This is a genomic window from Gammaproteobacteria bacterium, from assembly GCA_015709695.1.
Classification (GTDB): Bacteria; Pseudomonadota; Gammaproteobacteria; order Steroidobacterales.
This window is the reverse complement of sequence record CP054183.1, coordinates 564,060-794,745: the sequence shown is the minus strand read 5'-3', so window position 1 is coordinate 794,745 and position 230,686 is coordinate 564,060. Positions and strand designations below refer to the sequence as shown.

Below are 230,686 nucleotides of genomic sequence, written 5' to 3'. Positions count from 1 at the left end.
CATGCAGCCGCCATCGAGGTAGCCGGTGGCGATGAAAAAGGTGGCGGACAACCCCAGCCGGCGCAACACCGGCAGCGCACAGGTCGCGTTGTCGGCGAAGCCGTCGTCGAAACTGACCGATACCGCACCGGGCGGAAGTGTGCCGGCCCGCAGCTGCCTGACGGCAGCGCCGAGCGGCAGGACGCGAAAATCACGCGCCAGCGCCGTCATCTGCGCCGCGAAGACCGCGGCATCCGGGTCGTAGGGGTACATCGGGTCCGGTGCCGGCAGCACGCGATGGTAGATCAGCACCAGCAGGCGCCCGCCACCCCGCTGCAGGCGGGTCAGCGCCTCGACCGAGCGGATCGCCGTGGTGCGCAGCATCTCAGGCTCCGGCTCCGGCTGCGGCAGCCATGCGGCCCGCCCCGCGCAGCTGCTCGTAGAGTGGCGCATACCGTGCCACCACCCGGGCCCAGGTGCGCGTGTCCTCCACGAAGCGCCGCGCACGCTGGCGCACTTCGTCGAGGTCGCGGCGCGCGAGCACGCCCGCCACCACGGACGCCAGTGCCTGCGGATCCTCGGGCGGGAAGAGGAATCCGGTGCTGCGGTCGGCGATCAGTTCGCGATGACCGCCGACGTCCGATGCAGCGACCAGGCGCTGCTGTGCCATCGCTTCCAGCGGTTTGAGCGGCGTCACCATCTCGGTCAGGCGGCTGCGATGGCGCGGGTACACCAGGAGATCGGTGATCGCGTAGTAGGATGGCACCTCGCGCTGCGGGATCCGGCCGGTGAAGCTGACGACCGCATCCAGGCCGAGCGCGGTGGCCAGCTGCCGCAGGCGTGCCTCCTCGGGTCCGCCCCCCACCAGCAGAAGCCGCGTTTCCGGCAGCCGCCGCAGCAGCTCCGGCATGGCGTGCAGCAGGACATCGAGCCCCTCGTAGGCGTAGAAGGAGCCCATGAAGCCGATGATGCGCGCCTGCGGGCCGCCGAATCGCGCGCGCAACGCCGGGTCGGCTGCCAGCGTCGCACTGAAATGCTGCAGGTCCACGGCATTGGGAATCACCGTGATGCGGCCGTGTGCCACGCCCCGCGCCTGCACGTCGGCGCTCAGGCCCTCGCAGATGGTGGTCACCGCATCCGCCGTGCGCAGCACGTGGGTCTCCAGTGCCCGCGACAGCCGGTAGCGCACGCTGCCCTCCGTGGTCGTGCCATGGCTGACCGCGGCGTCCTCCCATGAGGCCCGCAGCTCGTAGACGAACGGCACGCCGAGTTCCCGCGCCACGGCCCGCGCCGCCAGGCCGTTCAGGCAGGGCGAATGCGCCTGGATGATCTGCGGGCGGAAGTCGCGGGCCACCTCGCGCAGGCGGCGGCGCAATGCGGCCACCACGTCGAGCTGGTTGGCGACCGGCAGGCGTCCGAGCCAGGCCGCGCTGTGCGCTGTGCGCTGGTAGCCAATGCCGTCAATCGTCTCCGGCGCACCATCGCCGGGGGCCTCGAGGTCATGCTTCGGCCCGGTCAGCTGCGCCGTCTCCCAGCCCAGCCGGCGCTGCTCGCGCAGGATCGCGGCGCTGCGGAACGCATAGCCGCTGTGCAGTGGCAGCGAGTGGTCGAGGACGTGCAGGATGCGCATGGTGCCGCCTTCAGGCCACCGCGGCCCGGCGTGCGCCGAGCGCCTCGGCAAGCAGGCCGTCCAGCTTGCGCAGCGATCCCGCCCAGCTATGGTGGCTGAGCACCCGCTCCCGCCCGCGCTGCGCCATCGCGGCCCGCTTTCCCGGGTCGGCAAGCAGCGACAGCACCGCCGCGGCGAAGTCGGCCGGCTCGTCGGCCGTGAGCAGGTGAAGCCCCGGCTCCGCGTCCACGCCCCGGGCCGCCAGGCTGGTGCACACCACCGGTACGCCCATCGCCATCGACTCCAGGATCTTGTTCTGCGTACCCCGTGCCACGTCCAGCGGCGCAATGCTCACCGCCGCCTGCTGCACATGCGGGCGGACATCCTTCACCGTGCCGGTGACCGTGATGCCGGGTTGCCCGGCCAGGCGGCGAATCGATGGCGGCGGCTCCGCGCCCACCACCACGAAGCGCGTCGCCGGCCGCCGTGCCCTGATCAGCGGCAGCACGTTGCCGACGAAACGCTCCACCGCCTGCTGGTTGGGAAAATAGTCCATGCGCCCGGAGAAGCACACGAGATCCGGGTCGTATGCCGTGACGGACGGCTGGAAGAACCCGGTGTCCACGCCGTTGGGGAACCAGCCGCTGCGCCTGGCCGTGCCGAGGCTCTCCAGGGTGTCGAGTTCGGCGCGCGTGGTGCAGGTGCAGAGATCGAAGCGCCGTGCCAGCTCGCGCTCGACGCGGCGCAGCTTGACGCTCTCCAGCCAGTAGCCCGCCGACAGCGGGAACGGCCGCTCCTGCGCGTACATGGCCCACTTCTCCGAATCCATGTCGCCGTAGTCCAGCACCTTGACGGCCCCGGTATGGCCCGCGACATAGGGTGCCACGGAGGAGCAGTGCACGAACACCAGATCGTAGCTTCCCGTGGCGAGCTCGGCGCGGATGCGGGCGGCGAGGCCCGGCGAATGGAAGTAGCCAAAGGAGGACGGTGCCGGCGTCGGCAACCTCGCCACCATGCGCAGGCCGGCAGCAAAGCTGCCCACCGGTTCGGCGATGAACCGCTTGCAATGGGCCGCCAGCCCCTCCCCGGCCGCACGCTCGGCTGCGGAGCGCACCAGGGATGCCACCGTCACCTCGGCCTGGGCACCGAGGTGGCGGATGATGTTGAACGGGCGGATCTTGCCGCCGCGGATCGGCGGGTAGGGAAACCGGTGGCAGACGAACAGCACCTTCATGCCGCCACCCGCGTCCTCAGGCCGTCGGCCAGTTCCAGCGAGACATCGGCGGGGCTGCGCCCATCGAGGTAGATGCGCGACCAGATCTCCAGGTTCATCAGGCACTGCAGGTGATCGGAGTAGTCACGCCGCGAACTCTCGTGCAGCGCCATGGCCTCGCTCACGGCCGCGGGCCGGAACAGACCGCGGCGCGCCACCACCTCGGGCGACAGTGTCAGCTGCATGAGCGGGCGCAGCTCCTTCTTCAGCCATGCCCCCATGGGCGCCCCGAAGCCACGCTTCGCCTTGCCCAGCGTCTCCGGCGGCAGCAGGTCCGCCATCGCCGACTTGAACAGGTGCTTGAGGCGGCCGTTGCGGATCTTCAGCGACGAGGGCAGGCGCAGCGCCAGATCGACCATGGCATTGCCGAGGATGGGCACGCGGCACTCCAGCGAGCAGGCCATGGTCATCTTGTCGGTGAGCAGCAGCAGGTCGTCGGGCAGTTGCGTCTCCAGATCCACCTGCATCAGGCCGTTGACGAAGTCCGCGGCATCGACGCGCGCGAAGGCGGCGGCCAGCGGATCCGGTGCCGGGCTGGACGGCGGCGCAGCGAGCAGGCCGGCGCGCGCCTGCGCATCGAACAGCCGCACGTAGGCCTGGTACTGCTGCTGCGGCGGCAGGGAGGAATGGCTGATGAACTCGCGTGCATAGCGCAGCAGGTTGGATACGGGCCCGTGGCGATCGCTGGGCAGCCATCGCGCCAGCGGCACCATGCAGCCCTCCCGCAGCCAGCGGGGCACGCGGTTGAATCGCTGCAGGTAGTGGGGTCCCAGGTAGCGGCGATAGCCGCCGAGCAGCTCGTCGCCACCAACACCGGAGAGGATGACGGTGACGCTGCGGCGGGCGAATTCGGCCACCAGGAAGGTGGTGATGATGGCGGAATCCGCCAGCGGCTCGTCCATGTGCCAGATGAGCTTCGGCAGCAGCTCGGCCACGTCCGGCCGGACGATGATCTCGTGGTGATCGGTACCGAAGTGCTCCGCCACGCGCCGCGCATCGGGCAGCTCGTTGTAGTACGCCCCGGCCGCACCGAGGTCGAAGCCGATCGAGTAGGTCTTCGTCGGCCCGCTGCCCGCCCCGGCCATCAGCGCCACCACGGCACTGGAATCCAGCCCGCCGCTGAGGAAGGCGCCCAGCGGCACATCGGCCACCATCTGCGCCCGCACCGAATCGCGCAGCGTCGCCCGCAGTTCCTCGCGGGCCTCGGCCTCGCCCAGGGCAGGGTCGGCCGCCGCAGTCGGCCGCCAGTACGGCCGGATGTCCACCCGGCCCTCCTCCACCACCAGCAGGTGGCCGGGCGGCAGCTTGCGGACCCCGCGGAACAGCGTGCGCGGCGAGGCCACGTAGCCCAGGTAGAGCAGCTGGTCGAGGCTGGCGGAATCCATCTCCGCGCTCACGCCCGGGACTTCGAGCAGCGACTTGATTTCCGAGGCGAAGGCGAGCCGGTTTCCCTCCAGCCAGTAATAGAGCGGCTTGATGCCGAGCCGGTCCCGGCCAAGGACCAGGCGGCGGCGACGCTGGTCCCAGAGGGCGAAGCCGAACATGCCATCGAGTCGGCTGACCATGGCCTCGCCCTGCTCGGCGTACAGGTGCACCAGCACCTCGCAGTCGCTGCCGGTGGCGAAGCGGCGGCCACGCGCCTCGAGTTCGCGGCGCAGCTCGCGGAAATTGTAGATCTCGCCGTTGCAGACCAGCTGGATGGAGCCGTCCGCATCGTGCAGCGGCTGGTGCCCGCCGGCGAGATCGATGATCGACAGGCGCCGCATGCCGAGCAGCAGGCCGTCGGTGACGAACAGCCCGGCGTCATCAGGCCCGCGGTGGCGGCTGACCGTGCCCATGCGGGCGGCCACCGCCGGATCCAGCGGTGCGCCGTCCAGGGCCATGACGCCGTGAATGCCGCACATGGCGCTCAGCCCCCGGCGTCGATCCCGGTACGGTTCATGCCGCCAGGACCTCGCGGTTGAAACTCTCGTAGATCAGCAGCGACCAGAGGATGGCGCTGTGGTCGCGCAGCCCGGACTGGTGCTGCGACACCAGCCGCTCCACCACATCCATGCTGAACAGGCCGGTGTCCGCCAGCGTTCCGTCCAGCAGACGGCTGCGCAGGCGCTCGCGCAACTCGGCACGGAACCAGCGCGCCAGCGGCACGGCGAAGCCCATCTTCGGCCGGTACACCACATCGCGCGGCACCATGCGGGCCACCGCCTGCTTGAGCACGTACTTGCCCTCCCCGCGGTGCAGCTTCAGGTCCGGCGGCAGGCTGGCCGCCCACTCCACCAGTTCGTGGTCGAGGATCGGCACGCGCACTTCCAGGCTGTGGGCCATGCTGGCACGGTCGACCTTGGTGAGGATGTCTCCCACCAGGTAGGTCTTGATGTCGATGTACTGGATCTGCGACAGGCGTGGCAGGCCGGCGGCCTCGCGCTCGTAGCGACGGAAGATGTCCAGGGCGCCGTAGCCCTGCAGTGCCGAGCGCTGGCGCGGGGAGAACAGGCTGCTGCGCAGGTCATTGCGCGATATCGCCAGGCTGTCGAAGTACGCCTCGACGCTGGATCGCGCCAGCGCCTGCAGGGTCGCCTTGGCGCGCAGCACGCGCGGCGCCCAGTCTGCCTTCGGGTACAGGGCGCCGAGCAGGCCGAACAGCGGGCGGCGCAGGCTGTAGGGCAGGAGGTTGCGCAATGCCTCTTCCCGCAGGTGCCAGCGGTAGCGGCGATAGCCGCCGAAGACCTCGTCGCCACCATCGCCCGACAGGGCCACCTTGACGTGCTTGCGCGCCAGCTCGCAGACCCGGTAGGTGGGCAGTGCCGAGCTGTCGGCAAACGGTTCGTCGTAGATGCTGGCGAGGCGGTCGACGAGGCTGAAATCGTCCGGGTCCACCTGCTCGACGAAGTGCCGGGTGCCAAGTGCCTCCGCGACTTTCTGCGCGTGGGTCGACTCGTTGAATGCCGGGTCGCCGAAGGAGATGGAGCAGGTATTGACCGGCTGGGCCGAGGCTCGCGCCATCATCGCCACCACGCCACTGGAATCCACGCCCCCGGAGAGGAAGGCGCCCACGGGCACGTCGGCGATCATGCGGATGCGCACGGCTTCCTGCAGCCGCTCGGCCAGGCTGTCCACCACCTGCTCCGTCCCGGCCTGGGTGGTGCTGGCGAAGCGCACGTCCCAGTAGGCCACCGGCGCCGGCACCGGGCGGCCGCGTGCAATGACCAGGGTCGAGGCGGCCGGCAGCTTGCTGACGCCGGCGAGGATGCAGCGGGGATCGGCGACGTAGCCCAGCGCGAAGTACTCCTCCACCGCGCAGGGATCGACCTCGCGGCGGATGCCGCCATGGCGCATCAGCGCCTTCAGCTCGGAGGCGAACACCACCCGGCCGTCGGCGAGGACGCTGTAGTACAGCGGCTTCTTGCCCAGGCGATCGCGGGCCAGGAACAGCTCGCTGCGGTTGCGGTCCCAGACCGCCAGCGCGAACATGCCGCGGAATCGCCGCACGCATTCCCGCCCCCACTGCTCCCAGGCATGCACGATGACCTCGGTGTCGGTACGGGTGCGGAAACGGTGACCGTGGCCTTCCAGCTCGCGGCGCAGGTCCATGAAGTTGTAGATCTCGCCGTTGAACACCACGACGACCGACTCGTCCTCGTTGTACAAGGGCTGCTTGCCGGTCGAGAGATCGATGATCGACAGGCGGCGATGGCCGAGGCCGACGCCGGGCTCGACGTGGAAGCCCTCGTCGTCGGGACCGCGGTGCCGCTGGCTGTCGTTCATGACCCGCAGCGCGTCCATGTCGATCGGGGCCGCGTCGCGCGAGGAGAAGATGCCGGTGATGCCGCACATGATCAGGCTGCCAGCGGTGCCGCGCCGCGCTGGCCCGCCATCCGCTCGTAGAGTTCCCGGTACCGCGCCACCATGCCCTCGAGGCTGAACTCGCCGAGCACGCGCTCCCGCGCAGCCTGGCCGTGGCGTGCGAGCAACTGCGGGTTCGCCCGGTAATGGGCCAGGCGCTCGCAGATGGCGGCGGCATCGCCGGGCGGGACCAGGAACCCGGTCCTGCCGTCGGCCACCAGTTCGGCATTGCCGCCCACGGCCGTGGCGATCACCGGCAAGCCGCTGGCCATGGCCTCGAGGATGGTGTTGGAAATGCCTTCGGCGCGCGAGGGCAGGACGAAGACGCTGAATCGCTGCATCTGCTCCGGCACGTCGGCGCGCTCGCCCGCCAGCTCGACCAGGGGCAGCAGGCCACGGCCCCGCAGGTAAGCGCTGATCGCCTCGCGCCGGGACCCGTCGCCGACCAGGTGCAGCCGCGGCGCCACCGGCGATTCGGCGGCCAGCAGCGCAAAGGCGCGTGCCAGCGTCTCGTAGTCCTTGACCTCCTCGAGGCGACCCACGGATCCGACCACGAAAGGCTCCAGCGGCAGCCCGCCCTGCCGCGGCCGGAACCGCGTGGCATCCACGCCGTTGCAGATGCGGCTCACGCGGGCCGGATCGATGCCGATCTCGCGGTCCAGATAGTCCTGCAGCTGGCGCGAGACCACGACATAGCGGCCCACCAGCGGCCGGAAGGCCTTGCGCAGCAGGCGGTAGCGACGTGCCGTGCCGTGCAGGTCGGACACGTCCCAGCCGTGTTCGCCGTGCACGCGCGCGGGCACGCCCGCCAGGAAACCGGCCAGCTGGCCTTCGAGGCAGGGCAGGTTGCGGGTGTGAAAGACATCGAAGTGCCCGGTGCGCAGCATCTTCCAGATCCGGTACAGGTAGGCCGGGTTGTTGCCCGGCGGCTTGTGCAGTTCCACGACCGGCACATTGTCCGGGAGGCGGCGGCGGAATTCCGTCGAGTCGGTCAGCGAAATCACCGTGTGTTCAAACAGATGGGCAGGGAGACCGCGGATTATGTTCACCATGCCATTCTGCAGGCCACCGCAGTCGAAGCGATAGACCAGGTGCGCGATCCTGAGCGGCCTGGCGACGCCCGCCGCCGCGCTGTGCTGCCCGTCCGTCATGTGGCCGTTCCGCTCAGCCGATTTCCGGCGCGAACGCCTGGCGCATGGTCGTCCAGCGGAAATCCCCGAGCAGGCGGCGCAGCTTGGCCTCGAAGACATCGAGGTTGACGTAGTGCCGGAAGCGCGGCTTCAGGCCGATGCCGGGAACCCGCGGTTGCGCGGGATCGATCTCCCATGGATGGAAGTAGAAGACGGCACGCTGCCCTTCCCGCTCGCTGACCTGGCGGATGGCCCAGCGGCTCCAGGCATAGGGCATCAGGCGGAAGTACCCGCCGCCACCACAGGGCAGGCGCAGGCCGGAGACCTCCACCGTGGTGATGGGAATCTCCGCCAGCCGCCCGCTGCCGGGCCGGAACGGAAAACGCGGTGCCTCGCGCATGCCGTAGTGGTCGTGGCTGATCGGGTTGATGCTCGAACTGTAGGTGTAGCCGGCATCGCGCAGCTCGTCCAGCGCCCAGAGGTTGCGCCCGTCGATGGAGAAACTGGCGGCGCGGTAGCCCAGCACCGGCGTACCGGCCAGGTCCTCGAGCACCGCCTTGGTGCGGCTGACATCGGCGCGGAACTCCGCCGGTGTCTGCTCGTGCACCCGCACATGGCTCCAGCCATGGCTGGCGACCTCATGGCCTGCCGCGGCCACCGCCTGCACCAGTGCCGGGAAGCGCTCGGCCGCCCAGCCCAGCCAGAAGAAGGTCGCCGCGACTCGATGCTCGGCGAATATCTCCAGCACCTGGTGCAGGTTGTGCTCGAGCCGCTGCGGTTGCCGGTCCCAGGCATCACGGCGGATGTAGGGCGCAAATGCCGACACCTGGAAATAGTCTTCCACGTCGACAGACATGGCATTCGGCGCTGAATTGGTGCTGTCCATCGCTCACGCCTGCGCCAGGCACGGCCGGCGGCGCCTCGGCCGCGACCTTCCCGGGCGATCGCGCCCCTGTGCTAGTAGAACTTGCGCAGCAGCTGGACGCTGCCCCACAGCTCGTCGTAATCGCTGCTGCCGTCCGCGGCACCACCGCGACGCTGCCATCCCAGGCGGAAACCGAGCCCGGTCTTCAGGCCGAGCGTGTAGTCGATCGCCCCGATCAGCCGCGTCAGCTCGTCGTCGGCTGCCAGCGGCGTGCAGGGCGCCGGATCCAGCGGGTCGCAGCCGGCACCCTCCAGGTCGTTGTACTCGCGGTGGCGCCAGTCCGCCGTGAGGGAAGCCACGCTCTTCGCGCCGATCTCCCAGCTCAGGCCGGCATCGAAGCCGTAGGACTCCTCGTTGCTCAGGTCCGCCGTGGTGGCCAGCTGGTCGCTGGCGAACACCTGGTCCTGCCGCTCTTCCCAGAACAGACCCACCGACAGCTCGGTGCGGTGGAGCTGCCAGCTGCCGAGGGCATCACCGCGGCGCAGGATGAAGCGCGTGGGATTGCCGGGCCGGGCGAGGTCCGAATCCGGCGGTGGCGTCGGCGTCGTGCCGCCGCCCGTCGCGGGTGTCGTGGGGATCTCGCTGACTGCGGTGAGGTCGGAGGTGGTCGGCGCCTCGCTGTAGCTGATGCGGTAGGTGGAATCGAAGTCCTCCAGCTCCCAGAGGAAGCTGTAGGTCGGGCCGAAGTAGCGATGGCCCACCGCGGCGCGCATGTGGCTGGCACCGATATTGGTGCTGAAGCCTGCTTCCCAGCGCCCCTCGCTCAGCGAGTCGTCGGTGGGATCCTCGATGTCGTTGTCGAGGCCGCCGAGGACGAACAGCTCCAGGTCGGTGTTCACCTGGTAGCCGAGTTGCAGGTAGGCGGTCTGCACCACCGTGTCACCGCTCAGCTCGTACTCGACCTTGTCATATTCATAGGCCAGCTCGTAGCCGACCGTTGGCCGCCGCTTGCGGCTGCTCTGCAGGGCGAATCGCCCGCTGACGGTGTCGACGTCCTGCGAGTCCCTGGCGTCGTAGTTGACCTGGCCGATGGTCGCGTAGCCCTCGATCTCGGAATTGCCGAGGACATCACGGTGCCACTGCGGCCCCAGGTTCCAGGTGGTGGCGTCGCTGCGGTTGCCGGTGGTGTTGATGTTGCTGTTGCTGACCGGTTGTTCCGGTGCCAGGTTGACCTGGTTGATGACCGCCGCGCCACGCAGCTGCAGGTCCTTGCCGATCAGGTCGAGCAGCGCCGCGCTGTTGAGCTGGTTGTAGACTTCATTGCGGTCGGAATCGTTGGCATAGAACAGGGCTTCCAGCGTGTAGTCCGCGGTGGCCTGCAAGCCCACGCCCTCATAGATCAGTTCGATCCGCGGCGCCAGCCGTGTCACCCACTCGTCCTCTTCCTGCCCGCTGGGCGCCAGGTCCACGTTGTTGGTGTAGATCTCGGCGACCGTCACCGACGGCTGGATGGCGCTGGCCGCCAGCAGCGGCAGCGGCAGCAGGCCGGCCAGAAGCACCAGGGAACGCGGACCCGCGCAGCGGTAAATGCTCATGCCTGCCATCGTTCCTCAGTAACTGTAGTAGTACTCTTCATGTCGCGCCGCGGGCGGTGCCGGCGATTTGTTCAGCACCAGGCTGACCGCCGCTGCCGATCCCTTGAGCACCGCCAGCACGTTGCTGACCTCGCTGGCCGTCGAGCGACCCGCCTCCACCACCACCAGCGCATGGTGTGCGTGATCGGCCAGCACGCGACCCTCGCTGGAGAGCAGCAGCGGCGGGGAATCCAGCAGCACGATGAGGTTCGGGTCCTCGAGGGCCTTCAGCACCTGGGCCATGCGCGGGCTGGCCAGCAGTTCGGTCGCATCCGGACGGGGCAGGCCGGCGGGCAGGAAGTAGAGGGATTCGACGTCGGTGGCCAGCATGACCTCGGCGGGCCGCGTCGCATCCCCCGCCAGCAGCTCCAGCATGCCCGGGCGATCGGCAACGCCGAAACGGGTGCTGAGCGAACGGCGTACCGGGTCGGCGTCCACCAGCAGCACCCTCATCATGCGCTCGGTGGCCATGCTGGCGGCGAGGTTCAGCGAGATGAAGGACTTGCCCGCCTGGGGCAGGTCACTGGTGATCATCACCACGTTGCCCTGGCGTGCGCCCGAGCGGGACTGGCCAAACACACGGGCCAGCACCGGACGCTTGAGGAAGCGGAAATCCCGGGCCAGCGCCGGGAACGCCTCGAGTGCCAGGCTGGCACGCACGGCCAGCGGTACCGCCTGTGCCGCCGTCGGCAGCGGCAGTTCACCGCGCGGCGCCTCGGCCACCACTGGTGATGGCGCAGGAGCCTTCGCGCGCTCGGCCTGGGACCTCTGGATGGCCTTCTCGACGATGCTCATTATCCGATGGCTCCCTTGATGAGCTCCTGGTCCACGTGGCCGGGGGCCGCGGCGAATACCAGCAGCAACACATAGCAGACCACCAGTGCCGCCACGCTGGCGAGTACCAGGGTCGAGCCACGGCGTGCCACCGCGGTTTCGAACTCGGTGCGCGCCATGCGGATGGTGCCCAGCACCTGGACACCGAATCGCCGCTCCAGGTCCTTGCCGGTGTAGAACACCGGCTGCGTGAAGTTCAGGCCCAGCGCCAGCCCCATTCCGGCCACCAGGGCCAGCAGCAGCACCCCGGTCATCAACAGGCCCCGCTTCGGTCCGATGGGCACTGCCGGCACCGAGGGCGGATCGATGATGCGGAAGGTGACATCGCTCTTGCTCTGCTCCGCATCCTCCGACAACCGTGCGGATTCGACCCGCCGCAGCAGCTCGCTGTACTGGGCCTTGGTGATGTCGTAGTCGCGCATCATGCGCTTGAGCTCCGCCTCCACCGCCGGCATGGTGTCGATCCGCTGGCGCAGGCTGCCCACCACCGCGGACTGGTCGGCGTATTCCGCCTGGATCTGCGCCAGCTCGACCTCCACCTGCGACAGCTGCAGCTTCATCTGCTGGTAGACCGGATTGAGGTCCAGCGGCGAATAGGCACGGCGCGCGGTCCCGCTGTTCTTCGCGGCCGCTTCCTTCTCGGCGCGCAGTTCCGCCAGCATCTGCTTGATGCGCACGATGTCCGGGTGGGTCTCCGTGTACTTCAGGCGCAGCTCGGCCAGCTGCTGCTCGAACTGCGCGATCTGCCGGTCCTGCGGTGCATTGAGCAGGTTCGACTTCTCGTCGGCGGGCACCAGCCCGAATACCGGCTCCTCGCCTTCGAGCTGGCGCTGCAGCTCGGCCTTGCGGTTGCGGGCGACCCGCAGCCGCCCCTCGATGGCCTGCAGCTTGGAAACCTCGCCCTGCATGCGCCCGTAGTAATCGGAGCCCTCACCGGGCAACAGGCCGACGTTCTTGCGCTTGAAGTCCGCCAGCTGCTGCTCCGCTTCGTTCAGGCGCCGCTCGTAGTCCTTGAGCTTGTCGACCAGGAATTTCTCCGCCGAGCTGCTGTCGGAGCGGTTCTTGCCGAGCGAACCCTCGATGAAGTTGTTGAGCAGCGCGGTGACGACGGTCAGTGCCTTGCGTGGATCGTTGTTCTGGTAGGAGATGCGCACGATGTTGTTGCCATCGCGCTCGAGCTTGATGCTCGCCTGGAGCTGGCCGATGAGCTGGTCGAACGCCGCCTTGTCCTTGGCCTGGATGTCGAGATCCGTCTCCCGCGCCAGCCGCTCGAGGTTGGGCCGGCTCATGATGGCCCTCTCCATCATGGCCACGTCGGACATCATGTCGGTATTGACCGCCAGGCCCTGCAGCAACGGCCGCAGTGCGCTTTGCGTCTCGACGTAGACACGCGTGGACGCCTGGTGCACGTCCGGCAGCAGTGAAACCAGCAGCCAGCCGGCGAGGCTAAGCCCCCAGGCCACGGCCACCGCCGGCCAGCGGAAGCGCCAGCAGCCCCACAGGACTCCCTTGAGGAAGTCCACCAACTCGGAGAGGTCTATTGCCTGCGGTGCTTTCGATTCGGCCATCAGACGTTACCTGGCTGGCGCCTTACAGGCGGGACTCCGGAATGATGAGCACGTCGCCCGGCAGGATCTCGAGGTTCTGCGAGAGGTCGCCGTCGTTCATCAGGTCATCGAGACGCAGGCGGATCTCGCTGTGCTGGCCACCGGCACTGCGCACCACCTTGGCGCGGTTGCCGGCCGCTCCCGGGGCGAGTCCTCCGACCTCGATCATCACGTCGAGCACGGTCATGCCACGACGATAAGGCAGTGCCTTGGGCTGCGCCGCCTTGCCGACCACGCGCACCTGCTCCGCGAAGGTACCGACGAACGAGCGCACGACCACGTTGACCTGCGGGGTCTTGACGAAGCTTCCCAGCGCGCCCTCGAGGTCGCGCGCCAGCTGCGTCGGCGTCTTGCCCACGGCCTGCATGTCCTCCACCAGCGGAGTGGAGATCCTGCCATCGGGCCGCACCGGGATGGTGACCGACAGGTCGGGGTTGTTCCAGACGAAGATCTCCAGCTCGTCGCCCGGGCCGATGAGGTAGGTCGCCGGGATGTTCGGTGCCACCGTCGTCGGTGGCGGCTTGGAGGTGGCGCAGCCACCGATGAACAGGTTGGTCGCCATCAACAGCACGGTTGCGGTCATCACTCGCCAGGTCATCGCATTTCTCCCTCTCATCCCCTGTTCATGCCACAGGCCGCCCGGCCCGCGGCGGGCTAATCGTGGTCGCACGCCACGCCGGGCTGCTGCGCTGCAGGCCTGCAATCGGCCAGCGCGGCTGCCAGGTCGGCGATGATCGCATGCAGGGAATCCTCTGGCCGGTCGAGACCTGTGATATCGAGCGCCACAGCTATCAGCGCCGGTTTCTTATGCTCGCCCTGCATCATTGTCCGGACTTCCGCGATTTTTGCAGTGACCGGGTTCGCAATTCGTGCCCCGCCAACGTCGAACCAGTAGGCCACCATGAGGTCCCGGCTACCCTCGTGCAGCCGCATCTGGCGCACCGGCACCGGACCGGCGGCCGACGGCACGGCGGCTTCCCGTTCGTCGACCAGCACCACCAGGTCGCCGGCCAGACGTTCACGCAGCAAGCTGAGGTCCCGCCCGCCTGGCCCGCTCCCGGCCTGGAAGACGTGTACCTCGAAGCCCGGTGCCCCGGTGTAGGCCAGGTGCTCGGCCGCCCACCCCGTCCCTGCCGCCAGCCAAACCGGCGAATCGGCGCTTCCCGTCAGCGTCGCCCCGGCCAGACTCGCCGGGAGCGCCGCGGCCGCGGGCTGCCCATCGCCACCCGGACCTGCGCCCAGGCGGGTGGAAACGAGCAGGCCCAGCGCCAGCACCAGGCCACCGGCACCGGCACTGGCCAGGAAGGCAGCCGGACGCCGGCTGAGCGTGCCTGCGAAGCGCGCCGACGGGGCAATCACCGGCATCGCCCCGGTGTCGGCAAACCGCAAACCCACGCCGAACAGCACGACCAGCAGGATCGAGAACAGGAACCACCCATATATGAAGTGATCCACGCCCGCCGCGAGCCTCATGTCGCTCCAGTGCGCAAGCAGCACGATTATATAGGCACGCAGGACATTCGCCATCACTGTGAATAGCACGACGAACGCCATGAAAAGGAGACGCTTTCTCCAGCCGCGATAGAAGAAATACGCGAACAGCAACCCCGCCGTTGCCGCAGCGATCAGGTAGCGCACGCCGCTGCAGGCATCGGCCACCTGGAAGTCGCCGGACGGAATGCTGATCAGCCAGCCGTCCTGGAACACCGGGACGCCGGAAGCCTTCAGCATCCATGCGCTGCCATCGGCGGTCAGGTTCATCATCGGCGGGATGAGGAATTCACCCGCGGGTACGGCCAGCAGCGCGAACACGAGGGGGAAGCTCGCCACCCGCAGGACCGCCGGGCCGAGGACCAGCAGCACCAGCGCCGGGATCATCAGCATCATGGCGAACTGTCGCACCACGTCCGCCTGCACCAGGCTGCCGATCAGCCAGCCGGCCAGGCAGGCCAGCAGCGCCGGCAGACCCCACCAGCAGGGCCGGGCCTCCGTGGCGGCCAGCACGGCACGCTGCCGGTAGAGCAGCCAGGCGCAGACAGGCAGGATCAGGACTCCATGGGCAAAGGTGTCCGACCGTGCCCATACCCGCGCCATCGACGCCAGGGTTGGCAGGAAGGCCAGCAATACCGCGCCAGCCAGCAGTCCCACCAGCAGCGGCGGCGGCAGCCGCCCCAGCCCCGGGACCGGCTGCTGCAGCGTCATCCGAGGTCCTTGGCGAGCCAGGGGCCGATGATGTTGGTCACCGGCAGCGGCATCCTGCGCCAGAGGCCGATCAGGGTGTGGTACCGGGGATTGTCAGGCGTGACATTGGGAATGGCGCTGGCGCGGATCAGGTCGTACTGGTAACCGAGGGGCGCCGGCTCGAAGCCCCAGTGGGTCTTGAACCGGTAGGACCCGGTGCCTTGCCGGCTGCGCCCGAAATCGAAGACACGCACGCCGCGGCCGAGGGCGTGCACCAGCAGCTCCCAGTACATGAAGTCGTAGGCGTGGTACTCGCGTGCGGCATCGGTGCCACCACCGTAGTAGGGCAGCACCTCGTCGCGGAAGTAGAAGCTCATGACCGCGGCGACGGCCGGCGCCTGGGCACCCGGTCCGACGGTCATCACCTGGCAACGCGGGCCGAAGACCCGCTGCAGGCGCTCGAAGTAATGCCGGGGCAGCACCGGCGTACCCAGGTTGCGCAGGCTCTCCGCGTAGACCTGGAAGAAGTCGCCAAGTGGCGCATCGAAGCGCGGCACCAGTCCCTTGGCGGCACCCTTGCGGATCATGGCGCGCTGCTTGCGCGGAATGGCCGCCATGTTCTTCTCGGGATCGGCATCGAGCGCCCGACGGAAGGTGACGTAGCGGTTGGAAACCGGCAGGTCACCGGCAGGACGGATGTTGCGCAACTCCAGGAAATCGACCCCGAGCTGCCTGCCCAGCACGCCTGCCTGCGCCACCAGCGCTTCGCGGCTGGCAGCGTCGGCGGCAGCCGGCCCGCCGTAGACACAGAAGGGCAGCGACACCAGCTTGTGGCCGAAGAGCCGGCTGCGTACCTGCACCAGCGGCAGGACACCGGCCACGGCGCCATCCTGCTCGGCGTAGAGATAGTGGACCGGGTGGCCGAAAGACTCGGCAATCACATCGCGCCAGCCCGCGAGATGGAAGAAGCTGGCATCGCCACAATCCTCGACGAAGGCATCCCAGTGCGGATACACCGCGCGGTCCTGCAGCTGCCGAACCTGCATCAGCCGGCTCCGCCCGCTGCCGTGCCGAGGCGCTGCTGCAAGGCTTCGGCGGCGCCGCGGCTGGGAAAGCTGGGCGCGGACGCCAGCAGCGCCGCCAGCGTGCGGCGCGCGGCGGCGGCATCCCCGGTCGCGTTCAGGGCCCAGGCGAGGTGATACTGGATCTCCGGATCGCCTGGGCTGCCGCGTGCCGCAGCGGCAATAAGCTCATGGCCGCCCTTGCGATCTCCCTGCTGCAGCCGTATCCAGCCCAGCGTGTCCATGGCCTCGGCGGAGCGCGGCTGCACCTCCAGGGCCCTCCGGGCCAGCGTCTCGGCCCGCGCGTCACCCGCTTCGAAATAGAGCCAGGCGAGGTTGTTGAGGGCAACCGGCTGATCGGTCACGGCCGCGAGCAGGCCCTCGTACTCGGCCACCGCGGCATGGGTATCGCCGAGCTGGCGATGTATGCTGGCCTTGAACAACCGGGCAGCGACATCCGTCGGATGACGTGCCACCCAGCCGGCCAGCAGCTCGCACGGCGGCTGCCGGTTCAGGGCAATCCGCGCGCGACAGCTGCGCATGGCCGCGGCAGCACCGGGTTCCAGCACGAATGAGCGCTCGAACAGCGGCAGGGCGGCAGACGCCTTGCCTGATGAAAGAAGGATGTCGCCAGCCGCCAGCAGCACCGCGGCATCTCCCGGCGCAAGCCGCAGCGCGGTGTCGATGGCCTGTTGCGTGGTCCCGTCATCACCCGAGGTGGCCGTGACCCGACCGAGGTTGAGCCAGGCACGGGCATTGCGTGGGTCGATGGCGGTCACGCGCAGGAACGCGTTGCGTGCCTCGTCCAGCCGACCCGCGGCCGCGGCCATGCGACCCAGGAGGTTCAATGCCTCGGGCGAGTCCGCCGCCACCTGCACCGCGGCGCGTCCCTCGGCCAGTGCGGCATCGGCATGCCCGGCGGAGAGCTCGGCCTCGGCGAGCATGATCCGTGGCCTGAAGTCACCGGGCTCGGCGGCGATGACCTTGCGCAGGCGCTCCCTGGCGAGATCCTCCGCCCCTTCCCGCAGGTCCAGGCGCGCAAGGTTCAGCAGGGCCTCGCGATTGCCCGGCTCCAGTCGCAGTGCCGCCTCGAAGCCGCTGCGGGCCGGTGCGTCCTCGCCCTGCCAGAGATGCACCGTCGCCGCGAGCATCTGCGCCCAGGCGGCACCACTGTGCTCGGCGACCAGGCGGTCGGCAATGCCCTGTGCCTCGCCGCCACGCCCCTCGAGCAGCGCCGCCATGACGGACAGGTAATCCACCGCGAGGCGCGTCTCCGGCGCAGCGGGCATTTCCGCCAGCATGGCCCTGGCGGCGGTGACATCGCCACTCGCCAGCCGGGCGCTGATCTCGCCGAGACGCAGGCGCGCGTCGCCTGGATTCGCGGCGCTGCCTTGCCGGAAGTAGCGGATGGCCGCATCGCTGTCGCCCAGGCGCAGGCTCGCCTCGCCGGCCAGCCCCAGAAGTCGCTGGTCGAAGACCGCACCCGGCCCCTGTCGGATGATCGGCAACAGTGCCTGCAATGCCTCCTGTGGCCGGTTCTGCCGGATGCGCAGCTCGGCCAGCAGACGCACCAGGAACGGGTCCGCGCCGCTGCCAGCCATGACCCGCGACAGGTGCATGGCCGCCTGCTCGAAGTTGCCATCGAGATAGTGCACCGTCCCCAGCAGCCGCTCGGCGACGGCGAAATCGGGCACGTCCCGGAGCAGGCGCTGCAGGCTGAGGATGGCTGCCGCATAGTCGGCCGACTCCGCCTGAAGGCGCGCGCCGAGGTAGCGCGTCAGCGGGGCACTGGGGGCGATCTTGCGCAGTTGCCCGACAGACTGCGCCGCCGCGGCACGATCTCCGGCAGCGAACTCCGCCTCGGCGAGCGGCGCCAGCACATCGGCCTGGTCGGCCGGCCTGCTGGCCAGGGCGAGTGTCGCGCGCAGGTCGCTGGCCGCAGCCGCCGCACCCTGGAGCGCGGCGATGCGTCGACCCCGCAGGATGCGGGCCGGGATGTCATTCGCATCGAGTTTCAGTGCCGCTGCCAGCAGCGTGTCACCTTCATCCATGCGCCCCGATTTGAACATCAGCGCGGCCGTGGCCACCACCGGGGCGGCCTGCCCCGGCGCGGCAGCCATGGCCGCCCGATAGCGCGCCTCGGCCGCGGCGTTGGCGCCCGCGCCCTCCTCGGCGCGCCCCGCCAGCATCAGCACGCGGAAATCGACACCTGCGGCGTCGGGCAGGTCTCCCAGCGTCTGCAGTGCCTGCGCATAGTCACGCTGGGCCAGCAGCGCCTCCACCAGCACCAGGCGGATCTCCGGCGCCTTGACCCCGAGTTCGATGGCACGGCGCAGTTCCTTTGCGGCGCCTTCGGCATCGCCCAGCACGAACTCGACCCGGCCGAGAGTCGCTCGCGCCGCGCCGTCGTCCGGCTGCAGCTGCAGCAGGCTCTTCAGGTGAATCGCGGCGGTGCGCGGCTCGCCATCGGCGATGGCCGCATCGGCACGCTGGCGAAGCTGCTCCGGCGTCGGCTGACAACCCGACAGCAGCCAGGCCAGGCCCACGCCCGCCAGCAGGCATCCGCCGGCTCGCCTCAACCCGCTGGCACTCATCGCTGTCAAGAAACTGGACTCCGCTACGGGCACAGGCCGTCGTACCCGCCGTGATTGTAGGTACCTGGCGCCGATCCCGCACCGAACACCGTCACACCGGGTCACCTGCCGGCCTGACGCGACGCATCAGTGCTGGTCGAGCAGCGCGAGGATCTCGGCGGTCTTCTCTTCCATCAATGCCACGTCGCCCCGGCTCTCGACGTTGAGCCGGACCACCGGCTCGGTATTGGAGGCCCGCAAGTTGAAGCGCCAGTCGCGCATGGCGATGCCGAGGCCATCGGTCTCGTCGATGGCCTCGGCTCCGGGCGCATAGCGCCCGCGGACCCGGGCCATGGCCGCCGCGGGGTTCGCCAGCTTCCGGTTGATCTCGCCGCTGACCGGGTAGCGGCGGATGCGCTCCGCCACGAGCGCCGACAACGGCTGCCCGCTGCTGCTCACCAGGCCCGCCACCAGCAGCCACGGGATCATGCCGCTGTCGCAGTAGGTGAAATCGCGGAAGTAATGATGGGCGCTCATCTCGCCGCCGTAGACGGCATCCTCGCGGCGCATGCGCTCCTTGATGAACGCATGGCCGGTCTTGCTCTGCACCGGAATGCCGCCGCCCGCCCGCACGATATCCTCGGTATTCCAGACCAGCCGTGGATCGTGGACGATGCGGCTGCCAGGGTGCGCCGCAAGCATGGCCTCCGCCAGCAGGCCAACCACGTAATAGCCTTCGATGAAGCAGCCACGCTCATCGAACAGGAAGCAGCGATCGAAGTCGCCATCCCATGCGACGCCGAAATCGGCGCCCGCGCTGCGGATGGCGGCGCTGGTTGCGTCCCTGTTCTCCGGCAGCAGCGGATTGGGCACCCCGTTGGGAAAGTGTCCATCGGGCTGGTGCTGGATCTTCGTCAGCCGGAACGGCAGCTCGCGTTCCAGCGCATCCACCACCGGCCCTGCGCTGCCATTGCCCGCGTTCATCACCAGACGCAGGGGCCTGAGGCTCGACCGGTCCACGTAGCCCAGCAGGTGGCGGATGTATGCGGGCCGGGGATCAGCCTGGCGCACACCGCCCCGATGTGCCGCAGCGCCGGATTCGCCGCCCGCCAGCTGCGCCGCCCTTCGCCGGATCTCGTCGAGGCCGGTGTCGCCACTGACCGGGCGCGACTGCGCACGAACCAGCTTCATGCCGTTGTAGTCGGCAGGATTGTGACTGGCCGTGACCATGATGCCGCCGTCGGCAGCCAGGTGCGAGGTGGCGAAATAGACCTCCTCGGTGCCGCAGAGGCCGATGTCGATGACGTCGGTACCCGCCTCATTGAGTCCGCGCGATACCGCCGCCGAGAGTGCCGGCCCGGAAAGCCGGATGTCGTGTCCCACCACCACCTCGCGGGCGGCGAGGAACTCGCCGAACGCCCTGCCAATGCGGCGGGCGATGTCCTCGTTGATCTCGTCGGGCATGCGCCCGCGGATGTCGTAGGCCTTGAAGCAGCTCAGTGACTCGGTCATCGACGCTGTTCCGGAAACCGTGGCGAGGGCGGGCGCCACGCACTCAGTCGCTGCGACCCTGGCGACCGTAACGGTCTTCCAGGCGCACGATATCGTCCTCGCCGAGGTAATCGCCCACCTGCACTTCGATGATCTCCAGCAGTTCGGTACCGGGATTCTCGATGCGGTGGCGCGCCCCGAGCGGAATGAACGTGTGCTCGTTGCGGTGCAACTCGAAGACCTCGTCGTCGCGGGTGATGCGGGCAATGCCCGATACCACCACCCAGTGCTCCGCACGCTGCCGGTGCAGTTGCAGGGACAGCACCGCCCCGGGCAGCACCGCGAGGCGCTTCACCTGGAAACCGGGCCGCGACTCCAGGCTGTCGTAGCTGCCCCAGGGGCGGAACACCTCGCGCCCCAGCACGACTTCCGGGCGGCTTGCCCCGGCCAGCGCCTCCACCAGCAGCTTCACGTCCTGGCTGCGCGACCTCGGCGCCACCATCACCGCATCCCGGGTCTCGACGACCACGCAGTCCTCGAGGCCCACGACGCCGACCAGGCGGCTCTCGGCACGCAGGTAGGAATCCCGGCAATCGATGGCGACCACGTCGCCGACGGTGACGTTGCCCGCCGCATCCTGCCCCGATGCCTGGTGCAGGGCCGCCCATGAGCCCACGTCACTCCAGCCGGCACTGAGCGGCACGACGCTGCCGCGGGTGGTTGCCTCCATCACCGCGTAGTCGATGGATTGTGTGCGACAGGCGCGGAATGCCGTGTCGTCCAGCCACAGGGTCGTCGCTTCGCTGCGCCCGGCCGCCACGGCCGCCTCGCAGGCGGCCAGGATGTCGGGGGCGAATGCCCGCAGCTCGCGCAGATAGGCACCAGCACCGAAGAGGAACATGCCGCTGTTCCAGAAGTGCCGTCCGCTGGCGACGAAGCCCCGGGCCGTGGCCAGATCCGGCTTCTCGACGAACTCCTCGATGCGACGCGGGCCGGGGCCGCCGGTTGCTCCGCGGATGTAGCCATAGCCGGTCTCTGCACGCTCCGGCACGACGCCGAAGGTCACCAGTTCGCCGGCCATCGCCGCCGGCAGCGCGCTGCGCACCGCCGCCTGGAACGCAGCCGGATCAGCGACCAGGTGATCGGATGGCAGCACCAGCAGCAGCGGCTCGCCATCCTGCTCCGCCGCGGCCCGCAACGCCGCGGCCGCCACGGCCGGGGCCGTATTGCGCCCGACCGGCTCGAGGATCAGACGGGGGCTGGCACCCGCCTTGCGCAGCTGCGCGTCCACCATGAAACGGTGGGCCTCGTTGCAGAGCACCAGCGGTGCCTCGCAGCCGGGCCCGAGGTCCTGCACCCGCTGCCAGGTATCCTGCAGGAGCGTGCCCGTGCCGTGCAGCGCCAGCAATTGCTTGGGCAGCAGCGATCGCGACAGGGGCCAGAGCCGGGTGCCGGATCCGCCGCAGAGGATGACGGGGACGATCTGCATGCGGCAGGCGTGCGGCCCCGTGCTCAGGTGGCTGGCGCGCTGCGGCCGATGCCGAAGTAGCGCAGTCCCATGCGCCGGACCATTTCCGGATCGTAGATGTTGCGGCCATCGAAGATGGCGCCGGCCGCCAGCTTGTGGCGCAGCAGCTCGAAATCGGGGCTGCGGAACTCCTGCCACTCGGTGACGATTGCCAGCACGTCGGCCCCCTCCACCGCCTCGTAGGCCGATCCGCAGTAGACCAGGTCGGGGCGTTCCCCATGAATGCGGCGTGCCTCCTGCTGTGCCTTGGGGTCATAGGCGCGGACCCGTGCGCCCGCTGCCCACAACTGCTCCATGAGCACGCTGCTGGAGGCCTCGCGCATGTCATCCGTGTTGGGCTTGAAGGCCAGGCCCCAGAGGGCCACGGTGCGTCCCTGCAGCTTGCCGCCGAAGAACTCCGAGATCTTCGTGAACAACACGCGCTTTTGCCGGTCGTTGACGTCCTCGACCGCCTTGACGAGCTGCATCTCGAAGCGGTGCTCCTCGGCCGAACGGATCAGGGCGCTGACGTCCTTGGGAAAACACGAGCCGCCGTAGCCGCATCCCGGATAGATGAACTCGAAGCCGATTCGTGGATCCGAACCGATGCCGACGCGCACCTGCTCGATATCGGCACCGCAGATCTCGGCCATGTTTGCCAGCTCGTTCATGAAGCTGATCTTGGTGGCCAGCATGGCATTGGCCGCGTACTTGGTGAGCTCCGCTGAGCGCACATCCATGACGATGAGCTTGTCGTGGTTGCGGCTGAATGGCTCGTACAGGGCGCGCAGCAGTTCCGTGGCCCGGGCACTCGCCGAGCCGATGATGATGCGGTCGGGCTTCATGAAGTCGCCGACCGCGGCGCCCTCCTTGAGAAATTCCGGATTCGACACCACATCGAACGGCGGCGGCGCCTGGCGCCGTCCCAGCACCTCGCCCACCGCCTGGCGCACCTTGTCGGCTGTGCCCACCGGTACCGTCGACTTGGTGACGATCACCTTGTAGTCGTCCATGCCGGCGGCGATGGCGCGCGCCACCGTCAGCACGTGACTCAGGTCGGCCGAGCCATCCTCGTCCTTGGGGGTGCCCACGGCGATGAACTGGAAGGGCCCGTGGCGCACGCCGACGGCGACATCCGTGGTGAAGGCGAGGCGTCCGGCCTGGAAGTTGCGGCGCACGATGTCTTCCAGCCCCGGCTCGTAGATCGGCACCTGGCCGCGGCGCAGGGCCGCCACCTTGGACTCGTCGATGTCCACGCAGGTGACATGGTTGCCCACCTCTGCCAGGCAGGCGCCCGTGACCAGGCCGACATAGCCCGTGCCATGAACTGTTACACGCATGATGTCCCGCTTCTCTCCAGCCGCTATGCACCGATGATGCCTGGCCGCCAGCCGCAGCCGCCGGCAAGGCCGCCCCGCCCGCCGTCAACCGTCGCGGCGGATCCCGTAGTACGCGAGGTACCACTCGACGAAGCGTGCCACACCCACCTCCACGGGGGTAGCCGGCCGGTAGCCGACCTCTGTGATGAGGTCCTCCACGTCGGCAAAGGTGTCGGGCACGTCGCCCGCCTGCATGGGCACCAGGTTCTTCTCGGCCTTGCGGCCGAGGTACTCCTCGAGCACCTCGATGTAGCGCATCAGCTCCACGGGCTGGCTGTTGCCGATGTTGTACAGGCGGTAGGGCGCCGAACTGCGGGCCGGATCCGGTTCATCGGCGTTCCATGCCGGATCCGCGGTCGCCACGCGATCCATGGCACGAACCACGCCCTGGGCGATGTCATCGACGTAGGTGAAGTCACGTCGATGACGGCCGAAGTTGAATACATCGATCGGCTTGCCATCGAGGATGTTGCGCGTGAACTGGAACAGCGCCATGTCGGGACGGCCGTAGGGGCCGTACACCGTGAAGAACCGCAGCCCCGTAGTCGGCAGGCGATGCAGCATCGAGTAGCTGTGCGCCATCATCTCGCTGGCCTTCTTGGTGGCGGCGTACAGCGAGATCGGGTGGTCGGCGGCGCGATGCGTGGAGAACGGCATGTGCGTGTTGGCGCCGTACACCGAACTGGTGGAGGCATACACGAGATGTTCCACGCCGTTGGCCCGGCAGCCCTCCATGACGTGGAAGCTGCCCACCAGGTTGCTGTCGATGTAGGCATGGGGGTTGATGAGGGAGTAGCGCACTCCGGCCTGTGCCGCCAGGTGCACCACGCGCTGGAAACGCTGTTCGCGGAACAGCGTCTCCATGCCGGCCCGATCGGCCAGATCGAGCTTCACGAAGCTGAAGCCGGGCAGCTTGCCGAGCAGCTCGAGGCGATGACGCTTGAGGTTGACGTCGTAGTATTCGTTGAGGTTGTCGAGCCCGACGACCTCGTCACCCCGCTCCAGCAGGATGCGGGAGACGAACATGCCGATGAAGCCGGCGGCGCCGGTGACCAGTATCTTCATGATGGGTTGATCCGTCGGCAGGCCGTCACAGGCGTGCGTCCACCTGGTCCGCCGGCAGCATGCTCTTGATGTCGTACAGCACGGCATCGGCCACGCCCAGGGCGCGGATGGCGGCGACCCCCAGCTCGCGGAACTGCCTGTGGGCAACCGCCAGCACCATGGCATCGTAGCGGCCTGGCTGCGGCGCCGCCTGCAGCAGGTCTATGCCGTATTCCTCGTGCACCGCCGCACCGTCGGCCCAGGGGTCATGGATGTCCACGGTGGCGCCGTAGCTGCGCAGTTCGCGGACCACGTCGACGACGCGGGTATTGCGCACGTCGGGGCAGTTCTCCTTGAAGGTGAAGCCCAGCACCAGAATGCGCGAGCTCGGCAGGCTCTTGCCGCGCCTCACCATGAGCTTGACCACCTCCGAGGCGACATACAGGCCCATGTTGTCGTTGATGCGCCGGCCGGCCAGGATCATTTCCGGATGGTAGCCGATCTGCTGCGACTTGTGCGTCAGGTAGTAGGGATCGACGCCGATGCAGTGCCCGCCCACCAGGCCGGGGCGGAAAGGCAGGAAATTCCACTTGGTGCCGGCTGCCTCCAGCACCTCGATGGTATCGAGACCCATGCGGTTGAAGATCAGCGCCAGCTCGTTGATGAGCGCGATGTTGACATCCCGCTGCGTGTTCTCGATCACCTTGGCCGCTTCCGCCACCTTGATGCTGGAGGCCCGGTAGGTGCCGGCCTTGATGATGCTGGCATACAGCCTGTCGATGAAGGCGGCTGCCTCCGGTGTCGAGCCGGCGGTGATCTTGCGGATCGTCGTCAGCCGGTGTTCCTTGTCGCCGGGATTGATGCGCTCCGGGCTGTAGCCGAGGAAGAAATCGCGGTTCGCCTTCAGGCCCGACACCTGCTCGATGATCGGTGCACAGTCTTCCTCGGTTGCCCCGGGATACACCGTGGACTCGAAGACGACGATGGCGCCCTTCTTCAGCACCTTGCCGACCGTGCGGCTGGCACTCATCAGCGCACCGAGGTCTGGCCGCTTGGCATCGTCGATGGGCGTCGGCACGGTGACGATGAAGACATCACGGTCGCGCAGCTTCTCGAGGTCCGTGGTGTAGCGCAGCCGGTGGGCTGCCGCCAGTTCCTCGGGGCTCGCTTCCAGGGTGGAATCCCGGCCCGCCTGCAGCTCGGCTACCCGCGCCGCATTGATGTCGAAACCGACGGTGTCGTAGTGGCGGCCGAACTCGATGGCCAGTGGCAGGCCTACATAGCCCAGGCCGATGATGGCGACACGGGTCTGATCAAGCTTGTCCAGGTCCAGCATGTGTTCTCGTTCACTTTGATGAGGCCAAGGTGCCTGCCCACGTGGTTCTCGTTGTTCGCGGGCGGCCCGGGACGCCTGCCCGGAGGAGGCTATTCTGGCTGCGTGCCGCTGGCCTGGCCAGCACAGCCTTCACAGTCCTCGACGAAGCCCACGCTGGCTGGCCCGGTTCGCTGCCTTGGCATATGTTAAGGGGATTCCCTATCCGCCGCGTTCGCGCCAGGCGGCCCCCTGCGGGCAGCTCTTCTGCAGGAGGTCGAGCAGGCGTTCATGGGCATCGAGCTCCGCGGCGCCGGCCCGCCGCACCACCAGCGACAGCCCGCTGCGGTCGAAGCGCAAGGGCGCTGCCCCGGCGCTGGCGGCAGCCGGTACGGCATCCAGCGACAGCGCTGCCTGTCCCCCGGTCATGGCGAGGTAGACATCGGCCAGCAGCTGCGCATCGAGCAATGCGCCGTGGTACTCACGGGCGGAATTGTCGATGGCGTAGCGCCTGCACAGGGCATCCAGGCCATTTCGCTGGCCAGGGTGCAGGCGTCGCGCCAGCAGCAGCGTATCGAGGACCTGGCAATGTGCGCGCATGCTGTCGCCGGTACGGCCGGCCAGACGCAACTCGTTGTCGAGGAAGCCGATGTCGAATTCGGCGTTGTGGATGATCAACTCGGCACCCTCGATGAACTCGAGAAGCTCCCCGGCGACCTCGGCGAAGCGCGGCTTGCCTCTCAGCTCCTCGCTGCTGATACCGTGGACCTGCTCGGCACCGCTGTCGATGTCGCGATCCGGCCGCAGGTACCGGTGGAACGTGTTGCCGGTCCGTCGCCGGTTGATCATCTCGACGCAGCCGATTTCGATGACGCGATGACCCTGCTCCACCTCGAGCCCCGTGGTCTCGGTATCGAGGACAACCTGCCTCACGACGACCGCCCCCGCAGGCCAGCCGCATCACCACGGGTATCGCCGGCGGCACCCGCCGCTGCCAGTCCGAGCAGCTCGTCGACGCCGCGATTTGCCAGCGCATCTGCACGCTCGTTGTCGGGATGCCCCGCATGGCCCCGCACCCAGTGCCAGCTCACGGCATGCCGGGTGGCCAGCTCATCCAGGCGCTGCCACAGGTCCTCGTTCTTCACCGGCTTGCGGTCCGCCGTCTTCCAGCCGCGACGCTTCCACTGCTCCAGCCACTCGGTGATGCCCCGGCGCAGGTATTCCGAGTCGGTGTAGGCCTGCACCCTGCAGGGCATGCGCAGCGCCTCGAGCGCACGGATCGCGGCGGTGAGTTCCATGCGGTTGTTGGTCGTGGCGGGCTCGCCGCCCCAGAGTTCCTTCTCATGCCCCCCCCAGCGCAGGACAGCTCCCCAGCCGCCCGGGCCGGGATTGCCACGGCAGGCGCCATCGGTGTGGATCTCCACCTCGGTCATGCGACGTTTCTCGTGGTCGGATTGACCAGCCCGCCGACCAGTGCCGGCCGGCGCCGCCAGGCCAGGCGGATCGGCGTGACCATGAACGTCTGCTTGCGCGCCACCAGAACATAGCAACCCGCCAATGCCGGGATGCGCCGGAGCAGCGACTGCTGCCGCTGCCGGCGTCCTGCCGGACGCACCGGGGAGTCGGGCTGCACGCCGCCCTCCTCCATGCGCAGCTGTCGCCCCTGGCGGGGGACCACACCGCGCAGCACCGGCGGCACGAAGTAATAGAAGGCGGAGTGCTGCACCCTGAAATCGAGCAGGTGCAACCAGTCGCACAGGCGGCCGTCGGAGATCATGCGTTGGGAACCGGGTGGGAACCCCTGGCGGGAGAGCGCATGGCGCAGCCCCCACCAGCCCCAGGGATTGAACCCGAGTACCACCAGCTGCCCGTCTGGACGCAGGATGCGATCGACCTCGCGCAGTACCGCATGCGGATCGTCCTCCAGTTCCAGGGTATGCGGCAGGAACACGGCATCCACCGAGGCGCTGGTGATGGCCAGGGCGTGCGCCGCGCAGACGGCATCCACGCCCGGGGAAGGCTGCGCACTGAACACCGCGGCCCGGCGCGTGCGCGCCAGGCGGCGGAACATCCCGGGCTCGCCCCAGGTGCCCAGCTGCACCAGCTGGTCGCCGAAAACGTTCTCCAGTGCACGCCGGACCTGCCGCACCTCCTCACGCAGGAGATTGCGGCCGGTGAGCGTGTTCAACCACGCGGGAATCTGTGTCATGCGCCTCGAGACCGGTGGCCCGCAACCCGGGCGGCACCCGGTCATGCGGAAACCCGCTTCACAGCCTATGATACCGGACGCGGGGGAGCCAGCCTCCTGTGACGAATCGCCGGACTCCGGCTTACAATCAGCGCCGGTTGCAGGGTGCAAGAGCAGGTCTATGGGTTTCTTGACGGGAAAACGCGCGCTCATCGTCGGCGTCGCCAGCGACCGTTCCATCGCCTGGGGTATCGCCGAGGCCATGGCAAGGGAAGGGGCGGAGCTGGCCTATACCTACCAGAATGACAAGCTCCGGGAGCGGGTCGAGGAGCTGGCCAACGCGACCGGCTCGCGCCTGGTGCTGCCACTGGACGTGTCCGAGGATGCGCAGATCGATGCCGCCTTCAGTACCCTGCGGCGCGAGTGGCAGCAGTTCGACATCATCGTGCACTCGGTGGCGTTTGCTCCGCGCGAGCAGCTTTCCGGCAGCTACGTGGACACGGTGACCCGCGACGGATTCCGCCTTGCCCAGGACATCAGCAGCTACAGCTTCGTCGCGCTGGCCAAGGCCGGCCGGCCGATGCTGAGGACGGGCGGCGCATTGCTGACCATGAGCTACCTGGCGGCCGTGCGCACCATTCCCAACTACAACGTCATGGGCCCCGCGAAGGCGAGCCTTGAAGCGAATGTGCGCTTCATGGCCTCGGACCTCGGCCCTTCGGGCATCCGCGTCAACTGCATCTCGGCCGGGCCGATCAAGACCCTGGCCGCCGCCGGCATCGGCGGCATGCGCATCATGCTCAATTACATGGGCAAGACCGCGCCCCTGCGACGCTGCGTCACCATCGAGGAAGTGGGCAATGCCGGCGCCTTCCTTTGCTCCGACCTGGCAGCCGGCATCACCGGCCAGACGCTGTACGTCGATGGCGGCTACCACGTCATCGGCATGAGCCCCGAGTAGCGCCGCAGGTCAGCCGGGCAGCGCCTCCGCGGGCGAGGATTCGGCGGCGAGACCGCCATCGAGCCGGGCGATGATGGCGGCACAGACTGCGCCACCGAGCACATCGACGCCGGTGCGCGCCATCTCGAGGAACCGGTCCACCACCAGCAGCACGCCGATGGCCTCCGCTGGCAGACCGATCGTCGACAGGATCACCGAGATCGCCACCAGTGATCCGTAGGGGATGCCGGGGGCAGCGACCGACGCCGCTGCCGCGATCGCCAGAATGACAAACTGCACCGGAAAGCCGGGGTCGAGGCCGTAGGCCTGCGCCAGGAACATCGCGGCCACAGCCTGGTACAGGGCGGTACCATTGAGGTTGACGGCCGCACCCAGCGGCAGGACCAGGCTGGCGACCCGGTTGGGTATGGCGGCACGCTCCACCGCGCATTGCATGGTCACGGGCAATGTCACCGGCGCCGAGGCGCTGGCCAATCCGGTCAGCAGCGCCGGCATCATGGCGCGATAGAACGCCAGCGGCCGGACTCCCGTGAACAGCCGCAACAGCAACGGCAGGGTCAGCAGCACGTGGCCAGCCAAGGCAATCAGCACCACAGCGGAAAACGCCAGCAGCGGTGTGGCGGCGGCCAACCCGAGCTTGGCGCTGGCCTGTGCCACGAGGCACAGGACGCCCAGGGGCGCGAACTGCGTGAGCCAGCCGGTAATGCCCAGCATCACCTGGTGGACGCCGCTCCAGAAGCGGAACAGCGTTTCTGCCAGGTCGCGCTCGACCCGCGTCATGAATACACCGAACAGCATCGAGAAGACGATCACGCCAATCATGTCGTCGGTGGCTGCAGCGCTGAACACGTTGGCAGGCACGATTCCCAGGAACACATTGAAGACATCGCCGAAACCCTTGTCGGTGAGCTCTTCCGGCATGTCGGCGCTGGATTCCTCCAGGGCGAGCACGCCGCTGGCCGGGCGACCATCGACGATTCCCGGCCTGAGCAGCTTTACCAGCGCCAGGCCCATGACGATCGCGGCAATGGTAGTCAACAGGAAGAAGGTGATGGTACGCAGGCCGAGGCGGCCGAGCCGGTGACCCGAGCCGGTGCTGGCGACGCCGACGATCAGGGCCGAGATCACCAGCGGCAGCATGACCATCTTCAGCGCACTGACGAACAGGGCAGCGACGAATGCCACCAGACCGGCGAGAGGCAGGGCAGCCGGTCCACCGCCCTGCTTCAGCCAGGCGCCGAGCAGCACGCCGAGGCCCACGGCCAGGGCGATGCGCCAGTGCAGTCCCGGACGCGCCATGAGTGCCCCGGCTGGCCGCAGCCGGGGGTCAGGGATTGTCCTGCTGGTCGAACAGGCCCGGTGCCACCACCACCTTGGCGGCCTTGCGCAGGTCCACTGCCACGCCGGTCACCTCGCCTATCCCGGTCTGCCGTGCGAGGGCCGCCTTGCGGGCATCACGCTGCTCACGGGGGATTTCGTCGGGCCGACCGGGCATGACGGCGTCGACGCGCAGCACGGCATAGCTGCCATCCTGCAGTTCCAGGCCGTCGTAGCTGCCGCTTGCGGCAGCGCTGGTCTTGCCTGCTGCGGCCGGCTCCATCGCAGGCTGCGGCACGCGGAAAATAGCCGCTAGAACTTCCGCCGGCACGGCCGGGCTGTTGCGCTGCATGGGCTCTGACGGCGCCACCAGCGTGGTACCTGCCGCTGCTACCAGCGTGCGGAAGTCGCCGCCTGCCCGAGCCTCCTGTACGAGCTTCCGTCCACGTTCGGCGGCGAGCGAAGCCGCCTGCTCGGCACGTGCCCCGGCCTCTGCCTGCGCACGCACTTCCTCGAGCGGCCGCAGCTTCGCCGGTCGATGTTCGGTGACCCGCAGGATCACCGCACTGCCGTCGCCGACCTCCACCAGCGCGCTGTTCTCGCCAGCCTCCAGCACCCGCCCGCTGAATGCAGCATCGATGACCGCCCGGTTCGCGCCAAACGGCTCGCCGCCGGCGCTGCGGGTAAATTCGGCCACATGCCTGATCGGCAGGCCACTGGCCTTCGCCACTGCTTCCAGGCTGCCCGGATTCTGCAGGGCCGCGTCATCCATCTTCTCGGTCAACTCGAAGAACCGGTCCTGGGAGCCCTTGTGTCGAGCCTCCTCGGCCAGCTCGGAGCGGACCTCATCGAAGGACCGGCGGACCCCCGGGCGCACTTCCTCGAGCTGGATGATGTGGTAACCGAACTCGGTCTTGACGGGCTGCGTGATCTCGCCAGGCCGGGCCGCAAACAGCGCCTCCTCGAATGGCCCGACATAGGTTCCCTTGCCTGCCCAGCCAAGTTCACCACCGTTGGCAGCCGATCCGGAGTCATCCGAATACTGGCGGGCGAGCGCAGCGAAGTCCTCGCCTTTTTCCAGGCGTGCGCGAATATCGGCCGCCTTGCTGGCAGCAGCCGCATCGTCGACGCCCTTGGCCACGGCGATCAGGATGTGGCGTGCGCGCCGTTGCTCGGCGGTCTGGAAGCGGTCCGGGTTGGCATCGTAGCTGGCGTGCAGCTCTGCCTCGGTGGGCTCGGCCGCCGGCGGGATCTCCGCCGGCTTGGCCTCGACATAGTCGAGGGACACGCTCTCCCGGGACTCGAAGCGGTCGGGATGCGCGTCGTAGTAAGCCTTGATGTCGGCGTCGGTGACGGTTACCCCAGCGGCGAGGGCCTTGGCATCGATGATCGCGTAAGCGGCCTGGCGACGTTCTCCCTCGAGGACGACGAAACGGCGAAACTCCGCCGGCGTATAAAACGCGCTGTCCAGCAAACCGTCCTGCAGTTGCTCGATCTCCATGGCAACGCGCCGCTCTTCCTCGAAAACCGCCGGCGAAACGCCCTGGCTGGCCAGTGCAGCCTGGTAGCCATCCGGCGAGAACTTGCCACCCACCTGGAATACCGGCAGCGTGCGGATCTGCTCGGCGACCCGCGCATCGCCGACCCGGAATCCCTGGGCCTTCACGTACTGGGCAACGACGCGGTTGCGGACCATGCCCTCCAGCACGTTGCGGTCGATCTGCGCCCGCTCGGCCGGCGGGATGTCCGACCTCGTCTGCTGCTCCTGCTGCAAAACCTGCTGCTGCACCACCTCGCGGTAGTCGGTGAGGGCGATCTCCTCGCCGTTCACCGAGGCCGCGGATTCGCGCCCCTGCATGCCGGTCTCGGTATTGACGAGGCCGATGACCATCGCCACGCCGATGCCGCCGATGATGATCAGCGCCATGACACCAGTGAAGCGGTCACGAATGTTCTGCAGCATGGTGACTCCAGTATGGGCAAGCTGCGCCCGCGGCAATCGCGGCGCCCTGGGCGGGCCTTTCGGCCGGAATGTGCATTCTACAGTTGGAAAAAAGAACGGGCGCCACGGGTGGCGCCCGTCTCTTCTTGGGCTGGCGGAGTGGACGGGACTCGAACCCGCGACCCCCGGCGTGACAGGCCGGTATTCTAACCAGCTGAACTACCACTCCGCGAAACTGGTGGGTGCTGAGGGTCTCGAACCCCCGACCTTCGCCTTGTAAGGGCGACGCTCTTCCAGCTGAGCTAAGCACCCGCCCGTGGCGCGCAGACGCCCGGTCGGCTTGCCGCTGCAGCAGAACGCCGTCCCAGCGCTGGCGCGGTCACACACCCGCTCCGGAGTCTGCCAGGCGATCAGCAATCCTGGCATTACCCGAAAAAGGCGCGCTAGTTTACGGCATCCTTCAGGGCCTTGCCAGCGCGAAACCCGGGAATCCTGCTGGCCCGGATCTCGATGGCGTCCCCGGTGCGGGGATTGCGGCCGGTACGGGCAGCACGCGTCTTCACGGTGAAGGTACCGAACCCGACCAGGGAGACCTGATTGCCGTCCTTCAACGCCCTGGTAATGGCCGAAATCACGGACTCGACCGCCCTCGATGCATCGGCCTTGGACAGGCCGGCTTCGCCGGAAACGGCATCGATCAGATCACCCTTGTTCATGGAAAATTCCTTAACGCGACGATTGCCCTGGAACCGCACGCCACCGATCACGGCGACGTCCCCCGAACACACCCACCGGCCGATGCCGATTCCTTCGCGCATGTCCAGGCAACGCGGGTTCTTGGCAGGAAACACGCTGCAGACAGGCAGCGCCGCGACCGGTGAGGTCCGCAATCTTATACCAAGGCCGAAAAACCGCTGTCAACCAAAGCGACCGGCCCGCCGCTAATGCGCGCGCACCTCGCCGGAGCCGGCCTCGCTCTTCGCCGGTGCTTCCCCGGAAGGCGCGGGATCCGCCGACTTTGGCATCGGCAGCCGCTGCAGTGACAACTGCAGCACCTCGTCCATCCATCGCACCGGAATTATCCGCAGCTTGTCCTTGATGTTTTTCGGGATTTCAGCGAGGTCCTTCTCGTTGTCCTTGGGGATGAGCGCGGTGGTGATGCCGCCACGGTGTGCAGCCAGCAACTTCTCCTTGAGGCCACCGATCGGCAGCACTTCACCGCGCAGCGTGATTTCGCCAGTCATGGCAACATCCGCGCGCACCGGGATGCCCGTCAGCGCCGAGACCAGCGCCGTGCACATGCCGACGCCTGCGCTGGGCCCATCCTTCGGGGTCGCTCCTTCCGGCACGTGCACGTGAAGATCGAAACGCTGGTGGAAATCCTCATCGATGCCGAGAACCCTGGCGCGGCTGCGCACCACGGTGGTGGCCGCCTGGATGGATTCCTGCATGACGTCGCCAAGCTGACCGGTATGGATGAGCTTGCCCTTGCCGGGCACCACCGCGGCCTCGATGGTCAGCAACTCACCACCAACCTCAGTCCAGGCAAGGCCGGTCACCTGACCGACCTGGCTGGTTTCCTCGGCACGACCATAGCGGAATCGGCGCACGCCAAGGTGCTTGTCCAGGCCACGCGGGCCGATCTGGATCTGGCCTTCACGGGGCTTGAGCAACAGGCTCTTGACGACCTTGCGGCAGATCTTGGCAACCTCCCTCTCGAGGTTGCGGACGCCGGATTCGCGGGTGTAGTAGCGGATCACATCGCGGATGGCAGCGTCACCGATGACCAGTTCGCGCTCCTTCAGCCCGTTGGCCTTCATCTGCTTGGGTATCAGGTAGTTGCGCGCAATGTTGAGCTTCTCGTCCTCCGTGTATCCGGGGATACGGATGACTTCCATGCGGTCGAGCAATGGCGCCGGGATATTGAGCGTATTGGCGGTGCACACGAACATCACGTCGGAGAGATCGAAGTCAACCTCGAGGTAATGATCGTTGAAGGTGGCGTTCTGCTCCGGATCGAGGACCTCCAGCAGGGCGGAGGACGGATCGCCGCGGAAATCCGTCGACATCTTGTCGACCTCGTCCAGCAGGAAAAGCGGGTTGCGTACCCCGGTCTTCGCCAGGTTCTGGATGATCTTGCCAGGCATCGAGCCGATATAGGTGCGGCGGTGCCCGCGGATCTCCGCCTCGTCGCGCACGCCGCCCAGCGACATGCGGATGAACTTGCGGTTCGTTGCGCGGGCAATGCTCTGGCCGAGCGAGGTCTTGCCGACACCCGGCGGGCCCACCAGGCAGAGGATTGGCCCCTTGGTCTTGCGCACGCGCTGCTGGACGGCAAGGTACTCGAGGATGCGTTCCTTCACCTTCTCCAGGCCGTAGTGATCGGTTTCCAGCACGGCTTCCGCATGGCGCAGGTCGCGGTTGATCTTCGTCCGGCTGCGCCAGGGCGACTTGACCAGCCAGTCGATGTAATTGCGCACCACGGTGGCTTCGGCCGACATGGGCGACATCATCTTCAGCTTGTTGAGCTCCGAGGTGGCCTTGTCGCGCGCCTCCTGCGACATGCCGGCCCTGGCGATCTTCTGTTCCAGCTCCGCGATCTCGTTCGGCGCATCTTCCATGTCGCCGAGTTCCTTCTGGATCGCCTTCATCTGCTCGTTGAGGTAATACTCCCGCTGGCTCTTCTCCATCTGCTGCTTGACACGGCCGCGGATGCGCTTCTCGATCTGCAGCATGTCGATCTCGGTGTCCACGAGGCCGAGCACGTGCTCGAGCCGCTCGCGCACACCGTTGATCTCCAGCACCTTCTGCTTGGCCTCGAGCTTCAGCGACATATGGGCCACCACGGTGTCGGCGAGGCGGCCCGGCTGGTCGATACCGGCGAGTGACGTCAGGATCTCCGGCGGCACCTTCTTGTTCAGCTTCACGTAGTTCTCGAACTGGGAGACGATCGAGCGCCGGAGCACGTCGAGTTCCCGGGCCTCGACGCTGCCGTCATCGGCGACCAGTTCGATGTCGGCGGCGAAGTGCTCGCCGGCGTAGCACTCCAGTAGCCGTGCCCGCGAGCCGCCCTCCACCAGCACCTTGACGGTGCCATCGGGCAGCTTCAGCAGCTGCAGGATTGTCGCCAGGGTGCCAACCGCGTAGATATCGCCCAGGCCAGGGTCATCGACATCTGCCTGCTTCTGCGCCACCAGCAGGATCTGCTTGCCGGCATTCATGGCGATGTCCAGCGCGACGATCGACTTCTGGCGGCCCACGAACAGCGGGATCACCATGTGGGGATAGACCACGACGTCGCGCAGCGGGAGGATCGGCACGCTCTTGCGGAACTGCGGCTGGTCTTCGGACATCTGCCTCTCCATCATCCCTGGAATCAATGCTGCCCCGCCATCGTGGCGGAGCCTGCCCGGTAGATCAGGACCGGCCGGAGCCGGCGCGCAGGCGCTCGTCCTCGACGGCCTGCCTGGGCGCGGCGGTCTCGTCGGACTCGTGGATCACGTAGGGCCGGGTCTCGCCGAGGATGACCGCCTCGTCGACCACCACCTTGCGCGCGCTGGTCATGGATGGCAGCTCGTACATGGTATCGAGCAGCACGCTTTCGAGGATGGTGCGCAGGCCGCGGGCACCGGTCTTGCGCTGCATGGCCTTCTGCGCCACGGCGCGCAGCGCGTCATCACGGAATTCCAGCTCGCAGCCCTCCATCTCGAAGAGCTTGTGGTACTGCTTGGTCAGCGCATTGCGTGGATCCACGAGGATGCTGACCAGCGCCTTCTCGTCCAGTTCGTCCAGGGTCGCGACCACGGGCAGCCGGCCCACGAACTCCGGGATGAGCCCGTATTTGATCAGGTCCTCAGGCTCGACATCAGTCAGCAGCTGGCCGATGCTGGGTTCATCGGCGCTGCTCCTGATCTCCGCCACGAAACCGATGCCGCCAGTCTGGGACCGCTTGCGGATGATCTTCTCCAGGCCGGCAAACGCGCCACCGACGATGAAGAGAATGTTGGTGGTGTCGACCTGCAGGAACTCCTGCTGCGGGTGCTTGCGGCCGCCCTGCGGCGGCACGGAGGCAACGGTTCCCTCGATCAGCTTGAGCAGTGCCTGCTGCACACCTTCGCCGGAAACGTCCCGGGTGATCGACGGGTTGTCCGACTTGCGCGAGATCTTGTCGATCTCGTCGATATAGACGATGCCCGTCTGGGCCTTCTCGACATCGTAGTCGCACTTCTGCAGCAGCTTCTGGATGATGTTCTCGACATCCTCGCCGACATAGCCTGCCTCGGTGAGCGTGGTCGCATCGGCGATGGTGAACGGCACGTTCAACAGCCGCGCCAGCGTTTCCGCCAGCAGCGTCTTGCCGCAACCGGTCGGACCGATCAGCAGGATGTTGCTCTTGGATATCTCGACGTCCTTCTTGCCACCCTCGCCCGAGCGGCTCTCCAGGCGCTTGTAGTGGTTGTAGACGGCGACCGAGAGCACCTTCTTGGCGCGTTCCTGGCCGATGACGTACTCATCAAGAACACCCTTGATCTCGTGCGGCTTCGGCAGCTTCGTGCCTCGCTGCTCCGTGCGGTCCTCGAGCTCCTCGCGGATGATGTCGTTGCAGAGCTCCACGCATTCGTCGCAGATGAACACCGACGGGCCCGCAATGAGCTTGCGGACCTCGTGCTGGCTCTTGCCGCAGAACGAGCAATAGAGCAGCTTGCCGTCGTCGTTTCGTCCGCGCGTCTCGTTCGACATATCACCCTCGGTTCCAGTGTCGCCGGCCAATCAGCTGGCCGGCGCCAACGTCCCGGCTTCCTGCCGGTATATATCACGCACCGAGCAACCGGCGCAAAGCACGCAAGTCGCGTTTCCGGATAATGGCCTCAGGCCGGGCCGCTGCCTGGCACGTCGACCGTGGCACGCCGCGCCAGCACCGTGTCGATGATGCCGTACGCCGCGGCTTCCTCGCCGCTCATGAAGTAGTCCCTGTCGGTATCCTTCTCGATGCGTTCCAGCGGCTGCCCGGTATGCGAAGCCAGGATGTCGTTGAGGCGCGAGCGGGTCTGCAGGATCTCCTTGGCATAGCGGTCGAAGTCCTCCGCCTGGCCCTGGAAGCCGCCGAGGGGCTGGTGGATCATCACCCGCGAGTGCGGCAGGCAGTGACGCTTGCCCTTGGCACCGCCGGCCAGCAGCACAGCCCCCATGCTGGCGGCCTGGCCCACGCAGATGGTGCCGACGTCGGGCTTGATGAACTGCATGGTGTCATAGATGGAAAGGCCGGCGCTCACCGAGCCGCCCGGCGAATTGATGTAGAGGTGGATGTCCTTGTCGGGATTCTCGGACTCGAGGTACAGCAGCTGCGCAACCACCACGTTGGCGGTGTAGTCCTCCACCGGCCCGACCATGAACACCACGCGCTCCTTCAGGAGGCGGGAGTAGATGTCGTAGGAGCGCTCGCCGCGCGCGGTCTGTTCGACCACGATCGGTACGAGGTTGAGTGCCTGGGTATCCATGCGGTTCATGTGTTCCTTTCTATACGCCCATCAGCTGCCCGAAAGCGACGCTCCGGGTGGTGATCCTGGCCTTGTCCATGAGCCAGGCCATGACCTGCTCCTCGATCACCGAATTCTCGACCTGGGCCATCAGGTCGGGATTCTGCTGGTAGAGCCTGCGCACCTCGGCGGGCTGGTCGTAGCTGCGGCATAGATCGTCCAGTTTCTGCTCGATCCGCACCGGGTCGGCGACGATGGACTGCTCCCTGACCAGCTCACTGAGGATCAGGCCGACGCGAACCCGCCGTCGTGCCACCTCGTCGTAGGCACCGCCCGCCTGGCCCTGAGCCGCGCCAACGCTGCGCGCAGCCTCGGACTGCAGGCTGGCCGCTTCGCGGGACACCATGACCGCAGGCACATCCACCGGATTGGCCGCCAACAGCTGCTCGATGAGCTGGCGGCGCATCTCCGCCTGTACCTTGGCCAGCGCTTCCCGCTCCAGGTTCTCGCGAACCAGCCTGCGGAATTCGGCCAGGTCGCCGCTGGCAACATCGAACTGGCGGAAGAAATCCGCATCCACCGCCGGCAACTCCAGCGCCGTCACCTCGTGGACGTGCACCTGGAAGGTCACCGTCTGGCCCCGCAGCTTTTCCTCGTAGTAGTCGTCGGGGAATGCCACGTCGAAGGTCTTGTCGGTCCCCTCGGTGGTGCCGATGAGACCGGATTCGAACCCGGCCAGCATGCGGCCTTCACCGATCACGACGGCGAAGCGTTCGGCCTTGCCACCCTCCACCGGTTCACCCCTGAGCGTGCCGGAGAAATCCACGACTACGCGATCCCCGGCTGCGGCTGCCCGGCCTGCCGGCTGCCACTGGCCCCGCTGCCGCCGCAGCCGCTCGATGGTCTGATCGATGTCGGCCTCGGTGACGGTGACCTCGGCCCTCTCGACAACCATGCTGTCGACTCCGGCGACGCTGAACTCCGGGTAGACCTCGAAGATGGCGGTGTAGGCGATGCCCTCACCGGGTACCTCGGGCTCGCTCTCGATGCGCGGGCTGCCCGCTGGCCGCAGCTTCTCGCGGGCGATGGCCTCGGAATAGCTGGACTGGACCATGTCCTGGATGACTTCCTGGCGGATCTGCGGCCCGAAGCGCTGCCGCACCACGCCGTCCGGAACCTTGCCGGGGCGGAAGCCCTTGAGCCGCACGGTCCGGGCGGCTGACCTGAACCGCGCGTCCAGTTCCTGCTCCACGCGGGATGCCGGCACCCGGATCCGCAGTCGCCGTTCCAGTCCCGCTCCCGTCTCCAATGAAACCTGCACGTCCGTCAAAGTTCGTTCCTCTTCAGCTAGTTTGCGTCACGCGGGAAACGGGGCCGACTGCTCGCGTGGTGCGAAAGGAGAGACTCGAACTCTCACGGGTTGCCCCACAGGAACCTAAATCCTGCGCGTCTACCAGTTCCGCCACTTTCGCGCGTCGGCCGCGCCATCCGGCGGCAGCTGCCATTATAGCGAAGAGCCCTGGCGCCTCCGGGATGCGGTGCAGTTCCCGCGCCCACTTCGGATGCCGCACAGGGACTCGCCCGCTCCGCGGCTGACCCGGCCGGGCGCTGATCGCCCATGTCCTCGATACGGCAGATATTAACTCATTACCTGACAATCACTTAAGATGCTTTTCTAGATGTGACCTGCCAGTGCGTTGCGCCCTTCCTGTCCGCCTGACCCAGATCAGTCGCCGACACCGGCCGGTGTGCTATTGAACGCGCTCTGCAGCAGGAGGCCGCATGAACAGCGACGACAACGAGCAGCCCGCGGACTTCGTGCGCCTCGGAGCCCGCGACAATTTCTACCAGAGCTGCGCCTTCCTGCCGATGTCCTTTGCGCTGGTCACATCCGTGGATGAAGGCGGTGAGACCGGCATAGGCCCCCACGCCCTCTGCTTCCCGTTCAACGTCACCGAACCCTACGCCATGCTGCTGATCAGCCGCCCGGGCAGTGCCACCGCCGCCAACATCCGTCGCAGCAGGCGCTGTGCATTGAACTACATCGAGTTCGACGCAGGCCTGTTGCGCAGTGTCACGCAGCTCGGCTACCCAGGCCAGTCGCCCGAGGCGAAGCGCAAGGCCAACCCGTTCAGGCTGAGACCGTCGCCGCAGGCCGCGGGCCAGGACGATCGGGAGTTCCCGCAGATCATTGCCGAGGCCGTGCAGGTGTTCGAGTGCACCTGGGACGACACGATGCAGGTCGAGATGGGGCCGCCGGCGCCTGGCGATCCCGGAACGGGCAAGTTCGTGCTGCGGATCGACAACATACTGCTCAAGCCGGAATTCCGCGCCGGCGTCGAAGAGGGCCGGAATTTCCCCAACCTGCCGATCTTCTACGGCTTTCGTGCGCGAGGGGAATTCTGGTTTGCCGAGCACGGCAAGCCGTTTCGCATCGCCGCCCCCGCGGTGCCGGGCAACGAACTGCGGGCGGTAATTTACCTCGCCAACCGGCTCGACGAGACGGTACGATTCAGCGATGCCGCGTGCCGCCGTCTCACCGATGTCCCCCGCCCTTTCCTGCAGACAGTGCTGGAGCGGATCATCGCCGCAGCTCACCAGCACGGGGTAGTCCTCGTGGATGAGGCATTCATCGATACCGTCCGCCGGCAAAGAGCCGGGACCTGAAGCGCACAACCCACAACGGAGAGACCTGATGTTCCCATGGATCCGTCTGGCCACCACGGCCGCCCTCGCCACCGTACTGTTCTCGCCTGCCGCATGGTCCGCCACCGGCGGCAAGGATGCCGCGGATGCGGCCGCAGTCGTCACCGCATTCAATGCCGCCGTGACCGGGCGCGACCTCGAGAAGGCGACAGCGTATTTCGCCCCTGGCAGTGTTCAGTTCAGCCTGCGGCCCGCCCATCCCGGAACCGGCGGCGAGCAATCCGAGAGCCTGACCACCGAACTTCGCACCCACTGGATGATGGTCGGCTCGGTGCTGATCTCCGCCACCAAGGTCTACAGCCGGAAGGCCGAAATCCTCGATACCCGGGCCGAAGGCGACATCGCCACCGTCTGGACGAAAGTCACCACCGTGACCGAGCGGGCCGACAAGGCAGAGAAGAAGACCGATGCGTTCGTCGAGGTGTACCTGATGGTGCGCAAGGATGATCGCTGGATGATCGGCGCCATCGTCGATAACCGCCGGCCCAACGACGTCGGCATCGGCAAGCCCTAGCCTGCCGGTGCGCTGATACCCAGCCCCACGCTCAACCCGTCCTGCCCCGGCGCCCGGCGGCGCCGGGGCGGTTGCTGACGTTCTCAACTCCGTCCTGCCGGGCACCGGCCCCGGCGAGATCCGCGGACGTCGGCCGGGTGTAGCGCTCCGGTTCCGGAGCCAGGCTGCCTCCCTCCCATTCCCATCGCGACAAGGCACCCGGCAGCAGCCTGTCTCCAGGTCCGGCCGCTGATCCCTTGTTCATGGCGCATCCTCCCTGGTGGCCAGTATCCCTGGCAACATACCACGCGTCGAGAAGCACACCACGTCCAGCGGCGACGCAACTGCAGCGTGCTGCAGACCACCAGCGCAGTACCAGGCCTGCGGAGCCCGGCACACCCCGATCAGGTATGATGCTATCGATGCGAAACCATCATCCACCGCGGCCAGGACGATGAGCAGGCAGCCTGCACCGCAGCACGGGCCGTGGCGCGCAGGCACCATATTCACGGTCGGGCACTCGACGCTGCCGATCGGGCAGTTCATCGACCTGCTGCGGTCCTATGGCATCGCATGCCTGGCCGATATCCGCACGGTGCCGCGCTCGCGGCACAACCCGCAGTTCAACAGCGATGCCCTTGCGGCGAGCCTGCGGGCGGAGGCCATCGACTACCTGCCGATGCCGGCCCTGGGCGGGCTCCGGCACGCCCGCAGGGACTCGGCCAATACCGGCTGGCGGAACAAGAGCTTCCGTGGCTACGCCGACTACATGCAGACGGCATCGTTCCAGCAGGCACTGGGCTCGCTGATCGATGCAAGCCGCGAGCGCCGGGTGGCGATCATGTGCGCGGAAGCCGTTCCCTGGCGCTGCCATCGCTCGCTGGTGGCCGATGCGCTCTGCGTGCATGGCATCCCGGTCATCGAGATACTCCCGGCCGGCAGCTGCCGTGAACACCGGCTGACGCCTTTTGCACGCGTCGACGGCACGGCGATCTCCTACCCGCCGCAGCAAGCCAGCCTGCTGTAAGCGGCGATGCCGGAGACGCTGCCACAGCTGCTGGCCCGCATCCGCCGATGCACGCATTGCGCGTCAGCCCTGCCCCACGGCCCGCGCCCCGTGCTGCAGGCGCATCGCCATGCGCGCCTGCGCATTGTCGGCCAGGCACCCGGCCGCAAGGTGCACGAGACCGGCATTCCGTGGAACGACGCCTCCGGTGACCGGCTGCGCGACTGGCTCGGGCTGACACGCGAGCAGTTCTACGACCCGCGCAAGATCGCCATCGTGCCGATGGGCTTCTGCTATCCGGGCAAGGCCGCATCCGGCGACAGTCCGCCGAGGCCGGAATGCGCCCCGCGCTGGCATGGCAGGCTGGATGCCCACTTGCCCGACATCGCCCTGACCCTGCTGATCGGGCAGTACGCGCAGGCGTATTACCTCGGGCCACGGCGCAAGGCCACGCTGGGCAGGACGGTCCGGGCCTGGAAAGAATATCTGCCGCTGGGTTACCTGCCGCTGGCGCATCCGTCCCCGCGCAACCAGCCATGGCTGGCGCAGAACCCGTGGTTCGAGAAGTCACTGGTGGTGGAACTGCGCCGCCTGGTGCAGGCCATGGAACTCTAGTCGACTCGGCTGCGCAATTTCCGCAGGACCCGCCCCTTGTGCATGGCGACGTGGTCGGTCTGGTCGCTCCGGATCTCGTACTGCGGCTCGTCCGTGCTGGCGTGGTGCGTATAGCCCTTGAAGACCACGTCGCGAACGTGGACCTTGATGATCCGGCCACGCACACGCCCGGCCTCGGAGTTCCAGGACACGTGATCGCCGACCCTGAAGCGCTTTGCCATGTCAGCGGACCGTTGAAGGGCAGGGAGGCATGGTGCCACCCTCTGGGCAGCATGTCTCCACGCGAAACTGGTGGGTCGTGTAGGAATCGAACCTACAACCAACGGATTAAGAGTCCGCTGCTCTACCAATTGAGCTAACGACCCACGCTTGCCTGTGTCGATGCCGCCATTGCAGCGGCCATTCTCGCCGAACTGGGGTGGACGATGGGACTCGAACCCACGACGGCCGGAATCACAATCCGGGGCTCTACCAACTGAGCTACGTCCACCATCGCCAACATTCCCGCCCGCGCGCTGCAAATGGCGCGCCTGGCAGGAATCGAACCTGCAACCCCCGGCTTAGAAGGCCGGTGCTCTATCCGTTGAGCTACAGGCGCCCTGCTCCAGCCGCGTCCCGGGAATGCGCCCGCCGCGGGCGCTGCCAGCCGGGAAAGTGGTCGGGGCAGACGGATTCGAACCGCCGACCCTCTGCTCCCAAAGCAGATGCGCTACCAGACTGCGCCATGCCCCGATTCGCCGGCTCACCGGACCTCGTGCCGGCCCATTATAGCGGCCCCGCCCTCGGGCGGGCAGGATCATAAGGAGGCATCCCGGCTCCGTCAAATCCACGGCGCTTTCCCGGCATCGCCTTGTGGCGCCGGCCGCGTCTGGTATGGTGTGCGCCCAATCCAACCTTCCGGCAGCAGGAAGCCCAGGCCCGCGCCATGCCCGCCCGACTCATCGATGGACGCGCGATTTCCCGGGAGATCCGTACGGAGATCCGCGCGCGCATCGAGGCACGCTGCGCCGCGGGCCACAGGGCTCCCGGCCTGGCGGTGATCCTGGTGGGCAACGATCCGGCCTCGCACATCTACGTGCGCAACAAGCGCACCGCCTGCGAGGAAGTCGGCATCGCCGCCCGGGACTACGATCTGCCGGCCAGTACCAGCGAGGCGGAGCTCCTCGCCCTCATCGCCAGGCTGAACGACGACCCGGCCATCGACGGCATCCTGGTACAGTTTCCTCTGCCCGCCCACATCAACGAGCCGGCGGTCATCGAGCACATCGATCCGGTCAAGGATGTCGATGGCTTCCACCCGTATACCGTCGGCCGGCTCGCCCAGCGCATCCCGATGCTGCGCCCGTGCACGCCATTCGGCGTCATGACCCTGCTGCGGCGGATCGGCGTGGAGCCGAAGGGTCAGCATGCCGTGGTCGTCGGCGCCTCAAACCATGTCGGTCGCCCGTTGGCGCTGGAGTTCCTGCTGGCCGGAGCCACCACCACCGTTGCCCACCGCTTCACGCGCGACCTGCCTGCCTGCGTGGGGAGCGCCGACATCCTGGCCGTGGCCGTCGGCAAGCCACGGCTGATTCCCGGGGAGTGGATCAGGCCCGGCGCGGTGGTGCTGGACATCGGCATCACGCGCCTGCCCGATGGCAAGCTCGCCGGTGACGTTGATTTCGCTTCCGCCAGCGAACGCGCCTCCTGGATCACGCCGGTGCCGGGGGGCGTCGGACCAATGACCGTGGCAACCCTGCTGCAGAACACGCTGAGCGCCGCCATCGCCGGCACCAGCCTGCTCGACGTGGCCCCGGGCAGCCGCGCCGGAGTAGCCTGATGCGCCCCTGCCGTTGCCGCCCGCGCGCCTGGTTGGCCCTGGCCCTGGCAATGCTCGGTGGCACCGTGCTGGCCGCGCCGCCGCGGGTGCGCATCGAGACCAGCGCCGGCAACATCGTCGTGCAGCTCGAGCCCGAACGCGCGCCACTCTCCGTGAAGAACTTCCTGCAGTACGCCACCGACGGCTTCTACACCGGCACGATCTTCCACCGCGTCGTCACCGGCTTCATCATCCAGGGCGGCGGCTACCAGGAGGACCTGACGCTGAAGCCGGCACGCCCGTCCATCGCCAATGAATCCGGCAACGGGCTGTCGAACCACCGCGGCACGATCGCCATGGCACGCAGTGCCGACCCCCACTCCGCCGATGCCCAGTTCTACTTCAACCTGGCGGACAACGTGACACTGGACCCCAAGCCCACCCGCTGGGGCTATGCGGTCTTCGGCGAGGTGACCGAGGGCATGGAGGTGGTCGATGACATCGGCCACCGCGCCACCAGCGTGCGCAACGACCTGGCCGATGTACCCGTAAAGCCGGTCGTCATCCGCAAGGTGGTGGTACTCCCGGACCCGGAGCCGTGACCGGCGCCCTGTTCGTCTCGGACCTTCACCTCGACGCCGGGAGGCCGCGTGCCACGGCCGCCTTCCGCGACTTCCTCGCAGGCGATGCCCGTGACGCCAGTCACCTCTACATCCTCGGCGACCTCTTCGAATTCTGGATCGGCGACGACGACGACCGGCCGCTGGCGCGCGAGGTGACCGGCGCGCTCGCTGCCTACACGCGTGCCGGCAACGCCTGCAGCGTGATGCGCGGCAACCGCGACTTCCTCCTCGGGCCGCGTTTCGCCGCCATGACCGGGGCGCGCCTGCTGCCTGATCCCTGCGTGCAAGAGGTCGGCGGCGAGCCTGTGCTGCTGATGCACGGCGACCTGCTGTGCACCGATGACCACTCGTACCAGCGCTACCGCAAGCGCATCAGCAATCCCTGGCTGCAGCGGCTGTTCCTTTCCCTGCCGCGGTCATGGCGACGCGCCGCCGGGGCCGAGGGCCGGCGGCGCAGCCGGCGTCATGCCATCGGCCGGCCGGCAGCGTTCATGGATGTCAATGCAGCGACCGTTGCCGATGCCATGCGCCAGGCTGGAGTCCGCACCCTGGTGCACGGCCACACGCACCGGCCTGCCATCCACCGGTTGGAGATCGATGGCAAGCCGGCGACCAGGGCGGTGCTGGGGGACTGGTACGAACAGGGCAGCGTGCTCGCCTGGTCGGCGACAGGCCCCGAGCTGCACTCACGCGCCTTCGGCTGAAGCCACGGCCAGGTTGGCGGGACGCCAGGCAAGGATCTCCTCGGCGGACTGGAAGCGGTCATCGGGCTGCTTGGCCAGCATGCGGTCGATGGCGGGCTGGAAGCGGGCCAGGGTACCTGGCAGGCGGGGCACCGGCGCCTCGCGGTGCTGGATGATGACCGCCATCGCCACCTCCCCGTCGAACGGCTTGGTTCCGGTCAGCATCTCGTAGAACACCACGCCAAGGCTGTAGATGTCGCTGCGCTGGTCGACGATGCTGCCATTGCCCTGTTCGGGACTCATGTAGTACGGCGTGCCGAAAATCGCACCGGTGCCGGTGATGCCCGCCTTGAACTGGGCCTGCTTGGCGAGCCCGAAGTCGATCAGCACCAGACTGTCATCCTCGCGGAACATGACGTTCGTGGGCTTCAGGTCCCGGTGGTAGATGCCCACGGCGTGCAGCGCCGCGAGCGCGCCGGCGATGACCCGCATCCAGGCGAAGGCCTGCTCGCTGCTCATGCCCGCGGTGATGCGCCGCTTGAGGCTGCCGCGGCTGCAGTACTCCATGGCGATGTAGGCATGGTCGTCGGCCACCCCGAGGTCGAAGATGCGCACGACGTTGGGATGGTCGATGCGCGCGATGAGCTCGTACTCCTGCAGGAAGCGGTCGAAGTGCTTGTCGGTACCGGCGTCCGGCACCTGGCGCAACACCTTGAGCACGGCAGTGCGGCCTCCGGCGCGTTCCCTCCCGAGATAGACCGAGGAGATGTCGCCCTCGCTCAGGCTGCGGACCAGCTCGTAGCCGGGCAAGCCCGGCACCGTCCCCGGCGCCGCTGCCGGCAGGCGCGTCCTGCCCGCCTCGTGGCCCTTGCCGCCCGGCAGTACTCCCTCCAGCGCCTCCACCAGCCGCGAGTGGCTCAGCGTCGCCTTGGCGATGTAGTCCTCGGCGCCGGCCTTGATGGCGGCGACGATCTGCCGCTCATCGCCGTTGCCGAGAAAGATCACCGGTGGAAAACGCGGCACACGACGCAGCTGGCGCAGCCAGTCCAGGGCATCGCCGTGAGCCGCCGGATGGCCGAGCAGCACGACATCACTGCCGGCGCCGGAGAACGCCAGCGGCAGCCGGCCGGAGATCACCGGGTCGTAGTACTGCAGCTCCGCAGCCGGCCAGCGCGCTGAAATGTGATGCCCCAGCAGCCGCCGGAAATCGGCATGGTCATCGATGATGAAGATGCGCGGCGCAGCCATGGCTGGCTCAGCGGCTACCGCAGGCGAGGCTGCGCATCAGGCGGTTTCAGGCCACACCGGCGCGCGGACGTGACGGGAACTCGTCGACTCCGGCGGCATCGTCGTCATGGCCGTCGTCGATGGCCTGCTCGCGCGAGGTCCGGGCATCGTCACAGCGCTCGGCCTCGAGCCGCGCCAGGTAGGCCGGGCTGACGTCACCGGTCACGTAGCGCCCCGAGAAGCAGGAGGTATCGAATTCGGCGATGTCGCCGTTGTCGTAACGCACCGCACGCACCAGGTCATCGAGGTCCTGGTAGATCAGCCAGTCGGCGCCGATGAAGCGCGCCACCTCCTCCTCCGAACGACCGGCGGCCACCAGCTCGCGGGTCACCGGCATGTCGATGCCGTAGACGTTGGGATAACGCACCGGGGGCGATGCCGAGGCGAAGTACACGCGGCGCGCACCGGCTTCCCGCGCCATCTCGATGATCTGCCGCGAGGTCGTGCCGCGCACGATGGAATCGTCGACCAGCAGCACGTTCTTGTCGCGGAACTCGAGGTCGATGGCGTTGAGCTTGCGGCGCACCGACTGCCGGCGCAGCGCCTGGCCGGGCATGATGAAGGTGCGGCCGATGTAGCGGTTCTTGATGAATCCCTCCCGGTACTTCACGCCGAGGCGGTGGGCCACCTCGAGCGCACTGGTACGGCTGGAGTCCGGGATGGGAATGACCACGTCGATATCGTGCTGCGGCCGCTCGCGCAGGATCTTCTCCGCCAGGCGCTCGCCCATGCGCAACCGGGACTTGTAGACGGAGATGCGGTCGATGATGGAATCGGGACGAGCAAAGTAGACGAACTCGAAGATGCAGGGGGTGTAGCTGCGCGGGCCGCCGCACTGGTGGCGGTGCAGCCGTCCGTCGGCCTCGATGTACACCGCCTCGCCCGGGGTAATGTCACCCACGAGGCGGAAGTCCAGCGCGTCCATGGCCACGCTCTCGGAGGCCACCATGTACTCGATGCCCTCCTCGCCGTTCCTCTGGCCGAGGCACACTGGACGGATGCCGTTCGGGTCGCGGAAGGCGACGATGCCGTGGCCGAGGATCATGGCCACCACGGCATAGCCGCCGCGGCAGCGCCGGTGCACGCCGGCCACCGCGGCGAACACCGCCTGCGGCGTGAGCGTCGCGCCGTTCTGCCGCTGCAGCTCGTCGGCGAAGACGTTGAGGAGTGCCTCGGTGTCCGAGCCGGTGTTCAGGTGACGCCGGTCGTTGTTCACCAGCAGTTCCTTGAGCTCGGTTGCGTTGGTGAGGTTGCCGTTGTGGGCGAGGCAGATGCCGTAGGGCGAATTCACGTAGAACGGCTGGGCTTCCGAGGAACTCGAGCAGCCGGCAGTCGGGTAGCGCGTATGGCCGATGCCCATGTTGCCCTTGAGGCGCAGCATGTGGCGTTCCTGGAACACGTCGCGCACGAGGCCGAGCGCCTTGCGGCTGTAGAGCGTGCCTTCGTGTTCGGTACTGATGCCGGCGGCATCCTGGCCGCGGTGCTGGAGCACCGTCAGCGCGTCATACAGCGCCTGGTTGACCGGCCGCTGCGCCACGATGCCGACGATGCCACACACGCTGAAGCGCTCCTAGGTACCGATCCGGCCGGGTAGCCGGTCCCCCGGCTGCGGGGTCGACAGCGATCCCGGCCTGTCGAGGCCGTGTTCCGCCACCTCTCGCAGGGCGTCGGCCACGGGCGCCGCATACGGTACCAGTTTCGACCCCTGCCACCAAGGTTCGCGGTCCAGTCCGGCCACGCGCAGCACCACCAGCACCACTCCCGCCAGCAGCACGCCGCGCGCGACGCCAAAGGCCATGCCGGCCGCGCGGTCGGGGCCGCCAAGCCGGCCGGCGTGCAGCGCCATGGATACCAGCCAGGTGAGGATGCCCCCCAGCAGCAGCACGCCAATGAGCACCACCAGTCGTGCGGCCCAGAGATCCAGCACCGGGCTCTCGATCCAGCGGGCCATGTAGGGCACCAGCCAGTCCGAATACCGTCCCGCCGCCCACACGGCCGCGATCCAGGTCGCCAGCGACATCGCTTCGCGGAACAGGCCGCGGAAGAGCCCTACCGCCGCCGATCCGGCGACGATGAGGATCAAGGCGTAGTCCAGGGTCGTCATCTTCCCGTATTCCTCATTGCGCCACGGGCTGCCCGGGGTGGCCTGCCGCGGCAAGACGTCCCGCCAGGGCAGTGGCTGACTCACGGCTGCCTGCAGGCCCCACGCGGACCCGGTGGAGCGTGCGGCCGCCGCTGGCCGAGGTGCTGAGTGATGCGGCAAAGCCCCGGGCCTTGAGCGTTGCCACCAGCTTGTCCGCGTTGCGCTTCTGGCTGAACGTGCCGACCTGGACCAGCCAGGTGCCGCCGGCCTCCGGGCGCGGGGCCGATGGAGCCGCGGCAGCGGCTACCGGGGGCTCCGCAGCCGCGACCTTCGTGGGCGGCGGCTTCACGACCGGGGGCGGCGGCTCCACGACCGGCGCTTCCGTCGGCGTCCCGGCGGGCTCGGCAGGGCCGGCTTGCACGGGCGGCGCGGCTGCCGGGGCCGGGCCCGCGGCGGGTGCAAGGGCCGGCGCGGGCGTGGCCGTCACGGCCGCTGCCGCAGTGGCATCCGGTGCGCGCAAGTCGAACGTGTGGGTGTGAAGCTCGTCGCTGCGCTGGCCGGGAATGGCGTCCGTGTCCAGTTCGCGCTGCGGTCCGCCATCGAGCACCAGCGGGCCGATAATGACGAGGGCAATCACCAGGACGGTTGCACCGATCATCCGCTCCTGCAGTTTTCGCTCCATGAAAACGCGCCCCCCAGGCCGGCCGTCAGTATATGCCAAGCCACCGGAGCGCGGGGCCGACCACGCGGAAGGAACCACAGACGACAATGCGGCCACCGGCAGGTGCCAGGGCACGCGCCTGCTCCAGTGCATCGATGACGGTGCCTGCGGCGACGACGTCGACGACAGCGAGGTCGCGCAACCTTGCAGCGATGCTGGCGCCATCGCGGGCGCGCGGATCGTCGACGCTGCAGGTCACCCAACGGCTGGCCAGGTCCCCAAGCGAGGCGACGAAGGCTTCCAGGCTCTTGTCGCCGAGCAGGCCGATCACCACGGTGGTATGCGCCGCCTGCGGCAACGTCGCCAGCTGCTCGCGCAGCGTCGCCACCGCCTGCGGGTTGTGCGCCACGTCCAGCACCCACTCGTGCTCGCGCCGCAGCAGCTGGAACCGTCCCGGCGGGCGGGCGGTGGCGATGATGGCGTTGACGGCCGCTGCCCCGGCAATGAGCCTGGCGTCATGCTGCTCGAGGGCGGCCAGCACCAGGCTGATGTTGCGCAACTGCGCGATCGTGCCCCCCGGCGGGTATTGCAGTCCTTCCAGCAGCTGGCGTTCGCCTCTCCAGGACCAAAGGGGCCTGGTGGCCGCCAGGCTGAAACCGGCGCCGGGGCTGCGCAGCCGGAGGCCGAGCCGCAAGGCCGCTTCCCGGACCGCTGCCGGGACCGGCTCGTCGCCGTACAGCGCGACACAGCCCCGCCGCAGGATGCCGGCCTTCTCGGCCGCGATCTCCTCCACCGTATCGCCGAGGAACTCCTGGTGGTCGAGACCCACGGTGGTGATCAGTGCATAGTCGGGCTCGACGATGTTCACGGCGTCGAGCCGCCCGCCCATGCCCACTTCGAGGACCCAGCAGTCGCAGGCGGCGTCCGCAAACACCAGCAGCGCCGCCAGGGTGCCGAACTCGAAGAACGTGAGCGGCACCTCGTCCCGAACCGCCTCGATGCGCCCGAACGCGGCCAGCAGGCTGTCGTCGGCCACGTCGGCGCCATCCACCCGGATGCGCTCGTTGTAGGTGATGAGGTGCGGCGAGGTGTAGACGCCGGTGCGCCGGCCGGCCGAGCGCAGGAAGGCCTCCAGCAGCGCCACCGTCGACCCCTTGCCATTGGTGCCGGCCACGGTGAACACCGGCCCGGCCGGACGCGGCACCGCGAGCCTGCCGTGGACCTCGCGCACCCGGCCGAGGTCGAGATCCATCCAGCGTGGATGCAGCGACTCCTGCCAGTGGAGCCACTCCTGCAGGGAACGCCGTCCGGGAGGCACGCGCTCAGCCCTCGGGGGGCGGGCGCTTCATCAGCTTGGCCAGCAGCGCGGCGATCTCCTCGCGCATCCGCCGGCGGTCGACGATCATGTCGATGGCGCCGTGCTCCAGCAGGAACTCGCTGCGCTGGAATCCCTCGGGAAGCGTCTCACGCACGGTCTGCTGGATGACGCGCGGGCCGGCAAAGCCGATCAGCGCCCTGGGCTCGGCAATGTTGATGTCGCCCAGCATGCCGAGGCTGGCCGACACGCCGCCGGTGGTGGGATCGGTCAGCACAGAGATGAACGGGATGTGCGCCGCCGACAGGGCTGCCAGCGCGGCGCTGGTCTTGGCCATCTGCATGAGCGAGAACAGCGCCTCCTGCATGCGCGCCCCGCCGCTTGCGGAAAAATTGATGAACGGCATCTTGTTGTCGCGGCTGTAGGTGGCGGCGCGGGCGAACTTCTCGCCCACCACCGAGCCCATCGAGCCGCCCATGAAGCGGAACTCGAAGGCACTGGCCACCACCGGCTGGCCCTTGAGCAGCCCGGTCATCGCCACCAGCGCGTCGTTCTCCCCGGTTTCCTTCTGCGCCTGGGCGAGGCGGTCCCGGTAGCGCTTGCTGTCGCGGAACTTCAGCGGGTCCTGCGGCAGGAGGCGCTCGGCGATCTCGCGGCCGGAATCGGCGTCGAGAAAGACCTCCAGCCGGCTGCGCGCCGACAGCCGCATGTGGTGATCGCACTTCGGGCAGACGTAGAGGTTGCGCTCGAGTTCGGCCCGGTAGAGCTGGGCCCCGCACTCGGGGCACTTGATCCAGATGCCTTCGGGGACGGAACGCGTCTTGCGTTCCGTCTTGATCCGCGAGGGCATCAGTTTTTCGAACCAGGTCATGTGGCGTGCATGATAATCAACTGGCGTTCACAGATCACCGGGGCGAAAGGCGGCGGGCCTGGGCACTTCCAGTTCGTCCGGGTAATGAACCTGGCTCAGGTAGAGGCCCGCGGCTGCGGCTGTCATGCCGGCGGCACGCCGGTCGCGGCCCGCCAGCACCCCGGCGAGCCATTCCGGCGCTGCCAGGCCACGGCCGATGCGCAACAGGGAACCGACGATGTTGCGCACCATGTGGTGCAGGAAGGCATTGGCGCGGCACTCCACCACCACCAGCGACCCCTCACGCCGCACCTCGAGCTTCTGCAGCTCACGCATGGGCGAGCGCGCCTGGCATCCGGCAGCGCGAAAGGCGCTGAAATCGTGCTCGCCAAGCAGCGCGGGCGTGGCTGCCCGCATGGCCGCCACGTCCAGCACCGAGCGCACCCACATGACGCGGTTGTGGCGCAATGCCGGGCGCGCAGGCTGGTCGAGGATCAGGTAATGATAGGTGCGGGCAAGGGCCGAGTAGCGGGCGTCGAATCCGCCGCTGACCTGCCGCACCCAGCCGACGGCGATCTCCGGCGGCAGCAGGCTGTTGGCGCCGAGCAGCCAGGCGCGCTCCCCGCGCAGCGCATCGGTGTCGAAATGGGCCACCTGCCCGAGCGCATGGACCCCGGCATCGGTGCGTCCCGCGGCGGCCACGGCGATCGGCGCGTCGGCGACACGGGAGAGCGCAGCCTCCACTTCCGCCTGGATGGAGCGCGCATGCTGCTGGCGCTGCCAGCCGCAGAACGGCGTGCCGTCGTACTCGAGGCCGATGGCCAGGCGGGGCATGCGGACGCGGGACCGGACCCGCTGGCGCCAGCGGCAGGCCTGCCCGCCTACTGGTCGAAGCCGTCGAGCAGCTGCCGTGCTTCCTGCCTCTGCGCCTGATCACCCTCCTCGAGCACCTCGTTGAGGATGCTGCGGGCACCATCGGGGTCGCCCATTTCGATGTAGGCGCGGGCGAGGTCGAGCTTGGTACCCACCTCGGTCATGGTCGGGTCCTCCGGGCGCCTCGCGGTGCTGAGGGCCTGGATGCCCGTGGAGGTCAGGTCGGATCCGGCGACGTCGGTCCCGCCGAGGTCGAGGTCGATGTCCAGCGCGGGCAGGTCGTCACTGGTGGCACTCAGGCGCTGCGTGGCCATGGTGTCACCGCTGCTGATCCCGGGCTGCTCGGCGGTATCATCCCCCGGCAACGTACCGGGGCGGCCATCCATCTCGGCCGTGCTTTCCTCGCCATCGCCGGTGCTGGCGCCACCGCTCAGGTCGAAATCCAGGCCGGAATCGCCACCCGAGGGCAGGGTTTCCTGCAGCCCGGTGGCCACGTCGCGTGCAGCCTCGTCGAGTCCGGTCAGGTCGAGGCCGAGGTCCTCGAGATCGATTTCCGCGGTCTGGTCGTGGTGCTCGTCCTCCGCCGAAAGCCCCTGCAGGCGCGCCGTGCCACCGATGCCCGGCGCCTCGATGGTCGGCGTCTCCATGGTGCGCCCCGCGGCGCGGGTCTGGATGGTCGGCGTCTCCATCGTCGACGACAGCTCCGGGCTCTCGACGGTCGGGGTCTCCATGGTGGAGGCCACACTCGGGCCGGGCGCCTCGATGGTCGGGATCTCCTGGGTCTGGGCAGAGCCCCAGGTCCGCGAGAGCCGGGTCGGCGCGTTCGCGTCGGCCTCCATGTCCGTGCCGCTCAGGTCGAAATCCAGCCCGGTGTCGGCGCCGCCGAGTTCCATGTCCACCGTGCCACTGCCCTCGCCGCCGAGCGCCAGGTCCATCTCCTCGGCACCTGGTGCAGCGGCCGCGGCGAACAGGGCCTCGCCCGGGCACAGCTGCTTGCCCATGATGCAGACGCGCTTCCAGTCGGGATCGTCCTCGGTGCCGATGCGCTCACGCAGGGCCCTGGCCTCCTTGAGGAAGCCCTCGCGGTTCTCCCAGCCGAAGTAGACATCGAGGAGCTTCAGCGGCAGGTCACGTCGCGACGGGTCGCGGGCAATGGCCGCGGTGAGGATGTCGGCCGCCTGGTCGTACAGGCCGTAGGCCACGTGGAATTCCGCCTCGGCCAGGGCGTCGGACTGGTCGAGGTTGACCGGTCCCTCGGTGCTGATGGTCTTCTCGAGCAGCGTCTCTTCATCGCCCCGTGGAGTCGCCCGGCGCTCGAAGCCGCCGGTTGCCTGGGGCCGCTCCTCGATGACGATCATGTCCTCGCTGCGTGTTGCCTGGGTCGCCTCGCCGGCATCGGAGCCGCGCCCCCGGCCGGTGGTCGGCTGCCAGGCCGGCACATCCTCCCGGGCCGAGCGACGACGCGCCAGCAGCAGCCCGCCAACCAGCACCACGGCAGCCGCGATCCACAGCCAGATGGACGTGAACAACTGGCCGATGGTGTCGACCAGCCCCGGGCTCTCGGCCGCCGGTTTCGTGGCAGGCGCCGGCCGCGCCCGCACCGGCTTCGCGGGCCGGGCGGGTTCGCTGGCCGCGGGCGCCGCGGGTGTTTCGGCCTCCACGGCCGGCTCCGGTGCCGGCGTGGGTGCGGGCTCGGCCGCTGGTGCCGGCGTGGGTGCGGGCTCGGCCGCTGGCGCCGGCGATTCCGGCTCCACGGCCACCTCGCCAGCCTGCTTCTCGAGGTCCGCGACACGCTTGCGCAGGGCCTGGAGTTCGGCGTCCTTCACCGCCAGCAGGCGGCGGCTCTCTTCCGCCTCGGCCGCCTGCTTCGCGCCTGCAGCCGCACTGGCGGCTGGGGCAGCGGGCGCAGCCGATTCCGCCGGCGGCGGCACGAGTTCCAGCCGCGCCGGCGCCGAGGCAGGCGCGGCTTCCTGCCACTCGCGGGTCTGGCGGCGCACTTCGGCATCGGCTTCCGCCTGGCCGAGCGCCGAGATGGCAGCCTCGTCGGGCAGCCGCAGCACCGCTCCGGCATTCAACCGGTTGATGTTGCCGGCGAAGGCTTCGGGGTTGGCCCGGTAGATGGCCATCATCACCTGGTTGATGTCCGCGACGCCCTGCGGTCGGTGGCGGTTGGCAATGCCCCAGAGGGTTTCGTTGCGCGCCACGACGTGGGTGCTGCCATCGGCGGCGCCCGCGGAAACCGCCGGAGCGGAGGTCGCAGGAGCCATGTCGGGGGTGGCCGGCGGCGGGGCCGCAGCCTGCGCCGCGGCGGCGGGTGCCTGGATCGGCTGGCGCACGGCGCCACCGGTGAAGGTGGGCGGATCCAGCAGCACCGTGTACTCGCGCAGCAGCCGCCCCTGCGGCCATTGCACCTCGAGCAGCAGCGTCAGGAAGGGCTCGGTCACCGGCTGGGCGGAGGTGATGCGGATCACGCCACCACGGGCATTGGCCGCGACCGCGAAGGACAGGTCGCCGAGGAAGGCCGGCCGCTGCAGCCCGTACTGCGCGAAGGTATCCGGCGACGCGAGACCGACGCTGAGGCCGGCCATCTCGCCCGCCGCCTCGGCGAACACCGGAATCTCAGCCGCGAGCGGCTGGTTCAGGTAGGACTTCGATTCGATCTCGCCGAGCCCGAGGGCGGCCGCGCACAACGGCAGCAGCCCGGCCAGCGCCACACCTGCGGAAGCGGGAATACGTGACATTACCGGACCCCGAAATTAGCTTCGCTTCCGCAACGTCATGCCGCTCGGAACCGAAGGCGCAACAAACGCTCGCAAACCCCTGAAATGCCGGGGTCACTATAGCCTAAAAATAATCGCGCACCAAAATCTCGGCAATCTGGATGCTGTTCAGGGCGGCACCCTTGCGGATGTTGTCGGCCACGACCCAGAGGTCGATGCCGCGCTCGCAGGAGATGTCCTGGCGGATGCGGCCGACGAAGACGTCATCACGGTGGGCGCCTTCGGTGACCGCCGTCGGGTAGCCGCCGAGCCGGGCCTCGTCGAGGACGGTCACCCCCGGCGCCCGCTCCAGCAACTCCCTCACCCTGGCTGCGGAGATCGGCTCGCGCGTCTCGACGTGCACGGCCTCGGAATGGCCGTAGTACACCGGGACGCGGACTGCGGTCGGATTCACCTGGATCGACTCGTCGCCGAGGATCTTGCGGGTCTCCCAGACCATCTTCATTTCTTCCTTCGTATAGCCGTTCGGCTGGAACTCATCTATATGAGGAATGACATTGAAGGCGATGGGCTTGGCCGCACCGTCGGTCTGCACCGGGCGATCGGCCAGCGACTCGCCCGCCTGCCGGCGCAGGGTCTCGACCGAGCGGCGGCCGGCACCCGAGACCGACTGGTAGGTGGCGACATTGATGCGGGTGATGCCCGCGGCATCGTGGATCGGCTTGAGCGCCACCACCATCTGGATGGTCGAACAATTGGGGTTGGCGATGATGTTGCGCGGCGGATACCCGGCAATGGCCTGCGGGTTGACCTCCGGCACCACCAGCGGCACGTCGGCGTCGTAGCGGAACTTCGAGGTGTTGTCGATGACCACGCAGCCCGCGGCGCCGGCGCGCGGCGCGTACACCGCCGAGACGCTGGCGCCGGCGGAGAACAGGCCGATCTGCACGTCCCTGAAATCGAACTGCGCCACGTCCTGGACCGGGAAATCCTCGCCGCGGAAGCGCACGCTCTTGCCCACCGAGCGCTCGCTTGCCAGCGGCACGAAGCGCGACACCGGGAAATCACGCTCCTCGAGGATGCGGATCAGGGTCTCGCCCACCAGGCCGGTGGCGCCGAGAACCGCAACGCTGTAACCCTTGCTCATGGACTCTCTCCGACTCGTTCCGGCCGTCCCGGCCGAGCGCGCAGGATAGGCAAACACCGCCTGATTACAAGTGCCTCAGGGCTCCAGCCGGGCAGCGATGGCCGGCACCGCGGAACGCACATCGGCATTCTGCCCCCGGTGGCGCAGGAAATGGTCCATCAGCACCAGTGCCAGCATGGCCTCGGCGATGGGCGCCGCGCGCAATCCCACGCAGGGATCGTGCCGGCCGGTGGTGACGATCTCCGCGGCGCCGCCCCCGCGATCCACGGTTTCCCCGGGCAACCGGATGCTGGAGGTGGGCTTGAGCGCGATGCTCACCACGATGTCCTGCCCGGAGGAAATGCCGCCGAGGGTGCCGCCCGCGGAGTTCTTGAGGAACCCGCCGGGTGCGATGCCGTCGCGATGGCGCGAGCCCTTCTGCTCGACCACGGCGAAGCCGTCGCCGAGCTCCACGCCCTTCACGGCATTGATGCCCATCATGGCGTGGGCGATGGCGGCATCGAGCTTGTCGAACACCGGCTCGCCGAGCCCGGCGGGAACACCGCTGGCCATGACGTTGATGCGCGCGCCGATGGAGTCGCCGTCCGCGCGCAGCGCATCCATGTAGGCCTCGAGTTCCGGCACACGGCCGGGTTCGGCGCAGAAGAACGGGTTGTCGTCGATGGCAGCCGGGTCCGTGAAGCCGAGACGGATCGGCCCGAGCTGCGCCAGCCAGGCGCGGATCTCCACCCCCAGGCGCTCGCGCAGGTACTTGCGGGCGATGGCACCGGCGGCCACCCGCATCACCGTCTCGCGGGCGGAGGAGCGGCCCCCGCCGCGGTAGTCGCGGATGCCGTACTTCTGCTCGTAGCTGTAGTCCGCATGGCCGGGGCGGAACATGTCCTTGATCTTGCTGTAGTCCTTCGAGCGCTGGTCGACGTTCTCCACCAGCAGGCCGATGGGCGTCCCGGTAGTGAGGCCCTCGAACACGCCCGAGAGGATGCGCACGCGGTCGGGCTCCTTGCGCTGCGTGGTGTGCCGTGAACGCCCGGGGCGCCGCCGCTCCAGGTCCTGCTGGATGTCGTCCTCGGCGAGCGCCAGGCCCGGTGGGCAGCCGTCGACGATGCAGCCGAGCCCGGGTCCATGACTCTCGCCGAAGGTGGTGACGCTGAACGCCCTGCCGATGGTGTTGCCTGACATGCCGCCAATCCTGCTGAAACGCTAACCCCCGGAGGCCATGGCCGCCGGGCCGTCATTGTCCCCCGGCAGGTCGCCAGCCGCCACCAGCGCGATGCCATCCCCGCCGCGCGCGAACTCCGGCCAGACGAAGGCCATACGTGGAAACGACCGCTCGAGTGCCGCCATCCCCGCCCCCACCTCCACCGCCAGCCAGCCGGAGGGCCGCAGCTGGGCCGCTGCCCCGGCGATGATCCGCCGCACCAGGTCGAGGCCGTCGGCGCCCCCACCGGCCAGTGCCGCGCGCGGCTCCCAGGCCAGCTCCGGCGGCATGGCCCGGAGGTCGGATTCCGGCACATAGGGGGGATTGGAAAGGATGAGGTCGAAGCGGCCATCGACGCCGTCATAGAGGTCTGCGTGCAGCAGCCGCAGCCGTGCGCCGACACCGTGCCGGGCCACGTTGGTCGCGGCCACGGCCAGGGCATCGGCCGAGATGTCGGTCGCCACGACCTCCGCTCCCGGGAATGCCAGGGCGCAGGCGATGGCGATGCAGCCGCTGCCGGTGCCGATCTCGAGGATGCGTGGTGCGTCACCGGCATCGAGCCAGGGCGAGAACCGCGCTTCGATCAGCTCCGCGAACGGCGAGCGCGGGATCAGCACGCGCCGGTCGACATGGAACGGCAGGCCGCAGAACCAGGCCTCGCCCAGCAGGTACGCGGACGGGATGCGCTCGCTGGCACGCCGCTGCAGCAGCGCCTGGCAGCGCTCGTGCTCGGCGGGGCTCACCAGCCGTTCCCCGGCGCGGGGATCGGCATGGTCGAGGCCGAGTTCATGCCAGATGATCGCGGCTGCCTCGTCACGCCAGTCTGCGGTGCCCTGCAGGCATTGCACGCCGGCCCGCTGCAGTTGGCGGGTTGCGCTGGCCAGCAGCCGCGCCACGGTCGGCGCGGCGGCGGGTTTTCGGGGTGTCGTGCTCATGTTCCGGATGGTGTTGCGTGGCGGGGTAGCGGCACGGCGCCTGTGTAGAATGGCCGCCTCCCAGTGTAACGCGGCCCTGTAGCCGAGCCGGCCCGAGCGTGTCCAGCCCCTTGCGCGAATCCCTGTTCATCGCCCTGCAGCGCATGCTGCCGGCGCGGCTGCTGGCGCGGCTGGTCTACCGCGCCACGCGCAGCAGGCGGCCCTGGCTCAAGGACCTGCTGATCCGCGGGTTCGTGCGGCTCTACGCCGTGGACATCAGCGAAGCCGGGGCCCCGGTCCCGGCGGGCTACGCCAGCTTCAATGCGTTCTTCACGCGCACGCTGCGCCCCGGCGCGCGGCCACTCGCCGCGGACCCTCTGGCGCTGCTCAGCCCCGCGGACGGCACCATCCAGCAGGTCGGCAGCATCCGCGGTGACGAGATCCTGCAGGTCAAGGGCCTCTACTACACCACCAGCGAGCTGCTCGGCGGCGATGCCGGGCGCGCGGCCCGCTACCAGGATGGCTGCTTCGTCACCATCTACCTCGCCCCCTGGAACTATCACCGCGTGCACATGCCGCTCACCGGGCGCGTCGAGCGCATGAGCCACGTGGCCGGCGAACTCTGGTCGGTCAATGCCACGACCGCCGCACGCGTGCCGCGCCTGTTCGCGCGCAACGAGCGCGTCGTCTGCCACTGCGCCGCGCCCTGGGGGCCCTTCGCCGTGGTGCTGGTGGGCGCGCTCAACGTGGGCAGCGTGTCCACGGCCTGGGCGGGCGAGGTCCTGCCCCGCCGCGGTGGCGGCACACACTGGGACTACCCGCCGGAGGTGGCGGTCACCCGGCTTGGCCGTGGCGACATCCTCGGGCAGTTCAACATGGGCTCCACCGTGGTGCTGCTGCTGCCTCCCGGTGCCGTGCGGTGGCGCGAGGGGCTCGCCGCGGGCGACCGCGTCCGTGTCGGCGAATCCCTGGGTCGCCTGCTGCACCCGGCTACACCATGAGGCCGGCATGAGCAACTACGCAGCGGGCTGGCGGCCGACGGCACGGATCGAAACCCTGCGGCGCCGGGCGGCGGCGCTCACCACCGTGCGCGGGTTCTTCGACGCCCGCGGCGTGCTGGAGGTGGAGACCCCGCTGCTGGTGCGCCATCCGGTCAGCGACCCGCAACTCGCCAACCTGCCGAGCGCGCTCGGCGTGCGCCCCGGCCTTCCCTGCTATCTGCATACCTCGCCCGAGTACCACATGAAGCGCCTGCTTGCCGCCGGCGCGCCGGACATCTACCAGCTCGGCAAGGTATTCCGCGATGGCGAGCTCGGGCCGCGGCACCGGCCGGAATTCACCCTGGTCGAATGGTACCGGCGCGGCCAGGACCTCGATGCCTGCGTGGCGGAGACCTGCGACCTCATCGCCGCGGTCGCCGCCCGGCTCGACCGCAAGCTGCCACCACCACTGCACACCACCTACCGCGAACTGTTCCTGCACCATGCGGGCTTCGATCCGCTCGAGGCCGGGATGGAGGAAGTGCGCACCTGGGCTGCGGTGCTCGTGCCCGGCGGCGTATCGCCCGGCCTCGCCGCGGGCATCGGCGAGCGCCGCCAGGCCTGGCTCGACCTGCTGCTGGTGCAGGTGATCGAGCCGGCGCTGCGGCAGGCCGGGCTGGTGGTGGTCGGCGAGTACCCGGCGGCACAGGCCGCCCTCGCGCGCCTGCATCCTGACGATCCCCGGGTCGCGGAGCGCTTCGAGGTGTATCTCGACGGCATCGAGCTGGCCAACGGCTACCACGAGCTGGCGGATGCCGGCGAACAGCGACGGCGCTTCGCGGCGGATCGTGCCGAAAGGCAGGCCCTGGGACTGCCCGACGCGGAACCGGACGAGGCCTTGCTGGCTGCCCTGGAAGCGGGCCTGCCCGACTGCTGTGGCGTGGCCCTGGGCTTCGACCGGCTGCTGATGGCTTGTCTGGGCCTCCAGGACATCGCCGCGGTCGTCGCCTTCTCCGCCCCCGAAGGCGGCTGAGGCAAGGCGCGCTGGTCAGCGCACCCGGGAGATGTACTCCCCGGTGCGCGTATCGACCTTGATGATCTCGCCCTCGTTGATGAACAGCGGCACCTTGACGACGGCGCCGGTCTCCAGCGTCGCCGGCTTCATGCCGCCGGTCGCCGTGTCACCACGGATGCCCGGATCCGTCTGCACGATCTTCAGCTCGACATGGGCGGGAGGCTCCACCACCAGCGGCTGGCCGTTCCACAGCGTGATGTTGCAGAGCATCTGTTCCTTGAGCCAGGTGCGGGCCTCGCCCACCGCGGCGGCGCCCGCCCCGTGCTGCTCGAATGTTTCCGGCTCCATGAAATACCAGATGTCGCCGTCGTTGTAGAGGTACTGCATGGGCGTGGTCATGACATCGGCCGCCTCGGCCGTATCGCCAGACTTGAAGGTCTTCTCCACCGTGCGCCCGGTCTTCAGGTTGCGCACGCGGACGCGGTTGAAGGCCTGGCCCTTGCCCGGCTTGACGTACTCGTTCTCGAGGATCACGTAGGGATCCCCGTCGAGCAGGATCTTGACGCCGGACTTGAATTCGTTGGTGCTGTAACTGGCCATGGTGACCTGCGACAAGGCGCGGGATTGTTACGTACAATCGCCGGGCAGCCCCGCTGATGCGCCGCCCGGACGGTCGAGCCCCTGCGGGGCGGCGCCATTCTATATATTTTGACCTGCCTCTGCCCGACATCCGCCGTGAGCAACGCGCTTCCCACCCCGGTCCTGGCCGCCGCCTCCACCTGGCAGCGCGAACTTGCGCGGGCGATCACCACCCCGGCCGAACTCGCCGAGGCATTGGGCCTGCCAGCGGCGAGTCTTGCGGATTCCGCCGGTGCCAGCAGAGCCTTCGCGCTGCGCGTGCCGCGGGGATTCGTCGCACGCATGCGGCCGGGCGACCCGCGCGATCCGCTGCTGCTGCAGGTCCTGCCGCTGGCGCAGGAACTGGCGAATGCGCCGGGCTTCAGCGCCGACCCGCTTGCCGAACTGGGACAGATGCAGCCGCCGGGACTGTTGCGCAAATACCGCGGCCGGGCGCTGCTGGTGGCGAGCGGCGCCTGTGCCGTCAACTGCCGCTACTGTTTCCGGCGCGAGTTCCCCTACGCCGAGGCGAGTGTCACGCCCCGTGCCCTCGCAGCCGTGCTGGACGCCATGGCCGCCGATGCCGGCATCGAGGAAGTCATCCTCAGCGGCGGGGATCCGCTGTCACTGAGCGACCAGCGCATCGGCTCGCTGCTGGCGGCGATCGGCCGCATGCCACAGGTGCGACGCATCCGCATCCATACGCGGCTGCCGGTGGTGCTCCCGGAGCGCGTCGACGCCGGCCTCCTCGGCGTGCTCTCGCAGGCGCCCAGACCGCTGGTGGTGGTGCTGCATGCCAACCACGCCAACGAACTCGACGACAGCGTCGCGCAGGCTGCCGCGAAACTGGCCGGGGTCTCGGCCGCGCTGCTCAACCAGTCGGTGCTCCTGCGCGGCGTCAACGATGATGCGACGCTGCTCGCCGCGCTGAGCCGGCGGCTGTTCGAGCTGCGCATCCTGCCCTATTACCTGCACCTGCTCGACCCGGTGCGCGGCGCCGCGCATTTCCGCGTCGGCGAGCGGCGCGCGCGCCGCATCCTCGGCGAGGCCGCCGCCATGCTGCCCGGCTACCTGGTGCCGCGGCTCGCACGCGAGCGCCCGGGCGCACCGGCCAAGGAACTGCTCGCACCCGCGCTACATAATCGCCGGCAGGTCACATAACCAGACACGGGTCACATAATCCCCGCAAGTCGCCCTGCAGAATCCCGCCCAAGCCTGTTGTGCCTGGGATGCGTACTTTGCGCGACGCCGTCGGTGTGCCTTTGATCGTCGTCAGCCGCCTTGACGACAACCTTGCCGCCATAAATGGCGTGCTCCGCGAAGCCGGGCACGCGGTGCACTGCACCCGCGTGGACGAGCCGGCGGCCCTGGAAGAGGCGGTTGCCGAGCAGCAGCCCGAGCTGGTGCTGATCTTCGCCGACGAGCCGGACCTCGACCTCACCGGCCTCTCCGGCGCCATCTTCCGCCGCAATCCGCCGATCCCCGTGGTCATCGTGCGCCAGCAGGTCACCGAACGCGGCATCGCCGAGGCCATCGCCGCCGGTGCCCGTGACGTGGTCTCCCTGGCCTTCCGCGGCCGCCTGCAGGCCGTGGTGGAACGCGAGCTGCGCGCGCGCCGCCTGCAATCGGCACTCGACGGCGTGCTGTCATCGGCCAGCCAGTACCAGCAGGAACTGCGCAACCTGATGCAGGGCGCCACGGAGGCCATCGCCGACGTGCAGGAAGGCATCGTCATCGCCGCCAACCCGGCCTGGCTGGCGCTGTTTGGCCTCGATCAGGAGCAGGATCTGCTCGGCCAGCCGTTCATGGACCAGTTCGGCGACAAGGACCTGCCGAGCCTCAAGGGCGCCATGCAGGCCTGCCTCAAGGGCAAGTGGACCGACGCCAGCCTGCAGGTGACCGGCCAGCGCCGCGACGGCGGCATGCTCGGGCTGGAGCTCCGGCTCGAGCAGGTCACCGTGGAGGGCGAGGCGGCGGTGCGTGTCATCGTGCCGGCCGAACGCCCCGCCGCCGGACCTGCCGAGGACCTGGTGGAGCAGGCGTTGTGCAAGGATCCGTCCACCGGATTCCTGCTGCGCCACCATTTCCTGGAGCAGGTGGAGGAGCGGCTGCAGTCACCGGTGGCCGGTGGCGTGCGGGCCATGGCCTACTTCCGTCCGGATCATTTCTCGCGGGTACACCGCGACGTCGGCCTGCTCGGCACCGAAGCGCTCATCATGCGGCTCGCCGAGCAGCTGCGCGAACTGCTCCAGCCCAGCGATGTCTGCGGACGCTTCGGCGGCACCATCTTCGCCATGCTGATCGAGCGCGGCACCATGAACGACGTCGAGGCCTGGGCGGAGCAGGTGCGCAAGGCCGTTGCCGGCCGCGTCTTCGAAGTCGATCGCCAGTCCACCAGCCTGACCTGCACCGTCGGCCTCACCGAAATCGGCAGCGAATCCGCCTCGCTGGCCGAAATCCTCACCGTGGCCGAGAAGGCCTGTCGCAGCGGCCGTGACGCCGGCGGCAACCGCGTCGAGCTGTGCGACTCCACCTCGGCCACCCAGAAGGTGCGCCTCAGCGACGCCACCTGGGTACCGCGCATCCGCGCCGCGCTGATGCAGAACCGCTTCCGCCTGGTCCACCAGCCCATCGCCAGCCTCACCGAGGAAGTGCAGGGCATGTTCGACACCCTGGTGCGCATGGTGGACGAGGAAGGCAACCAGGTGCTGCCAGGCGAGTTCGTGCCCCCCGCGGAGCGTGCCGGCCTGATCAAGAGTGTCGACCGCTGGGTGATCGGCGCCTCGCTGTCATTCTGCGCCACCAAGCAGCCCACGCTGGTGTTCGTGCGACTGTCGCGCGACTCGGTGCTCGACGAGACGCTGCCGGAGTGGCTGCTGGCACGCCTGCGCAGCCTGAAGGTGCCGGCCCAGCGGCTGTGCTTCCAGGTCAGCGAGGAGGTGGCCGGCGCGCACCTCAAGCAAACCCGCGACCTGTCCGGCAAGCTCGCCGCCGCCGGTTTCCTGTTCGCCGTGGACCACATCGGCACGGGCCGCGATTCGGCGCAGCTCCTGCACCACATCCCCATGCAGTTCATGAAGATCGACGGCAGCCTGATGCAGGGCCTCAATCGCGATCCCGACCAGCAGCGCCGGGTCACGCAGCTGTCCCAGGTGGCGAAGAAGCTCGGCATCCGCACCGTTGCCGAAAGGGTCGAGGACGCCAAGACCATGGCCGTGCTCTGGCAGCTCGGCATCGCCTACTTCCAGGGCCATTTCGTCCAGACCCGCGGCGTGGTGCTGGAGAGCGCCCCGGGCCATGAAAGCCGCGCCACCGGCTGAACGCGGCGGCGGGTGACGCACGTCACAGATCCGCATTCGGGCACGCCGGCAAGCGACGCAGGCAGCGGAAACGAGACCCGATTCGTTTACGGGCTTATTGACAAATGCTCTCCTGTGCAGCGGGGATCCTGCATGCAGGCAGGATCGGGAAAACCTGAGGTTCGGAGCGAGATTCCTATGGCCCGCGGGCATCGCCGGTGGTCAATGCGCCGGAAAGAGTTGTCGAAGAACGCGGCTGCTGCCCCGGCAACAGGCCGGCGCAGTCTGGCTGCCGGCGCGCTGGCGCTCGGCGGTGTCGCCGCCTCGCTGCTGACGCCGGCCCAGGCCGTCACGCTGGGCGATGCCTCGCTGCAGTCCGCGCTCGGCCAGCCGCTGAGCGCGCGTATCCCGGTACAGCTCGCTCCCGGGGAAATGCTCGGCGCAGCCTGCGTCAGCATTCCCACTCCGGCACGCTCCGACCTGAGCGCCCTGCCCCAGCCACAGGTCACGGTTCCGGAGACGCCCGGCGCCGGCAGCCTCAGCCTGCACGTCACCACCACGCAACCCCTGTACGAACCGATGTACGAACTGCAGGTTCAGGTACGCTGCCCCGGCACGCCCCTGCTGGTGCGCCAGTACGTGCTGATGCTGGACCTGCCGGGTACCGTGCTGGCGGGCGCAGCGGCGGCAACTGCCGAACCGCAGCCCGTGCCAGCGGCCGCGGCCACCACAGGCATCGCGGCCGACCAGGCAGCCACGCCGGCGCCACGCGGCAGCCTTGCGGTCCGCCCGCGGCCGCAGGCTGCAGCGGGCACGCCGATCCCGTCCGGCAGCCGCTATCGCGTGGCGGCCGGTGACACCCTCTCGACGATTGCCGCGCGCGTCGGCGGCGGCCACGGCGTCTGGCGCCTGGCCGACCGGATCTTCGCCGCCAATCCGCAGGCGTTCATCGGTGGCAATCCCGACCTGATCAAGCTCGGCAGCGAAATCATCATCCCGGCGCCGGTCACCGACGCTTCACCCCCGGCCACGGCGACAACGGCAGCGGCAGCCACCCCCTCTCCCGCGATGGCGCAGGCACCGGACGCGAGCCCGCCTGCCATCGAGGCCGTGGGCGCCGCGCCGGCAGCGGAGGCCACTCCGGCACCGGAGGCCGCACCGGCACCGGTCACGTCACCTGTGCCCGCCGCTCCAGGCAGCGCGGATGCCGCGGCGCCGGTCTTCGCCGACGAACAACCCGTCGCCCGGGACCCGCAGGCCGAGGCCCGGCCGGCGGCCGTGCCGCCAGCCCCGGTGGAACGCGACGGCGCGCCAGCCTGGCTCGCAGCACTGATCGGCGTGCTGATCGGTGCCGTGGTGAGCCTCGCGCTGCTGCGCGACCGGCTGACCGGCGCGCTCGCCAGCCTGCTGAGGCCGCGCCAGCCGGTCATCGAGCCCGTGGCCCGCGCACCGCTGCCCGCCGCGCCCGAAGTGCAGGCTGCGCCGAAGTTCAGGCAGCCGATGCAGGCACCAGAGCCTTCCATGGTGGTGGAGGAACACCACCACGCGGAAGTCGAACACGATCCGCTGGCCCGCACCGATGAATCGGTGACCGTGGAGCAACCGGCGCAGCTGGCGGCGACGGCGGAACTCCCGGCAGCCGATGCCGGGCATGACCTCGCCAGCCTGTTCGACGAGGTGCCCGACCTGCCGCTGTACGAGCCCGCCGGCGACGCGCTGCCCTCCGCCGAGGACCTCGACCTGGACCTGAGCGCGGCCAGCATCGACGCCACGGTCGACCAGGACATCGGCTGGCTCGGCGACGAGACCAGCCTCACGACCACGCCCCAGCCGGTCATCGACCCGGCATCGGGTGGCGCCGATACCGTCGAGGAAATCGACCTGCAGACCCTGTCGCAGCGCGCCGGCGATGACACCGCCATCTCGCAGACCCTCAGGGATGCGCTCAACCTGCTGGAGAGCGACTACGAGGAAGAACTCACCGCCAGCCAGGTCGTCGATCGCAAGCAGCTGACGCACCTGCTCGACGAAGGCGACGGCGAGGACACGATGGTGCGCACCGGCACCGACCAGCTGCCCCGCCGACGCTGAGCGGCAGAGCCGCCTCAGCCGCCGGCGCGAACCACGTCCAGCGCATCCACGCCGCGCCAGCCGCGCGGCAGGACCAGGCCGCGATGCCCGCGCTCGCCGGCGTAATGCGCCAGGTCCGCGGGCTTCAGCGTCATCTGCCGCTGGCCACTGCGCACCAGCAGCTCGTCGGCCGGTCCCAGCACCGCCACCGCCTGCAGCTTCTCCTCGCCTGACTTCAGCTTCGCGGCGGGAATCCCGAGGATGCGGTTGCCCTTGCCGCGGGGCAGTTCGGGCAGCTCGCCGGCGGCGAATACCAGCAGGTGCCCGGCCGAGCTCACCGCCGCGACGCGGGCAGACTCCGGAAGCCCGTCCGGCGGACAGGCGGCGGGGATGACCACGTCCCAGCCCGGCTGCAGCCGCAGTGCCGCCTTGCCGGCGCGGTTGCGGCCGTGCAGTTCACCGAGCTTCACGAAGAAGCCGTAGCCGGCGCTGCTCGCCACCAGCCAGCGGGCCTCGGGATCGCCGATCATGACGCCACGGAAACTCGCGCCATCCGGCGGGTTGAGGCGGCCGGACAGCGGTTCGCCCTGGCCGCGCGCCGAGGGCAGCGCGTGGGCGGGCAGGCTGTAGGCGCGTCCGGTGGAATCGAGGAACACCGCCAGCTGCGTGCTGCGGCCACGGGCGGCGCAGAGGAAGCCATCCCCGGTCTTGAAGCTGAGCGTCGCCGGGTCGATGTCGTGGCCCTTGGCCGCACGGGCCCAGCCACGCTGGGACAGCACCACGGTCACCGGCTCGGCGGGCACCAGCTCTTCCTCGGCCATGGCCTGCGCGGCCTGCCGCTCCACCAGCGCCGTGCGCCGCTCGTCGCCGAAGTCGCGCGCCAGCTGTTCAATCTCCTCGCGCACCAGCGCGCGCAGCTTCGCCGGGCTGCGCAGGATGCGGTCCAGCCGTTCGCGCTCCTCCGCCAGCTCCTGCTGCTCGCCGCGGATCTTCATCTCCTCGAGCTTCGCCAGGTAGCGCAGCCGCAGGTTGAGGATAGCCTCGGCCTGGGTGTCGGTGAGCCGGAACTTCTTCATGAGGACGGGCTTGGGCTCGTCCTCGCGGCGGATGATGCGGATGACCTCGTCGATGTTGAGGTAGGCCACCAGCAGGCCGTCGAGGATGTGCAGCCGCTCCTCGACCCGCTCCAGGCGGAACTTCAGGCGCCTCTTCACCGTCTCCAGCCGGAACCCCAGCCAGTCGAGCAGCAGGGTGCGCAGGTCGCGCACCGCCGGCTTGCCGTCGGTGCCGATGACGTTGAGGTTGACGCGCAGCGTGCGCTCGAGGTCGGTGGTGGCGAACAGGTGCAGCATCAGCGCCTCGATGTCCACGCGGTTCGAGCGCAGGCCGATCACCAGGCGCGTGGGCTCCTCCTCGTCGGACTCGTCGCGCAGGTCCTCCACCATCGGCAGCTTCTTCGCGCGCATCTGCGTGGCGATCTGCTCCAGCACCCGGGCGCCCGAGGCCTGGTAAGGCAGGCTGTCGATGACGATGGTGGTGCCATCCTCGACCGCATAGGTGGCCCGCACCCGCAGGGTGCCGGTGCCCCGGGCATAGAGGTCGACGATCTCCTCGCGGCTGGAGACCAGCTCGCCGCCGGTCGGGAAATCCGGCCCCTTGATGGTGCGCATCAGCTGCCGCACCGAGAGGTCGGGGTCGTCGATCAGCCGGACCAGGCCGGCGGCGATCTCGCGCAGGTTGTGCGGCGGCACGTCGGTGGACATGCCCACCGCGATGCCGGTGGCGCCGTTCAGCAGCAGGTTCGGCAGCCGTGCCGGCAGCAGCGCCGGCTCGCGCAGGGTGCCGTCGAAATTCGGCACCCAGTCCACGGTACCCTGCTCCAGCTCGGCGAGCAGCACGCTGGCATAGGGCCGCAGCCGCGCCTCGGTGTAGCGCATGGCCGCGAATGACTTCGGGTCGTCCGCCGAGCCCCAGTTGCCCTGGCCGTCGATGATCGGGTAGCGGTAGGCGAAGTCCTGGGCCATGTGCACCATGGCCTCGTAGCAGGCGCTGTCGCCATGGGGATGGAACTTGCCGATGACATCGCCGACCGTACGCGCGGACTTCTTGTGCTTGGAACCGGCGGCCAGCCCGAGCTCGCTCATGGCGTAGACGATCCGCCGCTGCACCGGCTTCAGGCCATCGGCGATATGCGGCAGCGCGCGATCGAGGATCACGTACATCGAGTAGTCGAGGTAGGCACGCTCGGCGAACTCGCGCAGCGGCAGCCGCTCGATGCCCTCGAAATCCAGCTTGTCCTGCCTGCTCATCGCCGGGGTGCCTCAGACCTGGACCTGGGCAAGGTTGCCCCGGGTCTCGATCCAGCTGCGCCGGTCGTTGGCGCGCTTCTTGGCGAGCAGCATGTCGAGCAGCTGCTCGGTCTGGTCGCCGGCGTCCACGGTGAGCTGCACCAGGCGGCGGGTGTCGGCCGCCATCGTGGTCTCGCGCAGCTGCGCCGGACTCATCTCGCCCAGGCCCTTGAAACGGGTGATGGCGACCTTGCCCTTGAGCTTCTCGGTCTCGATGCGGTCGAGCACGCCCTGGCGCTCGTTCTCGTCGAGCGCGTAGAACACCTCGCGGCCGACGTCGATGCGGAACAGCGGCGGCATGGCCACGTACACGTGCCCGGCGTGCACCAGCTGCGGGAAATGGCGCAGGAACAGCGCGCAGATCAGCGTGGAGATGTGCTGGCCGTCGGAATCGGCATCGGCGAGGATGCAGACCTTGTGGTAGCGCAGCGCCGACAGGTCCGCGCTGCCCGGGTCGACGCCGATGGCGAGGCTGATGTTGTGCACCTCCTGCGAGGCCAGCAGCTCCGCCTGCTCCACCTCCCAGGTGTTGAGGATCTTGCCGCGCAGGGGCAGCACCGCCTGGGTGCGCCGGTCGCGGGCCTGCTTGGCCGAACCGCCTGCCGAGTCGCCCTCCACCAGGAACAGCTCGCAGACCTGCGGATCGTCGCGGGTGCAGTCGGCGAGCTTGCCCGGCAGCGCCGGCCCGGCGACGATCTTCTTGCGCGCCACCACCTTGGTGGCCTTGAGCCGGCTCTGCGCGGCGGCGATGGCGCGCTGCGCGATCTGGTCGCCGGTCTCCGGGTGCTGGTTGAGCCACAGCGCGAAGGCATCCTTCACCACGCCGGAGACGAAGGCGGTGCACTCGCGCGAGGACAGCCGCTCCTTGGTCTGGCCGGAGAACTGCGGGTCCTCGAGCTTCACCGACAGCACGTAGGCCAGCCCGTCCCAGACATCCTCGGGCGCGAGGCGCAGGCCGCGCGGCACCAGGCTGCGGAAATCGCAGTACTCGCGCAGCGCCTCGGTCAGCCCGGTGCGCAGGCCGCTGACGTGGGTGCCGCCCTGCGCCGTGGGGATCAGGTTCACGTAGGACTCGCCCGGCGGCGATGCCACGCCCTCCACCCAGAACAGCGCCCAGGTCACCTCCTCGTGCTGCCCCTTCGCCTCGCCGATGAACGGCTGGGCCGGCAGCATCGCCGCCCCCTCCACGGCCTCCACCAGGTACTGGCCGAGCCCGTCGCGGTACTCCCACTCGAAGCGCTGCTCGGGGTGCTCGACCGCGAAGACGATCTTCAGGCCGGGGCAGAGCACCGCCTTGGCCTGCAGCGCATGGCGCAGCTGCGGGATGGAGAACTTGTCGGAATCGAAGTACTTCGGATCGGGCCAGAAGCGGATGGTGGTGCCGGTGTTGGCCTTGCCCACCTTGCCCACCGCCTCCAGCCGGCTCGCGCGGTTGCCGCCGCGGAAGCTCATGTTGTATTCCTGCCCGTCGCGGCGCACCCAGACCTCGAGGTTCTTCGACAGGGCGTTGACCACCGAGACCCCCACCCCGTGCAGGCCGCCGGAATACTGGTAGCTCTGGCTGGAGAACTTGGCGCCGGAGTGCAGCCGGGTGAGGATCAGCTCGACGCCCGGCACCTTCTCCTGCGGGTGGATGTCCACCGGCATGCCGCGGCCGTCATCGGCCACCTGCAGCGAACCGTCGCGGAACAGCGTCACCTCGATGCGGCTGCAATGCCCGGCGAGTGCCTCGTCGACGCTGTTGTCGATCACCTCGTGCGCCAGGTGGTTCGGCCGCGAGGTGTCGGTATACATGCCCGGCCGGCGCCGGACCGGATCGAGACCGCTCAGGACCTCGATCGCCGAGGCATCGTACTTGCTGCTCATGACACGCCGCCGGATTCGCGCACAACCCGGCGCGCATGGTAGCGCGGCACCTCCGGGCCGGCTACTGCCGGCGGGGGCCTGGAAACATCAGCGCAGCTGCGCGGGCGTCAGGCCGCGGCCAGACACCCGCGCTGCTCACGCGGCAGCGGACCGGGAGCCCCTACGCCCCGGCACCGGCCAGGACACGGCGGCGCACCATCGCGAACACTCCCATCGCGCTCCCGAACAGCCACACCGCGGCCGGTACCGGGACGATATCGCCGGGGCGCACGGCCCAGGCGTGGAAGGCATAGACCTGGAGGTTGTAGTTCTGGTCGCCGTAGCCGAAGTTGATGTCCCACGCGAAGCTACCGGGAGCGGGCGCGTAGACCGTGCCCGACCAGTAGTTGGAGGGCTGGACGTTGCTGAACAGGCTGTAGTTGGCATTGTGCGTCGTGACAATGGATTGGCTTCCCACGCCGCCCAGCTCGCCGTAGAAGAGATGACCCATCTCGCTGCCGGTGCAGGAGACGCCGTAGCTGCCTCCGCCCGACTGGTAATGGCAGCTCGGATCCGGCTGCAGCGTCGTCGGCAGCCGCCAGTCGTGCACCCCGAGATAGTTCGCGGTGTTCATCGCCGCAATCCACTCGTTGGCCTTGGCCCAGGTCATCGTGCCATTGACGGCGATACCCGTGACGCCAAAGGTGTTGCTGGCCGCAAGGTTCGCATTGGCCAGCCAGGTGATGTTGCGATCGGTGTCATACACCGCCTGCCCGCCCAGCCGGCTCAGCAGCGCGGCCTGCACCGAACCGCAGCACCACAGGGCCAGGACAATCCCGCCGAGATATCTCTTCATGACGTTTCCCCCATCGAGCTTTGCCGTCGTTGTTGGTTCTTCCGCAAACCGGACCAGGTCCCTTCCCCTTCCGGTCTGCAGCATGAATCTACCCCCCCCGATTTCCCGCCATCCCCCAAATGGGTGAATCCCTCCCACCGCCGTCGCGAGATTTTCCATAAGGTGCCAGGTCGGGCTTTTCGGGCTTCCGGCTTTCCGTATCCACTGCGAAGTGGTCAGACGATGAGCGGATCAGGCGGCCTATAATCCGCTTCATGTCCGCGATCTCGCCGCAAGACGCACAGGCCCTGGCACGGCGCTGGGAGCTGGTCCGGGACCGGGAAGCCGCGATGCGCCGGTCTGCGTCGAAGGAAATCCGGTTCCGGCAGGTCTGCGCCCTGGTGGCCTCACGCGAGCTGTTCGGCGCAGAGTCCGATCGGGATGCCGGTGTCCGGGCTGTTCGCGAGCGCTGGGACCGGCTGCGACGGGCATACGGTGCCTGAGCAGGTTCCGGCCTCCTTACGCACCGCCCTTGCCGATCTGCTGCAATGGCTCGACGGGGCGGGCGTTCCCTCGATGCTCATCGGCGGCGTGGCCGCTTCCGTGCTCGGACAGCCCAGGCTGACCCAGGACATCGATGTCATGGCCGTCGCGCCAGAATCCGCCTGGGTCGGGCTGGTGGAGGCCGGTGCCCGGCACGGGATCGCGCCCCGCATCACCGGCGCCGTCGAGTTCGCCGTTCGCAGCCGCGTGCTGCTGATGCGACACGAAGCATCCGGCATCGATACGGCATACCGGTTCACGACACCGGAACAACTGGTGGCAGACTCCCTGGCCGACGTTGGCCGGGCGCGAGGGCAACGACGATGAGCGCAAGAAAGAAGATTCAGCTTCATGTCGGCACGCCGCAAGAGATGGGGCAGCGGTTCGTCAGCGCCTGGCACCGGGCCGGGCGTGGCGAGCGCGCCCGGGAAACGCACCTGACGTTCCCCGACCTGCCGGCACTGCTCAACGCGCTGACGCCGAAACGGCTGGAGCTGCTGCGTGCGCTGCATGCGCAACCGGCGCCGTCCATCCGGGCACTGGCGCAGCGGCTCGAACGCGATTACAAGCGCGTCCACGAGGACGTCGAGACGCTGGCCGCCTCCGGCCTGCTCGATCGCCAGCCAGACGGCCTGCGCGCTCCTTACGATGCCATCGCCGCCGAGATGCGGCTGTAGGCGACTGCACGAAAGGCGCCCGGCCGGGCATGAGCCCGCTTCCATGCCGGATCCGGAGCGACGATCCCGCCCTGGCCTGGCTTCAGTCGAGGTCCGCCACCAGCGACTCGCGCACCACCTCGGGCACGGCGTCGATGCGCTGCAGTCCTGCGGGATGATCGATGCCGGCGGCGAGGCCGGCGCCGGCCTTCAGGGAAGCGACCATGCCGGGCGACAGCTCGAAACGCAGGAAGTGCACGGCGGAGGTCTTGGTGTCCGTGCTGCGGTCGAGGTCCTCGTCGGCGATGGCGGTCACCGGCGGATGCCCATCCACGCGTACCCAGACCTGGTGCTCGATGCCGACCAGCCGTTCCAGCGCGCGGGCGCGCTCGGCAGGATCGGAGTACTCGACGAGAAACGTCGCCTTCCAGTTGCTGCCGTCGGGGATCAGCGGATTGTAGGCGGAGAGTTCGTCACGGATGCCCGCCTCCTCGAAGATGCGCTCGGTACGCAGCATTTCCTGGACCTGGTACTGCATCGTCAGGCGATCCTCGAAGCACAGCGTGAAGTGCTCGCCGAGGTGCAGCCGCCGGTGGCGCTTGTGCTCCATGACGCGCGCGCGGAAATCGTTGCGCAGCCGCGCGTATTCCTCGAGGCCGTAGAGGTCGGCGATGTCGAGCTTGTCCATGGACTCAGATCCCGTAGGCGCGGCGCAGCAGGGTGAAGGGATGGGCATAGTTGTCCTCGGGCAGCTGGCCGGCGATCTGCGCGCCCGCCATCGGGCAGTCGCTGGTGAACGCGGTGGCGCCGGCATCCTTGACCCGCGCGACGACCGGCGCGGCGATCTTCAGCGATGCGGCGCGGAAGCGCTGCTTGACGCCGTAGGTACCGTCGTGGCCCGAGCAGCGCTCGACGGCGAGCACCTCCGTGCCCGGGATCCACTCGAGGACCTCGCGGGTCTTCGGCCCGACGTTCTGCACCCGCTGGTGGCAGGGCACGTGGTAGGCCACCTTGCCGAGCGCGGTACGGAAGTCCGTGCGCACCCTGCCGGCCTTCTGCCGCGCGACCAGGTACTCGAAGGGATCACGGAAGGCATCCGCCACCAGCCGCACCTCGGCATCATCGGGAAACATCAGCGGCAGTTCCTGCCTGAACATCAGCACGCATGAAGGGATCGGCGCGACGATCTCGTAGCCCTTGCGCACCCAGGCCGCGAGTTCCGGCACGTTCACTTCCCTGGCACGGGCCACGGACTCCAGGTCACCGAGCTCGAGGCGCGGCATGCCACAGCAGGTCTCGGTGCCGGCGAGCTGCACCTCGATGCCGTTGTGCTCGTAGACCGCCACCAGGTCCTCGCACATCGATGGCAGGTTGCGGTTGCCGTAGCAGGTGGTGAACAGCACCACGCGCCCGCTGGTGCCGCCCGCCTCGCCCGTGGGCGCGGCGGGCGCGGGCCGCTGCCGCCCGAGGCGGCGGCGCGCAGTGTTCGATTCATAGCGCGGCAGCGGCGCATCGCGTGCCACGCCGAGCGTGGCCTGCAGCGCGGCGCGGCCGATGGCGGTGGCATTGACGGCGTTGACCACCTCGGCCACCACCGGGATGCCGGCCAGGTTGCCGACGGCGTCGGTCGAGGCCAGCAGGCGATCGCGCAGCGGTGCGCCCTCGTCGCGGAAGCGCTTGGCCTTGGCCCGCAGCATCAGGTGGGGGAAATCGACGTTCCACGGGTGCGGTGGCACGTACGGGCACTTGGTCATGAAGCAGAGATCACACAGGTAGCAGTGATCGACCACTTCCCAGTACACGGTCTTCGGCACGCCCTCCAGCTCGCCGGTGTCGGTGGCGTCGATGGCGTCGAAGAGCGTCGGAAAGGCGTTGCACAGGCTGAAGCAGCGGCGGCAGCCGTGGCAGATCTCGAAAATGCGCTCCATTTCGGCAGTGAGCGCGTCTGCGTCGTAGAAGGCCTCGCTCTGCCAGTCGAGCGGATGGCGCCTTGCGGCCTCGAGACTGCCCTCGCGGGTGGACTTGTCCGCCATGCAACTCTCCCGTGACGGGCCGCCAGGACGGGACCGGCCCGCAGTGGCCAGGCAGGCCTGGTTGCGGTGCCGGACGGCGCCGCAACCAGGCCCTTCAATCACTCGATGTCAGGGGCTCAGCGACCCAGCGTGTCGAGAGCCTTCTGGAAGCGGTTGGCGTGGGAACGCTCCGCCTTGGCCAGAGTCTCGAACCAGTCGGCGATCTCGCCGAAACCCTCCTCGCGGGCGGCCTTGGCCATGCCCGGGTACATGTCGGTGTACTCGTGGGTCTCGCCGGCGATGGCGGCCTTGAGGTTGGCATTGGTCTCGCCGATCGGCAGACCCGTGGCGGGATCACCCACCGCCTCGAGGTACTCGAGGTGGCCATGGGCATGGCCGGTCTCGCCCTCGGCCGTGGAACGGAACACCGCGGCGACGTCATTGTGGCCCTCGACGTCGGCCTTCAGTGCGAAATACAGGTAACGACGGTTGGCCTGGGACTCGCCGGAAAACGCGTCCTTCAGGTTCTTCTCGGTCTTGCTTCCCTTGAGCTTCACTGATCTTCTCCTCGACTGGCTGGCCCGGCCCATCCGGGCCGAAATTAGAATTGATCCAAATATAGGCAGCCCGGGCCCGGGCTGTCAAATCAGCCGCCTCACTATACACGCCACGCTGCTGCGATTGACCGTCCCGGACCCGTGTGCGAAGTTAGCCGGCGTTCACAGCCAAGCCCACCTGTCATGACGGATTCGCGCCGCCCCCGCATCGATCTCGAGAAGGCCCTGGCCGAGCTCGAGGAAATCGTCGAGCAGCTGGAATCGGCCGACCAGCCGCTGGAGAAATCGCTGAAGCAGTTCGAACGCGGCGTGCGCCTCAGCCGCGACTGCCAGGCGGCGCTGAAGGATGCCGAGCAGCGGGTGCAGCAGCTGATGGGCACGGAGCTGCGCGACCTGGATCCGGAGACCCTCGCCGGGCAGGATGCCGGCGACGACGGGGAAGACGCCGCGGACTGAACCGGGCGCGCTGCACCGTTCAGGTGCGCGTGCCGTTGGACCCCTGCAGGCGGCGGATCAGCGAGCGCAGGAACACCTTGTTGAAGCGCAGCTGGCAGTCGGTGGATACCTGCTCCAGCAGCGTGGCGCTGACGCTCAGCACGGTGACGGGCTCCTCCGCGCGGATGGTGGAATTGCGCTTCACGCCACCGACGTAGCTGCTCTCGCCGAAGCAGTCGCCCTCGCCCAGCACGCCCACCGCCCTGCCGTTCATCTCGACACTGACACCGCCGGCGACGATGACGTAGAAGCGGTCATCCATCTCGCCCTCGCGGACGATCTCGTCGCCGCCGCTGTACTCACGCCACTCGCTGGCGCGCAGCAGCTCCCAGATCTCGGGGCCGGAGAAGTCGTGGAAGAAGCTCAGGCGGCGCAACTGGTCGAAGTGCTCCTGGTTGTCGACCTTGGCATATTCCTGGCGCAGCTGCTGGTAGACCCGGGTGAGCCGTGCGGCCAGCTCGGCGCCATTGATGCGCGCAGGCGGCGACTTGGCGAGCACCGCCATCACCGCCTGCTCCAGCTCGTCGGGAATGCCTTCGCGCAGCGAGTGCAGCGGCGGCGGCGTGGCATAGACGATCTGGTTGAGCAGCCGCGACAGGGTGCTGGCGCGGAACGGACGGAATCCGGTCAGCAGCTCGTACATCACCGCGCCCAGGGAGTAGATGTCGGAGGCCGGCGTGATTTCCGCGGACTCCACCTGCTCCGGGGACATGTAGCTCGGCGAGCCGGCGATGCCCTCGATCCTGGAGACATCCGCGTCGCGCAGCAGGGCGATGCCGAAGTCGATGATGCGCACGTCGTTGTCGCGCATCAGCATGATGTTGCTCGGCTTGATGTCGCGGTGGATGACGCCGCGCTTGTGCGCGTACTGCAGGGCACGGGCGCACTTGTAGATGGTCTTGACGACGTCATCGACCCGCAGCAGGTTGTCCGGCCGGCAGTAGGCCGCCAGCGTTCGCGCGCCCTGCACATGTTCCATGACGACGTAGTACCGGCCATCCTCCTCGCCGGCGTCGTAGATCGGCAGGATGTTCGGATGCTGCAGCATCCCCACCATGCGCGCCTCGTTGAAGAACATCTTGCGGGCGATCTTCGCCCGCTCGGGGTCCTCGTCGGTGACGATGTTGTAGACCTTGATGGCGACGTCGCGCTTGAAGAACGGATCGTGGGACAGGTACACCGTGCCGGTGCTGCCGCGGCCGACCTCGTTGACGATGACGTACTTGCCGATGCGCCCGGGCACCGGCCCGGCGTCCGCGGCCGAGGCTGGCGTCGCGGCTGCGGCGGCGGTCGCGGCATCCGTCAGTACAGGGATTCGCTGAGTTTCCACAGGCTCGACACAACCGCGGCCGCAAATGCGGCCGCCAACGCATCGTCGAGCATAATTCCCAGGCCCCCGGGGATTCTGTGATCCGCCTCGCGGATCGGCCAGGGCTTCCAGATGTCCATCACGCGGAAGGCGATGAAAGCCAGCCCGCACCACAGCGCGGCGCGCGGCACCGCCGCCAGCGTCGCCCACATGGCCACGATTTCATCCAGCACGATGCCCGGATGATCGTGCACCCCGAGCCGGCGCGCGCTCAGCCCGCAGAGCCCCACGCCCAGCACGAAACCCGCGGCGGCCAGCCCGAGGTGCAGCAGCGGCTCGAGCGGCGGCAGCAGCCAGAACAGCATCACCGCAAGCAGCGAACCCCAGGTGCCCGGCGCCCAGGGCAGCAGGCCCGCACCGAGGCCGAAGGGCAGCCAGTGCACGGGGTGGCGCAGCACTTCGCGGGGCAGGGAGCGGTCGGGAGGGAGGGGCATCGCGGTGCTACGCGAAATGCCGGAACGTCCGGTCGCGGAAGCGGAAAGGCTTGTCGTCCATGCTCCAGCGCAGGCCCGCGGCGCGGCGCACGGTGCCGATGCGGGTGACCGGCAATGCCCAGCCGCTGATGGTGCGGGCGAGCTGCGCTTCGCGGCGCACGGGCACGGTGAAGAGCAGCTCGTAGTCATCGCCGCCGCAGAGCGCCAGGTGACGCGCGGCCTCGCGACCCACCGCGCTCACCAGCCGCCGCGACAACGGCAGGCGGCCGGCGTCGAGGTCGGCGCCGCAGCCGCTGGCACTCATGAGCTTGCCGAGATCGTCGTGCAGGCCGTCGGAGACGTCCATCATCGCCGAGGCGATGCCGACGAGCGCCCTGCCCTCGCGCAGCCTCGGCACCGGGTAGAGGAAACGCTGGCGGAGCAGCAGGCTGGCGCCACGCACCCCGAGCTGCAGCCGGCCGGCCACCGCGTCGCCCGGGCGGCCGGTGACCCAGATGCCGTCGCCGGGCCGTGCCGCATCACGCGTCAGGTAACGGCCGCGGCGCACATGACCCTGCACCGTCACCGTGGCTCCCGCCGGCCCGCGCACGGTGTCGCCACCGATGAGCGCCACGTTCCAGGTCCGGGCCAGCGCGAAGAAGCCGGCGGAAAACTCGCGCAGCCAGGCATCGGTGGCGCGCGGCAGGCTCAGCGCCAGCGAGGCCCAGAGCGGCGTGGCGCCCATGGCGGCGAGATCGCTCAGGTTGACGGCGAGGCAGCGGTGGCCGATGGCGCGCGGCGGCGTGCCATGCGGGTAGTGCACGCCTTCGAAGATGGCGTCGGTGGCCGTCACCAGCTCATGGCCGCGTGGCAGCCGCGTCACGGCGGCATCGTCGCCGATGCCGAGGATCACGCCGCGATTGGCCGGCGACCGCCGCGCGAAGTAGCGCCCGATCAGCGTCGCCTCGTCGAGGGCCGGGCGCCGCGCGGCCACGGCTCAGCCGCCGGCGGGCGGGCGCAGCCGGCGAACCATGCCGTCGAGCACCGCGTTGACGTAGCGGAAGCCGTCCTGGGCGCCGAACTCCTTGGCCAGCTCGATGGCTTCATCGATGACCACGCGCTCGGGCACGTCGGCATGCGCGCGCAGCTCGGTCAGGCCGATCCACAGCACGGCCCGCTCCACCGGATCGAGCTGGTTCACCGGCCGGTCGGCGGCCGCGGCGATCAGCTCGTCGAGCGCCGCCCCGGCAGGGATGATCTCCTCCACCAGCAAATTGAAATACGCGGCATCGATGCCGCGGAATTCCTTGCTGACGCTGAACTGGGCGATGAGCTCCGCGGGGCTGTGCCCGGCCAGCTGGTGCTGGTACAGGGCCTGCAGCACGAGGCGGCGCGCGCCGTGGCGACCACGAGCCATGGGGGTCGCCCGCCGCTCAGGGAGCGATCTGCCGCAGCAGGCTCACCATCTCGATGGCGGCCAGCGCAGCATCCGCGCCCTTGTTGCCATGCTTGACGCCGGAACGCTCCACCGCCTGGTCCACGGTGTCGCAGGTCAGCACCCCGAAGCCGATCGGCAGGTCGAACTCCAGGCTGACGCGGCCGAGCCCGGCCGCGCATTCGCCGCAGACGTAATCGAAATGCGGGGTCGCGCCGCGGATCACCGCCCCGAGGGCCACCAGGCCGTCGTACTGGCGGGTGCGCGCCACCTTCTTCGCCGCCAGCGGCAGCTCGTAGGCCCCCGGCACGCGCACCAGGTCGATGGCGGTATCGGGTATGCCGTGGCGCCTGAGGGTGTCCAGGGCGCCGCGCACCAGGTCCTCGACTATGCGGTCGTTGAAGCGGGCCGCGAGGATGCAGAACTTCGCGTCGCGGACGTTGAGCTGGCCTTCGAGTGTGCGCATGGCGACCTTAAAGAACGACGTTGCCGGCCTCAGGCCGGGTCATCCACGTACTCTACTACTTCCAGCCCGAAGCCGGAAATCGCATGCATCTGCTTGGGCGCGCTGAGCACCCGCATGCGCGTGACACCGAGGTCGCGCAGGATCTGCGCACCGGTGCCGAAGGTGCGCAGCACCGCGACACGCTCGCGGCGCGGCTGCTCCGCCGGCTGCGGCTGCGCCAGCGCACGCACGGCCGCCACCAGCTGGCGCGGCGTCTCCGGATAGCGCAGCAGCACCACCACCCCGGCGCCCGCGGCAACGATGCGGCGCATGGCTGCGCGCAGCGGCCAGCCGAGCTGCGGACCCTGCACGCCGATGACGTCGCCGAGCGTGTCCTGCACGTGGACACGCACCAGCGGCACCTGATCAGCGGAAATGTCGCCGTGCACCAGTGCCAGGTGCACGTTGCGGCTGACGTGGTCCTCGTAGCAGTACAGGCGGAACGCGCCCATCTCGGTGTCCACCCGGTGCTCGCCGATGCGCTCCACCGACACCTCGTGCTGCAGCCGGAAGCGGATGAGGTCGGCGATGCTGCCGATGCGCAGCCCATGCTGGCGCGCGAACTCCTCGAGCTGCGGCCGGCGCGCCATGGTGCCGTCCTCGTTGAGGATCTCGACGATCACCGCCGCCGGTTCCAGCCCTGCCAGGCGCGCGAGGTCGCAACCGGCCTCGGTGTGCCCGGCACGGGTCAGCACGCCGCCGGGCTGCGCCATCAGCGGGAAGACATGGCCCGGCTGGCGCAGGTCCTCGGCACGAGCCTCGGGCGCCACCGCGACACGGATGGTGTGCGCACGGTCGTGGGCGGAGATGCCGGTGGTGACGCCCTCCGCCGCCTCGATCGACACGGTGAAGTTGGTGGCCTGCTGCTCGTCGGTGCCGTTGACCATCAGCGGCAGGCGCAGCTGCTGGCAGCGGCTGCGGCTCAGTGTCAGGCAGATCAGCCCGCGGCCGAAGCGGGCCATGTAGTTGATGTCCTCCGGGCGCACCTTGGAGGCAGCCATGATCAGGTCGCCCTCGTTCTCGCGGTCCTCGTCGTCGACGATGATGACCATGCGCCCGTCGCGGATGTCCGCGATGATGTCGCGGATGTCGCTGAAGGCGAAGGAGTTGTCGCGGGCCTGTTCCTGCATGTTCATTTTCCGTCGGCGACCAGGCGTTCGAGGTAGCGGGCGATGAGGTCGACCTCGATGTTGACCGCGGTGCCGGGCCTGTAGTCCTCCATGATAGTGCTCCGCAGGGTGTGAGGCACGAGATTGACGTCGGCCCGGTCGCCGGCAACAGCGTTGACGGTGAGGCTGACGCCATCCACGCAGAGCGAGCCCTTGCGGGCCACGTAGCGGGCCAGCTCCGCCGGCACGCGCAGGCGCATGCGGGTGGAGCGCGCGTCGGGCTCCAGCGCCAGCACCTCGCCGATGCCGTCGACATGGCCGGAGACCAGGTGCCCTCCCAGGGTGTCGGCCAGCACCAGGGCCGGCTCGAGATTGACGCGGCTTCCCGCGGTGAGCCTGCCGAGCGTGGTGAGCGCCAGCGTCTCGCGAGAGACATCGAAGCTGGCGCTGCCGCCGCCGCGCCTGGTCACGGTCAGGCACACGCCGTTGACCGCCACGCTGGCGCCGGGCGCCAGCCGCGACTCGGGCAGGCCGTCGACATCCACGCGGATTTCGCTGTCACCGTCCCGCGGTGTCACGTCGCGCACGGTCCCCACGCATTGCACGATGCCGGTGAACATCAGGATCTCCGGGGCAGGTAGGTCAGTTTCAGGTCGGCGCCGACACGGCGCAGGCCGGCGAACTCGAAGGCATGGCGCTGCGCCATGCCCTCGAGCGGGCGGCTGGCGAACATGCCGAAGGCGTCGCCCCCCAGGACGACCGGTGCCAGGTACACCACCAGCTCGTCGACCAGCCCGGCATCGAGCAAAGCGCCATTGAGGCCGGCCCCCGCCTCCACCAGCACCTCGTTCACCTCCAGTGCCGCGAGCCGCTGCATCACCGCCGCAAGGTCGGGACGCGCGCCGTCCCCGGGGACGGTCTCGATCACGGCACCGGCGACGCGCAAGGCGGCGGCGCGGTCCGGATCCGGCCGGGTGCAGAAGATGCGGCTGGATCCGGGCGGCTGCAGCAGCTTCGCAGCCGCTGGCGTGCGCAGCGTCGAATCGAGCACCACCCTTTCCGGCACGAGCACATCCCCCAGGTCCGCACGGCGCACCGTCAGTGCGGGGTCATCGGCCAGCACCGTGCCCACGCCGGTGAGGATCACCGAACTTCCCGCGCGCAGCCCGTGCGCATCACGCCGGGCCGCTTCGCCGGTGATCCAGCGGCTCTCCCCGCTGGCGAGCGCGGTGCGGCCGTCGAGGCTGGTCGCCAGCTTGACACGCACCCAGGGCCGGCCGCGTTCCATGCGGGAGAAGAAGCCGATGTTCAGCCGCCGCGCCTCCGCCTCCAGCACGCCGCCGAGGACCTCGATGCCTGCCTCGCGGAGCTGCGCCGCCCCCCGCCCCGCGACCCGCGGGTTGGCGTCCCCTGCCGCGTACACCACGCGCCTGACACCGGCGGCGATGAGCGCCGCGGTGCACGGCGGCGTGCGCCCCTGGTGGCAGCAGGGCTCGAGGCTGACGTAGGCGGTGGCGCCACGGGAACGCTCGCCCGCTGCCGCGAGGGCCACTGCCTCGGCGTGGGGCCCGCCGGTGCGCGCATGCCAGCCCTCGCCCACCACCTCGCCGCCGGCCACGATCACGCAGCCGACCCGCGGGTTCGGATGGGCGCTGAAGAGCCCATGCCGCGCCAGCTGCAGGGCGCGGGCCATGAAGGCGAAGTCGCTGGCGCTGGCGTTCATTCCTCGTCCGGCAGCAGCGAAAGCTGGTTGCGGCGCTTCTCGGCGTCGCCCATCTCGCGCAGGCGGTGGATCTCCTCCTGGAAGGCGGTGACGTCCTGGAAGCTGCGGTAGACGGAGGCAAAGCGCACGTAGGCCACCTCGTCCAGACGACGCAATTCCTCCATCACCAGCTCACCCACCTGGCGCGAGGCGATCTCGCGCTCGCCCATGGTCTGCAGGCCGTGGATGATGCGCGCCAGCGCCGCCTCCACCGCCTCCATGCTCACCGGCCGCTTCTCCAGCGCACGGACCATGCCATTGCGCAGCTTCGCCTCGTCGAAGGGCTCGCGGGCGCCATCGCGCTTCACCAGCCGGGGCATCACCAGTTCCGCGGTCTCGAAGGTGGTGAAGCGCTCGCCGCACTGCTGGCACTCGCGGCGGCGGCGGATCTGGCGCCCCTCGCCGGCGAGGCGCGAGTCGATCACCTTGGTTTCCTCGTGGCTGCAGAACGGACAGTGCATGGCCGGCCTCCGTGGCTCAGCGCCGCCACGGCGCACGCCCCGGCTTGCGGCTGCTCACGGCCGCCTCACCGGTAGACCGGAAACTTCCCGCACAGCTCCAGCACCTCGCCCCGCACGCGCGCCACGCGCCTGCCGTCGCCGATGTCATCGAGGATGTCGGCGATCCAGCCGGCCACGGTGGCCACCTCCGCCTCACGGAAACCGCGGGTGGTGATGGCGGGCGTGCCCATGCGCACGCCGCTGGTGACGAAGGGCGAGCGCGGGTCGTTGGGCACCGCGTTCTTGTTCACGGTGATGTTGGCCTGGCCCAGTGCGGCGTCGGCATCCTTGCCGGTGATGTCCTTGTCGATGAGGTCGAGCAGGAACATGTGGTTGTCGGTGCCACCCGAGACGATGCGGAAGCCGCGGCCGGCCAGCGCCGCCGCCAGCTGGCGCGCATTGGCCTTGACCTGCTTCTGGTAGGCGCGGAACTCCGGCTGCATCGCCTCCAGCAGCGCCACGGCCTTGGCCGCCACGACATGCATCAGCGGCCCGCCCTGGATGCCGGGGAACACCAGGGAGTTGAGCTTCTTGTTGATCTCCTCGTTGTCGCGCGCGAGGATCAGCCCGCCGCGCGGACCGCGCAGCGTCTTGTGGGTAGTGGTGGTGGTGACATCGGCGATCGGCACCGGATTGGGGTACTCGCCCGCCGCCACCAGGCCCGCCACGTGGGCCATGTCGACGAAGAACACCGCCCCCACCTCGTCGGCGATCTGCCGGAAACGCTGCCAGTCCACCACCCGCGAATAGGCGGAGAAGCCGGCGAGGATCATCTTCGGGCGATGCTGGCGCGCCTGGGCCTCGACGGCCGCGTAGTCGATCTCGCCGGTGGCCGGATCGAGGCCGTAGGAGACGATGTTGTACAGCCGCCCGGAGAAATTCACCGGCGAGCCGTGGGTCAGGTGCCCGCCGTGGGCGAGGCTCATGCCGAGCACCGTGTCGCCCGGCTTGAGCAGCGCCATGTACACGGCCGCATTGGCCTGCGAGCCCGAATGCGGCTGGACGTTGGCGAAGCCGGCGCCGAACAGCTTCTTCGCCCGCTCGATGGCCAGCACCTCGGCCTGGTCGACGTACTCGCAGCCGCCGTAGTAGCGCTTGCCGGGGTAGCCCTCGGCATACTTGTTGGTCAGCACGCTGCCCTGGGCCTCGAGCACCCGCGGGCTGGCGTAGTTCTCCGAGGCGATGAGCTCGATGTGCTCCTCCTGCCGGCGTTGCTCGCCGGCGATCGCCGCAGCCAGGTCCGGGTCGAATCCGGCGATCTTCAGGTCCCTCGTAAACATGCCAGCCTCCGCGCAAATGGGGGCGCAATTGTACGCCGCGCCCCGCCGGCCCGCGACCCGACGCGGACCCCGGTGGCGGCCCGCCGCTGGTCATTCCGGCAGCCGCCGCCGATAATCGCCGCCTTTTCTGCCGGCAGCCGAAAATCCAGCCATGAGCCAGTACGTCTTCACCATGAACCGGGTGGGCAAGGTCGTGCCCCCCAAGCGCTTCATCCTCCGCGACATCTCGCTGAGCTTCTTCCCCGGCGCCAAGATCGGCGTGCTGGGCCTCAACGGCTCCGGCAAGTCCACCCTGCTGCGCATCATGGCCGGCGTCGACCAGGAGTACGAAGGCGAGGCGCGCCCCCAGCCTGGCATCAGGATCGGCTACCTGCCGCAGGAACCCGAACTCGATCCGGCGCGCAGCGTGCGCGAGATCGTCGAGGAAGGCGTCGCCGACCTGGTGGGACTGGTCCACCGCTTCAACGCCATCGCCGAACAGTTCGCCGAGCCCATGGATGACGAGGCCATGAACCGGTTGCTGGACGAGCAGGCGAAGCTGCAGGACCAGATCGACGCGCAGAATGGCTGGGAGGTCGACCGCACCCTGGAGATCGCCGCCGATGCCCTGCGACTGCCGGACTGGAGCGCCCGGGTGCAGACCCTCTCCGGCGGCGAGCGCCGGCGCGTGGCGCTGTGCCGGCTGCTGCTGTCGAAGCCCGACATGCTGCTGCTCGACGAGCCCACCAACCACCTCGACGCGCTGTCGGTGGCCTGGCTGGAGAAGTTCCTCGAGAACTACCCGGGCACGGTCATCGCCGTGACCCACGACCGCTATTTCCTCGACAACGTCGCCGGCTGGATCCTCGAACTCGACCGTGGCCACGGCATCCCCTGGAAGGGCAACTATTCCTCCTGGCTGGAGCAGAAGGAGGCGCGCCTCGCCATGGAGGAAAAGCAGGAGGCCGCGCGCCAGAAGACCATCAAGGCGGAACTCGAGTGGGTGCGCGCCAACCCCTCGGCGCGGCGCGCCAAGAGCAAGGCGCGCCTGCAGCGCTTCGAGGAACTGTGCTCGCAGGAATTCCAGCGCCGCCAGGAAACCAACGAGATCTACATCCCGCCCGGCGAGCGCCTCGGCGACCTGGTCATCGAGTTCAACCAGGTGCGCAAGGCCTTCGGCGACCGGCTGCTGATCGAGGACTTCAGCGGCGCCATTCCGCCGGGTGCCATCGTCGGCGTCATCGGCCCGAACGGCGCCGGCAAGACCACCCTGTTCCGCCTGATCACCGGCCAGGAGCAGCCCGACAGCGGCAGCATCCGCATCGGCCCCACGGTGCAACTGGCCTACGTCGACCAGTCGCGCCAGAGCCTGGACGACAGCAAGACCGTCTGGGAGGAACTCTCCGGCGGGCAGGAGCTGATCAAGGTCGGCAGGTACGAGACCTCCTCGCGCAACTACGTCGGCCGCTTCAACTTCAAGGGCACGCAGCAGCAGCAGAAGATCGGCCTGCTTTCGGGCGGCGAGCGCAACCGCGTGCACCTCGCCAAGGTCCTCAAGGCGGGCGCCAACGTGCTGATGCTCGACGAGCCGACCAACGACCTGGACGTGGAGACGCTGCGCGCGCTGGAGGAAGGCCTGCTGGACTTCCCGGGCTGTGCCATCGTGATCTCCCACGATCGCTGGTTCCTCGACCGCATCGCCACCCACATCCTGGCCTTCGAGGGCGATAGCCAGCTGACGCTGTTTGCGGGAAACTACGCCGAGTACCAGGCTGACCTGCATCGCCGCCTCGGCGATGATGCCGACCAGCCGCACCGCATCCGCTACAAGCCGCTGCGGCACTGAACCAGCGCGCGGCCACGGAGGCCCGGCCATGAGCATCCCGGCATTCCTCGACAGCCAGAACCGCCTGCACCGGGAGTCGGTGAACGGCGAATGCCCGCATTGCGGCAGCGTCGCGCATTTCTCGCTGATGGCCTGCCCGACTTTCGCGCGCCTGCGCGCCGAACAGCCGGCGCGCGTCGGCATCGTCCTCGAGTGCGACGCCTGCCACACGCCGCTGTTCATCCGCTACCGGGTCCGCGCCTGGCATGAGGACCGTGTCGAGTTCCACCCGCTGCCGGAGGAAATGGAGCGCCCGCCGGAGCGCTTCAGCTACGCGCACCTGCCCGATGCCGTCGCCGCCACCTTCCGCGAGGCGCTGGCCTGCCACACTGCGGGGCTCAACCAGGCCTTCGCGCTGATGTGCCGCGCCACCATCCAGGCCATGCTCGAGGACCTCGGCGAGCGCAGCCGCCTGAAGATCTTCGACCAGGTGGCCGAGGTACGCATGCTGGCGGAGATCGACGACACCACCTTCAACGCCATCCGCCGCGTGCTGTTCGAGGGCGAGGCCCCGCAGGGCCAGGTCGCGCAGCCGCTCACTCGCCTGCAGGCGATGGTGTTGCTGGAGACCCTCAAGGACCTGCTCTACCAGTCCTACGTGCGCCGCGCCCGCCTGCAGCAGGCGCTGCGCCTGCGCCAGTTCCCGGCCGTGGAGCCGGCGCGCCCGCCGGCGATGCCAATCGTGCCGGCTATCCGCAGCGTGGAGCGCTGAACCGGGCAGGCCGATGACCCGCGTCATGCACGGGCGGGAGGCAATCGCTAGAATGCCGCCATGCCCCGCCCGACCCGCTTCCCTGCCGGCGCACGCTGGCTCGCCGCACTCGCCCTCACTGGCCTGATCACCGCCTGCGGCGGCAAGGCCCCGGCTCCAGAAGCTACACCCAGCCTCAGCGTCACCGCGACGCGTCTGGCCACCCGCCCGCTTGAACGCAGCCTGGTCGCCTCCGGCTCGGTGGCCGCCTGGCAGGAAATGTCGCTCGGCGTCGAACTCAGCGGCGTGCGGGTCACCGCCGTGCTGGTCGAGGTGGGCGACAGGGTGAAGCCCGGCCAGGTGCTGCTGCGCCTGGATGCGCGCACCCTGGAGGTGCAGGCACGTCAGGCCGACGCGGCGCTGGAACAGGCAAAGGCCAACCTCGCCCTGGCCCGCGCCGCGAATGCGCGCGGCGACAGCCTGCTGGAGCGCAAGCTGATCTCCACCGCCGATGCCGACCAGCTCAAGGCCAACCTCATCAGCGCCGAGGCCAAGCTCACCACCGCGCAGGCCGACCGCGATGCCGCCCGGCTGAAACTCGGCTTCGCCACGCTGGAGGCGCCGCAGGCCGGGGTCATCTCCGCCCGCTCGGTGGAACCGGGCCAGGTGGTCTCCGCAGGCGCCGAACTGTTGCGCCTGATCCGCGATGGCCGCCTGGAATGGCGTGCCGAGCTGGCGGAAGGCGATTTCGCGCGGGTGCGCGAAGGCGCGGCGGTGGAGCTCACCGCAGCCGACGGCGCCATGGTCCGCGGGTGGATCCGCGCAGTGTCCCCGGCCCTCGACCCGCAGACCCGCACCGGGCTGGTCTACGCCGACCTGCCCGAGCCCGGCACCCTGCGCGCCGGCATGTTCGCCCAGGGCCGCATCCTCCTCGGCACCGTGCAGGCCAGCGTGCTGCCGCGGGAGGCCGTGGTGTTCCGCGATGGCCTGCCCTACGTCTTCGTGCTGCAGGGCTCCGCCGACGTGGCCAGGGTCACGCAGCAGCGCATCGGGGTCGGCATCCAGCAGGGCGAGATCACCGAGGTGACCAGCGGCCTCGGGCCGGACGACCGGGTGGTGGCGCGCGGCGCCGGCTTCCTCGGCGACGGCGACCTGGTACGCGTGCTGCCCGCCCAGGCGGCCGCGGCGCCGGCGGAGCCACCACGGTGAACGTCTCCCGCTGGGGCATCGCCCACCCGATCCCCGCGGCCCTGGCGTTCGTCATCCTCTGCGTCTTCGGCTTCTGGGGATGGCGCCAGCTGCCGATCTCCACTCTGCCGGACTTCACGCCCCCGGAGATCGACATCAAGGTGACGCTGCCGGGCGCCAGCCCGAGCCAGCTGGAGACCGATGTCACCCGCAAGGTGGAGGATGCGGTGGCGGGCATCGCCAACATCGACAAGCTGCTCTCCACGGTCAACGAGGGGCAGTCGCGCACCCGCATCCTCTTCGAGCTCGGCCGGGACATGGACACCGCGCTGGAGGAAGTGCGCGACGCCATGGACCGCGTGCGCAGCGACCTGCCGGCGGAGATCGACGAGCCGCAGATCACCCGCCTCACCGTGCTCGGACCGACCATGCTGACCTACGCGATCGAGTCCGACCGCCTCGCCCTCGACGAGCTCAGCTGGTTCGTCGACGACACGGTGAAAAAGGTGCTGTTCGGCACCCCGGGCGTCGGCACCGTGAGCCGCATCGGCGGCCTGGACCGCGAGGTACGCGTGGACCTGCGCCCGGACATGCTGCAGGCCTTCGGCCTGACCGCCGGCACCGTGTCCATGCAGCTCGCCCGCATCCAGGTGGAGCGGGCCGGTGGCCGCACCACCGTCGGCGGCGGCGAGCAGACGGTGCGCACCATCGCCACGGTGCACAGCGCGGCTGCCCTTGCCGACTACCCGATCTCGCTGCCCGACGGGCGCTCGGTGCGTCTGTCCACCATCGCCACGGTGAGCGACAGCCACGCCGAGCCGCGCGACATGGCGCTGCTGAACGGAAAGCCGGTGGTGGGCTTTGGCATCCAGCGTGCGGTGAAGACCAGCGAGGTCGCGGTGGGCGACGAAGTTCGCGGGCGCATCGCCGAACTCGCGCGGGAGCACCCGGAGGTGCGCTTCATCGAGGTGGACTCGGTGGTGGAGGAAGCACGCAACTCCTACAACGCTTCGATGTCGATGCTGGCCGAGGGCGCGCTGCTGGCCGTGGCGGTGGTGTGGCTGTTCCTGCGCGACCGGCGCGCCACCTGGATCTCGGCGCTGGCGCTGCCGCTCTCGGTGATCCCGACCTTCGGCGTCATGCACCTGCTCGGCTTCAGCCTCAACCTGCTGTCGCTGCTCGCCATGGCCGTGGTAATCGGCATCCTCGTGGATGACGCCATCGTCGAGGTGGAGAACATCACCCGCCACCGCGCGCTGGGCAAGACACCCATGCAGGCTGCCGGCGAAGCGGCCGACGAGATCGGCATCGCCGTCATCGCCACCTCCGCCACGCTGGCGGCCGTGTTCATCCCGGTGGCCTTCATGCCCGGGCAGATCGGCCTGTTCTTCCGCGAGTTCGGCTGGACCGCGGCGACTGCCGTGCTGTTCTCGCTGCTGGTCGCGCGCCTGCTGACGCCGATGCTGGCAGCCTATTTCATGACCAGGAAGCTGAAGCAGCTCAGCGAGCCGGCCTGGGTCCGCTTCTACATGAGGCTGGTGGGCCATGCCCTGGCCAGGCCCTGGCGCACGCTGGCCACCGCCTTCGCCACTTTCGTCGTAGCGCTGGCGCTGCTGCCGCTCATCCCCCGCACCTTCGTGCCGCCGAACAACGAATCGCGCTCGACGGTGCTCCTCGAGCTCCCGCCCGGCTCCACACTGCAGGACACCGCCGCGGTGGCCGAGCAGGCCCGGCGGCTGCTGGCGGACATCCCGGAGCTGAAGAGCGTGTTCGCGCGCGTAGGCTCGCAATCCGGCACCGGATTCACCACGGCCGGCAGCGGCGAAGTACGCAAGGCACAGGTCAACCTGCGGTTCACCGACAAGCGCCAGCGCACCATGCAGCAGCTGGAGGTCGAAGTCCGCCGCCGCCTGGAGAAACTGGCCGGCGTGCGCGTGAGCTTCGCCGCGCTGGGGCCCGGCGACCGGCTCGAGCTGGTGGTGGTGGGCCGCGACCCGGTGCAGCTGGCCGCGGCAGCCCAGCGCATCGAGGCGGCGATGCGCGGCGTTCGCGGCCTGAGCGGCGTGCAATCCTCGGCCTCGCTGCTGCAGCCGGAGATCGTCATCGTCCCGGACCCGGCCCGCGCCGCGGACCTCGGCGTCTCCACCGTGGATATCGCCGAGGCCGCCCGCATCGCCACCACCGGGGACTTCCTCCGCAACCTGCCGAAGCTCAACCTCGCAGAGCGGCAGATCCCCATCCGCGTGCAGGTGGTGGAGGCCGCGCGCGACGACGCCTCCCTGCTGAGCCTGATGCGCGTGCCGGCCCGCGGCGGCGCCGTGCCGCTCTCCGCGGTGGCCGACATCCGCGACAGCAGCGGGCCGGCGGTCATCGAGCGCTACAATCGCGAGCGCAACGTGAAGATCTCCGGCGAGCTCAACGGCAATCCGCTCGGTCCGGTGATGGCCGAGGTCCGGAAGCTGCCGGCGGTGCAGAACCTGCCGCCGGGCGTGCGCATCCTGCCGGGCGGCGATGCCGAGGCCTTCGTCGACCTGTTCGTGGGCTTCGCGCTCGCCATGCTGACCGGCGTGCTCAGCGTGTACGTGGTACTGCTGATGCTGTTCAACAGCCCGTCGATGCCGCTGGTGATCCTCGCCGCCATCCCGCTGTGCGGCGTGGGAGCCTTCGGCGCGCTGCTGGTCTCCGGCTACGCGCTGTCGCTGCCATCGCTGGTCGGGCTGCTGATGCTGACCGGCGTGTCCACCAAGAACTCCATCCTCATCGTCGATTACGCCATCATCGGCGAGCGCGCCGGGCTGCCGCGCCGCGAGGCCATCATCGATGCATGTCACAAGCGCGTGCGCCCGGTGATCATGACCACCATCGCCATGGGTGCCGGCATGGTGCCGGTGGCCTTCTCGCTGGCTGCGGACGGCAATTTCCGCGCACCGCTGGGGATCTCGGTCATCGGCGGACTGCTGACCTCGACGCTGCTGTCCCTGCTGGCCGTGCCGGCCGCCTACTGGCTGGTCGCCGAATGGGTCAGCCGCTTCCGCTCACGCCGCGCCGCGCGGCGCCAGGCACGGGAGGCGCGCAGCGCCGCCTAGCCGACCCAGGCCCGCGCGTTGCGGAACAGCCGCATCCAGGGCCCTTCCTCGCCCCAGTCCCGCGGATGCCAGGAGTGCTGCATGGCCAGGTGCACGCGCTCGGGGTGCGGCATGAAGACGGTGACGCGGCCATCCGCCGAGGTCAGCCCGGCGATGCCGCCCGGCGAGCCGTTGGGATTCGCCGGATAGCGCGTCGCGGGGCGGCCATGGTTGTCGACATAGCGGATGGCCACCTGGCCTGCCGCCTCGCAGGCCGTCAGGTCTCCGGCCGCGACGAATTCCGCACGTCCCTCGCCATGCGAGGTGGCGATCAGCAGGCGGCTGCCCGCCATGCCCTGCAGCAGCACCGAGCGGCTCTCCAGCACCTCGACCAGGCTGAGACGTGCCTCGAACTGCTCGGAGAGGTTCTGCACGAAGCGCGGCCAGTGGTCCGTGCCGGGGATGATCTCGCGCAGCCCGCTGAGCATCTGGCAGCCATTGCAGACACCGAGGGTGAAGGCATCCTCACGCCGGAACCAGGCCGAGAATTCCTCGCGCACCCTTGCGTTGAACAGGATGGAACGCGCCCAGCCACCGCCGGCGCCGAGCACGTCGCCGAAAGAAAAGCCGCCGCAGATCACCAGGCCACGGAACTCGTCGAGGCGCCGGCGGCCGGCGAGCAGGTCCGACATGTGCACGTCCACCGGCGTGAAGCCGGCGCGCAGGAAGGCGGCCGCCATCTCCAGCTGGCTGTTGACGCCCTGCTCACGCAGTATCGCCACCCGCGGGCGCCTGCCGCTGGCGATGAAGGCCGCCGCGGGGTTGTCGGCCATGCTGAAGCCCAGCCGCGGCGACAGCCCGGGATCGCCGGGATCGCGCAGGGCCGCATAGGCCTCGGCCGCGGTGGCCGGATTGTCGCGCAGGGCCTGCATGCGGTAGCTGAGTTCGGACCAGGTGGCGTGCAGCGCCTGGCGCTCGAAATCGAGCAGGATCGCTCCGGCCTGGCGGATGACGATGCGCGGCCCCTCGGTGACGCGGCCGATGCGCTGCGCCCAGGCGCCGATGCCATGGCTGGCGAAGGCGGCCTCGACGCGGGCCGCGTCGGCGGCACGCACCTGAATCACCGCGCCGATCTCCTCGGCGAACAGCGCACCGTGCGTGCCGGTACCTGCCGGCAGCTCGATCTCCAGGCCGGCACGGCCGGCGAAGGCCATCTCGCACAGCGTGACAAAGAGGCCGCCGTCGGCACGGTCATGGTAGGCCTGCAGCAGGCCCTGCGCGCGCAGGGCGCCGATGCAGGCGAACAGGCTGGCCAGCCGCGGCGGGTCGTCGAGGTCTGGCACCTCGCCGCCGGCGATGCCGAAGGCCTGCGCCAGACAGGAACCACCGAGACGGTTGCGGCCGGCGCCCAGGTCGAGCAGGTACAGCAGCGAGCCGGTCTCCCGGGCGAGCTGCGGCGTCAGCGTGGCGCGCACGTCGGCCACCGGCGCGAAGGCGGAGACGATCAGCGACACCGGAGCGACCACCGACTTCGGCGCGCCGTGGTCCTTCCAGGCAGTGCGCATGGACAGCGAGTCCTTGCCCACCGGGATGGCGATGCGCAGCTCGCGGCACAGCGCGGTGACCGCGCTCACGGTGTCGTATAGCGCCTCGTCCTCGCCGTCGACACCGCTCGCCGCCATCCAGTTTGCCGATAGCCGCACCTCGTCGAGGCGGGTGACCGCCGCGGCCAGGATGTTGGTGAGCGCCTCGGCAACCGCCATGCGCCCCGAAGCCGGCGGATCGCTCACCGCCAGCGGCGTGCGTTCGCCCATGGCCATGGCCTCGCCGGCGACATCGTCGAAGCCGAGCGCCGTCACCGCGACATCGCTCACCGGCACCTGCCAGGGCCCGACCAGCTGGTCGCGGGCCACCAGGCCGCCGACCGTGCGATCGCCGATGTGGATCAGGAAGGACTTGTCGGCCACGGCCGGGAAGCGCAGCACCCGCTGGCAGGCCTCGGCCAGGTCCAGCTGCGCGAAGCTGGCGGTCGCGCGCGGCCGCGCCTTGCGCGTCACCTTCATGGTGGTGCGCGGCGGCTTGCCGAGCAGCACCTCCAGCGGCATGTCCACCGGCGCCTCGCCCAGCAGCCGGTCGGTGACCGTCAGCAGGCGGCTGTCGTCGGCGCTGCCGAGCACCGCGAACGGGCAGCGCTCGCGCTCGCAGGTGGCGCGGAACCAGTCGAGGTCGCCCGGGGCGATGGCGAGCACGTAGCGCTCCTGCGCCTCGTTGCACCAGATCTCCGCCGGCGACATGCCCGGCTCCGCGTTCGGGACTTCGCGCAGTTCCAGCCGCGCGCCGCGCCGGCTGTGGTCGACCAGCTCCGGCATGGCGTTGGACAGGCCGCCCGCGCCCACGTCGTGGATGAGCAGGATGGGATTGTGGCCGCCGGGGGCGGCGCCCGCGGCCCAGCAGGCCTCGATGACCTGCTGCGCCCGGCGCTGCATTTCGGGGTTTCCGCGTTGCACGGAGGCGAAATCGAGGTCCTCGGCGCTGCTGCCGCTCGCCATGGACGAGGCGGCACCGCCACCCAGGCCGATGAGCATCGCCGGCCCGCCGAGCACCACCAGCAGCGCCCCGGGCGGCACCGCGGCCTTGTGCACGTCGGGCTCGCGGATGTTGCCGAGGCCACCGGCGATCATGATGGGCTTGTGGTAGCCCCAGGCGCGTCCCGGTTCGCCCGCCACCGGCAGTTCGAAACTGCGGAAATAGCCGGCAATATTCGGCCGGCCGAACTCGTTGTTGAAGGCCGCTGCGCCGATCGGCCCCTCGATCATCACCTGCAGCGGCGAGACGATGCGTCGCGGCCGCCCGAGGCCGCCCGCCTCCCAGGGCTGGGGATGACCGGGCAGCCGCAGGTGCGAGACGCTGAAGCCGGCGAGCCCCGCCTTCGGGCGCGCGCCGCGGCCGGTGGCCCCCTCGTCACGGATCTCGCCGCCCGCGCCGGTGGCTGCGCCGGGGAACGGCGCGATGGCGGTCGGGTGGTTGTGCGTCTCCACCTTCATCAGCGTGTGCACCGGCTCACGCTGCAGGCGGTACTCGCCGCTCTCCGGGTCGGCGAGCAGCCGCGCGGCGACACTGCCGGCCATGACCGCGGCGTTGTCGCTGTAGGCGCTGAGCACGCCGGCCGGGTTGGCGGCATGGGTGCTGCGGATCATGGCGAACAGGCTCTGCGGCTGTTCGACACCATCCACGAGCCATCGGGCGTTGAAGATCTTGTGCCGGCAGTGCTCGGAGTTCGCCTGGGCGAACATCATCAGCTCGGCGTCGGTGGGATCGCGTCCCATCGCCGTGAAGTGCCCGGCGAGGTAGCTGATCTCGTCGGCCGACAGCGCCAGCCCCAGCGACTGGTTGGCGGCCTCGAGCGCCGCCAGCCCTTCGGCCAGCAACGGCACGCGCGCCAGGCGGCGGGGCGTGCGGGTGCCGAACAGGTCCGCCGCCTGCACCGGCCGCAACAGCGCCGACTCGGTCATGCGATCGTGCACCAGCGGCGCCAGCGCGCCCACCTCGGCCGCGGCCAGCGGGCCCCCGGCCTGGAAGGACCAGGCCACGCCGCGCTCGCAGCGGCGCACCGCGTCGAGGCCACAGCTGCGGGCAATGTCGGTGGCCTTGCTGGACCAGGGCGATATGGTGCCCAGCCGCGGCACCACCCAGAGCACGGGTGCGTCGCCGGTCCCGGCCTCATGGCCCGGCCCGTAGCGCAGCAGTTCGGCGAGCACGGCCGACTCCGCCTCCGTGAGCGGCCGCGCGGTATCGACGTAGTGGACGTAGCGCGCCTCGATGCCGGTGATGCGCGGCACCGCCGCACGCAGTTCCGCCAGCAGCCGTTCGCGCCGGAAGGCCGACAGCGCCGCCGAGCCGGCTATCTCCAGCATGTCAGGCGCAGCCGGGATGGCGCGGGCGACGGCCTAGTCGCCGCCATCGCTGCGACCGGGCGTATACACCGGCATCGGAAACTGGGCGACGTTGCCACCCTCGGCGCGGGTGACCTTGCTGACGCCCTCTTTCTCGACCTCATCGATGCGCAGCACGGCGTGCATGGGGATGTAGGTGCGGCGCACCCCGGCGAACTCGGCCTTGATGCGCTCCTCGGCCGGGTCGAGCACCACGGTACTGCGCTCGCCGAACACCAGCTTCTCGACCTCGATGAAGCCGAACAGGCCGCCCTGGGCCACGGACCGGGCATAGATCTCGTAGACCTTGCCCTGGTTGACGAACGATATTTTGTAAAGTCGCCTGGCCGACATGCGTGACGCGAAGGGGCTTGCTGGCAGTCCGCGCAGGGCAACGCACCCTCCAGGACCGGGCCGGCATTATAGCCGAGCGGCTGGCCCGTGCCGCGACGCGCCGCGATGGCCGGCCCGGGTGGCATCGACCCGGCAAACTGTGAACTGCCCGGCGGCAACGCACGCGCCATGACGCCATGATCCGCCGGCGGAAAACGGATTCGGGCAGCCCCCGGGGACCCGAAGCTCCGCGTATCCCCGAAGCCCACGGCGGGAATGGTCGGCATGGCGTTGCGCCTTCGCATCACGAGTCAGCAGAAGTCCCAGCTGGGCGAGGCCCAGCTGCGCGAGTTCGTCGCCTGCGGCGGCACCATCGGCCGCGCCGCCGACAACGACTGGGTGCTGCCTGACGACAAGCGCTTCATTTCCAGCCGCCATGCGCTGATCGACTTCCAGGGCGGCGCCTACTACCTGGTGGATACCAGCCGCAACGGCGTCTACGTCAACGGCTCGGACACCGCGGTGGGCCGCGGTCACCCGCAGCGGCTGTTCAACGGCGACCGCCTGCGGCTCGGCGAGTACGAGGTTGCCGTCGAGGTGACGCCGGGTGACGAGCAGATCGCCGATGACGGCATGCGCGATTCGGTGGTGCGGGCCCAGCTGGTGCCGGTGGATGAATCGGTGGAGCTCAAGCTGGTCGACGAGAGCAAGCTGCGCGCCTTCGACTACAACGCGCTCGAGCGCCACCTCAAGCCGGCGGACGACACCCCGAGTGCCGCACGCAAGCCTGCGCCTGCCGCGGCGAAGCCGGTCGCTGCCAGCACGCCTCCCCCGGCGACCGGCAACGCCGCCGCCGTCGAGGTCTTCTGCAAGGCCGCGGGCCTGAAGCCCGGTGACCTGCACGGCTCGAACCCCGAGGAAGTGCTGGAGACCGCCGGCCTGCTGATGCGCGAGCTGCTCACCGGCCTGGCGGACCTGCTGCAGAACCGCTCGCGGATGAAGGACGCCCTGCGCCTGCCGCAGACCATCATCCGCCCCTCGCAGAACAACCCGCTGAAGTTCTCCCCCGGCGTGGCCGACGCGCTGCGCTACCTGCTCGGCGAGCCCGGCCAGTCCTACCTGCCGCCGGATCGCGCCGTGCAGGCCGCGTTCCTCGACGTGAAGAGCCACCAGCAGGCGCTGTTCAAGGCCATGATCCACGCGGTGCGCGACTTCAGCGAGCGGCTCGACCCGGAGGAACTGCGCAATCGCTTCGACCGCGGCCTGAAGCGCTCGCCCCTGCTCGCCGGCACCAACAAGCTCAAGTACTGGGAGCTCTACGAGGAGAGCTACGCCACCCTCACCCACCAGGAAGAGGGCGCGCCGATGCCGGCCATCGTCATCGAGGAACTGACCCGCGCCTACGAGCAGGAGCTCGAGGCCCTGCAGCAAGGGGCCACCCGCCCCATCGGCACCCGCCCGGCCAGGGCATCCTGAGGCTTCGGGGGCGCGCTGCCCCAGCTTTTCATCCGTACTGCCCGCAGCGACCGGCGGGTGGTTCTCCTCTACAATGCCGGCATGACGCTCGATGAGCTGAAACCCGGCCAGAAGGCCACCATCCTCCGGATCGAGGGCGACGGCCCGCTGGCGCAACGCCTGATGGCGATGGGCCTGCTGGAGGGCTCCGACATCTCCCTGACCCGGCGCGCCCTGGGCGGCGATCCCGTCGAAGTCCAGGTAATGGGCTATGCCCTGTCCCTGCGACGCGAGGAGGCTCGCCGCATCGAAGTCCGGCTGCTGACATGAGCGCCCCGGTTGCCAATGCGGCACCGGCATCGGCCCCCGCCACCCATACCGCGCCGATCATCGCCGTCATCGGCAACCCGAATACCGGCAAGAGCACCCTGTTCAATGCCCTGACCGGGCTGAAGCAGAAGACCGCGAACTACCCCGGCGTCACGGTCGAGAGGCACACCGGCTCGATCAACCTCGATGGCCGCGAGATCTGCCTGGTCGACCTGCCCGGGACCTACTCGCTCGCCGCCCAGTCACCCGACGAGGTCGTCGCCATCGACGTGCTGCTCGGCCACGTCGAAGACCTGGCGCGGCCGCGGGCCATCCTCATGGTGGTCGATGCCACCAACCTGCGGCGCAACCTGTTTCTCGTCACCCAGCTCGCCGAACTCGGCCTGCCGATGGTGCTGGCCCTGAACATGCTCGACGTCGCGCTCGAGAACGGCGTGCAGATCGATCCGCAGCGCCTCGCCGCGCGGCTCGATGCCACGGTGGTGCCGGTCGTGGCCACCAGCGGCAAGGGCCTGCCGGAGCTGCGCTCGGCGCTGGCCGAGGCGGTACGCAAGCCGCCGCGGCCGCGCCTGGTGGTGCTGCCCGAGGTACACCAGGCGGCAGTGGCGCTCTCCGGGCGGGTTGCCGCCGCCGGCCACAATCTCGACGCCTACGAGGTGGAGCGCGCCCTGATCGACGCCCACGGCGTCGCCGAACGGCGCTTCGAGTACGCCACCAGCCCCGAGCTGATGGCGGAGCTTGCAGACCTGCGCATGAGGCTGAGCGCCGGCAGCTCGCTGGCGGCGATCGAGGCCCGCGCACGCTACGCGCTGATCGACGGCGTCATTGGCGAGGTCGAGGTGCGGGCGCCGCCGAGGGTGACCCTGCGAGAGCACCTGGACCGCATGACCAACCAGCCGGTGGTGGGTTCCGTGCTGTTCGTGCTGGTGATGGCCACGGTGTTCCAGGCGGTGTTCTCCTGGGCCACGCCGCTCATGGACCTCATCGAGGCGGGCACCACCTGGGCCAGCGAGACGGTGCGCGCCGCGCTGCCGCCCGGCGCGCTCTCCAGCCTGCTGGTGGACGGTGCCATCGCCGGGGTGGGCAGCGTGGTGGTGTTCCTGCCGCAGATCCTCATCCTCTTCGCCTTCATCATCCTGCTGGAGGACACCGGCTACATGCCGCGGGTGGCCTTCCTCATCGACCGGCTGATGCGCGTCTGCGGACTGTCGGGCAAGTCATTCATCCCGATGCTGTCGAGCTTCGCCTGCGCAGTACCGGGGATCATGGCCACCCGGGTCATTCCCGAGCGACGCGACCGGCTGGCCACCATCCTCGCCGCGCCGTTCATGACCTGCTCGGCGCGGCTGCCGGTGTACGCACTGCTGATCGGCGCCTTCGTCCCCGACCAGCGCTACCTCGGCGGCCTGCTCAACCTGCAGGGCCTGGTGCTGCTCGCCCTGTACCTGCTCGGCATCTTCGCCGGCATCGGCACGGCATTTCTCATGAAGCGCACCGCGCTGCGCGGTCCCACGCCCACCTTCCTCATCGAGCTGCCACCCTACCGCTTGCCGAACTGGCGCTCGGTGGCGCTGCGACTGCTGGAACGGGCACGCATCTTCCTGGTGCGTGCCGGCACGGTGATCTTCTTCGTGGCGGTCATGGTCTGGGCGCTCGCCTACTTCCCGCGGGATGCCGGTACGGCGCTGCAGTTCGCGGCGGAGAGGGCCGCGGTGATGGCATCCACGCCGGAGGGCGCCGGGCGCGAAGAGGCGCTGCGCGAGCTGCGCAACCACGAGATTGCCGCCAACATGGAAGGCAGCTACCTCGGACGCATCGGCAAGTTCGTCGCGCCCGCCTTCGCGCCGCTCGGCTGGGACTGGAAGGTCTCGGCCGCGGTGGTCGCCGGCTTCCCGGCCCGCGAGGTGGTGGTGGCCATCCTCGGCACCATCTATGCGGTGGGTGACGACAGCCAGGCCGACGACGATGCACTGGTCGAGCGCCTGCGTGACGCCACCTGGCCCGATGGCCGCGCTGTCTATACCCTGCCGATGGTGCTGGGGCTGCTGGTGTTCTATGCCTTCTGCCTGCAGTGCGCGGCCACCATCGCCATGATCCGCCGCGAGACCAACGGCTGGGGCTGGCCGGCCTTCGCCTGGGTCTACATGACCGGACTCGCCTATCTCGGCGCCATGCTGGTTTACCAGCTGGGATCATGAGCGGCCTCGATACACAGGACCTCATCGCCCTCGGCATCGTCGCCGTGGTGGTGGCGCTCGCCCTGTGGCGGCAGGTCCGGCTGAAGCGTGCCCGCCGGCGCAATCCCTGCGCGGGTTGCGAGAACACGCAAGTCACGCCCACCGAGACGGCTGTGCGCTTCTACCGGCGCGCGCCGGGCAGCCCCGACAGCGACCAGCACCAGCCCTGATCCTGCTCCTGGCCTCACGGCCGGCATGCAGCCGCCGCCCGCAGCCGAAAAAGACAGGGGCCGGACCTTCACCAGGTCCGGCCCCCTTGCCGTCAACGGACGGCGACCCAGGCCTCAGTCACAGAAATTGGCGTCATTCGGGTCCAGGCTATCGATCCAGGCCCCGATCGCATCGCGCTCGGACTGGGCCAGCAGGCCGCCGATGGGTGGCATCGGCCTTGCGGCATCGTTGATCCGCTGCCACAGCACGCTGGTCTCCTTGACTCCAGGCGTGACCACCGGCCCGCGATAGCTGCCGGCGCGCAGGTTGTCGCAGGTGGTGACACTGAGGCGGGCGGAGGCCCCGTGGCAGCCGGTACAGGTACGGTTGAACACCGGCTGCACGTCACAGGCGTAGGTGACCGGACCACCGGCCGAGGTGACGGATACCGCCACCGTCGCCGAGGTCACCGCGCCGCGGTTGTCGACGACCTCGACCGAGGCCGTGTAGCTGCCATCGCAGGAGTAGCTGTGGTTCGGCGAGGCTTCGGTGCTGGTGGTGCCATCGCCGAAATTCCAGAGGATGCTGCTGATCGTGCCGTCCGGGTCCACGGCATTGGCGGCGAAGGCCACCGGCAGCGGCTCGACGCCACTGGTGGGGCTGGCCGTCGGTGCCACGGTCGGTACCAGGTTCGGGTGCAGCTTGTCCTCGACCGTGTTGCCGAAGACACGGTTGACCGACTGGAAGCGCGTGCGGGTGTCGGTGTCGCGCACCTGGTTATGGAGCGCCTGGTCGAACCAGCCGCTGAGCAGGCCCGCCCACTGCAATGCTGTGGCATCGGGCTGCCCGTTGCCCACGGCGTAGCCGATCAGCGTCAGCCATGCCTGCAGGATCTTGCGGCTCGCCTTGCCAAAGCGCAGCGCGGAGTTCGGCGTGTCCGCCAGCACGTTGTTCATGCCCTTGACCTGCGGCGCGAGGCCGGGCGTGTACACCTCCACCGTGCGCAGCAGCACGGCACCGGGCGAGACGAAGCCGCCGGAGATGACCGCGCGGCCGTCATCCAGCAGCAGACCGCTGAACTCGTCGCGGCCGGTGCTCATGATGCCCGAGAGTTTCCAGGCGCCCGCCGCCGGGTCGTACACCTCGGAGGTCGGCTGGAAGATGCTGGGATAGGTCTTGCTGGTGGTGACACCGCCGGCGACCAGCAGCGTGCCATCGAGCAGGCCGAGGGCACCGATGTCGATGCGCGGCTTGAACATCCGCGGAATCACCGTGAAGCTGCGCGTGTCCGGCGTGTAGATCTCGCTCTCGGCGGTGATCACGCCACCAGCCGAGGTGTGGGTATCGTTGTAGTACGACGCCCCCTGCACCACGCGCCCGTCGCGCAGTTTCCCGGGCAGCTGCGCCAGGTGCGAGTAGTTCATCGGCCCGACGGCGGTGAAGCTGTTGTCGGCGGGGTTGTAGATCTCGGCGGTCGTGGTCGGGTACAGCGTACCCATGCCGGTGGAGCCGCCGGTAATCAGCACCGTGCCGTCATCGAGCAGGATCGCGCTGTGCGCCGAACGGGCCTGGGTCATGTTGCCGATGACCGTGAACAGGCCGGTCGCCGGATCGAAGACCTCGACCGAGGCCAGCGGCATGGAACTGGTGGTGCTGACACCGTTGCCGCCACCGCTGATGAGCACCCTGCCATCGGGCAGCAAAGTCGCGGCGTGGCTGCGGCGGCCGACGCTCATCGCGCCGGCAGTCTCCGTCCAGGCGTTGGTGGCCGGGTCGTAGATCTCGGCGGTGGCGAGCACCACACCGGTGGCGGAAGTCGAGGCGGTGCGGCCACCGGTCACGAGCACGCGGCCGTCGGCCAGCGTGGTGGCAGTATGTGACCAGCGCCGGATGGTCATCGGCGCCACCGGTGTCACCGAGTTGTCCGCCGGGTTGAAGGCATCGACCGAATTGGTGATGACCGAGGCCGGCGCATTGGCCGCCTGTCCGCCTGTCAGCAACACCCGCCCGTCATGCAGCTTGGCGGTGCGATGAATGAAGCGCGGCATGGTCATGTTGAGACCGCGGGTGAAATCGCCGACCGCGCAGCTCTCCAGGCCCATGCTCTCCAGCACGTCCTGCGGCGGCGAGTTCGGGATGCCGGCGTGGCAGGAGATGCAGGACGCTGGCGCCCGGCACTCCGCCTGGGCCTGCTGGCCCAGCGGCAACAACAACAGCGCGGCAAGCAGGCCTGCCCCCGCATGGCTCGTCGAACGGATGCTCCGGCTCATGGTGTCCCCCCCAATGGCGTGGATCCGGCGAATTATCGATGTCATGTCATCATGACATCTGGCCTACCGGTTACGGGAGCCAGCCCCGGAGCGTCGATAGGTACTTTCCCTTACGGACGTCTGGGCAAGTACGGAGCTTTTTACTGCAACTGGTTGTTGCAGAAGACCATGAACGCCTTCCGGACCGGCCGTCAGCCACCCCGGCCCAGCTGCGCCGCATATGACGTCATGGCCGCGGGCTCCAGCACCACCGCCACATCGCCGCGCAGCCTTTTCCTGGCCGCATCGGCCGCCAGCTGCCGGGCCTCGTCGGCCAGGCGGATGCGGATACCTTCGCGCACTTCGTCGAACGGGCGGACACGGGCCGGCCGCTGTTCCTCGACACGAAGCACGGCAAAACCGCCGGCCACCGCTCCCACCTCGCCGACTCCCCCGGGCATGAGCTTCACGGCATCGGCCTCCAGCGGGATGGCGCCGGGCACATCCTGCAACCAGAGTTCACCGGCCTGCGCACCAGGACCTGCCTGCCTGCGGGCTTCCTCGACGGGGGCGCCCCGGGCGAGCTCCGACCTGGCCCGGCGGGCGCCCGCCTCGTCGTGCGCCACCACCCGGCTGGCACGCACACGCGCCGGCTCGGTGAATTCGCCACGGTGGCTCGTGTAATAGGCCTCCACGTCGGCGGCCGAAGGCATGGGCGCATGATCGAGCTCTGCATCCAGCCAGCGACGGGCCAGCTCGCGCCGCTGCTCGTCCGCACTTCCCGCAGGCAGGTCCTGCGCCATGCCAGCGCGACGCGCCGCAGCCGCCATCAGGCGCTGGTCCACCAGCGATCGCACGAAGTCGTCGACAGCTGCCGCGGACGCCGCGATCTCCAGCCGGTCGCCGGCTGGCATCAGCGCCCGTGCCGCATCGGCATCGGCCACGGTGATGACCACGTCACCTGCGCGCGCCAGGACCGTCTCCGGTGGCAGCGCAGGGGTGGCCGCGGCCCCGTCGTCCAGCGGCGGGTGACTCGCCGGCAATGCATTCACCGGTGCCGGGGCTTGCCGTCCACAGGCGCCGAGCAACAACACTCCCGCCAGCCACCAGCCGCATTTCCAGCCTCGCTTCATGGTCCTGTCCCCGGTGCACGCCAACCCGCCGCCCGGGCTTCCTGCTCGCTGCAGAACCAGCGCTCGCCCCGGCTGGTGTCGATCCTTGTCGCTGCATAGCTGCTGGTGCCCGGAAGATGGTAGATCCGCGCACCCTTGCTGTTGATGTTGCCCTTGATGTCGCAACCTGCCCGGTGGTCGTTCCCCGGCTCCGCCACCCCGGGCGACGAGGCGCTGGCTGACGGCTGCTCATGGCTCTTGCCGATTGCGGCAATACAGTCCTGCGCCGTTTCGAGCGAGTAGTCCTTCGACGGCACCCGTGCGCCGAGGCCAGCCTTCTGGCGCTCGCGCCAGATCCAGGGCGGCACCCAGCGCTCATGCGGCAGCGACCAGAGCCCGCGTCGGCCAGCCCGGGCGGTGGCCTCCAGCTCGCAGTAGCGGGTGTCGCCATCCATCTGGCCCAGGTACCGGCGATAAGCCCAGGCATGGCCATCGGCGAGCAGCTGCTCGTTGACGTTGAGGCGGCCGACGTACAGCACCGCGATCAGGCGATCGTAGGCGTCGTAAGGGTCATCGCTGACCGGCGCCACCGCCACCGCGCCGGCAGCAACCAGCCGCTTCAGTGCCTGGGTCGCCTCGCGGCCGCCGGGGGCGCGCGCCTCGGGGGTATCGATGCCGTAGAGGCGGATGCGCTCCGGCCCGCTGCCGAGCCGCACCTCGAGCGTATCGCCGTCGATGACGCGCATGACGCGGCCATCCAGGACGAGGTCTTCGGACTGTCCGGACCCGGCTGCATCCACCGCCCCCGCTTCGGTCTGGAAACCAGCCTGAAGCCGCGGCCACAGCCAGCCGGCACCAGCCAGGAGCGCGGCAGCGACGAGCAGCGCAAGCAGCGTCTTCAAGCGCCGGTCACGCCGTCGCCTGCCGACGCCCGGTCATGCACTCGCAGGCACCGTGTGCGGTGCCCAGCGGTAATGCACCGGCAGCGAGTGATATCCCTTGAACATCACACCCTCGCGTGGCACCGGATCGGCCGCAAGGCGCACATCCGCCAGCTGTTCAGTGAGCTGGCGAAAGGCGATGCGCCCCTCGAGCCGCGCCAGCGCATGACCGGCGCAGAGGTGGCGGCCGGCAGCGAAGCTGAGGTTGTCGCGGGCATTGGCGCGACCGAGGTCGAGCACGTCGGGCTGGTCGAAATGGCGCGGATCGCGGTTGGCTGCGGCCAGCGACAGCATGAGGAAGGTGCCTGCCGCGATCGGCTGCCCCCCGATCTCGACGTCCTGCGCCGCCTGCCGGAACAGCACGTACAGTGGCGGGTCGTAGCGCAGGAATTCCTCCACCGCATTCTCCGCCAGCCCGGGGTCCGCCTGCAGCCGCTTCCAGCTCCCGGGATTGCGCATCAACGCCAGCAGTCCATTGCCCAGCAGGTGCGTGGTGGTCTCGTGCCCGGCCATGAGCAGCGTGATCGCCGCCCAGACGATCTCCTCCCGCGACAGCTTGTGGTCGCGCTCGTTGCGCAGGAGCAGGCTCAGCAGGTCGTCGCCCAGGTTGCGCTCGCGCAGCCGCAGCACATCCGTGAGGTAATCGTGCAAGGCAGTGGCACCGGCCGTCGCGCGCGCGAACTCCTCCGGCGTGGCGATGATCTCCAGCCCCGCCAGCATCGCCGCCGAGCCCTCGTGCAGCAGGTTCTCCTCCTCCTGCGGGATCCCCAGCAGGTGGCAGATCACGGTGACCGGCAAAGGCAGGGCGAAATCGCTGATGAAGTCCCCCTCCCCGCGCTCGCGCATGCGGGCGATCAGCCCGGCGCAGGTGTCCTCGATGAACTGTGCCAGTGCATCCGTGCGCTTGCGCGAGAACGCCGGCATGATCGCCTGACGGAAGCGCGTGTGGTCCGGCGGGTTCATGCCGATCATGTTGTGGCGCCCGAAATCGCGGAACGGCCCCTCCGGCTTGCGGTTCACCGACCACTCCGTCGGCCGGCGCACCTCGTGGCTGTTCAGTGCCCAGGACACGTCCGCATGGCGGCACAACAGCACGCCGCCATCCGCCAGCGGCGTCACGGGTTGCTCACGCAGCAGCCGCGTGAACAGCCCCTGGGCGTCGTAGCGGAACTCCGGGGTCATCGGATTGACGACGAGAGTCATGGTGGGGCTACCTCCGGGATGGTCGGTTGGCATCGGGTAGAGGCTGATGGTACGCCGGCCGCAGGTCAAGTCAGGCGGATGCCGGGTTCGCCGGTGCCCTGGTGCTGCCGTTGGCCTTTCATTCATACTGGCTGCGTGTCGCCCTTCCCTCCCGCCACGCCCGACAGCTCTGGCTGGTACTCAGCGCCCATCGACTCGTTCCTTCTTGCCGAATCCGACCGGATCATCGGTGTCCTGACCCGGAAGAGCCCCTTTGACGTCACTCCCGCACAGGTGGCCGCATGGCGTACCGCGATCGACATCCTTCAGGATGCGCTCCAGGGTCTCTCCGGCACAGTCATTTTCGAGTTCGAGGTGCCACGGCTTCGACCCCGCATCGATGCCGTGCTGGTTTGTGGCGCCGCCCTGATTCCCGTTGAGTTCAAGGTTGGTGCATCCACATTTGCGGCTGATGATGTCAACCAGGCCTGGGACTATGCCCTTGACCTGAAGAACTTCCATGAACCCAGTGCATCGGCAAGCATCTTTCCGATTCTGGTTGCGACCGATGCCGCAAGCGCCGACTCCTCCTGGTCCGCTCCACATGCCGACGGCACCCGCCAACCATGCCGGTCCGCACCCAGGACACTGCGCGCCGACATCATGGAGGCCATCAGGCTCGCGACAGGTCCGCCGATAGACGGCGAGGAGTGGCAACGAGGCCGTTACCGACCCACGCCAACCATCATCGAAGCAGCGCAGGCGTTGTACTCTCGCCACGGCGTCGAGGCAATCTCACGAAACGATGCGGGCGCCAGAAATCTGCGGGAGACTTCCGCCACCGTTGAGTCGATCATTGCACGCAGCGTCGCCTCGAGGTTCAAGGCCATCGTGTTCGTCACCGGAGTGCCGGGTGCGGGAAAAACGCTGGTTGGCTTGAATCTTGCGACGCGCCATCGTCGATCCGAGGATGCCACCCATGCCGTGTTCCTCTCGGGAAATGGACCCCTGGTCGCGGTGCTCCGGGAAGCGCTGGCCCGTGACGAGCACGCGAGGCTGAATTCCCAAGGCATCAAGGCCCGAAAGGGCGACATCCGGCAGCCAATCCAGCAGTTCATCCAGAACATTCACCATTTCAGGGATGACGGCGTTCGCACCCTCCGCTCTGCCGAGCCCCCGCATGATCGCGTGGTCATCTTCGACGAAGCGCAACGTGCATGGAATGCCCGCAAGACCGCGAACTTCATGAAGCAACGCAAGGGTCTGGCTGGCTTTGACCGTTCCGAACCACAGTTCCTCATCGAGTATATGGACCGGCACGACGATTGGGCGGTCATCGTCTGTCTCGTCGGAGGTGGGCAGGAAATCAACGACGGAGAGGCAGGCATAGGTGCCTGGCTCGAGGCACTGGCCAGTCACTTTCCGCATTGGCATGTTTTCATCTCCCCGGAGCTGTCCGATAGTGAGTACGCGGCCGGCAATTGCCTGGACGAACTGGGACGACGGGGCAGAACGGAGACCCTTGAAGACCTGCACCTCTCGGTCTCGATGAGATCCTTCAGATCGGAGAAACTCTCGCGATTTGTAAAGGCGGTGCTGGACACGGATTCCGTCATGGCCCGCGAGCTGTTGTCCCAGATCGGAGCACAGTACCCGATGGCTGTCACACGGGACCTTCGCGCCGCAAAGGACTGGGTTCGACGTCATGCACGTGGCTCGGAGCGATTCGGCATGGTGGCCAGCTCCAGCGCCCTGCGCCTGAAGCCGCACGCCATCGATGTCCGCGCACCGGTCGATGCCTGTCACTGGTTCCTGAACGGTCGCAACGACACACGATCCAGCTTCTACCTGGAGGATGCGGCCACGGAATTCCAGATCCAGGGGCTCGAACTCGACTGGATCTGCGTGAACTGGGATGCCGATCTCCGGTACCACAACGGCGCCTGGGCCAGGCGTCGCTTCGATGCACGCGGCTGGACCACCGTACGGGACACGGCCCGACAGCAATATCTGCTGAATACCTACAGGGTCCTGCTGACACGGGCACGACAGGGAATGGTGATTTTCATCCCTCCGGGAGACCCCGACGATCCGACCCGCTTACCCGACTTCTATGATGGGACCTACCAGTTCCTCACCGAGGTTGGCATCACGCCGCTGTAACGCCACCCAGACATCAAAAAGGTGTCTGACATATTTTTCCTGTTTTCCGGGTAACGATCCGATTGGCATCCGGCAGGCTCACGCCCTGAGCCACCGCCCCTGCAGAATATGCGCTGTCGGCAGCGCTGACGGGTCTCCTGCCCTCTGTCGTGGACCCGCTGCTGCGGTCGCGCCCCGGCAGCCTGGTGTCCTCCAGCCAGCTGCCGGGCCGCCTCCCGGCGGCGGGTCTGCGCCCAGGGACGACATCTGCCACGAAGGGCGCCTGACCTGCTGTCGGGGGCCGCGAGATCAGGTGATCGATTGGAGCGAACAAATATGTCTGACACCTTTTTGCAGTGTCCGGCAGCGGCCTATGCCGCCAGCACCCCGGCGCGCCAGAGGAAGTCGCCGAAGCGCTCGGCAGGCTGGCGCTGCGCCTGGTAGCGGCCGAGGAGCCCGTCGAGGATCTCGAGGATGGCAGCCTCGTCGATGTTGTCCCGATAGATGACATTCAGCCGCTGGCCGCTGGCATCGCCACCGAGGCGCAACACATAGCGGCCAGGCGCGCGGCCAATCAGGCCGATCTCCGCCAGGTAGGGCCGCGCGCAGCCATTGGGGCAGCCGGTCAGCCGCAGGCTCAGGGGTTGCCGCTCGAGACCGTGCTTCACGAGCAGGCGCTCGATCAGCGCGAGGATGGTCGGCAGGTAGCGCTCGGCTTCGGCCATCGCCAGCGGGCAGGTCGGCAGGGCGACGCAGGCGAGCGCGTCGCGACGCAGGGGCGTGCCGGCCAGCGCCTCGCCGAGCCCGTGTTCGGCGACGAGCCGGTCGATCTGCGCGACAGCCTCTTCCGGCACGCCGGCGATGACGAGGTTCTGGTTTGGCGTGAAGCGGAAATCGCCGGTGTGTATGGCGGCGATGCGTTCGAGGCCGGTCAGGTGCGCACCCGCGACCCGCCCGGACTCGATTCGCAGGGTCAGGTGCCGGCGGCCATCCACGCCCTCGATCCAGCCGAAGCGGTCGCCCTGGCTGGTGAGCAGGAACGGCCGTGGCGACGCGAGCGGCCCGCCCAGGCGCGCCGCCAGCTCCGCCCTGAACCAGTCGAGGCCGCGGTCGGCGATGGTGTACTTCAGCCGCGCGTGCTTGCGATCCGACCTGTCGCCATGGTCGCGCTGGATGGCGAGCACCGCTTCGCTGACTTCATGCAGCCGCCCGGGTTCGAGGAAGCCGATAAGGTCGGCGAGCCGCGGAAAGGTCGCGGGCTCGCCATGCGTCATGCCCAGCCCGCCGCCGGCGACGAGATTGAAGCCGGTGAGCCGGCCCGCCTCGACGATGGCGATGAAGCCGACATCCTGCGAGAACACGTCGATGTCGTTGTGCGGCGGCACGACGATGCCCACCTTGAACTTGCGCGGCAGGTAGGTCGGCCCGTAGAGCGGCTCCGCTTCCGGCGTGCCCTCCACCTTCTCGCCATCGAGCCAGATCTCGTGGTACGCGCGGGTGCGCGGCCGCAGGTGCTCGGAGAGGCTGCGCGCCCACTCGTGCACCTGCGCGTGCAGCGCGGATTCCACCGGGTTCACGCTGGCCATGACGTTGCGGTTGACATCGCCGCAGGCAGCGATGGAATCCACCAGCTCGGCGTTCATGGCGGCAATGGTCGTCTTGAGGTCACGCTTGAGGATGCCGTGCAGCTGCACCGTCTGGCGCGTGGTCAGGCGCAGGCTGCCGCTGCCATGGCGCCGCGCGAGCCCCGCCAGGGCCAGCCACTGCCGCGGCGTGCACACGCCACCCGGCAGGCGCGTGCGCACCATGAAGCTCCATGCGGGCTCGAGCTTCTGCCGCTCGCGCTCCTCGCGCAGGTCGCGGTCGTCCTGCTGGTAGCTGCCGTGGAACTTGATGAGCTGCCGGTCCGGCTCGCGCAGGCCACCGGTATGCGCATCGGCCAGGCTCTCGACCAGCGTGCCACGCAACAGCCTGCTGGCACGCTTGATGCCCTCGACGGGGGATTCCGCGGCCATGTCAGTAGACGTCGCGCAGGTAGCGGCCTTCGGCCGCCAGCGCGGTGAGCCATTCGCCGGCGCCCTCCTCGTCGAGACCGGCGTGACGGGCCACGATCCCGAGCAATGCGGAATGGACATCGGGAGCCATGCGCCTTGCATCGCCGCAGACATAGAGGTGCGCACCACCGGCCAGCCAGGCATGCAGCTCGGCACCGGCCTCCTGCAGCCGCTGCTGCACGTAGATCTTGTGGGCCTGGTCGCGCGAGAAGGCCACGTCCAGCCGATGCAGCGAGCCACGACGCAGCGCCGCCTGCCACTCGGTCTGGTAGAGGAAGTCCTCGCGCAGCGAGCGGCCACCGAAGAACAGCCAGTTGCGCCCGCTGGCCCCCGTAGCCTCCCGTTCCTGCAGGAAGCCGCGAAACGGTGCCACCCCGGTTCCGGGGCCGATCATGATGATGTCCCGGGAGGCATCTGCCGGGAGGCGGAAGCGCTCGTTGGCTTCGACCCAGACCCCCACCGTGGCCCCGACCGCCTGCGCCGCGAGGAATCCCGAAGCGGCACCCTGGGCGCCCTGGCCATCGGCATCGCTGCCGACCACCGCCACCGTGAGGTGCAGCTCGTCACCGACGGCGACGGGACTCGATGCCACGGAATACACCCGGCCGGCGACCGGCCGCAGGGCCGCCACCAGCGAAGCGGCATCCCAGGCGGCGGGCCAGCGCTCGAGCACATCGGCAAGCTGCGAGCGGGCGGTGAATGCGGCGAGTGCCGCGGGCTGACGCGCATCGAGGAGTTCGCCCAGATCCGCACCGCTGCGCTCGGCCACCGCCGCGAGCAGCGGCCGCGCGATGCGGGTGATCTCGAACTCCTCGCGCAGCCTGTCCTCGAGGCGGCGCGTCACGCCCTGCAGCGTGACGCTCTCCCCACCCGTCAGGCCAGTTGCCCGCAGCACGCGCGCAATCGCCGGCTCCGGATTGCGGTGGACGATGCCGATGGCATCGCCCGGCCGGTAGAGCTGGCCGATGCCCGCAACCGCCAGTTCGACGTGCCGCACGTCGCGCAGCGCCTGCCGCCCGGTGATGCGCTGGTTGACGAACAGCTCCGCCGGCAGCGGGCTGGCGCGGCCCGGCGCCACCGGAGGCGCAGCAATGGCCGTCACGGCACGTGCTTCGGCCAGCGGCTGGCGCTTCAGGGCGTCGCGCACCCGGGCCAGCGCATCCTCGATCCATGGCGCGGCCAGGCGCTCGATGTCGGTATCGCAATCGACACGCGGCAGGAGGCGGCGCGCGCCGAGCCTGGCGAGCCGCTCATCGAGGATCCGGCCTGCTTCGCAGAACTTCGTGTAGCTGGAGTCGCCGAGGGCGAGCACCGCATACTGCAGGTCGTGCAGCTGCGGCGCGCGCCGGCTGCCGAGGTACTCGAACAGCGCGCGCGCCTCCTCCGGCGGCTCGCCGTCACCGTGGGTGCTGACGATGACGTAAAGGTGGGTCTCACGGGCGATGTCGCGTGGCGAATAGTCGCCGGCCTTCACCACCCGGGCGCCGATTCCCGCCTGCCGCGCACCCGCGAGCAGCCGCTCGGCGAGCTGGCGGCCATTGCCGGTATGGGAGGCGGACAAGATGGTCAGCTGGTTTGCTGCCGGCGTCGCTGCCGGAGTGGCCGACGTGGTCGCAGCCGGCCTGGCGGCTGAGGTCGCGGCGATGCCCGCGAGGTAGCCGGAGGCCCAGGCGAGCTGCTCACGGCTGAGTCCGCCGGCCAGCTCGGTGACGAGGGCCAGCTTCTGGAGCGACAGGGGATGTTCGGTGAGCGCCGTGGCCGGGTTCATGGGAGGCGATGCTAGGCGACAGGTGCTGCGGCCGGAACGGCCAAGCCGTTATGGCCTCATAACCACCGCCGCAGCCGGCTCAGGGATGGAAGCGCTCGAACTCCCGTTCGAAGGCCAGCCGTGTCAGATCGGTCATGCGATCGAGGTAAAGGCGCCCGTCGAGATGATCGAACTCGTGCTGGAACACCGTGGCATTGAAGCCCTGCAGTTCCAGTGTCTTCGATTGCCGCTGGTCGCTCGTGTAGCGCACCCGGATCCCTTGCGGGCGCTCCACCCAGCCGCGCAGCCCCGGTACCGAGAGGCAGCCCTCCCAGTTGCCCGCGGTGGCCGGATCGAGTATCTCGATCACCGGGTTGACGAACACCGTCAGCGGCAGGGCCGCCAGCTCGCCGTAGCGCGTCGGGCCGCCCCTGATCTCGATCAGTGCCAGACGCAGGGATTCACCCACCTGCGGGGCGGCCAGGCCGATGCCTCCATAGTCGTGCAGCGTGTCCACCATGTCGGTGACCAGCTGGCGGAAGCCGGCAGCGCCGATCTCCGCGGGCGCCAGCTCGCGCGCCACCTGCCGCAGCAGCGGATGTCCCATGCGAAGCACGCGCCGGATCGCCATGCCGGCAAGGATAGCGGCTAAGATACGGGCATGGAAATCGACATCATCCTCAACGAATTTGCCTCGCCCCAGGCGGCGCTGGAACTCGGGTTGATGGCCGAGCGCTACGGCGTGCGTGGCCTGTGGTCGGCCAACTATGCCTGGTCTCGCGACCCCTTCTTCACCCTGTCGCTGCTGGCCGAACGCTCCACGACGATCCGCATGGGGCCCATGGCCATCAGCCCGGCGGAACTGCATCCGCTGAAGATGGCGAACCTGCTGTTCTCGCTCAACGAGCTCAGCCGCGGCCGTGCCATGATCATGGTCGGTGGCGGCGGCGCCGTGCTGCAGGCCATCGGCGGCAAGCGCGAACGCATGGTGCGTGGCGCGCGCGAATGCCTGGAGATCCTCAAGGGCGCTTCCGCCGACAAGACGCTGAACTACAAGGGCGAGGTCTACAAGGTCTGGGGTTACCGGCCGGCGTGGAAGACCGATCCTCCGCCGCTCGTCTACTTCGGCTCGAACCACCCGCAGAGCCGGCGCATGGCGGTGAAGCATGCCGACGGCCTCATCACCAGCGACTTCGTCGTGCCGCTCATGAAGGCGTTCGTGGACGATGCCAGGGCGGAAATGCGTGCCGCCGGGCGTGATCCGGCCGGCTTCCGCTTCAGCAATTTCTGGGCCTGGCACATCAAGGAGGATGCGCAGGCATCCTTCGCCGAGGCACGCCGCGAACTGATGCTGCGCGGCTGGCTGCGCGACAAGTACTTCGCGCCCTTCCTCGACCCGGATGAACTCAGGATCATGCGTGCCCACGAGAAGGACTTCCTCGATGCCTTCCTGCGCGGCAGCGACCGCATCGAGAACGTGCCGGCCGGCCTCGTGGACAAGATGGTCCGCAACATTTCCTTCGCCGGCGGTCTCGAGCAGATCGATGCCGCGATCGCCACCCTCAGGGACTTCGCCGCCGCCGGCCTCACCGAGATCGCCATCCGCGTGCACGACGACCCGGCCGATGCGCTGCGGCTGATCGGCGAGCGGGTCATCCCGGCGTTGCGGAACTGATGCCGGGCGACCACCTCTTCCAGCCGCTGTTCGACGGCCCGCTCGACATCGTCGGCGACATCCATGGCGAGCCGGATGCGCTGGGGAACCTGCTCGCCGCGCTCGGCTATGACGCCGATGGCCGCCACCCCGGGGGCCGGCGGCTGGTCTTCATCGGCGATCTCTGCGACCGCGGACCCGACAGCCCCGCCGTGTTCGCCCGGGTCGCGGGCCTCGTCGAGCGCGGCCTGGCGCAGTGCCTGCTCGGCAACCACGAGCTCAACGTGCTGCGCAATGCCCGCAAGGAGGGCAACGGCTGGTTCTTCCCGGACGACCACGACGCGGCCCACGGCCGGTTCGCCGGCAGCAGCCGCGCCTCGGACACCGACCGCAGCGCCATCCGCCGCTTCATTACCGGCCTGCCGGTGGTGCTGGAGCGCGCGGACCTGCGCCTGGTACACGCCGCCTGGGACGATGCGGCACTGGCCCTGCTGCGCGAATGCCGCGCGGCGACCCTGGCCATCTACAACGCCTACAGCGAGCGCACCCAGGCCGTCGTGCAGGAAAGCGGCATCGGCGAACGGGCGGGCGCGCAATGGCGCGAATATCGCGAGCAGCTGACGGACCCGCAGGTCGCCCCGCCGCTCCTCGAGAGCCTCGGCCGGCTCGATACCCTCGAGCAGATGGCCAACCCGCTGCGCATCGCGACTTCCGGGCCGGAGACCCTGGCCAGCAAGCCGTTCTTCGCCGCGGGCAAGTGGCGCATGGTGGACCGCGTGCGCTGGTGGGATCACTACCGGCACGAGGTGCCGGTCATCGTTGGCCATTACTGGCACTGGCCGACGGCGGAACTGCGCGCTGCCCTCACACGCGGCGAACAGGATCTCTTCGACGGTGCCGGGATCGACCAGTGGCTCGGCATGCGGCGCAATGTCTATTGCGTCGATTTCGGTGTCGGCGCGCGCTACAAGGAGCGCGCGGCCGGGGTCGCGCGCTTCGCCACCCGGCTGGGCGCGCTGCGCTGGCCGGAGCGCGAGGTGGTTACCGACGACGGCGGCCGCATCCGCCTCCGCTAGATGCCGCCGGCTTCGATGTCGGCCTGCTCGCCCTCGTTGGCCTCGCGCAGCTTCTGGATGACCTCGTCGTAGTAGGGCCGGTCCTTGAGGCTGGCGTACTCGCCGGGGAAGCACACGGTGGTGAGATCGGCCGCCTCCGGCGAGAAATTCGACAGCGTCACCGCGCAGCGCATGCCGCCCGGCAGCCGCGTGTTGTCGATGACCGGGAAGTCATAGAAGCCGACAGAGAAGCTGGCCCGCGAATCGGGGACTTCCTCGCCACCATCCGCCGCAGCCACCTTCAGGCGCACGATGAGCTGCTGCTGCCCGATGTCCACCTTGAGTACCCGCAGGGCCACCTCGGCCGCTTCCTTGCGCAGCGTGATGGTCTCGGGGTCGAGCGCCACGCCGGCGGGTCCTGCCGCGGCCAGCTCGGCGAAATCCACCGAGCGCCGGAAACTCCTGCCGTGGCCCTCGAGCGCGAAGAGCTGCTTGGCGGTGGTCTCGCGCGCCACGGCATTGATGCGCCGCAGGTACTCGCCGCGCTCCGGGTCGGCGGACTTGCGCAGCCGCCGCTGCATCTCCAGGAACAGCGGCTTGAGGTTGAGCGAGTCATGGAAGTTGTAGGCCAGCAGCTCGAGGTTCAGCACCCTTGCGGAGAGATCCTCGTGATCGCCGCCGAGAAAGGAGCCGATGATGGAGACGAACATGTCCTTGCGCAGGCTGGACTCGGCAGCCTCGCGGCGGCTCATGATCTCGGAATACAGCCGCGCATTGGTCTCCACCGCCTGGCGGCGCTCGAGCAGCTGGGAACCCTTCATGCCGACGAAGGCGACCGCGAAGGCGGTGAGCAGCCCGCCCGTAGGGTGCAGGACGATGGCCAGCTTGTCCCAGAAATCCTTCTTCTTCGGTTCCTCGGCCATGGCGATCAGCGCCGCCGGGCGACGAGCTTGCCGTCCTTCTTCTCGAGCACCACATCCGCCTGCGCGGCGTCTTCGTAGGATGCAATGCCCATGCTGGCGGTCTCGCCCTGGTAGCTGATCGTGAGCTGGCACTTGCCGGTCTCGTCGACGACCAGGTGGTAGCCCCCGGTCTTGTCGGTCTTCACCGGCGGATAGGCCCTGGCGCCGCAGGCCGCGACCACTTCGACGCCCTCCCCGACACTGGCTCCGGCGAACGTCACCCTGCCGTAGATCTCTCCGGCAGAAGCAAAGGCGGGAAGCAGGCACGCAGCAGCAAGCAGGGCATTCCGGGCGGCAGGCATGGGGGGATCCTCTTCCGGCATCCGTCGGGGCCGGCAGCCGGAATGCTAGCGATTCCCCGCGCCGCCGGCCACCGTGGCACGCGACGCCAGGCGTCCTGTGGCGAGCGTCTGCCGCCGGTCACCCTGCGGGACCCGTGACGGCGGCCGCGACGCCACGCCACAGTGACCGCGCCAGGCCGAGGAAGGTGACCGCCCACGCCGCCAGCGCCACGTAGGCGAGGTACGGCAGGACCGGATACAGGAATCCCAGGTCCAGCGCATGGGCCAGCTCGTAGGTGCAGGCGGCGTACATCCCCAGCGGAAACACCGCTCCCCAGTACAGCGGGTCGTAGCGCAGCGGGAAGCGGGCATACACGTGCCGCCAGACACCGAGCACCAGCAGCATCGGGATCCACCAGGTGCCGGTCGCCCAGTAGAACACCGTGAAGCCCTTGATGAAGGGCGCCAGCGAGGCAAGGAAGGGCGCATCCGGCGCGTTGACGATGAGCAGCGCCCCGGCGAGCGTCGAGATGGCCATGGCCCCCATGTTGATCCAGTACGGCGGCGAGAGGTCGCCGGGTGCGAGCCGGAAGAAGGTGTAGCGGTAGAAGATCAGCGAGATCATCCAGGTGTAGAGCATCCCGCCCCACAGCCACATCGACAACGCCAGGAAGTTGAGCTCCAGCCGGTAGGGATTGCCCCAGTGCACCGCGAGGTTGGCACTCAGTACCGCGACCGATTGCGTGGCGACCACCGCCAGCAGCCAGGCACCGGAGATGCCGGCGTCGAGCGCGGGCTTCTGCTGCTTCACGGTGAATGCCGCGAGCACCGTATAGGTCAGTCCCACCCAGAGCACCAGCGCCACCAGCCACAGCCCGTGCGCCATCACGTAGTCGTGCGACAGCAGCACGAACTGGCTGCCCAGCACGCCGGAAGCCGCCACGCTGGTGAAGAATCCCGGGCCACGCTGGTGATCCACCAGATCCTCCCACAGCTCGCGCGGGAACCACAGGGCGCGCAGTGCCGTGAGCAGCCAGAGCATGACGTAGGCCGCCAGGTTGAAGGCGAACAATGCCGCGGCAAGGGCCGACAGGCCATGGAGGTGCGCCGCGACCGAAACGATGCCGGTCGCCATGACCAGCGCGAAGTACGCCGGCGACAAGCCGCGCACCGCCGCCCGCAACACACCGGCTGCCACGGGTGCTATTGCACCAGCGGTGTCGGCGCCGCAGCGAGATCGACGCCGCGCACCTCGGCCCGCCCGGCCAGCACCCGTACATACTGCTCCAGCGCCCGCCGCTGCACGCTGTCGCGCAGCCGTTCCGCGATCGCCTCGCGTGCATCCTCGAAGGGCACGGGCCGCCCGGCTACCCGATGATCCACGGCGACGATGTGGAAGCCGAAGCGGGTCTTCACCAGCTGCCTGGCGATACCGGTCCATGCGCCCTCGAACACCACTTTCTCGAATTCCGGCACTGCCTCGCCACGTTGCATCTGGCCGAGGTTGCCGCCGTGCTGGGCCGATGGGCAGTTCGAGCACTCGCGGGCCAGCGCCTCGAAGCGCTCCGGCGTCTTCAGCAGCTCTCGCAGGATGTGCTCGGCCCGGGCCCGCAGCGTATTGACCGCCATCCCCGGGGTCAGCTGGAACAGGATGTGGCGCACCATCACCAGCTCGCCGCGCAGGAAGCGCTGCGGGTTTGCCTGGTAGTACTGCCGGCACTCCGCCTCGGTGGGCTCTGGCGTCCTCACCTCGCGCTCGAGCAGACGCTCGATCGCGGCATCGACATCCCCGGCATCCGCGCCATCGGTGATGTCCGCGCTGGCCACGGCCCGCTGTCGCAGCAGCTCGCGCACGGCCGCGGCCGCCGGCGAAGGGAACCCGGCGGCGTCCACGGCGATGCCGTTGATCGACACGTCCGCCACCGGCGCCGGTGCCCCGCTCACTTGCCGCCGGCCGCCGGCACGCCACCCCGCGGGTTGGCACCCCGCGTGCGCACCAGCTGCGGGGGCCGGAACAGGTAGGCCACCGTGGCAAAGCCGCTCCAGATATGGGCGAGGCGCGTGAACGGAAAGACCAGGAAGATCGTCAGCCCGAGGGCGATATGCGCCTGGTAGACCCAGGGCACCCCCGCCAGCAGCGCGGCATTGCCGGCACGGAAGATGACGATGCCCTGCACATACTGCACCAGCTGCAGGAACATCACCCCGCCCAGGTGCTGGGCCGAGAAGTAGATCGTCCACAAGCCCAGCACGAGCTGCAGCCAGAGGATGACCAGGATGGCCATGTCCCAGCCGCGGGTATTGGCGTGGATGCGCGGGTCCACCACCCGCCGGTGGATCAGCAGCGTCAGGCCGGCCAGCGCCGCGAGCCCGGCGAGGCCACCGCCCACCATGGCCAGCAAGGCGTGCTGCTGCGCCGTCATGACGGCATCGACCAGCGGCTCCGGGATCAGGAAACCGAACAGGTGGCCGAAGAACACCACCAGAATACCGAAGTGGAACAGGTTCGAGCCCCAGCGCAGCTCACGCTGGCGCAGCAGCTGCGAGGAGTCGCTCTTCCAGGTGTACTGGTCGCGGTCGAAGCGCACCAGGCTGCCGAGGAAGAACACCGCCAGCGCGATGTAGGGATAGATGCCGAACAGGAAGGCGTGCAGGTAGTCCATCAGGATCGTCCTTTTCCCTGCGCCGCGGGTTGGCGAAGCGGAACACCGGCGCCGCCCCTCTCCCCCGCCGGCGCGAAGGCCGGCACCTCGGCCCAGTCTTCGTCGAGCGGCGCTTCCCGTACCGGCGGCATCCCGGCCCGGCTCCAGTCGAGACCCGGTGCCCGGGCAATGGCCAGCAGCGCATCGAACACCGCCGCGTACTCGCTGCCACGTCTGAGCAGCGCATCGCCGATGCTGCGCAGGATGTGCGCACACTCGCCGAGCATGGCGCGTGCCTCGTCGAGGTCTCGGCAGGACAGGTACTCGAGCATCACCGGCAGGTAGTCCGGCAACTCCCCGGACGACAGCTCGTAGCCTGCGGCGGCGTACAGCTGCCGCAGCTCCACCATGGCCATGCCGCGATCACGCGATTCGCCGTGCACGTGCTCGAACAGGTTCAGCGAAGTCGCCCGTCCCCGGTCGAACAGCTCGACATAGCGCATCTCGAGATCCAGCCCGTCGCTGGCGCGCAGGGCGTCGACCAGCGACGCCAGCCTCGCTCGCTGCTCCTGCCCCATGGCCTGCGACGCCGCCAGCGCGCCGGCGATCTCCGGCAAGGCCGCTACCAGCTCCGCATCCGGATAGCCGAGCAACGCTGCCAGCGCCCGAATGGCCTTCGCTTCCTTCATGGCAATGTCCGTGCCGCCATCAGTAGTCGGCCACCTTCTCGTGGCCATCCTCGCCGCGCACGCGCAGCGGGAAGATGCGCTTGCCGCCCATCTTCTCGCCGAACAGGCTGGCGCTGCTGTCGCCGTTGGAGCAGCCGTTGCCGAAGCTGAAGCCGCATTCGCCCCGCAGGTAATAGGCCGTCTCGGCGTACTCGCGATGCGTGGTCGGGATCACGAAGCGGTCCTCGTAATCCGCCAGCGCCAGGTAGCGGTGCATGTCCTGCACTTCGGCGAGGCTCATGCCCACCCGGTCGAGCAGTGCCAGGTCGTCCCGCCGCTCCAGCTGGCGTCCACGGTAGAAGGCACGCATCGCCAGCATGCGCTCCAGGGCCAGGACGACCGGCTCCTCCTTCCCGGCGGTCAGCAGGTTGGCGAGATAGCGGACCGGGATGCGCAGGCTGCGCACGTCGGGTATGCCATCGGCTTCGCCCACCTGCCCGGTGGTCGCCCGCGAGCTGATGGGCGAGAGCGGCGGCACGTACCACACCATCGGCAGCGTGCGGTACTCCGGGTGCAGCGGGAAGGCGATCTTCCACTCGATCGCCATCTTGTAGGCGGGCGAGCGGCGTGCCGCCTCCAGCCAGTTCTCCGGGACACCGTCGGCCCGTGCCTGCGCCTGGACCTGCTCGTCGTGCGGATCGAGGAAGATGTCGAGCTGCGCCTGGTAGAGGTCCTGCGCATCGGGCACGGCGGCCGCGCTCTCGATGCGGTCGGCGTCATAGAGCAGCACGCCGAGGTAGCGGATGCGCCCGACGCAGGTCTCGGAGCACACGGTCGGCTGGCCCGCCTCGATGCGCGGATAGCAGAAGATGCACTTCTCCGCCTTGCCGGTGTTCCAGTTGTAGTAGATCTTCTTGTAGGGGCAGCCCGAGACGCACATGCGCCAACCCCGGCACTTCTCCTGGTCGATCAGCACGATGCCGTCTTCCTCGCGCTTGTAGATGGAACCCGACGGGCAGGAAGCGACGCAGGCCGGGTTGAGACAGTGCTCGCACAACCTCGGCAAGTACATCATGAAGGTGTTCTCGAACTCGCCGTAGATGTCCTTCTGCATGTCGGCGAAGTTCTGGTCCCTGGAGCGGCTGGCGAACTCGCCGCCGAGGATCTCCTCCCAGTTGGGTCCCCACTCGATCTTGTCCATCCGCTTGCGGGTGATCACCGAGATCGGCCTGGCCGCCGGCGGCGTGGGCATCTCCGGTGCCGTCTGGATGAACTCGTAGTCGAAGGTGAACGGCTCGTAGTAGTCGTCGATCTCCGGCAGGTGCGGATTGGCGAAGATCTTCATCAGCACCCCGAGCCTGCCGCCCTGGCGCAGCCGGATGCCGCCATCGGCCTTGCGCTCCCAGCCGCCTTTCCAGTGCTGCTGGTTCTCCCAGTCCTTCGGATATCCGATCCCGGGCTTGGTCTCGACATTGTTGAACCATGCGTACTCCATGCCGACACGCGAGGTCCAGACATTCTTGCAGGTGACCGAGCAAGTGTGGCAGCCAATGCACTTGTCGAGGTTGAGCACCATCGCGATCTGTGCGCGGATCTTCATGGCATCAGGCTCCTGTCTGCTTCAGCGGCGCGTCCAGCCAGTCCGCCCTGGTCATCTTGCGCAGGATGACGAACTCGTCGCGGTTGGAGCCCACGGTCCCGTAGTAATTGAAGCCGTATGCCAGCTGCACGTAACCGCCGATCATGTGCGTGGGCTTGAGTACGGTGCGGGTCACCGAGTTGTGGATGCCGCCGCGGTGCCCGGTGATCTCCGACCCGGGCACGTTCACGATCTTCTCCTGTGCGTGGTACATCATGCACATGCCGACATGCACCCGCTGGCTTACCACTGCGCGTGCAGTGAGGGCGCCATTGGCGTTGTAGAGCTCGATCCAGTCGTTGTCGACGATACCCGCCTGCCGCGCATCGGTTTCGGAGATCCAGACGATCGGCCCGCCGCGCGACAGCGTCAGCATGATCAGGTTGTCGGTGTAGGTGGAATGAATTCCCCACTTCTGGTGCGGCGTGATGAAGTTGAGGACGATCTCCCGGTTGCCGTTGGCCTTGCGGCTGCGCAGCGCCGTGACGCTGCGCGTGTTGACCGGCGGCCGGTAGACGCAGAGCGCCTCGCCGAAGTCCCGCATCCAGCGATGATCCAGGTAGAACTGCTGGCGCCCGCTCAGCGTGCGCCAGGGGATCAGCTCGTTGACGTTGGTATAGCCCGAGGTGTAGCTGACATGCTCACTCTCGATGCCGGACCAGGTCGGCGAGGTGATGATCTTGCGCGGCTGCGCCTGGATGTCCCGGTAGCGGATCTTCTCGTCCTCGCGCGTCTCGGCGAGGTGGCGGTGCGGCCGGCCGGTCTGGCGGGTCAGCGCGTCCCAGGCCTGCACGGCCACTTCGCCGTTGGTCTCCGGCGCGAGGAAGAGGATGGTCTCGGCGGCATCGGTGTCGGTCTCTATCCTCGGCAAGCCCTGGGTCACACCCTCCTCGGCCACCGGCCTGTTGAGCGCGGCCAGGCCGTCGACCACATCGGCCATCGGCCAGTTGATGCCCTTGCCGCCGTTGCCCTGCGTCCTGAGCAGCGGCCCGAGGGCGGTAAAGCGCTTGTAGGTGTTCGGGTAGTCACGCTCGACCACGACGATGCCGGGCGCGGTCTTCCCCGGCACGAATGCACACTCGCCGCGCTTCCAGTCGGCCACGTCCAGCGGCTGCGCGATCTCGCCCGGCGTGTCATGCAGGATCGGCTGCAGCACCACGTCCTGCTCCACGCCGAGGTGGCCGGCGGCCAGCGCGGAGAACTTCCTGGCGATGCCCTTGTAGATCTCCCAGTCGCTGCGCGCCTCCCAGGCCGGATCCACCGCCGCCGAGAGCGGGTGGATGAACGGGTGCATGTCGGTGGTGTTGAGATCGTTCTTCTCGTACCAGGTCGCGGTCGGCAGCACCACGTCGGCGTACAGGCAGGTGGTCGACATGCGGAAGTCGAGCACCGTCAGCAAATCGAGCTTGCCCTCCGGCGCCGGCTCGTGCCACTTCACCTCCTCCGGCTTGGGCTCCCCGGACTCGCCCAGGTCCGGCCCGAGCACGCCATGCTGCGCACCCATGAAGTGACGCAGGAAGTACTCGTGGCCCTTGCCCGAGGAACCAAGCAGGTTGGATCGCCACAGGAACAGGTTGCGCGGGAAATTCACCGGGTTGTCGGGGTCCTCGCAGGCCATGCGGATGCTGCCGTCCTGCAGCCCCCGGGCCACGTAGGCCGCAGGCTCCATGCCGGCCCTGGCCGCCTCGGCCGCGACCCGCAGCGGATTGACGCCGAGCTGCGGTGCCGAGGGCAGCCACCCCATGCGCTCGGCGCGCACGTTGAAGTCGATCATCGAGCCGGTGTAGCGGGCCGGATCGGCGAGCGGCGACAGCAGGTCGCGGACGTCGATCTTCTCGTAGCGCCACTGGTCGGAGTGGGCGTAGAAGAACGAGGTGCCGTTCATCTGCCGCGGCGGTCGCACCCAGTCGGTGGCGAAGGCCAGCACCTGCCAGCCGGTCTGTGGCCGCAGCTTCTCCTGGCCGACGTAGTGCGCCCAGCCGCCGCCGGAGACGCCGACACAGCCGCAGAGCACGGCCATGTTGATGCAGGCGCGATAGTTCATGTCCTGGTGATACCAGTGGTTCATGCCGGCGCCGATGATGATGAGCGAGCGTCCCCGGGTCAGCTCGGCGGTCCTGGCGAACTCGCGCGCCACGCTGATGGCATCCTCGGCGCGTACGCCGGTGATCGCCTCCTGCCATTTCGGCGTGTACGGTACGTCGTCCTCGTAGCTCTTCGCGCAGCCGTCGCCCAGGCCGCGGTCGACGCCGTAGTTGGCGCACAACAGGTCGAACACGGTGGCGACCGCGACGTCGCCATCGGCACAGCGCAGGATCTTCACCGGCACCTTGCGCAGCAGTATGTCGCCACCCTGGTCGTTCGCCGGGAAGTGCTCGTGCGGCCGACCACCGAAGTAAGGGAAGGCCACCGGCAGCACGTCGTCGCCGCGCCCGAGCAGCGACAGCACGAGCTTCACTCCGGCGCCATTCGCGCCGTCCTTCTCCTCGAGGTTCCACTTGCCAAGGTCCGCCGATACCTGCGGCCCCCAGCGATAGCCGATGGAGCCCTGCGGCGCCACGGGGCTGCCGGTGGTTTCGTCGAAGCCGACGGTCTTCCACTCCGGGCTGTTCACCTGGCCAAGCTGGCCGGCGAAATCCGCGGCGCGCAGGTAGCGGTCGGGCACATGGCGATCGCCGTCCTTCACCAGGCGGACCAGCAGCGGCAGGTCGGTGTAGCGGCGCGCGTAATCGTCGAAGTACGGCACCGTGCGCGCCACGTGGAACTCACTGAGGATCACGTGACCCATCGCCATGCCCAGCGCCGCATCGGTGCCCTGCTTGGGATGCAGCCACTGGTCGCCGAACTTGGCCACCTCGGCATAGTCCGGCGTGATGGAGACGATGCGGGTGCCGTTGTAGCGCGCCTCGACGAAGAAGTGCGCATCCGGCGTGCGCGTCTGCGGCACGTTCGAGCCCCAGGCGATGATGAACTGCGAGTTGTACCAGTCGGCCGATTCCGGCACGTCGGTCTGCTCGCCCCAGGTCTGCGGCGACGAGGGCGGGAGGTCGCAGTACCAGTCGTAGAACGACAGCAGGCTGCCACCGATCAGCGAGAGATAGCGTGCACCGGAGGCGTGCGAGACCATCGACATGGCCGGGATCGGCGAGAAGCCGCACACGCGATCCGGGCCGTACTTGCCGATGGTGTAGACATTGGCCGCGGCGACGATCTCGGTGGCCTCCTCCCAGCCCACGCGCACGAAGCCGCCGCGGCCGCGGATGGACTTGTACTCACGCGCACTGCCGGGATCCTCGACGATCGAGGCCCAGGCCTCGACCGGTGCCAGCGTCTTGCGTGCCGCGCGCCACAGCCGCACCAGCCGGCCACGCACCATCGGGTGCTTCAGACGATTGGCGCTGTAGAGATACCAGCTGTACGAGGCCCCGCGCGAACAGCCGCGCGGCTCGTGGTTGGGCATGCCGGGGCGGGTGCGCGGGTAATCGGTCTGCTGCGTCTCCCAGGTGACGATGCCGCCCTTGACGTAGATCTTCCAGCTGCAGCCGCCGGTGCAGTTCACCCCGTGGGTGGAACGCACCACCCGGTCATGCTGCCAGCGCAGGCGGTAGCCCTCCTCCCACTTGCGGTCTTCCTTGCGCGTCTCGCCGTGGCCGCCTGCAAAGGGCTCGCGGTGCTCGGTGAAGAACTTCAGACGGTCGAGGAAGTGACTCATGGCTCTGCTGTTCCCGCGGTCAGGCTGCGACCGTACACCTGCGACGGGACGATCGACAAGAGCTACGGGGGATCGCGCTGCACAAGGTCAACCGGTCGCGTCGCTTCGTGGGTCACCAGCGGCAGGCGCCGGACCTCGGTGAAGTAGATGAGGATCAGCGACACCCACACGATTCCGTAAAGCAGCATGAAGCAGCTCGAGCGGATCCGTGTGATGTCGAGGACGATGCCCCAGAGGATCGGCAGAAAGAAACCACCGAGCCCGCCAGCCAGCCCGACGATGCCGCTGACGACGCCGAGGTTGTCGGGGAACTCGTCGCTGATGTACTTGAACGTCGAGGCCATGCCGAAGGCGAGCACCACTCCCAGGACGAACAGCAGCAGGGTGAACGGCTGCACGGCCCAGGCGAGATGGAACCGGGCCGCGCCGTCGATGGTCTTCACCGAGAACTCGGTCGCGGGGTAGGAGATCAGGAACAGCACGATCCACGCGACCCACAGCACCCACCAGGTGACGCCGTGGGCACCACGCCGGTCGGCAATCCAGCCACCGACGGCGCGCAGCACGCCGGCGGGCAGCGCGAACACCATGGCCAGCATGGCGGCGGCGTTGATGCCGAGGCCGTACTCCTGCACATAGTAGTCCGGCATCCAGAGTGCCAGCGCGGTGAAGCCGCCGAAGGTGAGCGAGTAGTACTGGCAGAGCTTCCACACGCGCCAGTCACGCAGCACCGCCAGTTGTCGCAGCAGCGGTGTGCCGGCCGCACCGCCGCGCACGCCCGGATCCGGCGCACTCGCCAGCCAGAACAGCAGCGCGGTCGCCAGCAATACCGCCGCATAGACCTTGGGGACCATCGCCCAGCCATGGGCCTCGATCAATCGCGGCGCCACGAAGAGATTCAGTGCCGCGCCGCTGGTTCCGGCACCGAAGAAGCCCATGGCGAAGCCGCGCCTGTGCTGCGGAAAGAAGCGCGCGCTGTACGGCGTGCCGACGGCGAAGGAGGCGCCGACGATTCCGAGCAGGAAGCCGATGGCGAGGAATTGCCAGTATGCGGTGGCATGGCTCAGCAGGTACACCGGCAGGGCCGCCACCAGCAGCAACGTGGTCATGACGACGCGGCCGCCGAAGCGGTCCGTCCAGGCACCGAGAGGCAGCCGCATCAGCGCCCCGAACAGCACCGGCGTGGAGGTCAGCAGGCCGAACTCGGTATTGTTGAGCCCGAGCGTCTCGCGCACCGGAATGCCGATGACGCCCAGCATCATCCACACGGCAAAGCAGACCATGAAGGCGAACGTGCTGGCGAACAGCACCACGTAGGCACGCGGGTGCAGCTGGTCGGTGCTGCTCATGGCTGGCTCATCGGGCGCCTATGACCGCTTGCACTTCAAGGTGGCGGTGGACGTAGTCATTAGCGAACCAGTCTCAGCGGACCTTTTCCCTGTTGAACAGGGAAACTACAGGGAAAGCACGCGTCCGGCCGGCCGAGGCTTGCAGCTGAACGCGCCCAAATTGCCTGATTTGAGGCCCCGATGAATTCTCCGGCCTACTCCAAAACAGGGAATTTCGCCGGCCTGATCAGGGAGTTCTATGGGGTTAACAGCGTGGCGGTGCATACAGCGACACACGCCGTGACGTCCTTGTGAGTGCATTACGTATGCGCGGACTCGCTGTCTCCAACGGGCGGTGACGAGTCCTCAGCTCGGGTAATCTCCATCAACAGGCCACATCGCCATTACCGACGGCGACGTTTATGAATCGATATCCTCGCGGCTGCCAGTGCGGCAATCCCACAAATCGATGCGACAAGGGCAAATTGCGCAAGTGCGATTGGCCACAACGTGAATTTCCTTGCCATCGAAAATGCAAGCAGGGCTTGCGGAAATACCATGGCCCATCCCCAGCTCCAAGTCCTTTCCGGCATGAGCCATGCGAGGACTCCAGCAGCTACCATCATGGCTGGAAGGCCAACAACAAAATACGTGCGGCTACTCCAGGCGTATCTAACCTCGTCCGCCAGCATTATCCCAATCCAAACGGCCGCGCCAACGGCAATTGCCGCAGCGTAAGCAATAACGGTTGGACGCCTATCGGCGACAGGTGTCGGCCTGATTTGAGGCGTCATTGAAGGTCCGTGTTACTGCATCGTCGATCCGACGGTTCACAGCGCCAGTAGCTCCGGACGTAGCAAACGACGACCTGGGCATTACATCTGGTGCATGGAGACTGCACACCAGCATTTATCCCTCCCGTAAATAACCACGACCACATGTTGCAGCGGTTCGCTTCGTAACATTGATCATGGGCATCGCAGCACTTCCTAGTGCATTCATTGCCTTCGCCAACGAGATCACACCCTTTTTCTTGCGGACTGAAATATTTGAAGGGATTGCCAAACAAGAGCCCCAGAGGATCAGACTCGTTCAACATCTTGAGGTCGAGCACGAAAATACCCATGCGCACAAGGCCAGAAATTTGGATATATTTCGTCTTCAGTTGTATTTATAAGTCATTGTTTTACAAGGTAATAATAACTGGCGGAGGGAGAGGGATTCGAACCCCCGTGACGTTTCCGTCCCACTGATTTCGAGTCAGGGCCGTTTAGCCGCTCCGGCATCCCTCCGGGGCATGCAGGCCGCGGAATTATAGGCGGCTCGCGGCCGGCTGCCAGCCGTTTCTGCCCCGGGTCAGGGCGCCCGGTTGCAAGCAGTCTGGCTGGCCAGCCGGACCAGCGCCTGCAGGAATTCGGCAGGCCGGCTGATGGCGCCGCGGTTGCGGGCATTGGGGTCCACCGAGCAGCCGGAGGCGGTCGGCGCGTTCTGCTCCACCTCGCTGGCCGTCTCCATCCGGTAGAACGTGAACCAGTTCTCCAGGGGCAGCGGCTCCCCACGGCGTCCGCTCTCATAGTAGAGGCGGTAGGCGCGGTAGCGGCCGAGCACGAGGCGCACCTCGGCCGGATCGAGGCCCTGGGCACGGCACCACTCATCCCAGCCCGGCGCCACGACAGGGCCGGCGCCGATCACGACCGGAACCCCTGGTGATCAGACCGCACATAACCAACAGGTTTATATGTATATTGCAACTTACTGATTAATATAAATATAAACATAATACTCGGTCGGATAATGGTGACCTGTTCCAATGGCCGGGCCGACGGCGGGCATGGTAACGTCTGCCCCGCGTCTGGGCCAAACCGTCAGGGACGACCCTGCGGGTGGAGGTTTCAAGGTTGCTGGCTGCCCGCCTGAAGCTTGGAGTGCTGCTGTGCGCGACCGCGGTGCTGGGCACCTGCGCGCACCCGCCTTCCCTGCTGGAAGAGGTCCGGCAACTGGGCGAACTGCGGGTCATCACGCGCAACGGGCCCAACGCCTACTACGTGGACGGTGACGGCCCCAGCGGCCCTGAATACGAGCTGCTCAAGGGCTTTGCGGAGGAGCTCGGCGTCCGCCTGCGCCTGATCGTGGTGGAAAACGCCGCCCAGGTGCTGCCGGCCCTGGTCAACGGGCAGGGTCATCTCGCTGCCGCCGGCCTGACCGTCAACCGGGACAGCGAGCGGCTCGTGGACTTCGGGCCGGCCTACCAGCAGGTCACCGAGCACCTGGTGTACCGCGACGGCCGCCGCCGGCCGCGCGACCTGCGGCAGCTGCGCGGCAAGCGCCTCGAGGTTCCTTCCGGAACAAGTTATGTCAAGACACTGGTCCGGGCCCAGGCGCGGGTGCCCGATCTCGTCTGGACCGAGAACCCGCACGCCGACCAGAATGAATTGCTGCACCGCGTGGCCATCGGTTCTCTCGACTACACGGTGGTGAAATCCAGCGCCTTCGCCGTGTACCGCAGCTACATCCCCGAGATCCGCGTGGCCTTCAACCTCGCCGAGGGCGAGTCGGTTGCCTGGGCCTTCCCGCAGCGGGCGGATGCGAGCCTGCGGCAGGCGGCCGAGCGTTACTTCGCCCGCATCCGGGCGAGTGGCGAGCTGGACCGCATCATGGACACCTACTACGGCCACGTCGCCCGGCCGAACTACGTCGGCACGAAGGACTTCCTGCGCGATGTGCGCTCCAAGCTGTCGGCTTACCGCCAGCAATTCAAGGCGGCCGCCATGGAGTTCGGTGTCGACTGGCGGCTGCTGGCCGCCATTGGCTACCAGGAATCCAGGTGGGACCCCACTGCCGTCTCCCCCACCGGCGTGCGGGGCCTGATGATGCTCACCGAGGAAACCGCCGCCAGCTTCGGCATCGAGGATCGCACCGACGCCGCGCAGAGCATTCGTGGCGGCGCGCGCTACCTGGCGCACATCCTGTCACGGATTCCCAAGGACGTGGTCGAACCGGACCGCACTGCCTTCGCGCTGGCCACCTACAACATGGGCTTCGGCCATCTGCTCGATGCCCGGCGCCTGACCCGCGACGGTGGCGGCAACTGGAACCTCTGGGTGCACGTGCGCCCCGCGGTGAAGAAGCTCGCCGATCCGGATTTCGCCGCGCAGACGCGCCATGGTTTCGCCCGCGGTGGCGAGACGGTCTGGTTCGTCGACAACGTGCAGGCCTACTTCAACGTGCTGGCTTTCATGACCCGCGACGAGGTGCCCCTGCCCGACTGGATGCAGCAGCGCGCGCCCGCGCCCATCCAGGCCGACGCCGGTCCCGCCGCGAGCAAGCCGTCCCGCGACGAAGCCACCTGAGACGGGTGCGGTCCCCGGGGCACGGCTGCGGCATGATCAGCGCCGCTCGCGGAAGAATCCCTGCAACAGCTCCCGGCATTCCCCGGCCAGCACGCCGCCGCTGACGTCGATGCGATGGTTGAGCGCGGGTGAGCGTGCCAGCTCGAAGACCGAGCCCGCCGCGCCGGCCTTGGGATCGGCGGCGCCGTACACCAGCCGCGCGATCCGCGCATGCACCATCGCCCCGGTGCACATGGCACAGGGCTCGAGCGTCACGTACAGGGTGCAGCCGCCGAGGCGGTAATTGCCGAGGATCCTTCCCGCGGCGCGCAGCGCCTCGATCTCGGCGTGAGCGGTGGGATCCTGCCGCGAGATGGGCCGATTGTAGCCACCGGCGATCACCTGGCCTTCGCTGACGATCACGCAGCCGACCGGTACCTCGCCTGCCTGGCCAGCCAGGCGCGCCTGCGCCAGGGCCAGGCGCATGAACTCCTCGTCCTCGGATGGCAGCACAGTGTGCCTCGCAGTCGTGCTTGCAACAGTCCGGCCGCACAGTGCAGGCGACCGGTCCGCTGCATTCTGGCAGAGCATCATCTGCCGGCCCAGCAGGCGTCGCGGGAACTTTGCCGCAGCCTGCGGTTCGAACGCCACATTCCGGCCCCGGGATACCCATGAAAGCCATCGCCGTCACTCCCGGCCGGCGTGACCTGCACCGTATCGAGCGACCAGAACCCGAAGTCCGCGCCGCTCATGACGTGAAAATGCGTGTGGTGCGCGTCGGCATCTGCGGCACCGACCGCGAAGAAGCCGCCGGCGGGCGCGCACTCGCTCCGCCTGGCAGCAGCGACCTCGTGGTCGGGCACGAGATGCTGGGCCAGGTGATCGAGACCGGATCCGGGGTCACCCGCGTGAAACCCGGCGACTACGCGGTGTTCACGGTGCGTCGTGGATGCGGCAACTGCCAACCCTGCGGGCTCGACCGCCCGGACATGTGCCTCACCGGCGATTACCGCGAGCGCGGCATCTGGGGGCTGGACGGCTACCAGGCGGAGTTCGCCGTCGATCACGAGCAGTACATCGTGTGCGTGCCACCACGGCTGGAGCCGGTCGGCGTGCTGTGCGAACCGCTGTCGGTCGCGGAGAAAGCGCTCAACGAGGCGATGCTCGTGCAGGCGGTCCGCATGCCCGACATCGAGGCGGGCCGCGAGTGGTTCACCGGGCGCCGCTGCCTGGTGGCCGGGCTGGGTCCCATCGGCCTGCTGGCAGCGCTGGCGCTGCGGTTACGGGGCGCGGAAGTGGCCGGCCTCGATGTGGTCGACGCCGGCAGCGCCCGCCCCCGCTGGCTGGAGGCGATCGGCGGGCGATACCTGGACGCGCGCAGCGTGGCCCCCGACGGGGTCGAGCACACGCTCGGCGAAATGGAGCTGATCTTCGAAGCCACCGGCGTGCCCTCGCTTGCATTCAACCTGCTGGATGCACTGGGCGAGAGCGGCGTCTACGTGCTCACCGGCATTCCTGGCGGCGCGCGCCCGGTGCAGATTCCCGGCGGGGAGTTGCTGCGCCGGCTGGTGCTCGACAACCAGGTGATGATCGGCAGCGTCAATGCCGCACCCGTGCACTGGCAGATGGCGGTGGACGATCTCTCGCGGGCAGTGGATCGCTGGGACGGCCACGTGGCACAGCTCATCACCCATCGCCATCCGGCGGACGATTTCGCCACCGCCCTAGGGCAGCACGGCAGCGAGGAGATCAAGGTGGTCCTCGAATGGGGCACCTCCGGACCTGTCCCTCACGACACCTGCCACGGCACGGCTGCCTGACCGGCGGCACGGCAAGGTATCCTGCAGCCACGATGGCAACGGATTGCATCACCGCTCCCGGCTGGCCTGGCTCGCCGCCACGCTGGACCTCGAGTGCCAAGACCGGTGTCGGGACCTCCCTGTCCGGAGCCGGCCACGTCTGGTTCACGCTCAGCCACGGCATCCTCAACGAGGTCTATTACCCGCGCCTCGACCTGCCCTGCACGCGCGACATCGGCCTGGTGGTGACCGACGGGCACGAGTTCTTCTCCGAGGAGAAGCGCCATGCCCGCTCGCAGGTCAGCTATCCGGTCGATGGCGTACCACTCTACCGTCTGAGCAACCACTGCGTGGCGGGCCGCTACCGTATCGACAAGGAGATCCTCGCCGACCCGCTGCGCGACGTGGTGCTGCAGCACACGCAATTCACGCCGCTGCCCGGCGGCCTCGCCGACTACCGCCTGTACGTGCTGGCCGCACCGCACCTGGGCAACCGCGGCCAGGGCAACGATGCCTGGATCGGCGACTGCAAGGGCCAGCCCATGCTGTTTGCGCAGCGGGAAGGCTTCGCGCTGGCGATCGCCTGCTCGGCACCATGGCACGGCCGCTCCGCAGGCTTCGTGGGCATCAGCGACGGCTGGCAGGACCTGTCGCGGCACCGGCGGATGCAGTGGCAATACACTCGCGCGGAGAACGGCAATGTCGCCCTCACCGGCGAGGTCGACATCGAAGCCTGCGAGGGCCGATTCGTGCTGGCCATCGGCTTTGGCAGCACGGCAGCCGAAGCCGGCCACCGGGTACTGGCGAGTCTTGCGGATGGCTTCGAGGCCGCGCGCGACGCCTACGTGCGCGGCTGGCAGGACTGGCAGGCATCCTTCCGTCCGGTCGCCCGCAGCCGGGATCGGGGCGACGATGGCTGGCGCACCAGCCTGATGGTGTTGCGTGCGCACGAGTCGAAGCGCCTGCCGGGCGGCCTGATCGCCAGCCTGTCGTTTCCCTGGGGATTCTCCAGGGGCGACGACGACCCCGGCGGCTACCACCTGGCCTGGCCACGGGACCTGGTCGAAGCCGCCGGCGCGCTGCTGGCCGCCGGTGCCCACGACGACGTGCGCCGGGTACTGCGTTACCTGCAGGTCACCCAGGAAGCCGACGGCCACTGGCCCCAGAACATGTGGCTCGACGGCACGCCATACTGGAACGGCATCCAGATGGACGAGACCGCGTTTCCCATCCTGCTGATCGATCTCGCGCGGCGCGAAGGCGCGCTCGATGCCGCGGGGCTCCGGCAGCTCTGGCCCATGGCACGGCGTGCTGCGGGCTTTCTCGCCCGCAACGGGCCGGTGACGCAACAGGACCGCTGGGAAGAGGACGCCGGCTACTCGCCGTTCACGCTGGCGGCGGAAATCGCCGCGTTGCTCACCGCCGCCGGGCTCGCGGATACGCAGGACGAACCAGAGCTGGCCAGCTACCTGCGCGAGACCGCCGACACCTGGAATGCGCAAGTGGAGCGCTGGACCTACGTCACCGGCACGGACCTGGCGCGGCAGGCCGGTGTCGACGGCCACTACGTGCGCATTTCACCGCCCATGGATGGCGCCGCCACGCCGGCCACCCAGGGCCTGGTGCCGATCAAGAACCGCCCCGCCGGCGAAGATCCCGCGCCGGCACGCCACATCGTCAGTCCGGATGCCCTGGCGCTGGTGCGCTTCGGGCTGCGGGCGGCGGATGACCCGCGCATCGTCAACACCGTCCGCGTGATCGATGCGCTGCTCAAGGTGGACACGCCCGCGGGACCCGCCTGGCATCGCTACAACGACGATGGCTACGGCGAACACGCGGACGGCTCACCGTTCGACGGCACCGGCCAGGGGCGCGCCTGGCCACTGCTCACCGGGGAGCGGGCGCACTACGAACTGGCGGCGGGCCGCCCGGAAGTCGCACGCCGGCTGGCGCGGACCATGCTCGGCTTTGCCAACGACGGCGGCATGCTGCCCGAGCAGGTCTGGGACACCAGCGACATTCCGGAGCGCGAACTCTCCTTCGGCCATCCCGCCGGTTCCGCCATGCCCCTGGTCTGGGCCCACGCTGAACACATCAAGCTCCTGCGCTCGCTGCAGGAGGGACGCGTTTACGACACGCCGCCACAGGTGGTCGAGCGCTATGCCCGAAGGCAGACCCGGCCGCTCCAGGCCAGCTGGCGCTTCAACCACAAGTGCCGCTCCAGCCCTGCCGGGCGGACCCTGCGCATCGAGGTCCTGGCCAGGGCCACGATCCACTGGAGCAGCGATGGCTGGCACACGACCCATGATGCCGTCACCCGCGATACCGGCATCGGCGTACATGTCGCCGACCTGCCAAGCAGTGGCCTGCCGGGCGGCACGATTCTCCGGTTCACCTTCTACTGGCAGGAGGCCGCGCGCTGGGAGGGTGTTGACTTCGAGGTGTGCATTGCATGAGAGAATAGCCGCGACCGCAGCGACGGTTGTCGCCGAAAAGGAACCTCCCGTGAAACACCGAACCAGTGCCCTGGCCATGGCGCTGCTGGCCATCGTGACCGCGTGCGCGCCGGCGCAGAAGCCCGATGCCACCAGCCAGCCGCCGCCAGCCAACGCGACCATCCTGCGCAGCGCTTCGGGAGTACTCGACTGCACCACGCTCGGCAAGGGCGAGCCCTGCGGCCGCGAAACCTGGACACTCACGGTGCAGGCCGATGGCTCGCGGACCCTGCGCAGCTTCTACGACGGTGGCCGCGACGCCCAGCAGATCAGCGTGATTTACCGCGTCGACGCGGCTTTCCACTTCCTCGATGCCTTCTCCACGGCATACAGCAAGGGCAAGCTGCTGGGCTCGGGCTTCTACGTGGCCGATGGTTCCCTCCTCCGCGTGACGACCCGCGGCGCGGCCGGCTTCAGGGCCGAGGACCTGCCGCTGCCGCAGGGCTATTCCGTGCTGCTGCACCCGCCAAGCCTCGACGGCTGGCATTTCGGCCGCTATGACAGCACCGCGGGTGGCCGGCAGAAGCTGCCGACATTCATCTACGGCGGTGTCGACGGCGGGCCGCGGCTGGCGCAGTTCCCCATCACGCTCGAGTACGTCGGCCGCGAGACCATCACGGTGCCTGCCGGAACTTTCGAGACCGATCACTACCATTTCGGCAAGGACACGGAGGTGTGGATCATGGGTCCGGACCACACGATGGTCCGCCACGAGTACCGTGCCGCCGATACGCGCTTCGAACTCGCGCAGCTCAGGAACCCTGCCGGCGGCCCCTTGTGATCCGGCGCCGCTTCACAGTCATGCTCATCGCCTGCGCCGTCGTCTTCGGCGGCGTCCTGGGCTTCCAGGCCTTCGTCGGCCGGATGATGCGCAAGGCCATGGCTTCGGCGCCACCGCCGGTGCAGACGGTCTCCACGGCAAGGGCCGAGGCGCTCGACTGGCAGCCGACACTGCATGCCGTCGGCACGCTGCGCGCGGTGAACGGCACCGACCTCTCGGCCGAGGTGCCGGGCATCGTCGACGAGATCCGGTTCGAATCGGGCGATGATGTCCGCACCGGGCAGGTGCTGCTCAGCCTGCGCTCGGGAGTCGATGTCGCCCGGCTCCGCGAGGCACAGGCCGCCGTCGATCTCGCCAGGCTCGACTACCAGCGCAACCGCGAGCTGGCACCGAAGGGCCTGGTGAGCCAGGCCGCGCTCGATACTGCCGAGACGCAGCTGCGCAGCACCGAGGCACAGCTCAGGCAGCAGCAGGAAGGCGTCAGCCGCACCTCCATCCGCGCGCCCTTCGGCGGCCGCATCGGCTTGCGCGTCGTCGACGTCGGCCAGTACCTGAATGCTGGAGCGCGCATCGCCACCCTGCAGGCCCTGGACCAGCTGCTGGTGGATTTCTTCCTGCCGCAGCGCGACCTCGGCCTGTTGTCGCCACGTCAGCACGTCACCGTGGCCGTCGACGCCTGGCCTGGCGAGACCTTCCGTGGCGAGGTGATTGCCATCGACTCCCGGGTGGACGCCCAGACCCGCAATGTCGCCGTACGCGCGCGCATCGACAATCCCGCGCACCGCCTCCTGCCCGGCATGTACGTCTCGGTGAACGTCGATGCCGGCGCCAGCGTGCAGCATGTCACGCTGCCGCAGACGGCTGTCGTCTACAACTCTTTCGGCGACACGGTGTACCTGGTCGAGGGCAGCGGCGACAAGCTGCGCGCAAAGCAGGTCTTCGTCCAGGTCGGTCCGACCCGGGGTGACCAGGTCGCCATCCTCTCGGGTGTCACCGCAGGGGCAACCGTGGTCAGCGCCGGACAGATCAAGCTGCAGGACGGCACCCCGGTCAGAATCAACAACACCGTACAGCCAGCGAACAATCCGGCGCCCGATCCGCCCGACGAGCCCGGGCGCCGCAAATGAAACTGACCGATGTCTTCATCCAGCGGCCGGTGCTCGCCACGGTCGCGAGCGTGCTGATCCTGGTCCTCGGCCTGCGCTCGGCCGACCTGCTGCGGATCCAGGAGTTTCCCTCGACGCAGAGCGCCGTGATCACGGTGACCACCACCTATTTCGGCGCCTCTCCGGATCTTGTAGCCAGCTTCATCACCGCGCCGATAGAGAATGCGGTGTCGCAGGCCACCGGCATCGACTACATCGTCTCCTCCAGCCGTACCGGCGTCAGTACCGTCACCGTCAACCTGCTGCTCAACTGGGACCCGAACAAGGCGCTCAACGAGATCAGCATCAAGGTGAACTCGATCCGCAACCAGCTGCCGCCCGAATCGCAGCTGCCGGTGATCACGCTCAGCCTCGGCCAGCAGCTCGCTGCCATGTACATCGGCTTCGCCTCCGAGGTGCTGGCGCCGAACCAGATCACCGACTACGTGGCTCGCCTGGTCCAGCCGCGGCTGCAGGCCCTGCAGGGCGTGCAGAGCGTGGACATCATCGGCGCGCAGAACATCGCGCTGCGTGCCTGGCTGGACCCGCAACGCCTCGCGGCCTACGGGCTCACCGCCAGCGACGTCAGCCAGGCGCTGGCCGCCAACAACTTCCTCTCCAGCCTCGGCAAGACCCAGGGCGAGGTGGTGCAGGTCGGGCTGGTGGCCTCGACCGGCCTGCACAGCCTGGAGGAGTTCCGCAACCTGATCGTGCGCCAGTCGGGCGGCGCCATCGTGCGCCTGCAGGACGTGGCCAACGTCACCCTGGGCTCGGAAGACTACGAGTCGGGGTTTGCCTTCAATGGCCGCGATGCCGTGGCACTGGGTGTCAACGTCGCCCCTGGCGCGAACCTCCTCGAGACGACCGCACGCGTCCAGCAGGCTTTCAGGGATCTGCATGCCAGCCTGCCGGGAGGCCTCGAAGCCGAGGTCATCTACGACTCCGCGGAGTTCGTCCGCGACTCGATCAACGAGGTGGCATTCACCATTGTCGAGGCGCTGCTCATCGTCACCCTGGTGGTGTTCCTCTTCCTCGGCTCACCGCGTTCCGTGCTGATCCCGGTGGTGGCCATCCCGCTGTCGCTGGTGGGCGCCTTCACGCTGATGCTCGCGGCAGGCTTCTCCTTCAACCTGCTGACGCTGCTGGCATTGGTGCTGGCCATCGGCCTGGTGGTGGACGACGCGATCATCGTCGTCGAGAACGTCAATCGCCACATCGAGCAGGGCACCAGGCCGACCCAGGCCGCGCTGCTCGCCGCGCGCGAGCTGGGTGGCCCGATCATCGCCATGGGCGTGGTGCTGATCGCGGTGTACGTGCCCATCGGCTTCCAGGGCGGGCTCACCGGTGCGCTGTTCACCGAGTTCGCCTTCACGCTGGTCGCCGCCGTGGTGGTCTCGACCATCATCGCCCTGGTGCTCTCGCCGATGATGTGCGCGAAGTTGCTGCGACCCCTTGCCGAGGAATCCGCCTGGACGGCACGCTTCGAGCAGTTCAGCAACCACGGCTTCGGCCGGCTGCGCCAGGCCTACGAGCGCACGCTGCACGCCAGCCTGGACACCGTGGCGGTGACGCTCGCCTTCGCCGGCATCGTGCTGGTGTCGATCTACCTGCTCTACGGCAATGCCCGCAAGGAGCTGGCGCCGCAGGAGGACCAGGGCTTCCTGCTGACGATGTTCACCAGTGCGCCGAACGCCACCCATGAGCTGCTGACCACCTACTCACGGGATGTGTACCGCATCGTCCGCAAGTTCCCGGTGTTCACCAATGTCTTCCAGTTCGAGGCCACGGGCTCGGTCTTCGCCGGGACGGTGATGAAGCCCTGGAGCGAGCGCAGCGAGAGCGCCAACGAGCTCATGCCGGTGCTGCAGAAGGCCTTCAACGAGGAAGTGGCGGGCCTGCGCGGCGCGGTATTCCAGCTGCCGCCGCTTCCCGGTGCCCAGGGCCTGCCCGTGGAGTTCGTGCTCACCACCACCGACCAGTTCCCCAGACTGAACGAGGTGGCGCAGACCTTTCTCGCGGAAGCGGTGAAGACCGGCACCTTCATGTTCATCGACAGCGACCTGCGTATCGACCAGCCCCAGGCAACGGTGGAGATCGACCGTGACGCGGCGGCACGCCTCGGCCTGCAGATGAGCGACATCGGCGGCAGCCTGTCGGCCATGCTGGGCGGGGGCTACGTCAACTACTTCTCGCTGGCCGGGCGCTCCTACAAGGTGATGCCGCAGGCCGCGCAGCGCTTCCGGCTGAATGCGGAACAGCTCGACGACTACTACCTGCGCACACCGGCCGGCGCGGCGGTGCCGCTGTCGACGATCGCCACCATCGACACCAGCGTGGTGCCGCGCTCGCTCAACCGCTTCCAGCAGCTCAATTCCGCCACCATCAGCGGCATCATGATGCCCGGAGTGCCGCTCGGTGATGCGCTCGACACCCTGAACGGCATCGCGGCTCGTGTATTGCCCCAGGGCTATGCCGTGGACTATGCCGGCCAGTCACGCCAGTACGTGCGGGAGTCCAGCGGCTTCCTCGTCACCATCGCCTTCGCCATGGTCATCATCTTCCTGGCGCTCGCCGCCCTGTTCGAGAGCTTCCGTGACCCGCTGATCATCCTCATCTCGGTGCCGATGTCGATTGCCGGCGCGCTGATCTTCGTCAGCCTGGGCTTCTGGCATGTCAGCCTGAATATCTACACCCAGGTCGGCCTGGTGACGTTGATGGGCCTGATCAGCAAGCACGGCATCCTCATCGTGGAGTTCGCCAACAAGCTGCAGCAGGAAGGCCGGACGCGGCGCGAGGCCATCGAACTGGCCTCGGCGATCCGGCTGCGACCCATCCTCATGACCACCGCGGCGATGGTGCTCGGCGTGCTGCCGTTGCTGCTCGCCAGCGGCGCCGGTGCCGCATCGCGCTTCAACCTCGGCCTGGTGATCTTCACCGGCATCTCCATCGGCACGCTGTTCACGCTGTTCGTCGTGCCCGCCTTCTACCTCGTGCTCGCCGCGGATCACCACAAGCCGGCGGAAGCCACCGGCGCGCCGCCCGCCTGAGCGGCGACGGTCTGCCCACGGGCCGCCAGCGAGCGCAGGAAGCGGGCCACGAAGAACAGCGTCGTCAGCAGCAGGCCCGGGTAGCCGATTCCCGCCATCAGGTAGGGGAACAGCATGCTGCCCTCCTGCACGGTCCGCAGGTTGAAGCTCAGCAGGCCCAGCGTGATGATCGCGCCGAACACCCACATCGCCAGCAGCCACAGGCCGGTCTCCCAGCCCGACAGCCGGCGGCCCCAGCCCGTCGCCGGCACGGGAGTCGGGGCGTCCGGAGCCGGCATCGTGCTGCGCAGGCCCAGGGTCAGCAGGTCGTAGACCAGCAGGCAGACGCCGATGGTGAACACCAGGCCGAACGCCGGCACCATCAGCTTGGCGAACAGCATGGCCGGCGCAACGTCACCGCCAAACCAGTCCAGGCCAAGCGTGCGATAGACGAACACCTGCACCGTGCCGCCGATGGCGAAGGCGAAGCACAGCCCCAGCATGCCGGTGAACACCAGCCAGAACGCCAGCCTGCCGGGGCGCTGGTCGAAATCCGCGGCGCCACGCATGAGCGGCAGCGCGTAGTACGCGGTGGCAATGCCCAGCATGCCGAAGGTGCCGAACAGCGCGAGATGCGCATGGCTCAGCGTCACCCAGGTGCCATGCGACCAGACGTTGGTCAGGGCGAAGGTCATGGTGAAGCCGAGGATGCCGGCGCCCACCTGCTCGAGCACCACGGAGCCCAGCAGGAAAGCGAAGGCCGGCATGTTGGCAAGCGGCTCGCCATCCTCGTGGGCGTCGAGGTAGAGGTGCCAGAAGCAGAAGATCAACGGCAGCGGTTCCAGCGCGCTGAACAGCGAGCCCCAGAACTGCCAGAACTCCGGCGTGCCGATCCAGAAGTAGTGGTGGGCATTGCCGAGCAGGCCGGACAGCCATACCAGCGAGATGCCCCAGAACACCGCGAAGCCGACCGACTTGACGTCCGCCTTGAACATCAGCACCAGCAGGCAGCCCACCAGCGAGATATGGATGACCTCCCACACGCCCTCGACCCAGTAGTGCACCACGTACCAGCGGAAGTACTCCTGCAGGTCGAGGCGATCGACGAAGAACATGCCGAAGATCCACACCAGCGTGAGGGCGAGCACGCCGATGCCGAGGCCCCAGTGAATCTCGTTCCACTGCGAGACGGGCGGGAAGCTGCGCCAGACGACAAGGCAAAGGATGGCGAAGCCGATGAGGATCACCACGTCGACGATGCGCCCGGCCTCGAGGTACTCGAGGCCCTCCTGCAGCAGCGGCTGGCCCATCCACCAGCCGGCGATGCCCTGTTCCGCCAGCACCTGGGTCGCCACGTTCCACAGCACCACGGCGACGACGGCGTAGAACAGGAAGCGGATCAGCCCCGGTGCCGCCAGCTCGCGCTTCGACAGCAGCGGACCGACGAAGAGAATGGCGCCAATGAACCCCGAAAGCACCCAGAGGATGCCGAGGTTGGTGTGCTCGGCGCGGGCCACGTTGAAGTTGAAGGTGCCGGCGAGCAGCGTCGGATCGATGTGCTGTGCGGTGAGCAGCAGGCCGAACCCGGTCTGGAAGAAGAACAGCACCAGCATGAGCATGAAGAAGCGCAGGCTGAGGCGCTGGGTCTGGTACTCGATCCTGATCATGGCTGCGCTCCCCGGAGGCTGCGGATGTAGGCGACGATGTCCGCGACCTGGCTGGCATCGAGCACCCCGGCGTAGGCCGGCATGACATGCGGCACGAAGTCCTTCACCACGCGGGCGTCGGGATCGACGATCGATTCGCTGAGGTAGGCGTCGTCGGCGCGGGCGCTGCTGCCGTCCACGAAGCTCACCGCGGAATCGTAGAGCCCGCCCCAGCCCGGCCCGACCAGACGATCCGTGCCTTTCGAGTGGCAGGCCATGCAGCCGGTGGCCTGGGCCAGCTCGGCGCCGCGTCGGGCCGCTGAAGCCGGCTCCGGCACCGCGGACGTGGCCGCTGCGACAGTTGCAACGGCTGCAGCCGCCCTTGCCGCCGGCATCGGCGTCGCCTGCGCGAAGGCCAGGCCATCGACCCGCGGTTTCGGTGGCCAGCCCTCGGTGTTCATCGCCGAGGTGTACTTCAGGAAGGCGATCAGCTCGCGCACCTCGGTGCGCGACAGCGGCAGGTTGGGCATCAGTGTCGTGTGGCCGCCGCGCCGCTCCACACGTTCGGCAGCCGCCGGATACTTCGCCAGGTAGGCGTCGATCCCGTCCGCACCTGCCTCGCCGGCTGTCGCCGTGTCGCGCAGCTGCAGCGCCACCGCCGTGCGGGTCGGCCAGGCACCGGCAGACGGCAGGAAGGCCTCCAGCCAGGCGGGACCGACCTTGCCGTAGAGCCTGGTGAGGTCAGGGGCGAAGTAGGCGCCGTTGCCGACGATGGTGTGGCAGCCCATGCAGTTGTAGGCCTGGAACACGCGCTTGCCCTGGACGGCATCGGCACCGGCATAGCTGACCTCGAGCGGCGCCACCTGACCGCGCGAGCCGAGGAACGAGGCCAGGGACAGGGCGATGAATATGGCGCCCATCAGGCCGAGTACCGCCAGTGCGCGGCGGCGCTTGCCGCCTTCCTCGCAGGGTTCCCCGGGGGCGCAGCTCATGGCGCCTTCTCCCCGCCCTCCGCGCGCGCTGCGCCGGATCGCTGCTCGCGCGCGATCGCATCATGCTCGAACAGCGTGCCGAGCCGGCTGAAGAAAACGCAGAAAACGTAGACAGCGAGCAGGAAGCCGACGATGAAATAGCCGAGCCACATGCCGCGCGACTCCGCCCAGTAGCCGAAATCGCGCCAGTAGGGCCAGGACAGCGCCAGGCTCGCGCCGCTGGCCAGGACCGCCAGCGCCAGACGGATCGTGCGGTTTGCAGTCATGCCGCCCTTCCTCCTCGCAGGCCCGCCGGGCCTGCCGTGCCAGGAACAGGTTACGCAGGGAGGATTGTCCGCTCATTTAACCTGTATTGTAAATACCCCTTTCAACGGATGACTCAGCCCGGCTCGTCTGGCGACGGCGCCAGCGCCTTCCGCGCGCGCTCCTGCAGCGCACGATAGGATCGCTCCCACTCGCCCTGGCGCGGTGTCGTGCCCGCCAGCTGCCGTACCACGGCCTCCAGCGCCTCGGCACGCTGTCGAAGGCGCCGCGCCTGTACCTGCAGCGCCTCGTAGTCGCCAGCGTAGACGAGCTGTACCTGGCGATCCTGGCAGATGCCGATGCAGGGCCGAGGCCCTTCGAGCTTGCCGCAGCCAATGCATTGCCAGGCGTTCATGTAGGTGGTCATGGCTTGCACCCCGGCGCGGACGGCGAACCGGATCGCGTCCCTCTTTGCCGGAAATCGGGGATGTGCCTATCATCCTAAGGACGAGGTGAGGGCTCCACAACCCCGCGACCGAGGTGCCTGCATGAATATCCGCCATTCCATTCCGGCTGCCTGTGCCTGGGCAGTGTTCCTTCTCGCCGGCGGCGCTGCACCGGCGGCGGATGCCCATGAACACGGCGCCGGCGAGGCCGGGCACCTCACCCTGGACCACGGCCGCAAGTGGTCGACCGACGCGCCCCTGCGCGAGGGCATGGCGGCGATCCGCGCCGCCCTCGCCGCCCGGCACGAGGCCATCCACCAGGGCACGCTGTCGGTGGCCGACTTCCAGGCGCTGGGTGCGACGGTGGAAACCCGGGTTGCCGCCATCGTCGCCAGCTGCAGGCTCGAACCCGCAGCCGATGCCAACCTGCACCTGATCATCGCCGACTTGCTCGCCGGCGCCGCAGCGATGCAGGGCCGCGCGGACGCCACACCGGCAGCGGGGGCAGCGCAAGCCGTGCAGGCGCTCGATGACTACGGCCGGTACTTCGACCATCCCGGCTGGCAACCGCCGGGCTGAATGCCGCTCCCCGCTCAGAGATAGGGCTGCATCAGCCAGGCGATGCCATCGCGCAGCTTGCGCCACAGCGGCCTGGCATCCAGCTCCGCACGCGACAACTCGTGGGCACCGTCCCGCTTCGCGGCAATGATGGACTCGAGGCTGGCCGCCAACGCGGCGGAGTAGCACTCCACCACGTATTCGAAGTTGAGCCGGAGGGATCGCGGATCCCAGTTTGCCGAACCGACCAGCGACCAGCTGCCATCGACCACCATGAGTTTGGAGTGATCGAACGGGGCACGGGTCAGCAGTACCCTGCAGCCACCGCGCAGCACCGGCTTCAGCTGCGCCATCTGCGCCCACTGCACCAGCCGCAGGTTGCCCCGTCCGGGAATCAGGATCTCGACGTCGACACCGCGCAAGGCAGTCACCCGCAAGGCGTCGATGAGCGGCGGATCGGGCAGGAAGTACGGGGTGACGATGCGGACCCGCCTGCGCGCCGCGGCCAGCGCACCCAGCAGGGTCAGCAGCAGCGCATCGCGTGTCTCGTCGGGACCGTCGGCAATGCCACGGGCCAGCATGTCGCCGACTGCCGTCACCGGCGGGAACCACGTCTCGCCCAGCAGGCGCTCCCCGGTGGCGAAACGCCAGTCGAAAACGAAGGCATCCTGCAGATGGTGCACCACGGGGCCACGGAGGCGGAAGTGGGTGTCCCGCGTCGGAAACGCGGAGGGACGTGCGAGCAGGCAGGCATCGCGGATATTGAGCCCGCCGGTGAAGGCGATCCCGCCATCGACCACGAGTATCTTGCGGTGGTTGCGCAGGTTGGCATACGGGTTTGGCAGCGGAAAACGCACCGGCAGGAAACTGGCCACGCGTATGCCGCGCCGCTGCAGCTCGCCGCGGATCGGCGGCCGGGAATAGCGCGCACCCAGCCCATCGATGAGCACCCGCACCTCGACGCCCCGGGCCACGGCGGCCTCGAGGGCATCCGCAAACGCATCGGCGACGATGCCACGATCGAAGATGTAGGTGGCCAGCGAGATGCTGCGCCGGGCCCCGGCGATGGCTTCGATCATGGCCGGATAGGCCTGGTCGCCATCGAGCAGCGGCTCGATGCAGTTCCCGCCCTCCAGCGGCTCGGCGGAGATCCTGTCGGTCAGCGTCGCCAGCGCCCGCCAGCCGTCGGGAACCGGCGCGACGCTGCCGCCCCCATGGGCCTGGCGACCGGTGGCGGCCTGGTGTTCAGCGGTGTGCGCCCCGCGCACCTGCCGCATCCGCCCCACCGACCGCCGGATGCGGTTGATGCCGAACAACAGGTACGACACCGGGCCGAACAGCGGTGCCAGCCACACCAGGCCCGTCCAGGCGATCGCCGCCCGCACTTCGGTCTTGGTAAGCAGGATATGCACCGTGGCGACGATGGCGAGCAGGAAATGCGCGAGCCCGGCGAGCAGTTCACGCAGCAGGGTCTCGCTCACGCACGCTCTCCGGCAACGGAACCTCTGCGCCAGCGCCTGAATGCCGGTTCCACCGGGCGCCCCCACCTTCCAGACAGCGGAATCAGCCGCGATGATGACCTCGGCGGCTGCCGAAGGGAAGGCAGGCGCGCATGATGGCGGGGGGCAGCCCTGGAGTACCGGCCATGAACACGGGTCCGCAGCGGTGAGCATCCTCGGTGTGCTGCTGGCCTTGTTGCTGGCCTCGGCCGCATGGATGGCCTGGAAGCCCGGCTGGCAGGTCGTGATCGGGCCTCCCGAGGATCCGCCCAACCGCATCCCGGTGACTGCGTTCTGCGACGCCGCGCGCCAGCAGGGCTGGGATTTCGCCGCCGATGGCCAGCTCCTGCGCGACCTCGTCATCGGCCTGCGCCAGGCGGGGCTCGACGGAACCATCGAGATCTGGGGCCGGCGATGCCGGACGGCCCCTGCCCTGCGGAAACCGGATGAACCGCTGGCGAGGATTCCGGCGACCTTCTGGAAACACCACGAGCTCGGCGGGCTCGGTACTGTCGCCGCCGTCACCCGCGCCGGCAACATCGAAACCCGTACGGAACTCACGACCGACAACACCCGCGTGCACACGCGGCCCATGCCTGGCAGCGAGCCGCCGCCTGACGATGCCGGCTACCGGGACATCCATCTCAACCTCATGCAGGCCATGGACTGGCTGCAGACGGAAGCCAACGCCTGCAAGGGCATCTCGCGACGGGGCCGCAGCGGGACCATGTCCGGACAGTCCCACTGAGCGGACAAAACCCGTGCGCGACCGCCCGCTGCAGCGCGCTCAGCTCATCTGGCCCATCGAGGCATTGAGGATGGTGGCCGTGATGTACTGCGCCTCCGGCAACGCCAGCAGCAGCGCCGCATTGGCCGCCTGCTCCGGTGTCTGCTGGTTGGCCCGGTGCTGCTCGATGATCCGGTCCCTGACGCGCCTGGGAATGCCGACGGCATGCCCCAGCACTTCCGCGCCCGCCTCGCGCTCCCCGGTCAGGCGCGTGTGCACCCAGCCGTAGGCGATGGCATTGCAGGTCACGCCGTAACGCGCCCACTCCAGTGCCACCGTCCGCGTCAGGCCATGCACGCCGTGCTTGGCCGCACAGTAGTTGGCCATGCCCATGCCGCCCATCAGGCCCGCCATCGCCGAGACGTTGATGACGCGCCCGTTGTGCCCTTCCTTCCTCATGTGCGGAGCCGCTGCGCGAATGCAGTTGAAGGTGCCCTTCAGCGTGACATCGACGCAGTCGTCCCACTGCTCGTCGCTCATGCGGTGGATCATCTCGTCCAGCGGGAAGCCGGCGTTGTTCACCAGGATATCCAGGCCGCCGAAGGCCTGCACCGCGGTGTCCATGATCCGCCGCGCATCATCGCTGCTGCGCACATCACCGACACATGCGACAGCCCGGCCACCCGCATCGGTGATGGCCCGGACCGTCGCCTGCGATGAGGCTTCGTGCAGCGAGTTGACCACCACGGCGGCCCCCTCCCTGGCAAAGAGCCGCGCGATCGCCGCGCCGATGCCCTGCCCGGATCCGGTGACCACGGCGACCTTGCCCTGAAGCCTGCCCTGCGCGCTCATCAGCGTTCTCCCGCCCGTTGCGGCTGGTTCACCCGCACCCCGGCCCGGGATGGCAGCACCACGACGCCTCCGCCGAGGGTGGTTCGCACGCCCTTGGCGTTGTCCATCCAGACCTCGCAGGTCACACAGTGCTGGTTGCCCTCGATGTGCTTTGCGGTCACCTTGCCATTGCAGGTCAGCGCGACACCGAAGAAGTCGACGCCGCGGAAGCTGCAGCGGACCTTCTTCAGCACACCGTCGAGCCCCATCCAGCTGGTCAGCATCTGCGTGATGAAGGCGGCCTTCTGCGCACCGTGCACGATGACATCCGGGAATCCGGCCTGGATGGCGAAATCCTTGTCGTAGTGGATCTCGTAGAAGTCGCCCGAGGCACCGGCGAACTGCACGGCCAGGCGCCTGGTCGGGGTCACCACGCGCTCGACGAGCGGCTGCCCGACCTCGACATCCTCGTAGTAGCGTTGCGCGTCCATGAGTCGGCCTCCGTGATCAGTACTTGATGAAACTCTGGCGCAGGCTCATGACCTTCTGGTCGCGCTGGTTGGTCCACACCACGTCGAAATGGAAGAACACCATGTGGCCGATCCGGCCTTCCTTCTCCTCCAGCTCCGCCAGCGTCACGACTCCGGTCAGGCGATCCCCGGGCCGGACCGGTTCGAAGAGTTCCTGCTCGAAGCCGGCATTCAGCAGGCGCTTCAGCGGGAAATCGTATTGCGTGACGTACCAGTCCATCTGTGGCGGAATGATCGGCCAGACGATGGCGGGCGGCGCGATCATGCCGCCGTAGCGGCTGCCGCGCGCCACCTCACCGTCCTGGTACAGGGGATTGTCGTCGAGCGTGGCGTCGGCAAGGCTGCGGATCCTGCCCTTCTCGACCTCGTACTCGGCGCGACCGAGTTCGGTGCCGACACGCTTCCTGAGATCGTCGGTGATGAAGGATTTCTCCAAGGCCTGACTCCTCTCCCGTGGTTCTCCGGTATCAGGTCGGCTGCAAGGGCGGGGCTGGCTCACTTGCGCCGTGCCACCAGGTCAGCCTCGATGGCCAGCTGGTCGCCAACCTGGAGCGCCCCCATCATGACACTGAATGGCACGAGCCCGATCGCCACCTGGGACAGCGGGAAGCGTGCCCTGACCTGCAGTTGGCCGGCGGCCGGCCCGGTGACCTGAACGGGTACCTCGATCCTGTGGTGCACGCCGCGCACCTGCAGGTCGAGACCGGCGGTGAAGTCCTGCGGTCCGCCGTGGAGCGAGACGGAGCGCACCACGATCTCCGGGAACCGCGCGGCATCCAGCACATCCGGGCCCAGCATGTTGTCCCGCGTTCCCTTGCGTGCGGCATCGGGCGGCACGGTCGCAAGCCCGTGCCCGTGGCTGGCACGAAGCTCCGGGTCATCGACCGTGAATTCGGCGACCGGCAGATGCAGCTCGATGGCGCTCGCGATCAGGGGTTCGGCGACATCGATGAACCCGGTGAGCGCCCGGGTGGCAATCAGGTGGTCATGGCCAAGCGCAGCGAGCGGACCCGCACGATAGGCGAGCACCACCAGGAGGGACTCGTGGCCGGACAACGCATAGCGGATGACGCCCGTCGCAGCTGGGGTGGTCCCGGCGCCAGGCGGCACCGCGCCCGGCAGCGAAGGCGCCTGCTGCAGGCCGGGGCAGCCGGCCAGTGCCAGCATGGCCACCGCCAGCGCAGCCAGGCCCGGCCTGGCCAGACCATGGCCGGCAGGCGTCCCTGCCGCGCGTGGTGCCTCGCCAGTCTGGCCGCAGCCGTTCACCTGGCTCAGCTCATGGCACCGGCTTCAGATCGAAGACGCCGTCGACGACGACCGGTGTCGCCTGATCGACAATCCGGGCATCGCGGAAAGCCATGTGGTCGATCCCTGCCACCGGTGTCGGGAAACCACCGCCGGTGACATAGGCGGCGATGGACACGGCATAGGTCCCCGGCAGCGGCGTCGCCGCGGACGGCTCGAAGACCCTGACCGGCACGGTGTAGGTCTGCTGCGTTCCCGGCGTGGCGGCGCCGGGATCGATGTCGATGTTCAGGAACCACATCGGGCTGGTGAACACCGGCGGCTGCGTGCCGGCCGGATAGAGCACGGCGGCAAGCCGCCACACCGGGCCGATGGTTCCAGGGTATGCCACCGTGAAGGTCAGCGTGGTGTCCGCAGCCCCGTGAGCGCGGTCATTGCCGCCACCGGGCGGATGGTCCGTCGTCGGCCCGGCGATCGGCAGCGTGGCGAGAAAATCCCAGATCGCATCCGCCTTGCTCCACCACTGGTGCCCGCCGTGGCCGGTGTCGTCGGTGAAACACCATTGCACCGGATAGGGGGAGGATCCGTCCGAGTAATCGATGCAGGGGTTCGTCGTGCCGGGCCTGGATGTGTCGAGGTCGAAGCCGTTGTACAACACCCAGAAGTCGTGCGTCGCCTTGACGATATCGGGAAAGACCACTGTATCGTTGCGGCTCTGGATCTGCATGACGGCGATGGACCCGGTGCAGGACGTCGACACCAGGGCGCCGGAAGCCGGAGCGATGCCGCGCAGCATGTCGCCATGCCGGCAGCCCAGTTCATGGACGAAACCGGCGCCGGAACTGTGCCCGGTGGCGAAGATCCGCCGGCTGTCGAACACGAGCTCGTGTTGCAGCTGCTTCATCAGATCCTGGAAGAAGGCGAAGTCGTAGCCGAAATTCCACTGGTTGACGCCGTCCTCGCCCGGCAGTGCATCGGGGATCACCATGATGGCGTCATTGCCGACCTTCCGCCGCAGGTCGGCACCATCGGCCGTATAGATCCCGCCCGGCATGAAGTTCAGGTGGCTGCCGCCGGTGCCATGGAACATGAACAGCACCGGTCTCGGCTCGCCCGTCACCGAGTAGTCGTCCGGAATGTCGATGTGGTAGCTGCGCCTGACACCCTGCGAGAGGATTTCACGCATGCCGGAGCGTGGCGGGCCGGAGAGTCCCTTGCGCAACCGGCTGGTGATCTCCTCCGCCTGCGCCACCAGGCGCGTGGCATCGCCGGCGGGAACCATCCGGCCCGACAGCCACGCGACCTTCCAGGCAAACCAGCGCAGCTGGACCAGTGCCGGAACGTTGCGATGACGCTGGACCGCCTGCCGGACCCGGCGCAGGTCATCGCGCAGCAGCCGCGCCAGCCAGCGGTGCATGTCGAGCGCCGCCAGGTCGCGATCGAGCCTGTCGAGCAGGTCGGGCACCGCGGCACCGGTAACCGGTCCCAGCGAGATCACGAAATGGACCGCGCTCCCGGCCGGCACGCAGGCGTCGCAAGCCGAGGGATTCTGGCTGACCACCGCTCCCGCGGGCACGCTCGGGTGATTGGCCCGGGTGACGGTACCGACCGTCAGCCCTGCGCCGACGATCGCTGCGCCCGCCGCCGGTTCGTCCAGACCGCGGATCTCCGGCGCCGCGACGCGCAGCGTGATCGCCGAGACCCGGAACTCGAGCTGAAGGCCGGCGCCACCGGGATGGGTGGACCACGCGGGTGATTCCAGCACGAGGCTCGTGCCATCGAAGAGCGCCACGGCGGCGGCGTAATCCCCGAGCTGCTGCTGCGGACCGAGGGCGACGTCATCCCCGCCAACGCTGCGCGTGCCGGGGATGCTGCCGTAGTTCAGCGTCGAGTCGTTGCTGTAGTCGGCACCGAAAGTGAAATTGCCGCACAGGCTGGCACCGACGACTGCGCCGAAGCCGCCTTCGAGGCAGGCGTAGGACGCAGCCGTTATCGCGCTGCCCGCAACGTCGAAGACCGCGCCACTGAACTGGTGCGAGTACAGATGGGTGACCGGACCGAGCCTGAACACTGCGGTCGTCGATGGCGAGATCTGGCTGACCGTGCCGGCCACATCGTCGTAGATGAACTCGGTGCCCTCCAGCGACGCGGCGGCGACCGTGCCGTTGGCGCTGCCGGCGGAGATCCGCACCAGCTCCAGGCCATACTCGCCGGCGGCAGCGGCCAGGGGCCATCCGGCCAGGAGCGTGGCCAGGCCAACGGCCAGGCCAATGCCAGCCACGGTTGATGCGCGGGCGGTCATCATGGGCTTCCCACCTCCGGCCCGGATTTGTTGTTGTGCCTGGGCCTGGGCCGATTCTAGGCGCGATTCGGCGCAGGCGGAAAGGCATCAAGTGCACTGTGGCCATCGCTCGCCTCCCCTGATCATCCAGCCCACCCTCTGCGCCCGCAGCAGCATGCCGGCCACCAGCGTGTCGAGCAGTCCCGGCGGCTTCGGCATGTCCGGAAGGAAGCTCACCCAGGCCAGGCGCGGCGCACCCGGCACGGGACACCAGGCGCCGAAGCCGGGTCCGGCGGCGAGCGAGCGCCTCTCGATCAGGTTGAGCCGGTTGACCAGCTCCACGCCTGCGGCCTCCTCCACTGCCACCGGTAGCTCCAGCCGGCAATGCAGGCCGCTGCCCAGCACGGGGTGCGGGATGCGGGTGTCGAGCAGCAGCAGGATGCCACTGCGCTCCCCGCAAGCCGGGAAACCCGAGTCCGCCGGCCAGGGCAGCGAGGCCATCAGCGATTCTGCCGAGGCGGTCGCGGGCAGGCGCAGCTGGTGCAGGCGGGCTGCCCATGCCGCGAAGTCCTCCAGGCCCCAGGGTGCGGGCACCCCCGCGCCGCGGATGGGCCGGATCAGGTGCTCAGGTACTTCGCGCCCGGTGCCGGCGCAGACTCCGGCGATGACCTGGTCGTCGTGCGCCATGGCCGCGGCATGCAGCAGGAGCCCGTAGTGGCCGAGCACGTCGTCATCGCCCACGTAGATCGGGCAGCGGGTGTACACCACCACCCGCCCGGTGTCGGGCTCGCGCAGCACCGCACCCAGGCTCGCCATGCTGTTGAAGTGGGCGAGGATCGGTCCGCTGAATTCCTGGAAATCCTCCTGCAGCTCGGTGCGCACCTCGGCCAGCTCGCAGAGCTTCCTGCCATCGATGGTGGCCGGCTCCACCTCGCGAAAGCCCACGGTGGTGCGCCCCACCCGGTTGTCGAAAGCCAGCCCGCCGGGCAGCGCCTCGTAGCCGGGGTACTGGCCAAGCTCGCTCGCCATCCTGTCGATGAGGCCGCGGATCACGGGCCTCAACTCCGGCGCGCCGCCCCGCTGCCTGACCGGCAGCTCGATTACCTGTGCAGACATGATGAACCCTCCAATGCGTTGTTGATGACACGCACCAGGGGCCGACTCGAGTGGTTTCCCGGTTGGTTGCCAGGACTGGCCACATCCTCCCTGCGGGAGACACCACCTTGCCCGGGGGCAGGTTGGTGGAGCGTCAGCTCCGTCTTGATGCAGGAGTGACTATAGCAGCCCGGTGGTTCAGGAGGTGAGCCACCGGGGAAAAATGTCCGCCTTTGTAATAGATTGGGTGCCTGGACGCGGAAGGCCGTCCTTTCAGGGTGAGCATCCATGCGCGAGATTGCACTGACCGCCGGACTCCTGACGCTGAGCAACGTGTTCATGACGTTTGCCTGGTATGCCCACCTCAGGGAACTCGGCAGCCGGCCGTGGGTGGTGGCAGCACTCGTGAGCTGGGGAATCGCGTTCTTCGAATACATGCTGCAGGTACCGGCCAACCGCATTGGCTACGGTGTCCTGTCCCTGGGGCAGCTGAAGATCCTCCAGGAAGTCATCACGCTGTCGGTCTTCGTGCCGTTCGCGGTTTTCTACATGAAGGAGCCACCCAGGCTCGACTACCTGTGGGCGGGCCTCTGCCTGCTCGGCGCCGTGTATTTCATGTTCCGCGGCACAGTCTCCACTGCCGGCGCCTGACCGGGTGCCCGGCGCGAACCGAACCACCAAATTGCGGGGCCAGCCGGGAGCGGTATCATCCCGGGCCACTCCGCCATTCCAGGCACCATGGAGCAGGACATGAGCATCGAAAAGCAGAAGACACAGGCCCCGCTGCCGCCGCACGCCCAGCTGATCCGCATGGCCACGACCTGCTGGCCGCCGCGGATGCTCTACGCCGCGGCCCGGCTCGGGCTGGCGGACCATCTTTCCGCGGGGCCGATGGATGCGGCCGGGCTGGCGCGCCTGACCGGCACGCAGCCTGCGTTCCTCTATCGTCTGCTGCGGACCATGGCGAGTCTGGGCCTCTTCACCGAGGACGAGGCCCAGCGGTTTGCCCTGACTCCCCTGGGCGCCGCGCTGCGCAGGGATGCACCTGGCGCGGCCTACTCCACCGTGCTGACCGTGGCCAGCCCCTGGTTCATCACCGCGACGGAGCAGCTGCTGCACACCGTGCAGACCGGCGAAACCGGCTTCGACACTGCATTCGGCGTGCCGTTCTTCGATTACCTCGCCCAGGACCCCGAGCGGGTGTCCCGGTTCAGCGAGACGATGGTCGGCGTCCACGGCGCCGAACCCGCCGCGGTGGCGGCGGCCTACGACTTCTCACGCTTCGGGACCATCATGGATGTCGGCGGCGCCACCGGCAATCTGATCTCCGCCATCCTCGCCCGTCACCCGAAACCGCGTGGCGTGCTGTTCGACATGCCGCAGGTGGTCCGCGATGCGCCCCGGCTGCTCAGGGAGCGCGGGGTCGAGCAGCGCGTGACGATCGAGTCGGGCAGCTTCTTCGATAGCGTGCCCGCTGGCGCCGATGCCTACCTGCTGTCGCACATCATCCACGACTGGTCCGAGGACCGCTGCCTGACGATCCTCGGGCACTGCCGCAAGGCCATGAAGCCCGACAGCCACCTGCTGATCATCGAAACGGTGATTCCGCCCGGCGACGAACCCCATCAGGGCAAGATGCAGGACATCGCCATGATGGTGTTGTCCGGCGGCCAGGAACGCACGCAAGCCGAGTACGCCCGCCTGCTGGCCCAGGCCGGGCTGCGCCTCACCCGGGTCGTGCCGACGGCGTCGCCGGTGAGCGTCGTCGAGGCCGTGCTGGCCTAGCCGCCAGAACAGGTGCCGGTGTTACGGTTTCGGAACTCGATCGGCGTGCCGGTCCGTTGTCCGACAAGAGCGACCCCGAAGTACCGGGAACACACCCGCAACCTGCCTTGCGGCCAGCCTCCGGGTCCGGTCACGTGCGCCAGGGCGCCGCCGCAGCGCTGTCTAAGTGCTCGTCCAGACGAGTGATGCGACCGTTTGCCACCCGACAGGCGATGCAGGCAGTCAGCCGCAGACGGATGTCGAGATTCCACCGGCGTGCTGTCGAACCCGTCGGTGATGTGCCAGATCACCGCGTCCGGCGCGTAGATGGCGCGGACAGTGGCGATGTCGCCCTGCTCGATGGCCCGGTGGTTGCGTCATCATCCTTGACGGGGTGATGGACACGATGCGGATCTCCGCGCTGATCGTGCCCCCCCCCCGGCGAGATCCTCCAGGAAACGCAATTCACTGCCTATTTCTGGCTGCCACCGAAGCGCATGCGTGCCGTCAATCCCCAGGTGCGCAGGCTGGGATAGTTGACGCTCATGCGCAACGGCGGGAAGTCGTCGAAGGTCGAGATGTTGCGGATGCTGCCGGTTCCCGTCGGCACGCTCGCATGGATGTCCGAATCGTTGGTCCAGAGGATGTCACGGAAAGCCGACAGCGGCTTGTCGTCGTCGAACAGGTTGCGCACCCACAGCTGCACCGTATAGCGCGGCGAGGTCATGCCGATGCTGAAGTTGGCCACGGTCCGAGACGGTGCCCAGCCCTGGTTGTCATTGCCGAGGTATATCCTGTCGATGAAATTGCCCGAGAGGCTCGAGACGAGGTCCCAATCCCCGAACAGCTGGCGTCTGTAGTCGAGCGACAGGCTGGCTGTCCATGGGGGCTGGCGCATCTGGGTCTTGCCCGAGATGTCGCCCGAGAGTGACTGGCAATGGCTGGCCACCGCCGCCTGGGCCTCGTTGGTGTTCGGCGGTGGCCCCGGAGTCGGGTCGGGAATGGTCTGGATCTGTGCCGGGGCGCAATTCGGGTCGGTGGTGTAGAAGCTGGGGAACAGCGAAAAACTGTCGAGCTTGCCGCTGACCATCTTCGAATCGGTGTAGCCGACGGTCAGCCGCCCGCTCAGGTTCTCGGTCAGGCCGACATCGGTAGTCAGCTCCCAGCCGAATACGTGGGCATCGCCCGAGTTGACGTTCAGTCCCTGCGGCTGGCGGAACTGCAGACCCGTGACCGGATCGACCTCGGTCAGCTGGCGCAGCACCACGTCCCGCCAGTCGTTGAAGAACATCGCCAGGTCGAAGCGGATGCGCCGGTCGGGTGTGTAGCCCTTCACGCCGAACTCGTAGGCGGTCATCTTCTCGGGATCGAAGCGGTTCACCACCGTGCTCAGCTTGACGCCACCCGTGGGGTCGATCACCTCCATCGAGGGCAGGATGCGGATGCCGCCCGGCTTCTCGGCGTAGGCGATGGAGCCATAGACCATCCAGCCGCTATCGAGCTTGTAGTCGAGGCCGATACGCCCGGTGGTGTTGTCGAAGCGGGCACTGCCCCCTTCGACTCCCGCAACGTGGGTGAGCCGGTAGTCGCCATTGCAGTCCGCGGGCCTGGGAGCGCCCGACGGACTGCAGTACTCCGCATCCTTGACCCAGCTGTCATAGCCGACGGGGTCGAGGACGCGCAGGTCGTAGTAGGCATTGCCGCAGTCGGCGACAGGCAGGTCGGTCGATGCCGGATAGGCGCTGCCCGGGGTCGGCGACAGGCAGGGGGTATAGTTGTAGCCGTCCGCCCAGCGGTGTTCCACCGTGTGGCGCAGCTCGATGCGCCCCTTGAGCTGATCGGTGATGTCGTAATCGAGGCTGCCGAAGAGCGACCAGGACTTCTGCTGCTCCTTGGTGTTGAAACGCTCGAGCGGATCCATGCCGCCAAACGGATAGAAGCTGCCGCCGAAGATGTAGCTGCCGATCGCCAGATTGGTTGGCAGCGCCACAGGGCCGATCGCGGTACCGCCCGTGGGGCTGATGTCGAACCAGTCGGGCAGCGGATCCGCGGTGTGATTCTGCAGCAGACCCTGCTTGTGGTCCTCGGTCACCGAATGGTAGAAGTACCCGCCGGCCTGCCAGCGCAGGCGCTGGTCGCGCGGGCTGGTGAAGCGCAACTCCTGGCTCCACTCCTCCACCCGGGGCCCCGCCTCGTAGTCCTCGACCCCGATCGGAATGCGGCGCCACGGCTGGGTCACGTCGCAGGCCGGCGGGTCGAGATTCGAAGTGGACGGGCAAACCACCAGCGGCGTGCCGTAGCCCGTGCTGTGGTTGAAATCCTGATCCTCCATTTCCCTCAGGTAGGAATACCCCGTCAGCGAGCTGAGGGTGCCGTAGCCGGCCTCCCAGCTGATATTGAGGTTGCTCCGGGTCACGTCGCGTTTCTGACCGAAGGTCTCGGCAATGTGCGGGAGCGCGTCGCGGCGGATCGACCCGGCCAGCGGCAGCGGGCCGGGATACCGCGTGTCGTCGAAGGTGGCCGGATCCAGGGCATCGGGCAGCTCCTCCAGCTTCGGCAGCCGGCCGCACCAGTTCTGCAGTCGTGGCTGGGAGCTGGCGGCCACGTTGTCGACGGTCTGCAGCACCTTGGGCTCGCAGTTGGCGAGCAGGCTCGCCACCGCGAAGTCATCGATCTCGTCATTCGAATGATAGATGGCCCAGTTGACATCGAGGCTGTCCGCCGGCCGCCAGCGCAGCTTTCCCTGGTAGCTGCGGTAGCGGTAGCCGCCGATATCGCGCCACGAGGCGGTGTTGTCGTAGGAGCCGTCCCAGTCGTCGTAGAGGAGCGATACCCGACCGGTCAGCGTCTCGCCCCAGATCGGGCCACTGACCTGTCCCATGATCTTCTGCTTGCCCCGGTTGCCGACCTCGCCCTCGACCTTCGCCTCGAACACGTCGCTGGGTACCTTGGTGACATAGTTGATCGCGCCACTGAAGGCATTGCGCCCGTAGGCGGAACTCTGCGGGCCCTTCAGGACCTCGATGCGCTCGATATCAAGCTGGCTGAAATTCAGCCCCTCGCGTCCTGACACGTAGACGCCGTCGATGAACACCGCCGCCGCGTTCTCCCCGAAGATGTCCTGGGGCACCACGCCGCGGATCACCGGGGTTGGCAGCACCTCACCGAGCGGATTGAAGAAAGAGAGGCCCGGGGTCAGATTGGCCACGTCCTGGAGGTTGCTGATACCCCTGGACTCGATGGCATTGGCGTCGAAGGCGGTGATCGCCAGCGGCGTCTCCATGAGCTTCTCTTCACCCTGGCGCCGCGCGGTGACGACGATTTCCTCGATGGCCTGTGCGCGCGCAGCCTGGCAGGCGACTGCTGCTGCCAGCCCCAACAGGACCGTCCGGGCGCAATTCCAGTCCATTCCCATGTGTCCCCCCTCCCGGAAGTATCGCGGCCACCTCCGACCGGCCCTCCGTACAGGGCCGCGCCTCTGGCCTTCACCCCCGCTTCAGCTGGCCCTGTCTGTCGAGCTTCGCCTTGTGATGAGCCGGAGTGAGCACCGCCACCGCGGCGCCGACGACCATGGCACCGAGGAACAGGCTCAGCTCCAGCCAGTACCTGCCCGGCTCCACCCAGATGTCCGTGTACAGGTGCCAGCGGCCGGCGATTTCGTAGGTGCTGTAGGCGATGAGCGCCGTCGGGATCGCGTAGCGGATGGCGGTCGTCACCTTCCACATCTGACGCAGGCGGTTCAGCAGGTACAGCGACCACACGCCTCCGGCGAAGAAGATGCCGTAGGTCACCGGATGACGATCGCCGAGGATGTTGTCGTCGTAGATGAAGAGCAGCACGAGGTAGAGGAACCAGAGGATGTAGAGCGTCTCGAGCGCGGTGATGTAGCCGAAGTTGCGCTCGTAGCCGTGGCTGGGCCTGCCGGTGCGCAGGCCGAGGCGGCGCTGGAACCACTGGAACATGTTGCACTTGGTCTCGCGGTTCATCAGCAGCGGCATCAGCGTCGCCAGCAGCACGCCGGCCGATGACATCATGACCAGGTACTCGCCCTTGGTGGCGATCTCCCCGGGGCTGTACTTGTCCATGAGGTCGGGCACGTTCAGCAGCACCTTTGCGGACCAGACGTAGGTGAACTCCACCCAGCCGGTCCACAGGCAGGTGCCCGCGAAAAAACCCAGCCAGGTCGCGGTCACTTCACTCTCGCTGCGCATGGCGATCCACAGGCAGGCGGCGCCGATGAGGCCGAGGATGAATGCCGAGGTGTAGACCCCGGCGTGGAACACCTTCTCCATCAGGACCATCTGCGTATGGCCGAGGCCCTGCATGATGAACACCACGAAGAAGGCCAGCATGCCGACGAATGGCGGGCGGTAGAACAACCGCCTGAAGGTGCCTTGGGAGTCCGTGGGCGCCGTGGTGGACATGTCGCTGTCCGGGTTCGTGGACCGATTACAAGCCGCGTCTTCGGCGCGACGTCACCGGCTCGCCACCGAGTCCCCAGTTGTCAGTGGGCACCTCGTCGATCACCACCATGGTCGTCGCCGGATTCTTCCCGAGCACCTCGGCCAGCAGGGCGGTGACACCCGCGATCAGCCGGGCCTTCTGCTCGGCGGTAGCGCCCTCGTCGGTGATCTTGATGTTGACGTACGGCACGGACCTTCTCCTGGTGACCGCCACCGGCACGCAGGCAAGCTGCCCCGGCCCTGCAACCTCCGCCGGGATCGATCCGACATTAGGGCAGGCGCGATCCGCCAGACCAGCCTGTCTGTCGTGCGCGACCACCAGATGAACAACCACGACCGCAGCCCGGAGCCTTGCTTGACTCCCGGGATCGTTGCCGGGAGATTGTTCCCGCGGTCGAACCGCCGGGACGTCCTGCTACAACTAACCTTTACTCTGCACCAGAACACCAGATTGCCGCCCGCCGGGGACTCACCGCAATACGCATTGGGGGGACTCGCATCATGGTTGTCCGGAGAACGAAGGGGTATCGGCGCCCGCACGCCTGCCGCGGTGTCGCCCGGCGCATTGCCTGCGCGGTAGTCGCTCTGCAGCTGCCGTTGCAGGTTTCCGCCGCGAGCCCGGGCACCGGAATCGACGAGATAGTCGTCACGGCCCGCAAGATCGACGAACGGCTGGCGGATGTGCCGCTGGCAATCACCGCGTTCAGCGAGCAATCGATCGAGTCGGCCGGCCTCAACGACCTCACCGATATCGCCAACATGACACCCGGCCTGCAGTTCTATGCAGCCGCCGGATACCTGGCTACCCCGATCATCCGCGGTGTTGCACCCACCGAGATCAAGGCTCGGGAAACCAATGCCGCCATCTTTGTCGACGGCATCTACGTCTCGGCACGCGAAGGCCTGAACTTCAGCCAGCTCGACATCGAGCGCATCGAGGTCGTCAAGGGTCCGCAGAGCGCGCTCTATGGCCGCAACTCCTTCAGCGGGGCGATCAACTTCATCACCAAGCGTCCAAGCGACAGCTTCGAGGCCAACAGCGCACTGACCGCGGGCAATCGCGGCAAGTTCGCGGCAAGCGGCTCGGTCAGCGGACCGATCATCGCCGGCACGCTCAAGGGCCGCATTGGCCTCAGCTACGACGGCTGGGATGGCTCCTACGACGATACGCTGTATGACCAGGACGTCGGTGGGCAGACCTATCGCTCGGTGCAGGGCAGTCTGCTGTGGACCCCCGTCGACACGCTCGACGTCCTGGCCAAAGTCTATTACTCCAACGACGACATCTCGCAGGTTGCGGCCGCCGCGATACAGTCGAACTGCGAGGATGCATCCATCCACAACCCGAAGCTCCGCAACGCGGCCGGAGTGCCGTACAACAGCCCGATCATGAGCAACTATTGCGGGGAGATCCCCATGGTCTGGTCGGGCAATGACCTGCCGATGGCCCTGGGTTCGGGAGGCGAGAACCGCGAAGTTTTCCGCAGCAGCCTGAACGTGGACTGGACTGTGTCCGCGGGCACGGTCAGTGCGCTGACCGGCTACGTCGACACCAAATGGGATGCCATCGTCGACTTCGGCCGCCTCGGCAACAATACCCCACTGGTCTACTGCATCGGGGTCTGGCAGTCGCCCAGCTGCAACAACAACAATACACCCACGCCACTCAAGCGGTTTTACAGCGGCATCATCAACCGCGAACCCGGTACCGAGGACCGGGAATTCAGCCAGGAGCTGCGCTTTTCCAGCCCACGCGACAGGTCATTTCGCTGGTCCGCTGGCGCTTACTACTACAACGTGCGCTTCGAGGACCTGGGTTTCCAGGCCTTCCTCACCAGTCCCCTTCCGGACGACCTCCGGCCGCCGACCATCTCCGATCCGCTGGATCCCAACTACGGCATCGGCTCCGGCGCCTTCTGTCCCTGCCAGCCAATGGGACCCGGCCGGTACCTGGCACCGTTTGGCAACGGCCTGTTCATCACCGATCCGGGCTACAACAACAACCAGATCGAGTCCATCACGCAGACACGCTCCTGGGCCACCTTCACCTCTGCGGAACTGGATTTCCTTGAACGCTGGACGTTGCGGGGCGAGCTGCGCTACACGTGGGAGTCGAAGGAATACCGGCAGTGGATCGTTCCGGAGCTGCAGTATCAGCATCAGGGGATATACCCGCGGCGCAGCGAAGCTCACCTGAAATCCCAGGACAACTGGGATTGGATCAGCGGACGCCTGACACTGGACTACAAGACGGACAGCGGCTGGCTGGTCTACACCTCACTGGCCAATGCCAGCAAGAGCGGAGGCTTCGCTGGCGAGAAGCCGAAGTTCATCGATCCCGTCACGCAAGTCAGCGGACCCGCCATACCCGTCGTCGAGCCCTACGATCCGGAAAAGAACTGGACAGTCGAGGCGGGCATCAAGGGGCGCACGGCCGACCGCCGCCTGGGCATCGATCTCTCGGTCTACCGCATCGACTGGACGGACATCGTCCTTCCACAGGTGCTGACGGAATATGTGGACCCGACGGATGGCGTCCTCAAGGGCACGGCGGAGACCATCACGCTGATGCGCAACACCGGTGATGCCACCGTGTGGGGCTGGGAACTGCAGGCCGACCTGCTGATCAGCGAGGAGTGGAGCGCGAGCCTCGGCGTCTCCTATACCGACTCCACCTGGGACAGCGCGAAACAGGCCTCCTACCAGTTCTTTCCCAGCTTCTACACCACGGATCCGAGCTGTTCGCCGGAAGCGATCTACGCCCTGCCCATTGCGCCCGTCAATGAACGAGCCCCCAAGGTCAACGCCTGCGCAGCCGCATCCGGTGACATCTCCGGCCAGGATCAGCTGCGGGTTTCGCCGTGGACGGCAAACGCCACACTGCAGTACCGCCATCAGCTGGTCGATGACTGGGACGTATATGGCCGTACGGACGTGAGCTGGCGGGACAGGTGGTACACGGGCAGTGACAACCAGAACTGGATACCGCCCTCCACCTTCGTCAACCTGCGTCTCGGCCTGGAATCCGGCCGGTACACCGTCGAGGCCTTCGTCGACAACCTCTTCGGCTTCAGCAAGCCGATCGGCGCATACCGTGACATTTTCCGCAGCAACACCCAGGACATCTATTCGCACAACAACCCGCCGACCAGCTCGCTCGGCGACTTCCCGCCACTGCGCGAGACGATCAACCTGCCCAATCTGCGGACCTGGGGCCTCACTGCTCGGGTGCGTTTCGGCAATGCGGTGCGCTGACACCGGGAGGCGCCAATGACTGTTCCGGATGACGCTTCGCCCCAGCTCGACCGACGCACGCTCCTGTCGTCGGCAGCCGGCCTGGCAGCCTCCGCAGCCGGCCTCCCTGTGCTGGCTGCGGAGACCGCGAAGGACGCCCCCATGACTGCAACGCGAAAAGACGGCATGCGGACGGGCTCCGGAACATCCTTCCCGTATGACAGCTTCCGGGACTGGATCGCCGCATTGGACGATCACGGCCTGCTCATGCGCGTCGGGCGCCTGGATCAGGACGCCTATGAGGTCACCGCCCTCGCCTACCGGCTTGTGGACAGGTTCGGCTGGTTCGGCGCGCCGGCGGTGCTCGCGGACGAAGTCAGGATCGACGGCCGTTGGGTCAAGGGCCCGCTGCTCTTCAACCACCAGGGGCACTGGAAGACGGAGTCGCTGCTCCTCGGCGTGGAACCCGGCAAGGCAACCGACCGGTATGGGTACCGGGCCGCGGTAGAACATTTCCTCGGCATCCTCGAGCGCAACGGTGGCAAGATGCCGCAGATCGCGCCGGTGGCGGTGGATGCAGGCAGGGCGCCCGTCAAGGAGGTGATCCTGCGCGGTGACGGGATTGACCTGACGCAGTTCGCCTTCATCCAGTCCAACCCGGGCGATGGCGGCCGTTACATCACGACAGGCTCGGTGTTCACCTCGGATCCCGAGCTCGGCATGAACTTCGGCACCTACCGTTGCCAGCTGCGCGGACCACGGCTGATCGGCGTCAATCCGGAGCCCGGCCAGCGGGCCTGGAAGATGTTCATGGCCGAGCGCGAACGCGGGGAAAAGCTGGCGAAGGTCTCCATCGTGCTGGGGCAGGATCCGATCATGTGGGTGGTGAGCGGGTCCGCACTGACCAAGGGCATGCGGGACGATGAGCTGGCCATCACCGGAGGTCTGCGCGGCAGGGCGGTCGAGGTGGTGCGTTCCGAAACCAATGATCACATGGTCCCTGCCCATGCCGAGATGGTGATCGAGGGCGAGGTGCCGCTGCAGGAGCCGATGCTGCCCGAAGGCCCTTTCGGCGAGATGTTCGGCTACCTCGGCCGCAGGAAGGAAGAGAATTTCTGGATGAGGGTCACCTGTGTCACGCATCGCAGGGATCCGTGGATCCTCAACCAGTTCACTGGCGTGACGCCCGGGTTCTGCCGGGTGCCGATGGACGCGCTGGCGCTATACCGGCTACGAAAGGCCTTTCCCGACGTGCTTGCGCTGGATTCCGTGGGTGGAGCCACCGGGTGGATCATCGTCACCATCGACAAGAAGAGGCGCGGCCAGGCGCTGGAGGTTGGCAGGCGACTCGCCCAGACCAGCATTTCCGCCAAGATCATTGTCATCGTGGACGAGGACGTCGACGGCACGAATCTCGGCGAGGTGATGCACACCGTCGGCTCGCGCTGGCAGCCCTTCCCCGCTGCCGAGATCCTCGATGACATGCCGGGTATACCGCTCGACCCGAGCGCAGTCAGATCCGGTCGAACCAGCAAGATCATCATCGATGCCACGCGGCAGTGGCCCGAAGAAGGCGGTCCGAAAATCTACCAGGAACGGAACCGCGACCTGTTGACGAAGTTGGCGCCGGCGGCGATTCCCGCGGTGGATGCACAGTGGGAGCGCTACCTGGCTGGCTGGAAACAGGGCAGCTGCTATCCCTTGCCGGGCGACTGATCGGCGAGCGTCCGGGTTTGACACCCCAACCGTGCGCCCAGCCGGCCGTCGTATCCTGCTGCATGCTTGGCATGCGTTGCTGCTCTGTTGCTTGCCGCGATGCGCTTTTCCGGGAGGTACCGACATCATGAAGACAGCCTACATCGCCTGTCCGCTCCTGCTTGTCCTGAGCGCCGCCCTCGCAGCCCCGGCCATGTCGGCAAACCCGCCAGCAGCGCAGGCAGCGGCCACGCAGAAGGCGGCAGCCGATGCGACTGTCATCCCGCTCATAGTGAAGGAGCTGGCGGACTTCCCCGGCAAGGAAGTCGAGATGCTCACGGTCGAATACGCGCCGGGCGCCTCATCGGGCAGCCACCGGCACAACGCGCACACGTTCGTGTATGTGCTGGAAGGCTCCGTCGTGATGCAGGTGGAAGGCGGAAAGGAAACGACGCTCGGGCCGGGTGGAACGTTTTACGAATCACCCGATGACGTGCACACGGTTTCGCGCAACGCCAGCAACACCAGCCCGGCCCGGTTCCTGGTGTTCTTCCTGAAGGACAAGGGGGCGCCGGGCACCGTCCCGGTGCACTGACCCCCCGCCGGCACGAGCCTCTCAGCGTCGGGCGCGGCTGATCTCGATCAGCGCATTCAGCGCATCGGTCACGGTGAAGATACCGAGGAACTCACCGCTGGCCTCGTTGACGATCACGCTGCCGATCTTGCGATCCGACATCGTGTAGGCCACCTTGTCGAGCGGCGTCGTCGCCAGCACCGCCACCGGGTCGGTGGCCATGATGTCCGCAGCGCAGACCTGGAACTTGTGTTCGTCACTGAGCCCCTGTGCAACGCGCACATCGCGGTCGCTCACCAGCCCCACCACTTTGCCTGCGCGCAGGATCGGCAGGTGTCGTACACCGCCTTGCTCCATCAGCTCCCGGAGACTGTCAATGGACATGTCTTCCGTCGCCGTCAGCGGGTTGGGCGTGGTGAATTCTTCTACAGGTGGATCCCATTTCATGAAGCCGTTTCTCCAGTCTTCTGTCTGCCGGAAGCGGCAGACGTCCAGCTCTAGTGAGCAGCGATTATCGGCTGCCCGCACGACATGGACAAGGCCACAAGCGGTTGACTGGCCACTCTGACAGGAGCGGGATCAGGCCTGGGCTGCCTCAGCCACCGCCTTCCTGCATCTCCCGGGTCGCCAGCACCTTGTCGAGACGCCGGCCGTCCATGTCCACGATTTCCAGAGTCCAGCCAGCCCACTGGATGCGGTCACCGGTCTTCGGCATCCGGTCCAGGTGGTACATGACGAGTCCGCTCAGCGTTTCGTAGCTGCCCGCATGGTCCCTGGGCGGAATGCGGATACCGAGATGGTCGAGCACATCCTGCACCGGCAGCGTGCCATCGAGGAGCCAGGAGCCGTCTGCACGGCGGAACGCGCGCGAGTCTGCGTCTCCGCCGTCGAACTCCCCGGCGATGGCCTCGAGCAGATCCTGCAGCGTGGCGATGCCGCGCACATGCCCATACTCGTCGATGACCACCACCAGCTGCGCGCGCGTGCTGCGGAAGGTATCCAGCAGTTCCATGCCGGAGATCGAATCTGGTACGTACACCACGGGGTCCAGGTTTGCGGTGAGATCGAGCGGCTCGCCGCGGATCGCCTGGGCGAGGAGCTGTTTTGCGGTGACGATGCCAATGATCTCGCTGAAGCCGTCACGGCCCACCAGGAAGCGCGAGTGCACGGACTCGCGAATGGTGGCGAGGTTGTGTGCCGCCGGTGAGTCGATATCGAGATGCACGATGTCGGAGCGTGGTGTCATCAAGGTCGTGACCGGCCTGTCCTCCAGCCGGAAAACATTGCGCAGCATCGTGCGCTCCTGCGCGGCGATCAGGCCCGACCGCGAGCCCTCCTCGATCAGGGCATGAATCTCCTCCTCCGTCACCGCCTCGGCCCTCGTCGCCCGGGAACCCAGCAGGCGCAGCACGAACTCGGTGGAGGCGGAGAGCAGCAACACGAACGGCCGCGCCAGACGCGCGAGCAGGTCCATCGGCAAGGCGACCGCGCGGGCGAGCCGCTCCGGATTGATCTGGCCGAGACGTTTGGGCACGAGTTCGCCGAGCACGATCGTCACGTAGGTGATGGCCACGACGACGAGAGCGGTGGCACCAGGATGGCTCGCCTCCACCGGCATGCCGAGCCGTTGCAGCCACTCCGCCAGCGGCCCGGCGAATCGCGCCTCGCCGATGATGCCGTTCAGCACGCCGATGGAGGTGATGCCGATCTGGATCGTGGACAGGAAGCGCGTCGGCTGCTCGCCGAGCCTGAGCGCGCGGGCGGCGCGCCTGTCGCCGGCCTCGGCCTGCGGGCGCAGGCGTGCCCTGCGCGCGGTCACCAGCGCGATTTCTGACAGGGCGAAGAACCCGTTGAGCAGGATCAGCGCCATCAGCAGGGACAGTTCCATCGCTTCTCACCTCGGTTGCCCGCCGTCCGGGCGACGCCCGGTCACGTCGGCCAGGGCGGTTGCCCACAGTGTACGATGGCGGCCGCATCACGGCCTCGGGTAGATGGTCCTGCCTTCCTTGATCGTCTCCACGACCCTGATATGCCTGATGTCGTCAACGGGGACGGTCAGCGGATTCCTGTCGAGGATCACCAGGTCGGCGAGCTTGCCCGGGTGGATCGAACCCTTGCTGCCCTCCTCGAAATACTGGTACGCAGCGTTGATGGTGATGGCCCTGATCGCTTCCATCGGGCTGACACGCTCGTCCGGCCCGAGCACCTGGCCGCTGCGCATGGTCCGGTTCACGGCTGACCACAGCACCATCATCTGGTCGATCGGCACCACGCTGAAGTCGGTGTGGTTGGTCGGCTTCAGGCCCATGGCGATCGCCGTCTTCATCGGGCTGATGAACGAGGCCTGTTCAGGGCCGCGGTTCTTCACATGCGCTTCGCCGAAGAAGAAGGTGTGCTCGGTATAGAAGGACGGGATCAGCTTCAGGTCGGCGTATTTCTGCAGCTGGTCCCTGCGCACGAACTGCGAGTGGATGACGACCGTGCGCCGGTCCCTGCCCGGGTCGGCCTCGATCGCCGCTTCGTGCGCAGCCAGCGCCATGTCGATGGCCGCGTCGCCATTGGCATGGACGATGGCCTGCAGGCCGTGCCCGTAGCACTGCCTGAACATGCCGTCGAGGATGTCCTGCGGGAAGGTCGGCTCGCCCCTCCAGTCCTGCTCACCGCCCGGGCCGCCGGTCAGGTAGGGAGTGGTGAAGAAGGCAGTCCGGCCCTGGGGCGACCCGTCCGTGAGGATCTTGCAGCCACCCAGCTTCAGGTGATGGTTGTACTTGCCGAATGTCGGGGCCGGATGCCTGGCCAGGATCCTGTCCAGGTCGGCGATGAATGGATAGGAGACGACATCGATGTACAGGTCACCACGATCGGCGGCGCGCTGGAGGGTCTCCACCTGCGCCTCCATCGTCGCACCGTCCTGGGCGGTGGTCACGCCGGCGGCCGCGTAGAGACCCTGGGCGAACCCGATCGCCGCCTGCTCCTGGTCGCGGGACAGCGCCGGCAGTTGCTCATGCAGCGACAGCCAGGCGGTTTCCATCAGCAGGCCGCTCGGCTCCTGGCTGCCGGGCAGGCGCGCGATGACGCCACCGGGCGGCGTCCGGGTCGCGGCAGTGATGTTGAACCGCTTCAGTGCCGCCGAGTTCAGCACGGCACCGTGGGCGGAGACGTGAATGACCACGACCGGGTTGTCCGGGAACGCCGGATCCAGATCGAGCCTCGTCAGCGGGTGATCCGCGGGCAGCAGGTTGTCGTCATATCCGTAGCCGATGATGAAATCACCCGGCTTCCTGGCCCGGGCCGCGGCGAACTTGCGCAGTTCGGCGACGATCTCCCCGGCAGTGCCGGCCGGGCCGACCGGCGGCGCGGTGACGTTCGCCTGGTCCTCCATCAGCAGGCCCATGATCAGGTGGCTGTGCGGATCGATGAAGCCCGGCAGCATCGTCCTGCCCGCCAGATCGACCATGCGCGTGGATGCACCCCTGTTCCGCGCCGACAGGTCAGCCAGCGACCCGGCCGCGGCAATCCTCCCGCCCCTGACGGCAACGGCCTCGACTACAGGATTGGCTGCATCGACAGTGATGATGCTGCCGCCGAAGTAGATGGTGTCGGCGGGCTCCACGGTCTCGCGTCGGGTGCAACCCGAGGCGATCACGGCCGACAGCGCCATCAAGAGAAGCGCGGGTTTGACGGCAGCCCGCATATGGCTCCGCCCAACCTGCTCGGGCCGCCGAATGCCCGGATTCAGGCCCCGCGGCGGCGCGCGACGCTGACAGACAGCGCAAATGCGGTGCCGAACAGCCACATGGCCCCCGGCAGCGGAACCGCGGGCGTCTCGTTCACACCGATCCGGACGCTGTACCAGCCATCGTTGTCGTCATAGGCACCCGGTGGGCCGCCGAAGTTGAAGCCATCGGGAATACCGAGAAACAACCGTGTCGCCCCGGCGGGTGCAGTGAAGGATTGGAAGACCCCGCCGGAAGTCTTGCCATCACCGATGTAGAAGACCTGCGCCAGGTCCGGTGACAGCGCAAGGAAATCCGTGCCGAATCCGACTGGTGTGAAATCAAGCCCTGTCGGCGCGATACCGTCAGGCACATCGTCATTCAGGAACACGCCCACCAGCGGCCCCTGCGGGCCCTGGTACGCGCTGATGCCACCGAAGGAAGTCAGGCTGCTGCCGGAAAGCGCATTGCCGCCCGGTCCGAACAGAGTACCGCCAAAGCCGTTGAAGAAACTGATGCCGCCGATCGCCGGATCGAGCGCCTGGATGACATCGCCTGCATTGACGCCGATCCCCGGCGGCAGCGTCTCGAGGATTTCCTCCGGGGTCGGACCACCATGCCTGATCAGGCCACCGGGCCAGGGCTGATCCGCAGCCGGAATCACCAGATCGCTCCGGCCGGCGAGCCAGATGGCATCGGAGCCGTCGATCTGGATGCTGTAGCTCGCCGCAAACGCCGTGCTCGTCAGCAACCCGACAGTCGCGGCTGCGCATGCATCACGAATCAGCTGAGGATACTTCATGTTTTTCTTGCCCGATGCCTGAAATCTGGCTGCGCTACAGTCTACGCCCCCGCTGCGCAAGCCCACAACCGTAGCATGCTCATCGACGGCGACAGGCCATCCCGTTCATGACGAAGCCACTGTCGTTGAACGTCCCGGCGACAGGGACACAGCCCGCGCGTGGGAGCGGTGCCGGTGTTACGGGAACGGTGCCGGTGTTACGGTTTCGATAACCGCCAGCCCCGACAGCCTGGACCAAAGAAGACAGCGGTGTTCGAGTTACCGAAACCGTAACACCGGCACCTGAGCACAAAGGCCTCGGTCTGCCCCATCGGATTGATTCCATAACCGGTGACCCACGCGCCGTCGGCGGAGACGCCCGTCGCTTCCACCAGGGTCCAGCCCGTCACCGCGGCGACGCCGTTGGCCACCAGCACGTCGAACAAGGCCTGCATGCCGCCGGCAATGTCCCCGAGGCCGACCATGCCGCTGCCACTGGTCCACCGGAAGGCCTGCAATCCTGACTGACCTGCTAGGTGATTTTCGGAGCGTTTGATTCTTGGGAAGATGGCTCCCTGGCACTGCGAGGGAGTCATGAAGAAGGCGAGGTTCACTGAGGCGCAGATGGTCAAGATCCTCCGCGAGGCTGACAAGGCGCCGGTGGCGGAGGTGGCCAAGAAGCACGGGGTCAGCGACCAGAGCGCCCGCTGCCCGGGCGGCCAGTCAAGCTTCTGCTGCTGCGGCACCGAATGGCGCTATGCTGCCCGCCACGTCATAAGGAAATGTGTGTACTGCCCATGACCGACACCCCACCCGACCGGCTGAGCACGGATCCCCGCAGCCCGCACTTCAAGGAGGATCTCCTCGCACGCGGCGTCGGCATCCGCTTCAACGGCAAGGAGCGCACCGACGTGGAAGAGTACTGCGTCAGCGAGGGCTGGATCCGCGTGGCGATGGGCAAAGCGCTCGACCGCCGGGGCCAGCCGCTGATGACAAAGCTCAAGGGCACTGTCGAGCCCCGATTCCTCGACCCGCCGCAGTAGGCGCACGCGTCCGATCAGACAGCAGCAGTCTGCGCGGAGCCGTCGCGGGGCGCCCGGTCCGGCGGGTTCGCGATGTAGACGATGCCTGCCGCGTAGACCGCCGTCACGACGATCGTCGTGAGCGGATACTCGACCGGCTTCAACCAGACCTCGTCGTAAAGACCCATGTAGGACGGCATCTCCATCAGGCCCCAGGCGACGATACCCACGGGAATACCGTAGCGAAACGCCGGGCCCACCTTCGGAAACCTGAGCAGCTTCCAGAAAATGTAGCCGAACCAGCTCGCCCAGCCGGCATAAGCGGCGACCATCAGGGACTGGTTGGCGCCGATGAAGGACACGTAAAGCCAGAAGAGGTAGCAGGCCCACACCACGAAAAGGGTCTCCATCGCGACGATGCGGCCCATGCTGCGGCCATTGCCGGAGGTGGGCATGCCGGGCGTCATGCGCAGGTTGCGGTGGAACCAGCGGATCAGGTTGCACTTCGTCTGCCGGTTGTAGAAACCGTAGAGGAGGAACACGGTGGCGAAGATCGGCAGCGTCGAGATCAGGAAGGTAACGCTGCCTGCCGCCTCGAGGCCGGGAGCCGCGACGTAGCGCGGCCAGGCGAAGAACGCCGCGTAGAACTCGAACGTCAGTTCGAACCAGCCGACCCAGACGAACTGGGCGCCGAGGAAGGCCATCCAGGTGGCCGCGACTTCCCCGAGCGCGAGGCTCCGGGCAATCATCACCGCGCCGACGAGGCCGAGGAGCAGCGACGGCAGCTCGTGGCCGCCTGCGAACCAGGCGCGCAACAGCGCCCACATGGAGTGCCCGAGCCACTGGCTCAGGAATGCGACGCCGAAGGCCACGAGGCCGGGGACAGGCTGCTTGTAGAGGGCGGTGGCCATGGGTGCTCCGGACAGTGCGGCCGGTGATTATGGTGCAGCGGTCGAGCACCTATCAAGGCAGTCCCCTGCCATTCGGCCAGTCACGGCCTCAGGCCGAAGTGCCAATCCTGAAGATGAAAATGGTGGCCAGCGCGATCACATTGAACAGCAGCATCCCGGCATTCATTCTTGCGCGAGTCGCCGATCGCAAGTACCTGATGAAAATTGCCGTCAGCAATATTGCCCCAACAGGAATCGCAATCGTGACGTAAACCAACAGGAGATTGGTGGTGGCGCAGCTGTCGCCTATTCTGCACAGCAGGACAATGATGGCGTACAGCAGGACCGCGACAAAAACCATCAGGTTGAGAAGGAAGAACGTGGCAGCGACCATTCCCCTGAGCCTCGTGCCCTTGAAGAAGGACGACGCGTAGGCCAAGGCAACCACCAGAATGGCAATGCCCGCATAGCCAATCAGGTCCATTCGTCCGCTTCCCTCGCCATCGGCGCCTGCATTCCGGACCGGCTCCTCGGCCCTTCGCGCTTGCCCGGACGTCCTACCGACGTTCTCCATGGAACGCGCGGCGGCGGCGGTCATGCCCTCGAGAACGATCCTGCATTCACCTGCGGACGGCCGCGTTGCACCACAAACCGCCGCGTCGCCGCCATTGCGAATGGCCATGCAGCAGGCTTCCTGGGGGGTGGGCGCGAAAGCAGAATCATCACCTGACGCTCGCAAACCCGGTGATCAAAGCATCGGCCTGCTCTGCGAACTTGGACGCGTTGGCCTTGCGCAGCTGCAGCAGGTTCTGCAGTTTCCAGCGCAAGCCGGGCAGATGCTCAAGGTGCGCCATGCCGAGCCGCGGCCATTCGGGCTCCGTGCGAACGAGTGACAGGAGAAACCGGCGCTCGTCGTCGTCCAGCTCCCGCTGGATCTGCTTGATCATCTTGTCCCTTGTCGCGGTCAAGGCATCCAGTGGCACGGACTCCTCGGTCATTCCCTGAAAGCTGTGTGCGTAGTCGTGCCGGATGTCGCGCAGCTGCGGAAACAGCAACTCATGGATGGGTCTGTTGCCACAGGCCAGGTAGACGACGAATGAGCGACGGATGCCGGGCGTGATTCCCTCGTGCTCGTAGAGTTTCATCACGTCGAAGAGGTCGCGCGGATGTTGACGATCGAGCGCGGCGCAGAGCTTGCCGCCGTACAGATCCTCCAGCGACACCATTGGAAGCTCCAGGTCAGCGAGCAACTGGTTGCGGGCGGCATGCACGAGGGAAACCCTGCGCACAGGATGCACCGTCCCGCGCATGACGACGTTGGCTTCCACCTTGACTTCGATCCGGTCGCGTCGTACCAGCAGCTTGGTTTCGCCCGCCTGCGCTTCTGGAATGTGCACCTGAAATCCACGCCGAACGAGTCTGTCGGCGGCTTCGCGGATCGCCTCGTTGATACGAGCCAGCGCCTGCTCTCGTGGCAGTGAATGGTCAGCAAAGACCAGATCGAGGTCCACAGACAGACGGGGCATGTCACGCACGAAAAGGTTGATGGCCGTGCCGCCCTTCAGAGCGAAGGTGTCATCGACGAATACCAACGGCGCGACCTGCGCCATCATCCTCGCCGTCTGGAGATACAATGCATTCACGGCTTGAGCACCAGCAACCCTTCCGCGGATCGCGCCACCCACGGCCGATCGCTGCCTTTCGGAAGCGCGGCCGGATCGAGCTTGCTCATCCAAGGCAGCGAGCCCTCCCCACCCAGCAGCAGACACAGCCGGACCGTCTTGATGCTGGTGCACTGCTGCAGAAGTTCGCGCAGCACATCGGCGCGCAGGTAGTAGGCGCTTTCTACCAGCTCGCGGGCTTCCTGCAGTGTCTGCCTGACACCGACCTCACTCAGCAGTTCCAGCAGTGCCCGCTCCGGCGCGGAGACCCGCGGAGCTTCGCGGCGTTGCTCGAAAGGGCCGACATGAAGAAGCGCTTCGGGCCGTTCGTCGAACATTCGCTTTCGGTGATACTCGGCGGGAAACCTCTCCGTGAACCATGGGGGCAGACGACCGGCCGCCCACCCGTAGAGCTGCAGTACCGGCTGCTGTGCCACGTATTGACGCAGCCCGTACCAGTCGAGCGCCGACCTGCCTCCCACGTGAAGCCCTTCGAACTTGCGTTGCAGAAGCAGCAGACTGGGGTGCAGCGCGGGTGGATCGTTTGGCCTGCAGAAAACGCCGCGCGCCAGGCGCGTAAGCCAGCCAGCACGAACGTAGTGAACCGCCAAGTCTGCGGATATGCCCATGGCAGCCAGATCCTCGGACACCAAGGGGGTGCCAGGCGCCAGCCGCGTGTGGAGTCTGTTTAGCAGACTTTGTTTAGTCGTAGTCATGCTACGGTTAATACATCTATCTCAAATGAAAGTCAATTTGATACAGATGAAATTGTCGTAATTTGGCTACGATTCGCTGATCTATGCCAAACAAGGGGTCAGCTTTAAGTGCAAAACAACACGCGGCAATGCGAGGGCTATTCCTGCATTTGGGCTGTCCTATGCCTTCACCAGCTTCGCTCCGCTCGGATCGTAGACGTAGCCGGTGATGCTGCCATCCTTGATGCGCGCGACGGCCTCGTCGATCACGAACAGCGGCACGAGAAACCATTCCTCGGGCTGCACGGGATGACCGAATCGGTCGTTGATGGTGATGTTCAAGCGCGCGGGCGCGAACAGTCTGTGGAACAGGTTCTCCATCCGGGTGCGGTTGATGCCCGCGAGCTTGTAGGTTGCAACGACCTCGACCTTCGCCAGCAGGTAAGTGGCCTCGTGCTCGGCGTTGGCGATGCGCGTCTCTACCTTGCCCCCGGTGACGCCCAGCTTGTGGATGATGTCGCGGTGTTGCGCGACGTAAGGGTGATCGGAGAGGGAGCGCAGGACGTAGATCGTGCCGCTTTCGATGTCGTCGGCCTCGAGCTCGCCGCCGAAGGAGAGCTGCCCGCTCTCGGGCGAGGCCAGTCGTCGCGCGGCGGGGTCGTTGTAGAACGCGCGCTGGAGCGAGCGCAGCAGCAGATTGCTTTCGGTGCCGTTGGCGAAGATGAGGCGCAGGCGCCGATCCACTTCCCCGGCGGTGGTTTTCAGCGGATCGCCGAGCTCGGCGACGTAGAGCGTCAAGCCATCGAGAACGAAAAAATCCCCGGCCTCGATCGCGCGGCGTCCCGCCTCGATTGGCTGTGACTGGCGCAAACCGGTCTTGACCTCTGTCGCGACGCGCTCGAACAGTGGCCTGAACGCCTCGAAGTCTGCGCAAGGCTTGCGATCCGCGATCTCCTCGGCGGCGCGCTTGTCGGCGCTGGTGCGGACATGGCGCAGCACCGTGATGTCGTCCGCCTCGACCACGCCTGCCAGTTCGGCGGCCAGATCATCGACGTCGATGGTGTCGTCCGCTGAAGCGGCAACGGTAGGCGCCCCGGCAAGCAGGCCCTGATGGTCCAGCGGTTCGAGCAAAGCCCGGCAGTCCGGGAGCGCGCGCAGACGATCGAGCCGCACGGCGTACAGGCGCTCGAAGATGTCGCGGTCTTCACCGTGTTGCGGCGCGTGGCCGTGCTTTTCCGTGTAGCGCTGGATTTCCTCGAAGCCGGCGATGATGCGCTCCTCCCTGGCCGACCGGCCGCCCTGCTTTTCAGGCGGCGCGAACTCGGCCAGCTCCGCAGCGAGTTCGTCGAGATCGGAGCTACTCATAGCGTCCCTCGGCCTTGAAGCGCATGAAGGCGGCCGCGCCTTCGGCCATGCGTCGCTCCCAGGCATCCCGGGAATCGAGCGCCGGAATGCGGCCGCGCTCCTTCTTGAACTGGACAGCGCGCACGGCCATCTCCTTCGCCTCCTCCGGCGTCAGCCCCGTGCGCTTGGCCGAGATGGCCGCCGCGACCTGCTTCAGGCTGTCCGCGCTCATGGTCCGGGCGAGGATGGCGTAGGCCGCCCCGAAGGGGTTGATGCGATCGATCAGGTCGATGTCCAGCTCGCGCACGTCCATCGCGAAGCGGCGGACGCCATCGAGCAGGGCGGTGTTGGGCGAGCCCTCGCCCTCGCCTTCGGCAACGAGCCGCTTGGCCTGCTGCGTGAGGTTCAGGGCAGCGATGGCGTGCTGGCGCACGGCCTCCTGATCTTCGGCATCGAGCTCGGGATACTTGTCCTTGATGATCTTGCCCATGCGCACCTGCGTCAGCTCCTCGGGCACCAGCTCCTCATCGAACAGGCCGCGCTCGATGCTGGGCTTGTCCTGCACGAAGGCGGCGATGACTTCGTTCAGGTCTTCCTGGCAGATTCGCGTCGCCTCCCTGCTCCTGGGCTCGGCGATGCCTCTGATCTCGACCTGGTACGCCCCGGTCTGCTCATTGACGCCGACATTGCAGCGGCCCGGATCGTAGCCAGCCTCGCCATAGTTGAAGCCCGGCGTCGGGCCGCTGTCAGGGTGCTTGGGCTTGAACTCGAAACGCGGGGCAAGCACCTGCTCCATCAGCAGGCTCGCCGCGATGGCCTTCAAGGTATCGTTGACGGCCTCGGTGACGGCTTCCTCGGCCGCGTCCGGCTCGGCGATCAGGTTGGTGAACCGCGCCCGGGTCTTGCCGGGCGCATCGCGGGTGGCACGGCCGATGATCTGCACGATCTCGGTGAGGCTCGCGCGATAGCCCACGGTCAGCGCGTGTTCGCACCAGATCCAGTCGAAACCTTCCTTCGCCATGCCCAGCGCGATGATGATGTCCACATGGTCGCGGTTGTTCTTCTGCACCGGGTCCTTGAGCGCGGCGGACACACGGTCCCGCTTCGAGTCATCGTCATCGACCAGATCGGCGATGCGCAGCACGCGCCCATCCGGTCGCTTGACGAGCTGAAAGCCGGTGGCCGCATCGATCCCCTGCCACTCTCCCAGCGCCTCGATGATGTGTTCCACCTCGCGCATCTTGTCCTTCGTGCTCTCGCGCGAATTGACGTTCGGGATGTGGAGGATGGTCTTCTCGCCCGGGTCGAGGACCTCGAGGATGTCGTCGACGTAGGGGCCGCTGTAGAAGAAGTAGCCGATGTCGAGCTGCTTGAGGTACTCGTAGCCGTTGAGCTGTTCGTAGTAGGTGTAGGTGACGGTGTCGAACTTCGCCTCATCCGCAGGCGCCAACACGGCCTCGGCGTCGCCGCGGAAGTAGGAGCCGGTCATGGCGACGATATGCGTCCTGTCCCGCGCGATGAACTGCCCCAGGTGCTGGCCGAGCCTGTTGTCCGGGTTGCTCGATACGTGGTGGAACTCATCGACCGCGATCAGGCGGTCGTCGAAGGCCGCAACGCCATAGGCATCGACCGCGAAGCGGAAAGTCGCGTGGGTGCAGACCAGCACCTTGTCGTCGCCTTCGAGGAATGCGCCCAGCGATTTGACCTTGCCGCCGTTGTCGTTGCCCGGCGCGTTGCAGAGGTTCCACTTCGGCTCGACGTGCCAGTCGGCCCAGAAGCCATGCTGCGACAGCGGCTCGTCGTTGAAGCTGGCACCGATGGATTTCTCCGGCACGACGATGATGGCCTGCCGGATGCCCTGGTTCGTCAGCTTGTCCAGCGCCACGAACATCAGCGCCCGGCTCTTGCCCGATGCCGGCGGCGACTTGATCAGCAGGTATTGCTCGCCCCGCTTCTCGTAGGCCCGCTCCTGCATGGGCCGCATCCCAAGCGCATTGGCCCGGGTCGATGCGCCGTTGCGGGCATAGGTGACGGAAACGGAGGGAACGGCGCGCTGCCTGCTGGCGTCATCGATCATGGTCGGCATCATTTCCCGTCAATTCCTGTTCGATCTGTTCGATGCTCGGCAAATCCGTCGCCAGTTCCGGCGGCAGGGATTCGATCAACTGGTATTCGGCCACGCCCAGCGGCTGCGTGTTCTGGCGCAGCGCGTATTCGGCCACCACCTTGTTCTTGCTCTTGCACAACAACAGGCCGATGGTCGGGTTGTCCTGCGGGTGCCTGACCTGCTCATCCACCGCCGTCAGGTAGAAGCTCAGTTGGCCCAGGTGCTCGGGCTGGAACTTGCCGCCCTTCAGATCGACGACCACATAGCAGCGCAGCTTGAGGTGATAGAACAGCAGATCGATGAAGAATTCATCGCCGCCCACGTCCAGCAACACCTGTCGCCCCACGAAGGCGAAGCCGGCGCCCAGCTCCAGCAGGAATTCGGTGACGTGCCTGACCAGCGCACCCTCCACCGCGCGCTCCTGCGCCTGTTCGGTCAGGCCGAGAAAGTCGAAGCGGTACGGGTCCTTCAGCGACTCGCGCGCCAGGTCGGACTGCGGCCTGGGCAGGGTCAGCTCGAAATTGGTGGCGGCCTTGCCGCTGCGCTCCAGCAAGCGGGCTTCAATCTGCATCACCAGCACATTGCGCGACCAGTTGTGCTCGATGGCCTGGGCGGCGTACCACTTGCGGGTTTGGGGGCCGGGCAGCTTGTCCAGCAGCGCCAACTGGTGATACCACGGCAATTGTGCAAGCACCTCTTGCACAAATGACTGATCCGGCCATGCCTCGGCGAAAGCACGCATGTACTTCAGGTTTCGCGGGGAGAAGCCTTTCATCTCCGGGAAGGACGAGCGCAAGTCCTGCGACAGCCGCTCGATGACTTTCGCGCCCCAACCCTGTTCGGCCTGCCGTGCCAGGATGTCGCGGCCAATCTGCCAGTACAGCAGCACCAGCTCACGGTTGACCGCCAGCGCGGCGCGTTGCTGAGCGGTGTGGATGCGGGCTTTCAGCTCGGCCAGCCACTCGGCGTAGCCTTCGGGCGCGGGTATCAGCTTGACGGGCATTGCATCTTGGGTGCTCATGATTTCTTTCCCCACGGCACGCTCTCTGAGTCAGTCTCGTACCTCGCCGTCAACCGGTTGGTATAGGTGTTGTCGTAACCACACAAGGCCAGCACAGACAATTCCAGGTACCACAAGCTCAACTTCCATGCGTCCTCGTAGCAATCGTGCATTTCCTTCTTGCTAACGGGATGAACCAGAGAATTTCGGATGTCGGTGATGGCGTGCGGCGCATCCATCCACTTGGACTCTTTTTTGAAGGAGCCATTCGCCTGGCGGATGTCCGGTGCTGCATCCGTGATCTCGTTCGGAATACCGCAGACAGAGAAGAGCATTCGCAGCCGGTCGGAAGCACGCAAGTCGTCAAAACCCTTTCCGGAGATCATCTTGCGATCCACCACAAGAGAGTGGTACGCCAATCGCTCCAAGGCAGACTGTGCCAGGATGATGGCGGCGTCAATGCTCGGCGAGCCGCCGCGCGTATTGGCCTGTAAATACCAATAGATCGCCGAGCGCAGACAATTTCTCCATTCCTCCGATTGCTGCCAACGCTTTGCAAACAATGGGAACAGGAGTTCCGCCTGACTCGCTTTGCACGGAGTGAACCACGAACAAGGTGGCCTGACAGCATGCGGGGAAGCGAAAGTCCTCCAGGACGTCACACCTGCAGCATCGAGTCCCACCCCACATACAGGCCAGCACCGGCTTCCTTTGACGAACGACAGAAAGCTGGCCAAGAGAGAACATTGCTCTTGGGCATCCTCACCTGAAAACGACTCGCCATCCTTGCGCTCCATCTTCACTACATGAGTCAGGAAACAGCCGCCTTCGTTCTTGATCCGCTCCCAAGCTTGACCTGTAGCGTTCTCAGGAAGTCCCTGAAGGGAAATTTTCCAGTCTTCAGATTCCAGCACCAATAAAGCACATCCCTGAGGGGCAGCCTGCTGATGCTGCCCTCCTCCGAAATCTGGAAAGTTGAACAGGTGAAAGATTGCAGCAACTGATGTTTGTTGCCGCATGTCACACAACACCACCGGCTCGGATTCAGGGTACCAATCTATCTCCAAACCGTCGGCGCCGGCCCTCCATCTTCCCCGGAATCCATCGATCTTCTGATCTTTGAACAGAAATGACACTTCAATCGAGTCATCGCAGAAGAAATGAAATTTACGCTCGACGGTTATCGAGGTGTTTGCATGAAAGAGCACGCGCGGGGCAGACACAAAGCGCAGCAATAGATCAGCCTCGCCGGAAAAGCTGTCATCGCCCATTCGAACTTCCGCCTCACCTCGAAGCAGGACGACGGGATCAGGCGCGGAGAAGAAGCCGTATATCGGTCGCACGGGTTCGGGGCGACTCATGCCCTTCTCCTGTTGGCACTCTTCTTGGCAACGTCCTTCCTCACCACCGTTGCCGCCATCTTCGCGTACAGGTCAAACAGCTTTTCCAGCCGCTCAGTGTCGTTCTTGAAGCGTCGACCGATATAGATGCGCTCCAGTACTTCGTCGTTGCGCTCGTGCGCGGCGCGCAGGTCGGGGGGCATGTTTTCGGGGTCGTACAGATCGGCGATGGTCGCGGGGAAATGGTGTTCGCGCGCCAGCAGGATATCCTCGGCACAGCGCGTGAGATCGGCCTTGTTCTTTTCGGTCAGAGTCGGCACCGGGAAGGTGTTCCAGCCGAGGGTGTTGGAGTAACGAAAATCGGTCTTCAATTTGCCGCAGACGGTGGCGATCCAGACCAGATGCAGGCGACTGGCGATGAGAGCCATGTTCCAGAGCGGAGCGTCGTAGAGAGCAAAAGCGAGGTTGGAGACGACCGAATGATTGTCGATCAGCCCAACGGGAAGATACTCGCGTCCTTCCGATGACACGCCCGGAAGAATCAGCGTGTGCCTTTCGCCGTGATACGTCTCGCGGAACTGATGCGCCCGCCATGCCATTTCATTCGTGCCCGCATCTTTGCTTTTGAGCCGCATTTCCCGAACGGCTTCAATGCGAGGTCGTATAGAGGCTACCTGCAAGGCCTGTGACAACTTTTCGTCACGAATCCAGAGGCATTTGCGAACGACTCCACGAATGAACTCGGCTGAGCCGTAGATGCGCCGAAGAAAAATCTCTTCATCCTGCTTGCTCAAGCCGAGCGAGGCCGCATCATCCGCGGACAACAAGAGATTCCCTCCATCGACGGGCATGTTGCCAAAGGACATATCGGGCAGGCCCGAAATACTCATGCGTTGTCCATCGACCACCACGTTCTCGCCAACGGTCAGGTAAGGCGTGATGTTGGTCGCCTCGCGCACGGTGGTTCCGCCACAGGCATCCAGATCGTAAAGCTGGCGCTTCTTACTCGCGTCCGTAGAAAGACCAACAATGGCGACCGTAACGCCGGCGTTGTACGCGGCGAGGTTTGTCCATTTGAAGCTGGTATGCGCGAAGCGGATGTGAGAGCCGCGTTTGAAAATTTCCGGCCACAGGATCGGGACGATGCGCCCCTGGCAGATGGAGTTGGTGCTGACGAAAGCCGAATCCGTCCGCGTGGCTTGCGCGTAGGCGGCAGCTTTCATGAACCAGCCACCTACATAGTCAATTTGTTTGGACGAAATGCCATAAGGATCAAACACCGAAGCCAAATCAGCCTTCTGCTCTTTGGTCTGCGTCTGGCTACCTTTGTAGGGCGGGTTGCCACAAATATACGTCTCGCCGCCTTCGTTCTTGAAGTCGATCTCCACCTGATCGAGTGGCGTTTCAAACAAATCATCCGCCAGCACCCTTACGCCGGTGCCCGTCGGCGGGCAAATGCTCAACCAATCCAGCCGCAGCGCGTTGCCGCAGGTAATCCAGTTCTCATTGCGCAACGGCAGGAACTCGGCCAGCGCCAGCTTCTGGCCTCGGTACAACACGTCGCACTGGTACTCGGCAATGACCAGCGCAAGGCGGGCGACCTCCGCCGGGAAGTCGCGCAGCTCGATGCCGCGAAAGTTGGTGAGCGGGATTTCCGACGCGCGATCCGGCTCGCTGCGCCTGCGGTTGATCTCCGCCTCGATGGCGCGCATCTCCTTGTAGGCGATGACCAGGAAATTGCCCGAGCCGCAGGCCGGGTCGAAGACCCTGATCCGGGCGATGCGCTTGCGCAGGTTGAGCAGGGTGCGCGGGTTGTCGCCGGCCTCCTCCAGCTTCGCGCGCAGGTCATCGAGGAACAGCGGGTTCAAGACCTTCAGGATGTTCGGCACGCTGGTGTAGTGCATGCCCAGCTCGCCGCGCTCCTCATCCTCGGCGACGGCCTGGATCATCGAGCCGAAGATGTCGGGATTGATCCGCGTCCAGTCGAGGCCACCGACGTGCAGCAGGTAGGAGCGGGCGATCCTGCTGAATCGCGGCACCTCGACGCTGCCGGAGAACAAGGCGCCGTTGACGTAGGGGAACTCCGCGGCCCAGCGCGGAATGCCGGCGGCGGCCCGATCCTCGCGCCGGGTGTTCATGGCGCGAAACAGCGTGGCGATGATCTCGTGGGTATTGGAGGCGTCGCGCTCGCTCATCTGCGCGACGGTGTCGGTGAAGCGACCCTTGCCGATGAAGATGTCGGTGTCTTCGGCGAAGAAGCAGAAGATCAGCCGCGCCATGAAGTGGTTCATGGCGTGGCGCCGCTCCACCGTGCCCCACGCGGGGTTGTCCTTCAGCAGTTCGACGTACAGGCGATTCAGGCGGCTGGTGGCCCGGATATCGAAGGCGTTCTCGCTGATCTGGCGGACGGTGCTGATGCCCGCCAGCGGCAGGAAGAAACCGAAGTGGTCGGGGAAATCCTTGTAGGCACAGGCGACGGTCTCGCCGCTGGTCAGGTCTTCGGCCTCGAAGTCCGCGCCGTCCGTGGCGAGGATGAACTTCGCCTTGGCCTTGGTCGTGGCCGGGCTGGCCTTGAGCGCGGCCAGCGTCTGCGGCACTTGCCCCACGTCGCAAGTCAGGAGGTGGATGTTGCTGGTCTGGAGCACGCCGCCGAGGTCGGACTTGTTCGACGCTCCGGCGCGCAGGCGCTTGAGCGTCGTCGCCTTGTTGCCGAAAGCTTCGAGGAAGGCGTAGGGGAACTCGGCGCGGTCGAAGGGCTGCTCCGCGAGGTCGGTGATGGCCTGTTCGATTTCTACGGCATTCATGGGCGTGCAGCTCTCCCTCCGAGCGAGACCGCCCGACCGCTGCCGTTCTGCGGGGTACTCATGCTCTATTCTGTGGTTTCCCGGCAATCTGCGCAGCAATCCGGCGATCCTGCCTTGAGGCAGGCCGCCACTTCTTCCAGCGTGAGAATTTCACTATCGGATTGGTTCATGTCAGGCGGCTCGTTTGACGGCGCGCGGCGAAGTTTTCCAAAGTCTGGCCAAATTTGCCATCCGGCTCACCCAGCCGCTGGCGGCTTGCAAGTCTTTGAAGCCGGAGAATTCACACCGGGCCACATTGCTATTGGCGCCGACCATCTGCGTATCAGTCGCCGACCTCGAGAACAGCCGCGTCGCGGGAATAGGACATTCAAAGCCCACGTCGGCGCCTGGGTAGCCCCCTGCTGCAAAGCCGGCGACCCGCGGTAGCGGCAGCCGGGCGATCCAGCCCCCCTGTCGGCCCCTGTCGCGCTGCCGGAAATGCCGGAGGGCGGGTGGGATTCTCGCGCTGCGGGATGCCTTTGGCGCAGCCGTCTCCGGCGAGTTCGGCGACCTGGTCTCGATGGGCCTCATCGACCCGACCAAGGTAACGCGCTCGGTGGTGGTTATGTCGCCTGTCTGCACTGACAGGTTTCCTTCAAGTGATTGCGGCAGAAGGCTAATCTTGCGCTGATCGGCCGGCCTTGACGGCAATCCTGGCAGCCCGATAATCGGCTGCATAACAAGATAACGGGGGCCGTGGTTGCGGTCCGGTCGCACGGTCGCAGCAGGATCGGTTACCCCGGCTGGGATCGCCATGTCACTCCGTTCGCTGATCCTGTTCCTCGTTCTCGGCTTGCCGATCATCACCTGCGCTGAAGATCGCAGCGTCAGCTACAAGTTCGGTGAATCGCCGGTGCCGGGGTTGCCCCAGAACGGTAGCTGGGCCGACGGCGAGAACTGGTCGCCGACGATCTGCCTGCAGTATGACGGCGAGGGCCATTGCACCCAGAAGGGCTACCCCGGCCAGCAGCCGGCAGACGCCAGCGAGTATGTTTTCTACAAGGTCACCGTCAGCCCGACGCCGACGGTGCCGCCAGGCCCCACACCCGTGAACGCGACGCTGGATGTCAACGTCCCGGCAAGCGTGGCGGAATTGAGCGTCGGCACGCAGACGACGCTCAACGTCACCAGCGCGCTTGGCTTGAACTGGTGGAATCTTCCCGCCGTCGGACCAACCCCGGACTGGAAAACGGCGACCCTCAACGTCACCGGTCAAGTGGAGGTTACCGGCAAGATCTATAGCAACGGCATCGCCGCGTTCGACGGCCCGGGACAGATCCACCTGCTCGGCGGCGACATCGAGTACATCCGGCTGAGCAATGCCGCAAAGATCACCGGCAGCGGCACGATCAAGTACATGAGCGGCAGCGGCGTGGCATTCAGCAATAGCGGAACGATCGATGCAGACCTCAATGGCCTGCCCATCGTTCTCGACATGCTTCCGCCCGCATATACCGCCTACAATGCCGGGACTCTCCGGGCGAGCAACGGCGGCAAGCTGCGAATCCAGGGTGGGACCTCGGCAACTACTCCGTCCGGGTTTCTGAATAACGGCGCAGGCACGATCACGGCGCTCGACGGTTCTCTGGTGGAGTTGTACTCGGTGGGTATCACCGGCGGCACTCTCGCCAGCAGCGGTTCCGGCCGCATCGAGGTAACCGCCCCGAATGTCCGTATTGGCAGCGTGACCATCGAGGGGCTGCTCAAGGTCAACAACGGTCAGTGGCTCACGCTCGGCTCCTCGATCACGAACAACGGCACCATCCGCCTCGATTCGACCAGTAGCAACACGGAGCTGCACCTGACCGGCGCCTCCGGCGATGACCATTCGCTCGATGGCAGCGGCGTTCTGGAACTCACCCATGCCACCCGCAGTATCGTCGGGTCCCTCGGCACCGACCCGGGGCTGATCAACGGGCCCGATCACACCATACGCGGGACAGGGCTGATCCGTCAGATCAGGCGTGTGACCAACCGGGGCCTGATCGATGCCGATGCCGCCGCAAGCGCACTGAAGATCACCTCGACCAGCGGCGGCACTCTCGCCAATGCAGGCGTGATGCGCGCCCGCAATGGCGCCACGCTGGACATCGCTGGCGCCGATTCCTCCAATCCCGTCCTCTTCAGCAATGCGGGCGGCATCCTCCAGGCCCAGGACGGCTCGCTGGTGCAGTTGAGCTATGCGACTCTGACCGGCGGCACGTTGACGACCTCGGGCAGCGGCGTGATACGCCTGCCGACGAGCGTGACCGCGATCGGTGGCCTGGAAAACCTCGGCACGCTCGATATCCGCGGCAGCACGACGCTGCTCGGCGGGACGCTCACCAACCACGGCAGCATGCTGCTGGGATCCGGCAGCAGCGGCGCGAACCTGAACGTCAGCCCTGGTACGGTGCTCGCAGGCGGCGGCACGCTATCGATGTCGAACAGCTCGTCGAACAGCATCGCCTCGGCCGGCATTGGCACGGGGACGCTCATTAACGAGTCGGGTCACACCATCCAGGGCGCCGGCAAGATCGGCTCCTATGGCATGGCGCTGACCAACCGCGGCCTCATTCAGGCCAATCAGGGCAATGCGCTGATCCTCGCCGAATCCGGCGTCGCCGCCAACGTCACCAACGAGGGCACGCTGCGTGCAGCGGCCGGCAGTACGCTGCAGGTCAATCAGAACCTGACGAATTTCAATGCCACGACCCACACGCTTGCCGGCGGGCGCTACGAAGTGCTCGGCACCATGCGCTTGCCCGTGACCGGGGGCATCACCAGCAATGCAGCGGACGTCGTGCTCGATGGCACAGCTTCCCGGCTCTACAACGGGACCTCGGGGACGATCGATGCATTGTCGGGCTTCACGACCAACCTGAACACCGGCCGCTTCGAGGTGCGCAACGGGCGAAGTTTCGCGGTCGGTCTGTTCAGCAACGCCGGCACCATCGATGTCGGAGCGGGCAGCACCCTCACCGCGACCACCTACACGCAGACCGCGGGGGTGACCGACGTGGACGGCTCCCTGCTGATAGCCGGCGACATAGCGCTCAACGGCGGCATCCTCACTGGCAGCGGCACCGTCGCCGGCAACCTTCTCAACAGCGGCAGCGTTTCACCGGGCAATTCGCCCGGTGTCATGCACGTCAACGGCAACTACTCGCAGGCTTCCGGCACGCTCGGCATCGAACTGGGCCAGTCGGCTTACGACCAGCTCCTGGTCAGCGGCAGCGCTACGCTGGGCGGCGTGCTCGACGTCAGCCTCTGGTCGGCGCAGGGTAATCCGGTGTTCCTGCCGGCGCCAGGTTCTTCGTTCGACATCCTGCTGGCCCAGGTCCTCACCGGCGAATTCGGCAGCGTGAACCTGCCCGAGGTGGCGGGCATCGTCTGGGATCTGCAATACCTGATCGACGCCAGCGGCTCGACGGACATCGTCCGCCTGACCGCAAGCGCCGTTCCGTTGCCGCCGGCGGTGTGGTTCGCGGTAACCGCATTCGCCATCGCAGGCACTCGCGCTCGCCGTCGCTGGCGCTGACTGTTCCCGTTTAATGGTGCCGGATTTATTTTCCCGATGACGAGATAGAGGCCGGTGGCGCCGACCCGCAGCGTGGCACGCCTTGCGTTCGCGTACGCCAGGGGGTCCTCGATGCTGGCAATGATCTTCACCCTACCCCCCGCAGCGCTCGCACTGCACCAGTGCGGCCAGCCGGGGTGCGGCACAGGGATATGCCGCATGAACACCCCGGAGTGCTTCGCCAGCCGCTCATCCCCGGCAGGCGCTTCCAGCGCCGGGGCGACGGTCTGCAGCCTGAACGCCTTGCGCCCCTCGCTCGCTCCCACCGCGATGCGGTAGGTGATCGAGTGCCCGACCAAGGCGGCCAGGCCATCTTCCTCGCCCGGGCCGGTGCTGAGGTAACTCCCCTCGGCATCGCGTACCCGCAGCCCCCGCCGCTCCAGGTGCCGGGCGATGCGCGTGTCAATCTGGCCGAGCAGCGCCTCGATCCCGGCCGGGGTCGGCGCCGCCACACGCCGGAAGCGTGGCCCGGCCGCGGCTTCCTTGAGCACCGCAATGATCTGCTCCGTCGTCGCCTTCTTGCCCCGCATGGTCCGCTCCTCAGATGGGCGGACTCCACCTCGAAGTCGAACTATTCAGGGGGAGCAGGTCGCTCGAACAGCGCGGGACCCGGACAGACATACAAACCCGTGTCCCGCGCCCGGGCCCTCTCACGCGCCGTTCCGCTTTCTCGCTCCTTGTGCGTGTGGCGTGCCGGGTTGGATAAAGCGTAATGACCTGCCTGATGTCAATACATCCGTATTGACGTCACGTCGGGACTCGGCCTATGCTCCGGCCATGGGTACTGCCCCGAAAACCACCCAGCTGCAGATCCGGGTGTCCCCCGCACAGAAGGCCGCGATCCAGCGGGCGGCCCGCCGGGCGGGCATGGACATGTCGGCCTACGTACTCGAGCGCCTGCTGCCCGCCTCGGCGCAGCGCTTCAATGAACTGACGGCCGCCTGTGCCAAGGAAACCGACGCACGCTTCGCGCTGGCGGAACTGAACGCGCTGCTATCCGGGCTCGACGCCGGCGAGTTGCAGGACGCGGTGGCCCCACCGCCGCAGGCAGGCCTTACAGCAATCCAGGCCAACTACGTCGCGGCCATGGTGGAGTACGCCTGCGCGCAACGCGGCATCGCGCCGCCGCGCTGGGCGGGCGCCATTGCGCCCCTGACAAGCCCCGCCTTCGGGAGCGAGCTCAGGAGCCTGCGCCTGCACCTGCTGACACACTCGCCGCCGCCGTTCAGGCGTCGCAATATCTTCATTGACGCCAGCATCGGCGCGCAGGTCTGAAATGCCCGCCCTGACGGACAAGGTGTTGCGCCGGCTGTTCGCCTTGCTGAACGAGGAGCTGGGCAAGGCCGGCACGGAAGGCGAACTGTTCCTGGTCGGCGGCGCCGTGATGTGCCTGGCCTACGCCGCGCGCGCCTCAACCCAGGATGTGGATGGGCTGTTTCGCCCCGCCCGCCAGGTGCGCGAGGCCGCCGCCCGGGTGGCCACACGCTCCGGGGTCCAGCCCGACTGGCTCAACGACGGCGTGAAGGCGTTTCTGAGCGAGCGTGGCGAGTTCAGCCCGTTTCTGGAACTCGATCACCTGCGCGTCATGATCGCGCAGCCGGAGTATCTGCTGGCGATGAAGTGCCTGTCGCTGCGCATCGGCGCGGAGTTCCACGACGAAGATGACATCCGCTACCTGCTGCGACACCTCAACATCGCGACGTACGAGCAGGCCGTGCAGGTCATCAGCCGCTTCTATCCGCTGGAGCGGTTCCCGCAGAAGACGCTATACGCGTTAGGTGAACTGCTGCCTGCCTGAAAGGTGCCGCGGCTGTGCGCCAGCACCTCGGGACACCCACGCATGACCTGGCATACCGCTGCACCGCACCTGCAGGGGGGTGCAACGGCGAATGACCGGGACCTGACACCCGTGCATGGACAACCGCCGAAAGCCCGAAACGCCCGGCCTGGCACCATTGCTTCCCCGAAGACCCACCCCGTTTGAAAGGGGATTAAGACTGGAGGGCCTGGCGGACGAGCTTCGCTGATGGAGCGTGACTACCGGCAACGGCTGGCGCGCAAGCTCGTCGAGCGCGAGCGGCCATGGACGAGCCGGGCACGTCGCGAGAAGCTCGACCGCGAGATCGCGCAGTTGCAGGCGCTGCTTGCCGGCATCGCCGCCATGCGGGCGGCGATTCGCCGGCCGGAAACCTATGCCGGGGACGAGGCCTGAGCCTGGCCCTGCTGGGGAAAGCTCTTCGGGAAGGGCTTGAGGCTGAACAGCAGCAGCGCGGCCAGCGTCAGCAGGCCGCCCAGCACGTAGAGCACGCCGCCGTAGCCGCCATTGGCCTCCACCGCCTTGGCGGTGATCAGCGGCCCGAAGCCCGCGCCGATCGAGTAGGCGCTGAAGTACCAGGCATAGATGCGGCTGAAGTAGCGCAGGCCGAAGTAGCGCCCGGCAAGATAGGCCGAGGCATTGACCTCGGCGCCCGAGGCGAGGCCGGCGAGGACGCCGGCGATCGCGCCGCCGGTGAAGGCGCTCGCGCCATCCGCGCCGATCGCCAGCAGCACGCTGGCGACGATGGGGCCGATGAGGAAAGCGCTCGCCACCCGCGAGGCGAAGAAGCGGTCCATGAGCATGCCGCCGGCCAGCCGGCCGACGATGAGGGCGGCGGAGAACAGCGACAGCGCCAGCGCGGCGCGCATCGGGTCCACGCCGCGCAGCTTGAGCAGCGGCACCAGGTGCATCTGCAGGCTGACGGTGCCGAAGCCCACCAGGAAGAAGGCGAGGATCATCATCCAGAAGCCGGTCTGGCGCAGGGTCTGTGCCAGCGTAAAGCCGCCCGGCTGGCCGGGCTTTGTGGCGGCACCGCCGGCACCGGCTGCGGGCGCGCCATCGGGCAGCAGCCCCATGGCGGCCGGCGTATCCCTGACGATGATGGCGATGGCGAGGAAGCCGAGGGTGGTGACCACCGCGGTGACGATCAGGTAGGCAGTGCGCCAGCCGTAGGCGTCGATCGCCCACTGCGAGAGCAGCGGCCAGATCATGCCGCCGACGCCGAGGCCGGCGAGCGCGATGCCGAGCGCCAGGCCACGCTGGCGGTCGAACCACAGCGAGATCACGCGGGCGAAGGAGACGTGGGTGGTGCCGAGGCCCAGCAGCGTCATCAGGATGTAGCGCGCATAGAGCGTGCCGAGCGATGCATCCTGCACGGCGAAGGAGGCGAGCACGATGCCCTCGAGGATGAAGCCGGCGAGGATCATGCGCTTGGCGCCGAAGCGGTCGATCAGCACGCCGATGAAGGGCGAGGCGACGGTCACCGTCACGGTGGCGAGCATCAGTGCGACGAAGAGATCCGAGGGTTGCCAGCCGAACTCGGCGACCAGCGGGCCGAGGAAGATGGAGAAGGTGCCGGTGAGCACGCTGGTCAGGCCGCAGGCCAGCCCGATGCAGCAGGCGATGGTGATGTACCAGCCGTAGAAGATCTTGCGCGAATCCATGGTGTCTCCCCACCAGCCCCTGCCGGCCCCGCGCGAGTATACGTCAGGACCCGATGGTCAACGCATCCGGGGTGCCGCCACCGGACTGGGATGCGTCGGTGCGCCGCGACTTGTTCGTCAGGCCCCCGCCCCCTCTGCTGTGCAGCCCGTTCTGGCGCAAGTCGGCCCGAGCCCGCCGCGGATGGTTGCGGCAGGTGATGAGGAATCTCTCCTCTTGGTGTCAGATCAGCCGTGCCTGTTGGGGATGCGCCCGTGCGCCGAGGGGCAGCTCGGCCTGATGTTGATCCGGCGCGGTCTTTTGGATGTGCGCCAGAATCCTCGCAATCAGCTACGGCTCTTCGATGCTCGCGATCACCTCGAGCTTCCCGCCGCAACGGGCGCACTGGTCGATGTCGATGCGAGAGACGCGCTTCAGACGCTGCGCCCAGGTCATGGCCACGTGGCGCGGGGTGATCGGCTTGTCGGGATCGACGCGAAGGTCGCCAATGGGAGGAATCATGTATGCCCTCCATACACGCTCGTCACTCGTTCACGGCGAACCTGCCCCGGGATGCCCACGAGCTCAAGGCAGCTCCCGCCCCCGTTATGTCGCCTCGCCTCACCCATTTGGGTGAGGCCAGCCGGGCCGCCGCAGGGTAGAATAGGGCAGCGTCATCGGCGAGTGTCGCTTCCGCGGCCCTCCTGAAACTCCTTCTCGGACGCCGCCCTGCTTCTGCAGGGCGTCCCAACTTCCACGATTCACAGTAGACGACCAGGGCACCGACCCTGGACGGAGGTAAACCCATGGACGACAGGAAACCGCCCCCAGACAAGCCCAAGGGCTCGAGCCGCCTTTCACCAGAGGAGATCAGGCGCGCGATCTTTGGCGGCATCCGCTTGGCGTGGCTCGACCGCAAGGCCAAATTCGAGGCACGTGCGGATCGCGTGCCCAAACCGGATGGGAAGCCGGAAGGCCGCGTAGTCGAACTCAGGCCGAAGGCCCCACCGTCGACGAACTCCGTTCCAATGCCAACGCTGTTCCGGCCGCTGTCGGAGCTGACGCGCGAGCAGCGGCTCAAGATCATCGAGGACCAGGAAGCGGCGGAGGTGGCCAACCCGCGCAATCCCAAGGTGCCGACGCCCTTCCCGGTGGACGACTAGCCATCTCTGCAACACCGGCACCGATGAGCGCAGGAACACGCGCGGCACCTGGCTCCTGATCAGGGCCGATAGTGCAGCTCGCGCTGGTGGCGTATCGCCAGGATGCGTATCTCCTGGCGCGCTGGCACGAAACGGTACAGCGCCACATAGCCGGTCTGGCCAAACGAGATGACGAGCTCACGGATATCGCCGTGCAAGCGCCGGCCTGCCAGGGGATGTGCGGCGAGCAACGTCGCGGCGGAACGGATGGCAACCACACTTTCGCGCGCTGCCCGGGGGTTCTCGCGCCGCAAGAACGCAAACGCCTGCTCGAGATGATCGAGCGCGCGGGCGGAATAGACTACCGTCGCCACGGCTTCGGCCGCGTTGCCCGGGCCTTTGTTACCAGTCGTTCCATCCAGGCGTGGACGTCCTCAGCCCGATAAACCTCGCCGGTCTCTTCGATGCGGGCGTCCGCTGCGATTGCTTCCTGCACGAGCGCCTGCAGCTGCTCCTCGTAATCGGCGTGCCGCTCCACGGCCTCGACGATCAGGCTGTGGGCCGAGCGGCCGGTCTTCCGGGACAGGGCCTGAAGTCGGTCGCGAAGCTCCGGCGGGAGACGGATGGTAGTCGTGGCGGCCATGGCGGCTTCCTCAATGTCCGTGCGCTACAAATGTAGCGCAACGACGCGTAAGCCGGCAAGCCATGTGAAGATATCGACCCGCTCCCCGATTTGGTACAGATGGGCGGACTCTACATCGAAGTCGTACTATTCAGGGGGAGCAGGTCGCCGGAATGGCCGGGGATGTGAGCCCCGGCAGCGGGGATGGCCTGTTCGGGGTGGGATGACCGGGCACTCCAGACAGCGATCGCCTCGACTGTTGTTTTGCGCTTAAAGGTGACCCGGGATTTGCATCTAAAGTTGACCCGCCTTGGTCGTTGTCAGTATGTCTCAGGCAGGGGTGGATTTGGTGGTTCGTCGCTCCTTGCGGGGTTGGGTTGAGCTGTTCCTGAACCGGTAGCTGTCATTGCCGGTCTCGACGATGTGACAGTGATGGGTGAACCGGTCCAGCAGGGCCGTGGTCATCTTCGCGTCCCCGAACACGCTGGCCCACTCTGAGAAGCTCAGGTTGGTGGTCACCAGCACGCTGGTTCGCTCGTAGAGCTTGCTGAGCAGGTGGAACAGCAGTGCTCCTCCGGCCTGGGAGAACGGCAGGTAGCCGAGTTCGTCCAGGATGACCATGTCGGTGTTGGCAAGGCCCTTGGCAAGATACCCGGCCTTGTTGAAGGCCTTCTCGGCCTCGAGCTGGTTGACCAGATCGACGGTGGAGAAGAACCGCACCCGCAGGCGATGATGCACGACGGCACGGATGCCTATGGCGGTGGCCAGATGTGTTTTGCCGGTGCCGGGTCCGCCGACGACGAGCACGACGTTGTGGGCGCTGCGCAGGAACTGGCACTCGTGCAGTGTCTTGACCAGCGCGGCATCCACGCCACTGTGCTCGAACCGGAACCCGGCCAGATCACGGTGCGCCGGGAACCGCGCACCCTTGAGCTGATAGTTGACCGAGCGCACTTCACGCTCGGCGACCTCGGCCTTGATCAGGTCTTCCGGGATCGGCCGAGCACGGGTGAACGCCGGACCCTGCTGGGCAGACAGGTCATCCACCGCATGGGCCATGCCGTAGAGCTTCAGGGACTTGAGAGAAAAGGGCGGGCGTCAGCCGACATGGCGATCTCCAGCAGGTGATCGTAGCGGTCCACGTTGGCTTCGGGTTCCTGTTGCAGGGCGGGCGCGCCGGGGTGTGGATGGGCGCTGGCACATCGGCGGCCAGCAGCCGACTCAGCAGGTTCAGGATGTGCGGCTTGGAGACGGTGCCGGAGTCCAGCGCCAGCTCGACGGCGCACAGCACCGCCTGCTCGTCATGGCGCAGCACCGGGCGAGGATCTCCACCATCTCCCGATCTCCGCCCGGGCGCTTGAGCAGCACCGACTGCAGGCGCCGCAGTCCTTCCGGGAACGTGGCAAAGGGGCGCCATTGCGCAGCGCGCCGGGCTTGCGCTGGATGACGGCCAGATAATGGCGCCAGTCGTAGACGGTGCGAGCTGCGTTACTGCTGTGGTCGCGCGCAAACAGGCGCGCATGCTCGGCGATGATCTGCCCTTCGGCCACCACGACGAGCCGATCGGCATAGGCGCGCACGCTCACCGGCCGGTTGGCGAACGAGGCCGGGACGCTGTAGCGGTTGCGCTCGAAGGTGATCAGGCACGTGGGCGAGACGCGCTTGGTGTCCTCGACATAGCCATCGAACGGCGAAGGCGCAGGCATCAGGTGAGGCTGCTCCTCGGCCAGCACCTGGGCCACGGTGCGTTGCGGATGTTCCGGGTGCTGGATCTGGCTCCACAGGCCGATGCAGCGTCGCTGCAGCCAGTCATTGAGCGCCGGCAGATCCGGGAACCGGGGCACCTCGTGCCAGATGCGCGGTCGCGCATCCTGCACGTTCTTCTCGATCTGGCCCTTCTCCCATCCGGCGGCCGGGTTACAGAAGTCGGTCTCGTGTTGATTTGCGCCTAAAACTGACCCACCTATAGCGGGTATTTGCATCCAATTTTGACCCACGTGTACACCCCCGTCCTGCTCTTTGGGGCAGGAGATTTCTGGAGTGATCGACGTGGCGATATTGAGTGTTATACGACGCTGGCACCTGCGCGAAGGGGTGCCGATCCGCGAGATTGCCCGGCGCACCAAGCTGTCCCGGAACACGATCCGCAAGTACCTGGCCAGTGGCGTGGTGGAGCCGGTCTACCCGCAGCGCAAGAGTCCGATCAAGCTCGACCCGTTTGCCGACATGCTCGCCTGCTGGCTGGAGCGAGAGGCCGGACGCGGCCGCAAGCAGCGGCGCAACTGGCGCCAGCTGCACAACGATCTGCGGGCGTTGGGCTACGAGGGTTCCTATGACCGCGTAGCGGCCACTTTCCCGCGCATGGCAGCGCCAGCTTCAAGAAGCCGAGCGCACCAGCCGCGGCACGTTCGTGCCGCTGAGATTCGCGCACGAGAGGCGTTCCAGTTCGACTGGAGCGAGGACTGGGCGGTGATCGGCGGGGAACGCTGCAAGTTCTCCGTGGCGCAGTTCAAGCTGTGCCACAGCCGCGCTTTCCTGCTGCGGGCCTATCCACAGCAGAGCCACGAGATGCTCTTCGACGCCCATAATCACGCCTTCGCTGTCTTTGGCGGCGTACCCCGGCGCGGCATCTACGACAACATGAAGACCGCGGTGGACAAGATCGGACGCGGCAAGGAGCGCATCGTCAACGTGCGCTTCGGGCCATGGCTGAGTCACTTCCTGTTCGAGACCGACTTCTGTAACCCGGCCGCCGGATGGGAGAAAGGCCAGATCGAGAAGAACGTGCAGGATGCGCGACCGCGCATCTGGCACGAGGTGCCCGGTTCCCGGATCTGCCGGCGCTCAATGACTGGCTGCAGCGACGCTGCATCGGCCTGTGGAGCCAGATCCAGCACCCGGAACATCCGCAACGCACCGTGGCCGGTGCTGGCCGAGGAGCAGCCTCACCTGATGCCTGCGCCTTCGCCGTTCGATGGCTATGTCGAGGACACCAAGCGCGTCTCGCCCACGTGCCTGATCACCTTCGAGCGCAACCGCTACAGCGTCCCGGCCTCGTTCGCCAACCGGCCGGTGAGCGTGCGCGCCTATGCCGATCGGCTCGTCGTGGTGGCCGAAGGGCAGATCATCGCCGAGCATGCGCGCCTGTTTGCGCGCGACCACAGCAGTAACGCAGCTCGCACCGTCTACGACTGGCGCCATTATCTGGCCGTCATCCAGCGCAAGCCCGGCGCGCTGCGCAATGGCGCCCTTGCCACGTTCCCGGAAGGACTGCGGCGCCTGCAGTCGGTGCTGCTCAAGCGCCCGGGCGGAGATCGGGAGATGGTGGAGATCCTCGCCACGGTGCTGCGCCATGACGAGCAGGCGGTGCTGTGCGCCGTCGAGCTGGCGCTGGACTCCGGCACCGTCTCCAAGCCGCACATCCTGAACCTGCTGAGTCGGCTGCTGGCCGCCGATGTGCCAGCGCCCATCCACACCCGGCGCGCGGCCCTGCAACAGGAACCCGAAGCCAACGTGGACCGCTACGATCACCTGCTGGGAGATCGCCATGTCGGCTGACGCCCGGCCCTTTCTCTCAAGTCCCTGAAGCTCTACGGCATGGCCCATGCGGTGGATGACCTGTCTGCCCAGCAGGGTCCGGCGTTCACCGAGGCTCGGCCGATCACGGAAGACCTGATCAAGGCCGAGGTCGCCGAGCGTGAAGTGCGCTCGGTCAACTATCAGCTCAAGGGTGCGCGGTTCCCGGCGCACCGTGATCTGGCCGGGTTCCGGTTCGAGCACAGTGGCGTGGATGCCGCGCTGGTCAAGACACTGCACGAGTGCCAGTTCCTGCGCAGCGCCCACAACGTCGTGCTCGTCGGCGGACCCGGCACCGGCAAAACACATCTGGCCACCGCCATAGGCATCCGTGCCGTCGTGCATCATCGCCTGCGGGTGCGGTTCTTCTCCACCGTCGATCTGGTCAACCAGCTCGAGGCCGAGAAGGCCTTCAACAAGGCCGGGTATCTTGCCAAGGGCCTTGCCAGCACCGACATGGTCATCCCGGACGAACTCGGCTACCTGCCGTTCTCCCGGCCGGAGGAGCACTGCTGTTCCACCTGCTCAGCAAGCTCTACGAGCGAACCAGCGTGCTGGTGACCACCAACCTGAGCTTCTCAGAGTGGGCCAGCGTGTTCGGGGACGCGAAGATGACCACGGCCCTGCTGGACCGGTTCACCCATCACTGTCACATCGTCGAGACCGGCAATGACAGCTACCGGTTCAGGAACAGCTCAACCCAACCCCGCAAGGAGCGACGAACCACCAAATCCACCCCTGCCTGAGACATACTGACAACGACCAAGGCGGGTCAACTTTAGATGCAAATCCCGGGTCACCTTTAAGCGCAAAACAACACACAGCCTCCAGCGCGATCTGCAACATTGGCAACACGGGGAGCATCAGTGCGAGCTGCTGGTCGATGGCGGTGGCCACGAGGTTGCGCTCCGGGCGCGCTGCGAGAAGCTGCTCGCCGACTTCAGGAGCGAGCCAGGTGGGTGCATCGGCGGTGCCGGTGCAGGCCAATGGCACGATCTCCTCGGCCAGGAGGGTTTCGCCGTCGGCGGCGCCGATGCGCAGGTGATAGCGGAACCGCGCCACGAGCAGCGTGGTTCGGGAGGTCACGGCGGAGGTCGAAATCACCCCGCAGCGCGCCGCCACGGGCCTGCCGTCGCGGGCAATCGGGTCGAGCGCCTGATCCAGTGTCCAGCTCGCCAAGCCTTCGACGACCGGGCTGGTTCGGCCGAGATAGATCTCTCCGTCTTGCAACGGAAGATCGAAGCGCCCGGTGAAGGGATCGTCGCGGCCCAGGGCCTGTCGCAGCGCGCGCGGAGTTCCTGGGCTGAGCTGAACCGTCGCTGCGCCGCAAGACTCCTGTACCGGAACCGCGGCCGCCTGGAGAACAGCACGGAAGAAGCGCGCCACGTCCTCACCGCGGCCGATGGCGCGACGCACGCCCTGCAGTTCGGCAGCAACGGCCTCCGGACTCAAGGTGTGCTGGGCAAAGCGCGAGCGGCTTGCCTTCTCGCGATCGCGGGCGCTATCCCACCCGCGGTGAATCTGGGCCTTCTTGCTGTCCAGGTCGTCGATGAAGTCGAGGGTGAGCTGTCGGTTGCCCGCACGGGTCTGCTCACGGAACAGCGCGCCCTCGAACAGCGCCTCGGCAATCTGTTCGCTGGAACCGGGCACCGCGACCACGACACCGAGGTCGCTCTTGATCGCCTTGTGCTTGCGGATCAGCACTTCGAGGATCACGCCGTCGATGGGGTTGTCCGTGCCGTAGTAGGTGACGACGCGCACCTCGCGTTTCTGCTGGCCGAAGCGGTCAACGCGCCCTTCACGCTGCTCGTGGCGGGTCGGATTCCAGGCGAGGTCGTAGTGCAGCACAGCGTCGAAGTGCTGCTGCAAGTTGATGCCCTCGGACAGGCAGTCGGTGCACACGAGCACGAACTGGCCCGGCTCCGCGACCAGGTCCGCGATCCGCCCCTCGCGCTCGGTCGGCGGAAGCAGGCCCGTTACCGACTCAATGCGCACCTTGGCGGGCAGGATGGCCCGCAATTGCTTGGCCACGTAGTCTGCGGTATCGACGAAGCGGCAGAAGACGACGGGGTGGAACCCGTCACTGAGCAGCGCCTTGATCTCGCGGGCGGCGCCCTGAAGCTTGAGATCGTCCGCGGGCTCCACGGCCTCCGCTCGGCGAGCGAACTCGAGCAGCCGGCGCCGAGTTGGGTCACGACTGCCCTCCGTGTCCGACCCGGGGCTGAAGTCGATTGCAACGGTGTCGTCGGCGTCGCCCTGATCGAGCACGGTGCGGCGCCCGACTTCATCGACGTCCTCGCCTTCGGCCTGATCGACGGCGGCGCGGCTGCGCAATGTGGCTGCGGCGGCAGCTGGACTCGACGAGACACAGCGGAGCAGCGCGAGCGCCGACCAGTAGCGAACGCGGCGGCGACGATCGGCGCCGTCTTCCTCGGCGACGTACTCGCGTGCGAAGGCAAGGATGTCGTCGAACAACGCACGGTAGGCTTTGCCGAACGTGTAGGTCGCCTCCTTGTCCTTGCGCTCCGGAAACGCGGTGTCCGTCTCGAGGTAATGGCGGATGTCGGCGCGCCGGCGCTGGACCAGGTGGCGAGCCAGTCTGCGACGGACGCCTTCACGCTCACTGCGGTCCAGATCGTTGGGGAGGTTCGCGAAGTCGCTGTCCAGCAGGCTGAGAAGGGATCGGAACGCTTCCTCGTTGCCGCTGTGCGGGGTCGCCGTCACCAGCACGAGGTGTCTAGCCGGGTCTTCGGTGACACGGCGCAGTAGTTCGAAGCGCTGCTGCCGGCCACGCCCGACGCCGCCGGCGAGCGTGCAGCCGTGGGCCTCGTCGACGATCACGAACTCGGGGCAGCGCAGCGCGAAGTCTTCCGCGCGCCGTGGCGTCTTGATGAAATCGGTCGAAACGACGGTGAAGCGATGGCGGTCAAAGACGGATACGCCGATCGGCAAATCACGCTCCAGACGCTGGATGGTGCTGGACAGGACCAGCTCCGCTTCGATGTGGAACTTCTCCGCGAGCTCGCGCTGCCACTGCTCGGCCAAGTGCGGCGGACACAGCACAGCCATGCGCCGGATCTCGCCGCGATCGAGAAGCTCGCGCGCAATCAGCGATGCCTCGATCGTCTTGCCGATACCGACATCGTCCGCAATCAGCATTCGGATGGGATCCAGCTTGAGGGCCATCATCAGCGGTACGAGCTGATATGGCCGCGGCTCCGCGGCGATGCGCCCAAAGCTGCGGAAGGGGCCTGCCGCCGCCCGGGTCGACAGCCTGGCGGCATCCCGCAGCAGCTGACCCGACGCGAAGTCACCCAAATCCTCGCGCCCGGGCAGCGAGAAACTCGCCGACTGAACGGGCTCTACCGCGGGCAGTACGCCGGCGATTTCCTCGTCGAGCCCGCCGACCGGCCGCAGCATCAGCAGCTCGTCGGTCGAATCGGGCAGCACGACCCACTCGCGCCCGCGGGTGTTGACAAGCGTGCCGGGCTTCGACAGCGAAGCAGTGCTCATAGGCGCGGCACCCCGAAGATGTCCGGATGCTTGCGAAGGATGGCGGGCCAATCCTCCTTGTGGTGGAACCGGATCACGATGTAGCCGGCTTCCATCAGTCGCTGCGTGATGACCTGATCCTCCTTCATCTGGTCGGGCTGATCATGCGGAGGACCGTCGACATAGATCGCGGCGTTAGCCTCGCGGTAGTAGAAGTCAGGCTGCGTGTACTGCCCCGGCACCTGGTACTGAGCCTCGTCCGGCAGGCGGAGCACGAGGGAATCGACCAAATCGAGCCACCGCTGCTCGAGTTGGCTGTCGCACCGCTTGCGTAGGGCGGCAACGCGTTCGCCACGAGAACCGGCCCCACCCGCCGGTCGGCACTCGGCACGCGCGAGCGCCTGCAGATGGTCGCGGATGAGGGCCCGATCGAGGTCCTTGTGATCGGGCTGGTTGCCGTAGTCGAGCAGGCACTCGTAGCAGGCCTTGCCGCAGGTCGAGGCGCCGCGATCTTCGAGCGTGTCCGGGTCGTAGTGGCACAGTTCCAGCGCGCGCCGGGCGAGCGCGGGGAGCACCGTCGGGTCCTCCGCGAGCTGGCGCAGGACGCCGGCGCCGCCTTCGGACGCCTCGTAGAAGAGGATCTCCTGGCGATCTTGCGCCGATGGCATGGGCTCGCAGGACAGCTCGCGTGGTTCCAACTGGAAATGCTGCTGGATGGCCTGCTTGAAGGCCGCCTGAAGGCCTGCCATCTCCGGGCCGGGACGGGGCGGCTCGAAGCGCATCACGAGCGCGTTCTTCGTGTCCTTCACGAAGGGCACGACCCGCTGAACGCGTCCTTGCGCGGTCGCATCGTCCTGGTCGTCTTCGTCGGCCTGATTCCTCGACCAGTAGCCGCGCTCCAGATCGAGGTTGAAGCCGGGCGGCTGGTTGCCACGCTGACTGGCCCAACCCAGGTTGATGCGGAATAGGTCGGTGGCGTCGCCGTAGCTGAGGCGCAAAGCGAGCGTGCCATCGATCGACACTTCTGCGTCCTTGCGATCGAGCTTGCCGCCAATCTCTGGAAACCGGTAGGAGGTAGCCAGTCGGTAGCCGAAGCGCTGGCGTTCCTCTTCGTCGCAGGTGATGCGCTGGGCAAGTTTCAGGCTCACGTTCTGCAACTGCACCAGGTTGTCGATCCGCGCCGGGCCGTCGAGCGCCGCGCCGCACCGGTCGCACAGCTCGGCAAGGTTGTTTCCCTGCTCCAGATGCGCGTATCCGCACTTAGGGCAGCGCTTCATCGTTGCAGTGACGAGGTCGTGGGTCGCCTCGATCTCGTCGGACCCGAAATCGAGATTGACCTTGTAGACCCGGTAACGAGCGCCCTCGTGATAGATCAGCGCCCGCGGCCCAAACTCCGAGATAGCCAGGAAGCGGGGGCGCGAGACGAATTCGTCACGGCCCTTGCGCTGTCGTCTGCCGGGCACGTATGCCGAGAGGGGAAGCCGCGGGAAGTTGTATCCCGGCAGGAAGCCCTCGGCGGCGAAGTATCGGTACGAGTAGAAATCGCCCTCGAACACGCCCTCGGCCTCGGTGAGCAGCTTGATCTGGCTTTCTGCTTGCGCACGAAGCCGCCGGGAGTGGTTGCGCTCCGCTTCCGGTCGCGCATGGTCGCCGATGATGCGGTGATGCAGTTCACGTTGCCGTACCGCCGAGCGGTAGAGACTGCGCCAACGCTCGCATGCCGAGTCGAAGCTCCGCTCGATCTGATCGAGGACTTCCGCGACCCAGCGACCATGGAACCACGCCGCCGTGGACAGCTCGGCCTGCAGGCTGTTCACCAGCGCATTGGCCTTCGCAAGTGCAGCGGCCCGAGCCACCGGGTCGCGCAACTCGCGCGTCAACGCCTCCTTGACCGGCAATGGGAGCTTGCCGTCGCTTGGCGTGAGCTCCAGTACGGTGGTCAATGTCTTGCCAAGATTGGGCTTGGCGGCCTCCATCCAGACCGCGTGGATGTGGGAGCGCACGAGATCCCGGTTGCGCAAGTCGATGCGAGGAGGAGCGACAGATCCCGACACCATGCGGCTCGGCGCGCGGTAGAAGTACTGGTCGTGCGGACTCCGACCCGCGCAATAGGTAAATACCATCGCCGGCTGCCCGCCGCGGCCGGCTCGACCGCTGCGCTGCGCATAGTTGGCAGGTGTCGGCGGCACGTTGCGCAGATTGACGAGATTCAACTGCGCGATGTCGACGCCGAGCTCCATGGTCGGCGAACAGAACAGCAATGGAAGGTCGCCGCTGCGGAACCGATCCTCACGTTCCTCGCGGTCCTCCGAGGCCACCTGAGCCGTGTGCTCGCGGGCCTCGAGGACGGACTTCAGGTCGACGAAGCCCCGGTAGCACTCGACGAAGTAGCGATTGACCTCCGGCGGGATCTCACCAGCGGCGAGCAGGCGCGTGCGATCAATAGGGCGGATCTCGCCGTCGCTTGGCAACCAGCGCAGCGCGTCGGCATTGAGCTGGTACCCCGGATCGTCCCCGTCCCGGCCGCTGCGCACCTGCTCGACGACTCCATACCGCTTGAGGGCGAGCAGCAAGAACCGAATGGCCGCGTCGACCTGCTCCCGCCCGAACGGTTGGCCCGCTTGCGCGTATGGCGTCAGCAAGCGCTTGAGATACCGCCCGAACGCTCCATAGGACGAGAGGAAGAATCCTGACCGGTCCTGCTGTCGTTTGGGCCGTGGATACGCGACTTCCGCTTTCGTCAGCTCGCGCGCATCGTCGAGGTACCAGACCGTGTCTTCCAGCAGCCGAGGCTTTGTCTGTTCGACGAGGTCCAGTTGCTTTTGGGGATCAAGCACATCGACCTTGACCGCCAACGCTCGACGCATCACATCGAGCAGCGTGCGGACGGTTTCCTCCCGGGTCTCCGGCGGGCAGTCCCGCAGCGCCGCCGGGACTTCGACGAACCGGTCACCCTCTCGATCCTTCACCGTGAAGCCGGCCGCCCACAAGGGGGCCTCGCCGAGCAGTCCGTCATCGCCGGCGAGACCGTCGTATTCGAAGCGCAGAAGTCCGCAGTCCTCGAGGTTGGGCGCGGTGACTCGCCAGCCGCGCTGAAGGTCGCGATAGAGGTAGTAGTCGATCACGCGGCGCAGAGCGTCGTGCGTCGCGTTGCGCGCCGGCCCTCGGACTTCCGGGTCCGCGGCATATTCATCGAAGCGCAATTGCATCGCATCGAAGACGCTGCGGGAGAGGTCCCCGTGCGACAGTCCGCTGGGGCCATGCGCCTGTGTGGCCCTGTGCAGGGCGGAACGAAGCAGTGCCACCTGAACGAAGTCGTTGAAGTGCCCTGCCTGCAACGACGCGTCCTGACGGTTGTCCGTGAAGCTCAGCAGCTTGCGTGCCTCTGGCTTCAAGTCGCGGTCTTGCTGCAGCTCGAGAAGCGCGCGGACCGCAAGGATCGTCGTCGCGGTGCTGCGGCTGTCCACGCCCAGTGTCGCCAGTTTGTTGCGCTCCGAACGCTGGCTCCGCGTGTACGCCACGCCGCAGGACGGGTCGAGGCAGAACAGGAAGTTCTTCTTGATGAGCGCGACGGGGACTCCCTTGCCCTCCGAGACGATGCGACCCGTCGCCTCGACGAAGATGGTCGTCGGCACATCGCCGCGGGCATCGGCGCGGATGCGCTCGACGCCCTGCGCAGAGGTCTCCTTCAGGAAGTCCGGCAAGCGTTCGAGCAACGCGGCCCCATCGCCTCTCGGCCAAGGAGACTGCTCCGACAGGTAGACGTACGCGTCCCCTTCCCCATCGTCGTCGTACTCGCGCCGATCTTCACGGGGAAGCAGACTCTTGCCGTCCTCGTGACGAGGCACCAAGTTCTTGCCCTGGTCGTCCTGGATGACCTTGACGCGGTAGTACCCGGTACCGCAGTGCCGGCAGAAGACCATAGGGAAGAGACGCTTGTCCGGTTCGCCCGGCTTCGCGGCCTTCTTAGCGAGCTCGAGATGACGAACGGCCTCCGGCTCCAGCGTGGTCCAGACAGTGTCTCCACGGGTGAAGAACTGGTGCAGACGGAAGGCGAAAATCGGAAATCGACTCGACTCACTCCGACGAAGGGCAGAGCCCTGGAGGAGGAACCGTCGAAGGACCGCCGCGCACTGGTCTGGTTCTGTTTCGGTCAAGCGCGCGAGCTCTGCCGCGGCGCTGTCCTGACCCTCGATCGGTTCGCCCGTCAGCCGACGGGGAACCTGTCGGACCAGTTGCTTCGATCCAGGCTCCTCTGCAACTCCGAAGGTGGACTCGATCCATGACGCGAGCGGATGCTGGCGAAACGCCTCGTAATCGCTCGGAGGACTCTCGCCGGCGCCGATCGCTGCCTTGACCGTCTGGATCGCTCGCGGGTCAGCCAAATCGATCGGACGCGTGGCGCGCTCCAGTGTCTCGCCGATCACCTGATCCGGCGTGAACTCGACCCCGAAGAGCGACTGCGCGACACGCGCCACTTCTTTCCGTTGCTCGGTTGTCGTCCCGCCACTGGCCATGGTGGCCGACGTTCCGATGCAAATCGTGTTCTGGCCGTCGAATGCTTGGCGGCAGCGGCGGATGAGCAGGGCCACATCGGCCCCTTGCCTGCCGCGGTACGTGTGCAATTCGTCGAACACTAGGAACCGCAGCCCCTGCGCAGCACGGACCAGCTCACGGTCTTCGGCACGCGTGAGCAATAGCTCGAGCATCATGTAGTTGGTGAGAAGGATGTCTGGCGGTTCGCGCCGCAGTGCCTCGCGCGCCTCGCCCTTCTCTTGGCCCGTGTAGCGGGCGAAACGCACGGGGGAACCGCCCTTCGGATAGCCCCTCTCCAGGAACTTGCTGAGCTCCTCGAACTGGCTGTTGGCTAGGGCATTCATCGGGTATACGACGATGTGTTGATTTGCGCCTAAAACTGACCCACCTATAGCGGGTATTTGCATCCAATTTTGACCCACGTGTACACCCCCGTCCTGCTCTTTGGGGCAGGAGATTTCTGGAGTGATCGACGTGGCGATATTGAGTGTTATACGACGCTGGCACCTGCGCGAAGGGGTGCCGATCCGCGAGATTGCCCGGCGCACCAAGCTGTCCCGGAACACGATCCGCAAGTACCTGGCCAGTGGCGTGGTGGAGCCGGTCTACCCGCAGCGCAAGAGTCCGATCAAGCTCGACCCGTTTGCCGACATGCTCGCCTGCTGGCTGGAGCGAGAGGCCGGACGCGGCCGCAAGCAGCGGCGCAACTGGCGCCAGCTGCACAACGATCTGCGGGCGTTGGGCTACGAGGGTTCCTATGACCGCGTAGCGGCCTTTTCCCGCGCATGGCAGCGCCAGCTTCAAGAAGCCGAGCGCACCAGCCGCGGCACGTTCGTGCCGCTGAGATTCGCGCCTGGAGAGGCGTTCCAGTTCGACTGGAGCGAGGACTGGGCGGTGATCGGCGGGGAACGCTGCAAGTTCTCCGTGGCGCAGTTCAAGCTGTGCCACAGCCGCGCTTTCCTGCTGCGGGCCTATCCACAGCAGAGCCACGAGATGCTCTTCGACGCCCATAATCACGCCTTCGCTGTCTTTGGCGGCGTACCCCGGCGCGGCATCTACGACAACATGAAGACCGCGGTGGACAAGATCGGACGCGGCAAGGAGCGCATCGTCAACGTGCGCTTCCGGGCCATGGCCAGTCACTTCCTGTTCGAGACCGACTTCTGTAACCCGGCCGCCGGATGGGAGAAGGGCCAGATCGAGAAGAACGTGCAGGATGCGCGACCGCGCATCTGGCACGAGGTGCCCCGGTTCCCGGATCTGCCGGCGCTCAATGACTGGCTGCAGCGACGCTGCATCGGCCTGTGGAGCCAGATCCAGCACCCGGAACATCCGCAACGCACCGTGGCCCAGGTGCTGGCCGAGGAGCAGCCTCACCTGATGCCTGCGCCTTCGCCGTTCGATGGCTATGTCGAGGACACCAAGCGCGTCTCGCCCACGTGCCTGATCACCTTCGAGCGCAACCGCTACAGCGTCCCGGCCTCGTTCGCCAACCGGCCGGTGAGCGTGCGCGCCTATGCCGATCGGCTCGTCGTGGTGGCCGAAGGGCAGATCATCGCCGAGCATGCGCGCCTGTTTGCGCGCGACCACAGCAGTAACGCAGCTCGCACCGTCTACGACTGGCGCCATTATCTGGCCGTCATCCAGCGCAAGCCCGGCGCGCTGCGCAATGGCGCCCCCTTTGCCACGTTCCCGGAAGGACTGCGGCGCCTGCAGTCGGTGCTGCTCAAGCGCCCGGGCGGAGATCGGGAGATGGTGGAGATCCTCGCCCTGGTGCTGCGCCATGACGAGCAGGCGGTGCTGTGCGCCGTCGAGCTGGCGCTGGACTCCGGCACCGTCTCCAAGCCGCACATCCTGAACCTGCTGAGTCGGCTGCTGGCCGCCGATGTGCCAGCGCCCATCCACACCCCGGCGCGCCTGGCCCTGCAACAGGAACCCGAAGCCAACGTGGACCGCTACGATCACCTGCTGGGAGATCGCCATGTCGGCTGACGCCCTGGCCCTTTCTCTCAAGTCCCTGAAGCTCTACGGCATGGCCCATGCGGTGGATGACCTGTCTGCCCAGCAGGGTCCGGCGTTCACCCAGGCTCGGCCGATCCTGGAAGACCTGATCAAGGCCGAGGTCGCCGAGCGTGAAGTGCGCTCGGTCAACTATCAGCTCAAGGGTGCGCGGTTCCCGGCGCACCGTGATCTGGCCGGGTTCCGGTTCGAGCACAGTGGCGTGGATGCCGCGCTGGTCAAGACACTGCACGAGTGCCAGTTCCTGCGCAGCGCCCACAACGTCGTGCTCGTCGGCGGACCCGGCACCGGCAAAACACATCTGGCCACCGCCATAGGCATCCAGGCCGTCGTGCATCATCGCCTGCGGGTGCGGTTCTTCTCCACCGTCGATCTGGTCAACCAGCTCGAGGCCGAGAAGGCCTTCAACAAGGCCGGGTATCTTGCCAAGGGCCTTGCCAACACCGACATGGTCATCCTGGACGAACTCGGCTACCTGCCGTTCTCCCAGGCCGGAGGAGCACTGCTGTTCCACCTGCTCAGCAAGCTCTACGAGCGAACCAGCGTGCTGGTGACCACCAACCTGAGCTTCTCAGAGTGGGCCAGCGTGTTCGGGGACGCGAAGATGACCACGGCCCTGCTGGACCGGTTCACCCATCACTGTCACATCGTCGAGACCGGCAATGACAGCTACCGGTTCAGGAACAGCTCAACCCAACCCCGCAAGGAGCGACGAACCACCAAATCCACCCCTGCCTGAGACATACTGACAACGACCAAGGCGGGTCAACTTTAGATGCAAATCCCGGGTCACCTTTAAGCGCAAAACAACAGTCCACCGTATGACGGTAAAAATCAGGTGGTCTTGGCGTGCCAGAAACCCATACCGTCATTTTTACCGTCAGAGCGTCCCGCTTGGTGCCGATAGATCACGAATGACCCGGAGAGCTTATTTGTTTTTATTCAGTGACTTAGATTCACATTTCGCGGGGTGCCGATAGACCGCGAAAGGCGCCTAATCACTCCCACTCGATCGTCGCCGGCGGCTTCCCCGAGATGTCGTAGGTGACCCGCGAGATGCCGGCCACCTCGTTGATGATCCGCCGCGAGACGTGGTCGAGGAAGTCGTAGGGCAGGTGCGCCCAGCGGGCGGTCATGAAGTCGATGGTCTCCACCGCGCGCAGCGCGACGACGTAGTCGTAGCGCCTGCCGTCGCCCATGACGCCGACGGACCTCACCGGCAGGAACACGGCGAAGGCCTGGCTGACCTGGTCGTAGAGGCCGGCGCGGCGCAGTTCGCCGATGAAGATGTCGTCGGCGAGCCGCAGCAGGTCTGCGTATTCCTTCTTCACCTCGCCGAGGATGCGCACGCCGAGACCGGGTCCCGGAAAGGGGTGGCGGTAGACGAGCTCGCGCGGCAGGCCGAGGGCGAGGCCCATGCGGCGCACCTCGTCCTTGAACAGGTCGCGCAGCGGTTCGATGAGCCTGAGTTTCATGTGCTCGGGCAGGCCACCGACGTTGTGGTGCGACTTGATGACGTGGGCCTTGCCGGTGCGTGAGCCCGCGGACTCGATGACATCGGGGTAGATGGTGCCCTGCGCCAGCCAGCGCACGCCGGGCAGGCGTGCGGCCTCTTCCTCGAACACCTCGATGAACAGCCGGCCGATGATCTTGCGCTTGGCCTCGGGATCGGTCACGCCGGCGAGCGCCGCGAGGAAGCGTGCCTCGGCATCGACACGGATGACACGCACGCCGAGGTGGTCGGCGAACAACCTCATGAGCTGGTCGCCTTCATCGAGCCGCAGCAGCCCGGTATCCACGAACACGCAGACGAGCTGGCTGCCGAGGGCTTCGTGGAGCAATGCCGCCACCACCGAGGAATCGACACCGCCGGAGAGGCCGAGCAGCACGGTGTCGCCACCGACGCGGGCGCGGATGTCGGCGATGTCGCGCGCGATGATGTTGCCCGGCTGCCAGTCGCTCGGGCAGCCGCAGATATCGTGGACGAATCGCGAGAGGATCTGCCCGCCCTGGGCGGTGTGGGTGACTTCCGGGTGGAACTGCAGGCCGTAGAAGCGCCGTGCTTCGTCGGCCATGGCGGCCAGTGGCGCGTTGCCGCTGCTGGCGATGGCGTCGAAACCGGGCGGCAGCGCGGCGACACGGTCGCCATGGCTCATCCAGACATCCAGGGAGCAGGCGCCGGCCGCGGCATCGCCGAGGCCACCGAGCAGCCGACCGCCCGCCTCCACCGTCACCCGCGCATGGCCGAACTCGCGATGCGCGGAGGCCTCGACACGGCCGCCGAGCTGCGCGGCCATGGCCTGCATGCCGTAGCAGATGCCGAGCACCGGCACGCCAAGCCGGAACACGACATCCGGGGCGCGCGGCGCGGCCTCGCCCTCGATGACGGATTCGGGCCCGCCGGAGAGGATGACACCGCGCGGGTCGAAGGCGCGCAGCTCGGCGTCGGTCGCATCCCAGGGCAACACCTCGCTGTAGACCCCGGCCTCGCGCACGCGCCGCGCGATGAGCTGGGTGTACTGCGAGCCGAAATCCAGGATCAGGATGCGGTGGGCGGCCGGGGCGCGGCCGGTGGCGGGCATGGCAGGCGGAGCGGCCGCCGGTGTCGCGGTCTTCTTCGGCATCGGCCTGCGGTCACATGTCGGTGCGGTAGTTGGGCGCTTCCTTGGTGATGGTCACGTCGTGGACGTGACTCTCCTGGATGCCCGCGCCGGTGATGCGCACGAACACCGGGCGCGTGCGCAGCTCTTCCACCGTATGACAGCCGGTGTAGCCCATGGCGGCGCGCACGCCGCCCGTCAGCTGGTGGATGATGGCGACGAGGCTGCCCTTGTAGGGCACGCGGCCCTCGATGCCCTCGGGCACCAGCTTCTCGAGCTCGGCGGCCGGATCCTGGAAATAGCGGTCCGAGGAACCGTGCTTCTGCGCCATGGCGCCGAGCGAACCCATGCCGCGGTAGGACTTGTAGGAGCGGCCCTGGTAGAGCTCGACCTCGCCTGGCGATTCCTCGGTGCCGGCGAACAGGCTGCCGATCATCACGCAGTTGGCGCCGGCGGCGATGGCCTTGGCGATGTCGCCGGAGTAGCGGATGCCGCCATCGGCCACCACCGGCACGCCGGCCGCGCTGGCCGCCGCGGCGACGTTGGAGACCGCGGTGATCTGCGGCACGCCGACCCCGCTGATGATGCGCGTGGTGCAGATGGAGCCCGGGCCGATGCCGCACTTAACGCTGTCGACGCCGGCCTCGATCAGGGCCTTCGCGGCATCGCCACTGATGATGTTGCCGGCCATCACCTGCAGCGAGGGGAATGCCTTCTTCACCGAGCGAACGCGCTCGATGACGCCACGCGAGTTGCCATGGGCGGTGTCGATGACGATCAGGTCCACGCCCGCGGCGACCAGCGCCCGCACGCGCTCCTCGGTGTCCGGACCGGTGCCGACGGCGGCGCCGACGCGCAGCGCGCCGCGGCCGTCCTTGCAGGCGGAGGGATAGTCCTTGGCCTTCTGGAAATCCTTGGCGGTGATCAGGCCGCGCAGCTCGAAGCGGTCGTTGACCACCAGCACCTTCTCGATGCGGTGCTTGTGAAGCAGTGCCAGCACTTCTTCCTTGCTGGCGCCTTCGCGCACCGTCACCAGCTTCTCCCTGGGCGTCATGACCATCGACACCGGTTCGTCGAGCTGGGTCTCGAAGCGCAGGTCGCGGTTGGTGACGATGCCCACGGTGCGGCCCTTCTCCACCACCGGCATGCCGGATATGTGGTTGGCGCGGGTCATCTCCAGCACGTCGCGGATGGTCATCTCGGGCGACACGGTGATGGGATCCTTCACCATGCCGCTCTCGAACTTCTTGACGATGGACACCTGGCGTGCCTGCTCGGTCACGCTCATGTTCTTGTGGATGATGCCGATGCCGCCTTCCTGGGCCATGGCGATGGCGAGCCGTGCCTCGGTGACGGTGTCCATGGCGGCCGACAGCAGCGGAATGTTCAGGTTGATGTCGCGGGTGAGCCGGGTGGCCAGGCTGACGTCGCGCGGCAGGACGTCGGAGTAGGCAGGCTGCAGCAGGACGTCGTCGAATGTGAGGGCTTCCTCGGCGATGCGCATGGCGTCTCCTGGCAACCGGCTGCCGGCGGTGGCGGGAAACGCGTAATGGTACGCAGCCGGCCGCGCACGGTAAACTGCCGCGGCCATGGAGAAGCCCGCCAGCGAGCCCGTTCTCACCGTTTCCCAGCTCAACCGCGAGGCACGCCTGCTGCTGGAGCAGGCCTTCCCGGCCCTGTGGGTGACGGGGGAGATCTCCAACCTGGCCCGCCCCGCCTCCGGCCACCTGTACTTCTCCCTCAAGGACGAGCAGGCCCAGGTGCGCTGCGCCCTGTTCCGCGGCGCCGCCCGCAGCCTGCGCTTCCTCCCGGACAACGGCCAGCAGGTGCTGGTCCGGGCGCGGATCGGCCTCTACGAGGCGCGCGGCGAGTACCAGCTCATCATCGAGCACATGGAGCCCGCCGGCGACGGGCTGCTGCTGCGCCGGCTGGAGGAGCTGAAGAAGCGCCTGGCTGCGGAGGGCCTGTTCGACCCGGCACGCAAGCGCGAGCTGCCGCTGCTGCCACGACGCATCGGGGTGGTCACCTCGCCCAGCGGGGCCGCGGTGCGCGACATCCTCAAGATCCTGCGCCGGCGCTTCCCGTCGATCCCGGTGGTGATCTACCCGACCCCGGTGCAGGGCGCGGCCGCGAAGGCGGAGATCGTCGCTGCCCTGGCGGCGGCGGCTGCCCGTGCCGAGTGCGACGTGCTGATCCTCGCGCGCGGCGGCGGCTCGCTGGAGGACCTCTGGTGCTTCAACGAGGAAAGCGTGGTGCGTGCCGTTGCCGCCTGCCCCATCCCGCTGGTGAGCGGCATCGGCCACGAGACGGACTTCACCCTGGCCGACCTGGCCGCCGACCTGCGGGCGCCGACCCCCTCCGGTGCGGCGGAACTGGTGGCGCCGGACCGGCGCGAGTGGCTGGAGCGCACGCGCAGCCTGCAGCGGCGCGTGCACCTCGGCATGACGCGCAGTCTCGAGCGGCTGGCGCAGCGCACCGACGGCGTGGCGCGGCGCCTGGCGCGCGTGCATCCCGGCGTCGTGCTCCGCCAGCACGCGCAACGGCTCGACGCGCTCGGTGGGCGCCTGGCCCGCGGCGCGCTGCACGCCGTTGCCCTGCGACGCCAGCAGGCCCGGCACGCCGGACTGCGCCTGCGCGCCGCCTCGCCTGCCGCGCTGCTGGCACGCCGCCAGGAAACGCTGGGACGCCATCGCCTGCGGCTGGCTGCCGCGGCACGGCTGCGCATCGCCGCCGGCAACAAGCGGCTGGCCGTGGCCGCCGCATCCCTCCAGGCTTTCAGTCCCTTACGGACCCTGCAGCGCGGCTATGCCATCGTCAGCGAAGCCGCCACCGGGAAGGTGATCCGCAGCGCCGCCGAGCTGCAGCCGGGGTCAGTGCTGCACGCAAGGCTCGGGCAGGGCAGCATCGAGGCGACTGTCGTGAAGAAGCTGCCCTAGCCGGCCGTACTGCCGCGGCCGATCCTCCGCGAAGAAGCCGGCGATCACGGGCCGGAAGCGGTCCATGTCCACCAGGAAGGCGTCGTGGCCCTGGATGGAGGGCAGCTCCTCCAGTACCACCTGCGCGCCGCCCTGCGCCAGGCCCGAGGCCAGTTCCCGCTGCTGGTGGACCGGGTACAGGACATCGCTCTGCACGCCGATGACCAGGGCGCTCTCGACGCCAAGGCGGGCGAGGACGTCGGCGACCGAGCCACCGTGCTCGGCGAGGTCGAAGAGATCACTGGCGCGCGACAGGGCCAGGTAGCAGGCGGGATCGAACTGCCCCGCGAACTTCTGCGCATGCGCCTCGAGGTAGGACTCGACCTCGAAATCCGGCGCGAAACCATCGCCGCCCTGGCGCTCCTCGGGGATGCGCTCGCGGCCGAAGCGCTGCTCCCACTCCCCGGCGGAGCGGTAGGTGATCATGCCGAGCTTGCGCGCCAGGCGCATGCCCGCAAGGGGGCCGGCAGCGGCGTCGTAACGCCCATCGGCGAAGCCCGGGTCACTCAGGATCATCTCCCGCTGCAGCGACCGCAGGGCGATGGCATAGGGCAACGCACGCGCGCTGCAGGAGACCAGCAGCAGGCGGCGCGCCTTGCCGGGGAATTGCGCGGCGTAGGCCAGCGAAGTCATGCCACCCATCGACGGCCCCACCAGCGTGTGCAGCACATCGATGCCGAGGTGCCCCAGCAGCAGCCTGCCGGCCGCCGCCACGTCCTCGATGGTCAGCACCGGGAAGTCGAGCCGGTAGGGCTCGCCCGTGGCCGGATCGGGCGACGCCGGGCCGGTGGAGCCGAAGCAGCTGCCGAGCGAGTTCACGCAGATGACGTGGAAGCGGCGCGTGTCGATCGGCCGGGAGGGGCCGACGATCTCCTCCCACCAGCCTGGTGCCGGGTCGGCGGGCGAGGATGCGGCATGGGCCGAGGGCGAAAGGCCGGTGAAGATCAGTACGGCATTGTCCCGCGCGGCATTGAGCCGGCCCCAGGTTTCGTAGGCGATCAGCGGCTGCTCGAGCACGCCGCCGCGACGCATCGCGAAGCGGCCTGGTATCCGGAAGAATTTGCGCGCGCCACTCACGCCCTTGCATCCTGCCTCGTCTGCCTGCGGGCATTATCGGCAGGGGCGTCCCGGCGAGTCGACCGGCTTGTGGTTATATCCTTATGCGCGGCTCAGCGCCGCGTGTGGCGGCGCAGGCGCTGGCGCTTCGTCACCTGGCGCTTTGTCAGCACGTTGCGCCGGCCGGCGAAGGGATTATGCCCGGTGCGCAGCTCCAGGCGTATCGGCGTGCCGGCCAGGTCGAAGGCGCGCCGGAACTGGTTGATCAGGTAGCGCCGGTAGCTGTCGGGCAGCAGCTCGGTCTGGTTGCCGTGCACCACGATCAGCGGCGGCCGGCGCCCGCCCTGGTGGGCATAGGTGAGCCGGATGCGGTGGCGACGCACCATCGGCGGCGGATGCGTGGCGACCACCTCCCCGAGCACGCGGGTGAGCTCCTGGGTGGACAACTCGGCGCGCGCCGCGGTTGCCGCGCGCGCGGCACTGGCGAACAGCTCGAGGATGTTGCTCCCGTGCAGCGCGGACACCGGGTGCTTGTCGACGAAGTCGAGGAACGGCATGGCGTGATCCAGTCCGTGCATGAACTTGCGCCGCTGGCTGTCGCTCATGCCGTCCCATTTGTTGATGCCGATCGCCAGCGCCCTGCCCCGTTCCAGCACCAGCCCCACCAGCGAGGCGTCCTGCTCGGTGACCCCCTCGCGGGCATCGAGCAGGATGATCACGGCATCGGCCTCTTCCACTGCCTGCAGCGTCTTGGCGACGCTGAACTTCTCGATGGCCTCGGTGACGCGCGCACGGCGGCGGATGCCGGCGGTGTCCACCAGCGTGTAGGGCACGCCATCGAGTTCGAAGGGCACGCGCACCGCATCGCGGGTGGTACCGGGCTCGTCGCGGGTGACGAGCCGGTCCTCGCGCAGCAGCCGGTTGATCAGCGTCGACTTGCCGACATTCGGCCGCCCCACCACGGTGATGCACGGCCCCTCCGGTACATGGCGCGCGGCGGCGGCATCCGCCGCCGGCGGGCAATGCGCGAGCGCGCCGGCGAGCAGCTCGCGCACGCCATCCCCGTGGCTGGCGGAGATCGCCATGGGCGTGTCCAGGCCGAGCTCCCAGAAATCGCTGGTGAAGGCCTGCGGCTCGCGACCCTCGGCCTTGTTCACCGCCAGCACCACCGGCTTGCCGGAGCGGCGCAGGAGTGCCGCCACGTACTGGTCTTCGCTGCTGGCGCCGGCCTGTCCGTCGGCCAGCATCACCACCACATCGGCCTCCGCCACGGCCAGCTCCACCTGGGCGTGCATGAGCTCCGCCAGTTCGCCGCCGCGCTCGGCAAGGCCGCCGGTGTCGATGACCACCGCCGGAGGCAGGTTGGCGGCGGTGAAACCGTAGATGCGGTCGCGGGTCAGGCCGGGGTAATCGGCCACCAGTGCATCCCGCGTGCCGGTCAGGCGGTTGAACAACGTCGACTTGCCGACGTTGGCGCGGCCGACCAGGGCGAGGACGGGGATCAGGAGCTATTTCTCCCGCGGCCGGTCCTCGCGGAAGGCCACGAGGTCGCCGCCATCCGTGAGCACGTAGAGGGTGTCGTTGACCACCAGCGGCGCCGAGGTGATGCGATGGGAATCGGCGCGCACCCGCGCGCGGGGCTCGCCGCTGGCTGCATCGAAGAAGTGCAGGTAGCCCTCGAAGTCGCCGACCACCACCGAGCCGGCAAAGGGCGTGGGCGCGGTGAGGTCGCGAAACGCCAGGTCGCTGCGCCGCCACAGCTCGCGGCCGGAGGCGCGCTCCACGGCCAGCAGCTCGCCGGTGTCGGCCGAGGCATAGAGGTTGTTCAGGTCGGCGCCGATGCCGCTGTAGCTGGAGAATTCCACGCTCCAGAGGATCTGGCCTGACTCGCGCGCCAGGGCCGAGAGCCGGCCCTGGTAGCCCACGGAATAGACATCGCTGCCGATCACCACCACGGTAGCGTTGATGTCGGCGAGGCGCTCGACCTCGGTGCGCCCCGATGGCGGATCCACCAGCACGTCCCAGACCACCGAGCCTTCGCTGGCGTCGTAGGCGGCGACACGGCCGTTGTCGAAGCCGCAGATCACCAGGTTGTGGTCCACCACCGGTGCACCCGTGCCGCGCACCGAGAGCCGCGGCACGTTCTGCTGCGCGAACCACAGCTGCCGCCCATCGGCAAGATCGAGCGCGATCAGCTTGCCATCCACGGTCCGCACGTAGGCCGCCTTCGGCCCCACCGCCGGTGCAGCCAGCACTTCACTGGCGACGTTGACCCGCCATTCCTCATGGCCATCGCTGGCGGCGAGCGACACCACCCAGCCGTCGCTGGATCCCGTGACCACGTGATCACTGCCCACCGCCGGACCACCGGCCAGCGGCAGGTCGGTGCCGGTGCGCCACAGGCGCTTGCCACGCTGCGCATCGAAGGCCGCCACCCGGCCGTCGTTGTCGGCGGCGAAGATGCGGCTGCCATCGCTGGCCGGCCCCAGTGCCAGACGCAGGATGTCGTTGCCCCCGCCGACGCCGGCACTCCAGGCCTCGCGGACTTTCAGCGCCGGGGTGAAATCGACGAGTTCGGCTGGCCGGCGCGGGTCGTCGTCATCGCTGCCAAACCAGCTGCAGCCCTGCAGGAGCACCGCCAGGCCGACGAGCGCCGTGACGGCACGCGCGAAGGCGGCCGGCCGGCTGGTGGTGGACCAGGGCCGCGGTGCCGACGGGGCCAGCACGCTGGACATCGCCGGGGGCGCTATCGCGCGCCCGCCGCCGGGGCGGCGTCGCTGGCAACCGCGCCGGGCGGTGTGCTGCCGCCGACCTCCTCGAGCTTGGCACGCACGAAGGCCGGATCGATGACGCCCACGTCCTCCGGCTGCAATGCCTGCTGGTACTCGCTGGCAGCCTCGCTGGCCTTGCCCATGGCGTAGTAGGCGTCGCCGCGTACCTCGTGGTAGCGCGCACCCAGCGCGGAGTCGCGCGGCGGCACCAGCACCTTCAGTGCGTCGTCGTACTTCTCTTCCTGGATCAGCAGGCGCCCGAGGCGCAGGCGCGCCACGTCGCCGATCTCGGTGCTGGTGGCGCCCTCCGCCACCTGCCGCAGCCCGGCGATCGCCTCACCGGGCTTGCCCTGCTCGATCGCGGCGCGCGCCACCAGCAGGCGGCCCAGGTCGAGGTACGGAGTGCCCTTGTACTCGCTCGCCAGCTGCTGCAGCAGCTCTTCGGCCCGCGTGGTGCGACTGGCCCGCACGGCGGCCTGCAGATCCGTGTAGATCGCCGAGGCCTCCTCGGCCTGGTGCTGGCTGAAGCCGGAGTACTGTCGCCAGCCGAAGAGGCCCGCCAGCCCCAGGGCGAGGCCCGCCAGCAGGTACCAGCCGTTCTCGCCCAGCCAGGTTCGCACCTGGTCGGCACGTTGTTGGTCAGTCAAGTTGTCATCCATGGCATTCCATCCACACGATCAATCGGATTCAGCGCCCGGCCAGCAACGGCAGCAGCGCGGCCAGCGCCCCGTCCTGGCCCACGGTCTGCTGCGGATCACCGGTGCGGCGCAGGCCCTTGACGCCCACGGTGCCGGCGCTGGCTTCGTCCTCGCCCAATATCAGGGCCACGGCAGCCCCACTGGCGTCGGCGCGGCGCATCTGCGCCTTGAAGCCGCCGCCGCCACAATTCATTTCGATGCGCAGGCCGGGCCGGCCGTCGCGCAGATTCTCCGCCAGCCGCAGGCCGGCCGCCAGCGCGGCCTCACCCACCGCGACCACGAACACCTCCGGCGTGCCATCGGCCGCCGCGCCGCCGTCGAGGCGGAAGAGTTCCGCGAGCCGCTCCAGGCCGATGGCGCAGCCTATTGCCGGAGTCGGGCTGCCGCCGAGCTGCTCGACCAGGCCGTCGTAGCGCCCGCCGGCGCACACCGCGCCCTGGGTCCCGAGACGGTCGGTCACCCACTCGAACACCGTGCGGTTGTAGTAATCGAGGCCGCGCACCAGCCGCGGGTTCACCGTGAACGGGATGCCGGCGGCGGCGAGCAGCGACTGCAGGGCGGTGAAATGCGCGCTGGACTCGTCATCGAGGTAGCCGCTGATCACCGGCGCGCCGCCGATCAGCTCCTGCATCGCCGGATTCTTGCTGTCGAGGATCCGCATCGGGTTGCGGTCCAGGCGCCGGACACTGTCCTCGTCGAGCTGCCCGAGGTGGCTGCGGAAATAGGCGGCCAGTGCCTCGCGGTAGCGGGCGCGGCCCTCCGGCATGCCGATGGAGTTCAGCTGCAGCGCCAGGTGCCGGATGCCGAGCAGGCGCCAGGCGCGGGCGAGCATCATGATGAGCTCGGCATCGATGTCCGGCCCCGGGTAGCCCAGGGCCTCGATGTCGAACTGGTGGAACTGGCGGTAGCGGCCCTTCTGCGGCTTCTCGTAGCGGAACATCGGCCCGGTGCACCACAGCCGGTGGCGCTGGTTGTGGATCAGCCCGTTCTCGATGGCGGCCCGCACGATGCCGGCAGTCGCCTCGGGGCGCAGCGTCAGGCTGACGCCGTTGCGGTCGTCGAAGGTGTACATCTCCTTCTCGACGATGTCGGTCACCTCGCCGATGGAGCGCTGGAACAGCTCGGTGCGTTCCAGCAGCGGCACGCGGATCTCGCGATAGCCATACGTGCCCAGCACGCCACGCAGCGTGGCCTCGATATGCGCCCAGCCGGCGGTGTCCGCGGGCAGGATGTCACTCATGCCGCGGATGGCCTGGATCTGCGCCGTCACGGGCCGCCCCCTGGCGGTGCCGCAGCGGATGCATCCGCTGGCGCAGCCGGCCCCGCGGCGGCGGCAGGCGCCTCGGCTCCGGGTGCGGGCATCGGCTCCGGCGCTGACTCCGGCAGTGGCTCCTCGGGTGCCATGGCATCGTGCTCCAGCAGCGCGGGCGCGTCCTGCGTGGCCGCGGGCTCCTCGCCACCGCCGAACAGGGTGAAGGCCAGGACCGCCACGAGGACCCCACCGATCAGCCAGAACAGCCAGGGGCCAACCCGTACCGACTCGGGCTCGACGCGGGCACGCGCCAGCGGCGGCGGCGCGACGCTCTCGGGCACCGCGGCCCGGTAGGCTTCCAGCACCGCATCCGGCGCCAGGCCGACAAGCTGTGCATAGCGGCGCAGGTGCCCGCGCACGAATACCGGCGCGCCCATGGCTTCGAAGCGGTCTTCCTCCAGCGCCAGCACCATGGGTTCCTCCAGGTGCAGGGCCTCGGCCACCTGGGTGACCGACAGCGCGCGCGCCTTGCGTGCCGAGCGCAGCCGCTCGCCGAGCCCGAGCCCCGCCTGGGCCCGCGGCCCGTGCTGGAACTCCTCGCTATCCGCCATGGCGCTGGGCCTCCAGCAGCTTGCCGGTCTCGACCGAGGTGGGAAATTCGCCCTTGAGGCGCTCGCCGTAGCGTCCGGCGGTGGCAGTCTCACCCAGTGCCAGCTCGACCCGGTAGCCGAGCCACAGCGCATCGGGCGTTGCACGGCCCACCGCCAGGTAGCGCTCGAGGAAGGCCCGCGACTGCAGCGGATTGCCGCGGCTGAACGTGACATCCGCCAGCTGCAGCAGCGCATCGCCGTAATTGGGATCCGCGGCCAGCGCGTTGCGCAGGTAGCCCTCCGCCCGCTCCAGGTCGAAGCGCTTGGCACACAGGCCGGCATTGGTGAAGAGCATTGCCTTGTTGGAGGTCGACTTCGATTCCGGCACCGCCAGTGCCCGGTCGAAATAGCGCATGGCCTCCGCCGTTTCCTGCCGCTGCAGGCAGAGGAATGCCGCGGTGGCATTCAGCGCATCGGGATCGCCGGGGGCCAGCGCGAGGCCCCTGCGGTAGTTCTTCTCGGCCGCCGGCATGTCGCCCAGCCGCTCGTAGACCAGGCCGAGGGCGCTGTAGGCCGTGGCGAGTTCGCTGTCCTGCGATACCGCCTTCTCGAGCTTGCCCTGCGCGGTCTTGAGGTCGCCCTGGCGCAGGTAGCTGATGCCGAGCTCCATGTTGTACTGGGCTGCCTCCTTCTCGGAGACCGGGGCCGGGGGCAGCGTGCTGCTGGTGACGCAGGCACCGAGGCCAAGTGCCAGGACAACGGCGGCCGCGCACGGCGCGGCATTCCTCACTGTGGCCACGTGGCCTCCTGCAGGCGGCCGCTGCGGCTGCCGAGCGGCACCAGCACGCGGTTGTCGACCTGGCCGGCCAGCTGGCCGCAGGCCGCGGCGATGTCATCGCCCCGCGTGCGGCGCGTGACGGTGACGATGCCGGCCGCGGAGAGGATGTTGCGGAACTCCAGCACCACTTCCGGTGCCGAGCGCCGGTAGCGCGTCTCCGGGAACGGATTGAAGGGAATCAGGTTCACCTTGGCGGGCCGGTGGCGCAGCAGCGCCGCCAGCTGCCGGGCCTGCGCCGGTGAATCATTGATGCCATCGAGCATCACGTACTCGAAGGTGATCTCGTGGGTGTTGGTGGCATCCACGTAGTCCCAGCAGGCATCGAGCAGCTCGGCGATCGGGTGGTGGCGGTTGATCGGCACCAGCTCGCTGCGCAGCGCATCGTCAGGCGCGTGCAGCGAGACGGCGAGCGCCACGCGCGCCTCCTGGGCCAGGCGGCGGATCTGCGGCACCAGGCCCGAGGTGCTCACCGTCACCCGGCGGCGCGAGAGCTTGCAGGCCAGGTCGTCCACCAGCACGTTGCAGGCCTGGACCACGGCGCGGAAATTGGCCAGCGGCTCGCCCATGCCCATGAACACGACGTTGGTGATGGGCGAGCGGCCGGCGGGATCACCGAGTTCGCGCCGCGCCAGCAGCACCTGGGCCATGATCTGCGCGGCATCGAGGTTGCGGTTGAACCCCTGGTGGCCGGTGGCACAGAACGAGCAGTTCATCGCGCATCCGACCTGCGAGGACACGCACAGCGTGCCGCGCCCCGGCTCGGGGATGAACACCGTCTCGATTGCCTGGCCACCGCCGGCATCGAGGCGCCACTTCACGGTACCGTCGACGGATTCCTGTGCGTCGGTGATCGCCGGCAGCACCAGCGGTGCCCGCGCCGCCAGGTCCTGGCGCAGCACGCTGCTGATGTCGGTCATGCGCATGGGATCGAGCACGCCGCGGCCATAGATCCACTTCATGACCTGGCGCGCCCGGAAGGGCTTCTCGCCAATGGCCACGAACAGCTGCTCGAGCTCGCGGCGCGGCAGCCCCAGCAGATTGACGGCCGGCTCGGTCATCGGGCCCTCAGCGCGTGCGCGGACAAATCTCGCTCTGCGCGAAGAAGAAGCCGATCTCGGTGCGCGCGGTGTCCGGGCCGTCCGAACCATGCACCACGTTCTCCTCGATGCTCGCGGCGAGATCCGCGCGGATGGTCCCCTTCGCGGCCTTCTTCGGATCGGTGGCACCCATGATCTCGCGGTTGCGCTCGATGGCGTTCTCGCCCTCCAGCACCTGCACGACCACCGGGCCGGAGACCATGTAGCGCACCAGATCCTTGTAGAACGGCCGCTCGCGGTGCACGGCGTAGAACGCCTCGGCCTGGGCCTGGCTCAGCTGGATCATGCGCGCCGCGACGATGCGCAGGCCAGCCTGTTCGAAACGCCGGTAGACCTCGCCGATGAGGTTCTTCTGCACGCCATCGGGCTTCACGATCGAGAGAGTTCTCTCAATGCTCATTGGATCTCCATGAAATAAAAAGAAAATTTCCGCCGGCAATCGCCTACTTGGCCGTGGCGGGCTGCGTAGTATCCCAATCCGCCAAGCAGTTCCGCAAGGCATCCTGAAGAATGAGGAGTCTGCCGAGCCTTTCTGCGGGCAGGTCGAGTTCGGCCGCCAGGGCACCCGGGTCGAATGCGGCCAGGGCCGCGGCCGGTGCCCCGGCCAGCCGGTCCACGGCCAGGCTGCAGGCGGCGATGACCCAGGGGCAGCCCAGCGCGCGGAAGGTGATCTCCTCGATCCGCCCGGCGACGATGCGGGCCTCGATCAGGATGCGGGCCCCCTCGGCGGCGGAGCCGGCCCTGCCGCACGCCACGGGGCCAGGCCCCTGCGGTGGTCCGAGCCGGCGCGGGTTGTCGAAATGCTCCTGGACCAGCGGGGAATGGCGCATGGCGGGACCGCGATGCTCAGGCGGCCGGGGCCACGCGCCGCAGGTGTCGGACGGCAGCGATGAACTGCTGCGCGGCGCCTGCCACGTCGTCGGCGGTGGTCGTCCTGCCGAGGCTGAAGCGCACGGCAGCCTGCGCCAGTTCGGGGGAGCGCCCGAGGAGGCGCAGCACCGCGGATGGCTCGTCGCTGTCCGCGGCGCAGGCCGCGCCGCTGGAGACGGCCAGGTCGCGCATGGCGAAGAGCAGGCTCTCGCCGTCCACGCCCGCGACGCTGACATTGACGATGTGGCAGGCGCGACGCTGCGGATGGCCATTGAGGTACACGCCCGGCAGGGCGCCGATGGCCTGCCACAGCTGGTCACGCAAGGTGGTGAGCCGCGCGCTGTCGCCGGCCCGCTGCGCGGCCGCCAGGCCGGCAGCCAGCCCCATGCCGGCCACCTGGTGCGTGGCGAGGGTCCCCGGCCGCAGGCCCCGCTCCTGCCCGCCGCCGAACAGCATCGGCTCCACCCGCCGCGCCGTCTCGCGGCTGATGAACAGCGCACCGACGCCCTTGGGGCCGTGCATCTTGTGTGCGGAGAGCGACAGGAGGTCCACGGCCTGCGAGCGGACGTCGATCGGCTCGCGCCCGGCGGCCTGGCTGGCATCCACGTGGAAGAGCACGCCGCGCGACCGGCACAGCGCGCCGACGGCCGCCACATCCTGCACCACGCCGGTCTCGTTGTTGACCTGCATGAGCGAGACCAGCGTGGTGTCCGCGCGCAGCGCGGCGGCGACGGCCTGCGGCGCGACGATGCCCCCGGCGTCCGTCGCCAGGCGCGTGACCACGAAGCCCTGGTTCTCGAGTTCACGGCAGGCCGCGAGCACCGACGCATGCTCGCTCGCCGCCGTGACAATATGCCGCCCGCGTGCCGCACGCAGGCGTGCCGCCCCGATCACGGCCAGGTTGTTCGCCTCGGTGGCACCGGATGTCCAGATGACTTCGGCGGGCCGGGCGCCGATCAGCGCCGCCACCTGTGCCCGCGCCTGCTCGACGCAGGCCCGGGCGGCATCGCCCGCGGCATGCGTCGACGAGGGATTGGCCTGCAGGGCGGGATCGGCCAGCACCGCGGCCATCCCGGCCGCCACGGCCGGATCCACCGGTGTGGAGGCCGCGTGATCGAGGTAGATCATCGCGGCATGCCGTCGCCTGGCGGCGGCACGCCGCGCCAGTGGCGTTCCCCGGAGCCCGGCGCCAGCGTGGCGAGAATGCCGCGCAGGATGTTGAGTTCGTTCTGGTCGAGCCGCGTGCGGTTGAACAGCCGGCGCAGCCGCCGCATGAGGTTGCGGGGGTTGCCCGGGTCGAGGAAACCGCTGGCAGTCAGCACGCGCTGCAGGTGCTCGTAGAACAGCTCCATGTCCTCGACCGTTGCCGGCGGCGATTCCGCCGGTGGCGGCTCCGCGCGCGCGCCCTGCGCGGCCCGCAGCTCCCAGGCCAGCAACTGTACGGCGGCGGCCAGGTTGAGCGAGCTGTAGTGCGGATTGGCGGGGATGTAGACGATGGCCTGGCAGAGGTCGAGTTCCGCATTCGACAGCCCGGAGCGCTCGGGCCCGAAGACCAGCGCCGCGGGCCGTGAGCGGCTGGCATCGAGGAGCTGGCTCGCGCACTCCCGGGGATCGAGCTCCGCGATGCCGAGCCGGCGGTGGCGGGCGCTGGCGCCGATCACCAGCCCGCAGCCCTGCAGGGCCCCGGCGAGGTTGCTGGCCACGGTGGCCGATTCGAGCACGTCCACGGCACCCGAGGCGCGGGCACGGGCCTCGGGATCCGGATGGCCTGCAGGCGGGTTCACCAGCACCAGCTGGTCGAACGCCATGGTCTTCAGCGCCCGGGCTGCCGCACCGATGTTGCCCGGGTGGCTGGGCTCGAAGAGGACGAAGCGTATGGAATCGGAGGCCATGGCATTCGGCTCGCGCCGCCGGGGGCAGGCATTCTACCGGTTCGGCACCCCGCGCCACAGCGCGCGACGTGCGTCGCGGCGGCCGACCGCCGTAGAATGGCGCCCCCTGCGCAGCCGGACCCCCGCGAGCCGCCATGCAAGCATTGCTGAATACCGCCGTGAAGGCCGCCCGCAAGGGGGGTGATACCGCGTTGCGCTACCTCAATCGCATCGGCGACATCGAGGTGCGCAGCAAGGCCCGCAACGAATTCGTCACCCAGGTGGACCATGCCGCCGAGGCGGCCATCATCTCCAGCATTCGCGAGCGTTATCCGCACCACGGCATCCTCGCCGAGGAGAGCGGCCACCACGCCGGCGACGAGTGCACCTGGATCATCGACCCGCTCGACGGCACCACCAACTACATCCACGGCTTCCCCGTGTTCTCCGTTTCCATCGCCGTGAAGGTGCGCGGACAGCTCGAGGCGGGCGTGGTCTACGACCCCTGCCGGCAGGAGCTGTTCACCGCCACCCGTGGCGGTGGGGCGCAGCTCGATGGCCGCCGCATCCGCGTCAGCGCCTGGCAGGGACTGGAAGGCGCGCTGATCGGCACCGGCTTCCCCTATCGCAGCAACAACGAATGGCTGCCCAGATACATGCCCATGCTGCAGGCGGTGATGGAGAACACCGCCGGCGTGCGCCGCCCGGGTTCCGCCGCACTGGATCTCAGCTACGTGGCGGCCGGCCGCCTCGACGGCTTCTGGGAATTCGGCCTGAGCATCTGGGACATCGCCGCCGGCGCCCTGATGATCCGCGAAGCCGGCGGCATGATCGCCAGCCTGACACCCGGCCAGGACGTGCTGGAAACGGGAAACGTCATCGCCGGCTCACCCAGGGTCTGCGAAGCCCTGCATCGTCTGCTGGCGCCGCACCTGTAGGCGCGGCGGCCGCGCACCGGCCGGCACTCAGGGCAGCGCGTCGACCTCGCCCTTGTCCTTCTTCACCGGCAAGAAATCCGCCGGTGTCACCTTCAGGTACATGGCCGTGCTGCCGGCGCAGTAGATCGAAGAATAGGTACAGATCACCACGCCGATGGCCAGCGCGATGGAGAAGCTGCGCAGCGCCTCGCCGCCGAACACCAGCAGCGCCAGGATCACCAGCGAGGTGGTGAAGTGCGTCATCAGCGTGCGGCTGAGGGTGTCGTTGATCGAGCGGTTCATGATCTCGGGCACCGAACCCACGCCGCGGGCACGACGAAAGTTCTCGCGCATGCGGTCGAAGATGACCACGGTGTCGTTGAGCGAGTAGCCGGTGATGGCCAGCACGGCCGCGATCACCGAGAGGTCGAAGGGGATGCCGAACTCCGAGAACACGCCCAGGGTGATGATGGGGTCGTGGATGACGCCGACGATGGCACCCACCGCGAATTTCCACTGGAAGCGGAACATGATGTAGACGCCGATCAGCAGCAGGCACACCACCATCGCGAGGATACCGCTCTGGGTCAGGTCCTTGCCGACCTGCGGGCCGACGAACTCGATCCGGCGCAGCACCACGCCGGGATTGGCCTTCTGCAGCGCACCGATGATTTCCTGGCCGAGCTTGCCGCTGTCCGCGGTCTCGCGTGGTGGCAGGCGGATGAGCACCTCGCGGGCCGAACCGATGTTCTGCACCTGGGCCTCGCCGAAGCCGGAAGCCTCGAGCTGCTGGCGCACATCGGCAAGGTCCGCCGCTTCACTGAAGCCGATCTCCACCAGCACGCCACCGGTGAAGTCGATGCCGAGGTTGAGGCCGCGCACCAGGAACGAACCGATGCTCACCGTGAACATCACCAGCGACAGGATGGTGGTGATGGTCGACTTCCCCATGAAGTCGATGTTGGTCTTCTTCCTGAAGAACTCCATGGACCGCTCCTAGACCGGCAGGCGCTCGAGGCGCCGCCCGCCGAAAATCGCGTTGATGATCGAGCGGCTGAGCATCACTGCCGTGAACATGGTGGTGAGGATGCCAAGGCAGAGCACGACGGCAAAGCCCTTGATCGGGCCGGTACCGAAGGCAAACAGCACCAGGCCGGCGATCAGCGTGGTGATGTTGGCGTCGACGATGGTGCCGAATGCCTTCTCGAAGCCGGCGTGGATGCTCGCCTGCGGCGAGTTGCCGTTGCGCAGCTCCTCGCGCACCCGCTCGTAGATCAGCACGTTGGCATCCACCGCCATGCCCATGGTCAGCACGATGCCGGCGATGCCGGGCAGAGACAGCGCCGTCGGCAGCAATGACAGCAGCGCGAGCAGCAGCACCAGGTTGCTGATCAGGCCGATGTCGGCAACCAGGCCGAAGCCCTTGTAGTAGATCGCCATGAAACTGACCACCAGCAACAACCCGACCACGGTGGCCATGATGCCCTTGTCGATGTTGTCCTGGCCGAGGCTCGGGCCGATGGTGCGCTCCTCCACCTTGTAGATGGGTGCCGCCAGCGAACCGGCGCGCAGCAGCAGCGCCAGGTCCCGGGCCTCGACCACGTCGAGGCCGGTGATCTGGAACTGCGAGGAGAACACGCCGCGGATAGTAGCGACGCTGATGACTTCCCTGGTCTCCCGCGGCACCTCGGTGACCTGGCCATCGCGCTCGACGCGCTCGCGCTTCTGCTCGACGAAGACCACGGCCATGGGCTTGTTGAGGTTGGCCTTGGTGGTCTCGAGCATCTCGCGGCCACCCTTGGCATCCAGCCGCACGGAAACCGCCGGCATGCCCTGGTCGAATGTCTGGGCGGCATCGATCAGCTGGTCACCGGTGATGATGGTGCGCCGGCGCAGCAGCACCGGTGCCCCGCCACGGTCCTTGTAGAGCTCGCAGCCCACCGGTGCCCGGCCCTTCTGCTGCGCGTCGAGCGGATTCTCGCCCTCGCACACCAGGCGGAACTCCAGGGTGGCCGTGGCGCCGAGCACGCGCTCGGCCTGTGCGGGGTCCTGCACGCCGGGCAGCTGCACCAGGATGCGGTCGACGCCCTGCCGCTGCACCACCGGCTCCGAAACGCCCAGCTCGTTGACGCGGTTGCGCAGCGTCACGGTGTTCTGCTCGATGGCGAAGTTCTGCCGCTCGCGCACCTGCTGCTCGGTCATGCGCGCCACCAGCACCACGCCCTCCGCGGCCGACTCGCGGCGCAGCTCGATGTTCGGGTCGGACTCCTTGATGAGCTTCATCGCCTGGTCGGCATCGGCGGCATCCGCGAGCTCGATGCGCACCTCCTTGCCGTCGAGGCGCACGTTGCGGCGGATGCGGTTGTCGCGCAGGATGCGGCTGAAGTCGGAGGCGTAGCGGTCGAGCCGCTGGTTGAGCGCCGCCTCCATGTCCACCTGGAACAGGAAGTGCACGCCACCGCGCAGGTCCAGGCCCAGCCTCACGGGCTTGAGGCCCAGCGCCGCCAGCCAGCGCGGCGTGCGCGGCTCGAGCGCCAGGGCGACGATGTAACCCTTGCCGAGCACCTCGCGCAGCTTGTCACCGGCGCGCAGCTGGCCGTCCACCGTGGGAAAGGTGGCCACCACCCGTCCCTTCTCGAAATACAGCCGCGACTGCCCGACCCCGGCGGACTGCACCGTGCGCTGTATCTCCTCGGCCGATCCCTCGTCGATCTTGCCGCCCTTCTCCAGGGTGATCTGCAGCGCGGGGTCCTCGCCGAAGATGTTGGGCAGCGCCACGAGGACGCCGGCAGCCATGATGACGGCGATCAGGATGTTCTTCCACGGCGGATAGTGGTTCAGCATGTGGGCCAGCCGGATCAGGTGCTCTTGATGGTGCCCTTGGGCATCACGGCGCCGATGGTGTGGCGCTGGACCTTGATGCGCACGCCGCTGGAGATCTCCACCTCGAGGAACTGCTCGCCGATCTCGGTCACCTTGCCGAGCACGCCGCCGGCGGTGACGATCTCGTCACCCACCGCGAGCTTGGCCACCATCTCCTTGTGTTCCTTCTGCCGCTTGCTCTGTGGCCTGATGAGGAAGAAATAGAAGACCACGAAGACCAGCACGAGCGGCAGCATGGAAAACAGCGGGTCCGCCGGCGCGGCCGCACCCTGAGCCCATGCGTCCTGGATCAGCAAGCTCATTTGAAAGTCCCCTGGGGGTTCGCGAAAAAGGCCCGCTATTATTGCACAGATGATCCGGCGGACGAGGCTTCCTGCCGCGCGAGGAAGCCCCGGGCGAAGGCGGCCAGGCTGCCGGCTTCGATGGCCTGGCGCAGGCGCCGCATCAGGCCGAGGTAGAAGTGCAGGTTGTGGATGGTGTTGAGCCGGCTGCCGAGGATCTCGCCGCAGGCGTCCAGGTGGCGCAGGTAGGCCCGGCTGTAGTGGCGGCAGGTGTAGCAGCCGCAACCCTCCTCGATGGGCCGCGGGTCGTCGCGGTAGCAGGCATTGCGGATGCGCAGCGCGCCGTCCTCCGTGAACAGGTGCCCGTTGCGCGCATTGCGCGTGGGCATGACGCAGTCGAACATGTCCACGCCCAGGCACACGGCCTTGACGATGTCGGAGGGAGTGCCCACGCCCATCAGGTAGCGGGGTCGTCCGGCGGGCATCGCCGGCAGCAGTGCCTCCAGTACCGCCAGCCGCTCGGCCTCCGGCTCGCCCACCGAGAGCCCGCCGATGGCCAGGCCGTCGAAACCCATCGGCAGCAGCCCGTCCAGCGAGGCGGCGCGCAGCCGCGGGTACATGCCGCCCTGGACGATGCCGAACACGGCATGCCCGGCGGCGTGCCCGCCATGGGCTTCGAAGGCGCCGCGGCTGGCGCGGGCCCAGCGCAGCGAGCGCTCCATGGACTCGCGCGCCACCGCCTCGGTGGCCGGCCACGGCGTGCAGTCATCGAAGATCATGTGGATGTCGCTGCCGAGTGCGGCCTGCACCGCCATGGACTTTTCCGGGGTGAGGAACACGCGGTCACCGTTCACCGGCGAGCTGAACTCCACACCGTCCTCGCGGATGCGGGTCTTGCCGCCGAGGCTGAACACCTGGAAGCCGCCCGAATCGGTGAGGATCGGCCGCTCCCAGTGCATGAAGCGATGCAGGCCGCCGAGGCTGGCGACCAGCTCGCTGCCCGGGCGCAGCATCAGGTGGAAGGTGTTGGCGAGCACGATCTCCGCGCCCGCGTCGAGGAGTTCCTCTGCGGTCATGGCCTTCACCGTGCCGTAGGTGCCCACGGGCATGAAGACCGGTGTCTCGACCACACCGCGCGCGAGGTGCAGGCGGCCGCGGCGGGCTGCGCCGTCGGTTGCCGTGACCGTGAAGCCGGATGTCGTGCTCACGCGCCTTCTCCGGGCAGCTGCCGCCGTTCCAGGAACATGGCGTCACCATAGCTGAAGAAACGGTAGCGCTCCTGCACGGCATGACGATAGGCGGCGAGTACCGCCGGGGTGCCACCAAAGGCGCACACCAGCATCAGCAGCGAAGACTGTGGCAGGTGGAAGTTGGTCACCAGCGCGTCGACCGCGTGAAAGCGGTAACCGGGCCTGATGAAGAGCTCGGTCTCGCCGGCATAGGGCGCCAGCGTGCCCTCGCGGGCCGCGGTTTCCAGTGCCCGCACCACGGTGGTGCCCACGGCGACGATGCGCCCACCCGTGGCGCGCGCGGCGGCGATGGCCGACACCGTGGCTGCCGTCACCTCGACGCGCTCCGCATGCAATCTCCCGGCCGACAGCTGTTCCGGCCGCAGCGGCGCGAAGGTGCCGGCGCCAACGTGCAGGGTGACGCTCGCCACGCCCACTCCCAGCGCCGCCAGGCGCGCGAGCAGCGCGGCATCGAAATGCAGGCCCGCCGTGGGCGCGGCCACGGCGCCCGGATGGCGCGCGAACAGGGTCTGGTAGCTCTGGCGGTCGGCGTCCGTATCGGTGCGGCGGATGTAGGGCGGCAAGGGCACGTGGCCGGAGCGCTCCAGCACCGCCATCACCGGTGCAGCGAACTCCAGCACGAAGAACGGGCCGCGGCGCTCGCACATGCGGGCCGCATCGCTGCCGAAGTCGAGCCAGGTGCCCGGCCGCGGCGCATGGCTCGAGCGCAGCTGCACCAGCGCCAGACGCTCGCCGAGCACGCGCTCGACCAGCATCTCGACGCGCCCGCCGCTGCGCTTGGCGCCCAGCACCCGCGCGGGAATCACGCGGGTATCGTTCACCACCAGCAGGTCACCCGGCCGCAGCAGCCTGGCCAGGTCCGGGAACACGAGGTCCGCGGTCGTGCCGTCGCCATGCAGACACAGCAGCCGGCTGGCACCGCGCTCGGCCAGTGGCTGCTGTGCCACCAGCCCGGGCGGCAATGCGTAGCTGAAGTCCTCGGGTTTCACGGCGGCGCATTGTACCCGCGGCGCGTGGACGCCCCGGGGACCCCTGTGTATCCTTGGCGCCCCGCGCCGGGATGGCGGAATTGGTAGACGCGGCGGACTCAAAATCCGTTGGTGGCGACACCGTGTGGGTTCAAGTCCCTCTCCCGGCACCAGCGCGCAGCGGCGCGCAGGGTCCGCAGCCAGCGTGATGATCCCGGCGGCCTCCGATGAACTTCTGCAGCCAGTGTGGACAGCCCGTGAGCCTGAAGGTGCCTGCGGGCGACAACCGGCCGCGGCATGTCTGCGGCAGCTGCGGGCATGTCCACTACGTGAACCCGCTCATCGTCGTCGGCTGTGTGCCGGAGTACCAGGGCGCGATCCTGCTTTGCCGTCGTGCCATCGAGCCGCGGCGCGGCTTCTGGACCGTGCCCGCGGGATTCATGGAGATCGGCGAGACACTGGCCGAGGGTGCGATCCGCGAGACCTGGGAAGAAGCCGAGGCGCAGGTCGAGCTGGGCGCGCTGTTCGCCATCGTCGACGTGGTGCACGCACGCCAGGTCCACGTGTTCTTCCGCGGCCGGCTGCGCGAGCCTGCCTTTGCCGCGGGGGAGGAATCCCTGGAGGTGCGGCTGTTCGCGCCTGCCGCCATCCCCTGGGACGAGATCGCCTTTCCAAGCGTCCGCATCGCGCTGGAACGCTGCCTGGCGGACACCGGCAGCGGCAATGGGACGCTGCACCTCGCCAGTGTCCCACGCATCCGCCTAGGCTGAACGGCTGCGCAATGCCAGTACCACGCGGCGAATGGTCGCAGCAAGGCATCCCCGTATGAAATACAATTGATTTTCCGGGGCAAACCCCTAAATTAGCCCCCATCTTTCGGCCCGCTGACCCGGGCAAGCGCTCCAGGAGAAGAGCATGGCGTTCGTCGTCACGGAAAACTGCATCAAGTGCAAGTACATGGACTGCGTGGAAGTGTGCCCGGTGGACTGCTTCCACGAGGGCCCCAACATGCTGGTCATCGACCCCGAGGAGTGCATCGACTGCACGCTCTGCGAGCCGGAGTGCCCGGTGGAAGCCATCATGTCGGAGGACGAAGTCCCCGCCAAGCACGAGCACTACAAGAAGCTGAATGGCGAGCTGGCCAAGGCCTGGCCGGTGATCACCGAAGCGGGCACGCCCCCGGGTGATGCCGACGAATGGGCCAAGGTCTTCGAGAAATTCCACCTGCTGGAGCGCTAGCCGTCACGGTGCCGCGCCCCGCAGACTTCCCGGCCGGCGGGATCAGCCGGCCGTCTTGCCGTTGAGGTAGTCCGCCAGTTCCGCAGGCGGTACGTAGCCCGGCAGCAGCTCGCCCGTGTCGGTGATGATTGCCGGCGTGCCGGTCACGCCAAACGTCAGCCCCAGGTCGTAGTGCTGCCGGATCGGCGTCGGGCTGCAGGGCCTGGCGGTGAGTGCCTCGCCGCGCTTGGAGCGGGTCAAGGCATCGGCGCGATCGGCCGAGCACCAGACCTTCTCGGCCTTGGCCCAGCTGTCGGTGTTGGGCCCGCTGCGCGGGAAGAACAGGTAGCGCACGCGGATGCCCTGGGCCAGGTAGTCGTTGATCTGCCGGTGCAGCTTGCGGCAATAACCGCAGTCGACGTCGGTGAAGACGCTGATCGTGTGCTTCACCTGCTTCGGCGTGAAGATGATCATGCGGCTTTCGCCGATGTCGTCGATGGCCGCCAGCCGCGCGCTGGCGCGCCGCTCCTCGGAAATGTTGGTATCCGACTTCACGTCGATGATGTCCCCGCGCACCAGGTAGCGGCCGTCGGCGGAGACATAGGCAATCTGCGGGCCGACGCGCAGCTCGAACAGCCCCGGAACCGGCGTCGGCGAGATCTGTTCCGCGCGCACTTCGGGAAACGTCTGCTGCAGCTGCCGGGCGATGGCCTCCGGCACGTCCGCGGCGAGCGCCGGGGCACTCAGCCCGAGCAGGACGGGAAACAGCAAGCGACGCATAGGGCGATCCTCGTGGGGGAGACGAACGCGGTGTTCGACCGCGGTGCTCCGGCGGCGTTCAGTACCGCCTGGCGGGAGGCCATGGTAGCACAGGGTGCGCTGCCGCCCGGGCGGCGGCAGGCCCGTCCGCATCAGCCGCGCGGGTGATGCTGGGCGTGCATTTCCTTCATGCGCTCGCGGGCCACGTGAGTATAGATCTGCGTGGTCGACAGGTCGCTGTGGCCCAGCAGCATCTGCACCACGCGCAGGTCGGCACCGTTGTTGAGCAGGTGCGTGGCGAAAGCATGGCGCAGCGTATGCGGCGACAGCTTGCCGAGGATGTCGGCCTTCTTCGCATAGCGCTTGATGATGTGCCAGAAGGCCTGTCGGGTCATGCGGTCGCCGCGGCGCGTCGGGAACAGGTACTCGGTCTGTCGCTCCAGCAGGATCTCCACCCGCGGGCCGGTGACGAACTCCCGCAGCCAGCGCTGCGACTCCTCGCCGAGCGGAATGAGCCGCTCGCGATCACCCTTGCCGCGCACCCGGAGCACGCCCTGGTTGAGGTTGATCTGCGCCTGGCGCAGGTTGATCAGCTCCGACACGCGCAGGCCCGTGGCGTACAGCACCTCGAGCATGGTGCGGTCGCGATGGCCGATGGGATCGTTGACATCGGGCGCGGCGAGCAGTGACTCCACCTCGGACTCGGTCAGCGACTGCGGCAGCGCCCGGCCGATCTTCGGCATGTCGATCTTCAGCGTGGGATCCTCGGCGATGACTCCCTCGCGCAGGGCGAACCGGTAGAAGCGGCGAAAACTGGAGAGCTGGCGCGCCGTGGAGCGTGGCTTCGCCCCCTCCTTCGCCCGCCAGGCGATGAAGGCCAGCAGGTCGGCGCGGGTCGCATAGATCAGGCTCTTGTCCCGCTGGGCCAGCCAGCGCTGCAGCGCCAGCAGGTCGGCCCGGTAGGCGCCGAGCGTGTTGGCGGAAAGGCCACGCTCCATCCAGATGGCGTCGAGGAACTTGTCGATGATCGCCTCGGTGGAGTTGGGCGGCGGACTGTTGCCCGCCACGGCGTTGACGGAAGTCGGGGACATTACGTAACTTCGCTCCGCTCAGCAATTCCATGGCCGCCGCAGGCCCGCCATCCATGGCGGACCCGGGGCAGGTTCAGTGGCCCGGACCGCGTGCCGATAACCGGTGCGCGACACGGTCCGCCGGCGACTGGCCCCACCGCACAATGACCGGGTGGGCAGCTGCCCCGTGGTGACGGAAGTTATGGTTCAGTATGCGCGGCAAGGTTTTGCCTGTGCGTGATCACACTCACAAATCCCTCAACGGGTTACATAAATTCGCCCTTTGACAGAATGCAAACGCCGCCCCGCACCGCCACCCGCACCGCCGAGATTGCCTACGGCCTGGCCTGCTGGCTGGCCTTCGGCATGGTGGCGCTGGGCCTGCTGGTCGCGACGGCGCTGCTGCCCGGCGTCGGCCCGCGCCGCGTTGCCACGCAGCGCAGCGCACGGCTGTTCCTGGCGCTGATCGCCTCCAGTCCGCGGGTGACCGGCCTCGACCAGCTGCCGGCCACACCCTGCGTGGTGGTGGCCAACCACGCGAGCTACCTCGACGGCGTCATTCTGGCGGCGGTCCTGCCGCCGCGGTTCGCCTTCGTGATCAAGCGGGAGATGACCCGGGTTCCCTTCGCCCACTTCTTCCTGCGGCGTATTGGCTCCCAGTTCGTGGAGCGCTTCGACACGCGCCGCGGCGCCGCCGATGCACGCCGCATCCTCGCCCTGGCCGAGACGCGGCAAAGCCTGGTGTTCTTTCCCGAGGGCACGTTCCGCGCGGAGCCGGGCCTGCGCCGGTTCCAGGGCGGGGCCTTCGCCGCCGCTGCCCGTGGCCGCGTGCCGGTGGTGCCGGTCATCATCCGCGGCAGCCGCGCGATGCTTGCAGCCGACATGCTCCTGCCCCGCCGCGCGCCGCTCGAGGTCCTCGTCAAGCCGCCGTTGCACCACGACGCCGCGGGCGATGCGGTGGCCACCCTGCGCAGCGCCAGCCGGACCAGCATCCTCGCGGACCTGCCCGAACCGGACCTCGTCGGCCAGGAATCGTGAAGGCAGGCACGGCGCGGCGGGCCGCCTTGGCGGAACCCATGAGGCACCGCATAATCGCGCCCTTCGGGCGTGGCCCAGCCGGACAGGAACAAAACCGTGAGTGCTGAACCCGTCGTCATCGTTGCCGCGAGGCGCACGCCCATCGGCGCCTTCCAGGGCAGCCTCGCCCCGGTCACCACGCCCCAGCTCGCCGCCACGGCGATCCGTGCCTGCCTCGAGGATACCGGCCTGCCGGGAAGCGAGCTGCACCATGCGCTGATGGGCTGCGTGCTGCAGGCCGGTGTCGGCCAGGCGCCGGCCCGCCAGGCTGTGCTTGCCGCCGGCCTGCCCAATCGCCTGCCCACCATGACGATCAACAAGGTCTGCGGATCGGGTCTCGCCAGCGTGATCATCGGCCACGACATGATCCGCACCGGCAGCGCCGGGGTGGTCCTCGCCGGGGGCATGGAGTCCATGAGCAATGCGCCCTACCTGCTGCCGAAGGCACGGGCCGGCTACCGCATGGGACACCAGCAGGTGCTCGACCACATGTTCACCGACGGCCTGCAGAACCCGTACGACGGCAACATGATGGGGCACTTCGCGGAGCAGACCGCGCGCCGGTATGGCTTCACGCGCGAGGCGCAGGATGCGTTCGCGGCCGAGTCCGTGCGCCGCGCGCTGGCCGCCTGCAGCGGCGGCGATTTCCGCACCGAGATCACCCCGGTGGCGGTGAAGAGCCGCGCGGGAGAGACGCTCGTGGATCGCGACGAGGAGCCGTTCCGCGCCGACGTCGCGCGGATCCCGACGCTGAAACCGGCCTTCGCGAAGGACGGCACGGTGACCGCCGCCAGTTCCTCGGCCATCTCCGATGGCGCCGCCGCGGTCATCCTCATGGGTGCGGCCGAGGCCGCGCGCCGTGGGCTCCGGCCGCTGGCGCGCATCGCCGGCTTCGCCGCCCATGCGCACGAGCCCGAGTGGTTCACCACCGCCCCCAGCAATGCCATCCGCACGCTGCTGGAGCGTACCGGCTGGCGTGCCGGCGACGTGGACCTCTACGAGATCAACGAGGCCTTCGCCTGCGTCACCATGGGCAGCATCCACGAACTGGAGCTGGATCCGGCGCGGGTCAACGTCCACGGCGGGGCCTGCGCCCTCGGCCACCCGATCGGCGCCACCGGCACGCGCGTGCTGGTCACCCTGGTGCATGCCCTGCGCCAGCGGGGCGGTGGCCGGGGCATTTCCGCCCTGTGCATCGGCGGCGGGGAAGCGCTGGCGCTGGCGGTCGAGACCGGCTGAACCGGCCGGTACCGCCGGGCGCTACATGCCGGTGTAGTTGGGGCCGCCGCCGCCCTCGGGAACCGTCCAGTCGATGTTCTGCGCCGGGTCCTTGATGTCGCAGGTCTTGCAGTGCACGCAGTTCTGCGCGTTGATCTGCAGCCGCTCGCCGCCCGCCTCCGCGACGATCTCGTACACGCCAGCCGGGCAGTAGCGCTGCGCCGGCTCCGCGTACAGCGGCAGGTTGTACTTCACCGGGATGGCCGGATCGGCCAGCCGAAGGTGACAGGGCTGGTCTTCCTCGTGGTGGGTGCTGGACAGATAGACCGAGGACAGCCGGTCGAAGCTCACCACACCATCGGGCCTGGGGTAGTCGATGCGCGGGCAATCCGCGGCGCGCTTCAGGGCCGCGTGGTCGGGCAGGCGGTTGTGCCAGGTGAAGGGCAGGCGGCCGCCGGCCAGGTTCTGGTCGAACCAGGTAAAGGCGGCGCCGAGGAAAGTCCCGAGCTTGTATTGCGCGGGACCGAAGTTGCGCACCCGGTGCAGCTCCTCATGGACCCATGAGTCGCGGACCCGCTCCTCGTAGTCCTCCAGCACCTCCGGCGTGCCGGACGCCAGCGCCGCGAAAATCGCTTCCGCGGCGAGCATGCCGGTCTTCATCGCGGTATGGGTGCCCTTGATCTTCGCGCCATTGAGGAAGCCGGCCTCGCAGCCGGCGAGCACGCCCCCGGGGAATGCCAGCCGTGGCAGCGACTGCAGGCCGCCCTTGTTCACGGCCCGCGCACCATAGGCCACGCGCTTGCCGCCTTCCAGGAAGCGACGGATGCGCGGATGCTGCTTCCAGCGCTGGAACTCCATGAACGGATCGAGCCAGGGGTTGGCATAGTCGAGCGCGACGATGAACCCCAGGTAAATCTGATGGTCGGGCGCATGGTAGAGGAAGCCGCCGCCCTCGGTGTCGTTGGCGAGTGGCCAGCCGAGGGTGTGGACCACCAGGCCCTCCTGGTGCAGTGCCGGATCGATGGTCCAGACTTCCTTGAGGCCGATGCCATAGTGCTGCGGATCGCAGTCGCGGCGCAGCTCGAAGCGCCGCATCAGTTCCTTGCCGAGGCTGCCGCGGCAACCTTCGGCGAACACCGTGTAGCGCGCACGCAGCTCGTAGCCGGGCTGGAAGGAATCGCGCGGCTGGCCCTGGCGGTCGCGGCCCATGTCGCCGGTGACGACGCCGGCGACGCGCTCGCCCTCGTAGAGCACCCCGGCAGCGGCGAAGCCGGGGAACAGGTTCACGCCCAGCGCCTCGGCCTGACGGCCCAGCCAGCGACAGAGATTGCCGACGCTGATGATGCAGTTGCCCTCATTGCGTGAAGGGTAAGGAACGAAGGCATGCGGCACGCGCCAGCCGCCCGTGTCACCGGTGAGGAAGTGGAACTCATCGGCACGCACCGGCGTGTGCGCCGGCGCCTCGCGCTCACGCCAGTCGGGGAACAGCTCATCGAGGGCGCGTGGCTCGAGCACCGCGCCGGAGAGGATATGGGCGCCGATCTCCGCGCCCTTCTCCACCACCGCGACATTCAATTCCGTGCCTGCCGCCTGTGCCAGCTGCATGAGGCGACAGGCCGCGGCGAGGCCGCAGGGACCGGCGCCCACGATCAGCACGTCGAATTCCATGGACTCGCGTTCGGACATGCGACCACGCCTCGCCTGGTTTCCCCGGCCGGATGCCGCCGGGGCGCTCATTCTACTGTGGCGGCCCGCTCCACGGCACGATGGCCGGCTGCTACACGTTTGC

The 230,686-nt window shown here is 67.9% G+C and carries 192 protein-coding genes, 9 tRNA genes, 3 pseudogenes and 1 riboswitch (1 of these 205 running past the window's edge); of the genes and pseudogenes, 59 read left to right on the top strand and 145 right to left on the bottom strand.

The window, feature by feature from the left end:
• The 22 genes from HRU81_03670 to HRU81_03565 all read right to left on the bottom strand — a co-directional run.
• A protein-coding gene (locus tag HRU81_03670) for a polysaccharide deacetylase family protein (GenBank protein ID QOJ31270.1) crosses the window boundary here: on the bottom strand, nucleotides 1-363 show its 5' end (the start). 642 nt of this gene lie to the left of the window's left edge; only the first 363 of its 1,005 coding nucleotides appear in the window; it begins with the start codon at nucleotides 361-363; the stop codon falls past the left edge of the window.
• Nucleotide 364: 1 nt separating this feature from the next.
• Entirely contained in the window at nucleotides 365-1,609 is a 1,245-nt protein-coding gene (locus HRU81_03665; protein ID QOJ31269.1) for a glycosyltransferase, exosortase A system-associated, read from the bottom strand.
• Nucleotides 1,610-1,619: 10 nt separating this feature from the next.
• A complete protein-coding gene (locus HRU81_03660) occupies nucleotides 1,620-2,822 on the bottom strand; it encodes a TIGR03087 family PEP-CTERM/XrtA system glycosyltransferase (GenBank protein QOJ31268.1) in 1,203 nt (400 codons plus the stop codon).
• Nucleotides 2,819-4,765, bottom strand: coding sequence for an asparagine synthase (glutamine-hydrolyzing) (gene asnB, locus HRU81_03655; GenBank protein ID QOJ31267.1), 1,947 nt, complete (start codon nucleotides 4,763-4,765; stop codon nucleotides 2,819-2,821). The genes HRU81_03660 and asnB overlap by 4 nt, the downstream gene beginning before the upstream one ends.
• Nucleotides 4,766-4,799: 34 nt before the next feature.
• Nucleotides 4,800-6,695 (bottom strand): amidotransferase 1, exosortase A system-associated, encoded by a 1,896-nt coding sequence (locus HRU81_03650; protein QOJ31266.1) that lies wholly within the window; start codon nucleotides 6,693-6,695, stop codon nucleotides 4,800-4,802.
• A 2-nt stretch (nucleotides 6,696-6,697) separates the two neighbouring features.
• Complete coding sequence (locus HRU81_03645; protein QOJ31265.1) at nucleotides 6,698-7,855, bottom strand: TIGR03088 family PEP-CTERM/XrtA system glycosyltransferase; 1,158 nt, start codon at nucleotides 7,853-7,855, stop codon at nucleotides 6,698-6,700.
• Nucleotides 7,856-7,868: 13 nt separating this feature from the next.
• Nucleotides 7,869-8,720 (bottom strand): DUF3473 domain-containing protein, encoded by an 852-nt coding sequence (locus HRU81_03640; GenBank protein QOJ31264.1) that lies wholly within the window; start codon nucleotides 8,718-8,720, stop codon nucleotides 7,869-7,871.
• A 71-nt stretch (nucleotides 8,721-8,791) separates the two neighbouring features.
• Entirely contained in the window at nucleotides 8,792-10,294 is a 1,503-nt protein-coding gene (locus HRU81_03635; GenBank protein ID QOJ31263.1) for a TIGR03016 family PEP-CTERM system-associated outer membrane protein, read from the bottom strand.
• A gap of 15 nt (nucleotides 10,295-10,309) precedes the next feature.
• Complete coding sequence (locus tag HRU81_03630) at nucleotides 10,310-11,128, bottom strand: AAA family ATPase (protein ID QOJ31262.1); 819 nt, start codon at nucleotides 11,126-11,128, stop codon at nucleotides 10,310-10,312.
• Nucleotides 11,128-12,735 (bottom strand): hypothetical protein, encoded by a 1,608-nt coding sequence (locus HRU81_03625; protein QOJ31261.1) that lies wholly within the window; start codon nucleotides 12,733-12,735, stop codon nucleotides 11,128-11,130. Before HRU81_03625 ends, HRU81_03630 begins: the two co-directional genes overlap by 1 nt.
• Before the next feature lie 22 nt (nucleotides 12,736-12,757).
• The gene (locus HRU81_03620) at nucleotides 12,758-13,372 is read right to left on the bottom strand and encodes a polysaccharide biosynthesis/export family protein (GenBank protein ID QOJ31260.1); all 615 of its coding nucleotides are present in this window, start codon (nucleotides 13,370-13,372) and stop codon (nucleotides 12,758-12,760) included.
• Between the two features lie 56 nt (nucleotides 13,373-13,428).
• Nucleotides 13,429-14,976, bottom strand: coding sequence for an exosortase A (gene xrtA / locus HRU81_03615; protein QOJ31259.1), 1,548 nt, complete (start codon nucleotides 14,974-14,976; stop codon nucleotides 13,429-13,431).
• Nucleotides 14,973-16,001 carry a FemAB family PEP-CTERM system-associated protein gene (locus HRU81_03610; protein ID QOJ31258.1) on the bottom strand — a complete coding sequence of 343 codons (1,029 nt, stop codon included), beginning with the start codon at nucleotides 15,999-16,001 and terminating at the stop codon, nucleotides 14,973-14,975. The genes xrtA and HRU81_03610 overlap by 4 nt, the downstream gene beginning before the upstream one ends.
• Nucleotides 16,001-18,595 carry a tetratricopeptide repeat protein gene (locus HRU81_03605; GenBank protein ID QOJ31257.1) on the bottom strand — a complete coding sequence of 865 codons (2,595 nt, stop codon included), beginning with the start codon at nucleotides 18,593-18,595 and terminating at the stop codon, nucleotides 16,001-16,003. The genes HRU81_03610 and HRU81_03605 overlap by 1 nt, the downstream gene beginning before the upstream one ends.
• Before the next feature lie 141 nt (nucleotides 18,596-18,736).
• Nucleotides 18,737-20,101, bottom strand: coding sequence for a phosphomannomutase (locus tag HRU81_03600; GenBank protein ID QOJ31256.1), 1,365 nt, complete (start codon nucleotides 20,099-20,101; stop codon nucleotides 18,737-18,739).
• A gap of 43 nt (nucleotides 20,102-20,144) precedes the next feature.
• A complete protein-coding gene (locus HRU81_03595) occupies nucleotides 20,145-21,569 on the bottom strand; it encodes a mannose-1-phosphate guanylyltransferase/mannose-6-phosphate isomerase (GenBank protein ID QOJ31255.1) in 1,425 nt (474 codons plus the stop codon).
• A 23-nt stretch (nucleotides 21,570-21,592) separates the two neighbouring features.
• Nucleotides 21,593-22,927, bottom strand: coding sequence for a UDP-glucose/GDP-mannose dehydrogenase family protein (locus HRU81_03590; protein QOJ31254.1), 1,335 nt, complete (start codon nucleotides 22,925-22,927; stop codon nucleotides 21,593-21,595).
• A gap of 84 nt (nucleotides 22,928-23,011) precedes the next feature.
• On the bottom strand, nucleotides 23,012-24,031 hold the full coding sequence (locus tag HRU81_03585) for an NAD-dependent epimerase (GenBank protein QOJ31253.1): 1,020 nt from the start codon (nucleotides 24,029-24,031) through the stop codon (nucleotides 23,012-23,014).
• Between the two features lie 25 nt (nucleotides 24,032-24,056).
• Nucleotides 24,057-25,337 carry a Vi polysaccharide biosynthesis UDP-N-acetylglucosamine C-6 dehydrogenase TviB gene (gene tviB / locus HRU81_03580; protein QOJ33270.1) on the bottom strand — a complete coding sequence of 427 codons (1,281 nt, stop codon included), beginning with the start codon at nucleotides 25,335-25,337 and terminating at the stop codon, nucleotides 24,057-24,059.
• Between the two features lie 207 nt (nucleotides 25,338-25,544).
• Nucleotides 25,545-26,255, bottom strand: a complete 711-nt coding sequence (dnaQ, locus tag HRU81_03575; protein ID QOJ31252.1) for a DNA polymerase III subunit epsilon — start codon at nucleotides 26,253-26,255, stop codon at nucleotides 25,545-25,547.
• Complete coding sequence (gene rnhA, locus HRU81_03570; protein QOJ31251.1) at nucleotides 26,252-26,755, bottom strand: ribonuclease HI; 504 nt, start codon at nucleotides 26,753-26,755, stop codon at nucleotides 26,252-26,254. Before rnhA ends, dnaQ begins: the two co-directional genes overlap by 4 nt.
• On the bottom strand, nucleotides 26,752-27,531 hold the full coding sequence (locus HRU81_03565) for a methyltransferase domain-containing protein (protein QOJ31250.1): 780 nt from the start codon (nucleotides 27,529-27,531) through the stop codon (nucleotides 26,752-26,754). Before HRU81_03565 ends, rnhA begins: the two co-directional genes overlap by 4 nt.
• A gap of 160 nt (nucleotides 27,532-27,691) precedes the next feature.
• Between HRU81_03565 and HRU81_03560 the strand changes: the two genes are divergently transcribed.
• A complete protein-coding gene (locus HRU81_03560; protein QOJ31249.1) occupies nucleotides 27,692-28,471 on the top strand; it encodes an enoyl-ACP reductase in 780 nt (259 codons plus the stop codon).
• 9 nt (nucleotides 28,472-28,480) lie between these two features.
• On the opposite strand, the gene HRU81_03555 is transcribed toward HRU81_03560, so the two are convergent.
• The 10 genes from HRU81_03555 to HRU81_03510 all read right to left on the bottom strand — a co-directional run bounded on the left by HRU81_03555 (nucleotide 28,481) and on the right by HRU81_03510 (nucleotide 38,679).
• Nucleotides 28,481-29,770: a dicarboxylate/amino acid:cation symporter gene (locus tag HRU81_03555; GenBank protein ID QOJ31248.1), complete on the bottom strand. Its 1,290-nt coding sequence runs from the start codon at nucleotides 29,768-29,770 to the stop codon at nucleotides 28,481-28,483.
• Between the two features lie 28 nt (nucleotides 29,771-29,798).
• Nucleotides 29,799-31,751: a peptidyl-prolyl cis-trans isomerase gene (locus HRU81_03550; protein QOJ31247.1), complete on the bottom strand. Its 1,953-nt coding sequence runs from the start codon at nucleotides 31,749-31,751 to the stop codon at nucleotides 29,799-29,801.
• A gap of 131 nt (nucleotides 31,752-31,882) precedes the next feature.
• A tRNA-Asp gene (locus HRU81_03545) sits at nucleotides 31,883-31,959 on the bottom strand.
• A 7-nt stretch (nucleotides 31,960-31,966) separates the two neighbouring features.
• A tRNA-Val gene (locus HRU81_03540) sits at nucleotides 31,967-32,042 on the bottom strand.
• A 131-nt stretch (nucleotides 32,043-32,173) separates the two neighbouring features.
• The gene (locus HRU81_03535) at nucleotides 32,174-32,446 is read right to left on the bottom strand and encodes an HU family DNA-binding protein (protein QOJ33269.1); all 273 of its coding nucleotides are present in this window, start codon (nucleotides 32,444-32,446) and stop codon (nucleotides 32,174-32,176) included.
• A 225-nt stretch (nucleotides 32,447-32,671) separates the two neighbouring features.
• A complete protein-coding gene (lon, locus tag HRU81_03530; GenBank protein ID QOJ31246.1) occupies nucleotides 32,672-35,083 on the bottom strand; it encodes an endopeptidase La in 2,412 nt (803 codons plus the stop codon).
• Nucleotides 35,084-35,147: 64 nt separating this feature from the next.
• A complete protein-coding gene (gene clpX / locus HRU81_03525; protein QOJ31245.1) occupies nucleotides 35,148-36,470 on the bottom strand; it encodes an ATP-dependent Clp protease ATP-binding subunit ClpX in 1,323 nt (440 codons plus the stop codon).
• 128 nt (nucleotides 36,471-36,598) lie between these two features.
• Nucleotides 36,599-37,228: an ATP-dependent Clp endopeptidase proteolytic subunit ClpP gene (gene clpP, locus HRU81_03520; GenBank protein QOJ33268.1), complete on the bottom strand. Its 630-nt coding sequence runs from the start codon at nucleotides 37,226-37,228 to the stop codon at nucleotides 36,599-36,601.
• Between the two features lie 19 nt (nucleotides 37,229-37,247).
• Nucleotides 37,248-38,528: a trigger factor gene (locus HRU81_03515; protein QOJ31244.1), complete on the bottom strand. Its 1,281-nt coding sequence runs from the start codon at nucleotides 38,526-38,528 to the stop codon at nucleotides 37,248-37,250.
• Nucleotides 38,529-38,594: 66 nt separating this feature from the next.
• Nucleotides 38,595-38,679 (bottom strand) — tRNA-Leu (locus HRU81_03510).
• A 310-nt stretch (nucleotides 38,680-38,989) separates the two neighbouring features.
• On the opposite strand from HRU81_03510, the gene HRU81_03505 reads away from it, so the two are divergent.
• Both HRU81_03505 and HRU81_03500 read left to right on the top strand, forming a co-directional pair.
• The gene (locus tag HRU81_03505) at nucleotides 38,990-39,874 is read left to right on the top strand and encodes a hypothetical protein (protein QOJ31243.1); all 885 of its coding nucleotides are present in this window, start codon (nucleotides 38,990-38,992) and stop codon (nucleotides 39,872-39,874) included.
• Between the two features lie 28 nt (nucleotides 39,875-39,902).
• On the top strand, nucleotides 39,903-40,427 hold the full coding sequence (locus tag HRU81_03500; GenBank protein ID QOJ31242.1) for a hypothetical protein: 525 nt from the start codon (nucleotides 39,903-39,905) through the stop codon (nucleotides 40,425-40,427).
• Nucleotides 40,428-40,458: 31 nt separating this feature from the next.
• On the opposite strand, the gene HRU81_03495 is transcribed toward HRU81_03500, so the two are convergent.
• Nucleotides 40,459-40,671 (bottom strand): hypothetical protein, encoded by a 213-nt coding sequence (locus HRU81_03495; GenBank protein QOJ31241.1) that lies wholly within the window; start codon nucleotides 40,669-40,671, stop codon nucleotides 40,459-40,461.
• A gap of 189 nt (nucleotides 40,672-40,860) precedes the next feature.
• Here HRU81_03495 and HRU81_03490 point away from each other — a divergent pair, with 189 nt between their 5' ends.
• Entirely contained in the window at nucleotides 40,861-41,433 is a 573-nt protein-coding gene (locus HRU81_03490) for a DUF488 domain-containing protein (protein QOJ31240.1), read from the top strand.
• A 6-nt stretch (nucleotides 41,434-41,439) separates the two neighbouring features.
• Nucleotides 41,440-42,027 (top strand): uracil-DNA glycosylase family protein, encoded by a 588-nt coding sequence (locus HRU81_03485; GenBank protein QOJ31239.1) that lies wholly within the window; start codon nucleotides 41,440-41,442, stop codon nucleotides 42,025-42,027.
• Here HRU81_03485 and HRU81_03480 read toward each other — a convergent pair.
• The 5 genes from HRU81_03480 to HRU81_03460 form a co-directional block, all read right to left on the bottom strand.
• Nucleotides 42,024-42,248: a DUF2945 domain-containing protein gene (locus HRU81_03480; GenBank protein QOJ31238.1), complete on the bottom strand. Its 225-nt coding sequence runs from the start codon at nucleotides 42,246-42,248 to the stop codon at nucleotides 42,024-42,026. The genes HRU81_03485 and HRU81_03480 overlap by 4 nt on opposite strands.
• A gap of 68 nt (nucleotides 42,249-42,316) precedes the next feature.
• Nucleotides 42,317-42,392, bottom strand: a tRNA-Lys gene (locus HRU81_03475).
• 49 nt (nucleotides 42,393-42,441) lie between these two features.
• Nucleotides 42,442-42,517 (bottom strand) — tRNA-His (locus tag HRU81_03470).
• Between the two features lie 32 nt (nucleotides 42,518-42,549).
• A tRNA-Arg gene (locus tag HRU81_03465) sits at nucleotides 42,550-42,625 on the bottom strand.
• A 57-nt stretch (nucleotides 42,626-42,682) separates the two neighbouring features.
• Nucleotides 42,683-42,759: transfer RNA gene (locus tag HRU81_03460), tRNA-Pro, on the bottom strand.
• Between the two features lie 193 nt (nucleotides 42,760-42,952).
• Here HRU81_03460 and folD point away from each other — a divergent pair.
• Genes folD through HRU81_03445 form a run of 3 tightly spaced genes read left to right on the top strand, consistent with a single transcriptional unit; the run spans nucleotide 42,953 to nucleotide 45,152 of the window.
• Entirely contained in the window at nucleotides 42,953-43,846 is an 894-nt protein-coding gene (folD, locus tag HRU81_03455; protein ID QOJ31237.1) for a bifunctional methylenetetrahydrofolate dehydrogenase/methenyltetrahydrofolate cyclohydrolase FolD, read from the top strand.
• Nucleotides 43,846-44,427, top strand: coding sequence for a peptidyl-prolyl cis-trans isomerase (locus HRU81_03450; protein ID QOJ31236.1), 582 nt, complete (start codon nucleotides 43,846-43,848; stop codon nucleotides 44,425-44,427). Before folD ends, HRU81_03450 begins: the two co-directional genes overlap by 1 nt.
• Nucleotides 44,424-45,152 carry a UDP-2,3-diacylglucosamine diphosphatase gene (locus HRU81_03445; protein ID QOJ31235.1) on the top strand — a complete coding sequence of 243 codons (729 nt, stop codon included), beginning with the start codon at nucleotides 44,424-44,426 and terminating at the stop codon, nucleotides 45,150-45,152. The genes HRU81_03450 and HRU81_03445 overlap by 4 nt, the downstream gene beginning before the upstream one ends.
• On the opposite strand, the gene HRU81_03440 is transcribed toward HRU81_03445, so the two are convergent.
• The 11 genes from HRU81_03440 to prmB all read right to left on the bottom strand — a co-directional run bounded on the left by HRU81_03440 (nucleotide 45,135) and on the right by prmB (nucleotide 58,200).
• Nucleotides 45,135-46,379: a protein kinase gene (locus tag HRU81_03440; protein QOJ31234.1), complete on the bottom strand. Its 1,245-nt coding sequence runs from the start codon at nucleotides 46,377-46,379 to the stop codon at nucleotides 45,135-45,137. The two genes, HRU81_03445 and HRU81_03440, sit on opposite strands and share 18 nt — an antisense overlap.
• A gap of 46 nt (nucleotides 46,380-46,425) precedes the next feature.
• On the bottom strand, nucleotides 46,426-47,976 hold the full coding sequence (gene purF / locus HRU81_03435) for an amidophosphoribosyltransferase (protein QOJ31233.1): 1,551 nt from the start codon (nucleotides 47,974-47,976) through the stop codon (nucleotides 46,426-46,428).
• A gap of 12 nt (nucleotides 47,977-47,988) precedes the next feature.
• On the bottom strand, nucleotides 47,989-48,522 hold the full coding sequence (locus HRU81_03430) for a CvpA family protein (protein QOJ31232.1): 534 nt from the start codon (nucleotides 48,520-48,522) through the stop codon (nucleotides 47,989-47,991).
• Between the two features lie 13 nt (nucleotides 48,523-48,535).
• Entirely contained in the window at nucleotides 48,536-49,183 is a 648-nt protein-coding gene (locus HRU81_03425; GenBank protein QOJ31231.1) for an SPOR domain-containing protein, read from the bottom strand.
• Nucleotides 49,184-49,208: 25 nt separating this feature from the next.
• Entirely contained in the window at nucleotides 49,209-50,480 is a 1,272-nt protein-coding gene (locus HRU81_03420) for a bifunctional folylpolyglutamate synthase/dihydrofolate synthase (protein ID QOJ31230.1), read from the bottom strand.
• A 4-nt stretch (nucleotides 50,481-50,484) separates the two neighbouring features.
• Nucleotides 50,485-51,348, bottom strand: a complete 864-nt coding sequence (locus HRU81_03415; protein ID QOJ31229.1) for an acetyl-CoA carboxylase carboxyltransferase subunit beta — start codon at nucleotides 51,346-51,348, stop codon at nucleotides 50,485-50,487.
• Nucleotides 51,349-51,375: 27 nt separating this feature from the next.
• Nucleotides 51,376-52,161, bottom strand: a complete 786-nt coding sequence (truA, locus tag HRU81_03410) for a tRNA pseudouridine(38-40) synthase TruA (protein QOJ31228.1) — start codon at nucleotides 52,159-52,161, stop codon at nucleotides 51,376-51,378.
• 47 nt (nucleotides 52,162-52,208) lie between these two features.
• Nucleotides 52,209-54,941 (bottom strand): hypothetical protein, encoded by a 2,733-nt coding sequence (locus tag HRU81_03405; protein QOJ31227.1) that lies wholly within the window; start codon nucleotides 54,939-54,941, stop codon nucleotides 52,209-52,211.
• Nucleotides 54,942-55,044: 103 nt separating this feature from the next.
• A complete protein-coding gene (locus HRU81_03400; protein ID QOJ31226.1) occupies nucleotides 55,045-56,067 on the bottom strand; it encodes an aspartate-semialdehyde dehydrogenase in 1,023 nt (340 codons plus the stop codon).
• Nucleotides 56,068-56,142: 75 nt separating this feature from the next.
• Nucleotides 56,143-57,246 (bottom strand): chorismate synthase, encoded by a 1,104-nt coding sequence (aroC, locus tag HRU81_03395; GenBank protein ID QOJ31225.1) that lies wholly within the window; start codon nucleotides 57,244-57,246, stop codon nucleotides 56,143-56,145.
• Between the two features lie 21 nt (nucleotides 57,247-57,267).
• Nucleotides 57,268-58,200, bottom strand: a complete 933-nt coding sequence (gene prmB, locus HRU81_03390; GenBank protein ID QOJ31224.1) for a 50S ribosomal protein L3 N(5)-glutamine methyltransferase — start codon at nucleotides 58,198-58,200, stop codon at nucleotides 57,268-57,270.
• 143 nt (nucleotides 58,201-58,343) lie between these two features.
• On the opposite strand from prmB, the gene psd reads away from it, so the two are divergent.
• Both psd and genX read left to right on the top strand, forming a co-directional pair.
• A complete protein-coding gene (gene psd, locus HRU81_03385) occupies nucleotides 58,344-59,180 on the top strand; it encodes a phosphatidylserine decarboxylase (GenBank protein ID QOJ33267.1) in 837 nt (278 codons plus the stop codon).
• A 7-nt stretch (nucleotides 59,181-59,187) separates the two neighbouring features.
• Nucleotides 59,188-60,192 carry an EF-P lysine aminoacylase GenX gene (genX, locus tag HRU81_03380; protein QOJ31223.1) on the top strand — a complete coding sequence of 335 codons (1,005 nt, stop codon included), beginning with the start codon at nucleotides 59,188-59,190 and terminating at the stop codon, nucleotides 60,190-60,192.
• A 15-nt stretch (nucleotides 60,193-60,207) separates the two neighbouring features.
• Here the strand turns inward: genX and efp are convergent, their stop codons facing one another.
• Nucleotides 60,208-60,774 carry an elongation factor P gene (gene efp, locus HRU81_03375; GenBank protein ID QOJ31222.1) on the bottom strand — a complete coding sequence of 189 codons (567 nt, stop codon included), beginning with the start codon at nucleotides 60,772-60,774 and terminating at the stop codon, nucleotides 60,208-60,210.
• Between the two features lie 162 nt (nucleotides 60,775-60,936).
• Here efp and epmB point away from each other — a divergent pair, with 162 nt between their 5' ends.
• The 3 genes from epmB (at nucleotide 60,937) to HRU81_03360 (ending at nucleotide 66,182) form a co-directional block, all read left to right on the top strand.
• Nucleotides 60,937-61,953: an EF-P beta-lysylation protein EpmB gene (epmB, locus tag HRU81_03370; protein QOJ33266.1), complete on the top strand. Its 1,017-nt coding sequence runs from the start codon at nucleotides 60,937-60,939 to the stop codon at nucleotides 61,951-61,953.
• Nucleotides 61,954-62,030: 77 nt separating this feature from the next.
• The gene (locus HRU81_03365) at nucleotides 62,031-64,112 is read left to right on the top strand and encodes an EAL domain-containing protein (protein ID QOJ31221.1); all 2,082 of its coding nucleotides are present in this window, start codon (nucleotides 62,031-62,033) and stop codon (nucleotides 64,110-64,112) included.
• A 204-nt stretch (nucleotides 64,113-64,316) separates the two neighbouring features.
• Nucleotides 64,317-66,182 carry a LysM peptidoglycan-binding domain-containing protein gene (locus HRU81_03360; protein ID QOJ31220.1) on the top strand — a complete coding sequence of 622 codons (1,866 nt, stop codon included), beginning with the start codon at nucleotides 64,317-64,319 and terminating at the stop codon, nucleotides 66,180-66,182.
• 14 nt (nucleotides 66,183-66,196) lie between these two features.
• Here the strand turns inward: HRU81_03360 and parC are convergent, their stop codons facing one another.
• The 3 genes from parC to HRU81_03345 form a co-directional block, all read right to left on the bottom strand.
• Nucleotides 66,197-68,470, bottom strand: a complete 2,274-nt coding sequence (parC, locus tag HRU81_03355) for a DNA topoisomerase IV subunit A (protein ID QOJ31219.1) — start codon at nucleotides 68,468-68,470, stop codon at nucleotides 66,197-66,199.
• A 12-nt stretch (nucleotides 68,471-68,482) separates the two neighbouring features.
• Nucleotides 68,483-70,375 carry a DNA topoisomerase IV subunit B gene (gene parE, locus HRU81_03350; GenBank protein QOJ31218.1) on the bottom strand — a complete coding sequence of 631 codons (1,893 nt, stop codon included), beginning with the start codon at nucleotides 70,373-70,375 and terminating at the stop codon, nucleotides 68,483-68,485.
• A gap of 160 nt (nucleotides 70,376-70,535) precedes the next feature.
• Complete coding sequence (locus HRU81_03345; GenBank protein ID QOJ31217.1) at nucleotides 70,536-71,210, bottom strand: VPLPA-CTERM sorting domain-containing protein; 675 nt, start codon at nucleotides 71,208-71,210, stop codon at nucleotides 70,536-70,538.
• Nucleotides 71,211-71,464: 254 nt separating this feature from the next.
• Between HRU81_03345 and HRU81_03340 the strand changes: the two genes are divergently transcribed.
• Genes HRU81_03340 through HRU81_03330 form a run of 3 tightly spaced genes read left to right on the top strand, consistent with a single transcriptional unit; the run spans nucleotide 71,465 to nucleotide 72,409 of the window.
• Nucleotides 71,465-71,692 (top strand): hypothetical protein, encoded by a 228-nt coding sequence (locus HRU81_03340; protein ID QOJ31216.1) that lies wholly within the window; start codon nucleotides 71,465-71,467, stop codon nucleotides 71,690-71,692.
• Nucleotides 71,685-72,059 carry a hypothetical protein gene (locus HRU81_03335; protein QOJ31215.1) on the top strand — a complete coding sequence of 125 codons (375 nt, stop codon included), beginning with the start codon at nucleotides 71,685-71,687 and terminating at the stop codon, nucleotides 72,057-72,059. The genes HRU81_03340 and HRU81_03335 overlap by 8 nt, the downstream gene beginning before the upstream one ends.
• Nucleotides 72,060-72,103: 44 nt before the next feature.
• The gene (locus HRU81_03330) at nucleotides 72,104-72,409 is read left to right on the top strand and encodes a hypothetical protein (protein ID QOJ33265.1); all 306 of its coding nucleotides are present in this window, start codon (nucleotides 72,104-72,106) and stop codon (nucleotides 72,407-72,409) included.
• Between the two features lie 82 nt (nucleotides 72,410-72,491).
• Here HRU81_03330 and HRU81_03325 read toward each other — a convergent pair whose 3' ends face one another.
• From HRU81_03325 to HRU81_03315, 3 genes are all read right to left on the bottom strand, one after another.
• Nucleotides 72,492-73,076: a DUF3501 family protein gene (locus HRU81_03325; GenBank protein ID QOJ31214.1), complete on the bottom strand. Its 585-nt coding sequence runs from the start codon at nucleotides 73,074-73,076 to the stop codon at nucleotides 72,492-72,494.
• A gap of 4 nt (nucleotides 73,077-73,080) precedes the next feature.
• Nucleotides 73,081-74,421 carry a Fe-S oxidoreductase gene (locus HRU81_03320; protein ID QOJ31213.1) on the bottom strand — a complete coding sequence of 447 codons (1,341 nt, stop codon included), beginning with the start codon at nucleotides 74,419-74,421 and terminating at the stop codon, nucleotides 73,081-73,083.
• Nucleotides 74,422-74,537: 116 nt separating this feature from the next.
• On the bottom strand, nucleotides 74,538-74,957 hold the full coding sequence (locus tag HRU81_03315) for a rubrerythrin (protein QOJ31212.1): 420 nt from the start codon (nucleotides 74,955-74,957) through the stop codon (nucleotides 74,538-74,540).
• Between the two features lie 183 nt (nucleotides 74,958-75,140).
• On the opposite strand from HRU81_03315, the gene HRU81_03310 reads away from it, so the two are divergent.
• A complete protein-coding gene (locus tag HRU81_03310) occupies nucleotides 75,141-75,413 on the top strand; it encodes an exodeoxyribonuclease VII small subunit (GenBank protein ID QOJ31211.1) in 273 nt (90 codons plus the stop codon).
• A 19-nt stretch (nucleotides 75,414-75,432) separates the two neighbouring features.
• On the opposite strand, the gene HRU81_03305 is transcribed toward HRU81_03310, so the two are convergent.
• From HRU81_03305 to HRU81_03260, 10 genes are all read right to left on the bottom strand, one after another.
• The gene (locus HRU81_03305; GenBank protein QOJ31210.1) at nucleotides 75,433-76,782 is read right to left on the bottom strand and encodes a protein kinase; all 1,350 of its coding nucleotides are present in this window, start codon (nucleotides 76,780-76,782) and stop codon (nucleotides 75,433-75,435) included.
• The gene (locus HRU81_03300) at nucleotides 76,755-77,255 is read right to left on the bottom strand and encodes a phosphatidylglycerophosphatase A (protein QOJ31209.1); all 501 of its coding nucleotides are present in this window, start codon (nucleotides 77,253-77,255) and stop codon (nucleotides 76,755-76,757) included. The genes HRU81_03305 and HRU81_03300 overlap by 28 nt, the downstream gene beginning before the upstream one ends.
• Nucleotides 77,256-77,262: 7 nt before the next feature.
• On the bottom strand, nucleotides 77,263-78,228 hold the full coding sequence (gene thiL / locus HRU81_03295) for a thiamine-phosphate kinase (protein QOJ31208.1): 966 nt from the start codon (nucleotides 78,226-78,228) through the stop codon (nucleotides 77,263-77,265).
• A 3-nt stretch (nucleotides 78,229-78,231) separates the two neighbouring features.
• A complete protein-coding gene (gene nusB, locus HRU81_03290; protein QOJ31207.1) occupies nucleotides 78,232-78,651 on the bottom strand; it encodes a transcription antitermination factor NusB in 420 nt (139 codons plus the stop codon).
• Between the two features lie 16 nt (nucleotides 78,652-78,667).
• Complete coding sequence (gene ribE, locus HRU81_03285) at nucleotides 78,668-79,135, bottom strand: 6,7-dimethyl-8-ribityllumazine synthase (protein QOJ31206.1); 468 nt, start codon at nucleotides 79,133-79,135, stop codon at nucleotides 78,668-78,670.
• Nucleotides 79,136-79,164: 29 nt separating this feature from the next.
• Nucleotides 79,165-80,304, bottom strand: a complete 1,140-nt coding sequence (gene ribB / locus HRU81_03280) for a 3,4-dihydroxy-2-butanone-4-phosphate synthase (GenBank protein QOJ31205.1) — start codon at nucleotides 80,302-80,304, stop codon at nucleotides 79,165-79,167.
• Nucleotides 80,305-80,306: 2 nt separating this feature from the next.
• A complete protein-coding gene (locus HRU81_03275) occupies nucleotides 80,307-80,903 on the bottom strand; it encodes a riboflavin synthase (GenBank protein ID QOJ31204.1) in 597 nt (198 codons plus the stop codon).
• Nucleotides 80,903-82,006, bottom strand: coding sequence for a bifunctional diaminohydroxyphosphoribosylaminopyrimidine deaminase/5-amino-6-(5-phosphoribosylamino)uracil reductase RibD (gene ribD / locus HRU81_03270; GenBank protein ID QOJ31203.1), 1,104 nt, complete (start codon nucleotides 82,004-82,006; stop codon nucleotides 80,903-80,905). The genes HRU81_03275 and ribD overlap by 1 nt, the downstream gene beginning before the upstream one ends.
• Nucleotides 82,003-82,506 (bottom strand): transcriptional regulator NrdR, encoded by a 504-nt coding sequence (gene nrdR, locus HRU81_03265; GenBank protein ID QOJ31202.1) that lies wholly within the window; start codon nucleotides 82,504-82,506, stop codon nucleotides 82,003-82,005. The genes ribD and nrdR overlap by 4 nt, the downstream gene beginning before the upstream one ends.
• A gap of 65 nt (nucleotides 82,507-82,571) precedes the next feature.
• Nucleotides 82,572-83,825 carry a serine hydroxymethyltransferase gene (locus HRU81_03260; GenBank protein QOJ31201.1) on the bottom strand — a complete coding sequence of 418 codons (1,254 nt, stop codon included), beginning with the start codon at nucleotides 83,823-83,825 and terminating at the stop codon, nucleotides 82,572-82,574.
• 151 nt (nucleotides 83,826-83,976) lie between these two features.
• Between HRU81_03260 and ettA the strand changes: the two genes are divergently transcribed.
• From ettA to HRU81_03240, 4 genes are read left to right on the top strand one after another with little or no spacing between them, the layout of a single operon-like run.
• Complete coding sequence (gene ettA, locus HRU81_03255; GenBank protein ID QOJ31200.1) at nucleotides 83,977-85,650, top strand: energy-dependent translational throttle protein EttA; 1,674 nt, start codon at nucleotides 83,977-83,979, stop codon at nucleotides 85,648-85,650.
• A gap of 28 nt (nucleotides 85,651-85,678) precedes the next feature.
• The gene (locus HRU81_03250) at nucleotides 85,679-86,401 is read left to right on the top strand and encodes a hypothetical protein (GenBank protein ID QOJ31199.1); all 723 of its coding nucleotides are present in this window, start codon (nucleotides 85,679-85,681) and stop codon (nucleotides 86,399-86,401) included.
• A gap of 60 nt (nucleotides 86,402-86,461) precedes the next feature.
• On the top strand, nucleotides 86,462-87,589 hold the full coding sequence (locus HRU81_03245; GenBank protein QOJ31198.1) for an efflux RND transporter periplasmic adaptor subunit: 1,128 nt from the start codon (nucleotides 86,462-86,464) through the stop codon (nucleotides 87,587-87,589).
• Nucleotides 87,586-90,654 (top strand): efflux RND transporter permease subunit, encoded by a 3,069-nt coding sequence (locus HRU81_03240; GenBank protein QOJ31197.1) that lies wholly within the window; start codon nucleotides 87,586-87,588, stop codon nucleotides 90,652-90,654. The genes HRU81_03245 and HRU81_03240 overlap by 4 nt, the downstream gene beginning before the upstream one ends.
• Here the strand turns inward: HRU81_03240 and purL are convergent.
• The gene (gene purL / locus HRU81_03235) at nucleotides 90,651-94,547 is read right to left on the bottom strand and encodes a phosphoribosylformylglycinamidine synthase (GenBank protein QOJ31196.1); all 3,897 of its coding nucleotides are present in this window, start codon (nucleotides 94,545-94,547) and stop codon (nucleotides 90,651-90,653) included. The two genes, HRU81_03240 and purL, sit on opposite strands and share 4 nt — an antisense overlap.
• 33 nt (nucleotides 94,548-94,580) lie before the next feature.
• A complete protein-coding gene (locus HRU81_03230) occupies nucleotides 94,581-94,919 on the bottom strand; it encodes a DUF1820 family protein (protein QOJ31195.1) in 339 nt (112 codons plus the stop codon).
• A 264-nt stretch (nucleotides 94,920-95,183) separates the two neighbouring features.
• Here HRU81_03230 and tagH point away from each other — a divergent pair, with 264 nt between their 5' ends.
• Genes tagH through HRU81_03210 form a run of 4 tightly spaced genes read left to right on the top strand, consistent with a single transcriptional unit; the run spans nucleotide 95,184 to nucleotide 99,090 of the window.
• Nucleotides 95,184-96,374 (top strand): type VI secretion system-associated FHA domain protein TagH, encoded by a 1,191-nt coding sequence (gene tagH, locus HRU81_03225; protein QOJ31194.1) that lies wholly within the window; start codon nucleotides 95,184-95,186, stop codon nucleotides 96,372-96,374.
• A gap of 57 nt (nucleotides 96,375-96,431) precedes the next feature.
• Nucleotides 96,432-96,683: a ferrous iron transport protein A gene (locus HRU81_03220; protein QOJ31193.1), complete on the top strand. Its 252-nt coding sequence runs from the start codon at nucleotides 96,432-96,434 to the stop codon at nucleotides 96,681-96,683.
• Nucleotides 96,680-98,881 carry a ferrous iron transport protein B gene (gene feoB / locus HRU81_03215; protein ID QOJ31192.1) on the top strand — a complete coding sequence of 734 codons (2,202 nt, stop codon included), beginning with the start codon at nucleotides 96,680-96,682 and terminating at the stop codon, nucleotides 98,879-98,881. The genes HRU81_03220 and feoB overlap by 4 nt, the downstream gene beginning before the upstream one ends.
• The gene (locus HRU81_03210; GenBank protein ID QOJ31191.1) at nucleotides 98,878-99,090 is read left to right on the top strand and encodes a FeoB-associated Cys-rich membrane protein; all 213 of its coding nucleotides are present in this window, start codon (nucleotides 98,878-98,880) and stop codon (nucleotides 99,088-99,090) included. The genes feoB and HRU81_03210 overlap by 4 nt, the downstream gene beginning before the upstream one ends.
• Before the next feature lie 114 nt (nucleotides 99,091-99,204).
• Here HRU81_03210 and HRU81_03205 read toward each other — a convergent pair whose 3' ends face one another.
• From HRU81_03205 to HRU81_03190, 4 genes are all read right to left on the bottom strand, one after another.
• Complete coding sequence (locus tag HRU81_03205) at nucleotides 99,205-101,340, bottom strand: PKD domain-containing protein (GenBank protein ID QOJ31190.1); 2,136 nt, start codon at nucleotides 101,338-101,340, stop codon at nucleotides 99,205-99,207.
• Between the two features lie 191 nt (nucleotides 101,341-101,531).
• On the bottom strand, nucleotides 101,532-102,452 hold the full coding sequence (locus tag HRU81_03200; protein ID QOJ31189.1) for a peptidyl-prolyl cis-trans isomerase: 921 nt from the start codon (nucleotides 102,450-102,452) through the stop codon (nucleotides 101,532-101,534).
• A complete protein-coding gene (locus HRU81_03195) occupies nucleotides 102,449-103,333 on the bottom strand; it encodes a thermonuclease family protein (protein ID QOJ31188.1) in 885 nt (294 codons plus the stop codon). The genes HRU81_03200 and HRU81_03195 overlap by 4 nt, the downstream gene beginning before the upstream one ends.
• Nucleotides 103,334-103,366: 33 nt before the next feature.
• A complete protein-coding gene (locus HRU81_03190; GenBank protein QOJ31187.1) occupies nucleotides 103,367-104,575 on the bottom strand; it encodes a cytochrome P450 in 1,209 nt (402 codons plus the stop codon).
• Nucleotides 104,576-104,653: 78 nt separating this feature from the next.
• Here HRU81_03190 and HRU81_03185 point away from each other — a divergent pair, with 78 nt between their 5' ends.
• A complete protein-coding gene (locus HRU81_03185; GenBank protein QOJ31186.1) occupies nucleotides 104,654-106,717 on the top strand; it encodes a DUF2075 domain-containing protein in 2,064 nt (687 codons plus the stop codon).
• 350 nt (nucleotides 106,718-107,067) lie between these two features.
• Here HRU81_03185 and cysI read toward each other — a convergent pair whose 3' ends face one another.
• The 3 genes from cysI to def form a co-directional block, all read right to left on the bottom strand.
• The gene (gene cysI / locus HRU81_03180) at nucleotides 107,068-108,711 is read right to left on the bottom strand and encodes an assimilatory sulfite reductase (NADPH) hemoprotein subunit (GenBank protein ID QOJ31185.1); all 1,644 of its coding nucleotides are present in this window, start codon (nucleotides 108,709-108,711) and stop codon (nucleotides 107,068-107,070) included.
• Nucleotide 108,712: 1 nt separating this feature from the next.
• Nucleotides 108,713-110,518 (bottom strand): assimilatory sulfite reductase (NADPH) flavoprotein subunit, encoded by a 1,806-nt coding sequence (locus HRU81_03175; protein ID QOJ31184.1) that lies wholly within the window; start codon nucleotides 110,516-110,518, stop codon nucleotides 108,713-108,715.
• Nucleotides 110,519-110,597: 79 nt separating this feature from the next.
• Entirely contained in the window at nucleotides 110,598-111,104 is a 507-nt protein-coding gene (gene def, locus HRU81_03170; protein QOJ31183.1) for a peptide deformylase, read from the bottom strand.
• A gap of 54 nt (nucleotides 111,105-111,158) precedes the next feature.
• On the opposite strand from def, the gene HRU81_03165 reads away from it, so the two are divergent.
• Both HRU81_03165 and HRU81_03160 read left to right on the top strand, forming a co-directional pair.
• The gene (locus HRU81_03165; protein ID QOJ31182.1) at nucleotides 111,159-112,172 is read left to right on the top strand and encodes an LLM class flavin-dependent oxidoreductase; all 1,014 of its coding nucleotides are present in this window, start codon (nucleotides 111,159-111,161) and stop codon (nucleotides 112,170-112,172) included.
• Nucleotides 112,172-113,227 carry a metallophosphoesterase gene (locus tag HRU81_03160; GenBank protein QOJ31181.1) on the top strand — a complete coding sequence of 352 codons (1,056 nt, stop codon included), beginning with the start codon at nucleotides 112,172-112,174 and terminating at the stop codon, nucleotides 113,225-113,227. Before HRU81_03165 ends, HRU81_03160 begins: the two co-directional genes overlap by 1 nt.
• Here the strand turns inward: HRU81_03160 and HRU81_03155 are convergent.
• The 11 genes from HRU81_03155 to HRU81_03105 form a co-directional block, all read right to left on the bottom strand.
• Nucleotides 113,224-114,129 (bottom strand): hypothetical protein, encoded by a 906-nt coding sequence (locus tag HRU81_03155; GenBank protein QOJ31180.1) that lies wholly within the window; start codon nucleotides 114,127-114,129, stop codon nucleotides 113,224-113,226. The two genes, HRU81_03160 and HRU81_03155, sit on opposite strands and share 4 nt — an antisense overlap.
• A 5-nt stretch (nucleotides 114,130-114,134) precedes the next feature.
• Nucleotides 114,135-114,470, bottom strand: a complete 336-nt coding sequence (locus tag HRU81_03150) for a hypothetical protein (protein ID QOJ31179.1) — start codon at nucleotides 114,468-114,470, stop codon at nucleotides 114,135-114,137.
• 118 nt (nucleotides 114,471-114,588) lie between these two features.
• Nucleotides 114,589-115,632 carry a tellurite resistance/C4-dicarboxylate transporter family protein gene (locus HRU81_03145; GenBank protein ID QOJ33264.1) on the bottom strand — a complete coding sequence of 348 codons (1,044 nt, stop codon included), beginning with the start codon at nucleotides 115,630-115,632 and terminating at the stop codon, nucleotides 114,589-114,591.
• Nucleotides 115,633-115,652: 20 nt separating this feature from the next.
• Nucleotides 115,653-116,393: a peptidylprolyl isomerase gene (locus tag HRU81_03140; GenBank protein QOJ31178.1), complete on the bottom strand. Its 741-nt coding sequence runs from the start codon at nucleotides 116,391-116,393 to the stop codon at nucleotides 115,653-115,655.
• On the bottom strand, nucleotides 116,390-117,115 hold the full coding sequence (gene narI, locus HRU81_03135) for a respiratory nitrate reductase subunit gamma (protein ID QOJ33263.1): 726 nt from the start codon (nucleotides 117,113-117,115) through the stop codon (nucleotides 116,390-116,392). The genes HRU81_03140 and narI overlap by 4 nt, the downstream gene beginning before the upstream one ends.
• Complete coding sequence (gene narJ / locus HRU81_03130) at nucleotides 117,112-117,780, bottom strand: nitrate reductase molybdenum cofactor assembly chaperone (GenBank protein QOJ31177.1); 669 nt, start codon at nucleotides 117,778-117,780, stop codon at nucleotides 117,112-117,114. Before narJ ends, narI begins: the two co-directional genes overlap by 4 nt.
• Before the next feature lie 19 nt (nucleotides 117,781-117,799).
• A complete protein-coding gene (narH, locus tag HRU81_03125; GenBank protein ID QOJ31176.1) occupies nucleotides 117,800-119,359 on the bottom strand; it encodes a nitrate reductase subunit beta in 1,560 nt (519 codons plus the stop codon).
• Nucleotides 119,360-119,363: 4 nt separating this feature from the next.
• Complete coding sequence (locus HRU81_03120; GenBank protein QOJ31175.1) at nucleotides 119,364-123,110, bottom strand: nitrate reductase subunit alpha; 3,747 nt, start codon at nucleotides 123,108-123,110, stop codon at nucleotides 119,364-119,366.
• 62 nt (nucleotides 123,111-123,172) lie between these two features.
• A complete protein-coding gene (locus HRU81_03115; protein QOJ31174.1) occupies nucleotides 123,173-124,459 on the bottom strand; it encodes a NarK/NasA family nitrate transporter in 1,287 nt (428 codons plus the stop codon).
• A 1,183-nt stretch (nucleotides 124,460-125,642) separates the two neighbouring features.
• A tRNA-Ser gene (locus HRU81_03110) sits at nucleotides 125,643-125,730 on the bottom strand.
• 64 nt (nucleotides 125,731-125,794) lie between these two features.
• The gene (locus tag HRU81_03105) at nucleotides 125,795-126,130 is read right to left on the bottom strand and encodes a hypothetical protein (protein QOJ31173.1); all 336 of its coding nucleotides are present in this window, start codon (nucleotides 126,128-126,130) and stop codon (nucleotides 125,795-125,797) included.
• 206 nt (nucleotides 126,131-126,336) lie between these two features.
• Between HRU81_03105 and mltF the strand changes: the two genes are divergently transcribed.
• Nucleotides 126,337-127,788, top strand: a complete 1,452-nt coding sequence (gene mltF / locus HRU81_03100; GenBank protein QOJ31172.1) for a membrane-bound lytic murein transglycosylase MltF — start codon at nucleotides 126,337-126,339, stop codon at nucleotides 127,786-127,788.
• Nucleotides 127,789-127,824: 36 nt separating this feature from the next.
• Here mltF and tadA read toward each other — a convergent pair whose 3' ends face one another.
• Complete coding sequence (gene tadA / locus HRU81_03095; GenBank protein ID QOJ33262.1) at nucleotides 127,825-128,358, bottom strand: tRNA adenosine(34) deaminase TadA; 534 nt, start codon at nucleotides 128,356-128,358, stop codon at nucleotides 127,825-127,827.
• An 80-nt stretch (nucleotides 128,359-128,438) separates the two neighbouring features.
• Between tadA and HRU81_03090 the strand changes: the two genes are divergently transcribed.
• Genes HRU81_03090 through HRU81_03070 form a run of 5 tightly spaced genes read left to right on the top strand, consistent with a single transcriptional unit; the run spans nucleotide 128,439 to nucleotide 137,034 of the window.
• Complete coding sequence (locus tag HRU81_03090) at nucleotides 128,439-129,587, top strand: glucose 1-dehydrogenase (protein ID QOJ31171.1); 1,149 nt, start codon at nucleotides 128,439-128,441, stop codon at nucleotides 129,585-129,587.
• Between the two features lie 32 nt (nucleotides 129,588-129,619).
• The gene (locus tag HRU81_03085; protein ID QOJ31170.1) at nucleotides 129,620-132,022 is read left to right on the top strand and encodes a glucan 1,4-alpha-glucosidase; all 2,403 of its coding nucleotides are present in this window, start codon (nucleotides 129,620-129,622) and stop codon (nucleotides 132,020-132,022) included.
• A 49-nt stretch (nucleotides 132,023-132,071) separates the two neighbouring features.
• Nucleotides 132,072-132,842, top strand: a complete 771-nt coding sequence (locus tag HRU81_03080) for a hypothetical protein (GenBank protein ID QOJ31169.1) — start codon at nucleotides 132,072-132,074, stop codon at nucleotides 132,840-132,842.
• Complete coding sequence (locus tag HRU81_03075) at nucleotides 132,842-133,969, top strand: efflux RND transporter periplasmic adaptor subunit (protein QOJ33261.1); 1,128 nt, start codon at nucleotides 132,842-132,844, stop codon at nucleotides 133,967-133,969. The genes HRU81_03080 and HRU81_03075 overlap by 1 nt, the downstream gene beginning before the upstream one ends.
• Entirely contained in the window at nucleotides 133,966-137,034 is a 3,069-nt protein-coding gene (locus HRU81_03070) for an efflux RND transporter permease subunit (protein ID QOJ31168.1), read from the top strand. The genes HRU81_03075 and HRU81_03070 overlap by 4 nt, the downstream gene beginning before the upstream one ends.
• Here the strand turns inward: HRU81_03070 and HRU81_03065 are convergent.
• The 4 genes from HRU81_03065 to HRU81_03050 all read right to left on the bottom strand — a co-directional run bounded on the left by HRU81_03065 (nucleotide 136,992) and on the right by HRU81_03050 (nucleotide 140,321).
• On the bottom strand, nucleotides 136,992-138,677 hold the full coding sequence (locus HRU81_03065; GenBank protein QOJ33260.1) for a cbb3-type cytochrome c oxidase subunit I: 1,686 nt from the start codon (nucleotides 138,675-138,677) through the stop codon (nucleotides 136,992-136,994). The two genes, HRU81_03070 and HRU81_03065, sit on opposite strands and share 43 nt — an antisense overlap.
• A complete protein-coding gene (locus HRU81_03060; GenBank protein ID QOJ31167.1) occupies nucleotides 138,677-139,651 on the bottom strand; it encodes a c-type cytochrome in 975 nt (324 codons plus the stop codon). The genes HRU81_03065 and HRU81_03060 overlap by 1 nt, the downstream gene beginning before the upstream one ends.
• A complete protein-coding gene (locus HRU81_03055) occupies nucleotides 139,648-139,917 on the bottom strand; it encodes a hypothetical protein (protein ID QOJ31166.1) in 270 nt (89 codons plus the stop codon). The genes HRU81_03060 and HRU81_03055 overlap by 4 nt, the downstream gene beginning before the upstream one ends.
• Before the next feature lie 113 nt (nucleotides 139,918-140,030).
• Nucleotides 140,031-140,321 carry a hypothetical protein gene (locus tag HRU81_03050; GenBank protein QOJ31165.1) on the bottom strand — a complete coding sequence of 97 codons (291 nt, stop codon included), beginning with the start codon at nucleotides 140,319-140,321 and terminating at the stop codon, nucleotides 140,031-140,033.
• Between the two features lie 139 nt (nucleotides 140,322-140,460).
• On the opposite strand from HRU81_03050, the gene HRU81_03045 reads away from it, so the two are divergent.
• Entirely contained in the window at nucleotides 140,461-140,919 is a 459-nt protein-coding gene (locus tag HRU81_03045; protein QOJ33259.1) for a hypothetical protein, read from the top strand.
• A gap of 14 nt (nucleotides 140,920-140,933) precedes the next feature.
• Here the strand turns inward: HRU81_03045 and HRU81_03040 are convergent, their stop codons facing one another.
• On the bottom strand, nucleotides 140,934-142,571 hold the full coding sequence (locus tag HRU81_03040; GenBank protein ID QOJ31164.1) for a PLDc N-terminal domain-containing protein: 1,638 nt from the start codon (nucleotides 142,569-142,571) through the stop codon (nucleotides 140,934-140,936).
• Here HRU81_03040 and HRU81_03035 point away from each other — a divergent pair.
• On the top strand, nucleotides 142,564-143,145 hold the full coding sequence (locus tag HRU81_03035; protein QOJ31163.1) for a hypothetical protein: 582 nt from the start codon (nucleotides 142,564-142,566) through the stop codon (nucleotides 143,143-143,145). The genes HRU81_03040 and HRU81_03035 overlap by 8 nt on opposite strands.
• Nucleotides 143,146-143,184: 39 nt before the next feature.
• Here the strand turns inward: HRU81_03035 and HRU81_03030 are convergent, their stop codons facing one another.
• The 6 genes from HRU81_03030 to HRU81_03005 form a co-directional block, all read right to left on the bottom strand.
• Complete coding sequence (locus tag HRU81_03030) at nucleotides 143,185-143,976, bottom strand: SDR family NAD(P)-dependent oxidoreductase (protein QOJ31162.1); 792 nt, start codon at nucleotides 143,974-143,976, stop codon at nucleotides 143,185-143,187.
• Nucleotides 143,976-144,446: a hypothetical protein gene (locus tag HRU81_03025; GenBank protein ID QOJ31161.1), complete on the bottom strand. Its 471-nt coding sequence runs from the start codon at nucleotides 144,444-144,446 to the stop codon at nucleotides 143,976-143,978. The genes HRU81_03030 and HRU81_03025 overlap by 1 nt, the downstream gene beginning before the upstream one ends.
• A 16-nt stretch (nucleotides 144,447-144,462) precedes the next feature.
• Nucleotides 144,463-144,921, bottom strand: coding sequence for a MaoC family dehydratase N-terminal domain-containing protein (locus tag HRU81_03020; protein ID QOJ31160.1), 459 nt, complete (start codon nucleotides 144,919-144,921; stop codon nucleotides 144,463-144,465).
• Nucleotides 144,922-144,980: 59 nt separating this feature from the next.
• Nucleotides 144,981-145,751: a YceI family protein gene (locus HRU81_03015; protein ID QOJ31159.1), complete on the bottom strand. Its 771-nt coding sequence runs from the start codon at nucleotides 145,749-145,751 to the stop codon at nucleotides 144,981-144,983.
• A gap of 10 nt (nucleotides 145,752-145,761) precedes the next feature.
• Nucleotides 145,762-148,035, bottom strand: a complete 2,274-nt coding sequence (locus HRU81_03010) for a hypothetical protein (GenBank protein ID QOJ31158.1) — start codon at nucleotides 148,033-148,035, stop codon at nucleotides 145,762-145,764.
• A gap of 84 nt (nucleotides 148,036-148,119) precedes the next feature.
• Entirely contained in the window at nucleotides 148,120-149,127 is a 1,008-nt protein-coding gene (locus HRU81_03005; protein ID QOJ31157.1) for a hypothetical protein, read from the bottom strand.
• A 52-nt stretch (nucleotides 149,128-149,179) separates the two neighbouring features.
• Nucleotides 149,180-149,283, bottom strand: a riboswitch (SAM riboswitch).
• A gap of 111 nt (nucleotides 149,284-149,394) precedes the next feature.
• Here HRU81_03005 and HRU81_03000 point away from each other — a divergent pair.
• Together HRU81_03000 and HRU81_02995 are read left to right on the top strand one after the other, a co-directional pair.
• On the top strand, nucleotides 149,395-149,757 hold the full coding sequence (locus HRU81_03000; GenBank protein ID QOJ31156.1) for a DMT family protein: 363 nt from the start codon (nucleotides 149,395-149,397) through the stop codon (nucleotides 149,755-149,757).
• Between the two features lie 99 nt (nucleotides 149,758-149,856).
• On the top strand, nucleotides 149,857-150,891 hold the full coding sequence (locus HRU81_02995; GenBank protein QOJ31155.1) for a methyltransferase: 1,035 nt from the start codon (nucleotides 149,857-149,859) through the stop codon (nucleotides 150,889-150,891).
• A gap of 451 nt (nucleotides 150,892-151,342) precedes the next feature.
• Here the strand turns inward: HRU81_02995 and HRU81_02990 are convergent, their stop codons facing one another.
• From HRU81_02990 to HRU81_02980, 3 genes are all read right to left on the bottom strand, one after another.
• A complete protein-coding gene (locus HRU81_02990; protein ID QOJ31154.1) occupies nucleotides 151,343-154,279 on the bottom strand; it encodes a TonB-dependent receptor in 2,937 nt (978 codons plus the stop codon).
• A gap of 76 nt (nucleotides 154,280-154,355) precedes the next feature.
• Nucleotides 154,356-155,294 carry a hypothetical protein gene (locus HRU81_02985; protein ID QOJ31153.1) on the bottom strand — a complete coding sequence of 313 codons (939 nt, stop codon included), beginning with the start codon at nucleotides 155,292-155,294 and terminating at the stop codon, nucleotides 154,356-154,358.
• Between the two features lie 25 nt (nucleotides 155,295-155,319).
• Entirely contained in the window at nucleotides 155,320-155,592 is a 273-nt protein-coding gene (locus HRU81_02980) for a 4-oxalocrotonate tautomerase family protein (GenBank protein QOJ33258.1), read from the bottom strand.
• A 242-nt stretch (nucleotides 155,593-155,834) separates the two neighbouring features.
• On the opposite strand from HRU81_02980, the gene HRU81_02975 reads away from it, so the two are divergent.
• From HRU81_02975 to HRU81_02965, 3 genes are all read left to right on the top strand, one after another.
• On the top strand, nucleotides 155,835-158,588 hold the full coding sequence (locus HRU81_02975; protein ID QOJ31152.1) for a TonB-dependent receptor: 2,754 nt from the start codon (nucleotides 155,835-155,837) through the stop codon (nucleotides 158,586-158,588).
• Between the two features lie 165 nt (nucleotides 158,589-158,753).
• Nucleotides 158,754-160,283: a UbiD family decarboxylase gene (locus HRU81_02970; protein QOJ31151.1), complete on the top strand. Its 1,530-nt coding sequence runs from the start codon at nucleotides 158,754-158,756 to the stop codon at nucleotides 160,281-160,283.
• A gap of 193 nt (nucleotides 160,284-160,476) precedes the next feature.
• Entirely contained in the window at nucleotides 160,477-160,857 is a 381-nt protein-coding gene (locus HRU81_02965) for a cupin domain-containing protein (protein QOJ33257.1), read from the top strand.
• A 21-nt stretch (nucleotides 160,858-160,878) separates the two neighbouring features.
• On the opposite strand, the gene HRU81_02960 is transcribed toward HRU81_02965, so the two are convergent.
• The 5 genes from HRU81_02960 to HRU81_02940 all read right to left on the bottom strand — a co-directional run bounded on the left by HRU81_02960 (nucleotide 160,879) and on the right by HRU81_02940 (nucleotide 165,947).
• The gene (locus tag HRU81_02960) at nucleotides 160,879-161,283 is read right to left on the bottom strand and encodes a CBS domain-containing protein (GenBank protein ID QOJ31150.1); all 405 of its coding nucleotides are present in this window, start codon (nucleotides 161,281-161,283) and stop codon (nucleotides 160,879-160,881) included.
• 148 nt (nucleotides 161,284-161,431) lie between these two features.
• Nucleotides 161,432-162,724: an HlyC/CorC family transporter gene (locus tag HRU81_02955; protein QOJ31149.1), complete on the bottom strand. Its 1,293-nt coding sequence runs from the start codon at nucleotides 162,722-162,724 to the stop codon at nucleotides 161,432-161,434.
• 87 nt (nucleotides 162,725-162,811) lie between these two features.
• Nucleotides 162,812-164,497, bottom strand: a complete 1,686-nt coding sequence (locus HRU81_02950; GenBank protein QOJ31148.1) for an amidohydrolase — start codon at nucleotides 164,495-164,497, stop codon at nucleotides 162,812-162,814.
• Nucleotides 164,498-164,571: 74 nt separating this feature from the next.
• On the bottom strand, nucleotides 164,572-165,354 hold the full coding sequence (locus HRU81_02945; GenBank protein ID QOJ31147.1) for a PEP-CTERM sorting domain-containing protein: 783 nt from the start codon (nucleotides 165,352-165,354) through the stop codon (nucleotides 164,572-164,574).
• Between the two features lie 197 nt (nucleotides 165,355-165,551).
• Nucleotides 165,552-165,947 (bottom strand): hypothetical protein, encoded by a 396-nt coding sequence (locus HRU81_02940; GenBank protein ID QOJ31146.1) that lies wholly within the window; start codon nucleotides 165,945-165,947, stop codon nucleotides 165,552-165,554.
• Between HRU81_02940 and HRU81_02935 the strand changes: the two are divergent.
• A pseudogene (locus HRU81_02935) lies at nucleotides 165,928-166,035 on the top strand (transposase). The gene HRU81_02940 and the pseudogene HRU81_02935 overlap by 20 nt on opposite strands.
• 95 nt (nucleotides 166,036-166,130) lie before the next feature.
• Nucleotides 166,131-166,376: a DUF3297 family protein gene (locus HRU81_02930; protein QOJ31145.1), complete on the top strand. Its 246-nt coding sequence runs from the start codon at nucleotides 166,131-166,133 to the stop codon at nucleotides 166,374-166,376.
• Between the two features lie 14 nt (nucleotides 166,377-166,390).
• On the opposite strand, the gene HRU81_02925 is transcribed toward HRU81_02930, so the two are convergent.
• The 9 genes from HRU81_02925 to HRU81_02885 form a co-directional block, all read right to left on the bottom strand.
• Complete coding sequence (locus HRU81_02925; GenBank protein QOJ31144.1) at nucleotides 166,391-167,266, bottom strand: hypothetical protein; 876 nt, start codon at nucleotides 167,264-167,266, stop codon at nucleotides 166,391-166,393.
• A gap of 88 nt (nucleotides 167,267-167,354) precedes the next feature.
• Complete coding sequence (locus HRU81_02920) at nucleotides 167,355-167,927, bottom strand: hypothetical protein (protein QOJ31143.1); 573 nt, start codon at nucleotides 167,925-167,927, stop codon at nucleotides 167,355-167,357.
• Between the two features lie 40 nt (nucleotides 167,928-167,967).
• Nucleotides 167,968-168,888, bottom strand: coding sequence for a nucleotidyl transferase AbiEii/AbiGii toxin family protein (locus HRU81_02915; GenBank protein QOJ33256.1), 921 nt, complete (start codon nucleotides 168,886-168,888; stop codon nucleotides 167,968-167,970).
• Nucleotides 168,885-169,622, bottom strand: coding sequence for a type IV toxin-antitoxin system AbiEi family antitoxin domain-containing protein (locus HRU81_02910; protein ID QOJ31142.1), 738 nt, complete (start codon nucleotides 169,620-169,622; stop codon nucleotides 168,885-168,887). Before HRU81_02910 ends, HRU81_02915 begins: the two co-directional genes overlap by 4 nt.
• Nucleotides 169,623-169,781: 159 nt before the next feature.
• The gene (locus HRU81_02905; GenBank protein ID QOJ31141.1) at nucleotides 169,782-170,966 is read right to left on the bottom strand and encodes a GIY-YIG nuclease family protein; all 1,185 of its coding nucleotides are present in this window, start codon (nucleotides 170,964-170,966) and stop codon (nucleotides 169,782-169,784) included.
• Entirely contained in the window at nucleotides 170,959-173,022 is a 2,064-nt protein-coding gene (locus HRU81_02900) for a DEAD/DEAH box helicase (protein ID QOJ31140.1), read from the bottom strand. The genes HRU81_02905 and HRU81_02900 overlap by 8 nt, the downstream gene beginning before the upstream one ends.
• A complete protein-coding gene (locus tag HRU81_02895) occupies nucleotides 173,012-174,073 on the bottom strand; it encodes a DUF1016 domain-containing protein (protein QOJ31139.1) in 1,062 nt (353 codons plus the stop codon). The genes HRU81_02900 and HRU81_02895 overlap by 11 nt, the downstream gene beginning before the upstream one ends.
• The gene (locus tag HRU81_02890) at nucleotides 174,070-175,413 is read right to left on the bottom strand and encodes a hypothetical protein (protein QOJ31138.1); all 1,344 of its coding nucleotides are present in this window, start codon (nucleotides 175,411-175,413) and stop codon (nucleotides 174,070-174,072) included. Before HRU81_02890 ends, HRU81_02895 begins: the two co-directional genes overlap by 4 nt.
• The gene (locus HRU81_02885; GenBank protein QOJ31137.1) at nucleotides 175,410-178,196 is read right to left on the bottom strand and encodes a class I SAM-dependent DNA methyltransferase; all 2,787 of its coding nucleotides are present in this window, start codon (nucleotides 178,194-178,196) and stop codon (nucleotides 175,410-175,412) included. The genes HRU81_02890 and HRU81_02885 overlap by 4 nt, the downstream gene beginning before the upstream one ends.
• Nucleotides 178,197-178,989: 793 nt before the next feature.
• On the opposite strand from HRU81_02885, the gene HRU81_02880 reads away from it, so the two are divergent.
• From HRU81_02880 to HRU81_02865, 4 genes are all read left to right on the top strand, one after another.
• Nucleotides 178,990-181,755: a hypothetical protein gene (locus HRU81_02880; GenBank protein QOJ31136.1), complete on the top strand. Its 2,766-nt coding sequence runs from the start codon at nucleotides 178,990-178,992 to the stop codon at nucleotides 181,753-181,755.
• Nucleotides 181,756-182,571: 816 nt separating this feature from the next.
• Nucleotides 182,572-183,069, top strand: a complete 498-nt coding sequence (locus HRU81_02875; GenBank protein ID QOJ31135.1) for a DUF1778 domain-containing protein — start codon at nucleotides 182,572-182,574, stop codon at nucleotides 183,067-183,069.
• 1 nt (nucleotide 183,070) lies between these two features.
• The gene (locus tag HRU81_02870; protein ID QOJ31134.1) at nucleotides 183,071-183,592 is read left to right on the top strand and encodes a hypothetical protein; all 522 of its coding nucleotides are present in this window, start codon (nucleotides 183,071-183,073) and stop codon (nucleotides 183,590-183,592) included.
• A gap of 228 nt (nucleotides 183,593-183,820) precedes the next feature.
• Nucleotides 183,821-184,006 carry a hypothetical protein gene (locus tag HRU81_02865; GenBank protein QOJ31133.1) on the top strand — a complete coding sequence of 62 codons (186 nt, stop codon included), beginning with the start codon at nucleotides 183,821-183,823 and terminating at the stop codon, nucleotides 184,004-184,006.
• Here the strand turns inward: HRU81_02865 and HRU81_02860 are convergent.
• Together HRU81_02860 and HRU81_02855 are read right to left on the bottom strand one after the other, a co-directional pair.
• Nucleotides 183,985-185,274 carry an MFS transporter gene (locus tag HRU81_02860; GenBank protein ID QOJ31132.1) on the bottom strand — a complete coding sequence of 430 codons (1,290 nt, stop codon included), beginning with the start codon at nucleotides 185,272-185,274 and terminating at the stop codon, nucleotides 183,985-183,987. The two genes, HRU81_02865 and HRU81_02860, sit on opposite strands and share 22 nt — an antisense overlap.
• 328 nt (nucleotides 185,275-185,602) lie before the next feature.
• The gene (locus HRU81_02855; GenBank protein QOJ31131.1) at nucleotides 185,603-185,773 is read right to left on the bottom strand and encodes a hypothetical protein; all 171 of its coding nucleotides are present in this window, start codon (nucleotides 185,771-185,773) and stop codon (nucleotides 185,603-185,605) included.
• A 284-nt stretch (nucleotides 185,774-186,057) separates the two neighbouring features.
• Here HRU81_02855 and HRU81_02850 point away from each other — a divergent pair, with 284 nt between their 5' ends.
• Nucleotides 186,058-186,414, top strand: coding sequence for a hypothetical protein (locus tag HRU81_02850; GenBank protein ID QOJ31130.1), 357 nt, complete (start codon nucleotides 186,058-186,060; stop codon nucleotides 186,412-186,414).
• Between the two features lie 59 nt (nucleotides 186,415-186,473).
• Here HRU81_02850 and HRU81_02845 read toward each other — a convergent pair whose 3' ends face one another.
• The 4 genes from HRU81_02845 to HRU81_02830 form a co-directional block, all read right to left on the bottom strand.
• The gene (locus HRU81_02845) at nucleotides 186,474-186,767 is read right to left on the bottom strand and encodes a type II toxin-antitoxin system RelE/ParE family toxin (GenBank protein QOJ31129.1); all 294 of its coding nucleotides are present in this window, start codon (nucleotides 186,765-186,767) and stop codon (nucleotides 186,474-186,476) included.
• Nucleotides 186,755-187,036, bottom strand: a complete 282-nt coding sequence (locus tag HRU81_02840) for a ribbon-helix-helix protein, CopG family (protein QOJ31128.1) — start codon at nucleotides 187,034-187,036, stop codon at nucleotides 186,755-186,757. The genes HRU81_02845 and HRU81_02840 overlap by 13 nt, the downstream gene beginning before the upstream one ends.
• Nucleotides 187,037-187,345: 309 nt before the next feature.
• Nucleotides 187,346-188,074: an ATP-binding protein gene (locus tag HRU81_02835; protein ID QOJ31127.1), complete on the bottom strand. Its 729-nt coding sequence runs from the start codon at nucleotides 188,072-188,074 to the stop codon at nucleotides 187,346-187,348.
• A 242-nt stretch (nucleotides 188,075-188,316) separates the two neighbouring features.
• Nucleotides 188,317-188,892, bottom strand: a complete 576-nt coding sequence (locus HRU81_02830) for a hypothetical protein (protein QOJ31126.1) — start codon at nucleotides 188,890-188,892, stop codon at nucleotides 188,317-188,319.
• A gap of 172 nt (nucleotides 188,893-189,064) precedes the next feature.
• Between HRU81_02830 and HRU81_02825 the strand changes: the two are divergent.
• Together HRU81_02825 and HRU81_02820 are read left to right on the top strand one after the other, a co-directional pair.
• Nucleotides 189,065-190,573, top strand: a pseudogene (locus HRU81_02825) (IS21 family transposase).
• 39 nt (nucleotides 190,574-190,612) lie between these two features.
• Nucleotides 190,613-191,337: pseudogene (locus HRU81_02820) on the top strand (ATP-binding protein).
• Here the strand turns inward: HRU81_02820 and HRU81_02815 are convergent.
• Together HRU81_02815 and HRU81_02810 are read right to left on the bottom strand one after the other, a co-directional pair.
• Nucleotides 191,276-194,104 (bottom strand): DEAD/DEAH box helicase, encoded by a 2,829-nt coding sequence (locus tag HRU81_02815; protein ID QOJ31125.1) that lies wholly within the window; start codon nucleotides 194,102-194,104, stop codon nucleotides 191,276-191,278. The pseudogene HRU81_02820 and the gene HRU81_02815 sit on opposite strands and share 62 nt — an antisense overlap.
• Entirely contained in the window at nucleotides 194,101-198,963 is a 4,863-nt protein-coding gene (locus HRU81_02810) for a DUF1998 domain-containing protein (GenBank protein QOJ31124.1), read from the bottom strand. The genes HRU81_02815 and HRU81_02810 overlap by 4 nt, the downstream gene beginning before the upstream one ends.
• 121 nt (nucleotides 198,964-199,084) lie before the next feature.
• On the opposite strand from HRU81_02810, the gene HRU81_02805 reads away from it, so the two are divergent.
• A complete protein-coding gene (locus tag HRU81_02805) occupies nucleotides 199,085-200,611 on the top strand; it encodes an IS21 family transposase (GenBank protein QOJ31123.1) in 1,527 nt (508 codons plus the stop codon).
• Nucleotides 200,601-201,377, top strand: a complete 777-nt coding sequence (locus tag HRU81_02800) for an ATP-binding protein (protein QOJ31122.1) — start codon at nucleotides 200,601-200,603, stop codon at nucleotides 201,375-201,377. Before HRU81_02805 ends, HRU81_02800 begins: the two co-directional genes overlap by 11 nt.
• A 259-nt stretch (nucleotides 201,378-201,636) precedes the next feature.
• On the opposite strand, the gene guaA is transcribed toward HRU81_02800, so the two are convergent.
• Entirely contained in the window at nucleotides 201,637-203,220 is a 1,584-nt protein-coding gene (gene guaA / locus HRU81_02795) for a glutamine-hydrolyzing GMP synthase (GenBank protein ID QOJ33255.1), read from the bottom strand.
• A gap of 52 nt (nucleotides 203,221-203,272) precedes the next feature.
• Complete coding sequence (guaB, locus tag HRU81_02790; protein QOJ31121.1) at nucleotides 203,273-204,742, bottom strand: IMP dehydrogenase; 1,470 nt, start codon at nucleotides 204,740-204,742, stop codon at nucleotides 203,273-203,275.
• Between the two features lie 85 nt (nucleotides 204,743-204,827).
• On the opposite strand from guaB, the gene HRU81_02785 reads away from it, so the two are divergent.
• Nucleotides 204,828-206,174, top strand: a complete 1,347-nt coding sequence (locus tag HRU81_02785) for an exodeoxyribonuclease VII large subunit (GenBank protein QOJ31120.1) — start codon at nucleotides 204,828-204,830, stop codon at nucleotides 206,172-206,174.
• Here the strand turns inward: HRU81_02785 and HRU81_02780 are convergent.
• From HRU81_02780 to HRU81_02725, 12 genes are all read right to left on the bottom strand, one after another.
• Nucleotides 206,109-207,290 (bottom strand): homoserine O-acetyltransferase, encoded by a 1,182-nt coding sequence (locus tag HRU81_02780; protein QOJ31119.1) that lies wholly within the window; start codon nucleotides 207,288-207,290, stop codon nucleotides 206,109-206,111. The two genes, HRU81_02785 and HRU81_02780, sit on opposite strands and share 66 nt — an antisense overlap.
• A 92-nt stretch (nucleotides 207,291-207,382) precedes the next feature.
• Nucleotides 207,383-208,774, bottom strand: a complete 1,392-nt coding sequence (gene der, locus HRU81_02775; GenBank protein QOJ33254.1) for a ribosome biogenesis GTPase Der — start codon at nucleotides 208,772-208,774, stop codon at nucleotides 207,383-207,385.
• 3 nt (nucleotides 208,775-208,777) lie between these two features.
• Complete coding sequence (gene bamB, locus HRU81_02770) at nucleotides 208,778-210,004, bottom strand: outer membrane protein assembly factor BamB (protein ID QOJ31118.1); 1,227 nt, start codon at nucleotides 210,002-210,004, stop codon at nucleotides 208,778-208,780.
• 11 nt (nucleotides 210,005-210,015) lie between these two features.
• Complete coding sequence (locus HRU81_02765) at nucleotides 210,016-210,687, bottom strand: tetratricopeptide repeat protein (protein QOJ31117.1); 672 nt, start codon at nucleotides 210,685-210,687, stop codon at nucleotides 210,016-210,018.
• Nucleotides 210,688-210,727: 40 nt separating this feature from the next.
• Nucleotides 210,728-212,008 carry a histidine--tRNA ligase gene (hisS, locus tag HRU81_02760; protein ID QOJ31116.1) on the bottom strand — a complete coding sequence of 427 codons (1,281 nt, stop codon included), beginning with the start codon at nucleotides 212,006-212,008 and terminating at the stop codon, nucleotides 210,728-210,730.
• Entirely contained in the window at nucleotides 212,005-212,601 is a 597-nt protein-coding gene (locus HRU81_02755) for a helix-turn-helix domain-containing protein (GenBank protein QOJ31115.1), read from the bottom strand. The genes hisS and HRU81_02755 overlap by 4 nt, the downstream gene beginning before the upstream one ends.
• Entirely contained in the window at nucleotides 212,591-213,379 is a 789-nt protein-coding gene (gene pilW, locus HRU81_02750) for a type IV pilus biogenesis/stability protein PilW (GenBank protein ID QOJ31114.1), read from the bottom strand. The genes HRU81_02755 and pilW overlap by 11 nt, the downstream gene beginning before the upstream one ends.
• Nucleotides 213,367-214,476, bottom strand: a complete 1,110-nt coding sequence (gene rlmN, locus HRU81_02745) for a 23S rRNA (adenine(2503)-C(2))-methyltransferase RlmN (GenBank protein QOJ31113.1) — start codon at nucleotides 214,474-214,476, stop codon at nucleotides 213,367-213,369. The genes pilW and rlmN overlap by 13 nt, the downstream gene beginning before the upstream one ends.
• 7 nt (nucleotides 214,477-214,483) lie before the next feature.
• A complete protein-coding gene (gene ndk, locus HRU81_02740; protein QOJ31112.1) occupies nucleotides 214,484-214,915 on the bottom strand; it encodes a nucleoside-diphosphate kinase in 432 nt (143 codons plus the stop codon).
• A 43-nt stretch (nucleotides 214,916-214,958) separates the two neighbouring features.
• Entirely contained in the window at nucleotides 214,959-215,345 is a 387-nt protein-coding gene (locus HRU81_02735) for an iron-sulfur cluster assembly scaffold protein (protein QOJ31111.1), read from the bottom strand.
• Nucleotides 215,346-215,361: 16 nt separating this feature from the next.
• Entirely contained in the window at nucleotides 215,362-216,513 is a 1,152-nt protein-coding gene (locus tag HRU81_02730) for a cysteine desulfurase (protein QOJ31110.1), read from the bottom strand.
• The gene (locus HRU81_02725) at nucleotides 216,510-217,277 is read right to left on the bottom strand and encodes an RNA methyltransferase (GenBank protein QOJ31109.1); all 768 of its coding nucleotides are present in this window, start codon (nucleotides 217,275-217,277) and stop codon (nucleotides 216,510-216,512) included. Before HRU81_02725 ends, HRU81_02730 begins: the two co-directional genes overlap by 4 nt.
• 134 nt (nucleotides 217,278-217,411) lie before the next feature.
• On the opposite strand from HRU81_02725, the gene HRU81_02720 reads away from it, so the two are divergent.
• The gene (locus HRU81_02720; GenBank protein QOJ31108.1) at nucleotides 217,412-218,194 is read left to right on the top strand and encodes an inositol monophosphatase; all 783 of its coding nucleotides are present in this window, start codon (nucleotides 217,412-217,414) and stop codon (nucleotides 218,192-218,194) included.
• 27 nt (nucleotides 218,195-218,221) lie between these two features.
• On the opposite strand, the gene secF is transcribed toward HRU81_02720, so the two are convergent.
• The 5 genes from secF to queA are packed head-to-tail and all read right to left on the bottom strand — an operon-like array spanning nucleotide 218,222 to nucleotide 223,576.
• A complete protein-coding gene (gene secF, locus HRU81_02715; GenBank protein ID QOJ31107.1) occupies nucleotides 218,222-219,160 on the bottom strand; it encodes a protein translocase subunit SecF in 939 nt (312 codons plus the stop codon).
• A 9-nt stretch (nucleotides 219,161-219,169) separates the two neighbouring features.
• Nucleotides 219,170-221,014, bottom strand: coding sequence for a protein translocase subunit SecD (gene secD / locus HRU81_02710; protein QOJ33253.1), 1,845 nt, complete (start codon nucleotides 221,012-221,014; stop codon nucleotides 219,170-219,172).
• 17 nt (nucleotides 221,015-221,031) lie between these two features.
• Nucleotides 221,032-221,358, bottom strand: coding sequence for a preprotein translocase subunit YajC (yajC, locus tag HRU81_02705; GenBank protein ID QOJ31106.1), 327 nt, complete (start codon nucleotides 221,356-221,358; stop codon nucleotides 221,032-221,034).
• A 38-nt stretch (nucleotides 221,359-221,396) separates the two neighbouring features.
• The gene (gene tgt / locus HRU81_02700) at nucleotides 221,397-222,545 is read right to left on the bottom strand and encodes a tRNA guanosine(34) transglycosylase Tgt (GenBank protein QOJ31105.1); all 1,149 of its coding nucleotides are present in this window, start codon (nucleotides 222,543-222,545) and stop codon (nucleotides 221,397-221,399) included.
• Complete coding sequence (queA, locus tag HRU81_02695; GenBank protein QOJ31104.1) at nucleotides 222,542-223,576, bottom strand: tRNA preQ1(34) S-adenosylmethionine ribosyltransferase-isomerase QueA; 1,035 nt, start codon at nucleotides 223,574-223,576, stop codon at nucleotides 222,542-222,544. Before queA ends, tgt begins: the two co-directional genes overlap by 4 nt.
• 65 nt (nucleotides 223,577-223,641) lie before the next feature.
• Here queA and HRU81_02690 point away from each other — a divergent pair.
• The 3 genes from HRU81_02690 (at nucleotide 223,642) to HRU81_02680 (ending at nucleotide 224,794) form a co-directional block, all read left to right on the top strand.
• Nucleotides 223,642-223,728: transfer RNA gene (locus HRU81_02690), tRNA-Leu, on the top strand.
• A gap of 54 nt (nucleotides 223,729-223,782) precedes the next feature.
• Nucleotides 223,783-224,325, top strand: a complete 543-nt coding sequence (locus HRU81_02685) for an NUDIX hydrolase (protein QOJ31103.1) — start codon at nucleotides 223,783-223,785, stop codon at nucleotides 224,323-224,325.
• Nucleotides 224,326-224,470: 145 nt separating this feature from the next.
• Nucleotides 224,471-224,794, top strand: coding sequence for a ferredoxin family protein (locus tag HRU81_02680; GenBank protein ID QOJ31102.1), 324 nt, complete (start codon nucleotides 224,471-224,473; stop codon nucleotides 224,792-224,794).
• A 42-nt stretch (nucleotides 224,795-224,836) separates the two neighbouring features.
• Here HRU81_02680 and HRU81_02675 read toward each other — a convergent pair whose 3' ends face one another.
• Together HRU81_02675 and xerD are read right to left on the bottom strand one after the other, a co-directional pair.
• On the bottom strand, nucleotides 224,837-225,553 hold the full coding sequence (locus tag HRU81_02675) for a thioredoxin fold domain-containing protein (GenBank protein ID QOJ31101.1): 717 nt from the start codon (nucleotides 225,551-225,553) through the stop codon (nucleotides 224,837-224,839).
• A 131-nt stretch (nucleotides 225,554-225,684) separates the two neighbouring features.
• The gene (xerD, locus tag HRU81_02670; protein ID QOJ31100.1) at nucleotides 225,685-226,623 is read right to left on the bottom strand and encodes a site-specific tyrosine recombinase XerD; all 939 of its coding nucleotides are present in this window, start codon (nucleotides 226,621-226,623) and stop codon (nucleotides 225,685-225,687) included.
• Between the two features lie 270 nt (nucleotides 226,624-226,893).
• Here xerD and HRU81_02665 point away from each other — a divergent pair, with 270 nt between their 5' ends.
• Both HRU81_02665 and HRU81_02660 read left to right on the top strand, forming a co-directional pair.
• Nucleotides 226,894-227,640, top strand: coding sequence for a 1-acyl-sn-glycerol-3-phosphate acyltransferase (locus HRU81_02665; GenBank protein ID QOJ31099.1), 747 nt, complete (start codon nucleotides 226,894-226,896; stop codon nucleotides 227,638-227,640).
• Nucleotides 227,641-227,736: 96 nt separating this feature from the next.
• A complete protein-coding gene (locus tag HRU81_02660) occupies nucleotides 227,737-228,918 on the top strand; it encodes an acetyl-CoA C-acyltransferase (GenBank protein ID QOJ31098.1) in 1,182 nt (393 codons plus the stop codon).
• 21 nt (nucleotides 228,919-228,939) lie between these two features.
• On the opposite strand, the gene HRU81_02655 is transcribed toward HRU81_02660, so the two are convergent.
• On the bottom strand, nucleotides 228,940-230,565 hold the full coding sequence (locus tag HRU81_02655; GenBank protein ID QOJ33252.1) for an electron transfer flavoprotein-ubiquinone oxidoreductase: 1,626 nt from the start codon (nucleotides 230,563-230,565) through the stop codon (nucleotides 228,940-228,942).
• Nucleotides 230,566-230,686 lie beyond the last annotated feature (121 nt).

Bases quoted from the DNA above. Each gene is read 5' to 3' on its own strand.
- HRU81_03620 (QOJ31260.1), bottom strand. From the start codon at position 13,372: ATGACCTGGCGAGTGATGACCGCAACCGTGCTGTTGATGGCGACCAAC.
- psd (QOJ33267.1), top strand. From the start codon at position 58,344: ATGCTGCCGGCGCGGCTGCTGGCGCGGCTGGTCTACCGCGCCACGCGC.
- tadA (QOJ33262.1), bottom strand. From the start codon at position 128,358: ATGCTCTGCCAGAATGCAGCGGACCGGTCGCCTGCACTGTGCGGCCGG.
- guaA (QOJ33255.1), bottom strand. From the start codon at position 203,220: ATGCCCGCCACCGGCCGCGCCCCGGCCGCCCACCGCATCCTGATCCTG.
- HRU81_03205 (QOJ31190.1), bottom strand. From the start codon at position 101,340: ATGAGCCGGAGCATCCGTTCGACGAGCCATGCGGGGGCAGGCCTGCTT.
- nrdR (QOJ31202.1), bottom strand. From the start codon at position 82,506: ATGCACTGTCCGTTCTGCAGCCACGAGGAAACCAAGGTGATCGACTCG.
- HRU81_03600 (QOJ31256.1), bottom strand. From the start codon at position 20,101: ATGACCGAGTCACTGAGCTGCTTCAAGGCCTACGACATCCGCGGGCGC.
- HRU81_02680 (QOJ31102.1), top strand. From the start codon at position 224,471: ATGGCGTTCGTCGTCACGGAAAACTGCATCAAGTGCAAGTACATGGAC.
- HRU81_03055 (QOJ31166.1), bottom strand. From the start codon at position 139,917: ATGACTGCAAACCGCACGATCCGTCTGGCGCTGGCGGTCCTGGCCAGC.
- ettA (QOJ31200.1), top strand. From the start codon at position 83,977: ATGAGCCAGTACGTCTTCACCATGAACCGGGTGGGCAAGGTCGTGCCC.
- HRU81_02800 (QOJ31122.1), top strand. From the start codon at position 200,601: ATGTCGGCTGACGCCCTGGCCCTTTCTCTCAAGTCCCTGAAGCTCTAC.
- lon (QOJ31246.1), bottom strand. From the start codon at position 35,083: ATGTCCGAAGACCAGCCGCAGTTCCGCAAGAGCGTGCCGATCCTCCCG.
- HRU81_03030 (QOJ31162.1), bottom strand. From the start codon at position 143,976: ATGAGCGCGCAGGGCAGGCTTCAGGGCAAGGTCGCCGTGGTCACCGGA.
- prmB (QOJ31224.1), bottom strand. From the start codon at position 58,200: ATGAGCACGACACCCCGAAAACCCGCCGCCGCGCCGACCGTGGCGCGG.
- HRU81_03625 (QOJ31261.1), bottom strand. From the start codon at position 12,735: ATGGCCGAATCGAAAGCACCGCAGGCAATAGACCTCTCCGAGTTGGTG.
- HRU81_03210 (QOJ31191.1), top strand. From the start codon at position 98,878: ATGAGCGGCCTCGATACACAGGACCTCATCGCCCTCGGCATCGTCGCC.
- HRU81_03090 (QOJ31171.1), top strand. From the start codon at position 128,439: ATGAAAGCCATCGCCGTCACTCCCGGCCGGCGTGACCTGCACCGTATC.
- efp (QOJ31222.1), bottom strand. From the start codon at position 60,774: ATGGCCAGTTACAGCACCAACGAATTCAAGTCCGGCGTCAAGATCCTG.
- HRU81_02720 (QOJ31108.1), top strand. From the start codon at position 217,412: ATGCAAGCATTGCTGAATACCGCCGTGAAGGCCGCCCGCAAGGGGGGT.
- HRU81_03120 (QOJ31175.1), bottom strand. From the start codon at position 123,110: ATGAGTCACTTCCTCGACCGTCTGAAGTTCTTCACCGAGCACCGCGAG.
- truA (QOJ31228.1), bottom strand. From the start codon at position 52,161: ATGCCCCGCCTGGCCATCGGCCTCGAGTACGACGGCACGCCGTTCTGC.
- HRU81_03430 (QOJ31232.1), bottom strand. From the start codon at position 48,522: ATGACGACCCTGGACTACGCCTTGATCCTCATCGTCGCCGGATCGGCG.
- HRU81_03595 (QOJ31255.1), bottom strand. From the start codon at position 21,569: ATGCAGATCGTCCCCGTCATCCTCTGCGGCGGATCCGGCACCCGGCTC.
- purL (QOJ31196.1), bottom strand. From the start codon at position 94,547: ATGCTGGAGATAGCCGGCTCGGCGGCGCTGTCGGCCTTCCGGCGCGAA.
- cysI (QOJ31185.1), bottom strand. From the start codon at position 108,711: ATGGCCGCGGAATCCCCCGTCGAGGGCATCAAGCGTGCCAGCAGGCTG.
- HRU81_03060 (QOJ31167.1), bottom strand. From the start codon at position 139,651: ATGAGCTGCGCCCCCGGGGAACCCTGCGAGGAAGGCGGCAAGCGCCGC.
- HRU81_03115 (QOJ31174.1), bottom strand. From the start codon at position 124,459: ATGAGCAGCACCGACCAGCTGCACCCGCGTGCCTACGTGGTGCTGTTC.
- HRU81_02675 (QOJ31101.1), bottom strand. From the start codon at position 225,553: ATGCGTCGCTTGCTGTTTCCCGTCCTGCTCGGGCTGAGTGCCCCGGCG.
- bamB (QOJ31118.1), bottom strand. From the start codon at position 210,004: ATGTCCAGCGTGCTGGCCCCGTCGGCACCGCGGCCCTGGTCCACCACC.
- HRU81_03590 (QOJ31254.1), bottom strand. From the start codon at position 22,927: ATGCGTGTAACAGTTCATGGCACGGGCTATGTCGGCCTGGTCACGGGC.
- def (QOJ31183.1), bottom strand. From the start codon at position 111,104: ATGGGACATCCGCTGCTGCGGCAGGTGGCGCGCGAGCTGGCGCCCGCG.
- HRU81_03175 (QOJ31184.1), bottom strand. From the start codon at position 110,518: ATGAACCCGGCCACGGCGCTCACCGAACATCCCCTGTCGCTCCAGAAG.
- ndk (QOJ31112.1), bottom strand. From the start codon at position 214,915: ATGAGCATTGAGAGAACTCTCTCGATCGTGAAGCCCGATGGCGTGCAG.
- HRU81_03070 (QOJ31168.1), top strand. From the start codon at position 133,966: ATGAAACTGACCGATGTCTTCATCCAGCGGCCGGTGCTCGCCACGGTC.
- HRU81_03645 (QOJ31265.1), bottom strand. From the start codon at position 7,855: ATGACGGACGGGCAGCACAGCGCGGCGGCGGGCGTCGCCAGGCCGCTC.
- HRU81_02785 (QOJ31120.1), top strand. From the start codon at position 204,828: ATGGAGAAGCCCGCCAGCGAGCCCGTTCTCACCGTTTCCCAGCTCAAC.
- HRU81_02955 (QOJ31149.1), bottom strand. From the start codon at position 162,724: ATGGAACTGTCCCTGCTGATGGCGCTGATCCTGCTCAACGGGTTCTTC.
- HRU81_02975 (QOJ31152.1), top strand. From the start codon at position 155,835: ATGGTTGTCCGGAGAACGAAGGGGTATCGGCGCCCGCACGCCTGCCGC.
- HRU81_02925 (QOJ31144.1), bottom strand. From the start codon at position 167,266: ATGGCCACCGCCCTCTACAAGCAGCCTGTCCCCGGCCTCGTGGCCTTC.
- HRU81_03320 (QOJ31213.1), bottom strand. From the start codon at position 74,421: ATGGCGGACAAGTCCACCCGCGAGGGCAGTCTCGAGGCCGCAAGGCGC.
- HRU81_03550 (QOJ31247.1), bottom strand. From the start codon at position 31,751: ATGCTGCAGAACATTCGTGACCGCTTCACTGGTGTCATGGCGCTGATC.
- HRU81_03640 (QOJ31264.1), bottom strand. From the start codon at position 8,720: ATGGACAGCACCAATTCAGCGCCGAATGCCATGTCTGTCGACGTGGAA.
- asnB (QOJ31267.1), bottom strand. From the start codon at position 4,765: ATGTGCGGCATTCACGGCGTCATGGCCCTGGACGGCGCACCGCTGGAT.
- HRU81_02655 (QOJ33252.1), bottom strand. From the start codon at position 230,565: ATGGAATTCGACGTGCTGATCGTGGGCGCCGGTCCCTGCGGCCTCGCC.
- narJ (QOJ31177.1), bottom strand. From the start codon at position 117,780: ATGAAGGAAGCGAAGGCCATTCGGGCGCTGGCAGCGTTGCTCGGCTAT.
- HRU81_03650 (QOJ31266.1), bottom strand. From the start codon at position 6,695: ATGTGCGGCATCACCGGCATCTTCTCCTCGCGCGACGCGGCCCCGATC.
- HRU81_03310 (QOJ31211.1), top strand. From the start codon at position 75,141: ATGACGGATTCGCGCCGCCCCCGCATCGATCTCGAGAAGGCCCTGGCC.
- HRU81_03635 (QOJ31263.1), bottom strand. From the start codon at position 10,294: ATGAGCATTTACCGCTGCGCGGGTCCGCGTTCCCTGGTGCTTCTGGCC.
- HRU81_02860 (QOJ31132.1), bottom strand. From the start codon at position 185,274: ATGGATTCGCGCAAGATCTTCTACGGCTGGTACATCACCATCGCCTGC.
- guaB (QOJ31121.1), bottom strand. From the start codon at position 204,742: ATGCGCATCGCCGAGGAAGCCCTCACATTCGACGACGTCCTGCTGCAG.
- HRU81_02875 (QOJ31135.1), top strand. From the start codon at position 182,572: ATGGGTACTGCCCCGAAAACCACCCAGCTGCAGATCCGGGTGTCCCCC.
- yajC (QOJ31106.1), bottom strand. From the start codon at position 221,358: ATGAGCTTGCTGATCCAGGACGCATGGGCTCAGGGTGCGGCCGCGCCG.
- rlmN (QOJ31113.1), bottom strand. From the start codon at position 214,476: ATGACCGAGCCGGCCGTCAATCTGCTGGGGCTGCCGCGCCGCGAGCTC.
- HRU81_02890 (QOJ31138.1), bottom strand. From the start codon at position 175,413: ATGAGTCGCCCCGAACCCGTGCGACCGATATACGGCTTCTTCTCCGCG.
- nusB (QOJ31207.1), bottom strand. From the start codon at position 78,651: ATGGCTCGTGGTCGCCACGGCGCGCGCCGCCTCGTGCTGCAGGCCCTG.
- clpX (QOJ31245.1), bottom strand. From the start codon at position 36,470: ATGTCGAACGAGACGCGCGGACGAAACGACGACGGCAAGCTGCTCTAT.
- HRU81_03330 (QOJ33265.1), top strand. From the start codon at position 72,104: ATGGGGCAGCGGTTCGTCAGCGCCTGGCACCGGGCCGGGCGTGGCGAG.
- HRU81_02965 (QOJ33257.1), top strand. From the start codon at position 160,477: ATGTCGGCAAACCCGCCAGCAGCGCAGGCAGCGGCCACGCAGAAGGCG.
- HRU81_03230 (QOJ31195.1), bottom strand. From the start codon at position 94,919: ATGTCGGCCAGGCGACTTTACAAAATATCGTTCGTCAACCAGGGCAAG.
- HRU81_03190 (QOJ31187.1), bottom strand. From the start codon at position 104,575: ATGACTCTCGTCGTCAATCCGATGACCCCGGAGTTCCGCTACGACGCC.
- HRU81_03260 (QOJ31201.1), bottom strand. From the start codon at position 83,825: ATGTTTACGAGGGACCTGAAGATCGCCGGATTCGACCCGGACCTGGCT.
- HRU81_02815 (QOJ31125.1), bottom strand. From the start codon at position 194,104: ATGAGCACTGCTTCGCTGTCGAAGCCCGGCACGCTTGTCAACACCCGC.
- HRU81_03400 (QOJ31226.1), bottom strand. From the start codon at position 56,067: ATGAGCAAGGGTTACAGCGTTGCGGTTCTCGGCGCCACCGGCCTGGTG.
- HRU81_02850 (QOJ31130.1), top strand. From the start codon at position 186,058: ATGGACGACAGGAAACCGCCCCCAGACAAGCCCAAGGGCTCGAGCCGC.
- clpP (QOJ33268.1), bottom strand. From the start codon at position 37,228: ATGGATACCCAGGCACTCAACCTCGTACCGATCGTGGTCGAACAGACC.
- HRU81_02990 (QOJ31154.1), bottom strand. From the start codon at position 154,279: ATGGACTGGAATTGCGCCCGGACGGTCCTGTTGGGGCTGGCAGCAGCA.
- HRU81_03560 (QOJ31249.1), top strand. From the start codon at position 27,692: ATGGGTTTCTTGACGGGAAAACGCGCGCTCATCGTCGGCGTCGCCAGC.
- HRU81_02685 (QOJ31103.1), top strand. From the start codon at position 223,783: ATGAACTTCTGCAGCCAGTGTGGACAGCCCGTGAGCCTGAAGGTGCCT.
- aroC (QOJ31225.1), bottom strand. From the start codon at position 57,246: ATGTCAGGCAACACCATCGGCAGGGCGTTCAGCGTCACCACCTTCGGC.
- HRU81_03160 (QOJ31181.1), top strand. From the start codon at position 112,172: ATGCCGGGCGACCACCTCTTCCAGCCGCTGTTCGACGGCCCGCTCGAC.
- HRU81_02840 (QOJ31128.1), bottom strand. From the start codon at position 187,036: ATGGCCGCCACGACTACCATCCGTCTCCCGCCGGAGCTTCGCGACCGA.
- HRU81_02870 (QOJ31134.1), top strand. From the start codon at position 183,071: ATGCCCGCCCTGACGGACAAGGTGTTGCGCCGGCTGTTCGCCTTGCTG.
- HRU81_03665 (QOJ31269.1), bottom strand. From the start codon at position 1,609: ATGCGCATCCTGCACGTCCTCGACCACTCGCTGCCACTGCACAGCGGC.
- xrtA (QOJ31259.1), bottom strand. From the start codon at position 14,976: ATGACGCTGCAGCAGCCGGTCCCGGGGCTGGGGCGGCTGCCGCCGCCG.
- HRU81_03505 (QOJ31243.1), top strand. From the start codon at position 38,990: ATGAACAGCGACGACAACGAGCAGCCCGCGGACTTCGTGCGCCTCGGA.
- HRU81_02885 (QOJ31137.1), bottom strand. From the start codon at position 178,196: ATGAATGCCGTAGAAATCGAACAGGCCATCACCGACCTCGCGGAGCAG.
- ribB (QOJ31205.1), bottom strand. From the start codon at position 80,304: ATGCAGGAACAGGCCCGCGACAACTCCTTCGCCTTCAGCGACATCCGC.
- HRU81_02865 (QOJ31133.1), top strand. From the start codon at position 183,821: ATGGAGCGTGACTACCGGCAACGGCTGGCGCGCAAGCTCGTCGAGCGC.
- tagH (QOJ31194.1), top strand. From the start codon at position 95,184: ATGGCGTTGCGCCTTCGCATCACGAGTCAGCAGAAGTCCCAGCTGGGC.
- HRU81_02905 (QOJ31141.1), bottom strand. From the start codon at position 170,966: ATGAGTAGCTCCGATCTCGACGAACTCGCTGCGGAGCTGGCCGAGTTC.
- HRU81_03250 (QOJ31199.1), top strand. From the start codon at position 85,679: ATGAGCATCCCGGCATTCCTCGACAGCCAGAACCGCCTGCACCGGGAG.
- ribD (QOJ31203.1), bottom strand. From the start codon at position 82,006: ATGAACGCCAGCGCCAGCGACTTCGCCTTCATGGCCCGCGCCCTGCAG.
- HRU81_03345 (QOJ31217.1), bottom strand. From the start codon at position 71,210: ATGAAGAGATATCTCGGCGGGATTGTCCTGGCCCTGTGGTGCTGCGGT.
- HRU81_03185 (QOJ31186.1), top strand. From the start codon at position 104,654: ATGCCGGGTTCGCCGGTGCCCTGGTGCTGCCGTTGGCCTTTCATTCAT.
- HRU81_02725 (QOJ31109.1), bottom strand. From the start codon at position 217,277: ATGGCCTCCGATTCCATACGCTTCGTCCTCTTCGAGCCCAGCCACCCG.
- HRU81_03360 (QOJ31220.1), top strand. From the start codon at position 64,317: ATGCGCCGGAAAGAGTTGTCGAAGAACGCGGCTGCTGCCCCGGCAACA.
- HRU81_03275 (QOJ31204.1), bottom strand. From the start codon at position 80,903: ATGTTCACCGGCATCGTGCAATGCGTGGGGACCGTGCGCGACGTGACA.
- HRU81_03040 (QOJ31164.1), bottom strand. From the start codon at position 142,571: ATGCTCACCGCTGCGGACCCGTGTTCATGGCCGGTACTCCAGGGCTGC.
- HRU81_02985 (QOJ31153.1), bottom strand. From the start codon at position 155,294: ATGTCCACCACGGCGCCCACGGACTCCCAAGGCACCTTCAGGCGGTTG.
- HRU81_03660 (QOJ31268.1), bottom strand. From the start codon at position 2,822: ATGAAGGTGCTGTTCGTCTGCCACCGGTTTCCCTACCCGCCGATCCGC.
- rnhA (QOJ31251.1), bottom strand. From the start codon at position 26,755: ATGACCGAGGTGGAGATCCACACCGATGGCGCCTGCCGTGGCAATCCC.
- HRU81_03050 (QOJ31165.1), bottom strand. From the start codon at position 140,321: ATGACCACCTACATGAACGCCTGGCAATGCATTGGCTGCGGCAAGCTC.
- HRU81_02945 (QOJ31147.1), bottom strand. From the start codon at position 165,354: ATGAAGTATCCTCAGCTGATTCGTGATGCATGCGCAGCCGCGACTGTC.
- HRU81_02730 (QOJ31110.1), bottom strand. From the start codon at position 216,513: ATGATCTACCTCGATCACGCGGCCTCCACACCGGTGGATCCGGCCGTG.
- HRU81_02835 (QOJ31127.1), bottom strand. From the start codon at position 188,074: ATGGCCCATGCGGTGGATGACCTGTCTGCCCAGCAGGGTCCGGCGTTC.
- HRU81_03480 (QOJ31238.1), bottom strand. From the start codon at position 42,248: ATGGCAAAGCGCTTCAGGGTCGGCGATCACGTGTCCTGGAACTCCGAG.
- HRU81_03005 (QOJ31157.1), bottom strand. From the start codon at position 149,127: ATGTCTGCACAGGTAATCGAGCTGCCGGTCAGGCAGCGGGGCGGCGCG.
- HRU81_03000 (QOJ31156.1), top strand. From the start codon at position 149,395: ATGCGCGAGATTGCACTGACCGCCGGACTCCTGACGCTGAGCAACGTG.
- HRU81_03150 (QOJ31179.1), bottom strand. From the start codon at position 114,470: ATGCCTGCCGCCCGGAATGCCCTGCTTGCTGCTGCGTGCCTGCTTCCC.
- parE (QOJ31218.1), bottom strand. From the start codon at position 70,375: ATGAGCAGCAAGTACGATGCCTCGGCGATCGAGGTCCTGAGCGGTCTC.
- HRU81_03010 (QOJ31158.1), bottom strand. From the start codon at position 148,035: ATGATGACCGCCCGCGCATCAACCGTGGCTGGCATTGGCCTGGCCGTT.
- HRU81_02665 (QOJ31099.1), top strand. From the start codon at position 226,894: ATGCAAACGCCGCCCCGCACCGCCACCCGCACCGCCGAGATTGCCTAC.
- HRU81_02900 (QOJ31140.1), bottom strand. From the start codon at position 173,022: ATGATCGATGACGCCAGCAGGCAGCGCGCCGTTCCCTCCGTTTCCGTC.
- HRU81_02810 (QOJ31124.1), bottom strand. From the start codon at position 198,963: ATGAATGCCCTAGCCAACAGCCAGTTCGAGGAGCTCAGCAAGTTCCTG.
- HRU81_03245 (QOJ31198.1), top strand. From the start codon at position 86,462: ATGCCCCGCCCGACCCGCTTCCCTGCCGGCGCACGCTGGCTCGCCGCA.
- HRU81_03085 (QOJ31170.1), top strand. From the start codon at position 129,620: ATGGCAACGGATTGCATCACCGCTCCCGGCTGGCCTGGCTCGCCGCCA.
- parC (QOJ31219.1), bottom strand. From the start codon at position 68,470: ATGAGCAGGCAGGACAAGCTGGATTTCGAGGGCATCGAGCGGCTGCCG.
- HRU81_02950 (QOJ31148.1), bottom strand. From the start codon at position 164,497: ATGGCGCTGTCGGCCGTGATCGCCTCGGGTTGCACCCGACGCGAGACC.
- HRU81_03490 (QOJ31240.1), top strand. From the start codon at position 40,861: ATGAGCAGGCAGCCTGCACCGCAGCACGGGCCGTGGCGCGCAGGCACC.
- HRU81_03405 (QOJ31227.1), bottom strand. From the start codon at position 54,941: ATGTCACGTATTCCCGCTTCCGCAGGTGTGGCGCTGGCCGGGCTGCTG.
- xerD (QOJ31100.1), bottom strand. From the start codon at position 226,623: ATGTCCCCGACTTCCGTCAACGCCGTGGCGGGCAACAGTCCGCCGCCC.
- HRU81_03495 (QOJ31241.1), bottom strand. From the start codon at position 40,671: ATGAACAAGGGATCAGCGGCCGGACCTGGAGACAGGCTGCTGCCGGGT.
- HRU81_03425 (QOJ31231.1), bottom strand. From the start codon at position 49,183: ATGGAGCGAAAACTGCAGGAGCGGATGATCGGTGCAACCGTCCTGGTG.
- HRU81_03535 (QOJ33269.1), bottom strand. From the start codon at position 32,446: ATGAACAAGGGTGATCTGATCGATGCCGTTTCCGGCGAAGCCGGCCTG.
- HRU81_03555 (QOJ31248.1), bottom strand. From the start codon at position 29,770: ATGGCGCGTCCGGGACTGCACTGGCGCATCGCCCTGGCCGTGGGCCTC.
- HRU81_02855 (QOJ31131.1), bottom strand. From the start codon at position 185,773: ATGATTCCTCCCATTGGCGACCTTCGCGTCGATCCCGACAAGCCGATC.
- HRU81_02880 (QOJ31136.1), top strand. From the start codon at position 178,990: ATGTCACTCCGTTCGCTGATCCTGTTCCTCGTTCTCGGCTTGCCGATC.
- HRU81_02910 (QOJ31142.1), bottom strand. From the start codon at position 169,622: ATGACTACGACTAAACAAAGTCTGCTAAACAGACTCCACACGCGGCTG.
- HRU81_03415 (QOJ31229.1), bottom strand. From the start codon at position 51,348: ATGACCTGGTTCGAAAAACTGATGCCCTCGCGGATCAAGACGGAACGC.
- HRU81_03440 (QOJ31234.1), bottom strand. From the start codon at position 46,379: ATGGCTGCGCCGCGCATCTTCATCATCGATGACCATGCCGATTTCCGG.
- HRU81_03340 (QOJ31216.1), top strand. From the start codon at position 71,465: ATGTCCGCGATCTCGCCGCAAGACGCACAGGCCCTGGCACGGCGCTGG.
- HRU81_02960 (QOJ31150.1), bottom strand. From the start codon at position 161,283: ATGAAATGGGATCCACCTGTAGAAGAATTCACCACGCCCAACCCGCTG.
- HRU81_03200 (QOJ31189.1), bottom strand. From the start codon at position 102,452: ATGAAGCGAGGCTGGAAATGCGGCTGGTGGCTGGCGGGAGTGTTGTTG.
- HRU81_02895 (QOJ31139.1), bottom strand. From the start codon at position 174,073: ATGAGCACCCAAGATGCAATGCCCGTCAAGCTGATACCCGCGCCCGAA.
- HRU81_03630 (QOJ31262.1), bottom strand. From the start codon at position 11,128: ATGAGCATCGTCGAGAAGGCCATCCAGAGGTCCCAGGCCGAGCGCGCG.
- HRU81_03450 (QOJ31236.1), top strand. From the start codon at position 43,846: ATGCGCCCCTGCCGTTGCCGCCCGCGCGCCTGGTTGGCCCTGGCCCTG.
- HRU81_03300 (QOJ31209.1), bottom strand. From the start codon at position 77,255: ATGCCCCTCCCTCCCGACCGCTCCCTGCCCCGCGAAGTGCTGCGCCAC.
- HRU81_03485 (QOJ31239.1), top strand. From the start codon at position 41,440: ATGCCGGAGACGCTGCCACAGCTGCTGGCCCGCATCCGCCGATGCACG.
- secF (QOJ31107.1), bottom strand. From the start codon at position 219,160: ATGGAGTTCTTCAGGAAGAAGACCAACATCGACTTCATGGGGAAGTCG.
- HRU81_02995 (QOJ31155.1), top strand. From the start codon at position 149,857: ATGAGCATCGAAAAGCAGAAGACACAGGCCCCGCTGCCGCCGCACGCC.
- HRU81_03325 (QOJ31214.1), bottom strand. From the start codon at position 73,076: ATGGACAAGCTCGACATCGCCGACCTCTACGGCCTCGAGGAATACGCG.
- HRU81_02970 (QOJ31151.1), top strand. From the start codon at position 158,754: ATGCGGACGGGCTCCGGAACATCCTTCCCGTATGACAGCTTCCGGGAC.
- HRU81_02920 (QOJ31143.1), bottom strand. From the start codon at position 167,927: ATGGCCATTCGCAATGGCGGCGACGCGGCGGTTTGTGGTGCAACGCGG.
- HRU81_03165 (QOJ31182.1), top strand. From the start codon at position 111,159: ATGGAAATCGACATCATCCTCAACGAATTTGCCTCGCCCCAGGCGGCG.
- HRU81_03585 (QOJ31253.1), bottom strand. From the start codon at position 24,031: ATGAAGATACTGGTCACCGGCGCCGCCGGCTTCATCGGCATGTTCGTC.
- genX (QOJ31223.1), top strand. From the start codon at position 59,188: ATGAGCAACTACGCAGCGGGCTGGCGGCCGACGGCACGGATCGAAACC.
- folD (QOJ31237.1), top strand. From the start codon at position 42,953: ATGCCCGCCCGACTCATCGATGGACGCGCGATTTCCCGGGAGATCCGT.
- narH (QOJ31176.1), bottom strand. From the start codon at position 119,359: ATGAAGATCCGCGCACAGATCGCGATGGTGCTCAACCTCGACAAGTGC.
- HRU81_03500 (QOJ31242.1), top strand. From the start codon at position 39,903: ATGTTCCCATGGATCCGTCTGGCCACCACGGCCGCCCTCGCCACCGTA.
- HRU81_03155 (QOJ31180.1), bottom strand. From the start codon at position 114,129: ATGGCCGAGGAACCGAAGAAGAAGGATTTCTGGGACAAGCTGGCCATC.
- HRU81_03565 (QOJ31250.1), bottom strand. From the start codon at position 27,531: ATGACACAGATTCCCGCGTGGTTGAACACGCTCACCGGCCGCAATCTC.
- HRU81_03025 (QOJ31161.1), bottom strand. From the start codon at position 144,446: ATGGACGCGCAACGCTACTACGAGGATGTCGAGGTCGGGCAGCCGCTC.
- feoB (QOJ31192.1), top strand. From the start codon at position 96,680: ATGAGCGCCCCGGTTGCCAATGCGGCACCGGCATCGGCCCCCGCCACC.
- HRU81_02735 (QOJ31111.1), bottom strand. From the start codon at position 215,345: ATGCGCCATTCCCCGCTGGTCCAGGAGCATTTCGACAACCCGCGCCGG.
- ribE (QOJ31206.1), bottom strand. From the start codon at position 79,135: ATGCGCACACTCGAAGGCCAGCTCAACGTCCGCGACGCGAAGTTCTGC.
- HRU81_03610 (QOJ31258.1), bottom strand. From the start codon at position 16,001: ATGCAGGTTCGGCAGCTGCAGGACCGCGCGGTGTATCCGCACTGGGAT.
- HRU81_02930 (QOJ31145.1), top strand. From the start codon at position 166,131: ATGACCGACACCCCACCCGACCGGCTGAGCACGGATCCCCGCAGCCCG.
- HRU81_02755 (QOJ31115.1), bottom strand. From the start codon at position 212,601: ATGGCGGATAGCGAGGAGTTCCAGCACGGGCCGCGGGCCCAGGCGGGG.